Source organism: Streptomyces sp. RPA4-2, assembly GCF_012273515.2.
In the GTDB taxonomy this organism is placed as follows: domain Bacteria; phylum Actinomycetota; class Actinomycetes; order Streptomycetales; family Streptomycetaceae; genus Streptomyces; species Streptomyces kaempferi.
This window is the reverse complement of sequence record NZ_CP050975.2, coordinates 7,165,398-7,396,083: the sequence shown is the minus strand read 5'-3', so window position 1 is coordinate 7,396,083 and position 230,686 is coordinate 7,165,398. Positions and strand designations below refer to the sequence as shown.

Sequence of the window (230,686 nt, the reverse complement as noted above, 5' to 3'; positions counted from 1 at the left end):
GAGTGGGCGTCGTCACATGCGCCGGGGCACACGTGACAGATGACTGAGCAAGCGCTTGGATAGTGACGTTCGCAGAGTGCGTCCGCCCCCGCCCGCACCGCACTGGAGGCCCCGTTGCTGTTCACGTCCGTCGACGATGTCTCCGCGCGCCTCGCCGAGACCGGCTATCTGGCGTCGCCCGCGGTCGCCACCACCGTCTTCCTGGCCGACCGCCTCGGCAAGCCCCTGCTGGTGGAGGGCCCCGCCGGGGTCGGCAAGACGGAGCTCGCCAAGGCCGTCGCCCAGGTCGCCGGGGCCCGGCTGATCCGGTTGCAGTGCTACGAGGGGGTCGACGAGTCCCGGGCGCTGTACGAGTGGAACCACGCCAAGCAGCTGCTGCGCATCAGCGCGGGCCGCGACGAGACGTGGGACGAGGCCCGTACGGACATCTTCAGCGAGGAGTTCCTGCTGCCCCGGCCGCTGCTGACCGCCATCCGCGGCGACGGCCCCAAGGTGCTGCTGATCGACGAGACCGACAAGGCCGACGTCGAGGTGGAGGGCCTGCTGCTCGAGGTGCTCAGCGACTTCCAGGTCACCGTCCCCGAGCTGGGCACGATCACCGCGACCAGCCGGCCCTTCGTGGTGCTCACCTCGAACGCGAGCCGCGAGCTGTCCGAGGCGCTGCGCCGCCGCTGCCTCTTCCTCCACATCGGCTTCCCGGAGGAGGAGTTGGAGCGCCGCATCGTACGGCTGAAGGTGCCGGGCCTGGACGAGGCGCTGACACGGTCGGTGGTCCGGGTGGTCGGCGCGCTGCGCGAGATGGACCTGCGGAAGGTCCCGTCGGTCGCCGAGACCATCGACTGGGCGCGCACCCTGCTCGCGCTCGGCGCCGGCACCCTCGACGAGTCCGTCGTACGCGACAGCCTCGGTGTGCTCCTCAAGCACCAGGACGACATGCTCAAGGCGGCCGCCAAGCTCGATCTGGACGCCATGTGAACGCGCCGGCCGGAGTGACGCGACGGCTGACGGAACTCGTCGGCGCGCTGCGCTCGCACGGCGTACGGATCGGCACCGGCGAGACGGTGGACGCCGCCCACGCGATGGAGGCGCTCGGCCTGACGGACCGGGAAAGGCTGCGCGAGGGTCTCGCCGCCGCGTTGCTGCACAGCACGGCGCAGCGCCGGGTCTTCGATCCGGCCTTCGACCTGTACTTCCCGCGGATCGTCGGGGTGCCGGAAACCGGCACGCCGGGCGCCGACCCGCCCGCCGCCGACCGGGCGGAGCTGCGGGACCGCCTCGCGGCCGCGCTCGCCGACAACGACGCGGCACTGCTGGCCCGGCTCGCGGTGGAGGCGGTGGACGGCTTCGGCGGATACGGCTCCTCGCCGGGGTCGGACGGCTGGTCCTCGTACCAGACGCTCGACCGGCTGCGGCCGCAGACCCTGATGGCGCGCGCCCGTGACGACGTCCGGGCACGGACCGGTGCCGCCGGGTTCACCGACCGGCTGCTGGAGGACGAGATCCGGCGGCGCATCGAGGTCTTCCGCGCCCTGGTCGCCGCGGAGGCGCGGCGCCGGGTCGCCGAGCGGCGCGGCCGGGACGAGATCGCCCGGCGCGCGGTGGCCCCGACGGTCGACCGGGTGGACTTCCTGTTCGCGGGCCGGGAGCGGCTCGCCGAGCTGCGCGCGGTGGTTCAGCCGCTCGCGCGCAAGCTGGCCACCCGGCTCGCCGCCCGCCGTCGCCGTGCCGCCCGGGGCACCATCGACCTGCGGCGGACGCTGCGCGCGTCGTTGTCGACGGGTGGGGTGCCGATGCGGCCCGTGCTGCGCAGGCGGCGGCCCGTCCGGCCCGAACTGGTGCTGCTGTGCGACGTGTCGGGGTCGGTGTCGGGCTTCTCGGACTTCACGATGCTGCTGGTGCAGGCGCTGCACGACCAGTTCAGCAAGGTACGGGTGTTCGCCTTCGTCAACCGGACCGACGAGGTGACCGGGCTGCTGGTGCACGGGGCGGCCGATCCGGAGGGACTGGGTGCCCGGATCCGGGCGGAGGCCACGCTCACGGGCTGGCACGGCAGCAGTGACTACGGCGTCGCCTTCGGCGAGTTCACCGAGCGGTACGCCGACGCGGTGGGCACGCGCTCGACCGTGTTCGTCCTCGGTGACGCCCGTACGAACATGGGTGACCCGAACCTCCCGGCCGTACGGCACCTGTGCGAACGGGCCCGGCGCGTCTACTGGTTGAACCCCGAGCCGCTGTCCCAGTGGGGCACGGGCGACTCCGCCGCCCCCGAGTACGCCGGACTCGTCGAGATGCACGAGTGCCGCAACGCCCGGCAGCTCGGCGACCTGATCGGCCGCCTGCTGCCGGTCTGAGCGGCCGTCCGATCAGGCCAGCAGCTGCGGGTACATCACGGCGACGTCCGCGGAGAGCTGGGCCTTGACCTGCCGGGTGAGGTCGTCGGCGAGGACCTCGAAGGCGCCGGACGCGATGCCGTCGAGGGCCTGCGCCGCGACGGCGTCGGGGGACGACTTCGGCGCGTCGACGTGCGCGGCCATGTCCGTGTCGACGTAGCCGACGTGGAGTCCGGTGACCTCGATGCCGCGCGGCTTCAGGTCCAGGCGCAGGGAGTTGGTCTGGGACCAGAAGGCGGCCTTGGACGCGCTGTAGGAGCCCAGCAGTCCGATCCAGGAGAGCACCGAGTGGACGTTGAGGATGTGGCCGCCGCCGTTGCGCTCGATGACCGGGACGAGCGCGCGGGTGACGAGGAGCGGCCCGTAGAAGTTCGTCTCGAACTCGCGGCGGACGTCCTCGACGGGGGACTCGAGGAAGTTCGCGTTCACCGAGGCGCCGGCGTTGTTGATCAGGAGGGTGACGTCCTGCGCCTGCTCGACGGCCGCGGCGACGGACGCGGGGTCGGTCACCTCCAGGGCCAGCGGCACCGCGTCGGGGTGGGTGACGGTCCGCGGGTCGCGTGCGGTGGCGTACACCTTCTTGGCGCCGCGCTCGTACAGGCCCTGGACGAGCGCACGGCCGATGCCCCGGCTGCCGCCGGTGACCAGAGCGACCGAACCTTCGATGGATGTCATGGGAACTCCCGAGAATGAGAAACCGATCGGTTTACCGAACTGGGCCAGAGTAAACCGATCGGTTTCCAAGGGCAAGCCGAACGCGGCCGCAGGGTCCGCTCCCCCGCGGATACGGCGACGGCCGGGAACGGCCAGCGCATGCCGATGGGCGGTGCGCGAAGCGTTCCCGGCCGTTCCCGGCCGTTCCCGGTCCTGCCGGGGATGACCGAAGAGGCGAGGGAGGCGTCCCCCGGTCAGGTCGTCGCGGCGTCCGCCTTCTCCTCGGCCCTCTCCCCTGCGCGTCCGGTGACCTCTTCGGTGACCCCCGCGAGGGCGGGTCCGGCCACGGCTTCGACGGCCGTTGCGGTCACCGGCTCCGCCGGCGCGGCCTTCCGGTCGACCACGTGCACAGGCGTCGCGCCCCGGGTCAGGCCGACCAGCGCGACCACCACGATCAGCACGAACGCGACACCGGCGATCGCGAAGCTCAGGGTGAACTGGCTCTCGGCAGGCAGCGCGGGCACTCCGGCCGGCAGGTGCGCGATCGTCCTGGACGCCAGCAGCGAGGTGATCACCGCGCTGGCGATCGCGCTGCCGACGGAACGGGAGATGGAGTTGAGACCGTTGGCGATGCCGGTCTGGTGGTGCGGAACGCTCGCCACGATGAGGGCGGGCATGGCCGCGTATCCGAAGCTGATGGCCACGCCGATCAGCAGGCCCGCGAGGATGACGGAGGCCGAGGTGTCGTGCGCGGCGGTCAGCCACGCGAATCCGGCGACACCGAACACGGCGCCGATGGCCAGGGTGAACCGCGCCCCGATCCGCCCGACCAGGATCCCGCCGAACTGCGCGGCGAGCAGCGAGACGACCGTGGTGGGCAGCAGGTACTCGACGGAGGCGCGCAAGACCGAGGCGCCGAATCCGTACCCGGTGAGTCCCTTCGGCATCTGCGCCAGATAGGCCACGCCGATGAACTGGGAGAACATCGCGAACCCGAGGAACAGACCGGCGAGGTTCGTGAAGAGCACCGGACGGTGGGCGAACATCCGCATGTCCACCATCGGCCCGCGGACCGTCCGCTCCACGAACACCCAGACGGCCGCCATGACCACGGCCGCGACGAACAGACCGATGGTGCGCGCGGAGGACCAGCCCCACTCGTGTCCCTGCGAGATCGGCAGCAGGAGCAGGACGAGCAGCGCGGCGAGCGTCACCGCGCCGAGCCAGTCGGTACGGCCACCGGTCGTCGAGCGCGAGGCGGGAACGCGCAGGATGACGCCGACGAGGGCCACGGCGGCGAGGGCCACGGCGAGCCAGAACACCCGGTGGTAGTCGGGATCCGCGCCCCGGGTGAGCAGTCCGGCCGCCACCAGGGCGAGTCCGCTGCCGACGGCGAGCGTTCCGCTGACCATCGCCATCGCGCCGTGCAGCTTCGCCGGAGGCATCTCCTCCCGCAGCACCGAGAGGGCGAGCGGGAAGATCGCGGTGGCCGCGCCCTGGAGCACCCGGCCGACGATCAGCCACAGCAGCGACGTGGTGGTCGCGGCCAGCACCGAACCGGCGATCATCAGCAGCAGAACCCCTATCAGCGTGGGCTTCTTGCCGTGCATGTCGCCGAAGCGACCGAGGAGCGGGGTGAAGACCGCGGCGGACAGCAGGGTCGCGGTGGTGACCCAGCTGACGTTCGCGGTACTGGTGCCGAGATCGCTCTGGATGATGCTGAGGATCGGTACGACGAGGGTCTGCATCATCGAGACGATCATGGCCGCGAGGCCTAGGACCAGGACGAGCGAGAGGTCGCCTGCGGGGCGTCTGGGCGCCACGCGATCGGAGGGTGTCACGGCGTTCTTCCTTAGGAGCAAATTCTCGGGAGCCACATAAAGCTGCAAGTTCTTGAAGGTTGAGGTCTTCAAGTAACTGAACAGAGGTAAGCATCGAAGGTTGAGGTAGTCAAGTTTCAGGTACGCTGGTCCCATGTCCGCGACATCTGGAACGAGCCGCTCCGCCGAGGCACCGGACGGCGGGCACCCCGGCGTCTCCCATGCCGTGCTGCTCGACACCCTCTGGGCGTCCATGGTCAGCCTCTACGCGGATCTCACCACCGCCGCCGCCGCGCACGGTCTCACCTACAGCCAGGCCAAGGCACTCAACGTGCTGCGCCAGGGTCCGGCCCCCATGCGGTCCCTCGCGGACACGCTCCGTTGCGACGCGTCGAACATCACCGGGATCATCGACCGCCTGGAGGCCCGCGGTCTCGTCCACCGCGAGGCCAGCCCCACCGACCGCCGCGTGAAGAACGTCATCCTCTCGGAGGAGGGCGCGGCCGTCGTGGCACGCGTCCGCGATGGGATGCACGCCACCCACCAGGCGCTGGGCGCGCTGAGCGACGACGAGCGGGCCACCCTCGACAGCCTGCTCTCGCGACTGTTCCGGGCCGACGGGGATCGCTCCTGAGCGACCGGGACGCCGCTGACCCCGGACACCCTCCGCCGTGAGCGCCGCGCGGAGGACGAACGGTCCGTCGCCATCCGCCTCACCGAGACCGGGGCCCGGCTGCGGGAGCGCGCGGACACGGTGCCCCCCGCCCTCGGCGACGCCATGGGTCTGCCCCCCGAGCAGGACGCCACGGCCAAGCACCTCCTGCGCCTGCTCACCGCCAACGTCACGGAGCGCTGAGCGGCCTCCCGGTCCCGAAAAATTCTGGCCTGTTCTTTACCGCTGAGCGCGTGTGCGAATATCGCACCCCTCGGCGCCTCCCGGTTTTTTCCCTCTCATCCGGCGCTACGGTGCGACGTAACCGAACGTGTCCGAATGTGAAACGACGAGTTCACGAGCGCGCAAGTTTCTCTTGTGTCCATAGCGGCTAACCCGCAGATCACAGGGGTTGAAAAGGTTTCCTCCCTCTCTGCGAGACGGGCCGTGAGGTGCGCGTGATGGACGAACTGCGTGTGCTGTCGATCTACGAAGGATTCTTTTCGGGCGGGGCCCGGATCCTGCACAGCGATGTGGTGATGGGGCTCCATGAGGGCGGTCAGCGCCACTCGGTGCTGAGCCTGAATGGCGAGATGTATCGGGAGGCGACCCGCCAGCGGATGGAGGACGACGTCTGCTTCCGGTCGCTGACCGGCGCCGGCGTTCCGGTCACCTCCCTGGGCCGCAGCCACGGGGCACCCGGTGGCCCGGACGCCTTCACCGGGCCGGAACTGGCCGCCACCGCCCGCGCCATGGCGGGCGCGGACGTCATCCTGTCGCTCAAGGAGCAGCCGCTCGGCCTGCTCAACCAGGCGGGACTGCCCCGACGGCCCGTCGTGGTGTGCCTGCACCGCTCCGATCCGGAGAACCAGGGACCGGCCCTGGACGAGCTGAGGACCGCGGTCGCGGACGGCCGGATAGCCGCCGCGATCTGCTGCGCGGAGTCGACCCGGGCGGCGTACGCGGCCGCCGGGATCCCGGCGGAGCTGCTGCACGTCATTCCGAACGGCGTGGACCTGCTGCGTTTCCGCCCCGACCCCTTCGGACGCGCTCTGCTGCGGACGTCGCTGGGGGTGCCGGCGGACGCGCCCGTGATCGTCTTCGCGGCCCGCTACGCCGGGATGAAGAACGTGCCGCTGTTCCTGCGCGCGGCCCGCGCCTGGCTGCGCCGACAGCCCGAAGGCCGCATTCTGATGTGCGGCGCCGGGATGACCAGGGCCAACGCCGGCCTGCGCGAGGACATGCTCGCCGCCTTCGGTGACGAGACCCCGCTCACCGACCGCATATCGCTGCTCGGCGTGCGCGACGACATGGAGATCGTCTACGCGGCCGCCGACGTGGTGTCACTCACCTCCTCCAGCGGCGAGGCGGCACCGCTGTCGCTGATCGAGGGCATGATGTGCGGCGCCGTCCCGGTCGCCACCGATGTCGGCGACTGCGCCTCGATCGTCGCCGGGCACGGCTTCCTCACCCCGCTCGACGCCGAGGCGGTCGCGCAGGCCTGGTGCGAGGCGGTGGAGCGCGGCGCCGAATTCACCCAGGCCCTCGCCCTCAGCCGCGAACGGTTCAGCCGCACCCGCATGATCGCCGCGTACGCCGGACTCGTCGAGCGGGTCCGCGGCGGGTCGGCGGGACGGGTGTCCCTCTCCGTTCCCGAGCCCCTCCCCGAACCCCTCCCGGAACCGTTCTAGAACGGGCGGAGTCCGCCGGTTCCGGAACCGGCGGACTCCGCCCCCTCGCGAAGGCTCCGCACCCCGGCTCCTCGTCCTCGCCGCGAACCGCCCACCCGCACCACCCCTCCCAGCGGGCCCACAGGAATCAGTGCTTGGATCGGCCGCCGAGGGGGGTGGAGCACGGCCGTTCACTGTGGAGAAGCCGGGCGCCCCGAGGGTTGTCATATGCGATTGCTATATTGCGCAACCACGCAAGCAAGTGGGAATCCCCCGGAATCCCCCTTCGCCACAGCACCGACGGCCTGAGGGGCCCGACCGTTTCGTGGGAGTGCGAGATGACTGACCCAGGGGACGGCCCCGTCGGACGGGCCACGCGCCGGCGCGCGCCGGCGGTGCCCCGGCAGCGTGCGGGCGAGGACTCCGCCGCTGCCCGGACGGATGGCCGGGCCGCCTCCGGCTCCGCGGCACGTGCCGGGTCCGCAACACGTGCCAGGTCCGCGGCACACGGTCGGGCGCGCCGCGGCGCGTCCCGGCGCCGCGCCCGGCCCGCCCGGCGCGGCAGGCGGATCCTGCGGACGGCCGCGATATCCCTGTCGCTCCTCCTCATGGTCACCGCGGGCGCCGGATGGTGGTTCTACGAGCACCTCAACGGCAACCTCCACAGCGTCCCGCTGACCGACGGCACGGCGAGCGACAGCGCGGGCAAGGAGAAGGCCGACTCCTTCGGCCGGACACCGATCAACATCCTGGTGATGGGCAGCGACGGCCGCACCAGCGCGAGCGACTGCAAACTCGGCGGCGGCTGCTCACAGACGGGCGTGCAGTCGGGAAGCGGCAACGCGGACGTGGAGATGGTGCTGCACATCTCCGCCGACCGGTCCGACGCCACCGTGATGAGCATTCCCCGCGACACCGTGACCAGCGTCCCCGCCTGCAAGAACAGCGCGACGGGTACGTCCACCGCCGGCTACACCGGCATGGTCAACAGCGCTCTGCAGTACGGTCCGGCGTGCCAGGTGGCCACCGTGCACCAGCTCACCGGCATCCCCATCGACCACTTCGTCCAGCTCGACTTCTCCGGCGTGGTGAAGATGTCGGACGCGGTGGGCGGGGTGTCCGCGTGCGTCGACGCCAACGTCTACGACACGTACTCGCACCTGAAGCTCGCCAAGGGCACCCACACCCTCAAGGGTGTCGCCGCGCTGGAGTTCGTCCGCTCACGGCACGGCTTCGGCGACGGCAGCGACCTGGGGCGCACCTACGCCCAGCACATCTTCCTCAGCTCCATGATCCGCAAGTTCAAGAGCGCGGGCACCCTCACCAACCCCGCGGCCGTCTACAAGCTGGCCGACGCCGCCACCAAGGCCCTCACGGTGGACACCGGCCTGGGCACCGTCAAGAAACTCGTCGGGCTCGCCACCGACCTGGACAAGGTCCCCGCCGAGCACATCACGTTCGCCACCATGCAGACGGCGCCCGACCCGAACAACAGCGACCGGGTCGTGGCCGCCCCGGCCGCCCGGAGCCTGTTCGCCACCATCGCGGACGACCAGTCCCTGACAGGCGCCTCCGGCAGGACGTCCGCCGGGGCCACCGCGACCGCCACGGCCTCCGCGGTACCCGCCGCACGGATCGCGGTGACGGTGGAGAACGGCACGGGCATCAGCGGCCGCGCCTCGGCCGTCGCCGGCGCCCTGATCGACCGGGGCTTCAGCTCCGGTACGACCACCGGCAACGCCCCCGGCGGCGCGGCCACGACCACGCTCACGTACGGCACCGGGAAGAAGGCGCAGGCCCAGACCGTCGCCCGCGCGCTGGGGCTCTCCTCCTCCCACCTCGAGCAGGGCACCGGCAGCGGACTGACCCTGGTGATCGGTACGGACTGGACCAGCGGCACCGGCTTCCCCGGAGGCCATCCTGGGGCTCCGGCCGACACCAAGGCCGCCACCGCGAACGCCCACTCCCAGACCGCCGACGAGTCGAAGTCCTGCGCCAAGGTGAGCACGTACCGGACGGTCAGCCTCAACGGAGTCGCCATGACCCCCTCCCAGGCCTACGCGGCAGCCCCCGGCAGGAAGAACTCGGCGCCCTGACGCCCGGCGCGGCCGCGTGCCGGGCCCGCCCGCACCCGTCTGGGATGCTGGCTCCGTGCCGACCACGCCGCGGTTGCCGGAGCCCGTCACCCCGTACGCGCCCAAGTCCCTGCCGAGACCGCTGCTCACCCAGCAGTGGCTCGACCTCGCCTTCGTCCACTGGGCGGTCGCCCCCGACACCGTCGCCGGTCTGCTGCCCGAGGGAACCGTCCCCGACGTGTTCGACGACGTCACCTACGTCGGCCTGGTCGCGTTCCGGATGAGCCGCGTCGGCTGGCTCCGTTCCCCCGGAGTTCCGTACCTGGGGACGTTCCCGGAGACGAACGTACGCCTGTACTCGGTGGACGCGCACGGGCGGCGCGGCGTGGTCTTCCGGTCGATGGACGCCGCCCGGCTGGTACCCGTACTGATGGGACGGGCCGCCTTCCGGCTCCCGTACCTGTGGTCCCGTATGAGCGTCCGTGCCGAGGACGACGTCATCACCTACACCAGCGCACGGCGCTGGCCGGGACCGCGCGGCGCGCGCAGCCGGATCGTCCTGCGCAGGGGCGAACCGATCCGGGAACCCACCGGGCTGGAGCACTTCCTGACCGCCCGCTGGGGCATGCACAACGCCTTCTTCGGCAAGGTCGGATACCTGCCCAACGACCACCCGCGCTGGCCTCTGCACCGCGCCCGGCTGCTCACCTGCGAGGAGAACCTTCTGCAAGCCGCGGGCGTACCGGCGCCGCGGGGAGAACCGGTGAGCGTGCTGTACTCCCCCGGTGTCCCGGTCCGGCTCGGCCGCCCGGCCCGACCGGCGGGCCTCCCCACACCTTGAACGCGGGGCGGGCGCCATCGCGCTCGCACGGTGCCTCCCGCCGTCCGGCCCGCACCGCCGACACCCCCGGCAGCTGTGGACCGTGCGCGAGCGGCGGAGAGGCGTCCCGGTCGCGCAACCGCCCCTCCGCCCGCTCTCCTCTCGGCGTCAGCCGCCCGTCAGCAGCGCCTCCAGCGCCACCGCCGTGTCCGGATGACGTGCCGCCAGCGCGGCGCCCGAGGAGCCGGGGTCCGCCGTCCGCCACGTCCCCTCGCAGCCCAGCAGCGTCGCCACCGCGTCGCACGTCGCGGGGTGGGCGGCGAGCAGGGCGTGCACGCCACCGCCGGCGGCCGGTCGCCGCGCCGTACGCGCGGCCGCGGGCTCCGGCTGTGTCCGCCACGGTGGCACCCACTCGTCCAGGGCCCCGAGCCGCCCGGGGAAGATCCGCCCGGCCTCGCGGATCAGCAGCGGGGCCAGTTCGGCGCCGCCCGCGCGCAAGGTGGTGATCAGGGTCGGCAGCCACGGTAGGAGCACCGGGTCCGGGAGCCGTCCGAACGCGTTCGACACCGCCTCCACGACGAAGTCGGTGAGGCCAGGGACGGGCTCCAGGGCGTGCACGAAGCCGCTGAGGTACCGCGGATAGGCGGGCACCACCAAGGGGTTGCCCAGCAGTTCGTCGCACTTCGCACGCAGGTCCGCCCGCGAGAGGTGCCCGAGCTGGGTCCGGGCCGCCCACAACAGCGCCGTCCTCGACGGATCCCGCGGGTGCGACTGGGCGACCGCCAGTTCCAGCTGGGTCCGGTCGCAGCCCAGCGACAGCGCCAGGCTCTCCATGCTGAACAGGAAGCCCAGCATCGCCGCCACCTGCCGCACGGTGGCGTCCTCGTCGGTGAACGCCGTCGGCAGCAGCGTGCAGTAGTGCGCGTATCCGGCCTTGACGAACGACTCGATCCACGGCGGCAGCACGGGCTCACTGGTGCGGTAGTACGCCAGCAGCCGCCGTACCCGGCGCAGCACCTCCGGCGCGCCGTCCACGGTGCGTTCGGCCGAGAGCACCTCCAGGGCGCGGGTGCCCAGCTCGTCGGGGAGGCGGCGGCCGCGCAGATACAGCGTCGCGTCCTCGACGGCCTCCAGGACGGTCGCCGTGGTGGCCCGCGGCGCGTACGCCGTGCGGCGCAGCCGTTGTTCGAGTACCTGCTCGATGCTGACGCCCTCGTAGCCGAGCTCGATGAGCGCCCGCTGATGGGTGCCGAGCGCCAGGTCCCACGACTCCTGGATCGACCGTTCCCCCAGTCTCCGCTCACCCATGATCGGCCGTGCGGCGCCCTGCGGCAGCAGACGGCGCAGCATCCACAGCACGTCGGAGCACCGCTCCAGTTCGGGCCGGCCGGTCATGTCCAGCAACGCCCGCTGCACACCACGCTGCTGGAGCCTCAGGTTCAGGGGCGCGAGCCGGTCGTGCACGTCGCGGGCCAGGGGCGGCAGCGCGTCGTAGCCGACCTGGCCGACCCGGTCGCCGCCCATCATGATCGCCACGATGCGGCGTACGTCCCGGCGGCCGGGCACGGTGTCCTTCTCGATGCAGGTGACGGCCGCGTCCTGGAAGTCGTACGGCGTCGGCTTGGCCCGGTCGCGCATCCCGGCCAGCAGGATCGACGTCTCGAACACCGCGATGGCGTCGGCGGTGGAGGCGAGGTAGCCGTTGCGGCGCGCGGCGCGCACGACCTCCACCGACCAGCCGAGCAGCTCGGCCTCGTCCAGGCCGTCCAGGACGGGCGGCCTGCGCAGGAATCCGGTCAGTCTGTCCTCGGGCGCGACGGCCGGTACGGGAGCCGTCACCGCGGCGGTCTTCCTGGCCCGCGGTGCGCCGGCGCCGGACTGTCCGGCCAGCCGGTACGGCCGTACCCGGGTGCGTCCGACGTTCTTGGCCCAGAGCGTCGCGGCGATCGACACCGAGCCGGCGGCGAGGCCGAACTGTGCCTCGATCGCCGCGTGACTGGACGGGACCAGGCCGTGCTGCCACTTGGTGGCGGTGCGCGGGCCGATCTCGAAGGTGTCGGTGCCGTGGACGCCGAACTCCTCCACCCGGCTGGCCGCGTGGAAGGCGCCGCAGACGTAGAGGCAGTCCGCGGGGTCGGTGCCGGTCGCGGCGAGGTGTTCGCGCATCCTCGTCCACATGTGGCGTTCGCGGTCCTCGTCGACGTGGACCCGATGGGAGTCACCCGGGGCGAGCCGCCGGAAGAGGCTGCCGATCAGGAGCATGACCTGGCGGTAGGTGTCGTGGTCGCTGTCTCCGAGCGGCAGTTCGACGTACTGGTGCCACCACTCGGACCAGTGCCGCACCCTGCCGTGGCGCAGCAGGTGTTCCTCCAGTTCGGCGAAGCGCGGGCGCAGGTCTCCCAGCTCCACGCCGACCGCGTCGCCGTGCAGCGCGGCCTCCTCCTCGGCGGGCGGTGCGTCGGGATCGGCCGGCTCCGCGTCCTGCGTCCCGCGCTCGTCCCACTGGAAGACGTGGTCCGAGGAGCGGTCGACGAGGACCAGTTCGACGCCCGGGGTGTCCAGGGCGTAGGCGATCGCCTGGTACTCGGCGGAGGCCTCGGTGATCGGCGCGACCACCGACAGCGGGGACCACTCGGCCGGGAAACCGTCGACCTCGGTCGCGAACGCCTGGACAGCCACGGGGAGCCGGCAGTTGCGCAGTTCGGTCAGCAGCGGCGCCATGTCCTCGCACAGCTCCAGGTACACGACCTTCGGCTGTTTCTCCCGCAGTCGGCGTGCCATCGCGATCGCCGAGGCAGGCGAGTGGTGGCAGACGGGGAAGATCTCCAGCGGTTCGCGCACCGCGCGGTCGACGTCGTCGACGAGTCCGAGGAGGATGCTCTCCAGGACGTCGGGGCCGCCGGCGAACGTCGCGGCGGCCTCCCGCAGTTGCGTGCGCAGCGCCGCGAAGGTTCCCTCGGTCGTGCCGGTCATGACAGGGTGGCGATCGCTTCGCGGCCGCCCTCCAGGAACTCCGGCCAGGATCCGCCCTCTTCCCTGCTGCGCGGCTCGACGACACCGTGCAGGTACTTGTTGAGGATGGCCAGGTCCTCGGGCTCGCGCCGGGCCAGTGACCCGACGAGCGAGGAGGCCAGGGTGTGGGCGGTCAGGGAGCGTTCGCCGAAGAAGTTGCCGTGCAGGATCGCGTCCTCGAGCACGCCGATCTGTTCGGCGGTGGACAGCGCGGACTCCAGTTTCTCGTCGTCGCTGCCGGCCGCGGCCGCCGAGGCGCGCAGGTCGGCGAAGCTCTGCAGCAGCACGTCGAGCAGCGTGGGCGGCACGTCCAGTTCGATCCGGTGGCGGCGCAGCATCTCCTCGGTGCGGAAGCGCACGATGTCCGCCTCGCTCTTCTTGTTGGTCACCCCCGGGATGCGGACGAAGTTGAAACGGCGCTTGAGGGCCGAGGACAGGTCGTTGACGCCCCGGTCACGGCTGTTGGCGGTGGCGATGATCGAGAAGCCGGGCTTGGCGAAGACGATGCCGTCGCTGTCGAGTTCGGGAACCGAGATGTACTTCTCGGACAGGATGGAGATCAACGCGTCCTGGACGTCGCTGGTGGAGCGGGTGAGTTCCTCGAAACGGCCGATCGCGCCGGTCTCCATCGCGGTCATGATCGGTGAGGGGATCATCGACTCCCGTGACTGGCCCTTGGCGATGACCATGGACACGTTCCAGGAGTACTTGATGTGGTCCTCGGTGGTGCCGGCGGTTCCCTGGACGACCAGTGTGGAGCTGCGGCATATCGCGGCGGACAGCAGCTCGGCCAGCCAGCTCTTGCCGGTGCCGGGGTCGCCGATGAGCAGCAGTCCACGGTCGGAGGCCAGTGTGACGATCGAGCGCTCGACGAAGCTGCGGTCGCCGAACCACTTCGGGGAGATCTCCCGGTCCAGGCCGTCGGAACGCTCGGAGCCCAGGACGAACAGGCGGACCATCTTCGGGGACAGCCGCCAGGAGAAGGGCTTGGGGTGGTCGTCGACGGACTCCAGCCAGTCGAGTTCCTCGGCGTACTTGATCTCGGCGGGGGCGCGCAACAGGTCGGACATGTGAGGGCCTTTCTCAAAGTCTGCCGGTCAGGTGACCGGTGCCGCGGCACTAGGCGAGGAACGTCTTGAGTTCGTGGACGAGCTTGCGGATGTGTCCGGAGAGCACCGGCGTGCCGAGGTCCTTGAAGCGCTCCCGGAACCACGGGTTGACGCTGCCGCGACCGGAGCTGGTCACGGACCCGACCGGGATGAACCTGGCGCCCGAGCGGTGCAGGGCGGCCATGCTCTGGAACAGCTCCTCGGTCCGCCACTCGTAGAAGTCGGAGATCCACACGACGACGGTGTTGCGCGGCTCGGCTATCTTCGGCTGGGCCAGGGTCATGGCGGCCGTGCCGTCGGTGCCGCCCCCGAGGTTGGTGCGCAGCAGGGTCTCGAAGGGGTCGTGCACCCACGGCGTGAGGTCGAGCGCCTGGGTGTCGTACGCGATCAGGTGGACGTCGACCTTCGGCAGCCCGGCGAAGATCGACGCCAGGATGGTGCAGTTCACCATGGAGTCGACCATCGAACCCGACTGGTCCACGACGACGATCAGCCGCTGGGGTGTCGTCCTGCGGGCGGTGTGCCGGTAATAGAGGCGGTCGACGTACAACCGCTCCTCCTCCGGGCTCCAGTTGGTGAGGTTCTTCCAGATGGTGCGGTCGAGGTCGAGGTTGCGGAACACCCGCTTGGGCGGGACGGAGCGGTCCAGGGCGCCGACCGAGGTCTTCTCGACCTCGGTGCGCAGTACTTGGGCGACCTCGTCGACGAAGCGGCGGATCAGGGCCTTGGCGTTGGCCAGGGCCACGCCCGAGAGGTTGTCCTTGTCTCGCAGCAGCTGCTCGATCAGCGACATGCTCGGGGTCAGTTGCGCGGCGAGCCGGGGGTCGGCCAGTACCTCGCGCAGGCGCATCCGCTTGACGAGGTCGGCCTCGATGGCGCCGAGTTCGGGGCCGATCGCCGGGATCAGCCGGCTGAGGTCGGGTGTCGTACCGCGGCCGCCGGTGCCGGTCGGGCCGACCCCGGGCCCGGCGGCGGCCGTCCCGGCTCCGCCGGCCGCGCGGCCGCCGCGCAGGTCCCCCGGCCTGCAGCCGAGCGCTCGCTCCAGCCAGCCCGCGTCGGACTGCCAGCGTGCCAGCTGCCCGGCCGTGACCGTGCCGGAACCGGAGGCGAAGACGTTCAGGAGCACCTTCGACACCAGCGCGGCGCGGCGTACTTCGGCGGCCCGGTCGCGGTCGCCTTCGCCTTCGTCTTCGTCTTCGTCTTCTGGGTCGCCGTCCTCCGAACCGGTCCCGGACCCGGGACCGGATCCGGACTCGGGTGTCATCAGACCGTCGAACTCGCCGGCCAGCTCCGGGTGGCGCTGCACGATCGAGTCGACGGAGGCCTGCGGGTCCAGCAGCGCGGGCGGAAGACCGATGTCCTCGACGACGGCGAGGCTCGCAGATTCGAGCGCGGCGTGCTCCTCGTGGTCGAAGAGCCGGGCGAGGAGCCGCCAGTACAGAGCCTGACGGCGGTTGTCGTGGGGGTCCACTCCGGGCGAGGTGCCGCCCGCGATCTCCGATTCGGCCGTCCGACCGGCCGACTGATCCGTCAGGTGCTCGGCCGTGCGACCCGTCATGTGCTCGGCCGTCTGGTCGGCCGTGTGCCCGGTCATGTGCTCGGTCACTTCCGCAGCAGCCTTCCCGCACGCTCCCGCAGCACCGCCACGGCATCGGTGGCGGCCTTCTCGGCCCGGACGCCGGCCTTGTCGGTGGTGCCTGCGGCCCATCCCCCCGCGTGGAGGGCGACAGCCTTCTTCCGGACGGTCGTCTCGACCGCGAGCGGCTGGACACCGAACGTCCCGGCGTCCCAGCGCAGCAGTCCGACGCACGCCCCGGACGACGCGACGGCCTCGGGGGTGAGTGGCCCGGCGGCGGGGATGCGGTCGGTGTGGACGGTGAGGGTGTGCCCGGCGACGGTGAAAGTCAGCGCGTCGTCGGCCTTCCGCACCGTATAGCCCTCCAGGAACACGGGCACCGCGATACGCGCCGGATGCCGGTCCAGGGGTGTGGTGGCCGCGTCGGCCGCGGTGGGCAGGACGACCCGGGCGGTGGCGAACGCGTCGGCGGGCTCGCCAGGACGTGCCTGCGCGTCGCTCCACAGCAGGTCGCCCTCGGCGGTCACCGGCATCTCGGCGAGGTCCATCGCGCGGCCCTCGCCGACGGCCGCCAGCAGCGACATGTGCGGGCGGAGCAACTGCCACAGGCCCGCTCCGACGACCGTGTCCGGCTTCGGCACCGACACGGCGGCCCGCACCAGCCGGGGCGCGGTGCCGTCCGCGGGCTCGAAGACGGCGTGCACCTGGGCCTGCACGGCGGTCGCGTGTTCCTGCACGTCGACGCCGAGGGGCAGCAGGCGGCCGGTGGCCGTGCCGGTCGGCGGCGCCATCGCGGCGCCGGGCACCGTCAGCAGCATCGCGCGCGACCACAGGTCGCCCCAGCGGCGTACCGGGACACGGTCCAGGGACGCGCCCGGGCAGGACGCGGCGAGTTCGGCGGCGAAGCCGTCGAGGAGCGTCGCCTGCCGGCGCAGCGCCGGGTCCGCAAGCATCGCGGAGACGACGTGCGCCGCCCCGGACACGACCTCGTGGTCGATGCCCTGCCAGCCGCAGCGTGCCAGGTCGGAGAGCCAGGAGCGGGCGGCGGCGAGGAGGTTCGCGGGCTGCCCGTCGGCGGCCGGCGGGGCCGTCTCCCGGCCGCGGTCGCGACCCGTCGCCTCGTCGATACGGCTCACGAGCGCGTCGTGGACGGAGCCGAGCAGGGCGGCGCGGGCGGCGGCCAGGGCGACGAAGTCGTCCTCGCTCGCGGCTCCGGCCGCCGCCTTCCCGGCCGCCTCGGCGGCCCTGGTGGCCAGGGGGGTTCCCGCGACGGCGTCCGCGAGTTCCGTCAGGCCCGCGGTCTGGGCGGGCTGGGGGCGCACCAGGCCGCCGGCGAGCGCCCGGTCGAAGGCGTCGACGGCCGTCAGGACCTCGTCGAGCCCGGCGACGCTTTCGGCGAGCAGGTCGGCACGCATCACGCCACCGTCCTGGTCGGAGGGAACCACTGCATCTCCGGCAACGGCGCGGTGGTCGGGACGAGTTCGAGATACGCCAGGTGACGCAGGAACCGACTGAAGACGGGCGCGGCGGCCTTGGTGTCCCCCTGCGCGGGGCGGGCGGCGCTCATGCCGTCGGTGATGGTCTGCGCGGTCGGTTCCCCGTCCACGCTCTCGGCCCGCAGGTAGCGGGCGACGCGCTCGGGCCCGTACTGCAGCACCGCCTCGCCGATCAGGGCCTTGATGTGGTTGCAGAACCCGCCGCGCGCCCCGCCGCAGGGCCGGTTGTTGTTGGTGCTGCAGGCGAAGGTGTACGTGCCCGCCGTGACCGACGAGACATAGACCCGCTCGATGTCGGAGCCGCTGGACACCACACCCTGCAGGCGTCCGTCGGCCAGCTCGACGAACGGAACCTTGGCGAGCTTGCGCGGCCGCGCGGGTGCTGTCACCCGGGCCGTGCTCGACCTCTCCCAGTCCGACAACTCACCATCTCCTCTGTGGCAGGGGACGTCCGCGCCACAACGGCGGGGACACGAACGAACCTACTGGCGACCACTGACAACGCCGGTCACGACGGCGTCGCCGCTGCCGCGGCCCGCGGCGTGTCCGGACCCTTCAGCGGCTGAGGTGGAGGGCGTCGAGCGCCTCGTCCAGCGTCGTCGCGGCCATGATGAGCGAGAGGTGGGTGAAGGCCTGGGGGAAGTTGCCGAGTTGCTCCCCGCTGGGGCCGATCTCCTCGGCGAACAGGCCGACATGGTTCGCGTACGTCAGCATCTTCTCGAAGGCGTAGCGGGCCTGGGGGAGGCGTCCCGCGCGGGCGAGGGCGTCGACGTACAGGAACGTGCACAGGCTGAACGTCCCCTCGCAGCCGCGCAGTCCGTCCGGGGATGCCTCGGGGTCGTAGCGGTAGACGAGGCTGTCGGAGACGAGGACGCGGTCCATGGCGTCGAGCGTGTTGAGCCAGGCGGGACTGCGCGGGGCCAGGAACCCGACGCGGGGGGCGAGCAGCAGTGAGGCGTCCAGGACGTCGCCGCCGTAGTGCTGGACCAGGGCCTGTTCCCTCTCGTTCCAGCCGCGCTCCATGACCTGTTCGAGGATCTCGTCCCGGGCCCGGGTCCAGCGGACGGTGTCGGCCGGCCTGCTGAACTCGGCCGCCAGTTTCAGACCGCGGTCGAAGGCCGCCCAGCACATCACCCGGCTGTAGGTGAAGTCCTTGCGGCCGCCGCGGGTCTCCCAGATGCCCTCGTCGGGCCGGTCCCAGGAGTCGGCCAGCCAGTCCAGGGTGCGGGCCAGGCCCTTCCACCCGTGGTAGCCGGCCTGTTCGCCGACCGAGCGGCTCTCGGCCAGCGCGTACAGGGCCTCGCCGTAGATGTCGAGCTGCAGTTGACCGGAGGCCGCGTTGCCGGCCCGGACCGGGTAGGAGCCGCGGTAGCCCTCCAAGTGCCCCAGGATCTCCTCCGTCAGGCGGGGGTCGCCGTCGACCCGGTACATGATCTGGAGGGGTTCCCCGTCCGGTCCTTCCCAGGCGCCCAGCCGGTCACCGAGCCAGCGGGTGAAGTGGGTGGCCTCCTCCACGAAGCCGAGGTCGAGCAGGGCCCGCACCGACAGGGAGCCGTCCCGTACCCAGGTGTACCGGTAGTCCCAGTTGCGCTCCCCGCCGACCTGTTCGGGCAGTCCCATGGTGGCGGCGGCGACCGGCGCGCCCGTGGGGGCGTACGTGAGGAGCTTGAGGGTGATCGCGGAGCGGTGGACCATCTCCGTCCAGCGGCCTCGGTAGCGCGAGGTGCGCACCCATTTCTGCCAGAAGTCGACGTTCTCCCACAGTCCTTCGGTGATCCCCTCGTCGGTGGGGGGCGGTGGCGCCTCCCCGCCGGGGTCGCACATGCTGAACACCACGGCCGCCGTCTCCCCGTCGCTGAGGGTGACGCTGCCCCGGACGTCGTGTCCGTCCCGTTCGAGCGGCATGGTGGCCTGCAGATGGGCGGTCACGCCCGGGGCGCGGAACGTCGCCTTCTCGGCGGTCAGGTCGAGTTCGTGCCGGAGCCGCGCGTAGTCGAACCGCGGCCGGCATTCGAGGGTGAAGCGCACGGTGCCGCGTACCGCGCGGACGACGCGGACGATACTGTGCCGGTCGGTCGGCGTCGGGCCCGGCAGGACCGGCATGTGGTCGATGATCTCGCCGACCCCGTCGGGTGACATGAAGCGGGTCACGACGACGGCGCTGTCCGGGTAGTAGAGCTGTTTCCAGGTCCCCTCGGGGCTCTCGGGGGCGAGCAGGAAGTGACCGCCGTCATCGTGGTCCAGCAGGGCCGCGAAGACGCTGGGCGAGTCGAAGCGCGGCGCCGCGAACCAGTCGATCACGCCGTGGGAGGACACCAGCGCCGCGGTCTGGAGGTCCCCGATGAGCCCGTGGTCGGCGATGGGCGGGTAACGATCCATGCTGGTCTCCTTGTCAGGCCGCTTCGGCCGTCACCCGCCCCGTACGGACGGCGTCCACGAGTGCCTGGTGGTCCCTCTCGTTCTGGTCGGCGTACCGCTCGGCGAACGTCACCAGCGCCCGGTCGAAGACGTCGCCCGCGCCCAGATACGCGGCGATGGCGATCCGGTCGCCCGACCTCGCGTGCGCGCGGGCCAGCGTGGCGCCGCACAGTTCACCGAAGGCGCGCATCCCGGCCGGCTCCATCGTCCCGGGCTCGGCGATGCCCTTCCAGTCACGCAACTGCCGTATGTAGAAGTCCCGTCGGCCGCCGTCGACACCCTCGGCCCGTTCCCAGCCGAGGAAGATGTCGCTGGTGGCCTGCATCAGCCGCTGGCCGGAGATCACGCGCTCGCCCTGCGTCCGGTGGCCGCCGGCGCCGGCGCCGACAAAGGGTGCCAGGACGGATTCGCCCGCCTCCTTGGCCTGCAGGAGCAGCGGATCCCTGTCGTCGCGGCCGAGCAGGAGCACGATCCAGCAGCGGGTGCCCACGCTGCCGACCCCGACCACCTTGCGGGCCATGTCGACGAGGCGGTACTGCTCCATCAGGAACCGGCGGTCCGCCTGGAGGCTCCGGCCGTACCGTTCGATCATGCGGCGGATCTGCTTCTCCAGCGCGCCGCGTTCCACGTCCGCGAGCAGGTCCTCGAACGGCGTGATCAGCGGCGGGCCGGCGGCGATGCGTGTCTTCCCGTCGACGAGGTGGGTGAGTTTGCCGAAGGCCTGGAGGCTGTCACGGGTGCGTGCCTTGGCCACCGACTGCGCCCAGCGGTCGCGGGCCCTTGCGCCCACGTCCTGGACGAAGTGCGTCCACACCCAGTTCTCGTCGAACTGGGCGTACCAGACAGGGAGATTGCCCATCTCGGCGAAGTGCCGCATCCACTCGCGGTAGGACCGCACCGTCGACCGTACGATGCCGGCCCGTTCCTTGGCGCTGAAGCCGTTGGCCCGGCCGGCGATGACGAAGCTGGCGGAGAGCCTTTTGACGTCCCATTCCCAGGGGCCGGGCAGCGTCTCGTCGAAGTCGTTGATGTCGAACATCAGGCGGCGCTCGGGCGAGGCCAGCAGTCGGAAGTTCAACAGGTGCGCGTCGCCGCAGAGTTGTGTCCTGATGCCGGTCCGTGGGGTGTCGGCGAGGTCCCCTGCCATGACGGCGGCCGCTCCCCGGTAGAAGCGGAACGGCGACTCGGTCATCCTGCCGTAGCGGATCGGTACGAGCTCGGGCACCCTCGTCGCCGACTGGGCCTCGATGACGTCCACCGGGTCGGGCCGCTTCGCCATGGGCGCGAACTCCGCGTGGCTGGAGCGGGGAACGCGGGAGCGGGCGTCCTTGCCGAGTGCCGCTCGTTCCCGCGGTGTGCGGTGCCGGGTGCCGCTGTCGGCCGTGAAGGGGGAATTCACCGCAGTCGCTCCGCGATGTGGTCGCCGACGCGCAGGGCGTTGGCGATGGCGGTCAGTGAGGGATTGACCGCTCCGATGCTCGGGAAGAAGCTCGTGTCGACGACGTAGAGGTTGTCGAGGTCGTGGGCCTTGCAGTGCACGTCGAGGGCCGAGGCGCGGGGGTCGGTGCCGAAGCGGACGGTGCCCGCCTGGTGCGCGGTGGCACCGATGGGCATGCCCTTGTGCAGGTAGATGCTGTGGGACAGCAGGTGGTGCTCGTACATCCCCAAGTGACCCAGCATGCCCTGGAGTTTGTGCCGCAGCCGCTGGAGTCCGGCGATGTTGTTCTTCTCGTCGAGGGCGAGGTGGATGCCGCCGTCCCGGTCCAGGGTGACGCGGTTGGCGGCGGCGGGCAGGTCCTCTCCGCACAGCCAGAAGTCGACGGCGTGATGCGCGATCACCTCGAACGGCATGTCGGGGGTGACGGCCCCGGCCCAGCGGGGTGCCTCGCCGTGGATCTGCGCGGAGTCGGACTTGCCGAGCATCTGGATGCCGCCGAGCGGGTGGTCCCAGTCGTCGGATCCCAGGTACCAGTCGTTCAGGGCCAGGGTCTTCTGGAACGTGGTGTCGTTCGGTTCCCTGGAAATGGCCATCAGGGCCAGGTTGTTGTGCCGCATGTAGTGCCGGCCGACCACGTCGGAGCTGTTGGCCAGGCCCCGCGGATGCCGGTCGCCGGCCGAACGCAGCAACAGGACGGCCGAGTTGACCGCCCCGCAGGCGACGACCACGATGTCGGCGCGGAACTCCGCGGTGGATCCGTCACCCATCGCCGCGACGACCTTGGTGACGCTCCGGCCGCCCGGGTCGGTCTCGAGGCGGCGCACGTCCGCGTGGGTGACCAGCTCGACGTTGGCGTGGGCGAGGGCGGGATCGACGCAGATGACCTGGGCGTCGGACTTCGCGCCGAGCAGGCAGGGAAAGCCGTCGACCCGGTCGCAGCGGATGCAGGCGCTGCCGTGCGCGGCGCCGCCCCGTTCGTCCTGGGTGAGGTCGACCCCGATGGGGAGGTGGAAGGGGTGCAGCCCCTGCTTCTCCAGGTCGTCGCTGAGCCGCTGGATCCGCGGCTCGTGCTGGACGGGCGGGTACGCGTACTGGGCGCCTGCCGCGCCCTCCGTGGGGTCCTCGCCGTGCCGGCCGTGCACGCGATAGAGGTGTTCGGCCTGGGTGTAGTACGGCTCCAGCTCGTCGTAGCGCAGTGGCCAGGCGGGCGAGACGCCGTCGTGGTGGCGGAGTTCACCGAAGTCCTCGGGGCGCAGCCGGAAGAGCGCGGCGCCGAAGAACTTGGTGTTGCCGCCCACGTAGTAGTTGACCTCGGGCGGGAACGGGTCCCCGTGTTTGTCGAACCAGAACTCCGGAGCCCGGTATTTCCCTTTGACGAAGACCGCGGTGGAATCCCAGTTGTCGCGTTCGCGGGGAAGATAGCCGCCCCTTTCGAGAAGGAGGATGCTTTTCCCGGTGGGCGCCAATCGGTGGGCGAGGGTGCCTCCGCCCGCGCCGGTTCCGACAACAATGACGTCGTAGTGCGTATCGGTCATGCCGGCCACCGTCCTCGGAACATGGTCCGGTCCTGCCGGGCGGCTCGAGAGGGGATGATCACCCGACACGTTCCGCGACAACTTCCTCGACGACTTCCTCGACGACTTCCTCGACGACCAAGGTATCCCTGGGTGATGGTCCCGGCGAGTTGGGCTACTCGGGTGAGCCGAGGTGCCGGGACACGGCGGGTTCCCGGGCGATCACCGCTCCGGCGGTGATACCGACGGCCACGACGACGCAGAGCGAGATCAGCCACGACAGCAGGGTGAAGACGGCGCCCAGCGACCCGTACTTGTCCAGGCTGCGGTTGAGCGCCGCGGGCACGTACAGCTTGGCGGTCAGCGTCAGCGCGGTGACGGCGGCGCCCGTGAGGAGCGCGCCGGGCAGCAGCGGGGCCCAGGGGACGCGTGCGGCCAGCAGCAGGTGCTGGGTCCACCACCACACGCCCACCTCGGTGACCAGCAGCAGCGGGAGTCCGAGCCAGAACCCCACGCCGAATCCGTCCCGCAGGGGGCCCTGCAGAATCAGCATGGCCAGCCAGGCGGCGATCCACACGGGCCATCTCCAGGCCGCGATCCTGGTGCCGGCGCTCGGCTTCCGCCAGGCCCGCTGGCACAGCCGCTGCATGGCTCGGCTGCACGCGGTGGCGGAGATCAGCACCATCAGCCCGCTCACGACGCCGGTGCTCTGCCGCAGGCTTCCGGGGTCGGCGTCGAACACCTTTTTCAACTGCTGGTCGGCGACACCGTTGATGCCGAGGACGTCCTCCAGGGAGGCGAGGATCTGTTCGCGCACCGACTGCGGGGCGAACGCGGCGACCATGAAGAGCAGCGGGACGGCGGTCAGGAAGGCCTGGGCCGCCAACCGCGTCGCGGAGTCGAGCAGATTGACCGCGATCAGGTGGGAGGTGACGCGGATGATCACCGGGAACCGCGTCTCGGCGGCCTGTCGCAGCCGCAGCAGCCGCGGCCCGAGACCCTCCGCCCGTCCACGCCGGCCGCTCGTCCCGCCGCCCGTCGGCGAGCCGGATCCTCTGCCTTCGCGCATCCTGCTCCCCGGGTCGGGCCTGCTCCTCACGCCCGGAGGCGCCACCGCGCCACCGCGCCACCGCGCCACCAGCGTGCGGCCCGCCACGTCCGGCGGCCCCACGGCGCGAGCACCGTTGCGCCGTACGGGTGAGGCGCGCGTGGTCACCCCGTCACAGGATGGCGAGCGGATTGACGGGTGAACCGGTCGCCTCGGGCAGCCGCAGGGGGGCGATCACGCAGAGGAACGTCCAGCGGCCCTCCCGCGCGCAGATCGGCGCGAGGTCCTCGAACCGCAGATAGTCGAGGAGATGCATCCCCATCGCGTGGACGGCGAGCACATGCACCGGGAACGCGACCCCCTGGACCGTGCTGGGGGCGGTGTCGTTGTTGCCGTCGCTGCCGAGGACGGCCACCTGCCGCGAGGCCAGGAACTCCAGGGCCGTCGGGTGCAGTCCGGCACGGGCGCGGGCCACGTCCCACGGGCCCAGCTCCTCACGGCGCCTGCGGTGGCCGACCCGTACGAGGACGATGTCGCCCCGGCGCACCCGTATCCCCTGTCGTGCCTCGGCGGCGATGAGGTCGTCGCAGGTCACGTTCGCTCCGGGTTCGAGCCAGGAGAGGCCGTACAGCCGGGGGATGTCCAGCAGGACACCGCGTCCGACGATGCCGTCGCGGGCCAGTTCGACGGACAGGGCGCTCGATCCGTCCGGCGACAGCGCGTCCGTCGCGGGTATGCCGCCGTGCAGGGTGCCGTCGTAGATGACGTGGCACAGCGCGTCGAGGTGGCTGTCCACATCGCCGTGGACGTTCATGGCGAAGCGGTCGCGCGCGAAGTCCAGTCCGCTCGGCGCCGGTTTGCCGTCGGGCGGAGCGGTGAGCCGGTGCTCGGCCGGATCGGCGTCGTCGGGTTCGGTACGAATCTCCACGGGGGCGGCGAGCGAGATCGTACGTCCCGACCGCACCTCGGCGACCGCCGCCAGTACCTGCTCCTCGGTGATCGTGTCCAGGGAGCCCCGGGGTGTGGAGGCGCCGGGGGCCACGGCGCGCAGGTGTCGGTGGAGCGACCGGAATTCGGCCTCGCTGAGCTCGTCGGACGTCCGCATGTCCCCACCATCCGACAGCTGCCGGAGTCCGGCACGCCGAGTTGCCGGGCCCTGTGGTCACCGCGTCAATGGAGGTGGGCGCCGGCGGACGGGGTGGAGACGGGACCGGTGTCGAGGAACTCGCGGATCGCGAAGGCTGCCAGCACGATCACCAGTGTCCACACCACGACCGCCGTGGTCGGGTAGCTCCAGGTGAAAAGGACGATCGCGGCGACCGCCAGGATCACGGCGCCGATCCACCGCTTGAAGCGGTGCACGAACCGGCCGACCGCGCCCAGCGGGAGTCCCGTCGACACGGCGACGTCGCGTACGGCCCCGATTCCCCGGCCGCAGCCCGTACGGATGCGGACGGCCACGGGGGACGGACCGACGAGGAAGGCACCGGCGGCCGTCACCAGAGCGAGCGCGCCGACCGCCCGTACGCTCGCCCGCAGGAACCTGACCAGCGCGTCGAACACGGCAGCGGCGGCGGCTTCCGACGCCCCCACGGGCAGATGGTCGAGGTAGATCGCCCGCATGACCGTGAGCGCGACACCGAGCACCAGCATGGCGGCGAACACCCCGAGGGCGGCCCCGATCAGGGCCCGGCGGCGGTTGACCGCCAGGTACACCCCCAGGGCGGCGATCAGCACGGCGACGACCGGCACCCAGTTGCCGATGATCTCCAGCACCCTCAGATACGTCCTGACCCTGCCGATGTCCTTCGACGCGAACACCACGAAGTCCGTGTGCACGGCCGGGATCAGGGCGGCGGGCTGCAGACCGGCGCTGACCAGCCGGTCCTTCACCTGCTTCACGAGCGGTGCCACGTCGATGGCGACCTGGCCGTTCTCGACGGACACCGCGCCTCCGGACTCCCCCGTCAGGGCCTTGTCCAGGGCGGCGTGGGCCCTGCGGTTCGCGTCCACCCAGACGGTGTCGAAGGCCTTGCTGGAGACCACCCGCTCCACGGTGTCGCCGACCAGGCTCTTCAGGCCGCTGGTGATCGGGCCGGTCAGGCCGCCGAGCAGTTGGGCCGCCGCCGTCGGAGCGCCCTTCTCCGAAGCCGCCCGCTCCAGGTCCTTGACCAGCTTCTCCACGTCGATCTGGGCCAGGACCGCGGTCGTGACCCGGTTGGTGACCGCCTTCTGCACGGCCGGATCGCGCGCCAGCGGGCCGACCGTGGCGACGTAGCGGTCCGTGTCCCGCACGATGCTGTCCGCCCAGACCGCGACGACCGCCAGCAGCGACAGCAGCGAGGCGAGGAGGATCAGCAGGACCGAACCCGTCGACCGCAGCCAGTGGTGCCGGTCGGTCACCGCCGGCCCGGCGCCCTCGAGAGCGCTGACCCGGTGCCGCAGTGCGTCCAGCTCGGTGCGTTCCCCCGCCCCGAGCCGTGGCCCGTCGCCGGGCTGAGCCGCGGGGTGCCGGTCCGGATCGGGCGGAGGTGCGCTGCTGGTCATGGGTCCACGAGAGCCCCGCGGCCCCGATCCGGCGACCCGGACGGGTCCGGCGGGTGAATGCCGCACCGAGGTGCGACCGGTTCCGTCCGATGTTGCAATGGCTTGCGGGAACAGGGGGATTTCCGGGGACTCCATGACCATCCAGGGGTGAGTGAAGCCGTGAGCGAATCCGTGCGCGATGAATTCATCGAAATGGGGCCGATCGACTACGTGGTCGTCGAGTTCCCCGGCAGCCGCATGACCGGTGAGGGGTTTCCGCTGCTCGTCGATCTGGTGGACCGCGGCCTCATCCGAATCCTCGATCTGATGTTCGTCAGAAAGGAGGACGACGGATCGGTGACCGGCTTGGAGATCGCCGATCTCACCGGTGACGGGGCTCTGGACCTCGCCGTCTTCGAAGGCGTGTCCTCCGGGCTGCTGGACGAGGACGACATCGAGGAGGCGGGCCACGCCCTGGAACCGGGCAACTCCGCCGGCATCCTGGTCTACGAGAACCTGTGGGCCGCGCCCTTCGCCACCGCCCTGCGCCGCGGCGGCGCGCAGATGGTGGCCTCCGGACGGATCCCGATGCCGGACGTCCTGGCCGCGCTGGACGCGACCGACAGCGCTCGGCCGGCGAGGGCTTAGCGGTCGCGGTCCGTGGCCCGTCCTCCTCGGTGCCGGGCTCGGCCTGGGCCGGAGTGACATCACCGTGGCCTTGAGCGCCGTCTCCTGGCCCGACCGGGCTGCCCCGCGGCCGACCGGGCTGCCCCTTCGCCCGGCATTGCTGATCCGGCAGTCGACCGGCCTGCCCTCTCCGCCGGTCATGCTGATCCGGCAGTCGACCGGCCTGACCCCTTCGGCCGGCCGTGCCGACGCGTCAGTCGACCGTTCGTGCCGACGCGTCAGTCGGCCGTTCGGTCCGTGAAGTGCCCGACGGCGGCCGACACCAGGGCGACGTTCGCCGCAAGGGCCGCGGTGGCGTCGACGGTCAGGCCCGGCTCGTCCGCTTCCAGCGGCTCCAGCGTCTCGAACTGGGAGTCGACCAGCCGGGCGGGAATGAAGTGACCGGTACGCCGTGCCACACGGTCCCGTGCGGTGTCCCGGTCCAGAGCGAGGTGGAGACACCAGAGCCCGGGGCCGGCGGCCGCCCGGAGTTCGTCGCGGTATGCGCGCTTGAGCGCCGAACAGGCGATGACCAGCCCCTCCCCGGCCTCGGCCGACCGACGGACGCGCGCGGCGAGGCTCCGCAGCCAGGGCGCGCGGTCGGTGTCGTCCAGCGGGTGGCCGGCGGCCATCTTCGCGATGTTCGCGGCGGGATGGGCGTCGTCGCCCTCGACGAACGGCACGCGCAACTCCTCCGCGACCGCCTTGCCGACGGTGGACTTCCCGGAACCCGACACCCCCAGCACCACGACGATCGGCGGCCGCCTGCGGGCTCCGGGCCCGGTCACGGCCCCCGCGCTCTCAGCCGGCTGCTCACGTGGCCCTCCGGTGACTGCTGAGTACTGACTGATGACTGATGACTGATGACTGCTGTCGGCGGCCGCAGGGCGGCGCGGGTCAGCCGCCCGTGGCGAATCCGGGGAACAGGGTCATTCCGCCGTCCACGTAGACCGTGGAACCCACGACGTAGTCGAAGAGGTCGGAGGCCAGCACGGCCACGACGTTCGCGATGTCCTCCGGGTCGCCGACGCGGCGGTAGGGGATGAGCCGGAGCAGGTCGGCCTCGGCCTCGGGGGTGTCCCAGGCGCTGCGGTTGATGGGGGTGCGGATCGCTCCCGGGGCAACGGCGTTCACCCGGATCCGGTACGGGGCGAGCTCCTGCGCGAGGGTCGCCATGAGCATCTGCACCCCGCCCTTCGAGGACGCGTAGTTCACGTGGCCCGACCACGGAATGATCTGGTGGACCGAGCTCATGCAGACGATCTTCCCGGCGGAGCGGGACACCTCCGGGACGACGCCCCGGCGCATGAACTCCTTGGCCGCCTCGCGGGCACAGAGGAACTGTCCGGTCAGATTGACGTCCAGCACCTTCTGCCACTGCTCCATGGTCATGTCGGTGACGGCGGCATCGCGCTGGAGTCCCGCGTTCGCGACCATGACGTCGATGGTCCCGAACTCCCCGACCATGTGCGACACCATGTCGACGACCTGGTCCTCCTGGGACACGTCCGCCTCGTGCGCGTAGGCGCGGACACCGAAGGACTCGATCTCGCGCACCACCTCCTCCGCGGCGTCCCGCCCTGCCACGTAGTTCACCACCACGTCGGCGCCCACCCGCCCGAGGCCGATCGCCGTGGCTTTTCCGATACCGGAGTTGGCGCCCGTCACCAGCGCCTTCTGCCCTTTGAGGAGCTGGTGGGCGAAGGGCGGGCGACCGTCACTGCCGCTGCTTTCCACTCGTCTCTCCTTGTGGGTGCCTTGTGGGTGTCGTCAGCCGGCCGGAGCGCCCGGTCCGAGCCGGACGGCCCGACGCCCGTCCGGCGGGTCGTCGGGCCGTCCAGGACAGCGCGGTCGGCTACTGGGTGCGGGCGTCCCGGGTGTCCCGGGCTCCGATGCACAGAGCCCAGATGACGAAGGCGTCCACGGCGATCAGCACGATGGCCCAGACCGGGTAGTACGGCAGCCAGAGGAAGTTGGCGATCATCGACAGGCCTGCCAGCACGATTCCGGTGACGCGCGCCCACATCGCCCCGCGGAACAGGGCGACACCGGCGAGGACGACCAGGACACCGAGGACGAGGTGGATCCAGCCCCAGCCCGTCATGTCGAAGGTGTAGGCGTAGTTGCGGGTGACGACGAAGACGTCGGTCTTGACGATGGCGGCGATTCCCTGGAATATCGCCATCGCTCCGCCGAAGATCATCATCACTGCGGCGAAGGCGGTCCAGCTGGACACCCAGATTCCTCCACCGTGGCTTTCGCTACGGTTTCCGGTGTCGTGCTGGTGCATTCCGGTCGTGGCCATTTCGAGCTCCTCCCGCATAGGCCTCGCCACCGACCTGTCACCGGCCGGTGGCCACATATCAGCTTGCCACGAGAATCACCGACCGGCAGAACGTCGCCATTCACGTCCTGTGCATGGGAGGGGCGCATGGGAGGAACCGCGGTACGGAAGTGCGCGGGAATTCCCGCAGTGGTCCAATGAACGTGTCTTTTGCACGCGTCTCACGGACGCGTGCCGCGCCGGGATGCGCGCGCCGACAGGCGGAGCTGTTCATTCCGCACGGCTCCTGCGAGAAAGGAAAACCGCCATGCCAGGTCTCCTCCGCGGAGTCGCCCGCACAGCCGTGGTGGCGGGCACGGCGACGGCCGTGTCGAACCGCGTCTCGCGCCGCCAGCAGGGCCGGTGGGCCCAGCAGGCCCCTTCGCGACCCGCCGCCCCGTCCCTCGTCGCCACTCCCCCGCTCCCTCCGTCGGCCCCCCTGACCGACGACATGAACGACAAGATCGACCAACTGAAGCGACTCGGCGAGCTCAAGGCCCAGGGCGTGCTCACCGAGGCCGAGTTCGCGGACCAGAAGCGCAGGATCCTGAGCGACTGACGAACGCCGGGCACGGGCACGGGCCACCTGGCGAGCGGGGGGCGCCATGCCCCATGCCCGCCGCGGGGGTACACGTCCTCTTCCTCGTCATCCGCGCAGCGGCAGCACTGCGGGCGATCGACGGCGAGGACGAGACGATCGCCGAGCTGGAGATGATCGTCGGCTTCGACGACGACCTGGCCGACGAAGCAGCCAGGGTCGCGAACCGGCTCCACGACTTGCTGACCCAGATCCACCGCTCCTTGGACCGGTTGCTGGGGGCCTCAGGTCCAGCACTCGGCCGTCCTCACGCTGCGGGAACGGTTCCGGCGCCGGCGCGGCCGCGCTGATCGTCCCGCGTCCCGCCGCCTCGCTCAGCGCCGTCCTCGACCAGCGCAAGCTGCTGGCCGGGCGGATCGAATGCTCCGCGACGGAACCTTCTATGAGCCGCAGCCCGCCAAAGCCGCGTGACCTTCAGAATCCGCCCTACGAGACCGGACGATCCCCGAGTGCACCGCGACATCTGAACCAATACGCCGGCCGGCAAGGCGCCGCGGGCTCACGCCGTGAAGGTTGTGCATGTCCGGATCGGCTCCGGCACCAACCAGCAGCGACAGCACCTCACCATCACCTCGATACGTGAACACCGCCTGCCACAAAGACGTATTGCCCTGCTCGTCGGGGGCGTCCACTCCCGCACCCGCCGCCAGGAGAGAGCCGACAGCCGCGCCATCCTGCTCATGACGAAGGAGACAGGGGCACCCCCCGCTGGCCGGGCGCACCCGCACGGACCGGTGACCGGCAGACTCGCGCGGCATGTGGCCCCTGCGCCGTCGGGACCCCTATGCGATAGAAAAGAAGGGCAACTGGACTGCGCCACCGACCTGTTCGTCGTGAGGAGCTGAGTGTGGGGCCGCCGCCGGACCTGAAGGCCATCACCGAGGGCATGGTCAGGGCACCCATGGGACTGGTGGACACGGTCATGGTCGGCACCCGCGACACCGCACGGTACGTTGCCAGTAAGTGCTCGGCCTTGCGTTCGTAGCGGCGGTGCAGACGGCGGCAGCCGTCCAGCCGGGACATCGTGCGCTCGATCGTCCAGCGGTGCCGGCCGAGCCGGGTGGAGAACTCGAACCTTGCGGGCGATGCGGTGCGGGATGCCTCGCTTGCGCAGCCGGCTGCGCCTGGAGAGGGAATGCAGCTCGTGGTTGCGCAACGGTTGCCGGCACTCGCGCCCGGCCTCGCATGATCTTTCGTACCGATGCCGCCGCAGCGATCGCGGGTTGAGCTTTACGCGGCCGGCCGACGTGACGTCCCGCACCGGGACATCGAACCGTCGCGGAGACGCTGTGCCGCCGAGATGGCGCGCGGGCCTCGCGGCGTCGACTTCATCACGATTGACGGAAGCGCGCCCGAACACCCGAACCGCTCCGAGGCGTTAGCCAAGACAGGGCCAGGCCGCCGGGAATTGCCGTCCGTTGCGGTGACCGCCATCTGAAGTTCATACCTGTCTCACCGCTCCGGTCGACCGTGCTTCCTAGCGTCCGTGAGTGCGCCCACCGCTGACCTGCCGCAGCCCCCTGTCAGGTTCGGAGCGCTGCTGTCCGGTCGGTGTGCGACTGCACCCGACGACGCGAAAGGCCCCTGGAATGTCCGAAGAACCCAAGCAAACCAGAATCTCTCGTCGCAACGCGCTCGGCCTGTTCGGCGCGACAGTGTCCGGCGCCGCCGCCGGGCCACTGGTCCTCGACGCCGGAACCGCCGAGGCGATGCCGGGGAAGTCGGAGGTCACCGGTCTCACCACCGGCTCGGCCACCACCCCCGTCCAGGGCCTGCACCTGACCTTCGGCGCCGACCCACGCAGCCAGATGGTCGTCTCGTGGGTCACCGACGCGGCCGTCAAGAACCCTCGGGTCGTTTACGGCACGCTGAGTGGCGGCTTCGGCTCCACAGTGCACGCGACGACGAAGACCTACGTGGACGGCACCTCAGGGCGGACCGTCTGGGTCCATCACGCGCTGATCAGCAAGCTCAAGGCCGACACCGACTACCTGTACGCGGCCCAGCACGACGGTGCCACCCCCGACGCCGGCACCTTCCACACGGCGCCGTCCGGCCGAGCCCCGTTCACCTTCACCAGCTTCGGCGACCAGGGTGCGCCCAGTGTGACGTGGAAGACCGGAGCGAACCCGGCCGACGCCTCGGGCCGGGACTTCGAGCCCAACGCCACGCCCGCCGCTGCCGACATCGTCACCGGCATCGAGAAGGTCGGCCCGCTGTTCCACCTCCTCAACGGTGACCTCTGCTACGCCAACACCGGGCCCGACCGCATCCGTGTCTGGCGCGACTTCCTGGCCAACAACAGCCGCTCAGCACGGTTCCGTCCGTGGATGCCGGCCGCGGGCAACCATGAGATCGAGCTGGGCAACGGCAAGCTCGGTCTCGACGCGTACCAGACGTACTTCGAGCTGCCCTCGACCGAGACCCAGCCCGAACTCGACAACCTCTGGTACTCCTTCACGGTCGGCTCGGTGAAGGTGATCTCCCTGCAGAACGACGACATCGCCCTGCAGGAGGGCGGCGACATCTACATCAACGGCTACTCCGGCGGTCGGCAGCTCGCCTGGCTGGAGAAGGAGCTCAAGTCGGCACGGGCTTCGAAGGACATCGACTGGATCGTCATCTGCATGCACCAGGTGATGATCAGCTCGGCGACCGCCGCGAACGGCCCCGATGTCGCGCTGCGCGCGGCGTACGGCCCGCTGTTCGACAAGTACGGCGTCGACCTGGTGGTCTGTGGTCACGAGCACGACTACGAGCGCTCGTTGGCGGTGCGTGGCGTCGTCCCCGGCAGCGTCACCCTCACACCCAACCCGAGTCAGACCGCACTCGACGTGATCGACAGCGCGCACGGCACGACGCACATGGTCCTCGGCGGTGGCGGCGTGTCCGGCATCACCAACAACAGCTTCACCACCGACGACGCCGACGGTCACGGGCATCACTCGGCATACGTCCAGATGGAGCACGTCGGCAAGTTCAACTCGGTCAAGGAGAAGGAGACGGCGGTTTGGATCGGCGTCCGCGACGCGGAGCATCCTTACGGCTTCGCCGAGTTCGCCGTCGACCCGGGCCGTCACCCCGGTGACATGACCCGCATCCACGTCACCTACTACAACATCATCACGCCCACAGGTGAGCTGTCGGTCTTCGAGAAGTTCACGCTCCAACGCCGTCGTAGTGACGGCGGCCACGGCCGGCACTGACCCCCCGCGACCAGCAGCAGTAGTCGTCAACGTCTGGGGGCCGGGACGTCGTCCCGGCCCCCAGACGTTGCCGGCCAGGAGCCCTTGGCGTGGCGGTGAACTCCTCGACTGTGACGAACGGGTCGTCGTCGACACCCAGGAGCCGGGCTGGAAGTTCTGAACGGGGGCGCCCGGCCCCGGAGTCGACGACCCCGCACAGGCGCTGGACTACCCCCGCCCCCGCAACCCACCCGTATGCGCACCGGCGTGCCGCAGTGAGCGGTAGGCCACCACGACCCAGGCCGCGACGAGCAGCGCGTAGAGGACGACGGCGGCCCAGACGAACACCTGGGAGCCGGTGCGGGCCGCGAGGGCCGAGGTGCCGGTGACACAGGCGCCGAGGGGGAAGATGAAAGACCACCAGGTGGGCGCGAAGGGCAGCCCCGCCCTGAACTCCCGTACGGTCAGCGCCGCGGCGAGTGCCAGCCACAGCATGGCGAAGCCCCACACCCCGACTCCGCCCAGCAGCGCGAGAACTGCCGTGCCGTGCACGTACGGTGTGGGCAGCGCGCCCGGAGCGGCCGTGGCCAGCGCGCCCAGCCCCGTCACGATCTGCCCCAGCGCGCCCAGTCCGATCCACACCGTGGGCACCATCGCACCGGTCGGCGCGTCATGGTGCACCAGGCGGCTGTAGACCATGGCCAGTACCAGCAGCGCGGCCACCAGTCCCAGCCCGAACATCGCGTAGCAGCCCAGCACCAGGGCCAGCCGCAGCTGCCCGGCGGGCATGTGCGGGACGAGCAGCGCGCCCGTCGTGGCGGAGACCAGCGGCGGTACCACCGGCATCAGCCAGCCGCCGAACGCCGCGTCCGGCGCGAACCGGTGCCGGGTGACCATCAGATACGGCACCGTGGCGGCCGTGGCGAGACCGAGTACGGTTCCGAGCGACCACAGCGTCAAGTCCACGTCCAGCGCGGCCCGTTCCCCGATCGCCGGCCCGCCGAGCTGCAGCGCCCCGGCGCCGACCGTCAGGAGGGCCACGGCAGGCGCGCCGAAGAACTGGGACTGCGTCGGATCGGCGGCGTGCAGCCGCAGTGCCCGCTGACGTACATAGCCGACCGCCAGTACGACGAGCAGCAGGCCGGCTCCCGACCAGACCACCGTGGCGGCGGTCCGCAGACCGGGCAGGCTCCGCGGGAGGGTGACCACCGCGTTCGCGACGATGCCGGTGCCCATGACCGCCGCGAACCAACTGGGGCCGAACAGCGGACGGCCTGTCGCGTTCGCCGTGGGCAGCCGTGGACGGGCTGGAAGCGGAACTCCCGGGGCCGCATCGCCCTCGATCGGGACGGCTCGGGCACTGCTGGGGTGGGGTGTCACGGCGTGGAACGCCTCTTTCGTCGTCTTGGGAAGCACCGTCGTGAACCGGCCGTCCGGGGCCCCAGCCCAACAGAACGCGGGTCGCGGCCAAGTCCGACGGCCCGTTGGCCTCACGAGGCTATGGCCGCCGCCCGTTCCCACCGCACAACACCGAGTGCCACAACACCCTCACATCAGGACCTGACGACGCTGCCGTCCGGACCTGGGCCACGATGGCTCCTGTGACGCGGCCCCCGTGTCGCGGTACCCGAGCCGCGGTACCCGTGCGGCCACAGTGCCGAGGCGTCCGTCCCCCGGATTCCGTCCCGCGGATTCCGTCCCGCGGATTCCGTCAGCCCGCCGAGCGCGCCATCGCCGCGAGTCGCGCCACCTGCTCGCCCATGCCGCGCGTTCCGCTCAGCGGGGTCAGGGCGTGCGGCCACACGGCCTTGGCGAGCGTGACGTGACGGGCACCGCCGAGCACCACGACGGGGTCGAGGTCCGTGATGCCGCGCTCCGCCGCCTGCTCCCGCAGCAGACGGGCGGTCACCGCGTCGGCGGCGCCGTGTGCCGTGTCGTAGGGGTCGATCTCGTCGTCGAGGCCGAGCAGACCGTAGCGGGCGGAGAGGATGACGAGCCGATCCGGCCGGAGTGCCTCGGCGGCCCTTCGGCACGCGCGGTGGTAGGAGCCGATGTACATGTCCGCCGCCCGCGCGCGGTGGTCCAGTTTGCGCGCTCCACAGGGGATGACGATCAGTTCCGGGGCGACGCCGTCGGTGTGTTCGTTCGGAGTCATACAGGTCCCTCCCAGGTCCACGTGAAGACGGAGTTCCCCGGGGGAACACCGCTCGGCGCGACGGTCATGGCCGTACGGGAGGACACGGGGCCCTCACATCCGGACATGCGGCGGACGGGCGTGGCGACACGTCCTGATCTGCCGCAGTCCTGGCATGTTCACGTGTCCCCTCGCGCCACGGAGTCCTCATAGCCTCGGGAACAGCGCACGAGGTCGACGGTCCTCATCGCCGCGGACCACCTCGGCCCCAACGGCGGCGTGGTCGGGTGACCACGCCGCCCGCGACGGTCTCCGTATGTGGAAAGAAGGCGTTCTACGCCGTGGCATCAGCATCAGGCAGTGCTCTCTCGATCCCGCACCAGGTGGAATTCGGAATCAACGAATGGCTCGTCGACGAATTCCGTGAGCGGTATCTCCGTGATCCCGACTCCGTCGACCGGGTCTGGCGGGACTACTTCCGGGCGTCCGCGCCGGCACCGGGCGCCGTACCCGCGCCCGCCGGAGCGACCGCGCACACGCCGGCAGTGCAGGAGCGGGAGAGCGACGCCGACCTCGTGGTCAAGGCGGTCCGCGTCGCCGCACTGATCCACTCGTATCGCGTCCGCGGACACCTCGCGGCCGCCACCAATCCCCTGTCCGCCGGACCGTCCACCGGGCCGTCCGCCGGCCACCCAGGCCTGGAGCCTTCGGGGCACGGCCTCGACGCCGCGGACACCGCCCGCGAATTCCCCGTCGACGGATTCGCGGGGAACCAGATGATGACGCTCCGCGCGGTCATGGACACGCTTCGCGACGCCTACTGCGGTCCTACGGGCATCGAGTACATGCACATCCAGAGCCAGCAGGAGCGGCTCTGGATCCAGCGGCGCGTGGAGGTTCCGCCGCCCCGCCCGGGACGCGCCGAGCAACTGCGGATTCTGTACCGTCTGGGATCCGCCGAGGCGTTCGAGACGTTCCTGCACACCAAGTACGTCGGGCAGAAGCGGTACTCGCTGGAAGGCGGGGAGTCCGCGATCGTCCTGCTGGACACGGTGCTCGAGCGCGCCGCGCGGCTGGGCATGCGCGAGGTGGTCATCGGGATGGCGCACCGCGGCCGGTTGAACGTACTCGCCAACATCGTGGGCAAGCCGTACGCCCAGATCTTCGACGAGTTCGAGGACGCGGTCGACGTCCGGTCCGTACAGGGTTCCGGCGATGTGAAGTACCACCTCGGGGCCGCCGGTACCTTCCACACCCCGGACGGTCACGCGATCGCGGTCTCCGTGGTGGCGAACCCGTCTCACCTGGAGATCGTGGGGCCCGTGACGCAGGGGGTCGTACGGGGGCGGCAGGATCTCACCGAGGACGGGGACGGGCAGTTCTCCGTACTGCCCGTGGTCGTCCACGGTGACGCCGCCCTCGCGGGGCAGGGAGTGGTCGCGGAGACGCTGAACATGTCACAGCTGCCGGGCTACGCCACCGGCGGTACCGTCCACCTGGTCATCAACAACCAGCTGGGGTTCACCACCGCACCCGCCGTCGGCCGGTCGAGCACGTACGCCACCGATGTCGCGCGGACCGTCGAGGCCCCCGTCTTCCATGTCAACGGGGACGATCCCGAAGCGGTCGCCCGGGTCGCGCAGTTGGCCTTCGACTACCGTCAGGCGTTCCACAAGGACGTGGTCGTCGATCTGGTCTGCTACCGGCGCCACGGGCACAGCGAGGTCGACGATCCCTCCATCACGCAGCCGGCCATGTACGACCGCATCGCCGCCAGGCCGTCCGTGCGGAAGCTGTACGCGCAGTCGCTGCACAGCACGGGTGTGATCAGTGAGCAGGAAGCCGAGAGCGCCCGGCAGGGCTATCGCGACCAGCTCCAGCGGGCCTTCACCGAGACAGCGGGGGCGTCCTCACCCGACCGCGAGCCGCTTCCGGCCCGTGAAGTCGCGGATCCCCCGGCCCGCCCGGCGGTGACAGCCGTCGCCGAGATGACGTTGCGGCACATCCTGGGCACCCAGATCGACCTGCCGCGGGAGTTCACCCCGCACCCGCGCGTGCTGCCCCAACTGGAGCGGCGGGCCGCCATGTTCGACGGCGGGAACGTCGACTGGGCCACCGCTGAAGCGCTCGCGGTCGGATCGCTGCTCCTGGACGGAGTGCCGGTTCGGCTGTCCGGGCAGGACTCCCGGCGGGGCACCTTCGGCCAGCGGCACGCCGTCCTCACGGACCGCCGTACGGGTCGGCAGCACACTCCCTTGGACTCGCTCGGTGCGGAAGCGGCGCGTTTCACGCCGTACGACTCCCTCCTGTCCGAACTCGCCGTGCTCGCCTTCGAATACGGCTACTCGCTGGCCCGGCCGGATGCCCTGGTGCTGTGGGAGGCGCAGTTCGGTGACTTCGCCAACGGAGCCCAGACGGTCGTCGACGAGTACATCTCCTCCTCGGAGCAGAAGTGGGGGCAGCGGTCGGGCGTCACGCTGCTGCTGCCGCACGGCCTGGAGGGACAGGGACCGGACCACTCCTCCGCCCGCATCGAACGCTTCCTGCAGTTGTGCGCCGACGACAACCTGACCGTCGCCAACCCCTCGCTGCCGGCCAACTACTTCCACCTGCTCAGGGAACAGGGCCTCGACGCGGCACGCAGGCCGTTGGTGGTCTTCACTCCCAAGTCCATGCTGCGGTCGAAGGCCGCGACCTCCGGGCTGGAGGAGTTCACCGAGGGCTCCTTCCGCCCGGTCGTCCCGGACACCGCACAGGACCCCGCCCGGACCCGACGGGTACTGCTGTGTTCGGGCAAGGTCTTCTACGACTTGGACGCGCACCGGCGTGAGTCGGGAGAGGACGGGACCGCCATCGTGCGGCTGGAGCGGCTGTACCCCTTCCCGGCCGACGAGTTGCGGGCGGAACTGTCCCGGTATCCGTCCGGCGTCGACGTGCGCTGGGTTCAGGAGGAGCCGGCCAACCAGGGTGCGTGGACCTTCGCCGCGCCGCGTGTGGCCTCCCTGGTCACCACCCCCGTGGGGTGCGTGAGCCGCCCGGCGGCCTCCGCTCCGGCGGGCGGGTCCGCCCGCCGCCACGCCGCCGAACAGCGGGACCTCGTCGGGCGGGCGTTCGCCTGACGCTCGGGAGGGTCCGGCCGGGACAGGGGTTCGGCCGGGACAACTCAGCCCGGCGCGGGGAGTCGCGCCGGGCGGGGGCCACGGGGGGCTGTCCGAGGGGGCGCCGGGGCGAGGACCCGGCGGAAGGGTTCAAGAGGCCTGCCGCGGCGCCCTGTCGCGGATCCTCCCGCGAGGCGGGGCGACGGCTCCGCCCCGCATCGGACGCCACGAGGACCGTCAGGTGCCACGAGGACAGGACCGCTCACGGTGCCGGCCGTATACCGTCGCGGACGCCGGCTCAGCCGTCGGCCCTCGGTCCCGCGGGCGCACCCGCATCCGCATCGGCCACTCCGGTGGTGTGGAACCGGGCCCGGAACACACCCGGAGTCACCTTGAGATTCCGTACGAACGCCCTGCGCAGCGACTCGGGCGAACCGAACCCCGTACGACGGGCGATCACCGCCATGGGATCGTCACCGCACTCCAGCATCACCTGCGCCGCCTCCAGCCGGACCTGCTCCACGTAGCGGGCCGGTGTCATGCCCAGCTCTTCACAGAAGAGCCGGGCCACATGACGGGAGCTGACGCCTGCACGGCGCGCCATGGCGGACAGCGTGTGGTTGGCGGCGGGGTCCTCCGCCACGGCGTCCAGCACCCGGCGGAGCATGTCCTGGCGGGTGTGCGCGGCGCGGGCACGCACACTGAACTGGGACTGTCCGCCGGGCCTTTGCATGAAGACCACCAGGTCCTTGGCCACCGCGCGGGCCACTTCGGCCCCGTAGTGCTCCTCCACGAGAGCCAACGACAGGTCGATGCCCGCGGTGACTCCGGCCGAGGTCATCACCTTGCCGTCCCGCACGAAGATCGCGTCCGGCTTGACCTCGACGGCGGGGAAGCGCAGGGCCAACTGCCGCGAGTGGCGCCAGTGGGTGGCCGCGCTGCGGCCGTCCAGAAGACCGGCGGCGGCCAGCAGGAAGGCGCCGGTACAGACGGAAGCCGTGCAGCGCGAGTTCGCGTCGAGTCCCCGCACGATGTCCAGCAGCGCGTCGTCCTTGATCATCCGATCCCAGGCCGGGCCGCCGGGAACCACCAGGACGTCACTGACCCCCTGCGCGTCCGCCACGGCCATGTCGACGCCGAGACGGGTTCCCGCCGACGTCGTCACCTCGTTCCCGTCGACCGAGACCATGTTCAACCGGTACTGCGCGCCGAAGTCGTTCGCCGAGGTGAACACCTCGATCGGACCGGTCACATCCAGCAGCCGGACGCCGGGAAAGACGAAGATCGTCACGAGGAGCGAGTCGGTTCCGGCACGCTTGTGGTTCATCGAATGCCTCCGGACCTGACATGGGGTTATGGTCGATGCTATGCGCAGTGAGTTCGCAAAACAAACCAACTAGGATCGCGGCATGTCCGACACCCAGCCACGCGCCTGCCCCATAGCCGGGACCCTCGATCTCGTAGGAGAGCGCTGGTCGCTCCTGGTGTTGCGCGAGGTGTTCATGGGAATCCGGCGCTACGCCGACATCCGCGCCAACACCGGAGCGCCGCGGGACGTTCTCACCAAGCGGCTGAGATCCCTGGAGGCCGCGGGGATCCTGGAGCGGCGCCAGTACCAGGACCGCCCTCCCCGCTTCGAGTACCACCTGACGGCCGCGGGGCAGGCACTGGAGCCGGTGCTGATCGGGCTCCGGGAATGGGGCCTTCGGCACCTGCAGGACCCGCCGCCCGCGCCACGGTTCCTACACACGTGCGGTGCCGATGTGCAGACGCGGGTCGTCTGCGCCCAGTGCGGCGAGCCCCTTGAGGGGGGCGGACTGGTGACCGTACTGGAGGAGGAGACCCGTTCGGGGTCCCAGGGCGCCCGGCACACCCCTGGACCTCGACCGGAACCGTCACAACGACTTTCCTGACGGCCGGTTCCGGCGACCCGTATCGGCCACGGCGGTTCGACCGGGATCCGCCGTCGACCGCTCCGGCGCTCATGGCGCCGGGAGCGACCGAGGACGAGGCCGACGGCCGGTCGCACCCGGCCGCTCGAGTGTGTGGGCTGGGTGTCCCGGGATCTCCGGCCCCCTCGGTGAGCCCGTCCCGCCCACTCCCGGACGGAAACAGGTCGCGGGGGTTGCCACAAGTCCGGTTCCGCCTGCGCGTCGTCCCACGACGGCAAGATCCCGAAAGCGGTCGACTGACGGGGACATGCCCGTACGTGGCGCGGGTCCGGTGAGGCCCGAGCCGAGCGGTGGTGCCGGCGCGAACGTCCACAGCCGAAGCGGAGGAGAGGGCGGGGCGGCCGACGACACCCCCCTGTCGTCCGGTCGACGTGTCCGATATCCGGAAGTGGTCGTCCTCCTTCAGGTACAGGAGGCCGGGGGGGCGACGCACAGGAGATGGCCGGGGGCCCCTTTGGCGATTTCATTGCCCTCCCTTAGGCCGAGGAAAACAGGGTGCGAAAAAAGCGGAATCCGGCGGAACGCGCTCCGTTTTCTGTGGTGCCGCCGACGGATTTCCGATTCCGTACACGGACTTCACGTGGTCCCAGGTGGGAAAACAGGCTTCTGTTGTCGCCTGGCAACGATGTCGATGGGGTACGTGCGACGGAATCAGCGGTGAACAGCGGCATCGGCGGCGACACGGAGAGCGAAAACGCTTTCCCGCGCACCCTGCCCTCGAGACGCACGTCCCGGGTGATCTGATTGGCGCGATCGAACCTTGCTCATGCGGTCCGGCTGGAAGATCTTTGATTGCCGCCGACCGCCGGTCGGTGCGCCAACCGTCGAGAAAGGACCGTCATGAAGTCGACTGTCGCCATGCGTAAGAAGGCCGGCTCCAAGAAGATTGCGGTGCGCCGCACCGGCGACGTGCGCCTGACGTCGGCCGCCTGTCAGTGCCCGTACTCCGTCCAGGCCTGATCGCTTCGCATTACCACGCTCGGGTGCGCCGCCTGTCGGCGCACCCGGGTCTTTTATCCGGAATTCCGCTGGAGGAGGGCCTGTGGCCGGTGACGGCCTCGTTTTCCACGAACTGAGTTTCGTTCCCGAAGGCGACGAGGTGGTGGTCGGCCGCCTGGACACCGGTTCCTACGCGGTTTTCCCGGCCGACGGCGCGGAGTTGCTGCGGCAGCTCATGCGGGGAATGACACTCGGCGCCGCCGCCGACTGGTACGAGACCACTTTCGGAGAGGACGCCGATCTCCAGGATTTCGTGACCACTCTGCGCGAGCTCGGCTTCATCGACGAGGAGGACCGGGCGCGGCCGGCCGGCCCCGCCCCGCAGGTACGTCTGCGCGGCCTGGGCCGAGCCGCCTTCTCTGCGCCGGCGTGGGTGGTGTACGGCGCCGTGGTCGGCGGCTGGACGTGGGCCGTGATCGCGCGGCCGGACCTGGCACCGCATCCCGGGCAGATCTTCTTCACCCACTCCCTCCTCGTGGTCCAGCTGGTCATCACCCTCGGCCAGGTGCCGCTTCTGCTGCTGCACGAGGGCTTCCACATTCTTGCCGGCCGGCGTCTCGGTCTGCCCACGCGCTTGAGTGTGAGCAACCGTCTGACGTACATCGTCGCCGAAACCCAGATCAACGGACTGCTCAGCGTTCCCCGGGCGAAGCGCTATCTCCCGTTCTTCGCCGGAATGGTCTGCGACGGCGTCGTTTTCGCGGTGCTCGGGCTCGTCGCCGATCTGACGCGGAATCCGGGCGGTTCGTTCTCGTTGGCCGGGCGACTCTGTCTCGGACTGGCATTCACCGTCGCGGTTCGCATGCTGTGGCAGCTCCAGCTCTACTTGCGAACCGATCTCTATTATGTGGCGGCCACCGCTTGGAACTGCTACGACCTTCACGACGCGGGCATGACCCTGATGAAGAATCGTGTGTGGCGTTTCATGAATCGCCCGGACCGTATCGTGGACGAGGAGAAATGGACGCCCCGTGATCGCCGAGTCGGCGCGTTCTACGGTCCTTTCATCGTCCTGGGATATGGCGCGTTCGCCGCGATCACCGTCTTCGTCAGCGTCCCCGTGACGGTCAACTACGTCAGCATTGCCGGGCGCGCCCTCGGCTCCGGCGGCGTGGACGCGTCCTTTTGGGACGCTGTGCTCTCCCTGTGCATGAACGTGGCCCAGATCGTCGCACTCGTCGTGCTGTCCCGGAGAAAACGCCGGAACCAGAAGTCAGCCCACTCCCTCACGTCCTCTTCACCGGAGGTAGAACTCGCATGACGGGCCATCTGCGGATCGTCGGAGACAGGCGCGAAGACCGCCTGCGCGCCATCGCAGCCCACACCGGCAAGGCCCTCGTGGTCCGCTGCCACCAGCGGCTGCGCGGTCCCTACACCGGCGTGGACACGGTGCTACGAGCCGTTCTGCCCGAGGCCTACCGGCGCTGGCCGGACCTGGTCGAGGACCATCGCGTGGCACTGCTGTACGGGATGCCCGAGCTGGCCCACCTCATCGGACCGCCACCGCGCACCCTGGCCGACGACGCCCCCTACGAGGAACGCACCCGCTTCTTCGGCGCCGGGTGGGTCCGTTGCATGAGCCAGGGCATCGTCGGCTTCCTGCTCGAATACGCCCGGCGCATCCACAGCGACACCGCCTTCGAGATCGCCTTCGAAGAGGCGCACGCCGCCGAGGCCACCACACAGGAACTGATCGCCCTGCTTCTGCGCCGTGCGGACCCACGCCGGCTGCGCGTGGTGGTCTCGGCGACCCGCGGCACGCTCTCCGAAGAGCTCCAGGACGCTCTGGCCGACGTGACCGTCCTGCCCGTCCCGCGCACCCCCGAGCAGCCGGTGGAAGACCGGAGCCCCGGCGACTGGGCCGCCGTCCATGTCGAAGGCGACTGCACCGACGACGACCCCCGCGCCCTCGACGGATACCAGCGCACCGACCCGCGGACCCGCGCCCGCCTCCACGACCGGCGTGCCGACTCCCTTGAACGGACGGCCACATGGGGCATCCGCGTGGGCGCCATCGCGCACCACCGCGAACACGGCAGCGACCCCGCCGGGGCGGGACGGGCCGCCCTGCTCGCGGCCCAGCGCCACGCCGTGGCCACCGGCTTCTCCGCCGCCGTGGTCGACCTCGGCCTGCGTGGCCGCGGCCTGACCGACCCGCGCTCGCACGAACACGACTACTGGGAGTTCACCCGCGAAGCGGCTGCGGCCTGCATCCCGGTCGGACGCCTGGAACAGTCCATGGAGCTGTACCAGAGCCTGCTGCGCCGCTTCACCGATCCCAAGATCCACATGATGACCAGCTACGCCATCGCGATGCTGCACACCCGTTTCCTGAAGCCCCGCGACCACGAACTGGCCGTCCAGTGGCAGCACAACGCCGTCGCCATCGCGGGAATCCTCCCGGACCCGGCCGAACGACTGACGTACAGCGTCTTCCACGACAACGGCCTGGCACTCGTCGAGATGCACCGCGGCAACCTGCATCACGCCCTGGCGCTCGTGGAGTCATGCATCACCCGGCTCGACGAGCGGCTCGACGACGACCAGTGGGCCCTGCACCGCTCCCAACTGCTCTACAACCGGGCCCGACTGCTGGTGGCGCTCGGCAGGCCGGACGAGGCGCACGCCGACTACACCCGACTCGTCGACATCGACCCGTACTACACCGACTACCTCTCGGAGCGGGCCAGGATCTCGCGGGACCGCGGCGACTTCGACGCCGCCCTGGCCGACTACGACCGCGCGGTGCGGCTCGCGCCTCCGTTCCCCGAGCTGTACTACAACCGCGGCACCGCCCGCGCGCAGGTCGGCGACCACCGAGGGGCCCTCGGGGACTTCACCCTCGTACTCGAGATGGAACCGCGCGACCTCGACACCCGGATCGCCCGAGCGGAACTGCTGCTGGAAACCGGCGATCTCGACGCGGCCGAGACCGACACGGCCACCGGACTGAGGCTTCACCCCGGAGAACTCCAACTCCTTTGCCTGAGCGGCACGGTCCTCCTGCAACGCGATCAACTCGACCGCGCCCTGGCCGCTTTCGACGGAGCGCTCGCAAAGGACCCACGCTACCCGGCCGCGCTGATCAACCGGGCCGTGGTGCACTTCCAACAGTCGCGCCCGGAGATGGCCGTCGCGGACCTGACCGCCGCACTCGAAGCCGTCGGGGACGACCCCGACATCCTGCTCAACCGCGGCATCGCCCACCTGGCCGCCGACCGCCCCGACCTGGCCCTCAAGGACTTCGACCAGGCACTCACGCTGCCGGACGCCGACACCACCGAACTCCAGGAACAACGCCGGCTCTGCACCGCGTCCAGCGCCCGGTGAGACCGCCGCCCGCCGTGCCCTCGTGGGAGCGTCCGCCTCGTCGCCCTGTCGCGATCAGGGCTCCTGTCCGGACCCCGGAACGCGGAAGACCCCACGCGAAGTGGGGTCCCAACTGATCTCTGGTACTGCTGGTGTCCGAGGGGGGACTTGAACCCCCACGCCCGATAAAGGGCACTAGCACCTCAAGCTAGCGCGTCTGCCATTCCGCCACCCGGACCAGGTGTCTGCCGCCTGGCCGGGAGGTGTTCCCCGCGGCGACACGCACAACAATACCAAGGTTTCAGGGTGCCTTTCACCTGCATATCCAGGCCCTGGGAGCGGCTGCGCGGGGCCGGACGCGGGTGGATCGCGTCAGCCACCTTGAGTGACGGATCGGTCGCCAAAAGTTCACGCGGCCGCTCAACTCGGGCGAGCGGGACGCACCCGTCCGGCGATCCCCCTCACACCGTCACTCCTCCCCCTCGCGCACCCCCACCACCAGAACCCGCAGCGCCCGCACGAGCGCGGCCCCCGCCTCCTCGCCCAGCGGAGCGAGGAAGCGCCGTTCCGTCTCCCGCCGAGCCAGTTCGGCCTGTCGCAGGCAGTCGTGGCCCGCCGCGGTCAGCTCCACGATGTTCTTGCGACGGTCCTGGGGGCTGCGGCGGCGCTCGACGAGCCCATGGTCCTCCAGTCCGTCGACGAGCGCCACCATCGTGGTGCGGTCGACGCCGAGCCGTCCCGCGACCTCGACCTGCGACAGCGGGTACTCGGCGGCCAGCACCGCCAGTACCGCCAGCTCGTGCCCGTCCACCCCGAAGGGTGCCAGCGCCTCGGCGGATGCCCGCGTCAGCCGTTGCTGTGCGTGCTTGAGGAGATAGCCGAGCCTGGCCTCAAGGGGCACGGGGGCCGCAGGAGGCGTGGGAGGGACAAGGGGCGCAGGGGATCCAGGGAGCTGCTCGCCGGTCATGCCCGCACTGTACCCAGTACTGATTGTCAGTCCTCCTGATGATTGGCTAGGCTGATCGACATGAGCGAACAGCGCGTGCGCTTCGGCATCAAGACCACCCCCATGCACGTCTCCTACGAGGACATCCGCCGAGTCTGGCGGGAGGCCGACGCCCTCCCCGAGATCGAGGACGCCTGGCTCTGGGACCATCTGCTTCCGTTGCGCGGGCCCAGGAGCGGCCAGATGCACGAGAGCTGGACGCTGCTCAGCGCTCTCGCCGCCCAGACCGAGCGGCTGCGGCTCGGACTGCTCGTCACCAGCAACCGTGTCCGCCCGCCCGCCGTCCTCGGGAAGATCGCCTCGACCGTGGACGTGATCTCCGGCGGGCGGCTCGTGATGGGCATCGGCGTCGGCGGCACCCGGCAGCCTCCCGGCGCGGGCGGGATCGCCGGCGAGAATCCGGCGGTCGCGGAGTACGCGGCGTACGGGCTGACACTCGTCCCGCCCGGTGAGGGCGTCGCCCGGCTCGCGGAGACCGTCGAGATCCTGAAGCGCATGTGGACCGAGGACGTCTTCGACTTCGAGGGACGCCACTACCGGCTCCGGGGTACGTACAACGAGCCCAAGCCCGTGCAGCGGCCGGGGCCCCCGCTCCTGATCGGAGGCTGGGGGACGCGGCTGCTGCGGCTGGTCGCCGAGCGGGCCGACATCTGGAACGTCCCCGGACCGCCGCACAACGGCGTGGAGTTCGTCGCCGAGCGCGGCCGGGTCCTGGACGCCCACTGCGCGGAGATCGGGCGCGACCCGCGTGAGATCACCCGGTCTGTGCAGGTCGTCGTCTCCTACGACGACCCCGCCGCCACCCGGGCCGCGGTCACCGGCCTCATCGGCGTGGGCACCAACCACGTCGTGCTCAGCCTGCCCCAGCCCTACCCGCAGGGGGTCGCGCGGTGGCTGGTGGACGAGATCGTGACACGGGTGCCGGCAGTGGTACCGGAGAGTGGGCGGCGCCCCTGACCGGGCGACCGCCGGACACGAACCCGCCCACTCCGCCGTCACCGGGACAGCCGCTGCCCGTATGTCACGGAACGAGCTGGTACTCGGGGAAGTTGCCCGGCAGCCGTTCCTCCGCCGGACCCTGCGTGACGGCGCGGACGAGCAGTTCGCCGCCCACGAAGGCCCCGCGCCAGGAGGCGCCGAGTCCGCCGAACAGCTCGTCGCGGTCGCCGCGCGAACGGGGCTTGCCGCGGCCGAGTTTGAACGCGCGGATCTGCGGCGCGAGGCGGGTGTACGTCGCCTCGTCGTCCGTGGAAAGGGTCGCCACCAGCGCTCCGTTCGACGCGTTCATCGCGGCGAGCAGTTCCGCCTCGGTGTCGACCAGGACGATGGTGTCGACGGGGCCGAAGGGCTCCGCGTGGTGCAGTGGTGAGGACGGCGGCGGGTTGAGCAGCGTGACGGGCTGGACGTACGCCGAGGTGTCCTGGCCGGGCAGGAACCGTGTGTCGGACAGCTTGCCGCGGTGCAGGGGAACGGCGCCGCGGCTGATGGCCTCGGCGACCTGGTCGTCCAGCTCCTTCGCCTTGGCCGCGTTGATGACGGGTCCGAAGTCCAGGGCGGGAAAGGGGTCGTCGGGGTTCTCGACCGCTAGTGGGTGGCCGATCCGCAGGGTGCGGACGGCCGGCAGGTACGCGGCGAGGAACTCGTCGAACAGGGTGCGCTGGACGACGAAGCGCGGGTAGGCGGTGCAGCGCTGCTTGCCGTAGTCGAAGAGTTTCGGGACGACGGCCGTCAGCGCGTCCCAGTCCGTGTAGTTCCAGACGCCCCAGGTGTTGAGGCCTTCCTGTTCGAGGATGTGTCGCTTGCCGAGGTCGGCGACGGCGGTGGCCACGGCGGCGCCGGTGTCGCGGCCGCCGACGAAGGAGACGCAGCCGATCTCGGGTGCGCGCACGAGCGCCTCGGACAGTTCGCCGCCGCTGCCGCTGACGAGGGTGACGGGGATCCCCTCGCGTGCGGCGAGCGCGCAGGCCAGGGTGAGGCAGGCGACGCCGCCGTCCGTGGGGGCCTTGGCGATGACCGCGTTGCCTGCCAGGGCCTGGACCAGCATGGCGTGGACGAGGACGCTCATCGGGTAGTTCCAGCTGGCGATGTTGGACACCGGGCCGTCCAGCGGGCTCCGGCCCTCGACCATGGGTTCGATGCCGTCGACGTACCAGCGGACGCCGTCGATCGCCCGGTCCACGTCCGCCTGCGCGAGCCGCCAGGGCTTGCCGATCTCCCAGACCAGGAGAAGGGCGAGCAGTTCACGGTGCTCGGTGAGCGCGTCGAGGGTGGCGGCGACGCGGGCTCGGCGTTCGGGCAGGGGGACGTGGCGCCAGGCCCGGTGCCGGTCGAGTGAGGCGCGTACGGCCTGCTGGGCGGTGGCGCCGTCCAGGCGGGGCGGACCCGCTACGGGGCTTCCGTCGACCGGGCTGGTGGCGGGCAGTGCCCGGCCGTCGGCCCGCCAGGAGGTGCCCCAGAGGTTGAGGACCCGGTCCTCCTGGAACGCCTCGGGCGCGACGGCGAGGCAGCGCTGCCAGGCGTCGGCCCAGGACGTCCCGGACTTCAGGACCAGGGAGGTGTTGGGGGTGGATGCCATTCGGATGTCTCCGCTCTCGGTGCACAGTCGGGGGCGGGAGGTGCCTGGCTCGTGCCGGACCTGCATGGTCCATCGGCTCGCACGAGGGGTGGTCGCGTCCGTACGGAGGACGACGGTGGTCGGGTCCGTACGGAGGAGGGTGGACGGGGTGCGTACGCGGGAGGGTGGCCGCGTCCGCACGAGGAAGGTTCCGTACGAGGAAGGTACTGAGGCGGGTCCGCTTGTGACAGTCACCGCACATCAACTATGAGTGACGTCTCACCTCACCCGCCGGTGGCGACACGCTCCGCCTCCAGCCGGGCCAGCACCAGTCGGGCCGTCTCGGTCGGGGTTCCCCCCACCGGCACCCCGGCCGCTTCCAGGGCCGTCTTCTTCGCCCGGGCGGTGCCGGACGAGCCGGAGACGATCGCGCCGGCGTGCCCCATCGTCTTGCCCTCGGGCGCGGTGAAACCGGCGATGTAGCCGACGACCGGCTTGGTGACGTGGTCGCGGATGTACGCGGCGGCCCGCTCCTCCGCGTCGCCGCCGATCTCCCCGATGAGGACGACGAGGTCGGTGTCCGGGTCGTCCTGGAAGGCGGCCAGGCAGTCGATGTGCGTGGTGCCGACGACGGGGTCGCCGCCGATGCCCACACACGTCGAGAAGCCGATGTCGCGCAGCTCGTACATGAGTTGGTAGGTCAGTGTGCCCGACTTGGAGACCAGGCCGATGCGTCCGGGCTTGGTGATGTCGGCGGGGATGATGCCCGCGTTCGACTGGCCGGGGCTGATCAGGCCGGGGCAGTTGGGGCCGATGACACGGGTGCCCTTCGCGGCGGCGTGCGCGTGGAAGGCGACGGCGTCGTGGACGGGGATGCCCTCGGTGATGACGACGGCGAGTGCGATCCCCGCGTCGGCGGCCTCCAGCACCGCGGCCTTGGCGAACGCGGGCGGCACGAAGACGACGGTGACGTCGGCGCCGGTCGCCGCCATCCCCTCGCGCACCGAACCGAAGACCGGCACGCTGACCGGAGTGCCGCCCCGGCCGTCGAGGCTTCGGGGGACGTCGAAGTCGACGCTGCGGCCCGCCTTGCGCGGGTTGACGCCGCCGACGACGTCCGTGCCGGCGGCGAGCATCCGCCGGGTGTGTTTCATGCCCTCGCCGCCGGTCATGCCCTGGACGAGGATCTTGCTCTCCTTGCTGAGGAAGACGGCCATGTCCCACTCCTTCAGTCGGCGGTGGCGAGTCGGGCGGCGCGGCGCGCGGCGCCGTCCATGGTGGTGGCCTGCTGGACCAGGGGGTGCGCGCGGTCGTCGAGGATGGCCCGGCCGCGTACGGCGTTGTTGCCGTCGAGGCGGACCACGAGCGGCTTGGTCAACCGGACGCTCTCCAGGGCCTGCACGATGCCGTCGGCGACGGCGTCGCAGGCCGTGATGCCGCCGAAGACGTTCACGAAGACCGATTTCACCGCCGGGTCGGAGAGGACCACGGACAGGCCGTCGGCCATGATCCGGGCGGAGGCGCCGCCGCCGATGTCGAGGAAGTTCGCAGGGCGGGCGCCGCAGCCGGCGACCACGTCGAGGGTCGACATGACCAGGCCCGCGCCGTTGCCGATGATGCCGACCTCGCCGTCCAGCTTGACGTAGTTCAGGCCCCTGGCCGCGGCGGCCGCCTCCAGGGGGTCGTCGTGCGGGGCGTCCTTCTCTCCCCAGCGTTCCTGCCGGAAGCGGGCGTTGTCGTCGAGGGTGACCTTGCCGTCCAGGGCGAGGATCTGCCCCTGGGCGGTGCGCACGAGGGGGTTCACCTCGACGAGCAGGGCGTCCTCCCGGGTCAGTACCCCCCACAGGCGTACCAGGACGTCGACGGTCCGCGGGGGAAGGCCGGCGGCTTCGGCGATCTCGGCCGCCTTCGCCGAGGTGACGCCTTCGGCGGGGTCGACGGGGATACGCGCGACGGCGTCGGGCCGGCTCGCGGCCACCTCCTCGATGTCCATGCCGCCCTCGGCCGAGGCGATGGCGAGGAAGCGCCCGGCCGCGCGGTCGAGAACGTAGCTGACGTAGAACTCGCTCTCGATGTCGACGGGTTGGGCCAGCATCACCTCGCGGACGGTGTGGCCCTTGATGTCCATGCCGAGGATCTGGCGCGCCGTCAGTTCCGCCGCGGCCGGATCCGCGGCGAGCTTCACGCCGCCGGCCTTGCCGCGGCCGCCCGTCTTCACCTGTGCCTTGACGACCGCCCGGCCGCCGAGCCTGCGGGCGATCCCGCGGGCCTCCTTGGGCGAGTCGGTGACCTCGGCCCTCGGTACCAAGATGCCGTGTTCCTCGAAGAGTTCCCTTGCCTGGTGCTCGTACAGGTCCATACCTCGGCTCCTGCCTAAAAGTGCCGCACGCCCCCTGGACACCACCCACCGGATGCGGGATAACAAGCTTCATACAGTATTCGTCGACTGTATGCAATGTACCGCGAGAGCGTTCCAACCCCCTACGAAGGGACAGGACTTCGCCATGCCCGACGGCAGCAGCGACACCAACTCGACCCTCATCTCAGGTGGGCACCTGGTCGCCAAGGCACTCAGAGCGGAAGGCGTGGAGGTCGTCTACACCTTGTGCGGCGGCCACATCATCGACATCTACGACGGCTGTGTCGACGAAGGCATAGAGGTCGTCGACGTGCGTCACGAGCAGGTCGCCGCCCACGCCGCCGACGGCTACGCGCGGATCACCGGCAAACCCGGATGCGCGGTCGTCACGGCCGGGCCGGGTACCACCGACGCCGTGACGGGCGTCGCGAACGCCTTCCGCGCCGAGTCCCCGATGCTGCTGATCGGCGGTCAGGGGGCGCACACCCAGCACAAGATGGGATCGCTCCAGGACCTGCCGCACGTCGACATGATGACGCCGATCACCAAGTTCGCCGCGACCGTCCCGGACACGGCGCGCGCCGCCGACATGGTGTCGATGGCGTTCCGGGAGTGCTACCACGGCGCACCCGGTCCCTCCTTCCTGGAGATCCCGCGCGACGTCCTGGACGCCAAGGTGCCGGTCGACAAGGCCCGGATCCCCGCCGCCGGCCGGTACCGCGCCTCGACCCGCTCGGCCGGTGACCCCGAGGCGATCGAGCGGCTCGCCGATCTGCTCGTGCACGCCGAGAAGCCCGCGATCCTGCTGGGCAGCCAGGTGTGGACGACCCGGGGCACCGAGGCGGCCATCGACCTCGTCCGCACCCTCAACATCCCCGCGTACATGAACGGCGCGGGACGCGGCACCCTGCCGCCCGGGGACCCGCACCACTTCCAGCTCTCGCGCCGGTACGCGTTCTCCCACGCCGACGTGATCGTGATCGTGGGCACGCCCTTCGACTTCCGTATGGGCTACGGCAAACGGCTCTCCCCCGACGCGACCGTCGTACAGATCGACCTCGACTACCGGACCGTCGGCAAGAACCGGGACATCGACCTGGGGATCGTCGGGGACGCGGGCCTGGTCCTGAAGTCGGTGACCGACGCCGCCTCCGGGCGCGTCAACGGGGGCGCGTCGAGGCGCAAGGAGTGGCTCGACGAACTGCGGGCCGCCGAACAGACGGCGCTCGACAAGCGGCTGCCCAGCCTGAGGTCGGACGCCTCGCCCATCCACCCGTACCGCCTGGTGAGCGAGATCAACGACTTCCTCACCGAGGACTCCATCTACATCGGGGACGGCGGCGACATCGTCACCTTCTCCGGGCAGGTCGTACAGCCCAAGTCACCGGGCCACTGGATGGACCCGGGTCCGCTCGGCACCCTCGGCGTCGGCATCCCCTTCGTCCTCGCGGCGAAGAAGGCCCGCCCCGACAAGGAGGTCGTGGCCCTCTTCGGCGACGGCGCGTTCTCCCTCACCGGCTGGGACTTCGAGACCCTCGTCCGTTACGACCTGCCGTTCGTCGGCATCGTCGGCAACAACTCCTCGATGAACCAGATCCGTTACGGCCAGGCCCAGAAGTACGGGCTGGAGCGCGAGCGGGTCGGCAACACCCTCGGCGACGTCCACTACGACAAGTTCGCGCAGATGCTCGGGGGTTACGGCGAGGAGGTCCGCGACCCCGCCGACATCGCCCCGGCGCTGCGACGCGCCCGCGAGTCGGGCAAGCCGTCGCTCATCAACGTCTGGGTCGACCCGGACGCGTACGCCCCCGGAACCATGAACCAGACGATGTACAAGTGAGGTGCCCCCGATGACACCGACGACCACGACGACCCCGATCCCGGGAACGTCGGCCAAGGCTCTCGAAGGAATCCGCGTCCTCGACATGACGCACGTCCAGTCCGGCCCCTCCGCCACCCAGTTGCTCGCCTGGCTCGGCGCGGACGTCGTCAAGCTGGAGGCGCCGACCGGCGACATCACACGGGGGCAGCTGCGCGACCTCCCGGACGTCGACTCCCTCTACTTCACGATGCTCAACTGCAACAAGCGCAGCATCACCCTCAACACCAAGACCGAGCGCGGCAAGGAGATCCTCACCGAGCTGATCCGGCGTTCCGACGTCATGGTCGAGAACTTCGGGCCGGGCGCCGTCGACCGCATGGGCTTCACCTGGGACCGCATCCAGGAGATCAACCCCCGGATCGTCTACGCCTCCATCAAGGGCTTCGGGGACGGCCCCTACACCAACTTCAAGGCGTACGAGGTCGTGGCGCAGGCCATGGGCGGGTCGATGTCGACCACCGGCTTCGAGGACGGGCCGCCCCTGGCGACGGGCGCGCAGATCGGCGACTCGGGCACGGGTGTCCACGCGGTCGCGGGCATCCTCGCCGCCCTGTTCCAGCGGGAGAGCACGGGACGCGGGCAGCGCGTGAACGTGGCGATGCAGCACGCGGTGCTCAACCTGTGCCGGGTCAAGCTCCGGGACCAGCAGCGCCTGGCGCACGGGCCGTTGGCCGAATATCCCAACGAGGACTTCGGCGACGAGGTGCCCCGGTCCGGCAACGCGTCCGGCGGCGGCCAGCCCGGCTGGGCGGTCAAGTGCGCGCCGGGCGGACCCAACGACTACGTGTACGTCATCGTGCAGCCGGTCGGCTGGAAGCCGATCACCGAGCTGATCGGGCGGCCGGAGCTGGCGGACGACCCCGAGTGGGCCACCCCGCAGGCCCGGCTGCCCCAGCTCACCAAGATGTTCCAGCTCATCGAGGAGTGGTCGGCCACCCTCCCCAAGTGGGAGGTGCTGGAGAAGCTCAACGCCCACAACATCCCCTGCGGCCCGATCCTGTCCACCAAGGAGATCGTCGAGGACGAGTCGCTGGTCGCCAACGAGATGGTCGTGACCGTGCCGCACCCCGAGCGGGGCGAGTTCGTGACGGTCGGCAGTCCGCTGAAGCTCTCCGACTCCCCCGTGGACGTGACCAGTTCACCACTGCTCGGCGAGCACAACGAAGAGGTCTACATCGGCGAGCTCGGCCTCGGCGACGAGGAACTGCGCCTGCTCAAGTCGAACGGAGTGATCTGAGTGATGGCCGAAGACCGGGTGCTGAGGGTGCGCGCGCTCCTCGACGCCGTACGGGCCGAGGGACGCGCCGCGCTCACCGCGCCCGAGGGCAAGGTGATCGCCGACGCCTACGCGATCGCCGTACCGGGCGAGGAACTGGCGAGGGACGTCGACGAGGCGGTGGCGTACGCGGCACGCTTCGGTGGGCCCGTCGTGATGAAGATCGTCTCCCCGGACATCCTGCACAAGACGGATGCCGGCGGTGTCGTCGTCGGCGTGGAGGGCGCGGCGGACGTGCGCGCGGCCTTCCACCGGATCGTCGAGAACGCGAAGGCGTACGACCCGCGGGCGCGTATCGAAGGCGTCCAGGTGCAGGAGCTGCTCCCCCGGGGGCAGGAGGTCATCGTCGGCGCGGTGACCGACCCGACCTTCGGGAAAGTGGTGGCGTTCGGGCTCGGCGGTGTCCTGGTCGAGGTCCTCAAGGACGTCACCTTCCGGCTCGCCCCCGTGAGCGCCGACGAGGCCCTGTCGATGCTGGACTCGATCCGGGCGGCCGAGATCCTGCGCGGGGTACGGGGCGCGCCGCCGGTGGACCGGTGGGCGATCGCCGAGCAGATCCGCCGGGTGTCCGAACTCGTCGCGGACTTCCCGGAGATAGCCGAGGTCGACCTCAACCCGGTGATCGCCACGCCGGAGGGCGCCGTCGCCGCGGACATCCGGGTGATCCTCGCCGAGTCGCTCCCCAAGGAGCGGCGCAAGTACGGCCGCGAGGAGATCCTCACCTCGATGCGCCGGCTGATGCAGCCCTCCTCGGTGGCCGTGATCGGCGCCTCCAACGAGCACGGCAAAATCGGGAACTCGGTGATGCGCAACCTCGTCGACGGCGGCTTCGCCGGCGAGATCCACCCGGTGAACCCCAAGGCCGATGACATCCTGGGCCGCAAGGCGTACAAGAGTGTCACGGACGTTCCCGGTGAGGTGGATGTGGCGGTCTTCGCGATCCCCGCCAAGTTCGTGGCCTCGGCCCTGGAGGAGGTGGGACGCAAGGGCGTCCCCAACGCCGTACTGATCCCCTCCGGATTCGCGGAGACCGGTGAGCAGGCGCTCCAGGACGAGATCGTGGCGATCGCCGAACGGCACGGCATCCGGCTGCTCGGCCCGAACATCTACGGCTACTACTCGACCTGGCAGGACCTCTGCGCCACGTTCTGCACGCCGTACGACGTCAAGGGCGGTGTCGCGCTGACCTCGCAGTCCGGCGGCATCGGCATGGCCATCCTGGGCTTCGCGCGCACCACGAAGACGGGCGTCTCCGCGATCGTCGGGCTCGGCAACAAGTCGGACCTGGACGAGGACGACCTGCTGACCTGGTTCGGCGAGGACCCGCGCACCGAGTGCATCGCGATGCACCTGGAGGACCTCAAGGACGGCCGCGCCTTCGTGGAGGCCGCCCGCGCGACGGTCCCCAAGAAGCCGGTCGTGGTCCTGAAGGCGGGCCGTACCGCCGCCGGGGCGAAGGCCGCCGGTTCGCACACGGGCGCGCTCGCGGGCGACGACGCCGTGTACGAGGACATCCTGAAACAGGCCGGCGTCATCAGGGCTCCGGGGCTGCGCGACATGCTGGAGTACGCGCGCGGACTGCCGGTGCTGCCGACTCCACGGGGCGACAACGTCGTGATCATCACGGGCGCGGGCGGCAGCGGCGTCCTCCTCTCCGACGCCGTGATGGACAACGGCCTGACCCTGATGGAGATACCGCCGGACCTGGACGCGTCCTTCAGGGCGTTCATCCCGCCCTTCGGAGCCGCGGGCAACCCGGTCGACATCACGGGCGGCGAGCCGCCGTCGACGTACGAGGCGACGATCCGGCTGGGCCTGGAGGATCCGCGCATCCACGCCCTCGTCCTCGGCTACTGGCACACCATCGTCACCCCTCCCATGGTCTTCGCCGAGCTCACCGCGCGCGTGGTGGCCGAGTTCCGGGAGCGGGGCGTCGAGAAGCCGGTGGTGGCGTCGCTCGCGGGCGACGTCGAGGTCGAGGAGGCCTGCCAGTACCTGTACGAGCGTGGGGTCGTGGCGTACCCGTACACGACGGAGACGCCGGTGGCGGTCCTGGGCGCCAAGTACCGCTGGGCGCGCGCGGCCGGCCTGTTGGGGGGCGGTTCATGAGGTGAACCAGGGCGGGAGCGGCCGACGGTGCGCGTCGGCCGCCCCCAGGACCCGTGCGCACGCGAAAGGCATTTGGACAGGGGGCGCTGGCCAGATCTTTCGACGCAAGGGGTGCTGAACCGACATGACGACCACCGACCTATCGACATCCGTCCCCTACAGGGAGGTGACGGATCGCAACGGCCGCCTGTACCGGATCGGTGAGACCGACCGGGACATCATGGGGCGACCACGCTGGACCATGGTGCTCTTCCCCTGGATGGGGATGCTGGGCATCAGTTCCTCGGAGTACGCGTTCACCTCCGCCGAGGACACCCTGCACGACGCCCACCTGTGGAGCAGTGGGCACATCTTCTGGCTGATGGGTGTCTGGATCTTCTTCCAGGCGGCCGTGGCCTTCCCGGCCGGGCAACTGCGCGAGAGCGGACGGCTGCCCGCGCGGTACGCCATGATGCTCGGCGCGCTGGGCACGGTGCTTGGCTATCTCTCGCTGGCGTTCGCGCCGCATGTGAGCGTCGCGTATCTCGGCTTCGGGATGTTCAGCGGCATCGGCGCCGGCTTCGTCTACGCGACCTGCGTGAACATGGTCGGCAAGTGGTACCCGGAGCGCAAGGGCGGCAAGACCGGCCTGGTCAACGGCGGTTTCGCCTATGGCTCCGTGCCCTTCGTCTTCCTGTTCACCTCGTACATGGACCTGGGCAACTACCGGACCGTTCTGGTGATGGTGGGCCTGGTCTGCTGCTTGGTGGTCGCGTTCGCGGGCTGGTTCTTCAAGGACCCGCCCAAGGGCTGGTGGCCTCCGCACGTGGACCCGCTGAAGGTGTCGTCCGACCCCAGGATCCGGCGGGCGCTGGAGAAGAACCCGCCGGCGGTGAAGCAGTACACCCCGAAGGAGGCCGCCCGCACACCCGTCCTGTGGATGATGTGGTTCTGTCTGCTGTGCACCGCGGGCATCAACATCTTCGGTATCGCCTTCCAGGTGCCGTTCGGCAAGGACATGGGGTTCGCGGGCGGGATCGTGGCCACCGCGATGTCCCTGAAGGCGATCGTCAACGGCACCGGGCGTGGCGTGATCGGCTGGATCTCCGACCGCTTCGGGCGCCGCAACACACTGATCATCGTCTGTCTGGTGCTGGGCTCCGCACAGTTCGGCGTGCTGGTCTCGGGCCAGATGGGCAGCATGCCGTTCTTCCTGTTCTGCTCCATGGTCTCCGGTTTCGGCGGCGGGGCGATCTTCCCGCTCTTCGCGGCCATGACGGCGGACTACTTCGGCGAGAACAACAACGCCTCCAACTACGGGATGGTCTACAGCTCGAAGCTGATCTCGGGCCTGGTGGGCTCCGGCATGGGCGCGGTCGTCGTCGGCGCGTGGGACTACCACGGGGCGTTCGTACTCGCGGGCTCCATCGGCCTGGCCTCCGCCGTCCTGGCGCTGTTCCTGAAATCACCGGGCACCCCCAAGGCCCGGAGCATCGTCCCCAACCCGCAACCGCTCGGCGAGGAGATGGCGTGACATGACGGCGGACCCCATCGCCACCGAGGGCGCGTCGGCCGAAGCCGGCGCCCCGAACCGCTCGTACCGCGAAGTCACCGACGCCCGGGGCCGTGTCTACCGGATCGGCGAGACGGACCGGGACATCCTGGGCCACTCACGCAAGTTCATGGTGTACCTGCCGTGGATCGCCATGATGGCCATCAGCGTCTTCGAGTACGCGTACGGCTCCGCGGAGGACACCCTGTCCCACGCGCACGGCTGGACGCAGAGCAACACCTTCTGGATCCTGAGCGTCTGGGTCTTCTTCCAGGCCGGCATAGCCTTCCCGGCGGGCTGGATGCGGGAGAAGGGCATCCTCACCGCCCGCAGGGCCATGTACATCGGCGCGGTCATGTGCGTACTCGGCTTCCTCGCCCTGTCGCACCTGAGCGACGTGCTGCTGGCCATCCTGGGCTTCGGTGTCATCGGCGGCATCGGCTCGGGCCTGGTCTACGCGACCTGCATCAACATGGTCGGCAAGTGGTTCCCCGAACGGCGGGGCGCCAGGACCGGCTTCGTCAACGGCGGATTCGCCTACGGCTCCCTGCCCTTCATCTTCATCTTCAACTACGCCTTCGACACCGGGAACTACCATCGCGTCCTGGACCTCATCGGGTGCTACGTGATGATCGTCGTCCTGTCCACCGCGTTCTTCTTCAAGGACCCGCCGAAGAACTGGTGGCCGGCGGACATCGACCCGCTGACCCACGGCGGCGACACCAAGACCGCGGCGACCCTCGCCAAGAACCCGCCCGCGGTGAAGCAGTACACCCCGAAGGAGGCCGTCAGGACGGGCGTGCTCCCCCTGATGTGGATCACCCTCGTGATGACCGCGGGTGTGTCGATCTTCGGGATCTCCTTCCAGGTCGACTTCGCCAAGGAGGTGGGCTTCGGTCCCCTGGTGGCGGCGTCCTCGATGGGCATCATGGCCGTCATCAACGGCATCGGCCGCGCCGTGGTGGGCTGGCTGTCCGACACCTGGGGACGCAAGTTGACCCTGGTGTTCGTCATCGTCGTGCTGGGGCTCGCGCAGTTCGGCGTGATCTGGGCCGGGAACGTCAGGAGCGAGTGGCTCTTCCTGTTCTTCGCCTTCCTCTCCGGGTTCGGCGGCGGTGCCTTCTACCCGATGTTCGCGGCCCTGACCCCGGACTACTTCGGCGAGAACTACAACGCCACCAACTACGGCCTGGTGTACAGCGGGAAGCTGGTCAGCGGTCTGTTCGGCGGCGGTCTCGGCTCGATGGTGGTCGCCGCCTGGGGTTACAACGGCGCGTACGCGCTGGCCGGCGGCATCTCGATGGCGGCGGCGGCGATCGCGTTGCTGCTGAAACAGCCGGGACGCGAGGGCGAGTTGAGCGTGAGTTCGCAGCCACAGCCGGCCGGCTGACGGGGCGAACGGAAGACGGCGGGCAACGGAACGGAACGTGCGCGGACGTACGGACATCAGGCGGCCCTCCCCACGGGACACGTGTGGGGAGGGTCGCCTGACGTGGCGCGCCGGATCCAGGGTGTGTCTAGTGGCGCTTCTCGCGGAGGGCGGCGAGGTGGTCGTAACCGATCTTCGCGTGCTTCAGTGACTGCCCTGGGTCGGTGGCACTCGGGGCGTTGTCCTGCTCGACCATCGGGTTGTGGTAACTCCGGTCGCCGACGCGGGAGAAGAACGTGGTGTAGTCGATGACGCCGGTGCCGAAGGGCACCATGTCGTAGCCCATTCCGTTGGTGGTGTTGACGGTGCCGTCCTTGGCGTGGAAGAGCGGGTAGCGCTTGTTGTTGCGGACGACGAGCCCCGCGGGATCGAAGGTCTTCTCCCGGGTGGAGCCGTCGTGGGCGGTGTACGTGGGGAACTTGTACTGGGCCACGTGCGCCCAGAAGATGTCCATCTCCAGCCAGACCACCTTCGGGTCGGTGACCTTCAGGAAGTACTCCAGTTTGCGGACGCCCGAACTGCGGGTCGGCCGGCCCTGGTCGTCCAGCGGGCCCCCGTCGAGCAGGAAGCCGTACGCCGCGTCGTGGTTGTGGGTGTACAGCTTGAGGCCCGCGCGGCGGGCGATGGCGCCGAGCGCGTTCCACTTGTCGGCGGCGACGTCCCAGTCTGCGCGGTAGGCGCTGCCGGTGGGGTCGCCGCCGGTGCCCACGTGCGCCATGCCGAGGATGTTGGCGATCTCCAGGTGCTTCTTGAAGGTGTCCAGGTCGGGTGTGGTGAGGGGCCAGGACGACGGGATGAAGCCGTGGTTGCCCTGGGCCCGCAGCCCGTAGTCGTCGAGCCAGGAGCGCAGCAGCCTGGCGCCCTCCACCGACTCCAGGTTCGCTCCGCCGGGGGCGTTGGCGTGCTGGCCGTACCCGGCGAACTCCACCTGCCGGTAGCCGAAGCGCGAGAGCTGTTCGAAGACCTCGCGGAAGCCGGAGGGCAGGTCGGTGGAGAGCGGGTCGCGGCCCGTCGCGTCACGGACGGTGTACAGGATGATGCCGCGCCGGTTCGCGGGGACGAGGAGGTCACCGCCGTGGCCGTGACCGTGGTCGTGGCCTCTGCCCCGGTCGTGGGCGACGGCCGGAGAGGCGCCGAGGACGGGTGCGGCGATCGCCGCGGTCGCGGCGGCGGTGCAGGTGCTGAGGAAGCGGCGGCGGTCGACTCCGAGTGTGCGACGCAGGGCGTCGCCGACTGCGGGTTCGTCGTTGAACGCGGGTCCGTCGTTGAACGCGGTCACGGTGTCTCTCTTTCGGGTCGGTGTTCAGCGGTGCCGGGTGCCGGAGGATGTGGTGCCGCCCGTGCCCGGGCCGGTGGCCTGCCGGGCAGGTGCGGGGACGCGCGGCGGAGGCGTTGTCAGTGGCGCGTGTTTCACTTTCCGTAGTCGCTCGTCCGGCCTCGTCACGCGAGACCGGCCAGGCCGAGCAGCAGGGATTTCACTTCGGTGGCCGCGATGCGGCCGGTGCCGGTGCGGGGGGTGGAGCAGATGAGGAGCGGACCTTCGTCGTCGCTCGCGGGAAGGCGGCCGTGGCTGCCGCGAAGAGCCGAGGGGTCGAGGGGCACGACGGCCATGCGGTAGCGCAGCCCGAGCTTCTTGCGGGCCAGCGCCGTGGCGGCCTTCACCTTGACGTAGGGGTCGAGGGGGTCCATGAACAGTTCGGCCGGGTCGTAGCCGGGTTTGCGGTGGATCTCGACGAGGCGCGCGAAGTCGGGCGCGTCGGCGTCGTCGAGCCAGTAGTAGTACGTGAACCAAGCGTCCGGTTCGGCGACGGCGACGAGTTCGCCGGAGCGCGGATGGTCGAGGTGGTGGGCCTTCTTGCCCTCGTCGTCGAGGAGTCGCTCGATGCCGGGCAGGCCGGCGAGTGCGGTCCTGGTGCCCTCCAGGTCCTCGGGCCGTCGCACGTAGACGTGGGCGATCTGGTGGTCGGCGACCGCGAAGGCGCGGGAGGCCATCGGGTCGAGGTACTCCATGCCGTCCTGCGTGTGCACCTCGAGGAGGCCGGCGCGGCGCAGGGCGCGGTTGATGTCGACGGGACGGTCCACGCGGGTGATGCCGTACTCCGAGAGCGCGACGACGGTGCGGCCTTCGGCCTCGGCGTCGTCGAGAAGGGGCGCGACGGCCGCGTCGAGGTCGGCGGCGGCCCGGTGGGAGCGCGGGTCGTCGGGGCCGAAGCGCTGCAGGTCGTAGTCGAGGTGAGGGAGGTAGCAGAGGGTCAGGTCCGGCCGGCGGGTGCGGTTGACGTGCCGGGTCGCGTCGATGATCCAGCGGCTGGAGACGAGGTCGGCGCCGGGGCCCCAGAAGTGGAAGAGGGGGAACGTGCCGAGTCTCGCGGTGAGTTCGTCGTGCAGGGCCGGGGGCCGGGTGTAGCAGTCGGGTTCCTTGCGGCCGTCGGCGTAGTAGACGGGACGGGGAGTGACGGTGATGTCGGTGTCGGCGCCCATGGCGTACCACCAGCAGATATTGGCGACCGTGTAGCCGGGATGCGCACGGCGGGCGGCGTCCCACAGCTTGTCGCCGGACACCAGGCCGTTGTGCTGCCGCCACAGGAGTACGTCGCCGAGTTCGCGGAAGTACCAGCCGTTGCCGACGATGCCGTGCTCGCCGGGGTGGGTGCCGGTGAGGAAGGTGGACTGGGCGGCGCAGGTGACGGCGGGCAGGACGGTGCCGAGCGGGGCGCTGAAACCGGACCGGCCGAGCGCTTTGAGGCGGGGCATGTGGTCGAGCAGACGAGGGGTGAGGCCGACGACGTCGAGGACGAGGAGCGGGGTGGGCCCGGAACGCTCCGGCGTGGGGTGGGTCACGGCAGCTCCTTGAGGCCCAGGTCCGTCAACAGATCGCGGGCGAGGGTGAGTTCGGCGGCGATGCCGTCGACGAGCTGGGCGCGGGTCCGGGGGCGCAGCTCGGGCGGCAGGGCCTGCCAGGTGTAGGTCTCGACCTCCAGGTGCCGGGTGAGCGGGTGCGTGCCGCCGACGAGGCGGGTCAGCGCGGCCTTGAGGACGGGGAGGGTCGAGGTGAGGGGTGCGGCGGGGGGTGCGTGCAGCGGGACGTGGAAGTGGGCGCGCCACGGGGTGGTGTCGGGCAGTGCGTCGCCGGTCAGGGCCTCGCCGAGGTCGTCGGTGCCGCGCAGGCCGGTGGCGGTGGTGGTGCGGGTCTGGTGCAGGAAGCGGGGTTCGTCGAAGGCGGCGAGGGCCGCACGGACTTCGGGGAGACGGGGGTGTTCGGCGTGCAGGGCCGCGGAGAGCTGGGACTTGACGATGGGGACGCGGGCCTCGGTGAGGGCGTCCAGGGCGGTGTGCGGGTCCTCGAAGGAGGTGGCGAGGTGGCACGTGTCCACGCAGATGCCGATGCGGTCGTGGCCGATGGCGGTGAGCGGGGCGAGCGCGTCGGCGGTGGTCTCGACGGTGCAGCCCGGTTCGGGTTCCAGGCCGACGCGCAGCGAGCGTCCGGTGAGTTCGTGGAGGGCGTCGAGGCGTTCCGCGAGGGTGGTCAGCGCGGCCCGGGCCCTCGCCGCGCGGTCGTCGTCGTACGCGGTGCGCCAGGCCAGCGGCAGGGTGGAGACGCTGCCTTCGGTGATGTCGTCGGGGAGGAGCTGGGCGAGGACACGGGCGAGGGCGGTGGTGTGGGCGAGGCGTTCCGGGTCGGCCCAGTCGGGCCGGTAGACGCGGTACTTGACCTCTTCGGCGCCGAAGCCCTCGTAGGGGAAGCCGTTGAGGGTGACGACCTCGAGGCCGCGGCGGTCGAGTTCGGTGCGCAGGGCGCGCAGCGCGGAGGGGTCGGTGACCAGGGCGTGGGCGGCGTCCTTGGCGAGCCACAGGCCGATGCCGAGGCGGTCGCGGCCGAGGCGCCGGCGGACGGGTTCGCAGTGGTCGCGGAGCTGGGCGAGGACGCCGTCGAGGGTTTCGGCGGGGTGGACGTTGGTGCAGTAGGCGAGGTGGACGGTGGAGCCGTCGGGATGGCGGAAGCGCATCGCTCACTCCCCGCCACGCAGGACGGAGTTGCCCTCGTGGGTCGCGCCGGTGCCGGGCAGGTCGAGGCAGAGGCGTCCGCTGAGTCCGTAGAAGGCGACGGGGTTGCGCCACAGCACCCGGTCGACGTCGTCGTCGGTGAACCCGGCGGCCAGCAGGGCGTCGCCCACGAGACGGGTCTTGAGGGGGTCGCTCCTCCCCCAGTCCGCGGCCGAGTTGACGAGAACTCTCTCCGGACCGTAGGCGCGCAGGATCGCGACCATGCGCTCCTCGTCCATCTTGGTGTCGGGATAGACGGAGAAGCCCAGCCAGCAGCCGCTGTCCTTGGCTTCCTTGACGGTCGTCTCGTTGAGGTGGTCGACCAGGACACGGTCCGGGGGCAGTGCGGACTCCCGGACGGCGTCCAAGGTGCGGCGCAGGCCGGTGAGCTTGTCGCGGTGGGGGGTGTGCACCAGCGCGGGCAGCCCGTGGTCGGCGGCGAGCTGGAGCTGGGTGGTCAGGGCGGTGTCCTCGGCGGGGGTCATGGAGTCGTAGCCGATCTCGCCCACGGCCACGACCTGGTCCTTGACGAGGTACCGGGGCAGTTCGTCCAGGACGGGGACGCAGCGGGGGTCGTTGGCCTCCTTGGGGTTGAGGGCGAGTGCGCAGTGGTGGGCGATGCCGTACTGGGCGGCGCGGAAGGGCTCCCAGCCGAGCAGTGAGTCGAAGTAGTCGAGGAAGGAGGCGGCCGAGGTGCGTGGCTGGCCGAGCCAGAAGGCGGGCTCGACGACGGCGCGGACGCCCGCGGCGCGCATGGCCTCGTAGTCGTCGGTGGTCCGTGACGTCATGTGGATGTGGGGGTCGAAGATGCGCATCAGGACTCCTTGCCGGATCGGCCGTGGGTGCCGGTGGGGGTGTCGGCGGGCTCGGTCAGCGCCAGTACGCGCCGGAGGTCCTCGGGGACGGGACGGCCCGCGGCGGTGCGTTCCTCGGCGTGGTCGCCGAGCATCCGGGCGAGTTCGGCGTCCGCGCGGGCGCGCTCGGCGAGGCCTGCCACGGCGTCGACGGGGACACCGGTGAAAAGGCACTTGAGGACGGCGTGCCGCCAGTTGTGGGCGTCCAGGTGGCGGGCCGCGTACGGGCCGAGGGCGGCGGCGACGAGCCGGGTGTCGTTGGTGCGCAGTGCGTCCTCGACGAGGGGCAGCGCGTCGGGGCCTGGCACGAGGTGGGGCAGGGCGTGCAGGACGGCGCGGCGTTCGGCGGCGGTGCCCTGGCGGTAGACGCGGGCGAGCGCCTGGGGGTCGGCGCGGGCGGCGTGCAGGAGGAGGACGCGGGCGCCGTCGGCGTTCTCGTGGCCGCAGCGCTTACCTGCCTCCGCGATCCGCAGCTCCCAGACGGAGATCGGCCCGTGGGTCCCGGGATGGTCGGCGGCTTCGGTGAGAGCTCGGTCGAGCCAGGCTCGGGCGGGGGCGTCGAGGCGGGAGTCGAGCCGGGCCCGCAGGGACGCGAGGGCGGGTGCGGTGGTGGCGGTGGTGGCGGTGGTGGGTGGAGCGGCAGGAGGTGGAGCGGCGGTGGGCGGGGTGCCGCCGTGGAGTGCGCGCGGGTGGTGGTTCACGGGGTGCTCCCTTCGGCGCTGTCGGGGATCGCCCGGGCCGCGCGGTGGAGGAACGGGAGGGACTCTTCGGCGAAGTGGGGGCCCGCGTGGGAGTGGCGGGGCAGTTCGACGACGGTCAGTGCTTGGTAGCCGGTGGCGGCCAGGGCTTCGAGGACGGGCGGGAAGTCGATCTCCCCGTCCCCGAGCGGGAGGTGTTCGTGGACGCCGCGGCGCATGTCCTCGATCTGGACGTGCCGCAGCCAGGGCGCGGCGGCACGTACGCAGTCGGCGGGGGAAAGGGGTTCCAGGCACTGGCAGTGACCGATGTCGAGGGTGAGGCCGAGGGCCGGCGGGTCGCCGAGGATGTGGCGCAGGCGGTGGAAGTCGTCGAGGGTGGCGAGCAGATGGCCGGGTTCGGGTTCGACGGCGAGCGGGACGCCGGCGCGGGTGGCCGCGTCCAGCACCGGCGCCAGTGCCTCGGCGAGCCGCTTCCAGGCGGTGTCCTCGTCGGTACCGGCCGGGGGTACGCCGCTGAAGCAGTGCACGGCGTGCGCGCCGAGGTCGGCGGCGGTCCGCACGGCGCGGTGCAGCAGGCCGGCGCGGCGCGCCCGGTCCGCCGGGTCCGGGTCGAGGAGGGACGGTCCGTGCTTGCGGCGCGGGTCGAGGACGTAGCGGGCACCGGTCTCCACGGTGACGCCGAGACCGAGAGCGTCCAGCCTGCGGGCCAACCGCCGGGTCCGGGCGGCGAGATCCGGGGCCATCGGGTCGAGGTGCATGTGATCGAGCGTCAAACCGACGCCGTCGTAGCCGAGGTCCGCGAGCAGGGCGAGGGCGTCGTCGAGGCGGAGGTCGGCCAGCCCGTTGGTGCCGTAGCCGAAGCGCAGGGGGCTGGGGGTCGTGGGGTGCGGCGCGGGGTCCGCGGGACGGGGTGCGGGGTCCCCAGAGCCGGGTGCGGGACCCCCAGGACCGGATGCGGGACCCCCAGGACCGGGTGCGGGGCTCGCGGAGCACGGCGAGGAGTTCGCGGAGCGCGGCGCGGGGCTCATGTGACGCTCACCTTCTTCGCGAACCTGCGGGCCGCGGGGGCCAGTGCGGCGGTGAGGAGCGCGGAGGTGAGGGCGCCCGAGCGGGCCGCGAGGGCGGCCTGGAGCGGGATCATGGCGCGGATGCCGCCGCCGACGGCTCGTTGGGTGAGCGGGGGCGAGGGGTTGAGAGCGGCGTGCAGGAGGGGGCGGGCGGAGGTGGCGGCGTAGGCGGCCGTGAAGGCCGCGCGCAGGACGTGCGCGGCGCTCCGAGGAGCGCGGGCGGAGGTAGGTCCGCGCGTCAACGCCCAGGACAGCGAACCCGTCGCGGCGAGCGCGGCCAGCGGTACGACCGGTGATCCGCCCCGGGTCTCGCCTCGGGAGACCGCGGTCACCGCCAGGGTGTGGACGGCCAGCGCGGCGGCGGAGGGCAGGGCGGGTCGGACGCCGCCGCCCGTCGCCGCCGCGCCGAGGAGCAGGTCAAGACCCCGGGCGGCGGCCATCGCCGCCGGCCCCGCGAAAGTTCGCTTGAGCACGAGGTCGTACGCCCACACGGTGGCCGCGAGGGGTACCGCGACGGCGAGGGCGCCACGGCCCGCGCGGACGGCGAGGGCCAGACCGGCCGCGGTCAGGGTGCCCGCCGCCGCGAGGGCCGCGGTCGGCCGGACACGGCCGGACGGCAGCGGGCGGTGCGGGCGCTCGGCGGCGTCCTCGGCCCGGTCGGCCCAGTCGTTGAGGGCCATGCCCGCCTCGTACAGGCACAGCGAGCAGCCGACGGCGAGCAGCGTGCGCGGTCCGGGGCGGCGACCGGCGGCAGCGGCTCCGGCGAGGGCGTCGCCGGGGACGGTGAACAGGGCGGGCAGCCGGAGCAGTTCGGCCCAGGCGAGCAGCCGCGGACCGGCACCACGCGGCACGGAACCGGTCGTTCCCGCGTCCGGGCGAGGGTGCGTCACCGCTCCTCCCGGGACCCGTGCGACGGCCGTCCGGGCTGCGGGTTCCGTCGTCCCGGCTGCTGGGCGCGGCGTTCGGGGTGCGGCTCCGGGCGTTCCGGACGTGGTGTCCGGAGCCGGACCGCGAACCGCGCGAGCTCGGCGTACTGTTCGCCGAGCGCCGCGGGCCCCTCGCCCAGCGGGTCCTTGAAGTAGAAGCCGAGGCCGTCGAGCGGCCCCGACAGGCCCGCCTCGTGGGCGCGGGACACCAGGCGTGCGAGGTCGAGGACGAGGGGCGCCGCCAGTGCGGAGTCGCAGCCCTGCCAGGTGGTCTGGAGGATCATCCGGGTACCGAGGAAGCCGTCGAAGGCGATGTGGTCCCAGGCGGTCTTCCAGTCGCCGAGCGCCGGCACGTCGTCGATGTGCACCTCGCCCTGCGGGGCCGTGCCCAGCGTGTCCGCGAGCACCCGTTCCTTGCCGGCGTTCTTGGCGGCCGCGGCGGCGGGGTCGGCGAGGGAGGCCCCGTCACCGCCGCCGAGCAGGTTGGTGCCCGACCAGGCGCGGACCTCCAGCGCGCGTTGCGCGAACATCGGGCCGAGCACCGACCGCAGGAGGGTCTGGCCCGTCTTGCCGTCCCGGCCGGCGTACGGCAGGCCGCCGGTCCGTGCCGCCGGGGCCAGCGCGGGGTGGTGGAGGCCGGTCGACGGGGTGAAGTTCACGTACGGGCAGCCGGCCTTGAGGGCCGCCGCCGCGTACAGGGAGCTCGGGGGCAGCGTGGTGCCGGTGGGAGCGGGCTCGGTGGGAGCGGGCTCGGTGGAGGCCACGTTCACCACGACCGCCCGGGTCAGGCCCCGTCGCCGTAAGAAGTCCCGCAGGTCGGCGGCGAAGCCGTCGACCAGCTCCGCGGTGTCCTGGGTGCCGCCGGGGACCGGGCCGCCCGGCCGGATCTCCCGGTCGGCGGCCTCCAGTTCGGCCGCGACCGCCGCCGGCAGGCCGTGCGGGAGGACGCCCCCCGCCACGAGGGCCTCCGCGCGCTTGGGCAGCGGGCAGTCCACGGTGTCGTGGCCGCCGAAGACGAGCGAGGACAGCGGAGGCAGGCCGCACCCGGCGAAGAGGGGTGTCTCGGTGACCATGCCGGTCGGAGGGTGCAGGCCGGCGGTGACGGCCGCGCAGCCCGCGACGACGGTGGTGGCGACGGAACCGCGCGCTCCGATCAGCCACACACCCACCCGGGGTTCGGAAGAGGACGCGGACATGGGCAGCCTCCTGGTCGTACGTCCGCCACAGAGGAGAGACGGAGGAGAGGGAAGAGGTCAGGGGGATGTCAGGGACGTCAGGGACGTCAGGGTGAAGCTGGGTGCGGGAGGTGAAGAGGCGCCGGAGGCGGGTGAGGTGCGGACGAGACGGCGGGCGGGGGTCCGGCGTCCCCCGCCCGCCGCCGCTCAGTCGCCCGGAGGCGCCGTGTTTGCCACGGACTTCGCGGGCAGTTCCTTGATCCGTACGTTGCGGAAGGACACCTGGTCGTCGGCTCCGTGGTTCTGGATGCCGATGTGCCCGTCGCGCAGGCTCCGTGCCGGATCGGTGTTGGTGAAATCGTTGATCCGCACACCGTTGAGCCGGACGCGGAGGTGTTCGCCCTCCACCCGGATCTCGTACGTGTTCCACTCCCCCGGCGGATTCAGCGCGCGGTCGCGCTTCCTGAGGTCGGCGGACTGGAATCCGTACACGGCCCCCGTGGTGCGGTCGGGGGTGTCGGTCGCGTCGATCTGGACCTCATGGCCGTGGTCGACGGCCGACCAGGGGTCGTCGGAGGCGGGGAAGCCCACGAAGACGCCGGAGTTGTCGTCCCCGGCCGCCTTCCAGTCCAGCTTCAGCGAGTAGGAGCCGAACGCGGCCCCTGCGTACCAGAGCATTCCCAGGCCGCCGGACGACGTGAGTGTGCCGTCCGGTGACAGTGAGAACGCGCCCGGTCCCGCCTGTCGCCAGTCGGTCAGCGAGGCGGCGGTGCCGTCGAAGAGCGGCCGGTAGCCGTTCTCGGGGCGGCAATCGGCCCGGGCGGCCCCCGTCGCGTACCGGATGCCGCCCAGCAGGTGCCGGCGGAAGGCCGGGTCCGCGTAGGACTCCTTGGTGTGACCGCCCCCGGTGTAGAAGGCGCGGCCGCCCCGGTACTCCTGGCACCAGGCGATCGGATGGTCGCCGCTCATCGTGCCGCCGGAGTACGTGGACTCGTCGAGGGAGGCCAGGACGTGCACCCGTTCCCGGGGATCGGAGCGGTAGTTGTACCACTCGTCCGTACGCTCCCAGGTTCCCGGAAGTCCCGAGGTCGCCGGGTGTCCGGTGTCCTCGACGTCGACCGTCGCGGGCTGGATCGCGGGATGCGACTGGAAGTAGGCGCCCACGAGACCGCCGTAGAAGGCCCAGTCGTACTCGGTGTCGGCGGCCGCGTGGACGCCCGCGTAACCACCTCCCCGCTCGATGTACCGCTCGAACGCGCCCTGTTGGGTGTCGTCGAGGACGTCACCGGTGGTCGAGAGGAACACCACGGCGTCGTACCGCGCGAGGTTGCGTGCGGTGAAGGCGCCCGCGTCCTCGGTGGCGTCGACCGTGAAACCGCCCTCGGTCCCCAACTCCCGTACGGCCGCGATCCCTTCGGGAATCGCGTCGTGTCTGAAGCCCGCTGTCTTCGAGAACACCAGCACCCGGCTCCCGCCGGGACCGGCCGCGCCCTTCGACGCGGCCGGTCCCGCCACACATCCGAGGAGCAGGGCGGCAGCGGCACCCGTGGTCAGTATTCGTGCCGTTGTGCGCATGACCGTCGCTCCTCCTGTCAGCCCGTGGTGAAGGTGAAGTCGTCCACGTCGTAGAGCGCGCCCGCGCCTCCCCTGAAGACGAGGTAGAGCGTCGTGGTGCCGCGCGGAGCACGTGAGATGTCCGCACTGACGTCCTGGAAGGTGTCCCAGCCGCCGGTCACCGGCACCGTCGCCCTGCCCAGCACGCGGCCGGTCGGGGAGCCCGCGCGGACCTCGAGGGTGCCGCCCGCGCCGGCCGACGAGACGCGAGCCGTGATCTTCTTGGCGTCGGCCAGGACGTACGGGGTGAAGGAGATCCAGTCGCCGTCGTCGATGTCGCCGACGGTCTTCCCGCCGTGTGCGGTGGCCTTCGACTGAACGGTGATGCCGGAGGCGTCGCCGTGGTGTTCGGCCTGGCGGTGCCTGGGCTGGAGCACATTGCGGTCGTGGGTGGTCAGCGCGGCCTGGCCGCCGCCTCCGCCGTCGGTGTACTCGGCGTCGAGGACCCCGAAGATGTTGGCGTCCTCGTCGTGGCCGCCGTCGGCGCTGGTCTGCAGGGTGCCGGAGCAGCCGTTCGCCGAGGTGAGCGGGTGGCCGTGGCTGTCGTGGCCGAGGACGAAGGTGACCTTCACCTTGGCGCAGTCGATCGCCCGGCCGTCCTCCGGGTCGGTGACCCTCACCTTGAACGGCACGGGGTCACCGAAGCTGAACAGCTGCCCGTCACCGGGCAGTTCGACGGTCACTTTGGGCGCGGTGTTGCCGACCACGATCTGCACGCTGGCGCCGCCGGTGCGCCCGGTGCTGTCCTTGGCGGTCACCGTCGCGGTGTAGGTCCCGTTCCTCTTGTACTTGTGCGACGGGTCGGCCGCCGTCGATGTGCCGCCGTCGCCGAAGTCCCAGCTGTAGGTGAGGGCGTCGCCGTCCGCGTCGGTCGAACCGGCCGAGGAGAAGCGGACCTTGAGCGACGCCTGCCCCGAGGTGCGGTCCGCCGCGGCCTGGGCGACGGGCGAGTGGCCATCGGTGGCGTTCTCGATGCGGTAGAGGCCGGAGTTCTCATCGCCGCCGAACCAGGCGGTGCCGTAGTCGAGGACGTAGAGCGCTCCGTCCGGGCCGAACGCCATGTCCATCACCTGGGTGCCCGTCCACGGGACCGAGTTGACGGACCGCACGGTGCCGTCGGTGTCGGCGTCGATCCGCTTGATCCAGCGGCGGCCGAACTCTCCGGCGAAGAAGTTCCCGTCGTAGGCCTGCGGGAACTTCACCGGCGAGTCGAGCGAGGCGTCGTAGTGGTAGACCGGGCCGCCCATCGGGGACTCGGAGCCGTCGCCGAACTCCGGGACGGACGCGCCGTCGTACGGGATCCAGGCGGGCTGGGCCGGGGGCAGATCGGTGAGACCGGTGTTGTGGGGGGAGGTGTTCTTGGGGGCGGCGCAGTCGAAGGCCGCGCCGGAGGTCCTGGTCGCGAAGTCGTAGTCCACGTAGGCGTCGTTCCTGCCGGTGCAGTACGGCCAGCCGAAGTTGCCGGCGGCGGTGACACGGGCGAACTCGACCTGGCCGCCGGGGCCGCGCGCCGGATCGGCCGCGCCCGCGTCCGGGCCGTAGTCACCGACGTAGACGACGCCGGTCTGCTTGTCGACGCTGAAGCGGAACGGGTTGCGGAAGCCCATCGCGTAGATCTCGGGGCGGGCCTTGTCCGTACCGGGTGCGAAGAGGTTGCCGTCGGGGATGGAGTACGTGCCGTCGGCGTTCACCTTGATGCGCAGGATCTTGCCGCGCAGGTCGTTGGTGTTACCGGCCGAACGCTGGGCGTCGAACGCCGGGTTGCGGTCGGCGCGCTCGTCGATGGGTGTGAAGCCGTCGGACTGGAAGGGGTTGGAGTCGTCGCCGGTGGAGAGGTAGAGGTTCCCCGCCGCGTCGAAGTCGATGTCGCCGCCGACGTGGCAGCAGATGCCCCGGGAGGTCTTGACGTCGAGGATCTGCTTCTCGCTGGCGTTGTCGAGCGTGCCGTCGGTCTTCAGGACGAAGCGGGAGAGCCGGTTGACCCCGTCGAACGGGGTGAAGTCGGCGGCCGTCCCGGTCTCGGGGGCGTCGCCCGCCGGGGTATTCAGCGGTGGCGCGTAGTAGAGGTAGACGAACCGGTTGGACGCGAAGCCGGGGTCGACGCCGACGCCCTGGAGGCCCTCCTCGTCGTGGGTGTAGACGTCGAGCTTGCCGGCGAGTCTGGTGTTGCCCGCGGCGTCGGTGAGGCGGAGTTCGCCGTCGCGCGAGGTGTGCAGGACCGAGCGGTCGGGGAGCACGGCGAGCGACATGGGCTCGCCGACCTCCGGTTCGCCCTTGGCGAGGGTGACCTGCTGGAAGTCCTCGGCGGCCGCCTCGCCCGGACCGGCGACGGCTGCGCCGGCCGCGGGGGCGGTGAGGGTGAGGGACGCGGCTGCCAGCAGCGCGCCGCTCAGCAGGGCGAGTGCCCCGCGGAGCCTCGGGCGTCCTAAGTGACTTGTGCGGCTCTTGTTCCGGTCGTTCGGGTGCACGAAATGCCTCCATGAAGGGGCTGGTCGTACGGGCGGGTGCGGTACGCCGGGGTGCGCCGTCACCCCGGAAGCATGTGAACGGTGTGCTGCGGCCTGGTGCCGCGGCGGCCGGCGTTCAACCGTGGAGGCGAACGCCGGCCGTGGCACTAGTCGTTGCCGCCGAACGCCGCGTCGAAAGAGGCCGACGGCGGCTCGAAGTCGTACGTCTTGAGGCGGGTCAGGGCCTCGGGTGCGCCCTGGAGCCGGTCCATTCCGGCGTCCTCCCACTCGACCGAGACGGGACCCTTGTAGTCGATGGAGCGCAGCATGCGGAAGACGTCCTCCCAGGGCACGTCGCCATGGCCCGCGGAGACGAAGTCCCAGCCGCGCCGCGGGTCACCCCAGGGCAGGTGCGATCCGAGGCGGCCGTTGCGTCCGTCGAGCCGTTTGCGGGCTTCCTTGCAGTCGACGTGGTAGATGCGGTCGCGGAAGTCGTAGAGGAAGCCGACCGGGTCGAGGTCCTGCCACACGAAGTGCGAGGGGTCGAAGTTCAGCCCGAACGCAGGCCGGTGGCCGACCGCTTTCAGGGCCTCGTGGGTGGTCCAGTAGTCGTAGGCGATCTCGCTGGGGTGGACCTCGTGCGCGAACCGCACGCCCTGCGCGTCGAAGACGTCCAGGATCGGGTTCCAGCGTGTCGCGAAGTCCTCGTAGCCGCGGGCGATCATCGACTCGGGTGCGGGCGGGAACATGGCGACCAGGTGCCAGATGGCCGAGCCGGTGAAGCCGATGACGGTGTCGACCCCGAGGGCCGCGGCGGCGCGCGCGGTGTCGGCGATCTCGGCGGCGGCCCGCTGCCGTACGCCCTCGGGTTCGCCGTCGCCCCAGATGCGGGCGGGCAGGATGGCCCGGTGGCGTTCGTCGATGATGGCGTCGCAGACGGCCTGGCCGACCAGGTGGTTGGAGATCGCCCAGCACTTGAGGCCGTACTTGTCGAGGAGTGCGTGCCGGGACTCGACGTAGGCGGGGTCCGCGAGCGCCTTGTCGACCTCGAAGTGGTCGCCCCAGCAAGCGAGTTCGAGTCCGTCGTAGCCGAAGTCGCGGGCGAGCCGGCAGACCTCCTCGAGCGGCAGGTCGGCCCACTGGCCGGTGAAGAGCGTGAAGGTGCGCGGCATGGCTAGAGGTCTCCTCGAACCGCTGGGGAGGTGGCTGTCACGGGTGTGGCGGCCACGGGGGTGTAGACGGAGTTCTTCTCGGCGCTCTCCTCGACCGCCGCGAGTACCCGCTGTACCTGCAGGCCGTCGGCGAAGGACGGCACGGGCCGCCGGGCCGCCGCTACGGCCTGCACCAGGTCGTGGGCCTGGTGGGTGAAGGTGTGTTCGTAGCCGAGGCCGTGGCCCGGTGGCCACCAGGCCTCCAGATAGGGGTGGTCGGGTTCGGTGACGAGGATGCGGCGGAAGCCCGCGTGGGTGCCGGGCTCGGTGTGGTCGTGATACGAGAGTTCGTTGAGCCGCTCCAGGTCGAAGGCCAACGAGCCGCGCTCGCCGTTGAGTTCGATGCGCAGGGCGTTCTTGCGCCCGGTGGCGAACCGGGACGCCTCGAAGGAGGCGAGGGCCCCGGAGGCGAAGCGGCCGGTGAAGAGGGCGGCGTCGTCGACGGTCACGGTGCCGAGGCCGGTCGCGTCCGGCACGGCGGACAGACCGCTCGACGCGGCCGCGGGGAGCGGCCGCTGCCGCACGAAGGTCTCGGTCAGCGCGGAGACCCCGACGACCGGTTCGCCCGCCAGGTACTGGGCGAGGTCGACGATGTGCGCCCCGAGGTCGCCGAGCGCGCCCGATCCCGCGCGTTCCCTGCGCAGTCGCCAGGTGAGCGGGAACTCCGGGTCCACCAGCCAGTCCTGAAGGTAGGTCACCCGTACGTGCCGCAGGGTGCCCAGCCGCCCTTCGGCGACCATGGTCCGGGCCAGCGAGGTCGCGGGCAGCCGGCGGTAGTTGAAGCCCACCATGGCCACCTGGCCGCGGGCGGCGGCGGCCTCGGCGGCCTCCGCCATCGCCTCCGCCTCCTCGACCGTGTTGGCGAGCGGCTTCTCGCACAGCACGTGCTTGCCGGCGGCCAGGGCGGCGAGCGCGATCTCGGCGTGGCTGTCGCCGGGGGTGCAGATGTCGACGAGGTCGACGTCGTCCCGGGCGATCAGCGCACGCCAGTCGGTCTCGGCCGCCGCCCAGCCGTGCCGGTCGGCCATGGCGCGGACGGCTTCCGCGTCACGGCCGCAGACGGCGGCGAGGACCGGGCGGCGCGGCAGGTCGAAGACGCGGCCCACGGTGCGCCAGCCCTGGGAGTGGGCGGCGCCCATGAACGCGTACCCGACCATGCCCACGCCAAGCACCGGCTTGTCCGCCTCCCGCACCCCGGACCCCCGTACCGGGGTGCTTCCTGCCGACGTCTCCCGCACCGCGATCTCCGCCGGTGCCGCCTCCCTCACGGCCGCCGCCTCCCGCACGGCGGCGTCCCCCGCGGGTGCCGCCGCCCCGGTCTCATCCACTCGTGCCGCCTCCGCCCCGGCCGGCTCGCCCTGGTGCGGCTGTCCCATACGGATGTCCTCCTCGTCGTCGTGAGTCGTCGTGAGTCGTCGTGAGTCGTCGTGACGCTGTGGCGGCTGTGGGCGTGGCGGATCACTTGAAGCCGGTGGACATGTACTGGCCGACGTTGTCCTTGTCGACGACGGCGGAGTAGAGCGTGATCGAGGCCGGGATCTCGAACTCGGCGAGGCCGCCCACCCCCTTGCCCTGACCGAGGGCGCGGGCCAGGTCGATCGCGGACGCCGCCATGGTCGGCGGATACAGGACGGTGGCCTTCAGGACACTGTTGCCGGCCTCGATGGCCTGGAAGGCGGAGAGCGCGCCCGCGCCGCCCACCATCAGGAAGTCGTCACGGCCGGCCTGCTCGATCGCGCGCAGCGCGCCCACGCCCTGGTCGTCGTCGTGGTTCCACAGGGCGTCGAACTTCGGCTGGGCCTGGAGGAGCTGGGACATCTTGGCCTGACCGGACTCGACGGTGAACTCGGCGGCCTGGCGGGCCACCTTCTTGATGTTCGGGTAGTTCTTCAGAGCCGCGTCGAAGCCCTCGGTGCGCTGTTTGGTCAGCTCCAGGTTGTCGAGACCGGCCAGCTCGATGACCCGGGCGCCCTGCTTGTCCTTGAGCTGCTCGCCGATGTAGCGACCGGCGCTGAGGCCCATGCCGTAGTTGTCACCGCCGATCCAGCAGCGGTACGCCTGCGGGGAGTTGAAGATCCGGTCGAGGTTGACGACGGGGATTCCGGCGCGCATCGCCTTCAGTCCGACCTGCGTGAGCGCCTTGCCGTCGGCGGGCAGCACCACCAGCACGTCGACCTTCTTGTTGATCAGTGTCTCGATCTGGCCGATCTGCGCCGCGGTGTCGTTGGAGCCCTCGGTGATCTCCAGGGTGACGTCCGAGTACTTCTTCGCGCGGCTCTTGGCGTTGTCGTTGATCGCGTTGAGCCAGCCGTGGTCGGCCTGCGGGCCCGCGAAGCCGATGGTGACGTGCTTGCCGGGCTTGTCGTCGGCGGCCGGCCGGTCGTTCGAGGCCGGCTTCTCGTCCTTGGTGTCGTTGGAGGTGCAGCCGGTCAGGAGGGCGCCGGCCGAGACGGCGGCGGTCCCGAGGAGCATTCCTCGGCGGCTGGTGACGTGCGTGGGTGCTGGCATGGCGGTGAACCCTTCCCGTGTCAGGTCGTGCTTGCGGTGCGCCGCTGGACCAGGACCGCGGCGACGATGATCGCGCCCTTGGCGATCTGCTGGACGTCGCTCTGCAGGTTGTTCAGCGCGAAGATGTTGGTGATCGTGGTGAAGATCAGTACGCCGAGCACGGAGCCGGTGATGGTGCCGCGGCCCCCGCTGAGCAGCGTGCCGCCGATGATCGCGGCCGCGATGGCGTCGAGTTCGTACAGGTTGCCGTTGGTGTTCTGGCCCGAGCCGGACAGGATGACCAGCAGGAAGGCCGCTATGCCGCAGCACAGTCCGGAGAGCAGGTAGAGATACAGCCGCTGTCGTCGTACGTCGATGCCGGCGAGCCGGGCCGCCTCCGCGTTGCCGCCCACGGCGACCGTGCGGCGGCCGAAGGTGGTGCGGTTGAGGATCAGCCAGCCGATGACCGTGACGACGGCGAAGACCAGTACCAGCGGGGGAACGCCCAGCACGTACGCGTCGCGTTCGCCGAGCTTCAGGACCCCGTCCACGCTGACGATCTGGGTCCTGCCGTCGGTGATCTGGAGCGCGAGGCCGCGGGCCGAGGCGAGCATGGCGAGCGTCGCGATGAACGGCACCATGCCGCCGTACGCGATGAGCAGGCCGTTGACCAGGCCACAGCCCACACCGACCAGCACCGCGGTGAAGAGGATGCCCGCGAAGCCGTACTCCTGGGTGGCGACCGTGGTCGCCCACACCGAGGAGAGCGCGACGATGGCGCCGACCGACAGGTCGATGCCGCCTGAGGTGATCACGAAGGTCATGCCGACGGTGACCACGCCGATCACCGACGCCTGGGTGAGGACGAGTTGGAGGTTGCGGGTGTCGAGGAACTCGTCGGGCTTGGTGATGCCGCCGATCACGATCAGGGCGACGAGCACGCCGAGGAGCGAGAGGGTGCGCACGTCGGCGCGGGCACCGAGCGTGCGCCAGGCGGGGAGTTCGCCCATCGGTGGCACCTTGCCGGTGCTGCCCCGGGGCGGGGACACGGGCTGCGTCATGATGCCGGACTTCCTTCCATGACGAGGTCGAGGACACGGTGTTCGTCGAGCTCCCGGGCGGGGGCGGTGTGCACGACCCGGCCCTCGCGCAGCACCAGCACACGGTCGGCGAGTCCCAGCACCTCGGGCACTTCGCTCGACACCAGCAGGACGGCCAGGCCCTCCTCGGCGAGGCGGCGGATGACCGCGTACAGCTCGGCGCGGGCGCCGACGTCGACACCTCGGGTCGGCTCGTCCAGCAGCAGTACCCGGCAGCCGCGCAGCAGCCAGCGCGCCAGGACCGCCTTCTGCTGGTTGCCGCCGGACAGTGTGCGGACCGGAACCGACGGGCTGTCCGGGCGCAGCGACAGTTCACGGGTCGCCGCCCGCGCCGCTCCCCGTTCCGCGCCCCGGTCGATCCAGCCCCCGCGGGCGAAGCGGGACATGGAGGACACGGAGACGTTGCGGGTGACGGACTCCAGCATCAGCAGGGCCTGTGCCTTGCGCTCCTCGGGGGCGAGTCCGAGTCCGGCGCGGACGGCGGCGCGGACGCTGCCGGGCCGCAACGGCCGTCCGTCCATGTGGACCTGGCCGGCGGTCGGTCTGCGCGCGCCGTAGATCGTCTCCAGGATCTCGGAGCGTCCGGAGCCGACGAGCCCGGCCAGGCCGACGATCTCGCCGGGGCGCAGATCGAGGTCCAGCGGGGCGAACTCCCCCGCGCGGGCCAGCCCACGGACCCGCAGGACGGGCTCGGCGGTGGACTCCCGGGTGGGCCGGTCGGGGAAGACGTACTCCACGTTGCGCCCCGTCATCAGCGCGACGATCTCGCGGGTCGGGGTGGACTTCGCGGGGAGTCCGCCGGCGACCGCCCGCCCGTCCTTGAGGACGGTCACGCGGTCGCCGATGCGGCGGATCTCCTCCAGCCGGTGCGAGATGTAGACGACGGCGACGCCGTCCGCGGTGAGGCCCGTGACGATGCGGAAGAGGTTGTCGACCTCGTCGGGGTCGAGGGCCGCGGACGGCTCGTCCATGACGATGAGGCGCACCTCGTGGGACAGCGCCCGTGCCATGGAGACGATCTGCCGCTGGGCGGCGGAGAGTTCACCGACGAGCCTGGCCGGATCGATCTCGGGGTGTCCGAGCCGTTCGAGGAGTGCGGCCGTCGACGCGCGCGCCGCCTTTCCCCGTACGACGAAGCCTGCCGAGGTGGGTTCGTGTCCGAGGTGGACGTTCTCGGCCACCGACAGCCCCTCCACCAGGTCGAGTTCCTGGTAGATGGTGGCGATGCCGAGGCGCATGGCCGCGATCGGCGAGCGGAGGGCGACGGGTGCGCCGCGCCAGCCGATCGTCCCGTCGTCGGGCTGGTGCGCGCCGGCCAGAACCTTGATGAGGGTGGACTTCCCGGCTCCGTTCTGGCCGAGCAGACAGTGGACCTCGCCGGCCTGTACATCCAGGTCGACGCCGTCGAGGGCGCGGACGCCGGGGAACGACTTGGTGATGCCGGACATGGTGAGCAGCGGTGGTTCTGGTGCCATGACGGTTCCCCTTGGCGGGCGTGCGGGCCGGTTTCAGGGCAGGGCGGAGCAGCGCGGAGAGCAGGACTTGGCTGGGGAGAGCAGAACAGAGCGGAGCAGCGACGGCGGAACACGTGGCACGGATGCGGGTACAGCTACGGCTACGGCTACGGCTACGGGTGGGGGTACGGCTACGGGTGGGGGTACGGCTGCGGGTGCGGTTACGCGGGCGAGAAGAGGTGATCGCTGATGAGCCGTGCCGCGCCGATGACTCCGGCGGCAGGGCCCAACTCCCCGAGGACGATGGGCAGGTTGCCTGTCGCGAGCGGGAGCGACTGACGGTAGACCTGGGTGCGGATCGCGGCGAGCAGGGTGTGGCCGAGGCCCGTCACCCCGCCGCCGATCACCACCAGGCCCGGATTGAAGAAGCTGACGAGAGCGGCGAGGACCTGGCCGGTGCGGTTGCCGCCCTCACGGATCAGGTCGAGGGCGGTGGCGTCGCCGGCCGCGGCCGCGGCGGCGACGTCGACGGCGGTGAGAGCGCCCGCCGCGTCCAGCCGGGCGGCGAGTTCCGCCGAGAGTCCCTGCTGAGCGGCGTCCGTGGCGTCCCGGGCGAGTGCGGCACCGCTGAAGTGGGCCTCCAGGCAGCCGCGGTTCCCGCAGGCGCACGGGCGCCCGTCCGGCACCGCCTGGATGTGCCCGATGTCGCCGGCGCTGCCCGTCGTCCCGCGGTAGACCTCTCCGCCGACGACGATGCCGCAGCCGATACCGGTACCGATCTTGACGCAGAGGAAGTCGCCCACGGAGCGTGCGACGCCCGCGTGCTGCTCCCCCATCGCCATCAGGTTCACGTCGTTGTCGACCATGACGGGGCAGCCGAGATCCTGGCTGAGCGCCTCGCGGACCGGGAAGCCGTCCCAGCCCGGCATGATCGGCGGTGCGACCGGGACGCCCTCGGGGAAGCGGACCGGACCCGGGACGCCGATCCCGGCGCCGTCGAATCCCTCCGCGAGCCCGGAGGACCTCAGCTTGGCCGCCATGGCGAGCACCTGCTCGAACACCGCGACCGGGCCCTCACGGACGTCCATGGGCTGGTTGAGGTGCCCGAGCACTTCCAGTTCGGCGTTGGTGACCGCGACGTCGATCGAGGTCGCCCCGATGTCGACGCCGAGGAAGCGCAGCGCCGGGGCGAGCCGGATGTTGTGGGAGCGGCGGCCACCGCGGGATGCGGCGAGTCCGTCGGCGACGACGAGCCCGGTCTCCAGGAGCCGTTCCACCTCGACGGCCAGTTTCGACCGGGAGAGGTCGACCTGGTCACCGAGTTGGGCACGGGAGTTGGGACCGCCGTCTCGCAACAGGCGCAGCAGCCGCGCCTGGTGCGCGTTCGCGGGTCGAGCCGTCATACGTCTCACGAGCCCCTCCCCGCCTCGATCGGCCTGTGTCCAACGGGATTTGGCCACATCGCCGTGGCTTGCTTTCGAGGGGAACGTAGCAGTGGCTGCCGGGTGTGGGAAGAAGTCGCGCAGAGATTGCCGTCAACTTTCGCCACTGAGAGGACAAAGAGCGGGACGTGCGGGACCAGGGCGTGTTGCGAAAGTCCCGTCTGCTTCGCGACGCCTGGCACGCCCCAGGCGCTGGTCCCGGTGGGCGTCGGCGTTCAGAACCGGTGTGAGGGGTCCGGCTACTTCTCGCGCTCGTGGTACGTCTTGCGCGTGTGCTCGGTGTGTTCGCGCATGACCTGGGTGGCGCGGGGCTCGTCGCGGTCGGCGATGGCCGCGATGAGGTCGCGGTGCTCGATCCAGGACTGTCCGCCGCGCTGCCGGGCGACCGGCGTGTAGTACCAGCGCACCCGGCGGTCGACCTGGGCGGCCAGTTCGGCGAGGACCGCGTTCCCGGCCAGCTCCATGACCTTCGCGTGGAAGCGGGCGTTGATCGCGACCGCGCCGTCCACGTCGTCGGCGGCGACCGCACGCTCCCCCTCGGCGCACAGCTCCTCCAGGGCGGTGATGCCGGCGGAGCCCGTGTTGGCGGCGGCGAGCCGCGCGGCCTCCGCCTCCAGGAGCGTACGGACCGTGAGGAGCTGGTCGGCCTCCTCCTCCGTCGGCTCGTGCACGAACGCGCCCTGGGCGGGCCGCAGATCGACCCACCCCTCCGTGTTCAGCCGCTGCAACGCCTCGCGTACGGGCTGCCGGGAGACGCCGAGGTGTCCGGCGAGTTCGCTCTCGACCAGGTGCTGGCCGGGCTGGAGGGCGCGTGTCGTGATGAGTTCGAGCAGTGCCTCGTAGACACGGTCACGCAGCGGGCCGGGCCGCTCCAGCCTGGGCACCGCCCCCTGCGGCAGTCCTGTCGACAACATCGCGGTCCCCCTCCTGGGCAGCGGTGGCACAGCGGCCGGAACGTCCCCTTCTCGGAGACATCTCCTTCTCGGAGACATGTCCCGCTCGGAGACACGCCCCGCTCGGAGACATCTCCGCCTCGGAGGAGATTCCGTCGCCGGAACGTGTCCGTCGCCGGACGCCGCGGTCACCGGTGAGCCAGATTCTTCGGAAAGCCAGTATCAATTGTCTTTCGTCTACAGTCTACGGCGCACAAAAGCCAGGGGTCGGTGCGGTCGAGCGCGTCACATCGGTCCCGCGCCGCAGGTCACGGGGTTCAGGGACAGCGGACGACCTGGCCCGCGTAGGACAGGTTGCCGCCGAAGCCGAAGAGGAGCACGGGGTCGCCCGTGCCGATCTCACCGCGTTCGACGAGCTTCGAGAAGGCGAGCGGGATGCTGGCGGCGGAGGTGTTCCCGGAGTCCACGACATCGCGCGCGACCACCGCGTTCACGGCGCCGATCTTCTGCGCGAGGGGTTCGATGATGCGCAGGTTCGCCTGGTGAAGGACGACTCCGGCGAGTTCCTCGGGCGTGAGGCCGGCCCGCTCGCAGGCCTGCCGGGCGATCGCCGGGAGCCGGGTCGTCGCCCAGCGGTAGACGCTCTGGCCCTCCTGCGCGAAGCGCGCCGGGGTGCCCTCGATGCGTACGGCGTGCCCCATCTCGGGCACCGAGCCCCACAGCACCGGCCCGATCCCCGGCTCGTCGCCCGGCGCCGCGGCCTCGACCACGGCGGCTCCCGCGCCGTCCCCGACCAGGACGCAGGTCGTGCGGTCGGTCCAGTCCGTCACATCCGACATCTTGTCCGCGCCGATGACCAGGGCCCGGGTCGCCGCCCCCGCGCGCACGGCGTGGTCGGCCGTGGCGAGCGCGTGGGTGAAGCCCGCGCAGACCACGTTGACGTCCATCGCCGCGGGAGACGGGATGCCCAGGCGGTGCGCGACCCGGGCGGCCATGTTCGGGGAGCGGTCGACGGCCGTCGAGGTGGCGACCAGCACGAGGTCGATGTCGGCGGGGGCCAGTCCGGCGGCGGCGAGCGCCTTGGCGGCGGCGTGCCCGGCCAGCTCGTCGACGGGTTCGTCGGGTCCGGCGATGTGGCGCGTACGGATGCCCACCCGGCTCATGATCCACTCGTCACTGGTGTCGACCAGGCCCGCCAGGTCCTCGTTGGTGAGAACCTTGGCGGGCTGGTAGTGGCCGACGGCCGCGATGCGTGAGCCGTTCATGGGGGGTCTCCCTCGTTGCCTTGGGTAGCGAGATCCTCCAGTCTGATCAGTGACCCATGGGTACGACGTCAGGTGATGCCACAGGAAAGCGACGCCAGGCTTGTCGGCTTCTGTCAGACCCTCGGACGCGCGAGCACGGTCCGCACAGACGCCCGGGTCTCACGCCGTGAACAGCTGTTTGACCTTGAGAACGAGCTCGTAGAGGCCGTAACAGAGCGGTGCGCCCACCCAGAGCCAGGAGAAGGCGATCAGGGGACGCCGGTCAGGCGGACTGCTGGGACTGGACGGAGTCGTCATCGGCTGCCTCCCTCGGTGCGGGGATGTGGTGGCGGACGTGGACCGGGCGGATCAGCTCGTTGGCGACGAAGCCGACGACCAGCAGCCCGATCATGATCAGGAACGAGGTGTCGTAGAGCGCGGCGCCGTGCTTGCCCGCGTCCTTCTGCCGGTCCGCTATCCAGTTGACGATCAGCGGGCCGAGGACACCGGCCGTGGACCAGGCGGTGAGCAGCCGGCCGTGGATCGCTCCGACCTGGTAGGTGCCGAAGAGGTCCTTGAGGTACGCGGGGACGGTCGCGAAGCCACCCCCGTAGAAGGAGAGGATCACCAGCGCGCAGATGATGAACAGGGGCTTGGAGGAGTCCCCGAACTGCGAGATCAGCAGGTACATCAGCGCGCCCACGCCGAGGTAGACGCGGTAGATGTTCTTGCGCCCGATCAGGTCGGACGTGGAGGACCAGCCGATCCGGCCCGCCATGTTCGCGGCGGAGAGCAGCGCCACGAAGCCCGCGGCGGCCGACACCGACACCGGGGTGGAGGTGTCCGCGAAGAAGTCGGTGATCATGGGGGCGGCCTTCTCCAGGATGCCGATGCCCGCGGTCACGTTCATGCACAGCACGAGCCACAGGCACCAGAACTGCGGGGTGCGCACGGCGTTCTTCGCCGAGACCTGTACCCCGTCGAGGGGACCGGGGCGGGCCTCGACCGGCTTCTCGCTGCGCGGCACCCGCACCAGCAGCACGCCGAGTGTCATGAAGACGGCGTACGACAGCCCGTGCACGAGGAAGGCGAGGGCGATGCCGGAGGAGTCGGAGCCGAAGGACTTCAGCATCTGCGCGGACCACGGCGAGGCGATCAGCGCGCCGCCGCCGAAGCCCATGATCGCGATGCCGGTGGCCATGCCCGGCCGTTCCGGGAACCACTTGATCAGGGTCGAGACGGGTGAGATGTAGCCGATGCCCAGGCCGATCCCACCGACGAAGCCGTAACCGAACACGATCAGCCAGTACTGCTCGGTGGCGGCGCCGAGCGAGGCGATCAGGAAGCCGGTGGAGAAGCAGACCAGGGCTACGGTCATCGCCCAGCGCGGTCCGTTGCGCTCCACCAGGGTGCCGCCGAACGCGGCGGACAGCCCGAGCATGACGATGGCGAGCTGGAAGGGCAGCGCGCTCTGGGTGCCGCTGAGGCCGAGCGCGGATTCGAGCGGTGGCTTGAAGACGCTCCAGGCGTACGCCTGGCCGATGGAGAGGTGGACCGACAGGGCGGCGGGCGGGACGAGCCAGCGGCTCCAGCCGGGTGGCGCGACAGGGGGACTCATGATCCCGGACGATAGGAAGCGGTTGTCCGGTTGGGAAGCCGTCCGGCATCAACTCGTCGACCGTATGCGGTGAACGGTATCCATCGTGCGACGAACGGTCGTTCGGGAGCGCGCGGCGGCCGGAACCGGACCATCAGGGCGCCCGGGGTGCGGGCCGTACGGCCGTCACGACGGGCCACGCTCCTCGGTCACGCTCATGTCCTGGGTGCCGACGACGGAGAGCAGCCGGAGCGCGTCGTGGGAGGAGCTGCCGCGTTCGGCGGTGAGGCAGACGAGGAACTGGTCGCGTTGGGGAACGGCGAGGGTGTCGCAGTTGAGCTGCAGCGTGCCGACCAAGGGGTGGTGCATGGTCTTTCGGTGATGGGCGCCGCTTTCGACGTGATGGTGGTCCCACAACTCGGCGAACTCGGCGCTGTGCTCGCGCAGTGTGGTGACCATGGTGGCGATCCGCGGGTCGTCGGGGTAACGGCCCGCGGCGGCGCGCAACTGGCCGACCGCCAGCCTGCCGAACTCCTCCGCACCGGTCATGCCGTAGTGCCGGCCGGCGGGATCGGGGTGGAGGAAATGGCGGTGGATGAGATTGCGCCGGGCCGGGGGCACGGCGGAGAAGTCCTCGAAGAGCGCGGTGGCCAGCGGGTTCCAAGCGATGACGTCGTAGCGGGCGTTGACGACCAGCGCCGCGATCTCGGTCATGTGCTCCAGCAGGTTCAGAACCGTCTCCGGCACGTCCGAGCGCGGCCCGGCCGGCGGCTCCGGGGCGACGCCGGCGAGTGCGAAGAGGTGGACGCGTTCGTCCGTGCCGAGGCGCAGGGCGCGGGCCAGTTCGCTCAGGACCCGTCGGGAGGGGCTGGACCCGCGAGCCTGTTCCAGGCGCGCGTAGTACTCGACGGAGATGTGCGCGAGCCGGGCCACCTCCTCGCGGCGCAGCCCGGGTGTGCGTCGGGACGTGCCGGCCGGCAGGCCGACGTGCTGGGGTTGCAGCCGCTCCCGCATGCTGCGCAGGAAGTCGGCCAGCTCGGTGCGGTCCATGTCACCCAGTATTGCCTTCGCCGCGGACGGTGCCAGGTACACACTGGGCGTGGATGATCCGGACGTCGGCGACCGCGCGGGCCGCGTCCGCTCCGCCGCGCGCCCCGGGGAGGGCCCGCACACCGGCGCGCTTCGCGAGCACGAGCGCGGCGGCGTGGCCGGTCACGGCATCGGCGTGAGCACGGTTGGTGTCAGCCCGCGGTGAGGGCGTCCTTGTGGGCGGTCAGCCAGTCCCGGAAGCTCCGCAGTCCGGGGTGCAGGTCGCGGACGAGCCTCAGGTCGCGGGCGCCGGTGAAGGCGTCGGCCGCCTCGGTGTAGTACTGGAACATGTTGCCTATCTCCGCGGCGGCGGGAATGCCCAGTGCGCGGAACCGGTCGTGGGTGAGCGGCCGGTAGGCCACCGGCTCGCCGTACAGCTCGGCGAACGCCGCGGCCAGCTGCTTGCCCGTCAGATGCTCACCGGCGATGGCGACCGTCTCCCCGACGAACTCCTCGCCCCGGGCGAAGATCCCCAGTGCGACCGCGCCGATGTCCTCGACGGCGATCCCGGCCAGCGCGCTGTCGCCCATCGGCAGACTCAGTACCAGGTGGCCGGAGTCGTCGCGGCTGGGGGCGAAGCCCTGCAGGAACGCCTCCCAGTAGAAGGTGGTGCGCAGCAACGTCGTCGGCACGCCGAGGTCGACGAAGAACCGGTCCGCCTCGGCCTTGGCGTCGAAGTGCGGGACGGTGTAGGACCCTTCGAGTACGGGCACCCGTGTGTCGGTGACCGGGAGGTGGGCGCGGGTGTCCTCCAGCGTCGACCAGATGACATGCCGCAGTCCGGCGTCCTTCGCGGCCCGCGCCGCGTTGTCGGCCTGGGCCAGCTCCGTCTCCGCTGACATGCCCTCCCAGTAGTTCGTCACCACGTACGCGCCGTACGCGCCGTCGAACGCCTGGCGCACGCTCGCCCTGTCGCCGAGGTCGGCCTCGACCACCTCGGCGCCGAGTTCGGCCAGTGCGCGCGCCTTGTCCGACCCCGCGCCGCGGGTGATCGCGCGGACCGTGAACGGTCCGTCCTGTTCGGCCAGGATGGCGCGCGCCAGTCCGCCGCCCTGGGCACCTGTCGCCCCGACCACCGCGATGATCTTCTTCTCGGACACTTTCGATCACTCCGAATCGTGTGGATGCGGCGGGAGCTTCCGCCCCGCCAGGGCTCGATTCTCGCGAGGCCCCCAGGGCCCCAACCAGGCACGGATTGGGCGAGGTTCATCGCCGGCCTGTCGGTGCGCGGCGCACGGCGGGCATGGTGCCGGCACCGTCCACGGGCACCTGGCCGACGGCCGGGGGCGGCCTCGGCATGCCGGTCGACAGTGGGGCGGCAGAGGCAGGTTCACCCGGGTTGCCCGACAGAACCGATGGGGTCGCGGCGCGTCACCGTCCCAGTGAGCCGAGGCGTGCCGACTCGTCGTCCGAGAGGCGCAGGTTCCCCGCAGCCATGTTCTGTTCGAGGTGGTCCGGGTCGCCGGTGCCCGGGATCGCCAGCACGTGCGGCCCCTGCCGCAGGGTCCAGGCCAGCCGGATCTGCGCGACGGACACCTCGTGCGCGCGGGCGACGGCGTACACCGTCTCGCTGTCACGGGCGGCCGGACCCGCCTCGCGTCCGGAACCGGCGATCGCGAAGAACGGGACGAAGGCGACGCCGAGTTCACCGCAGTGCCGCAGGAGGGACCTGTCCTCGCTCGGCGCACCGATCCCGTAGGGGTTCTGCACGCACACGACCGGAGCGATGGCCCGGGCCTCGGCCAGTTGCCGGGACGTGACGTGGGAGACACCGAGGTGGCGGATCATTCCGGCCTCGCGCAGTTCGGCCAGCGCGCCGAAGTGCTCGCCGATCGAGCCGTCGCGCCGGCTCGGCGGTACGCGCAGGTTCACCACGTCCAGGTGGTCGCGGCCGAGTTGGCGCAGGTTCTCCTCGACCTGGCCGCGCAACTGCGCCGGCGTGGCCCACCACCAGGCGCCCGAGGGATCGCGGGCCGGCCAGACCTTGGTGGCGATGACCAGGTCCTCCGGGTACGGCGCCAGCGCCCGGTTGATCAGCTCGTTGGCGGAGCGCGTCGCCGAGAAGTAGAACGCGGCGGTGTCGATGTGGTTCACACCGAGCTCGACCGCCCGCCGGAGCACGCCGATCGACCGCTCGCGGTCGCGCGGCACGCCGCCGTCGAAGGGCGCGGTCCCGGTCAGGCGCATCGCGCCGAACCCGACACGGTTGACGGTGAGGTCACCGAGTCGCCACGTACGCGTGGATGCGGGGGCGTTCGTTCGTGCGCTCATGACATGGATCTCCTCCTGCGGGGCCGGACATTCGGAACCGCCGTGGTCGGCGCAGGCCGTTCGGCCCGGTCGGCGGGGCTGCCACCGCCTTCGCAGCGGGTCGGCCCGTGGCGGCACTTGCCGCCGGTGCGGGCCGGTCCCGGGCATGAAAAAAGCCTTCCGGCGGATCGCGGTCCGCGCCGAGAAGGCTTTGGTGACGGCCGGAATTCTAGCGGGACGTCCGGGACTTCCACCAGCGGGGCATCGGAGCGGGGCCGCTGTCCACGAGGTCACGGCCGCTCCGGGTGCTGCGCGAAGCCTTGCCGCCCCAAGTTCCATACTGTAGACAATATTTCGTCGACAGAGTTCGGCAGTTCCTCGGTACCCTCGACCGAACGGAGCGAGCCACAGTGAAAGTCGCCGTTCTCGGCGCCGGTGCGATCGGCGCCTATGTCGGGGCCGCGCTGCACCGCGCAGGCGCCGATGTGCATCTCATCGCCCGTGGACCGCATCTGGCGGCCATGAGGCGGCACGGAGTCCAGGTACACAGCCCGCGCGGCGACTTCACCGCGCGCGCCCACGCCACCGACGACCCGGCCGAGGTCGGGCCCGTCGACTACGTCTTCCTCGGTCTGAAAGCCAACTCGTACGCGGCGTGCGGGCCGCTGATCGAGCCCCTGCTGCACCGGGACACGGCGGTGATCGCCGCGCAGAACGGCATCCCCTGGTGGTACTTCCACCGGCACGGCGGCCCGCACGACGGCCACCGTGTGCAGAGCGTGGACCCCGGCGGCGCGGTCAGCGCGGTGCTCGCGCCCGAACGGGCCGTCGGATGCGTGGTGTACGCGGCGACGGAACTGGAAGGACCCGGAGTCGTCCGCCACCTGGAGGGCACCCGGTTCTCCATCGGCGAGCCCGACCGCTCGCTCTCCGCCCGCTGCCGGACGTTCAGCGAGGCCATGCGGGCGGGCGGGCTCAAGTGCCCCGTCGAGCCGGACCTGCGCAACGACATCTGGCTCAAGCTGCTCGGCAACATCTCCTTCAACCCCATCAGCGCGCTCTCCCGGGCGACCATGCGGCAGATGTGCCTGCACGGCGGGACCCGCGAGGTCATCGAGATCATGATGGCGGAGACCCTCGCCGTCGCCGAGGCCCTCGGCTGCGAGGTCGGCGTCTCCATCGAACGCCGGCTGGCCGGCGCCGAACGCGTCGGCGACCACCGCACCTCCACCCTGCAGGACCTGGAACGCGGCAAGCCGCTCGAACTCGACGTGCTGCTCGCGGCCGTCGTGGAACTGGCGGAGATCACCGCGGTCCCGGTCCCCACCCTCCGTACCGTGCACGCCCTTTCGGATCTGCTCGCATCGAGGACCGCCGCATGAGGAAGAAACGCGACCCGAGGATCTACACACGGCTCACGCATCCGCTGGTGCGGGACAGCCGCGACGAACCCTTCCGGCAGGCCGGCTGGGACGAGGCCCTGAGCCGCGCGGCCGCGGGGCTGCGAGCCGCGCGCGGCGCGTTCGGCCTGTTCTCCTGCGCCCGCGCGACCAACGAGATGAACTACGTGGCCCAGAAGTTCGCGCGGGTCGTCATGGGCACCAACAACGTCGACTCCTGCAACCGCACCTGTCACGCCCCGAGCGTCGCCGGTCTCTCGGCCGCCTTCGGCTCGGGCGGCGGGACCTCCTCGTACGCGGAGGTCGAGGAGACCGACCTCGTGGTGATGTGGGGCTCCAACGCCCGCTTCGCGCACCCCATCTTCTTCCAGCACGTGCTGAAGGGGATCAGGAACGGCGCCCGGATGTACGCGGTCGACCCGCGCCGCACGTCGACGGCCGAGTGGGCGGAGGGCTGGCTCGGTCTGAACGTCGGCACCGACATCCCGATGGCGCACGCGATCGGCCGCGAGATCATCCACGCGGGCCTCGCCAACCACGCCTTCGTCCGACGGGCGACCAGCGGGTTCGAGCAGTACGAGCGGCTCGTCGAACCCTGGACGCTGTCCCTCGCGGAGAAGGTCACGGGCGTACCGGCCTCCGCGATCAGGGAGTTGGCCCACGCGTACGCCCGCGCCGAACGCGTCCAGCTGTGCTGGACACTCGGCATCACCGAGCACCACAACGGCACCGACAACGTCCGCGCGTTGATCAACCTGTCCCTGCTGACGGGTCACGTGGGCCGCCACGGCTCCGGGCTGCAACCGTTGCGCGGCCAGAACAACGTCCAGGGCGGTGGCGACATGGGCGCCATCCCCAACCGGCTCCCCGGCTTCCAGGACATCCTCGACCCCGACGCGCGGACGAAGTTCGAGTCCGCCTGGGACACCGTCATCGAGCCGCACTACGGGCTGAACCTGACGGAGATGTTCGAGGCGATGGAGGAGGGCACTCTCAAGGCGGTCTACTGCATCGGCGAGAACCCGGCGCAGTCGGAGGCCGACAGCGAGCAGGCCGTCCGCCGGCTTCGCGCCCTCGACTTCCTCGTCGTCCAGGACATCTTCCTCACCAGGACGGCCGAACTCGCCGACGTGGTGCTGCCCGCGACCGCCGGGTGGGCGGAGACCGAGGGCACCACCACCAACAGCGAACGGCGCGTCCAGCGGGTGCGCGCGGCGGTGACCCCGCCCGGCGAGGCCCGGGAGGACATCGACATCCTCCGCGACCTCGCCGCGCGCCTCGGACACGAGTGGAGGTACGCCGACTCCGAGGCCGTCTGGAACGAACTGCGCTCGCTCTCCCCGGACCACTACGGGATGACGTACGCACGCCTGGAGGAGGAGCAGGGCATCCAGTGGCCCTGCCCGGACCCCACCCGTCTCGAACCGACCTATCTGCACGGCCGGTTGTGGGCAGACGACCCCGCCATGCGCGGCCGGCGCGCGCCCTTCGGGCTCGTCCGGCACGACCCTCCGGTGGACCTGACGGACGAGACCTACCCGATCCGGCTCACCACCGGGCGGCGGCTCGACTCCTACAACACCGGTGTGCAGAGCGGCGGTTTCGCTTCCCCGCTGCGGCGCGGCGAGTACGTCGAGCTGTGTCCGGAGGACGCGGAGCGCTACGGGGTCGTGGTGGGCGAGGAGGTCAGGGTCTCCTCACGCCGGGGCTCCGTCCTGGCACCCGTGTGGGTCGACACCGCGCTGCGCCCCGGGCTGGCGTTCATGACGATGCACTTTCCCGACGACGTGGACACCAACCGGCTGACGATCGAGGCGAACTGTCCGATCGCCGGGACGGCGGAGTTCAAGGCGTCGGCGATCCGGATCGACAAGCTGCCGGTCGCGACCGTGAGGAGCTGAGGCGGGACATGGATCTGCACTTCGGTGACAGCAAGCCGACGGACGAGGAGCGGGCGGCCGTCGACGCGCTGCTCGGTCCTCCGGAGTCCTCGTGGGAGGGCGCCGACCGGTCCGACGCCGACCTCAGGTGGGCGCGCGGTGGCCGCGAGGCCCGCGCGCGCCGGGACCTGCTGCTGCCGGGGCTGCACGCCGTCAACGACCGGGTCGGCTGGATCAGCGAGGGCGCGCTCGGTTATCTGTGCCGCCGGCTGACCGTACCGCCGGCGGAGGCGTACGGTGTCGCGACCTTCTACGCGATGTTCTCGCTGAAGCCGCGCCCGGCGACCGTGCTCCACGTCTGCACGGACCTGGCGTGCATGGCGGCGGGGGCCCAGCAGCTGTGCGAGGGGGTCGAGTCCCGGCTCGGCCCCGGCAGCGGGGTGACCGTGCAGCGCGGCCCCTGCCTCGGCCTGTGCGAGCGGGCCCCGGCCGCGCTCGCGGTCAGGGCGGGCGATCCGGTGCGGACGGCCGTGGCGGCGCCCGCCACCGTCGAGCGGGCCGTGCTGACGGCGAGCGCGCCCGGCTCGGCGGCCGAGGAACCGCCCGCGGAGAGGGCCCTCCCACAGGCCGGCGACCCCTCCCTCATACTGCTGGGCCGCGTCGGCGTGGCCGACCCCGCCGACCTGGACGACTACCGGGCGCACGGCGGGTACACCGCGCTGCGGCGGGCCTTCGCGCTCGGCCCCGCCGGGGTCATCCGCGAGGTCACCGACGCGGGCCTGGTCGGGCGGGGCGGGGCCGCCTTCCCCACCGGCCGCAAATGGCGGGCCACGGCGTCCGCGCCCGACACACCCCACTATCTCGTGTGCAACGCCGACGAGTCCGAGCCGGGCACCTTCAAGGACCGGGTGGTCATGGAGGGCGACCCGTACGCGCTCGTCGAGGCGATGACGGTCGCGGCCTACGCGGTCGGCGCACACCGGGGCTATCTGTATCTGCGGGGCGAGTACCCGCGCGCCCTGCGCCGCATGGAGCACGCCATCGGCCAGGCACGTGCGCGGGGGCTGCTCGGTGACGACGTCCTCGGGCAGGGGTACGCCTTCGACATCGAGATCCGGCGTGGCGCGGGCGCGTACATCTGCGGCGAGGAGACCGCCCTGTTCAACTCGATCGAGGGCCACCGGGGCGAGCCGCGTTCCAAGCCGCCCTTCCCCGTGGAGAAGGGCCTGTTCGGCAGGCCCACCGCCGAGAACAACGTCGAGACGCTCGTGAACGTCCTGCCGGTCCTCACCATGGGCGCCGAGGCGTACGCGGCGATCGGCACCCCAGGCTCCACCGGCCCGAAGCTGTACTGCGTGTCGGGGAGCGTGGAGCGGCCCGGCGTCTACGAACTGCCCTTCGGGGCGACGCTGGGAGAGCTGCTTGAGCTGGCGGGCGTACGGGAGGGTCTGCGGGCGGTGCTGCTCGGCGGCGCGGCGGGCGGCTTCGTACGGCCCGACGAACTGGACGTCCCGCTCACCTTCGAGGGCACCCGGGAGGCGGGCACGACCCTCGGCTCGGGCGTGGTCATGGCCTTCGACGACTCGGTCCCCCTCCCGCGCCTGCTGCTGCGGATCGCCGCGTTCTTCCGTGACGAGTCGTGCGGGCAGTGCGTGCCCTGCCGGGTCGGGACCGTGCGCCAGGAGGAGGCGCTGCACCGGATCGCCGAGCGCACCGGCGCGGCCGCGGGGGACGACATCGCCCTGTTGAGAGAGGTCGGCCGCGCGATGCGGGACGCCTCGATCTGCGGTCTGGGACAGACCGCGTGGAACGCCGTGGAATCCGCGATCGACCGTCTGGGGGCGTACGAATGACCGCGATACCGCTCGGGACTCCCCGCCGGCTGCTCGAGTTCACCCTTGACGGTGAACCGGTGCGCGCGCCGGAGGGATCGACGATCCTCGACGCCTGCCGTTCCGCGGGCAAGGACGTCCCCACCCTGTGCCAGGGCGACACGCTGACCCCGAAGAACGCCTGCCGGCTCTGTGTCGTCGAGGTCGAGGGCGCCCGCACCCTCGCTCCGGCCTGCTCGCGCGGGGCGGAGGAGGGCATGCGGGTGCGGACGGACACCGAGCGCGTCCGCCACAGCCGCCGGATCGTCCTCGAACTGCTCGCCTCCTCGGTGGACCTCTCGACCACTCCCGGGGTGGCGGGGTGGATCGAGGAGTACGGGGCCGAGCCGGACCGGTACGGCCCCGACGCCGCCCGCGTCGAGGAGGAACCCCGGATCGACAACACCCTGTACGTGCGCGACTACGCCAAGTGCGTCCTCTGCTACAAGTGCGTGGACGCCTGTGGCGACCAGTGGCAGAACACCTTCGCGATCTCGGTCTCCGGACGCGGCTTCGACGCCCGGATCGCCGTGGAGCACGACGCCCCGCTGACCGACTCGGCGTGCGTGTACTGCGGGAACTGCATCGAGGTGTGCCCGACGGGCGCGCTCTCCTTCAGGTCGGAGTTCGACATGCGGGAGGCGGGTACGTGGGACGAGTCGGCGCAGACCGCGACGACCACGGTGTGCGCCTACTGCGGTGTGGGCTGCAACCTCACGCTGCACGTGCAGGACAATGAGATCGTCAAGGTCACCTCTCCGCACGACAACCCGGTGACCCACGGCAATCTCTGCATCAAGGGCCGCTTCGGCTACCAGCACGTACAGAACCGGGACTGATCAGGACATGGGACGAGTCACGGAACGACGCAAGGTGATCCGCATCCGGGACGGGGCCGAGAGCACCCGCCCCGACACACTGGTCGCCGAGGAACCCCTGGAGATCCGCCTCAACGGCAAGGCGATCGCCATCACCATGCGCACCCCGGGCGACGACTTCGCGCTCGCGGCGGGCTTCCTGGTCAGCGAGGGGGTCCTCGGCCGGGCGGACGAGCTGCAGAGCATCGTCTACTGCGCGGGAGCGACGGCGGACGGCTCGAACACGTACAACGTCGTGGACGTACGGACGGCGCCCGGCGTCGTCATGCCCGACATCACCCTCGAACGCAACGTCTACACGACGTCGTCCTGCGGTCTGTGCGGCAAGGCGAGCCTGGACGCGGTCCGCACGACGGCGCGCTGGACCATCGACGACGGTGACGACGCTCCCCCGGTCCGGCTGGAGCCCGCACTCCTCGCCGTCCTCCCCGACCGGCTGCGTACGGCGCAGCGGGTCTTCGACCGGACCGGGGGTCTGCACGCCGCGGCGCTGTTCACCGAGGACGGCGAGCTCCTCGACGTACGCGAGGACGTGGGCCGGCACAACGCGGTCGACAAGCTGGTCGGGCGCGCCCTGCAGGACGGCAGGCTCCCGCTCTCCCGGACCGTCCTGCTGGTGTCGGGGCGGGCCTCCTTCGAGCTGGCGCAGAAGGCGGTCATGGCGGGCATCCCGGTGCTCGCGGCGGTCTCGGCCCCGTCGTCCCTGGCCGTGGACCTCGCCGCGGAGTCGGGCCTGACCCTGGTCGGTTTCCTGCGCGGCGCCTCCATGAACGTGTACGCGGGCGAGCACCGTATCGCCCTGCGGGCCGCGGCCGCCCAGGGCTGACCGGCTCCCCGCGACACGGCGGCGGGGCCCCGACCGGCGGGGAGCGCCCCCTGCGCCGAAGGGGTCCCGCTGTGTCCTGTCCGGGCCCGGTCCGCCCCGGCGGGTGCCGGCCGGTGCGCGGGCCCCAGGACCCCTTCGGCTCACTCACCCGGCGCTGAAGCGCACCTGCCCGACGGTGACGACCGTGCCCAGCCGGGGGAAGTCGAGGCGGACGGAGGCCTCGTGCTCGGCGGCGGTGAGGGCGGCCATCGCGTCCTCGGCGAAGACCAGGTCGTAGCCGAGGTCTCCGGCGGCGCGGGCGGTGGACTCGACCCCGAGGTTGGTGGCGATTCCGCCGAACACCAGCGTGGAGATGCCGCGTTCCCGCAAACGGTCGTCGAGACCGGTGCCCTGGAATCCGCCGATGGACCGCTTGACGATCTCCAGGTCGCCCTGCGCGGAGAGTCCGGCGACCAGGCCGCTGCCGGGCGGCTGCTCGGCCGCCCCGGGCCGCTCGACCCGGACCAGGACGACGAGCGCGCCCGCCTTGCGGAAGGCGGTCGCCAGCTCCTCGGCGGCGGAGAGGACTGCGGTGCCGTCGCGGGGTTCCACGGGCAGCCCGACGATACGGTCCATCAGATCCACGAGCACCAGGGCGGTGCGCGCGGGATCGAGGGCGAGGCGGGGTGCGGTTCGGGGTGCGGTCATGACGGAACGTTAGCCGTCCTTAGCCGTCCGTACCGGAAATCCGGATCAACAAACCCATGAACTGATCCCGTTCGGCCGTCAGGCGCGGGGTCCGCGAGTCGCCGCTCGCCGCGCGCGGCCGGTTCGTCGTCCGCGACCCGGACGGCGGGAGCGTCCCGTACGGCGCGCGGTGGGCGAACCGCGCGGCGCGGGCCCCGCACGGCGCGAGCCCCGCAAAATCTGGCGTGAACACGACCGGTGCATGCTCCTTGTGGGGTGCTTGAGGGCCCAAGTAGCGTCTGTGGCCCGCACGTCGGACGTCGGATGTCGGATGTCCGACCTCCGGAACACCCAGGTCGCCCAGACGCATGAAGGGCAGGTCGCACCATGCCGTCAAGCCTCCGCGCACGTCTGAGATCCACCGCGGCAGCCGTTCTCACGGCCGCCCTCACCGCCGCCGCGCTGATCGCACTGCCCAGCCCGGCCGGAGCCCAACAGCGCGCCGTGCCGGGCGAGTTCGAGCAACAGGTGCTCTTCAAGGCCGCCCAGGATCCCGGCTACGCGTGCTTCCGCATCCCGGCCGTCGTACGGACCCCGCGGGGCACCCTGCTGGCGTTCGCCGAGGGCCGCGTCCACGACTGCGGCGACGCGGGCGACATCGACATCGTCGTCAAACGGTCGACGGACGGCGGCCGCAGCTGGGGCCCGCTCCAGGTCGTGAACGAGGGCGCGGGCGACACGCACGGCAACCCCGCGCCCGTCGTGGACCGCGAGACCGGCCGCGTGGTGCTGGCGGAGACGTACAACACGGGCCGCACGGACGGCCGCGGTTGCGACGTCCCCTGCGACCGCACCCCGCATCTGCAGTACAGCGACGACGACGGTCTCAGCTGGTCCCGGCCTCGGGACCTGAGCGACGAGATCCTCCCGCCGAACTGGAACTCCTGGTACGCCACCGGCCCCGTGCACGGTATCCAGCTGACCCGCGGCCGGCACCCCGGACGCCTCGTCTTCGGCGTCAACACCGAGACCTGGGACGGCAGCCGGGTCACCGCCAACAACGCCGCCCTCATCACCAGCGACGACGGCGGCGACCACTGGAGGATCGGCGCGACGGACTCGTGGCCGATCGCCGACGACGGTACCTTCCGCCAGAAGCCGTCCGAGCTGACGCTCACCCAGCGCGCCGACGGTGCCGTCCTGGTCAGCGGACGCGAGCAGGACGGCACCGATCTCGGCCACCGCACCCAGACCGTCAGCCGTGACGGCGGCGACAGCTTCACCGCCCCCTTCCGCGACCTCCCGGACCTCTACGCACCCCAGGTCCAGGGCTCCGTCCTGCGCCTGGACGACCGGATCCTGCTGGCCTGCCCCGGCGATCCCGACCGGCGCAGGACGATGATGATCCGTTCCTCCTACGACGGCGGCCGCACCTGGGACAGCGTGGACCGCGGCACGGTCGTCACCACGGACTGGTCCGGCTACTCGGATCTGACCCGGATCGGCGGTGACACCGTGGGCCTGCTGTACGAGGGCGGCGCGGTCGACGCGCGCGACGAGATCCGCTTCGCCCGCTTCACCGAGGACTGGCTCACGCCGCGCCGCGGACCGGACCCGACGACGGCCGACCTCGCCCCGCACACCGCACGGGCCGCGGTGCTGGGCGGCGCCCACGAGACGGCCGGCGTCCTGGGCGGCGCCCTGGGGTTCGACGGCGCCGACGACGCCGTACGACTGCCGTACCAGGACCGCCTCACGCTCGGCACCAAGGACTTCACGGCGTCCCTGTGGTTCCGCTACACGGCCACCACCGGGGAGCAGCCGCTGTTGTGGATGGGCGGAATCGGCACGACCCAGCCGCAGGTGTGGATGCGCGCCGAGCCCGCGTCCGACCGGATCACCGCGCTGATCACCACCCGTGACGGCGCGACGGCCCCGGCCACCGCGTCCGTACGACTCCCGGGCGCCCGCAACGACGGCCAGTGGCACCATCTCGTGCTGCGCCGGGACCAGGGCGCCGGACTGCTCACGCTCTTCGTCGACGGTACGTCGCTGAGCACACCGGACGTGCCCGGATCGGTCAGCCGCAACTCGCCGTTCGGGGTGCATGTGGGGCAACGGATGGACAGCCGGGCCTACTTCACCGGAGCGATCGACGAGGTCCGGGTCTACGACCGGGCGTTGAGCGACGCGGAGCTGTCCGCCGCACCGGACCGGAAGGTGACCCGGGACACCGTCCTGTATCTGCCGATGGACCACGTGGGCGGCGGCCGCTGACGTCCCGTCCGTGCCCGACGGCGCACACGTACGACGACGGCGGTGGCCCGGGGCCGGCTTCGGTGTGCCGCTCGCCGCCCTCCCCCACGACGACGGGGAGGGCGGCGACGCGTGCCCGGCCGTGCGCGCCCGCCCCGGCGGCGCGGGGGGATCTCAGTCGGAACGCCGCGCCGTACCGACCGCGGTTCGTGAGCCCGCGCCCGGGTTCCGATCCGTGGCCAGCCGTCCCGTCCGGGTGTCCCCGGCGGCCTCGATCGCCTCGGGATCGCGGGCACGGCGCTTCGCGATCACCGCGCACACCATGAGCTGCATCTGGTGGAAGAGCATCAGCGGCAGCACGGCGAGCGAGGCGTGCGCGCCGAACAGCACGCTGGCCATGGGGAGCCCGGACGCGAGGGACTTCTTCGACCCGGCGAACTGGATCGCGATCCGGTCGCCCCGGCCGAAGCCCAGCGCCTTCCCGCCGTACCAGGTCAGCGCCAGCATCACCGCGAGCAGCAGGGCCTCGACGAGCAGCAGTCCGGCCAGCCGGACCGCGCTGACCTGGTGCCAGATGCCCTGCACCATGCCCTCGCTGAACGCGGTGTAGACGACCAGCAGGATCGAGCCGCGGTCGACGTACCCGAGGACCCTCTTGTTCCGGGTGATGAACCCGCCGATCCAGCGCCGCAGCAGTTGCCCGGCGAGGAACGGCACCAGCAGTTGCAGCACGATCTTGACCAGCGAGTCCGCGGAGAACCCGCCGCCGCTGCTGCCGAGCAGGACCGCCGCGAGCAGCGGGGTGACGACGATGCCCGCGAGCGAGGAGAAGGAGCCGGCGCAGATCGCGGCGGGCACGTTGCCGCGGGCGATGGAGGTGAAGGCGATCGACGACTGGATCGTCGAGGGGACGAGCGTCAGGAAGAGCAGGCCGGTGTAGAGGTTGTGCGTCAGGAACACCGGTTCGAGTCCGCGCGCGGCGAGACCGAGCAGCGGGAAGACGACGAAGGTACAGGCCAGCACCGTGACGTGGAGCCGCCAGTGCTTGAGCCCGTCCATCGCCTCCCGGGTGGAGAGCCGGGCGCCGTACAGGAAGAAGAGGAAGGCGATCGCCGCCGTGGACGCGCCCGAGGCGACATCGGCGCCCGCGCCGCGCGCCGGAAGGAGGGCCGCGAGGCCCACCGTCCCGAGCAACAGCAGGATGTAGGGGTCGATCGGCATCCAACTCGGCCACTGCAGGCGTTTCACGGTGCTCCACTGCTCGCTTGTCGTAGATCGTCCGCCGAGGCGGGTCGTGCCCTCTCCATCGTCCTCCTCGCTTCCGTGATCGGGAATCCGTCATACCGTTCTGACTGACATCACGATCCGCGATAACCTGTGAGGGTGTACGACCCGTCCCAGCTGCGTACCTTCCTCGCGGTGGCCCAAACCCTGAGCTTCACGCAGGCCGCCCGGCGGCTGGGGCTGCGCCAGTCGACGGTCAGCCAGCACGTGCGCCGGCTGGAGGACGCCGCCGGACGGCAGCTGTTCTCGCGCGACACGCACTCCGTGGAGCTCACGGTGGACGGCGAGGCGATGCTGGGCTTCGCGCGCCGCATCCTGGAGGTGCACGAACAGGCGACCGCGTTCTTCACGGGCACCCGGCTGCGCGGCCGCCTCCGCTTCGGCGCCTCGGAGGACTTCGTGCTGACCCGGCTGCCGGAGATCCTGGAGGGTTTCCGGTACGACCACCCCGAAGTGGACCTGGAGCTGACGGTCGAGTTGTCCGGCACGCTGCACGAGCAGCTCGCGGCGGGCAGACTCGACCTGGTGCTGGCCAAGCGGCGGCCCGAGGACCCGCGCGGCGAGCTGGTCCGGCACGACCGCCTGGTCTGGATCGGCGCGGAACGCCTGCGCCTCGACCCGGACCGCCCGGTTCCGCTGATCGTCTACCCGCCCCCCGGCATCACCCGCGCGCTGGCCCTTGAGGCGCTGGAGCGCCAGGGCCGGTCCTGGCGCATCGCCTGCACCAGCGGGAGCCTGAACGCCCTGGTCGCGGCGGCCCGCGCGGGCCTCGGTGTGATGGCCCACTCCCGGGGGCTCGTACCGCCCGGCCTGGTCACGGTCCCGGAGCGGGCGGGACTGCCGGAGCTCGGCGAAGTCGACTTCGTCCTGGTGCACGGACAGCGCCAGGCGTCCGCGCAGGAGGCGGCGGACGCGCTGGCGGCGGCGATCCTGGGCGGCGGTGACCGGCTGCACCGGGGACAGCCGAGGCCGCGGGGCCGCCCGCTGCCGCCACCTGGATGATCCCGTCGCCACCGGGCTGATCCCGCCGTCATTCGCCCTCGCGCCCCCGTGTCGGCAGGATGGGGCCATGAGCGAGATCCACACCCCCCGTCTTCTCCTGCGCCGCTGGCTGGACGACGACCTTGTCCCCCTGTCCGAGATCCACGCCGACCCCGAGGTGATGCGGTGGATCGGCGACGGCGCGACGCGTTCCCTGGAGGAGACCGCCGAGGACATCGAGGCCTGGGAGGAGGAGTGGGACGAGGAAGGCTTCGGGATCTTCGCCGTCGAGCTCCTGGGCTCCGGGGAGCTGGCCGGAGCGGTCGGGCTGTACCTGGCCGACGCCCCGTCCGCGATCGCGGGCGAGGTGGCGATCGGCTGGCGGCTCGGGCGGGCGTTCTGGGGGCAGGGATACGCGTCGGAGGCGGCCCACGGCGCGCTGGAGTTCGCCCTTCAGGACCGCGGCCTGGACCGGGTCGTCGCCGTGTGCCGGACGGGGGACACCGCTTCCACGAACGTGCTGGGCAAGCTCGACATGCGGCCGGAGGGCACCGCGCAGGATCCGGTGCACGGGAACGACCTGCGGGTGTTCGGGATCGACCTGACGGAGTTCCAGGGGTAGACCGCCCCTGGCCCTCGCCCGCCCCTGACCCTGGCCCGGCCCCGACCCTTTCCCGGCCCCGTGCCCGGCCCGGCCCCGTGCCCGGCCCTGCGCCGCGCTCACCCGGCCGGGGCCGCCGCACGCCGCCGACGCGGCGGGAACCCCTCGCACGCGTCCCTGCCCGGCGGGGCCGTCGCACGTGTTCCCGCCGGGGCGCGAGGCCGACAAATCCGGCACCCGGCGTGCTGTCGCCGAGGCGCCGTCAGGTCGTACAGATTCCGTGGAGATTACGGGATCGAAACCTACGGAGCCGTAAGGGATTCTGTCCGACCCTTCCCCATGTGCGGGCATTTCCGTGACTGACCTGTGCGGACGCCGCGTGCTCCCCCACTCCGGCGCCCCTCCCGTCCGGCGGCCCGGTGGGGTAGCTTTCACGGCGCTGTGCGGAGCGCCACTAGGAGCGGGATTGCGCGAGTTCACCAACTCTCCGTTGGCGTCGGCGCCGCCGGTGGGCGGCCTGGCCGACGTCGTGTTCGACCATGCCAAGGAGGATCCGCTGCACATCGCGCTCGGCCGCAAGGACGAGCAGGGACAGTGGCGCGACGTGACGTCGGCCGAGTTCCGTGACGAGGTCCTCGCCCTGGCCAAGGGCCTGCTCGCCCACGGCATCCGGTTCGGGGACCGGATCGCGATCATGTGCCCCACGCGCTACGAGTGGACACTCTTCGACTTCGCGTTGTGGACGATCGGCGCTCAGGTCGTGCCCATCTACCCGACCTCCTCCGCCGAGCAGGTCTTCTGGATGCTGCACGACGCCCAGGTGTCGGCGGTCATGGTGGAGCACGAGGACCACGCGATGACGGTCGCCACCGTCGTCGACCGGCTGCCGCAGCTGCACAAGCTGTGGCAGCTGGACGCCGGCGCGGTGCAGGAGCTGTACGAAGCGGGCGCGCACCTCGACGACGAGGTGGTGCACCGGCACCGGCGCGCGGTCACGCCCGAGTCCATCGCGACGATCATCTACACCTCGGGCACCACCGGGCGCCCCAAGGGCTGTGTCCTCTCGCACGCGAACTTCATGTTCGAGGCGGACACCGTCATCGAGCGCTGGGAGCCGGTCTTCCACTCACGGCGCGGTGACCAGGCGTCCACTCTGCTGTTCCTGCCGCTCGCGCATGTCTTCGGGCGGATGGTGCAGATCGCGGCGTTCCGCGGGAAGGTCAAATTCGGCCACCAGCCGCAGCTCAACGCGGCGGCCCTGCTGCCGGACCTGGCCGCGTTCCGCCCGACGTTCTTCCTCGCGGTGCCGTACATCTTCGAGAAGGTCTTCAACGCCGCCCGCCGCAAGGCCGAGAAAGAGGGCAGATCAGGACCGTTCGAGAAGGCCGTCGAGGTCGCCGTGCGCTACGCGGACGCGGTCGAGGAGAAGGCCTGGGGCATCGGACCGGGCCCCTCGGCGGCCCTGCGGGTGCAGCACCAGTTCTTCGACAAGGTCGTCTACTCCAAGGTGCGGGCCGCGATGGGCGGCCGGGTCAGACACGCGATGTCGGGCGGTTCGGCGATGGACCGGCGGCTCGGGCTGTTCTTCGCGGGCGCGGGTGTCACCGTGTACGAGGGGTACGGGCTCACCGAGTCCACCGCGGCCGCCACCGCCAACCCGCCCGAGCGCACCCGGTTCGGCACCGTCGGCCAGGCGATCCCCGGCACCACCGTGCACATCGCGGACGACGGGGAGGTCTGGCTGAACGGCGGGAACGTCTTCCAGGGCTATCTCAACGACCCCAAGGCCACCGACGCCACCCTGCACGACGGCTGGCTCGCCACCGGCGACCTGGGCTCCCTCGACGAGGACGGCTACCTCACCATCACCGGGCGCAAGAAGGAGATCCTGGTGACCTCCGGCGGCAAGAGCGTCTCACCGGGCGTCCTGGAGGAGCGGGTGCGCGATCATCCGCTGGTCGCGCAGTGCATCGTCGTCGGCAACGACCGGCCGTTCATCGCGGCGCTCGTCACCCTCGACGGGGAGGCCGTCGAACACTGGCTCCAGATGCGGGGCAAGCCCCCGCTGTCCACCGCCGACCTGGTGCACGACCCGGACCTGGAGACCGAGGTGCGGCGCGCGGTGGTCGCGGCCAACACCCTCGTCTCGCAGGCCGAGTCGATCCGCACCTTCCGGATACTGGCCCACCAGTTCACCGAGGAACACGGATTGCTGACGCCTTCGCTGAAGCTGAAGCGCAAGGCGATCGAGAACGCGTACGCGACGGAGGTCGAGGCGCTGTACCAGGCATAGGGACCCCCGCTCTCCCGCCCTACCCTCCCTTCCCGTCCTTCCCGCTCCCGACCCGGGTGATCCCCCGCTCCGTCCGGAAGCGACCCGCCTCCCTCGCCCCCGTCGACGACCGCGCCCCCACCGCCGGGCTCATTTCCGGCCAATCTCCGGGCCCCGTCGTCAATCCGCCGGGAATCAGCCGGTCAGGAATGCATCAGGGCCGATGATCGTTGACCATGGCAGTACCACCCGACGACTGAAGGATCGAGAGCTCGTGAGCAAGGTCCCCCCGATCATCCTGAACAACGGCGTCGAGATGCCGCAGCTGGGCTTCGGCGTCTGGCAGGTCCCGGACGACGAGGCGGAGCGAGCCGTCGCCACCGCGCTGGAGAGCGGATACCGCAGCATCGACACGGCGGCGATCTACGGCAATGAGGAGGGTACCGGCAAGGCGATCGCCTCCTCCGGCATCGCGCGCGAGGACCTCTTCGTCACCACCAAGCTCTGGAACAGCGACCAGGGGTACGACGCGACACTCCGCGCGTTCGACACCTCCCTGGAGAAGCTCGGCCTGGAATACGTGGACCTGTATCTGATCCACTGGCCGCTGCCGTCCCGGGATCGATACGTCGACACGTACAGGGCCTTCGAGAAGATCCACGCCGACGGCCGCGCCAAGGCCATCGGCACCTCCAACTTCCTTCCGGAACACCTGGAGAAGCTGATCGAGGCGACGTCCGTCATCCCGGCCGTCAACCAGATCGAGCTGCACCCGCACCTCCAGCAGCGCGCGGCGCGCGAGTTCCACGCGGAGCAGGGCATCGCCACCGAGGCCTGGTCCCCGCTCGGCCAGGGCAAGGGTCTGCTGGAGGTGCCGGCGATCGTCGCCATCGCCCAGAAGCACGGCCGCACGCCGGCACAGATCGTGCTCCGCTGGCACATCCAGCTGGGCAACGTCGTGATCCCCAAGTCCGTGACCCCGGCCCGGATCGCGGAGAACATCGACGTGTTCGACTTCTCCCTCGACGCCGAGGACATCGCGGCGATCAGCGCGCTGAACGAGGACCGTCGCATCGGTCCCGACCCGGCCGCCTTCGACGTGGGCTGACCAGCCCGACTCCTCCGCCGGCCCGGACACGCCCCGCGTGTCCGGGCCGGCGGCTTTCCGACCCCCTGAACCAGCGTCAGCCCCCGGAACACCCCTCCCTCCGATTCCTGGACCGGACCAACTCCGCCGAAGGTCTTGACGGGGTCATGCAAACAGGGCCACCTTGTACGGCAACCCGGTAAGGAAACTTTCCTAACAGAGGGGTCCCCCACATGCGCTCTCGAACACTGACCCTCGCGGCCGTCGCCGGTGCCGCGCTCCTCGCCACCGCCGCACTCCCGGCCACCGCCGCCCCGTCCGGCGCCGCATCCCCCGCCTCCGCCCAGGAGGGCTCGGTCAGCGCGTCCGCCCTGCTCGCCAAGGTGACGTCCTGTTCCCAGATATCGAGCGGCAAGTACAAGACCGACGACGAGACCTCGGCCACCATCCCCGTGTGCGGCAAGAACGGCGCCGTGTTCTGGAAGGCCGACATGGACATCGACTGCGACGGCCAGGTCACCGCCCAGTGCAACGGCGACGCCGACCCCTGGTTCCAGGACGACACCGCCTTCCACCAGTCCGACGGCAAGCCGCTGCGGGCCGAGTCGCTGCCGTACGTCGTGGTGCCGAGCACCAGCAGCATCTGGAAGTACACGAGCTACGGGATCAAGGGCGGCGGCGTCGTCGCGGTGATCTACAACAACAAGGTCGAGTACGCCGTCGTGGGCGACACCGGGCCGACACAGATCATCGGTGAGGCCTCGTACGCCACGGCCAAGGCCCTCGGTATCGACCCCGACCCGGAGACCGGCGGCGCGGACTCCGGCGTGACGTACATCCTGTTCAAGAACTCGCAGGTGTCACCGATCGAGAGTCACACCGCGGCCGTGTCGCTCGGAGACTCCCTGGCGAACCAGTTCCTGCAGAACAACTGAGGGCCGCGCAGGCTCGACGGGTGGGCGCGGGTGTCGTGGGCCGGTGCGGCGCCCACCCGTCGTACACGCACGGATCACCGGCCCGCGCCCCGAAGGGGCTCCCGCGCCCGTCAGACGGGCTGACCGATCGGCCGTACCACCACGGTGTTCACATCGACGCCGGCGGGCCGGCCGATCGCCCAGACGATCGACTCCGCCAGCTGTTCGGCCGTCAGGAGATCACCGGGCGGAAGGCTCCCGTAGCTGTCCCAGAACGGTGTCTCCACCCGGCCCGGCGAGATCAGGGTCACGCCGACACCGAACTCGGTGACCTCCCGGCGGGTGTTCTCGGCGAGCCCGGTCACGGCCCACTTGGTGGCGCCGTAGATGTTGCCCGGCGTGTGGACGTGGCCCGCCACGCTCCCGACGAGCACGATCCGGCCCCTCGTCTCCTTCAGGGCGTCGATCGAGGCCCTGATCAGCAGCGCCGGACCCAGCACATTGGTCAGCACCATCTCGGTCCAGCCGGCCGGGTCGCCCCCGGCGACTGAATCGTGCGTGGCGAGACCGGCGTTGGCGACGACGGTGTCCAGGCGGCCGAACTCCTTGAGCGTCGACTCGACCGCCGCCCGCACGTCGTCGTACTCGGCCGCGTTGCCCACGACCGTCAACAGCCCTTCGGGGCGGCCCAGTTCCTCGGCGAAGGTACGCAGTCGCTCCGCGCCCCGCCCGGTGACCGTGACCCGGTGCCCGGCATCGAGCAGTTGGCGCGCGACCGCGGCACCGATACCGCTTCCGCCACCGGTGATGAGCGCGACAGGTGAGTCGTTCATGAATACCCCCGTGTGGATCCGATCGACCACGGGAGTACACCAGTTGAAGCGCTCTCGAAGTCAAGGACGGCCGCGGCGGCCCGAGCGGCCGGGCGCGTGCCCGCCGGCCCGGGTCACTCCGGCTTCACCGCGACGTGAACCGTGTGCGCCGTCAGCAGGAACACGTCCGGGCGGTGGTGCACGCCCGCCTTGTCCTCCGGGTCGAGCAGCCGGTCGAGGGTGGCGAGGTCGTCCGGGTCGAGTCCTTCGCCGAGGGAATCGCGCAGGCGGGTGAGGGCCGTGACGACGAAGGCGCGGGCCTCGTCCGACAGCGGGGCGGGAAGATCGACGAGGAAGGTCCGGGTCGCCGTGTGGCGCAGACCGGCCGCCGTCAGCAGGGCGGGCCAGTCCTCGGTCTCCGCCACCGCTCCGGGTAGCCCGGCCCGCATCCGGTCGAAGAACTCGTCGTGGACGACGTCGATCCTGGACTGCAGACCGGGGCGGCCCACACCGATGTCGCGCGGGAGGTAGCGCGGGGGCAGACCGCCCTCCAGGAGGGCGAGCGTGCCGCCGGGCGCGAGAGCACGTGCGAACCCGGCGAGCGCGGCGCCCTGGTCGCCTACGTGGTGCAGGGACCTGCTGGCCCACAGCAGGTCGGCCGGGTACTCCACGTCCCCCAGTCCGTCGGCGAGGTCTGCCCGCACCGTGCTGAAGCGGTCACCGACGCCGAGCCGGCCGGCGCGGGCGCGGGCGCGCTCCAGCAGGGATTCCACACCGTCCACGGCGACGACCCGCGCCGCGGGGAAGGCGTCCGCGAGGAGACACGAGATGACTCCTGGGCCACTGCCGGCGTCCACTATCAGCCCGGTCCCGGACCGCTGCTCCCTCAGCCAGGCCGCCGCCTCGGTGTACAGCGGGCTGAACAGCTCCGCCTCCTGCTCCAGCAGGGGAACCATGTCGGCGAAGTCCATGTGGATGTGGTCATGGGCGTGCCGGGGAGCGCTCTCGTGCTCGTGCCGCTGGATGTTCTCGTGCTCGTGCGCCATGGTGGTCGGCCTCTCGTCCGGGTTGGAGCACAGCGTGCTCCACGGCTCCCGGAAACGGCCAATGGCCTTGCTCGAACAGCAAATCCGGCGGCAGGAAAAATCCGATGCGCCCGGGACGGCCCGTCCCCGAGCATGGCCCCATGGACGACGACATGGTGGAGAGGTTCCTCGAGGACGGGTTCGTGCGGATCGAGGGCGCCTTCCCCCCACGCGTCGCCGAGGACGGTGCGAGGCTGCTGTGGAAGGAGACGGGGTACGACCCGGACGACCCCGGCACCTGGGAGGACCCCGTGCGCTGGGTGAGCAGCATGGCGCAGGGTCCGTTCGCGGCCGCGGCCAACTCCCCCGCGCTGCACCGGGCCTTCGACCTGCTGGTCGGTGAGCGGTGCTGGCAGCCACGGTACGCACTGGGCAGCTTCCCGCTGCGGTTCCCGCACCCGGACGAGCCGGACGACGCGGGGTGGCACATCGAGGGGAGCTATCTCCCGGACGGCCAGTCGCTGTACCACTCCAACCTCTCCTCACGGGGCCGGGCGCTGCTGATGCTCTTCCTGTTCAGCGAGGTGACCGAGGACGACGCCCCGACCCGTGTCAGAGTGGGCTCGCACCTCGACGTGCCGCCGGTCCTGGAGCCCTACGGCGAGGCGGGCGCCTCGTTCCTCGAACTCGGTCCGAAGGTGGCCGCGGCGTCGGCCCACCGCCCGCTCGCCCTGGCCACCGGACGGCCCGGCGACGTGTACCTCTGTCACCCGTTCCTGGTGCACGCGGCGCAGCCGCACCACGGCACGCGCCCGCGTCTCATGGCGCAACCGCCCCTGTACCCGGCGGTGCCCCACGAGCTGGAGCGGGCGGACGGCGGCTACTCGGCGGTGGAGTCCGCGATCCGCCGGGGGCTGTCCCAGGAGGCCTGACCCCCGGCGGATCGCCGAGGAGGCGCAGTTCGGGCGCCCTGCCGGGCGACGGCGGCTCCGGCGGAGGCGGCGACCGATCCCGGTCGGCGTCGCACACCGTCCCGTTGAGCCGGGAACGACGTCGGCGCGGGGCTGCTCCCCGGCCATGGGGCCAGGAACCCGGCGGTGACCGAGCTCTACGCGTACAGCCGGGCCAGCGCCGCAGCCGTCCGCGCGATCCGGTCCCGCAGTTCGACGGGCTCCAGCACCTCGATTCCGGCTCCGAGGGCGAGGAACTCGTCATGGGCACGGTCCACGGACTCGATCGGGACGGTGGCCCGGGTCCAACCGTCCGGCTCCCGCACGCCGGCCGCCGCCAGAGCGTCGCCCGCCGCGCCGGTGAGCCGGGTTCCCGGCGCCACCCGGATCACCGCCTCGCCGCGGTGCAGCCGGTCGTGGAAGTCCCGTTGGTAGGCCGTCCAGTACGCGGCCAGGTCGAAGTCCTCGGGGAGCGTGAACCCCTCCTCGGAGACGTCGAGTTGGAGGATCTGATCGACGCGGAAGGTACGCGGCCCCGGTCCCGCCACCACGTACCAGCGACCCGCTTTCAGGACCAGGCCGTACGGCTCCAGGCGGCGCCGTACATCGGTGGGCTCGCGCCACCGCCGGTACAGGACGCTCAGGACGCGGCCGTTCCAGACGGCCTCGGCGACGGCGGGGAGGTACGGGATGTCGTCGGCGTCCGCGTACCAGCCCGGCGCGTCGAGGTGGAAGCGGTCGCTGATCCGGTCGGCGTGGGCACGCAGCTCACGCGGGAGGGCCGCACGGACCTTCAGCCGGGCCGCGGCGAGGACCCGGCCGAGCCCGAGTTCGGCGGCGGGGCCGGGCACGCCCGCGAGGAACAGCGCCTCGGCCTCCCCGGCCGTGAGTCCGGTGAGCCGGGTGCGGTAGCCGTCCAGGAGCCGGTAGCCGCCCGCGTGGCCCGCGTCGCCGTAGAGCGGTACACCGGCCGCGTGCAGTGACTCCACGTCCCGGTACACGGTCCGTACCGACACCTCCAGCTCCTCCGCGAGTTGGGCGGCCGTCATGCGGTCGCGGGTCTGCAGCAGCAGAAGAATGGACACCAGGCGGCTGGACTTCACTGACACAGGATGTCAGTGGAGCGGCTCTACCGTCCTGCCATGACCTCGACGACCCCCACGAATCCAGAGACCTCGACGAGTACGGCGCGTCCCGGGTCACCGACGAACCCTCCGACCGCCACGACCGCGGCGCCGTCCACGGCATCCGCGGACGCCGCGGCCTCCGCGCGCTCCACGGGCTCCACGGGCTTCAGGGAGAAGCTGCTGACCGTAGCGCCGCCCATCGAGGTGGCGGGGCGGTGGATCAAGCGCTATCACGTCACCGCCGACCCGGCGGGCATCGCGCCCGAGGTCGAGGAGGCGGCGTACGCGCTGCTGCCGGCCCTGCTGCCGGAGCCGGACGGCACCCCGCCGGCGTCGTTCGTCGTCCTGCACCGGGGCGGGGACGACGGCGCCTACCTCAACGCGTACAGCTGGGTGTGGGACAACGTCCTGCACTTCCGGGGCGCGGCGGCGGGCCAGCCGGTACTGGGCTGCCCGGACCGGGACCCCACCCACTTCGGGACGCTCGCGATGCCCTGGATCGGCTGCGTCTGGGAGTTGCCGCCGATCCTGCACGAACGCGACGCCTGGGTCAGGCACTTGCTCTCACCCACGGCCCCCGACCTCGCCGGCTACCTCGCCGACTCGCTTTCCGGGGGCACGACGGGAGACCGTTCATGAGCGGCCCGCACGACTTCGACTTCCTGCACGGCGACTGGAACGTCCACAACCGGCGTCTGGCGGACTTCCTCGACGACGGCAACGACTGGGAGGAGTTCCCGGCCACGAGCCGCTGCTGGAGTCTGTTCGACGGGGCCGCGAACATCGACGAGATGGCGGTGCCGGGTCAGGGCTGGAAGGGGCTCACCCTGCGGTTGTTCGACCCGGCGGCACGGGAGTGGTCGCTGAACTGGTCCTCCAGCCGCGGCGGGAAGCTGTTCCCGCCGGTCACCGGGGCGTTCGGGAGCGACGGACGCGGGGTGTTCCACGGGGAGGACACGCATGACGGGAAGGACGTGGGGGTGCGGTTCGTGTGGTCGGGGATCTCCGCGGCCACGGCCCGTTGGGAACAGGCCTTCTCCGTGGACGGGGAGAGAACCTGGGTGACGAACTGGGTCATGGAGTTCACCCGGCCGGCGGCTTCCTGAACGCGCGCAGCGCGAACCGCGGTTCGGGGCGCGGGACGTCCTGATCGGGCAGTGCTTCGAGCAGGGTGACGAAGTGCTCCGTCAGCACTTCGCCGGGCGCCAGCCGGGTGAACCAGCCGCGTCGCAGGTCCGCCACGGTGCCGCGCGGGCTGCGGCCCTGCCCATGGCCCCGAAACCGGCTCCGTCCGGCCGGGACGAGGCCGTACTCGCCGGCGTACGCCGTCACCTGGTCCGCCGCGTCCCGGGCGGCCCGTCGCGGTCGCGGGGCGAGTACGGCGTCGATGTCGCTGCCCACGTCGTGCGCGGCGGCCTTGTCGACGGTGGTGACGTACACCCCGCCCGGACGCAGTACCCGTGCGCACTCGGCGACGATGTCCCGGACGTCCGCGCCGCTGTCGACCAGATGCAGCAGCCATACGCTGGTGACGGCGTCGAACGAGGCGTCGGCGAAGGGCAGTCGGCGGCTGTCGGCGCGTATCACGGAGCCCGGGAGCCGTGCCGCGGCCATCCGCGTCATGCTGTGCGCGGCGTCCGCGCCCGTCACCCGCAGCCGTGGGCGTGCGATGGCGAGGCGGCGGGTGACCGTTCCCGTACCGCAGGCCGTGTCGAGCAGGTCGCGCGCGTCCTCGGGGACGAGGCCGAGCACCGCGTTCGCGGCCGCCTCGGCGCGGGGTTCACCGCCGCGGCTGGCGTCGTAGGCTGCTGCTTCCTTCTCGTAGTCCAGCATGCGGGTCAGGCGGCGCCGTGTCCCGGGGCGAGGTTCTCCACCCTGCGGGCGAGCGCGAAGTCGAGGTCGGTGACGGCGCCGCCGACGCTGTGCGTGTTCACGGTGAGGGTGACCGTGTCGTAGCCGAGTGTCAGGTCGGAGTGGTGGTCGAGTTCCTCCTGCACCTGGGCGATGTGCACGACCATCGCGGTGGCGGCGGAGTGGGAGGCCAGGCGGTAGGAGCGGGTGAGGTGGTCGCCGTCGAGCGACCAGCCGGGCAGGTCCGACAGGCGCGTCTCGATCTCCTTCTGCGCCAGGGGCTCGACGGGCATGACTTGCTCCTTCGGTACAGCGCGGGGGCGGGCTGTTTCCCAGCGTGCCACAGTCCTTGGGCCCGGTCCCGTCACCGGGTTCCCCGCCCCACCGCCCCTGCCCCGCCCATGCCTCGCCGGGCGGCTTCCACACGCGACCGACTGAGTGACATCTTCGGCGGTACGCCCACCCAAGTCGCTTCGGGACGAAGAGATCGTGGGTTCACATCCCGCCATATCGACGCGGTTCTCAGCTGGAAGCTGTGACGACCTGCCCGATGACGGAGAAGCGCTGCCGACACTCCGGGCAGGTCGCCTCACCGAAGGCATAGGTCAGGGCGCGCGCGACTTCCTCATGTCCGTCGGCCAGGGCGAGGTCGTAGAGGCGCCGGCCGAGACCTTCCAGGGCGCGAGGATCGGCTGGATGGAGAGGAAGGGTCTCGACGTCGTCGGAGAGGGCGTAGTCCTCCGCCGTGCTGAAGAAGCCTCGCTCTCCGAAAATCACCCACAGCGACGCGCAGCCGTCGGGGTCGGGGCACTCGAGCTCGTATTCCTCACTGACGACGCCCCGGACCAAGCCCTCGGCCCAATGGATGTCGCCCTCCAGGTTCAGAACCGCCTCAACCAGATAGCAGTAGTCGTTCCGGGCGGCGGTGACCTGCCGCCATCGGTTTGCGGCGCCCAGTAGGCGTGCCACTTCCGGCGTGTACTGGTGCCGCAGGTTCCGGGTTTCGTACCGCTGGTCGGCCTGGACGAGAAGGGCGCCGGCCAGGTGGAGGGCCGAAGCCGCCTCGTCGGCTTTGCCGGTCTCCGCTAGGTCGGCCAGTGTGGGCAGCACCAGCGGATGGGCGACATCCAGAGAGCCGTTGTGGTAAAGCTCCGTCCAGAGATCGCTCCAGGCCTGACTGTCCCGGCCCGTGGCGGCACGTTCCAGCAGGGCCCTCAGGCGGTCGGAATCGGCGTCGTGCGCAGGCGGAACAGAAGAACTCGTCGTCACCTCCGGCATCCAAGCAGACTGCCGCAAGCGCGCTTTCGCCGACCTGTCGATCACTGTGGATGCGTGCCGGCCGGCATGTCCGGTGACAGGGCCAGGACCGCGACGGGGGATGATCCGCTCATGCGCATACGACGAGAGGCTCGTTGGGTCTTGTGGGGGCTGTGGATTGCGTGTCTGGTGTTCTCCGTCTGGTTCTTTGTGGAGGTGATCACGCTCTTCCTGCAGGCCGAGTCCTGGTGACACAGCGAGGCGTTCGTCCCCTTGCCGTGCGCGATCGATGGGTAACTGACGGGGAGTCACGGTGGTTGACGGACAGCGCACATGAGAACGGCCCCCGATTTCGGGAGGCGTTCGGCTGTCTCCGCCTGGTGAGATGTTCACGGGCCTCCGTAGCGCTGGGCTCCGGCCTGGCAGCGCTGTCGAGTTGGGGAACTCGCCGTCGGGCACGTACTCAATCGGACGGCGTGACCGGGGACCGCATGCCGAGCCACTGCTCGGCGCCCCAAGCCTCGAACCGCTCCACCTCGGTGAACCCCAGTTTCGCCGCGAGACGCATCGAGCCGACGTTGGCCGTCTGGGTGGTGAGCACCACCGGCTCACCGGGAAGCGCGCCGGCGAGCCAGCCGAGTGCCGCCATGCACGCCTCGGCGGCGTACCCGAATCCCCACGCCCGCGGCAGGAACAGGTAGCCGAGATCGACCTTCCCCGCGGCAGCCGGGCGACGGTGCCCTGTTGCTCTCCTGAGCAGGATCTGGCCGATCATCGACCCGTCGAGATCAACGACGAAGCTCCCGGGCCACCGCTCGGGCGTCCCGGACATCTCGCGCTCAAGCTCGTCACGCGGCCGGGGGCCGCCGAGGTAGGTGTGCACCTCCGGCGACGTGAGCAGCTCGATGAACGCCGTACGGTCCCGGGCCTCGGGCTCGCGGAGCACGAGCCGCTCGGTCCTGATCGGGGCAGGTGGCCAGGCGACGGGTCCGAGTTCAGTCACGCCGACCAACCAATCAGCAGGCTCGGCAACGATCAAGACCCGTGGACCGATCAACCCGCGGATCGACCCATCGGTCCGGCCCCCACCCTCACCAACGGGGCCGGGCCCTGCGCTGGGCATACTCGTCCATGCCGACCACGCGGGGTAATGCGGTGGCGGGGTCCGGAAGCGACGCGATCAGCCTCAACAAGGTGTTCCGGCTGACCGGAACCCTAGGCGCTCTACCGGCGGACCGCCGAGATCAGTCCGCCGGGCCGCTCCTCGCGCTGCGGCGGAGTGCTGATCGGGCGGCCGTAGGCGGCGGCGCGCTCGCGCAGGGTGTGGCTGTCGGCATCCCAGCCGTGCCCGGCCAGCCAGTCCACCGGGTCGTCGGGCATCTCCGAGATCCACAGGGACGCCGCCGATCCCGGCGCGGCGTCCGCGCCGAAGCGCTCGATCACGCCGCGCGAGCCCAACGTCAGCCCCATCCGACTGCCTGCCGCCGACTGCGCGCCGATCCGGGCCAGCAGCAGCTCCACCGCGTCCTCGGGCAGATAGATCAGCAGTCCTTCGGCGATCCACACGGTCGGCACGGCCGGGTCGTGCCCCGCGGCGGCCAGCGCGCCTGGCCAGTCCTCACGCAGATCCACCGCGACGGTGATCCGCTCGCAGCGGGCGACAGCCCGCTCCTGGCGCAGCACAGAAGCCTTGAAGTCCTGTGGCGCGGCGGTGTCGACCTCGAACAGCCGGGTGCCCTCGGGCCAGTCCATCCGGAAGGCCCGGCTGTCCATGCCGGCGCCGAGCAGCACGACCTGCCGGACCCCGGACGCGGAGGCCTGCTGCAACAGGTCGTCGAGGAACTTCGTCCTGATGACGATGGAGAACGCCACGGCCAGCCGACGGCGTCGCGCGGTCTCGTCATCGGGCAGCGGCGGCGACGAGGGCCACAGGCCGCCGGCGGTGGCGAAGGCCCGTGCCAGTGGGTCGCGGAACAGCGCGTTCTCCCGCTCGGACTCCAGCGCCCGCACCCTGGCGACCCCCACCGCCGTCGCCCACACTCCCGACGGCCGCACCCGCTCCTGCTCATCAGCCACCGCGCCAGCCTAGATGACCGGTTCCCAGGGGCCTGATGAGGGGAGCCGGGTTCATGCGCGGCCGGCCGGTCATCCGCGCACCGACCGCCTACGACCAGTGAACCCACCATGAGGCGGAGATCAACAGTCACCCCGCGTACGCGACCACACGAAGTGGGCCAGAGCTGGGACTCGTGAAGGGAACCAAGGGCGTCAGTCAATCTCCCTTGCCCACAGCCCTTGTGCCGCGATGCGGTCGTCGACGTGCTAATTCCCCCCGCACGCCCCGTCAGGATCGGCGGCGGCCCGGACGAGGTTCTGTTCCAGGCGTTCGAGGGTGTGCAGGGCAGCGGTTCGCTCCTCGGCGGAGAGGCCCGCCGTGGAGAGGTCCTCCAGATGACTCCAGACCTGCTCGACCTCACGGCGCAGGGCATGGCTGGCCGCCGTGGGTTCGATGAGCGAGGCGCGCCTGTCGGTGGGCGAGGGGCTGCGGCGGACGAAGCCGGCCTGCTCCAGGCGCCGCACGGTGCGGGTCATCGTGGCGGCGTCGGAGTCCATCAGCCGCACCAGGTCGGCCTGCCTCTGGGGGCCGAGCTCCCACAGGTGCATCATCACCAGCTCCTGGCCCGGATGCAGGCCGATCCGGCGCAGTAGCTGCCCCGCGAACATGCGGTGCAGGCGGGCCAGACGGAAGATCGCGTGACTGACCGGCCCGCTGCCGGCCGCGGCCGGTACCGGAACGGTGACCCCCTGCCCCGCCTCCGCGAGGCCCTCCCCGGCTTCCGGCGTGGACTGCGTCATCGGAACCTCACTTTCCTGTTTGGGCAGCATAAGCCTATCTCCCATGCGTTAACTGGAGATACCTGACCACTATCGGGATGTATACGGACAGTTCGTCCCGTGTTGCGTGCTTCACACGTCGAAGCGGGAATGGATTCGGGGGCATTACCTGTTCGGACAGGTGATTTACTTGTCCAGACAGGCATCTGCTGGTGCGGGCTCGTGAGCGTCCGGCCGCGGAGCATCACCCACCGGAGGAAGAAACCCATGACCACTGCTTTCGATCCGATCGCTCTGGGCGGCAAGCGCCTGGCGAACCGCCTCGTGATGGCGCCGATGACCCGCAGCCGCGCCTACGGTCCCAGCGCCGAGGCGACCGAGCTGATGGCGACGTACTACGCGCAGCGCGCCACCGCCGGGCTGATCGTCACGGAGGGCATCCAGCCCTCACCGCTCGGCCAGGGCTACCCCGACACCGCCGGTCTGCACACGCCCGGGCAGGTGCGGGCATGGCGGACGGTGACCGACGCCGTGCACCGCGAGGGCGGTGCGATCTTCGCGCAGCTGATGCACACCGGCCGGATCGGGCACCCGAGCCTGCTGCCCGACGGGCTGGTGCCGGTGGGGCCGTCGGCGGTGGCCGCCGAGGGGCGGGTCTACACCCACGAGGGGCCGAAGGAGTTCGTGACGCCGAAGGAGCTGAGCGGGGCGGAGATCCGGCGGACCGTCGCGGACTTCACCGACGCCGCCCGCAACGCGGTCGAGGCCGGGTTCGACGGCGTGGAGCTGCACGGTGCCAACGGCTACCTGATCCACCAGTTCCTCGCGCCCAACACCAACCACCGCACCGACGAGTGGGGCGCCACCACCGAGGGCCGGATCCGCTTCGCCGTCGAGGTCGTCACCGCCGTGGCCGAGGCGATCGGCGGCGACCGGGTGGGCCTGCGGATCTCGCCCGGGAACCGGTTCAACGACATCGCCGAGGACAACCCGGACGAGGTCTACCTCGCCCTGCTGGACCGGCTCGCCGGCCTGGACCTGGCCTACCTGCACCTGATGGAGGGGCCGAACCGCGACCTGACCCCGCGGCTGCGCAAGGTCTGGCCCGGCACGTTCGTCCTCAACCCGTTCACCCATCCTGACGTCACCGGCCCCGACGCGCTGGGTCTGATCGAGGACGGAAGCGCGGACATGGTGGCCTACGGCGCGCTGTTCCTGGCCAACCCCGACCTGCCCCGGCGCCTCGCCTCCGGCGGCCCCTTCAACGACCCCGACCAGGCCACCTTCTACGGCGGCGACCACCGCGGCTACACCGATTACCCCACCCTCACCGCCTGAGCGCCGACTGCCCCGAGGCGGCCGCGCGGTGAGTCACCGCGTGTGCGGTCGCCCCTCTTCCGTTCCCTTCCTTCTCACCCCTATCTGGGAGTTCTCGATGTCCAAGGCAATCACTTTCTCCGAGTTCGGCGCGGCCGAGGTGCTGCGGCCGTCGGAGGTCACCCCGCCGGAGCCCGCGCCGGGCCAGGTCCGGATCCGGGTGCGGGCCGCCTCCGTGAACCCCTTCGACCTCAAGCACCGGTCCGGTCTGATGGCGCAGGCCGCCCCTGCGCGCTTCCCCGTGATCCCCGGCCTGGACGCGGCCGGTGTCGTCGACGCCGTCGGCGAGGGAGCCGACGCGGCCGTGGGGGACGAGGTCCTCGGTTTCACCGTCGGCGGCGGCTACGCCGAGTACGCCCTGCTGGTGCGGCCGGTGGGCAGGCCCCGGTCCCTGTCGTGGGAGGTCGCCGCCTCGCTGGTCACGGTCGGCGAGACCGCGTCCCGTGTCCTGCGGCAGCTGGGTGCGCGGGCCGGGCAGACCCTGCTCGTCCACGGCGCCGCGGGCAGTGTGGGCACCATCGCGGTGCAACTGGCCGTCGCCCGCGGCATCACCGTCGTCGGGACCGTCGGCGAGCACGACGTCGAGCGCCTCACCGCGCAGGGCGCCACCGCGGTCCGCTACGGCGACGGCTGGGCGGAGCGCGTGAAGGCCGCGGCCCCCCAGGGGGTCGACCTCGTCTTCGACGCCTCCGGGGCCGGCGTGCTCGCCGACTCCGTCGCCCTGGCCGGCGACAGCGCGCGCGTGATCACCATCGCCGACATGTCCGCCGCCGAGCACGGTGTCCGCTTCAGCGCCGGCAGCGTCGACCAGGCCGACGACTCCCTGCCGCAGCTGGTTCAGCTGGCCGCGGCCGGCGAACTCGACCTCCCCGTGTGGCGTACGTACCCCCTCGACCAGGCCGCCACCGCCCACCGGGACATCGAGGCCCGCCGCAACAAGGGCAAGGTCGTTCTCCTTCCCTGACCCTCCGTGCCGCCGCCTCGCCGCCGAAGCCGACGAGGCGGCGAGGCGGCGAGGCGACGAGGCGGTTCTGTCCCTCGGCCCGTCCGGCGTTTGAGGACGGGGCAGTTCAGGCCGAAGCGGGCGTCCTGGGGGCGGCAGCCCCCAGGCACGGGATGGGTCGGGCGGCGAGGGCGGCGACGAGGAAAACGGCTTCGGTCTCCCGGGGCGGACCCCGGTTCAAGATGTCGCGCACGCCCACTCCTCGACTACCGTCGGCGTATGCCCATGGTCACCTCCGGATCCAGCACGCCACCGATCCCCCCGGCCGGCGCGGGAGTCGGCCCGCTGCTGCGCGGCTGGCGGGAACAGCGTCGGGTCAGTCAACTGGAGCTGGCGCTGCGGGCCGACTCCTCCGCCCGGCACATCAGCTTCATCGAGACGGGACGCTCCCGTCCGAGCGAGGAGATGGTGCTGCGGCTGGCCGAACACCTCGACGTGCCGGTACGCGAACGCAACGCGCTGCTGCTGGCCGCCGGGCACGCCCCGCACTACCCGGAGACCCCCCTGGACGCCCCGGCGATGGAGGCGGTGCGTCAGGGCATGGAGCGGCTGATCCAGGGTTACGAGCCCTACCCGGCGCTGGTGGTCGACGCCACGTACACCGTGCTCGCCGCGAACCGGGGCGTCGCCATGTTCCTCGACGGTGTCCCCGAGTCGCTGCTCACGCCGCCGCTGAACGCGATGCGGCTCACCCTGCACCCCCAGGGCCTGGCTCCGCGCATCCGCAACCTGCGGGAATGGCGTGATCACCTGCTCGCGCAGATGGAGCGTCGGATCGCATTGCGCCGCTCCGAGCCACTGCGCGCGCTGTACGAGGAGGTGGCCGCGTACCCGGTTCCGTACGTGGATCCGGAGCCGGCCGACGCGGAGGCCGCCGAGCCTGTTCCGTACTTCGCGCTGCCGATGCGGATCGAGCACGACGGACGGATCCTGTCGTTCATGTCGTCCATCTCCACCTTCAACACCCCGATGGACGTGACGGTCGCCGAACTGGCCATCGAGACGTTCCTGCCCGCCGACCCCGCCACACTCAAGTACCTCCAGTCACTCACGTCTTGACGAATCGTCAACCATCCGTTTGAGTCGGTCCCGTCCTGCTCGACCCCATGAACGTCCCGGGGCCGCATGACACACTGCTCGGGGGGTTTCGGCGCGTGGGGAGGGCGTGGCGTGAGTGAGCGGCGGGCTGCGCCCACCGTGGGGCAAGTGGTGCTCGGGCGGCGGCTGCAGGAGTTGCGGGAGGCCACCGGTCTGCGGCGCGAGGAGGCCGCGCGCGTTCTGCGCGTGGCTCCGGCGACCGTGCGCCGCATGGAGATGGCCGAGGTCGCCCTCAAGATCCCTTACCTTCAGGTGCTGCTGACGACGTACGGGGTGGCCGACGCGGAGGTCACCGCTTTCGTCGCGCTGGCCGAGGAGGCGAACCGGCCGGGGTGGTGGCAGCGGTTCCACGACGTGCTGCCGGACTGGTTCAGCATGCATGTCAGCCTGGAGGGCGCCGCCCGGATGATCCGCTCGTACGAGCCGCACTTCGTGCCCGGACTGCTGCAGACCGAGGAGTACGCGCGGGCCGTGCTGGAGGCCGGGACGGTCGGGCAGACGGGTCCGGAGGCCATCGAGCGGCATGTCACGCTGCGCATGACGCGGCAACAGCTGCTGCTGGGGCGGGAGAACCGGCCCCGCCTCTGGGTGATCATGGACGAGACGGCGCTGCGGCGGCCCGTGAGCATCCGCGGTGAGGTGATGCGCAACCAGATCGACCGGCTGCTGCGGGAGTTGGAGAGCGATGACATCACCCTCCAGGTCGCCGAGTACGCGAGCGGGCCGCATCCGGGGACCTATACGTCCTTCGCGCTGTTCCGCTTCGCGGAGCCGGAACTGCCGGACATGGTCTACAGCGAGTACCTGACCGGCGCCGTCTACCTCGACTCGCGGCGCGAGGTGGCCACGCATCTGGAGGTCCTGGACCACATGTCCGCCCAGGCCGCCTCCGTCCCCCGCACGAAGGAGATCCTGCGGGAACTGCGGGACTCCTACTGACGGAGCCCCGCCCGCGGCCCCGTTCCCCTGCTCCAGCGACTCCCCCTGCGATGCGCCTAGGCCGCGCCGCCCCTCGCCTCCCTGTCATCGTCCACGATCTCGGCGTCCACCACGCCGTCCTCCTCGGCCGGAGCGTGCTCGTCGGTCGGGGCGTGCTCGTCGGCCGCCTCGTCCCGAGGGGTCTGCGCGGCCTGCGCGTACATCGCCTGGCCCATCCGCTGGCTCACGGAGGCCAGGTTCTCGACGCCGGCCCGCAGGGCGGTCGTGTCGTCGGCGGAGTCCACCAGGAGTCGCTTGAGGTCGGCGATCGCGGACTCGACCTCCGGCCTGGTGCCGGGCGGTATGCGCTCGTCGTTCTCGCGGAGGAACTTCTCGGTCTGGTAGACGAGTTGCTCGGCCTGGTTGCGGGTCTCGGCGGCCTCGCGGCGCGTACGGTCCTCGTCGGCGTACTGCTCGGCCTCGCGCATCATCCGGTCGATGGCGTCCTTGGGCAGTGCGGAGCCGCCGGTGACCGTCATCTTCTGCTCGCGTCCGGTGGCCAGGTCCTTCGCGGAGACGTGCATGATCCCGTTGGCGTCGATGTCGAAGGCGACCTCGATCTGCGGGACCCCGCGCGGCGAGGGCGGCAGCCCGGTCAGGTCGAAGACACCGAGCTTCTTGTTGTACGTGGCGATCTCCCGCTCGCCCTGGTAGACCTGGATGCCGACCGACGGCTGGTTGTCGGCCGCCGTCGTGAAGATCTCCGAACGCCGCGTCGGGATCGTGGTGTTGCGCTCGATCAGCCTGGTCATGATGCCGCCCTTGGTCTCGATGCCGAGCGAGAGCGGGGTGACGTCGAGGAGCAGGACGTCCCTGACGTCCCCCCGGATGACGCCCGCCTGGAGAGCCGCTCCGAGCGCCACCACCTCGTCCGGGTTGACGCCCTTGTGCGGGTCCTTGCCGGTGAGTTCGCGGACCAGGTCCGTCACCGCGGGCATCCGGGTCGAGCCCCCGACCAGGATGACGTGGTCGATCGCGGCGAGCCGCACGCCCGCGTCCTTGACCGCCCGGTGGAAGGGCGTCTTGCAACGGTCGAGCAGATCGGCGGTCAGCTCCTGGAACTGAGCGCGCGTCAGTTTCTCCTCCAGATGCAGGGGACCCTCGGCCGATGCGGTGATGTAGGGCAGGTTGACGGTGGTCTCGGAGGAGCTGGAGAGCTCGATCTTGGCCTTCTCGGCGCCCTCGCGCAGGCGTTGCAGCGCCATCTTGTCGCGGCCCAGATCGATGCCGTGGGAGCCCTTGAAGCGCTGGGCGAGGTGTTCGACGATCCGCTGGTCCCAGTCGTCCCCGCCGAGCCGGGTGTCGCCGTTGGTGGCCTTGACCTCGATGACGCCGTCGCCGATCTCCAGGAGCGAGACGTCGAAGGTGCCCCCGCCCAGGTCGAAGACGAGAACGGTCTGTTCCTCGCCCCGGTCGAGCCCGTACGCGAGGGCGGCGGCCGTCGGCTCGTTGATGATCCGCAGGACCCTCAGACCCGCGATCTCGCCGGCCTCCTTGGTGGCCTGGCGCTGGGCGTCGTCGAAGTGGGCGGGCACGGTGATCACGGCGTCCGTGACGTCCTCGCCGAGGTACGCCTCCGCGTCCCGCTTCAGCTTCTGCAGCACGCGCGCCGACAGTTCCTGGGCACGGTAGCGGGTGCCGTCGACGGAGCCCTGCTCCGGGAAGCGCCAGTCCGCGTCGCCCATGTACCGCTTGACCGAGCGGGCGGTGCGCTCCACGTTCGTCACGGCCTGCCGTTTGGCGACCTCCCCGACGAGCACCTCGCCGTTCTTGGCGAAGGCCACCACGGAGGGTGTGGTGCGCGCGCCCTCCGCGTTGGTGACGACGGTGGGGTCGCCTCCTTCGAGGACGGCCACCACCGAGTTCGTCGTACCGAGGTCGATCCCGACCGCACGTGCCATGTCCGTCCCCTTCCGCCGGGGTGCTGCCCGGCCTCCAGCACAAAACTTGAGTGCCATCTTGTCAATGGGGCGTGCTTCTCCGGCGGGTCCGGACACAACGGTGCCGCGGCCCCCCAGGGACCGCGGCACCGTGGCGTACGGGGTGTCAGGCGAGCTTGGCGGTCAGGGTGATCGTCGTCCCCGTCAGGGCGGCGCTGACCGGGCAGTTCTTCTTGGCGTCCTCGGCCGCGGCCACGAAGCCGTCGTTGTCGAGGCCCGGTACCGCGCCCTCGACGGTGAGGTGGATGCCGGTGATGCCCTCACCGGGCTGGAACGTGACGTCGGCGTTGGTGATCAGCTTGGTGGGCGGGGTGCCCGCGCCCGCGAGGGCGTGCGACAGCGCCATGGAGAAGCAGCTGGAGTGGGCGGCGGCGATCAGCTCCTCGGGGCTGGTCTTTCCGTTGGCGTCCTGCGCCCGCGACGCCCACGTCACCGGCTGCTCGCCGATGCCGGAGGAGTCGAAGGTGACGACGCCGCTGCCCTCGAGCAGGTTGCCTTCCCACACGGTGTGCGCGGTGCGCGTGGTTGCCACGATGAATCCCTTCGATGGGGCGGTGGGGTCCCGTTTTCCGGGTCCGTATGCACCATCCGATCACACCCGCACGCCGCTCACCCAGAATGACGGCTCACCGGACGCGGAAGACCGGCCCCCGCGCCGTGAACGGGAGCCGCGCGCCGTCCGGGATCAGATACGCGTGCTCGCGCCGCACCCGCAGCACGTCGCACCAGCCGTCCGTGATGACCAGCACCGGTGCGCCGGGCGGGAAGTCGTCCGCGCGGTGCAGCAGGTCGACGCCGGGCTGCAGCACCGTACCGCCGCGGCCGTGCACCCGGACGCGGCCCGCGATCTCGGTGACCGGCAGATAGCCCGCGTCGTGCGGCGCGGTGTCGCAGAAGACGACACGCGCGGCGGGTACGTCACGGGCCTCGGCGTACGAGGCGATCGCGCCCAGCGCCTTGCCGAGCAGCGTGCGGTCCATGGAGCCGGAGGTGTCGAGGACGACGCCGAAGGTGCAGCGGGCGATCTCCTCGGGCGGGAAGTACCGTCCGGCGCGCGGGATGTCGGGGGTCGAGGCCTGCCGCCGTGCCGGACGCGCGTACGTCCGCACCGGCTCGGGGCGCGGTACGAACTCGTCGAACCAGCGGGCCAGTCGGGCGTCCCAGGGCAGCGGCGGGTGGCTGAGCGCGCGGATCTCCTCCACCAGACCCCCCGGCAGGAAGCCGCGCTCCTGGTACTCGTGCAGATCGAGGCCCCGGGCCAGCCCGCGGCGGTACAGCTCGTCGAGGTCGACGTAGTCGCGCGGCGAGCCGATCGGGCCGCCGAGGATGTCGCCGGCGCCCTTGCCCCGCAGGGTGGACAGGCGGCGCATCCGGCGCAGGTCGGTCGCGATCCGGTCGTAGACCTCCTCCGCCGACAGATCCGTCAACTCCGGGTCGTACAGCAGTCCGTCGGGCATCGTGCCGACCTGCATCGCGCACAGCCAGCCGTTGACGACGTAGTCGCAGGCGACGTTGAAGAGGTACGGGTCGCGGGTGCCGCACCGGTCGCCGTGGCGCAGGGCGGCGTGCAGCATCTCGTGGGCGAGGACGAACCGCCATTCCTCGTCGTCGAGTTCGCGCAGCGGGTTGATGTAGATCTCGCCCGCCTCCGCGTCGACCGCCGCGACGGAGATGTCATGGGCGCGCGCGAGTTCGGCGTCGGCGACCAGGGTGATGCCGGCCGCGATGCCACCGAGCAGCGGGTAGGAGGAGACGAACCAGCTCAGCGCCCGCTCCCAGGGCTGCAGCCGGGTGGGTCCGCCGCGCATCGAGGAACGGCGGCCGCCCGCCACGTCCATCGCCGTGGCCACGGTGCGCGTCAGGGCGTGCGCGAAGGCGAGCTGCCAGTCCGGCGCGGTACCGCCCTTCCAGGTGTCCCAGGGCACCAGCAGCTGGTCCGCGTCGGCACCGGCCGTACCGCAGCGGTCGTACGCGGCCGGGATCCCGTCGCGGCGCCAGCGGGCGGCGAGCTGCTCCTCGTCGCCGCCCGGGTACGACGGCGGCAGGTCCTCGGGGGTGCTGCCGACCGGGAAGCCGAGCAGGAAACGGTTGACCACGGCGCAGCGGGCGGCGAGGTCGTGGCGGTCGGGCTGCTCGCGCCGGCCCGTCGCCGCGGGGACGTGGCCGAAGCCGAGGTGGATGACGCCGTGCGCGACCGCCCAGGCCCACTCGGCGGGTTCGGCGCGGCGGGTGGGGTGGACGTGCAGGACGCCGTCGGAGTCGACACGGACGAGGCCCTCGCGGGGCGACGCGGCGCAGTCCTCCTGGCGGCAGGTGCTGAACCCGATGGCGGCGAGCGCGCGGTTGGCCCGGACCAGTCGCATGCCCTCCGCGAACGCCTCCCCCGCCAGGTCCTTCTTGGGCTGGTCCCGGCGGCGCGCGCGGCTCACCGGCGGGCCTCCACCAGCCGGGGCATGTCCCGGGCGGCCTCGACCAGGAACCACGCGGGCAGTACGGGATTGCCGTCGGCGTCCGGGGAGATGACGCTCTGCGCCACCTCCACCGAGATCTCGGCGAGCTGCACGAGCAGCGACTTGGCGCGGAACGCGGTCTGCTGTCCGGCCGCCGAGAGGTGGTCCTTGCTCGCGGGCAGCTCCTTGACCAGACGTCCGCGGAAGGACTCGGCGAGGTAGTAGAGCAGGTCGCGGTCCTCGGGGCGGTGCGGCCAGCCGGCGTCGCCCTTGAGGACGGCCTCGATGCCGAACCGGCTGCGCACGATCTTGACGTAGCCGCGGAAGGCGACCGCGTGCGCGGGCGTCAGCGTGCCGTGCGCGATCACGCCCAGGGTGGCCTCGTCGAGGTCGGGACCGAAGGAGTGGAGCGCGTCGGAGAGCATGTGCCAGGAACGGGGCGTGGAGAAGGGCTCCTCCGTCTTGGGCGGCTTGGACCACAGGTGGTCGGGGCGGTCGGTGAGGTGGTCCAGGACCCAGGGGTGGATGCCGTTGCCCGCGGCCCAGACCAGCCAGTCCTTCGGCGAGGCCTCCAGGTGCACGTGGGCGAGGCGGTTGACGAGCGCGGAGGCGATCGGGCGGGCCAGCGCGTTGTCGGTCGCGCGGTTGCCCGCTCCGATGACGATGGACCCGGCGGGCAGCTCGTAGTTGCCGATGCGGCGGTCCAGGATCAGCGAGTAGAAGGCCTTCTGGACGTCGGGGGTCGCCGCGTTCAGCTCGTCCAGGAACAGGCAGTAGGGCTCGTCACGGGCGATCGCCTCCGGCGGGCAGAAGACGGACCGTCCGTCACGGATCTGCGGGACACCGATGAGGTCCTCGGGCGCGAGCTGGGTGCCGAGCAGGCTCACGCACTCCAGTCCCAGCGATTCGGCGAACTCCCGCACCAGGGAGGACTTTCCGATGCCGGGAGCTCCCCAGATGAAGACGGGCCGCACGGTCGCGAGACCGAGCAGCAGCTCCGGGAGGCGGGCGGGGGTGACGGTGACGGCTGCGTGCACGCACGGACTCCTGGGAGGTGTTCGAGTGGAGCGCGCGGTCGCGCGGTGTCCGGAACGACCAGTGTGTGCGCGTGGGTCCGTCCGCCGCAGCCCATTTTCAGGCGGCGCGCTCGCTCTCGCCCGCGGGCAACGGCACCTGGGGTCCGTCGCACTCGCGCAGCCAGCCGCGCAGGACGCGGTGCACCCGCTCGGCGCCCACCAGGTCGCCGCCGTCGTCGACCGGGTCGGACAGGTCGAGCGGCGACATCAGGAACGGATGTCCCTGGGCGCCGCCGAGTCCGCCGTGCGAGCCGATCTGCTCCTCGAAGGCGAGCACCTCGCCCTCCTCGGGGTCGTACCAGGAGTTGACCATGATGTCGGCGGTGTGCGGGAACGTGTGCGTGCGCCGTACGGCGTCGGCGGCGCCGGGGCCGAAGTCGGCGAGCGGTCCCGGGCGTGCGTCGTCGAGCGTGTCGACGGGCGCCTCCACGCCGTGCGCGCCGATCACCAGTCCGCCGTGCTCCTCGCTGCGCACCAGCAGGAAGCCGACGCCTGGGTGGTTGGCGAGCGTGGACAGCAGCGCGGGGTGGCGGCGGTCGATCTCCTCGCGGCTCATCCGGTGCGCTGCGTCCGGGAAGGAGACGAGGCCGAGGTTGCCGGAGGCCAGTACGACGGGTTCGGAGTGGCGCGAGGGGCGGTGGCGCCCGCCGCTCTCCTCGACGGGCCGGCGCAGCGCGGCCCGGACCGCCGCCCGCGCCTCGGCTCCGCTGTGCGTGCCCCGCGCCCGGCGCGGCACGGGCAGCCCGCAGCCGGCCCGGACCAGGTTGCCGAGGCTGAGGCCGTAGCGGGTCAGGAAGGTCTCGCCGGGGCTCTGCCCGTGGTCCGACAGCACGACGATCCGGTAGGGCCGGGGGGCGTGCTCGGCGACCTTCTCGATCAGCGCGAGCGAGCGGTCGAGTCGTTCCAGGACCTTCTCCGTGTCCCGGCCGCGCGGCCCGGAGTGGTGCGCCACCTCGTCGTACGCCACCAGGTCCGCGTAGACCGCGTTGCGCCCGGCGAGCATGTCGCCGATCACCGCGGCGACGACGACGTCCCGCTCGACGACGGTCGCGAAGGCGCGGACGAAGGGGTACAGCCCGCCGCGCCCGACCCGCGGGCGGCGCTTCCGCAACCGGGCGCGGGTGGACTGGCCGGTCTCGCGGAACACCTCGGCGACGAAGGACATCGCCGTGCGGACGGCGTTGGCGGGGTCGGAGAAGTAGGCGAAGTAGCCCGAGCGGGAACGGTTCTCCCGGCCTCTGCGCGCGGCCATGGAGAGCACGAGGGCCAGCTCGTCCGCGCCGCCGCTGAAGAGGTTGCCGCGGCTGGCTCCGTCGACGGTGAGCAGTCCCCCGTCGCCGGTGTACGCGATGGCCCGGCGCTGGAGTTCGGCCGCGCTGCTGGGCCGGTTGCAGACCATGACCTCGTGGCTCTCCTTCTCGTACCACCTGAAGGCCGGGATGTCGTGGTTGCTGCCGTGCAGGATGCCGAGCTGGCTGGCGCCGGTCTGGCTCGACCAGTCGGTGCGCCAGGGGGTGAGCCGGTGGGTGGTGCCGAGCCACCGCGCGACGGTCGGCATGAGGCCCTTGCCCGTCGCCTCCTCGAGCACGTCGTGTCCCACGCCGTCGAGCTGGACGAAGACGACGCCGGGGGTCGGGGGACCGGCCTGGCCGTGGGACCGGTCGCGGCGGCGGGCCGCGAGCCGGTAGAGCCTGCGCCGGTAGGCGTCGTCGTCCCGGACGGCGAGAGCGCCCCCCGTGGCGGAGGCGACCGCGGACATCACGGCGGCGACGGCCACGGCGGTCTCCGGCGCGGCCTCACTCTGTCCGGAGGGGTTGATGCGCAGGGCGAGCAGCAGCAGCGACCCGTTCAGGAAGAAGACGAGCAGGCCGAGTATCAGTGCGGGCACGAGCAGCAGGGCCCGTACGAGCAGCGGCCACACCAGCGACGACAGCAGACCGAAGACGCCCGCGCCGGCCGCCGCCGTGACGGCGATGCGGGTGGCGCTGTCCCCGTTGTCGGACTGGAGCTGGAAGTCGGGCAGCGCGCCGGCCAGTACCAGCATCGTGACCGTGGACACGGCCCATACCGCGATGCTCCGCCCGACCCCGCTGAGGACCCGTCGCCACCGTCCTCCACCCACGTCCTGTCCACCTCACGTCCCGGGCCCGCCCGGTCCGCGAGGCCTGCGCCCACCCTGTCACAACGGGCCGAGACGGCCGGATGTGCCCGTCTCCACGATCGCGGTGCGGTCGCGGTCGCCGGTCAGCGGCCGTCGTACCCCGCGGTCGGCATCGACAGACGGCGGTGGACCCGGGCCTTCATCTGGGCGTCGTACGCGGGCTCCGCGCTGCCCACCGTCTCGATCCGGACGCCCCGGCGGGCGCACTCGGCGGTGAACTCGTCGACGGAGGCGAGGGCGCGCTCCAGGACACGGTGGCTCGGCGCGACGAACAGGTCGACGAGGCCCGCCTCGACGTCGGTCCACAGAGTGCGGTGGTCGGGCCGCAGCCCCCGGACGAGAAGCTCCCGGGTGACGACGTAGCCGCGCTCGGCGGCCCAGCGGGCGCACATCGCGTGCTGGCTGCGGGAGTCGACGAGGAAGGGGTCCGCCTCGAGCTCCTCCAGGGGCGTCAGGCTCGCGATGGCCGTGACGCGCACCGTGGCCGGCACGGCGGAGGCACTGCGCGCGTTTCCCATGGCGTCCCCCTCACCTCCGGGTTTCGCCGCCGACCCTACTCCTGCCCGTAGGCTCGGGGGGAGTCGCACGAAGGAGGCAAAGAGGTGCCGGTGGAGATCACCTGGTGGGGGCACGCCACCTGCACGCTGGAGGACTCCGGTACACGCGTCCTCACGGATCCGCTCTTCGCGCGCCGGCTCGCGCACCTGCGGCGCAGGCGCGGGGCGCCGCCCCCACCCGAGGCGGCGGCCGCCGAGGTGGCGCTGGTCTCGCATCTGCACGCCGACCATCTGCACGTGCCCTCGCTGCAGCGGCTCGCGCCGGGCACGCTGGTGCTGGTCCCCGAGGGGGCGGGGCGCGCGGTGCCCGCACTGCGCAGGCTGGACCATCTGCGGCTCACCGAAGTGGCGCCCGGGGACCGGATCGAGGTCGGTGACCTGGTGGTACGTGTCGTGTCGGCGCGGCACGACGGACGACGGCTGCCGGTCGGACCGCACCGCTCGCCCGCGCTGGGGTTCGTGGTCGAGGGCGATGCGCGGACGTATTTCGCCGGGGACACCGGGCTGTTCGACTCGATGGCCGAGGAGGTCGGACCGGTCGACGTGGCGCTGTTGCCGGTCGGCGGCTGGGGGCCCTTCCTCGGGGAGGGGCATCTGGACGCGGGGCGGGCGGCGCAGGCGCTGGCCCGTCTGATGCCGCGCAGCGCTGTGCCGGTGCACTACGGCACATACTGGCCGATCGGCATGGACGGTGTGCGCCCCCATGAATTCCATGCGCCGGGTGATGAGTTCGTGCGCCTGGCCGCCGAGTCCGCGCCCGAGGTGGCGGTGCACCGGCTCGACCACGGCCAGAGCGTGCGGCCGGCGGTCGCGCGGTGATATCCCTGTCCGCCGCGGGCACCACCCCGGCGCTGTTCCTGTCGGCGAGGAGCAGCGCCGCGACGGTGTTCCTGGCCGCCACGGGCGCGGCCGTCACACCGGAGACCACGCAGCAGGCGATCGGTTATCCGTCGCTGTTCCTGCTGGTGCTGATCGGCGCGCTGGTGCCGGTGGTGCCGACGGGCGCTCTGGTGAGTTCGGCGGCCGTGGTGGCCTTCCACCAGACGACGCCGTTCGCGCTGCTGCTGGTGTTCGCGGTGGCTTCCCTCGCCGCGTTCCTCGGTGACGTGGCGCTGTACTGGCTCGGCCGGCGGGGGATGGGATCCAGGAACGGCTCGCGCTGGCTGGAGGCGATCCGGGTCCGCGCCCCCGAGGACCGTCTCGCCCAGGCCCAGGAGAAACTGAGCGACCACGGCGCCACCGTGCTGGTGCTCTCCCGGCTGGTCCCGGCGGGCCGCATACCGGTCATGTTGGCCTGCCTGCTGGCGAAGATGCCGCTGCGCGCCTTCGCTCGCGGCGACATACCCGCGTGTCTGGCCTGGGCGGCCACCTACCAGGTCATCGGCATTCTGGGCGGATCCCTCTTCGACGAACCCTGGGAGGGAGTGGTGGCGGCGGTCGTCCTGACGGTGGCTCTCGGCCTGGCGCCCGGCCTGTGGCGCCGTGTGCGCGGGACCGAGCCGCGCGAACGTCCCGGCAGGGGGACGGAGAACCCCGCGGGCGACCCGGGCAACCGCTGACGACCCGTACCCTCCCCGTCCCCGCCCCCGGCCCTGTCCCCGCCCCCGGCCTCTCGCCCTCGCGCGGGCACCATCACCCCCGCCCTCACCCCACCACTCTCACCGGTGTGCCCTCACCCCAGTACCCGGGAACTCCCCACCGGTAGATCCCACAGGTCCGCCCGCTCGAGTCCGGCCCGCTCCCAGGCCGCCCGCACCCTGGTCAAGGGCTCCAGCACCGGCTCCGCCGAGAGTACGAACGTCCCCCAGTGCATGGGCGCCATCCGGCGGGCGCCGAGATCGACGGCGGCCCGGACGGCCTCCTCCGGGTCGCAGTGCACATCACTGAGCCACCACCGGGGGTCGTACGCACCGATGGGCAGCAGGGCGAGGTCGATGCCCGGATACCGCCGGCCGATGCGCTCGAACCAGTGGCCGTACCCCGTGTCCCCCGCGAAGTACACCCGTTGTCCCCCGGGCTCCGTCAGGACCCAACCACCCCACAGGGTCCGGCAGGTGTCGGTGGGACCGCGCTTGGACCAGTGGTGGGCGGGCACGAAGTCGAAGCGCACACCGTCGAGTTCGGCCCCCTCCCACCAGTCCAGCTCGGTGACACGGGTGAACCGGCGGCGCCGGAACCAGCGCCCGAGCCCGGCCGGCACGAACAGCGGTGTGTGGCGCGGGAGACGGCTCAGGGTCGGAGCGTCCAGATGGTCGTAGTGGTTGTGGCTGATGACGACCGCGTCGATGTGCGGCAGCGCGCTCCAGGGCACACCGACGGGGGTGATCCGGGCCGGGGTGCCGAGGATCCGGCGGGACCAGACGGGGTCGGTGAGGACGGTGAGCCCGCCTATGTGGACCACCCAACTCGCGTGCCCCGCCCAGGAGACGGCGACGGCGCGCGCGCCCACCCGGGGCAGCGGTCCGGGTTCGAACGGCAGTGAGGGGATGTCGGCGAGTCCCTCGGGCCGGGGCCGCAGCGCGCCCTCGCGGGCGAACCGGGCGAAGGCCCGCAGCCCCGGCAGCGGCGCGGTCAGCCGGTCGACGAACGATCTCGGCCAGACACGCCGCTCGCCGAGCGGTCGGGGCTCGGCGAGCGGAACGGCGGGAAGGAGCGGTACGACGGGTGGGGTGGCGGGCGAGGAACGCGCCGCCGGAGCCGGGGAGGGCGTCGGCTCCTCGGTGTCCGGTGCGCTGGTGTCGGTGCTCGTGGTCGACTGGGACTGCTGCGTCATCGAAGAGGCTCCCATCGCTGAGCGTCGTCGCGGAGATCGTCGAAGGTCGACCCCAAGAGGGTCAACGCACGTTGCACGTGTGGCAGTTCCAACGGCGAGGGTGAACTGAGGCATTCCGCCCGCTCCTCGTCGCTCGCGCCGAACAGCGGTCCCGTCCCGAGCCGCACCCGCAGCGCTCCGAGGTCGTCCCCGAAGCGGTGGCCGCCCGGCGCGGGCATGCCGAGCCGGGCGGTGAGGAAGTCCTCCAGTTCCTGCGCGTCGCCGACGCCGTGCGCGGTGAGCGCGGTGCGCAACGGGCCGAGATCCACGTACAGATGCCGGCCGGCCCGGGGTGGCCGCGCGAGGGCACCCGCGCCGGTCACCGCGCGGTGCACGGCGTCGGCCACGCGCGCGTGCAGGCGTACGGCCGCCGTGAGCCTTTCGGTGACCGCGTCCGGCTCGCCGAGCGCGTACGAGGCCGCGACGGCGACCGGTCGCGCGACGCGGGCCCCGAGCACGGTGAGTACGTCGAGGACGCGGGCGCGCAGCAGGACACCCGCGTCGGTGACCGGGAAGCGGGCCACGGCGGCGGGCCAGCCCTGCGGCAGGAAGGCCCCGGAGAGGTCCGCGATGACGGTGACCTCTTCGGGGAGCATCTCGGCGGGGCTGAGCAGCATGGTGTCGTGCGGCCGGTGCAGGGTGTCGCGCCAGGTCTCGTCGCTGACCACGTGCAACCCCTCGGCCACGGCGGCCTCGACGGTCTCGTGGACCACTTCGGGGGGCGCGACGGTGGCCGTGGGGTCGTCGGCGACGGAGAGGACGAGCAACCGTGGATCGCCGCCCTCGGCACGGACCCTGCGGACCGTCTCCAGGAGCGCGTACGGGTCCGGCAGGCCGCCGCACTCCGCGGGCGTCGCCACATGGAACACGGACCGGCCCAGCAACCGCACCTGCGGCGCCCACCAGGCGGCGCACGGCCTCGGCACCAGGACGTCACCACCGAGCGCGCCGGTCAGTGCGAGGAGCAGCGCGGGGGCGCCGGGGGCGGCGGCCACCCGATCGCGTTCGGCGGCCAGACCACGCCGGTTCCAGTAGCCGCGGGCGGCGTCGAGGAGGTCGGGGCCGCCTCCCGGGGGCTCCGCCTCGGTGTGGTCCGCGGCGGCGGCGAGGACGGCGCGCAGTTCCGGCAGCACCGGCAGGCCCTGATCGGGGAGCGGCGGGCCGTAGCGGACCGGACCGTGCCCTTCCGGAACCGTCCGCCGCATCCGTGCCTCCGCGCAGTCCGTGATGCCGTGCCCTGTCTCCGCCGCCCCTGCCGTACGCTCCGCCGCGTCGCCGTGCGTGATCCGCTTCGGTGACTCCGTACCCACGCTCCGGTGCCGCCATGGGCGGCCGCCGGGTCGCGCCCGTCACATCGTCAGCGGCCGGCGGACAGTCGCTCGCGGCACAGACGGTGGGCGGCGGCGCCCAGGGCGCCCGCGATGAGAAGGGCTCCGGCGATCAGGGCCGGGACGGACTCGGTGAAGGCACCGCCCTCACCTGCCTCCACCCCGTGCTGGGCGCCCGCGGGTCGGTCCGCCGTGCCGTCCGCGCCGTCGTGACCGGTGCCCTGAGGGGTGTCGCCGCGTCCTGCGCCTTTCTGATGGTCCGGGGCGCTGTCGTGAGGCGCGGACTGAGCGGTGCCGGGGGCGGTGTCGCGACCCGCGCCACCAGGAACGTCCTGACCGCCTTCACGAGCGGGATCCGCGGGAACGTCCTGACCGCCCTCCCGAGCGGTACCCGGAGGTACGTCCTGACCACTTTCCGGAACGGTACCCGGGGGTACGTCCTGGGCATCCCCGCCGACCGCGTTCTCGGGGGCGACCGGGGCGCTGTCGCGTGCCGTTCCGGGAGGAACGTCCTGGACGCCCTCACGGGCCGGGTTCCCGGGAACGACCGGGGCGCTGTCGGGAGCGACACCCGCGAGCGGGTCCTGGAGGCCCTCACCCGCGGTGCTCCCGGGAACGACCGGGACGTCACCCGGAGCCTGCCGAGGAGCGGCCGGCGCGCCCGCCGCCCCGGGGACGACCGGAACGCTGTCCCGGGCCGTCCCCGGAGAAACCCCCTTGGGGGCACCCTCACCGGCAGTGCTCCCAGGGGTGACCGGGACGTCGCGTGGAGCTTCCCTAGGAGCGACGGGGACCGCGCTCGGACCGACTTCGCGAGGGACAACCGGGACCACACCCGGGGCGGCTTCCCGACGAGCGGCCGGGGTCGCACTCGGGGCCTCCCGAGGAACAACCGAGACCACACCGGGGCCGGCTTCCGCGGGGACGCCCGGGGCCGCGCTCGGAACCTCCCGAGGAACAACCGAGACCACGCCCGGGGCGGCTTCCCCAGGAACAACCGAGACCACACCAGGGCCGCCTTCCCGACGAGCGGCCGGGGTCGCACTCGGGGCCTCCCGAGGAACAACCGAGACCACACCGGGGCCGGCTTCCGCGGGGACGCCCGGGGCCGCGCTCGCGACCTCCCGAGGAACAGCCGGCGTCTCGCGCGGGGTGTCCCCGGGAACGCCGGCGGCCTCACTCGGAACCTCGCGAGAAGTACCGTGCGCGGTATCGGGGACGGCGTCGCGGGTCACGCTGTACGACGCCTTCCACGGTCTCGCACGGCCACCCGGCGCGCCGGGACACACGCCCTCGACAGCCCGCTCACCGACTCCGCGCGAGGCGCCGGGACCCGCCGCACGGCTCGCGGCGCCGATGCCGCCGCCGGAACCCCCGCGCGCCGGAGCACGGGACGGAACGCGGGCCGTGCCGCGGTAGGTGACGGTCTTCTCGTCCGCGCCGTCGCTCACCCGGCGCAACCGGACCTCCCACCCCGCGAAGCCGGCGGAGCGGGCGGAGCGGGCGGAGCGGGCGTCGACGAACTCGGGGGGCGCACCGCCCGTCGCGTCACAGGAGACGAAGACGGTGACGAGCTCCCCGGGTCTCACCGAGCGCGGCACGACCTGGGCGCCCGGATCCGCGGACGCGGCCGAGGCGGCCGCGCCCAGCGCGGTACAGGCCAGGGCGGTGGCGGACAGCACACGGGCGGTACGGCGCATCGGCTGGGCTCCTTCGGAACGGCTCCGTCTGAAGGGGCACGGCCGTCGTGCTCCCCGAGCCCATCACAGCCCGCCCGGCCCCGGGGCGCGCGCGGCCGGACACCATTCGCGGGACGGCGGCACCCGAGCGGGTGACAACGGCGAGGCGCCGTCAGTCCGGGAGGAAGCGGTCCGAGAGGAAGCGCATCTCCCGTTCCAGACCGCGGCCACGCCTGTCCACGACGGCCGAGGCCACGTCGGCCAGTTTGCGCTGGCTCCCCTGCGAGATGCGGCGCAGCACCCCGAAGGCCGCGTCCGCGTCGCAGCCCAGTACGTGCATGACGATGCCGCACGCCTGGTCGACCACCGGCCGGGTGCGCAGCGCGGCACCGAGCTGGTCGAGCTCGGCCAGCGCGGCACGGTAGGAGCGGTCGCGGACGAGACAGGTCACGGCGAGCTCGCCGAGTGCGCGGGCGGGGCCGTGCGGGGCGTCCTCCAGGGCGCCCGGCCGGAAGCTGTACAGGCTGAGGGTGACGGTCAGCCCGGAGCGCCGGAAGGGGATCGTGACGGTGGAGCGCACCCCCGAGTCGAGGGCCAGGGCGCGGTACGCCGGCCAGCGCTCCTCGCGCAGCAGGTCCGCCGAGTCGACGGGCTCGCCGCGTTCCAGCGCGGTGGGGATCGGGCCGTCGCCGGAGCGCAGCTGGACGGATACGAGTCCGGCGAGGTCGGGGTGGGTGACGGCGGCGGACCGGTCGGGGGCGCCCTCGGAGACCACGCAACTGGCGCCGCAGCAGTCGGTGGTGCACCGGACCGCCCGGTCGGCCAGTTCCGACAGCCGCCTGCCCGGAAGTGTCGACTCCGCTGATTCCGTTCCCAGTTGGCCGAGTTGACCGGTGTCCGCCATGTTCGCGCCTCCTCTCTCCGCGCTTTCCCGCTCCCCCGCACGGAAAACGACTCGGCCGGACACACCCCGCCCACACCCGGAACCTGTCCTTCGGGTTACGTTCATCGCATGGCGCACACGGACGAATTCGGTGAAGAACTCGCGGATTTCGTGCGCCGCGTCTCGGAACTGAAGGCGGCGCGTTCCGTACCGGCCGACGCCCTGCCGACGGTGCTCGACGCGGCGATCTTCGAACTCGACCACGTGGCGGGCCGGTTGTGGCCCCGGTACGAGCGGCTGTCCTCCGGCGGGCCGGCCGCGGTGGCCCCGGTCGACCGCCAGGAGCAGCAGCTTCTCAAGGCCCTCTTCCAACGGGTTCCGGTGCCCGTCGCGCTGGTGGACCGCGAGACGGTGGTCCGCAGGCTGAACTTCGCGGCGGCCGACTTCACCGGTGTCCGGGCCGGCTACGCGACCGGGCGGCCGCTGACCGGGTTCCTCGCGCACGGCGACCGCGCCGCGTTCCGTTCGCAGGCTGCGGCGGTGGCGCGCGGGGAGGGCGACCGCAGTCTCACCGTGCACCTCCAGCAGCATCCCTCGGTGCCGGTACGGATGACGCTGACCGCCCTGCGCCCCAACGGCGAGCCGCGCACCGCCGTCCTCGTCGTGCTGCAGCCCGCGGGGTCCCGGGTGCCGTCGGACGAACGGGTACCGGCCCCGGTACCGGACCTCACCGGGACGACCCGGCACGCGGCGCTGATGGACCTGGTGGACGCCATGACCACGGCGCTGCTCGGCGGACCGGCCGGGGCTCCGTCCGCGGTACTGGAACGGGCGGCCGCCGTGCTGCACGGGAGGTTCGCGGACTGGGTGGTGGCCGACACGGGTCCCGGGCGGCTGTCGCGTACGACGGTGCTCGCTCCCGCCGAGGACGCCGAGGGAGCGAGTGCCGTGGCCGGGCAGGATCCCGCCGCGTGTCCTCTCGTCGTCGAGGCCGCGCGCGGCGGGTCGGCGGCGCTCCAGGTGCGTGCCGCCGACCCGGACGCCTTCGGCCGTGACACCTCGGGCGCCCCCGTCCTCGTACGCGCGAACGTGACCTCGCTGCTGTGCGTCCCCCTGGTCCGCGGGGCCGGCCCCGCCAGCGGAGTCCTGACGCTGTTCCGCGGCGGCGGCCGCCTCGCCTTCTCGATGGCGGAGGCCCAGGCGATGGACATGATGTCCCGCCACATCGCCCTGGCCATGGACCGCGTGTGACGCACCTTGACGACGCGTCTGCCGGACCCGTGGGGGGCCGCGTGCCGGACCGCCTTCACCCGCGCCTGCCCACCGCCGTGTCCGGTCGGACCACGCCCGGTGGACCGGTCACGCCGCGTCGCGCAGGACCTGGTTCCGCAGCCGCGCGCAGCAACGGCTGATCAGCCGGGAGACGTGCATCTGCGAGATGCCGAGCTGCTCGGCGATGCTGCTCTGGGTCATGTCGCCGAAGAACCGCATGTAGAGGATGGTGCGTTCACGCTCGGGCAGGGCCCGCAGCCGGGGCTTGACGGCCTCGCGGTCGATCACGACGTCGAGGGCGGGGTCGGCCGAGCCGAGGGCGTCGCTGAGCGAGTACCCGTCGCCACTGCCCCGGAGCTCGGCGTCGAGGGAGAGCGCGCTGAAGCTCTCCAGCGCCTCCAGGCCGGCCCGGACGTCCTCCTCGCTCATCCGGGCGTGCGCGGCGATCTCGGCGACGGTGGGCCCGTGACCCGAGACGGTCCCCGACAGTTCCTGCTGGGCGAACCGCACACGGTTGCGCAGGTCCTGGACCCGCCGCGGCACATGGACGGTCCACATGTGGTCGCGGAAGTGGCGCTTGATCTCACCGGTCACGGTCGGCACGGCGTAGCTCTCGAAGGCGTTCCCGAGTTCGGGGTCGTACCGGTCGACGGCCTTGACCAGGCCGAGCGCCGCCACCTGCCGCAGATCCTCCAGGCTCTCGCCACGGTTGCGGAACCGGCCCGCGAGCCGGTCGGCCATGGGCAGCCAGGCCTCGACGATCTCCTCGCGGAGTGCGTCGCGCGCGCTCCCCGCGGGGAGCGCGGCAAGCCTGCGGAACGCCTCTGTGGTGTCGGGGGCGTCGTCGTGCGGGTGGCGTTTGGCGCTCACTTGGTTTCCCATGGTGCGTCGCAACTCCCTTGAAAGTGCCTTGGGTTGGACGGTCACCGTGGGAGCGCGGGGTGCGCCGGACAGGCACACCCGTGGCGAGAACCTGACGGCTCCCACGGACGTGCCTCCTGTCCGAAGCACTGAAATTCCGCCTGCCCCTGCGCAGTCGGGACAAACCCCTTACGCACCGCGTGGGTTGATACCTGTCCGCCGGGCATGGGCCGCGGTCCCGGGGGTACTGCTGAGGCACCCGCATCCCCGGCGGCCGAGAACCCGGCGAGGGTCCACGGCCCTGTCCGATGCGTGCGCGAAGTGCGGTCAGCCCGCGGAGCCGGCCCGTCGCGGGGACCTCGCGGAGCCGGCCGGTGTCGGGGACGTCGCCGTGTCGGCCCCTGTCGAGGACGTCGCGGTGTCCGAGTTCCCCGGCTCGGCGCTCGCCGGCATCAGCCGTGCCGAGCCGCACAGGGGGTGGCCGGACTCGGCGCCGGTGTCAGCGACGGCGCCGGAGCGGCGCGGGTCCGGTCGCGGGTGCGAGGGGAGCGACCGGGCCCCCGCCGGGGACGCCGTCCGGAGCGTTCAGACGGCTCCGCCGAAGACCCGGTCGCGGGCTCCGTCGCGGGTCCGGCCCGGGGCCACCGGGCGGCGCGGGTGGCGGCGCAGGTACTCGCCCTCCAACTGGGCCATGCGCACGTTGTGGGTCCGCAGCGCGTCGTTCGAGCCGTGGAGCAGCGTGTCGTGGCGGGTCCGGTGGATCGTCTCCAGCTCTCTCATCAGCTGCTGGTCGTCCAGCCGGTCCGGGTCGACTCCGGTCATGGTGGTACCCCGCTCGTCGTGTCCTGCGGCGCGGTCCGGGTGCCCGCCGGGCACACACTCCCGCGAGCGGCACCCGAGCGGCGTCCGGGAGGGAACCATGGATCTCGCCGTTCTCCCTCCACTCTACGAACATCCGGGGAACCAGGCATTCCACGGGCGTCCGGGGCCCTGTCTAGCGGGCGCGCTCCACGCGCCGCTCGTCCCAGACCGGCTCCGCCGTCTCCCGGATCCGTCCGTCGGAACCGAAGACCAGGTAGCGGTCGAAGGAGCGGGCGAACCAGCGGTCGTGGGTGACCGCGAGGACCGTCCCCTCGTATGCCTCCAGGCCCTCCTGGAGTGCCTCGGCCGACTCCAGGTCGAGGTTGTCGGTCGGCTCGTCCAGCAGCAGGGCGGTGGAGCCCTCCAGCTCCAGCAGCAGGATCTGGAAGCGGGCCTGCTGCCCGCCGGAGAGCTTCTCGAACCGCTGCTCGGCCTGGGCGGTCAGTTCGTAGCGGCGCAGCCGGGACATCGCGGCGCCGCGGTCCTGGGAGTGCTCGCTCCACAGGATGTCGAGGAGCGTGCGCCCCTGCAGCTCGGGATGGGCGTGCGTCTGCGCGAAGTGTCCCGCGACGACCCGCGCGCCGAGTTTCCACGCGCCGGTGTGCGCGACGGTGTCCCCGGCGAGCAGACGCAGGAAGTGCGACTTCCCGGAGCCGTTGGAACCGAGCACGGCGACGCGCTCGCCGTAGAAGACCTCCAGGTCGAAGGGGTTCATCAGACCGGTGAGCTCGAGCCCCTGGCAGGTGATGGCCCGCACACCGGTCCGTCCGCCGTGCAGCCGCATCCTGATGTCCTGCTCGCGCGGCGGCTCAGGCGGCGGCCCGGCCTCCTCGAACTTCCTCAGCCGGGTCTGCGCGGCCTGGTAGCGGGACGCCAACTCATGGCTGATGGACGCGGCCTGACGCAGGTTCAGCACCAGCTTCTTCAACTGGGCGTGCTTCTCGTCCCAGCGTCTGCGCAGTTCCTCGAAGCGGGCGAAGCGCTCCTGGCGGGCCTCGTGGTACGTCGCGAAGCCGCCGCCGTGCACCCAGGCGTCGGCACCGGCCGGGCTGGGCTCGACGCTGACGATCTTCTCGGCGGCGCGCGCCAGCAGCTCCCGGTCGTGGGAGACGAACAGAACGGTCTTGCGGGTCTCCTTGAGCCGCTCCTCCAGCCAGCGCTTACCGGGTACGTCGAGATAGTTGTCCGGCTCGTCGAGGAGCAGGACCTCGTCGGTGCCGCGCAGCAGGGCCTCGAGCACCAGCCGCTTCTGCTCACCGCCGGACAGCGTCCGCACCTGACGCCACTGCGCCTTCTCGTACGGGACGCCGAGCGCGGCCATGGTGCACATGTCCCAGAGCGTCTCGGACTCGTATCCGCGCACCTCGGCCCAGTCGGACAGGGCCTGCGCGTAGCGGAGCTGGGAGGCCTCGTCGTCGATGGTCATGAGATCGTGCTCGGCGGCGTCGACGGCCTTCGCGGCCTGCCGGATGCGGGGCGGTGCCACGGACACGAGCAGGTCCCGTACGGACGTCTCGTCCCGTACCGAGCCGACGAACTGACGCATCACACCGAGGCCGCCACCGACGGTGACGGTCCCCCCGTGCGGCTTCAGCTCCCCCGAGATCAGCCGGAGCAGCGTGGTCTTGCCGGCTCCGTTCGGTCCGACCAGGGCGACGACGGCCCCTTCCCCCACCCGAAACGACACGTCGCCGAGCAGCGCCCTCCCGTCGGGAAGGTAGTACTCAAGATGTGCGGCTTCGAGGTGTCCCATGGTGAGGCATTCTCCGTGGAGGCGGGGCCGCCCGGCAAACCCATATCCGACAGGTGGGCCACCCCGCGTCCCCGCGCGCCCGGCCGAGCCCGGAACCACGCCCCGGCCCCGCACGGGTCGCCCCCGCGATTCCGGGTCTCCGTCCCGGCCGGGGGCGGCGGAGGCCGGTGCGGGCCGCGGGGGCGGAAAACGCCTCGGCGCGGGTAGTCGCACCCCATGACCACCACGCCTGACATCGACCTCACCACCGGTCCCCGGGCCCTCACCCCGTCCGGAACCGCTTCCTGACGGCGGACTCCCGCCTCTTCGAAGCCGTCGCGTCCCGCCACTGGCCGGGCGGTGACCGCCTCCTGCCGAAACTGAGCCGCAGCGCGAACCACGGCCTGCTGTGGTTCGCCACGGCCGCGGCCCTCGCCGCCACCCGCACCCCCCACGCGCGCCGGGCCGCGGCCAGGGGTCTCGCCTCACTCGGCCTCGCCTCCGCCACGATCAACACCGTCGGCAAACGGACGGTGCGCCGCCCTGCCCGTCCCTCGCCCCGGTCCCCCGGGCGCTTAAGCTCAAGCGCCAGCCGATCACGACCTCGTTCCCGTCGGGTCACTCCGCGTCGGCCGCCGCCTTCGCGACGGGGGTGGCACTGGAGTCGCGCGGCTGGGGCGCCGCCGTGGCACCGCTCGCCACCGCGGTGGCCCTGTCCCGTGTCTACACCGGCGCCCACTTCCCGAGCGACGTCCTCGCGGGCGCGGCCCTGGGCGCCGCCGCCGCGTACGCCGTACGGGGCATGCTCCCGCAGCACGGTCCGCGCCACTGAGAACGCGGTGTCCAGATGACAAGACGCAGGTCTCACCATCCGACACGCGGGCGTACGGTGATCCATGACCGACGAGAAGAAGACGAAGGGGAACGGTCATGCCGAAGCCGCAGGAGACCGCCGTCTACACGCACGGCCACCACGAGTCCGTGCTGCGCTCGCACACCTGGCGCACCGCCGCCAACTCCGCGGCCTACCTGCTCGACTCGCTCAAGCCCCACATGAAGATCCTGGACATCGGCTGCGGACCGGGCACCATCACCGCCGACCTGGCGGAACTGGTTCCCGACGGGCACGTCACGGGCGTCGACCACGCCCCCGGAATCCTGGACCAGGCCCGCGCCACGGCGGCCGACCGCGGTCTGCGCAACGTGGAGTTCGAGGTCGCGGACGTGCACGCCCTGGACTTCCCTGACGACACCTTCTGCGTCGTCCACGCCCACCAGGTGCTGCAGCACGTGGGCGACCCGGTGCGGGCGCTGCGCGAGATGCACCGGGTCACCAGGCCCGGCGGCTTCATCGCCGTCCGCGACGCGGACTACTCGGCCATGACCTGGTATCCCGAGGTACCGGGCATGACCGACTGGCAGGACCTGTATCTGCGCGTCGCCCGCGCCAACGGGGGCGAGCCGGCCGCGGGCCGCCGTCTCAGGTCGTGGGCACTGGCCGCCGGGCTCACGGACATCACCGCGACGTCGAGCACCTGGACCTTCGCCACCGAGGCCGAGCGGGAGTGGTGGAGCGGGCTGTGGGCCGATCGCACCCTGGCCTCGGCGTACGCGGACCGGGCGACCGAGGGCGGCCACGCGACCGCCGGGCACCTGCGGGCCGTGTCGGAGGCGTGGCGCGAGTGGGGGCGCCGGGAGGACGGCTGGTTCTCCGTGCTGCACGGGGAGATCCTCTGCCGGAAGGGCGTGTGACCCGCCCGGCCGAGGACGGGTGAGCCGCCCGGCCGAGGAGGGACGAAACGGCCGCTCCGCGACGGGTGGACCGGCCGCCTGGGGATGCGTCCGAAACGATCTCCTCCCGAGGCTGCCCCAACTAGGCTCCTCCGTATGGAGATTCTGGGAACCACGCTGCGTGTCTGCGTCGACGACCTGGAGGCTTCGGTCCCCTTCTACGAAAGACTCGCGGGCGTGCGCGCCCTGCGGTTCGAGCGCGGCGGAGTGTCGGTCGCCGCGGTGGGCTGCTTCCTGCTGATGAGTGGACCGGAGGCCGAGCTGGACGTCCTGCGCAAGGTCGCCGCGACCATCGCCGTCAAGGACGTCGACGAGGCCCATCGGGTGCTCGGCGAGCTGGGTGCGCACATCCTGGCGGGGCCCGTGGGGACACCCGCGGGCCGCAACCTGATCGCCATGCATCCGGACGGGGTCGTCTACGAGTACGTGGACCGCGGGACGGCCCAGTAGCCGGTCCGGTCCCCTTTCCGCCCTCGCGGGCCGGGGCGGGCCGGTCCGCCCCGGCTCCCGGCCTACGAGGGCGGGTCCCGTTCAGGCCGGATCGACACCCCATTCGATCGCCGGCGGCCGCATCCGGAAGTCGTACCGGTCGGGCAGCGCCTCGTCGGTCAGTCGAGCCCACAGCACGCCGATCGCCTCGGCGCCCTCCCGCAGATCGGCGACCTCGAACCCCGCGTCGAACACGGCCCGCGCGCCCTCCCGGTCCCCCTCCGCGAGCAGCAACTCCGCCTCGATCAGCCGGAATCGACCCCTTTCCCGGGTCGCGGGCCGCAGCCTCTCCCAGACCCTCCGCGCGTCCGCCGTACGCCGCACCGCGAGCAGCGCCGCCAGCGCCTCCCGCCCGAGCGCGGCCGTGGCCGCGGTCCACGCCGCACCGTCGTCACGACGCTCCTGGCACAGGTCGTCGAACGCCTCCGCGTACCGGTCGGCGGCCCGCTCCCGGTTGCCCGCCTGCTGGTCCGCGACGGCCAGACAGCGCAGCAACGGCCAGAGGGACGGGGCGAGTTCGAGTGCCCGCTCCCAACTGCGCACCGCCTGCGCCACATCCCCCGCGTGCCACTGGGCGACGCCGAGGTGGTACTCGGCGAGCGGCTTGGCGGGCGCCGTCTCCAGCATGTCCCGCCAGTGCGGGGCGACCAGCGACTCGCCCGGCGGCCCGACCCGGCGTTGCTCGGGAAAGGCACCGGTCCTGAGCAGTTCCACCCACGGCGCCTGGGCCGCTCCCAGCGTGCACTCGTCGAACGGCGTCCCCGCCAACTTGTAGGTGGCGCGCAGCACTTCGAGGGCTCCCCAGCCGGACCCGACGTGCAGCACCTCGCCGGGTTCGGTGTCGGCGTGCGGGAGCCAGGCCGCGTACGCCGCCTCGACGTCGGCCCGTGGCAGAGCGCGCTCCAGACGGCCCTCCACCTCCGCCCGCGCCGCGGCCCAGTCGGCTCCGTGGACCGTCCGCGCGCCGGCGTCGTCCCCCGCCAGCGGCCCGTACGACTCCAGCCAGGTCACCTCGCCCTCCGCGTCCAGCCGCACATGCTCCAGCTGGGTGCGGGCGAGCCCGGCCTGGATCTCGCAGTAGCCGCCGGTGCCGGGCTCGGTGAGCCACTCCTGCCAGCGCCGCCCGCCCGCGCCGGAACCCCAGACGAACAGCTTGCGTCCGCGCAGCACGTCGGTGGACGTCTGCACGAGCCCTTCACCCGCGTCGTCGAGCGCGGCGATCCAGCGGCGCTGCCCGTCGGGTACTTCGTAGAAGTAGTCGGCGGGGAAGTCGGCGCGCGGCGGACGGGTGCGGTCGACGCCCTCGTGCTCGGGTACCGGCACCCGGCGCAGCCGCCGCTCGTAGCCGAAGTGCCAGGCCTCGTCCGCCGGGACCAGCACCCTGCGCCGCTCGGGGACGGCGATGTTGGACCACCAGTACACGGGGGCGGGCTTCTCGTGCGGGTTGCGGACGCGGACGCCGACGTGCAGGAAGTCGGAGCCCTCCGGCAGCCACAGGTCGACCTGGAAGGGCAGGTCGCGCAGCCGTTCCCACTCCCACAGGCGGAGCATCTCACCGCCGTCGGGGGCCGCTACCCGGGCCGCGTGGACGGGTGCGCAGGACAGGGTCGTGTGGCCGGTCGCGCCGATGTTCCACTCGATGCCGCCGGAGAACCAGGCGCCGTTGAGGGCGAAGCAGGCGGGCTGGAACACCGGGTTGCGGTACAGGAGTTCGCGCTGCGAGGGCTTGTGGAAGAGGGAGGCGACACGACCTCCGCGGGACGGCAGTACGGTGACCCGCAGGCGGTCGTTCTCGATCACGATCGTGTCGGTCGCGCGGGGCGTGCGGTGTCTGTCGTAGCCGTCCCGGAGGCGCTCCGGCAGGACGTCGCGCAGGGGTTCGTAGCCGATCTGCCGGGCCATGTCCCGGGGGAGTCCTTCACGGTCCCGGTCGTCGATGCGATGCGCCTCGTCGAGCGGCCGCAGGGGCGGCAGGGGGTTGCTGGGGCCCAACTCCGCTGACGGCAGCGTCATTACGTCACGTCGGATCGTCGTCACGACGACCATGGAACAGCGACATCGCGCACCTGACCAGGGGTTCCGCTCGTCAGGATACGGTCAGGATTACGCAAAGGCGGCGGCGCCGCCCGGCCTTCCGGGCGCCGGCGGGCCGGGAGGCCGGGGACCGTGCCGGGCGCGGGCGGGTCACGGGGAAGAGGTCATCTCCGAGGTGATCGCCCAGCGTTCGTGGTCGCGCCAGGCGCCGTCGATGTGGATGAAGTCCGGCGAGAAGCCCTCCAGCCGGAATCCGCAGCGCCGGGCGAGCGCGATGGAGGCGGCGTTCCCGGGCTGGACGTTGATCTCCAGCCGGTGCAGCCCCATCGTCGCGAAGGCGTACCGGACCACGAGCCCGAGCCCCTCGGACATGAGTCCCCGCCCCGCGGCGTGCGCGAAGGCGCCGTATCCGAGCGCCCCGCTCAGAAAGCCGCCCTCGACGATGTTGTTGATGTTGATGAAGCCGGCGATGGCCCCGCCGTCCCGTGCGCAGACGAGGAAACCGGCCTTCGTGGGGTCCTTGATGAGCCGTCCCGCGTACGCCGCGTAGGCGTCGGGGCTTCCCGGCGGGAAGAGCCAGGGCTGATGCAGGGCCTTGCTCTCGCGGACCCTCGCGGTGAACTCGGCCGCGTCCTCGTACGTGAAGTGCCGTATGCCCGCGCGGGGGCCCTGGGCGAGATAGGGGGAGTCGTTCTCAGGCATCCGGCCACAGTACGCCGCCGCGGCTCTGCGGCCCCGTGGTCTCCACGTTCTCACGGCCGTCGCCTGGAGGAGTACGCCCCGCACAGCGCGCCGATCGCCCCGGTGCCCAGCAGCGCCATCCACAGGGGCGCGGTCACTTCCGGGATCAGCAGCCGGATCTTCGTGCTCCGGGTGTTCTCGAAAACGAAGACCAGGGCGAGGAGAACCAGCGCCACGACGGTGGTCCTGCCCGGTGTCATCAGCCCGGCGCGGCTCTTCGCGCCGCTCGTGCCGGAGGCGTCGGGGGACTTCGGACTCATGCGCCCAGCATGGGCCGCGGGACGGCGACCCGCGCGGTGGGAGGTTCCTCCGGGTGACCGGCGGCCCCTGCCCTCACCTTCCCGGCCGCCCCGGGAGGTCACCCGCGCGCACCCGGACCCCCGGCTCGCCCTGAAGGGAGGCGCCCCGCCCGTGACACGACGGCGCCCCGCGCCCCGCGCCCCGCGGGCGACGGGCGACGGGCGACGGGCGACGGGCGACGGGCGACGGGCGACGGGCGACGGCTGGATCTACGCGAGCGCGGGCTCGTCCAGCGTCAGCGTCCCCTCGTCCGAGTCCAGTTCCGCCCCGACGCCGAACGGAATCGTGAGGGCCCCCTCGCAGTGGCCGAACCCGAAGTGCTCGACGACCGGCACGCCGAGGCCGCCGAGCCGGTCGGCGAAGACGGCCCGCAGGCTCTCGTACGGACCGCAGTCCACCCAGGAACCGAGCGCGATCCCGGCGACCGAGTCGAGCCATCCGGCCCGCAGGAGCTGGGTGAGGATCCGGTCCAGCCGGTAGGCCTCCTCACCGATGTCCTCGATCAGCAGCAGCCCGCCCCGGGCGGAGGCACGGGCGTGCGGTGTTCCGAGGTCGGCGGCCAGCAGGCTGACGCAGCCGCCGAGGGTGACACCCCGGGCCCGCCCCGGCACCAGCGCGCCTCCCGTGACGGACGTGAGGGTTCGCACGGTCTCCGGCTCGAAGAGCGTCGCCCGCAGGTGTTCCTGCGTCCGCGCGTTCTTGAGGAAGTCGACGGCCGCGACCATGGGTCCGTGCAGGGTGACCAGCCCGGCGCGGGTCGCGAACGCCTCGTGCAGTGCGGTGATGTCGCTGAAGCCGAGGAACACCTTGGGGCCCGCGGAGCGGATCGCGTCCCAGTCCAGGAGGTCGACCATGCGCTGCGCTCCGTAGCCGCCGCGGGCGCAGAACACCGCGGCGACCTCCGGGTCGCACCAGGCGGCCTGGAAGTCGGCAGCCCGGTCGGCATCGGCGCCCGCGAGGTAGTTGAACTCGGCGTGCCGGTCAAGGACATGGGGGGCCACCACAGGATCGAGATCCCAGCCGCGCAACAGGTCGAGGCCCGCCTCCAGCCGCTCCTCGGGCACCGGACCGCTCGGCGAGACGACGGCGACGCGGGCCCCTGGTGCGAGCCGGGCGGGACGGATCAGGGACTTCACTTGAGGAGCTCCAGAGTGGGAATGCCGGGCGGGTTCAGACCGAAGACCTGTGCGTACAGGGAGAGTTCGGACTCCAGGGCGCGCACCATGGTGTCGGCCCGGCGGAATCCGTGCCCCTCGCCCTCGAAGGCGATGTAGGCGTGCGGGACGTGGCGCCCCGCCATCCTGGACAGGAACCGTTCGCACTGCGCGGGCGGACAGATGGGGTCGTCGAGCCCCTGGAGGAGGAGGAAGGGCGCGGTGATCCGGTCGGCGTGCTCGGCGGGTGAACGCTCCACGTAGCGGCCCGGCACCTCGGCGAGCGGACCGATCAGCGACTCCAGGTACTGGGACTCGAAGTCGTGGGTCTCCCCCGAACCCCAGCTGGTGAGGTCGAGGATCGGGTACAGGATCGTGCCGCAGGCGTAGACGTCGGTGGCGGTGAGGGACGCGGCGGTGGTCCAGCCGCCCGCGCTGCCGCCACGGATGGCGAGCCGGCGCCGGTCGGCGGTGCCCTCCTCCGCGAGGGCGACGGCGACGGCCGCGCAGTCCTCGACGTCGACGACGCCCCACTGCTCGCGCAGCCGGTTGCGGTACTCCCTGCCGTGTCCCGCCGAACCGCCGTAGTTGACCTCGGCGACACCGATGCCGCGCGAGGTGAAGTAGGCGATCTCCAGGTCGAGGACGAGGGGGGCCCGGCCGGTGGGGCCGCCGTGTGCCCAGACGACGTAGGGCGGCAGTTCGTCGCCGGGGGCGACGTGATCGGGGTGGTGCGGTGGATAGACGTGGGCGTGGATCTCCCGGCCGGCGGGACCGGTGAAGGTGCGGATCTGCGGCTCCGGGTAGTACGCGGGATCCACCGGGTCGTCGTGGGCGGCGCCGAGCACCCGGGCGCGTCCGGTACGGAAGTCCAGCTCGACCACCTCGTACGCGCTGCGCGGGCTGGCCCCGACGCCCAGGACGCGGCTGCCGTGCACGGCGAGCGTCGGCGTGAACTCGGTCCAGGGTCCTGCCGCGTCGACGACCTCGCCGGTCTCCGGGTCCACTATCCCGAGCGCGGTGGCGCCCCGTCCGTGCACGACGGCCACGAGCCCGCTCGGCAGGGGCGCGAACCAGCGGTACCCGATCTTCCACAGCGGGCCGCCGAACTCCTCCTCCCGGGTGCAGACGGGCGTCTCCCGTCCGAGCCGGTACAGGTTCCACCAGCCGGTGCGGTCCCCCGCGTACAGCAGGGTGCCGTCGGCGGCCCAGTCCGCCTGGGCGATCGACTCCTCGGGGCCGCCCGCGACCACCCGCGGGGCGTGCAGGATGCCGTCCTCGGTGACGTCCGCGAGGATGAGTTCCGTGCCGTCCCAGGGCATCCGCGGGTGGTCCCAGGCGAGCCAGGCCGCCTGCCCGCCGTCGGGGGACAGCCGCGGTCCGGTGACGAACCGGTGGCGTGCGTCGGTGAGTTCACGCACGGCGCCCCGGTCCTGCGCGGCCGACCCGTCGAGCGGCACCGCGACGGCGACCCGTCGTACGTCGGTCGGTCCGTCGCCGGTGAACTCCTCCATCACACACCACACTTCACCCCGTTCGGGGCGCAACTGCGGGTCCACCCAGCGCAGTCCGCCGCCGACGGAGGACACGGGTGTGAGGGGGCGGGGCTCGGCGCCGGGCTCGTACGCGTACAGCCGTTGGTCGGCGAAGTTCACGAACACCACGAACGGCCCCTCGGGGCGCATCTCCCCCGCCCAGGGCTGTCCGCCGTACTCGATGACGCGGCTGCGGACGTTCCACGGGGCGGGCAGCACCGACTCCTGCGTGCCGTCGGCGCGTCGCCGCACGAGGGCACGCCGGCCGCCCTCGGTGGGCCGGGGTTCGGTCCACCAGGCCTCGTCGCCGACGAAACCGGCGAACTCGGGGTGCCCGTCGTGTGCCGCGGCGAGCCCCGCGTCGATGGGCGAGGGCCATGATCCGTATGACAGTGTCCGCATTCCGTCCCCCTCAGGCCGTGCGCAGAAAGCGGTCGAGAACGCGGACGCCGAAGTGCAGTGCCTCGACGGGGACGCGTTCGTCGACACCGTGGAAGAGCGCCTGGTAGTCGAAACCCTCGGGCAGTTTCAGCGGCGCGAATCCGTAACCGGTGATACCCAGGCGCGAGAACTGCTTGGCGTCCGTGCCGCCCGACATGCAGTACGGCACCACGTGCCCCTCGGGCGCGAACTCCTCGACCGCCGCACGCATCCGGTGGTACGTCACCGAATCCAGCGGCGCCTGCAGGGCGACCTCGCGGTGGTGGAACTCCCACTCCACGTCCGGTCCCGTCAGGTGGTCGAGGGTGGCGCGGAACTCGTCCTCGGTGCCCGGGAGATGGCGGCCGTCCACGTACGCGACCGCTTCCCCGGGAATCACGTTGACCTTGTAACCGGCGCTGAGCATGGTCGGGTTGGCGCTGTTGCGCACGGTGGCGTCGACCAGCGCGGCGGCGGGGCCGAGCTTGCGCAGCAGTTCGTCCACGCCGTCGAGGTCGTCGAGGTCCGCGTCGATCCCGTACAGCGCGGCGAGTTCGGTGAGGGCCGCGCGGACGGTCGGCGTGAGCCTGATGGGCCACTCGTGCGCGCCGATCCTGGCGATCGCGGCCGCGAGGTGTGTCACGGCGTTGTTCCGGTTCACCTTGGAGCCGTGGCCCGCCCGCCCGCGCGCCGTGAGCTTGAGCCACCCGGTGCCGCGCTCCCCCGCCGCGATCGGGTAGAGCTCCCGGCCACTGCCGTCGTGGAAGGTGAACGCCCCGGACTCGCTGATGCCCTCGGTACAGCCCTCGAACAGCTCCGGATGCCGGTCGGCGAGGAATCCGGACCCGTCCTCCGCGCTCGCCTCCTCATCGGCGGTGAACGCGATCACGAGGTCGCGCCGGGGCCGTACACCGAGGCGTGCCCAGCCGCGGACGACCGCGAGGATCATCGCGTCCATGTTCTTCATGTCGACCGCGCCGCGCCCCCAGACGACACCGTCGCGGATCTCCCCGGAGAACGGGTGCACGCTCCAGTCCTCGGCCTGCGCGGGCACCACGTCGAGATGACCGTGGACGAGCAGCGCGTCGGCGGAGGGATCGGTGCCCTCCAGCCGCGCGACGACGTTCGTACGGCCCTTGGTGCGCTCCAGAAGGAGGGGTTCCAGGCCTGTCTCGGCCAGCAGCGCGGCGGCGTACTCCGCGGCCGGCCGTTCCTGGCAGTCGCCGCCGCCCCGGTTCGTGGTGTCGATACGGATGAGGTCGGAGGTGAACCGTACGACCTCGTCCAGTGCCTGTCCGTCAGCCATACTGCTCCTCCACCGCGGCCGAGACGATCGTGGTGACCGCCTTGAAGGTGCGGATTGCCTCGTACATGGTGTCGTTGGTGTAGGCCACTCTGCGCTCTCCGGTGCGTTCCACACCCGGCACGACGGTGGCCGCCATCGACAGATGCTCCGCGTCGAACTCCAGCGCCACCGTGAAGGGGCCGCCCACCACCGGTTCGTGCCGTACGGCCAGCGCTGCCGCCTCCTTGGCGGCGGCCCGGATGTCGGCGGCGGTCCGGGACGGCGTACGGCACACCGCCGCGTACCGCGACACATGGTCCTTGACGGCGACCTTGAGCGCCCCGGGCGCGTATCCGAGCGCGTCCTCGCAGGCCAGGTCGTCGCCCGTGACGAGGACGACGGGGACGCCGTACTCGGCGACGACATGCGAGTTGAGCAGCCCCTCGCTGGCCCGTACGCCGTTCACCCACACCCCGGTGATCGAGTTCGCGAGGTAGGTGTGCGCGAGGACGCCCTCCATGCCGGCGCCCGTGTGGTACCCGACGAACGCGATGCCGTCCACGTCACCGTGCTGCACGCCCTCCACCATGGACAGCGACTTGTGCCGGCCGGTGAGCATCTCGGCTCTCTCGTCGAGCCGTTCGAGCAGCAGATTCCGCATGGACCAGTGCGCCTCGTTGATCAGCACCTCGTCCGCGCCGCCGTCGAGGAAACCGAGCACGGCGGCGTTCACGTCCGAGGTGAACATCGAGCGGCACCGCTCCCATTGCGGTGTCCCCGGGAGCACGTCGGCCGGCCAGGTCACCCCGGTGGCGCCCTCCATGTCGGCGCTGATGAGGATCTTCACGACACACCCTCTTCGCACAGGTCAGCGGCTTTCTCCATGTCGGGTCACGCTACGCGGCGACGCGGCGCCGGGCCAGGACGCCATGCGTGGACATAGCGGCCCGAACCGGACCCGCCGCACGTTTCGCGACCGTCCGGCGGTCAGGGTTTCACGGCGACCGCGGAGAACTGCGCGAGGGGGCCACTTCGGCTGACGTCTGTACCGGCATCGGCGTCGGCGTCGGGGCGGTCCGGGGTCTGGAGTCGGGTCCGAGGTCCGGAGTCCGAGGACCAGGGCGGGAGTTCGGGGTTCGGGGTGCGGGGTTCGGCGTGATGCGCGGACGCGGCCGGGATCAGTCCTCGTAGACGGTCAGGACGACGCCGTCCAGCTCGATGCGGCGCGGCGTCCCGCCCTCCCCGCGCACCAGGGCGTCGAGGCAGCGGCGGAAGAGCTTCAGCTCCTGCTCGCTGAGGACGGCCGCGGCGAGGTCGAGGAGTTCGGCGAGCGCGGTCTCGGTCAGTATGTCGGGCAGTTCGCCGGAGAGCAGGACGACGGACTCGCCGGTACTGCCCCGGACCACGGCGGTGGTGGGTCCTCCGTGCACGAACAGCACATGTCCCCCTGGGTGACACAGGGGTCGTGCGGCTCACGTGCCCCGAGCAGAATGAGAGACTAGCTGTGGATCTTGCCGGTTTCGGCGGTTCTGGATTCTTTTACCGGGATCCCCGGGAAGGGGAACCGGAGCGGGCGCCCGGGCGTCCATGCCGTACGGCCTCGGCCGGCCCCGCAGCCTGACACGCACCGCGTCCGGGGCCACGCCCGGACCGCACCGGGCCCGAAGACCCCGGCCCACCCGACGCGACGCCGGCCCCGACCCGGGCGTCAGCCGTCAGCCGTCAGCCGTCAGGCGTCAGGCGTCAGGCGTCAGGCGTCAGGCGTCAGGCGTCAGGCGTCAGGCCGATGGTCAGCGCCGGTGGGCGTCGCGCCCCAGGAGTGATTCCACGAGCGCCGCGACATGGCGCCGGTCGTCGACCGAGAGCTGCTGCACGCTCGCGATGAGCAGGTCGACCTCGGGGTCGGCCGAGGCACCGGCGTCCACCACCGCCGCCGCCGGATCCGTCGCGTACACGTGAATGCCGCAGGCCTCCGCGGCGGCACGGCGCACCGTGTCCAACGACAGTCCAAGCCCCTTGGACAGCCCTTCCAGCGTGCTGGGCTGTGGCATGCGCACCACGCGCTCGGCCGTCGCCAGGTGATGGACCGTGGAGCGCGGAATGCCGCCCCGACGTGCCACCTCTCCGTAGGACCAGCCCTCACGGTCGAGGCGATCTCTGATGATCTGCTGCAGTGCGTTGGCCACCGATGGTCACTTCCTGCTCGCCGCCGGGCGGAACTCTTCCAAGCGGGATCGATTCTACGTGGGGCTTCGCTCAGGCCCCAGAAGTCTTTCCCCGAACCGCTTGCGCGGCGAGCTCCGGGGCTACTACTGTCCAATCTCGTTGGACAGCACGTCCGACAAGATTGGACGAAGTTTGGGGGGAACCTGCCTTCGTTCGATCGGAAATGTCTATCCCTGAGGGGGAACTGATCATGATGGACAACCGTGAACTCGACACCGAGTCCGCCGAGCTGCTGCCCGGTCGCGAGGCCCTCGGACGCCTGAAGTTCAGCTTCGGCCGCACCACCAACGTGACCAAGCACGTCGCCAACATCAGCGCCCACAACGAGTCGGCCGCGCTCAACGACCACTCCAGCTGGTCGGACGCGTCGTCCAGCGCCGCCCAGGCCATCAACGTCTCGCAGTAGTCCGGCACGGGACGCTCGCCCGCGTCCCTCCCCACCTCCGCGGCACCGGACGCCGCGCCCGCGTCCGCCTTCGCGTCACCACCACGACCACATCAACGAACCACGTCCCGAAAGGACATCCCATGAGCATGGACATGAACGAGCTGCAGTCCGAGTCCGCCGAGCTGCTCCCCGGTCGCGAGGCCCTCGGACGCCTGAAGTTCAGCTTCGGCCGCACCACCAACGTGACCAAGCACGTCGCCAACATCAGCGCCCACAACGAGTCGGCCGCGCTCAACGACCACTCCAGCTGGTCGGTGGCCGAGTCCAGCGCCAGCCAGGCGATCAACGTCTCGCAGTAACACCCGCCGCGCAACGGCTGTTCGGCGGACCGCGCCCGGGGCGGGCGCGGTCCGCCCTTGGGGGGGGAAGGACCACACATGACGGCACTGGGGGACGGGCCCGCGTTGCTGTACGACACCGGTTCGCCGGTGCCGGGGCCGGGGGAATCCCGGTCACCTACGAGCAGTTCGCCACGGGGACGCTGCCGGTCGTCGGCGCAGGCGTCGAGGTACTGCCGGTACCCCGACTCAGCTCCGGGCTGAAACTGCACGGGGAGTACCAGGGATCGGGCTTCACCGACCCGAAGTACATCGCGCGCCGCGGAGACGGCCAGGTCGTGCAGCTGTCCCGGCTGTTGTACCTGGTCGCCTCCGCGATCGACGGCGTGCACGACATCGAGACCATCTCGCACCGGGTGAGCGCCCGTTACGGGCGCGAGCTCAGCGCGGAGAACGTGCGCTACCTGGTCGAGGAGAAGCTCGACCCGCTGGGCGTCACGGTGCCGGAGGGGCAGGACGAGGAGGAGATCACCGCGCCGCGGTCCGATCTGCTGCTCGCCCTGAAGGGGCACCGGATCATCTTCAACGAGCGCCGCGCGGGCCGGATCGCCCGCTCGCTGGCCTGGCTGCACCGCCCCACGGTGGTCGTGCTGATGCTGGCGGCGGCCGTGGCCATGGACGTCTGGCTGTTCGGCTTCTTCGGCGCGGTCGAGCCCGTGCTGCAGGTCCTCGACCAGCCGGTGCTGATGCTCGTCGTGTTCGGGCTCACCGTGGCCTCGCTCGTCTTCCACGAGTTCGGTCACGCCTCGGCGTGCAGATACGGAGGCGCGCGGCCGGGGTGCATCGGCTGCGGGCTCTTCCTGATCTGGCCGTCCATGTACACCGACGTGACGGACATCTACCGGATCGGACGGGCCGGACGGCTCCGCACCGACCTGGGCGGGGTGTACTTCAACCTCGTCTTCATGCTCGCCATGACGGGCGCGTACTTCGCCACCGGTCAGCAGTTCTTCCTGGCCACGGTGTATCTCGGGCACTTCGAGATCCTGGAGCAGCTGATGCCGGCCGTCCGGCTGGACGGCTACTACATCCTCGGCGACCTGGCCGGCGTCCCGGATCTCTACGGCAAGATCAAACCGATCCTGCTCAGCACCGTGCCCGGACGGCGCGGCAAGGCGGCCCGCGCCGAGGTCGTCGGGCTCAAGAAGTCGTCCCGCACCGTCATCACCACGTGGGTCCTCACGATGGTGCCGCTGCTGATCGGTGAGCTCGGGTACGCGCTGTGGAACCTGCCGCGGATCGTCGCCACGATGGTCCGCTCGCTCACCGCGCAGGTCGTGGGCACGGGCGACGCCTTCGTCAACGGCCAGATCGCCGCGGGCCTGATCGGCGTGATCGGCTGCTTCATGCTGCTGTGCCCGATGGCCGGCGTGGTCTACCTGTCGGTCAAGATGGGCGGCCGGGTCTTCCGCGCCGCCAAGCGCTCGACCGACGACAAGCCCCGCCTGCGGGTCGCGCTGTGCGCGCTGGCCCTGGTCGGTCTGGGCACGCTGAGCTACGCGTGGGTCTCCGGCGTGACGCCCGAGCCGCTGCCGAAGCGGCCGCCGATCGCCCCGATCCTCCAGCCCGGCGTCTCCACGGCCCAGCCGCCCGCCCGGCAGGCGACCGCACCCGGACCGCAGGCGTCCCCGTCCGGCTCCTCCGCGGCTCTGCCGTCCGGCACCGCGTCCCCCGGCGCCTCGGGCAGCGCCTCCGCGAGCGCCTCGGCCTCGCCCAGCGCGGACGCGGGAGCCTCCGCGTCACCCAGCGCGGGCCCGTCCAAGAAGCCGACCGAGCCCACCGGCGGCCAGAACACGACGGGTACGGCCCCGGCGGGCTCGCCGCCCGGTCCCTCCGAGGGACCCGCCGAACCGCCGACGTCCGAGGCTCCGTCCTCGGCGGCGCCGACCACCGATCCGCCCACCCCGACGGACAGCCCGAGCGCGACCGGCGAACCGCCCCCGGTCACACCGTGACCGGCCGCACACTGCACCGACACCACAGGAGAACCATGTGAGCACGCATGCCAACGCCCATCGAAAGCCGAATCCCGTCGGCAAGACACTCGGCCGCAAGGCCATGCGCATAGGCCTGTTCGCGGCCGGCGCGGCCGGTATCGCCACCGCCGTACCGGCCCAGGCCGCCACGGCCGCGGCCGGCAGCATGGGCCGTAGCGCGGCCGTCGCCGAGGACCACACCTTCAGCCACGCCGACCGGGCCCATCCGACCCAGGTCAAGGACTCCTTCACCGTCCGGCAGTTCGGCACGGTGAAGTCCGCGGGCATCCGCAACCAGGCCAACGCGGTCTCCGTCGGCTGCTCGGTCGACGCGCACTGCCGGTCGGTGGCCCTGTCCTTCCAGATCGTCACCCTCGCGGGCCAGCACACGCGTCTGAACGCGGTGAACCTCAGCGACGCGGCGAACCAGCACTGTGACGGATGCCAGACCCTGGCCGGCGCCTACCAGTTCGTGGTCTCCACCGCGCGTCCGATCACTCTGGACAGTGCGACGAAGAGCCGGCTCGCCGACATCCACCGCAGGCTCGACGAGCTGAGCCGCTCCGGTATCCCGGCCGCCGACCTGAAGACGAAGGTCGACGCGCTGGCCGCCGAGGTCACCGGAGTCCTGCACGACGCGGTGGCGGCCGCGCCCAAGGCCGCGGACCAACCGACCGTGGCGGTGCACCGTCACATGGACGGCTGGCCCGGCCACTGAACAAGGCCGCAGCGAACGGCTGTTGGCGAACACCGTCGACGAACGCTGTTGACGGAGGTCGTCGCGCGAGGCCGTTGCGCGGCGCGTGCGCGGGGCCGTTGAGCAAGGCCGCGGGCCGAGGTCACCGCGTATTCGACCAGGGCCACTGAGAGGGGTACGGCGTCACCGACCGGCCGGTGACGCCGTACCCGTACCGTGGCTCAGTCCGCGGTGCGGCCCGCCACCAGCCACTTCGAAGGCAGTTCGATCCGGGTGCCGAGCGCGGTGTACTCCGCCGTGACGAGCGGGAGTTCACCGCTCGCGAGGACGGTGAGACCGGCCGCGCCGAGGTGGTCGGGGACGGATTCGTCGGAGACCTCGCCGGGGGCGATGCCGTGCCGGAAGATGGGTGCCAGTTTGGCGGGAGGGCCGTCGGAGCCCTGCGCCAGCCCCATCAGCACGGGGCGGGCGGCCTCGGAGAGTTCGACGAGGAACACCCGGCCCCGCTCCCCCACCAGAGTGGCGATGCCGTCCACCAGCGGCTGGCGGTCGTCCGGTTCGCACTGGTGGAGCACGCCGCGCATATAGACGTTGACGTCGCCGAGTTCCGCGTGCAGGTGCTGCACCTCGCTCTTCTCCGACGCGTCGAGCAGCCGGTACGTCGCCTGTCCCGCGGCGTCGGCATGGCGGGCGTGGTCGAGCGCCGCGGCCGAGATGTCGGCGCCGACGACGTGCGGGAAGCGGTCGGCGAGGAATCGGGTCTGGGTGCCGTTGCCGCAGCCCAGGTCGACGAGAGGCAGCCCGTGGAACGTCACGTACGGTTCGAAGAGTGCGAGATGGACGCCCGCGGTCAGGGCGGGCTCCGCATCCCAGAAGACGGCTCCCTGTTCGTCGGAGGCCTCGCGCCAGAAGCCCTCCCAGGCTCCCCTGTACCGACCCGTCACGCTCATGCCAGCTCCCCAGGTAGCACCGCCGCCCGCCGAGCACGACGGGTGAGATCGGTCTATCGCGCCTGGAGTGCGGCGACAAGCATGCGGCGCATTCCTTCACGGGTCATTTCGATCCGACTACGCCGTTGCGCGCCCCCTGCGCCCCCCGCGCCCCTGAAAGCCCGCGAAGTGTGCCGGGGAGACCCAGGAGTGTGTCAGTGCCGCGGCAGCGTCAGTTCGAACCACACGGTCTTGCCGCCGCTGGTGCGGCTCGCGCCCCACTCCCGGGCCAGCGTGCTGACGACGCGCAGACCTCGTCCGAACTCGTCGCCTTGGCCCGCGCTGAGCAGTGTCGGCAGGGTGTGGTCGTCGTCGGCCACCTCGCACAGCAGGGTGTCACCGCGCACGAGGCGCAGTTCGACCCGGCGGCTGTGCGTGTGCCGTACGGCGTTCGCCACCAGTTCGCCGGCCATCAGTTCGGCGGGGTCGGCCAGCCGCTGCAGGTCCCAGTCGTGCAACTGCTCCCGGACCGCGGCGCGGGCCCGGCCCGCCTCGGCCGGATCGGACGTGAGCCGCCACTCGGCGATGTCCTCGGGTTCGATGCCGTTGAGCCGGGCCATCAGCAGGGCCACGTCGTCCTTACGGCCGCCACGGGTGTTGAGGGCCCGGATGATCGTGTCGCAGGCGTCGTCCATGGACGCGGCCGGATGGGCGGCGGACTCGCAGAGCGTGGCGAGGCCGACCCCGATGTCCTCGCCGCGCACCTCTACCAGGCCGTCGGTGCACATCACGAGCCGGTCGCCGGTCGCCACCGGTACGCGCACCGTCTCGAAGGGGACACCGCCGACCCCGATGGGCGCGCCGGTCGGCAGGTCGAGCAGATCGCTGTGGCCGTTCGCGGCGCGGACCAGGACGGGCGGGATGTGGCCCGCGTTGGCGATGTGGAGCTCACCGGCGATGGGGTCGTAGATCGCGTACAGGCACGTCGCGAGGTAGTGCTCGCCGAGCCGCTGGGCCAGGTCGTCGAGGTTGCGCAGGAGCTGGGCGGGCGGCAGGTCGAGTGCCGCCATGGTCTGCACGGCGGTGCGCAACTGTCCCATCATCGCGGCCGAGTTGAGGCCGTGGCCCATCACGTCGCCGACGACGAGGGCGGTGCGGGAGCCGGGCAGCTTCACCGAGTCGAACCAGTCGCCGCCGACGCGGCCGAGGAGCGTGCCGGGCAGATAGCGGGTGGCGATGTCACAGCCGGCCATGCGGGGCGCTATCTGCGGCAGCATGCTGTCCTGGAGCGTCTCGGCGACGCTCTCCTGGTACGTGTACATACGGGCGTTGTCGAGTACGAGGCCGGCCCTTGCGGCGAGTTCGGCTCCGGTGACCCGATCCATGTCGTTGAACTCGACACGCTCCGGGTGACGCAGCAGGACCATGAAGCCGAGCACCACGTTGCGGGCCTTCAGGGGCACGACCAGCATGGAACGGTGGGTGATGAGCGGCCTGATGTCGCGTTTCTCGAACTGCGCGGCGATCATATGGCCCATCCGCTCGCTGATGCGCGGCACGAGGACGGGCTCGCCGGTGGTCATGCACTGGAAGAACGGGGTGTGGGCGGGGAACGGCATGGCCTCGCCGACGGGCACGACGTCGTCCCAGCGGCCCGGCTCGTCCGTGTGCTCGAGGGCGACGCGGTGCCACATGGTGGTGGTGTCGGGCACGCCGTCGGGGAACCCCTCACCGGCGACGACCTGTTCGCGCAGATAGGTGCCCGCCACGTCCGTGAAGCGGGGCACGACGGCCCGGCTCACCTCCAGGATGGTCCGCGCCAGGTCGAGGGAGGTGCCGATGCGTCCGCTGACCTCGTTGAGGAACTCCAGGCGCTCGCGCACGGCGACGTACTCGAGGTCCTCGCCCTCGTCCTCCGCGCCGTACGTGTCCAGTGCGTCCTGTGCCTCCAGTGCGTCCCGCGGGAGCGGCGGACCGGCCGCCGCGGCCCCGGCGGCCCGCTCGCGGCGGGCCTTGCGCCCGGCCCGCCGGGGCACGCCCCAGTCGGGGGTGACGGGCACCCGGTCGTTCTGGCTGAACTCCATCACGGGATAACCGAGTTCGAGGATCTGCGCGACGACGCGGGCGCCTTCGTCCACACTCATGCTGGGCAGGATCTCGGGCAGTCTGCGGGCCAGCTCCTCGGCGCCGGGGAAGTCGGTGTGCAGCGCGAAGGCGGGTGCGATGCGCTCGACGGCCACCCGGTCGTCGGTGTGGCGCATCGCGCCCGCGTCGGCGGCCAGTACCAGCAGCCGCTCCCGCCCCGGGCCCACCAGCGGGTACGCCCACCACAACACATCGACGCGGCACCGGCCCTGGCCGCCCTCGTGGTCCGCTTCGTGCTCCCGGCCGGGCACCGTGAGCCGGGCGCGCCCGGCGGCCGGGTAGGAGAGCCGCCCGTCGAGCGAGGACTCCAGGTCGGGGCCGAGCCCGTCGTACGCGGCGTGGGCCCCGTACAGCGCCGTCTCGTCCTCCTCGGGGAGCACACCGGAGACGGGGAGCAGGTCGACGGCGGGGTGGCCCACCGCGTCCTGCCTGGAGACGCCGAACAGACGTCGGGCGCCGGTGCTCCAGTGGGAGACGAGGCCGTCGCGGTCCACGGCGACCACGGCCAGCGGGACGCGCCCGGCATCGGCGTGCTCCGTCACGCGGTTCCCAGCTGTGCGGCTGGGAGATGTGCCCACTTCGGTGCCACGCGAAGTGCCGCTCTCCATGGCCCAGGCCCCTCTCCCCGCGGCTCGGCAAGATCTGTGCCGCACCCACCACCGTACGACCGCGGCCCGTCGCGATGTGCGGCAACAGGGGAATTGACCTTTCCGGGGCCGCTCCGGCGCACCACCCGTTCCCCCCGGTGCGGCGGGTGGCCCCGGTCAGTCCCGGTCAGTCCCGGTCAGTCTTCGTGGCCGAGCTGCAGATCGCGCTCCGTACGGCCCCCACCGGCCACTTGGAGCACGGTGGCCACCGGCGGGTAGCCGGCCGCGATGACGGTGTACTCGCCGGAGGACAGGTCGACGAAGCGGAACGTGCCGTCGGCGCCGGTGGTGAGGGTGTCCACGACGTTGCCCGCGGCGTCCAGGAGGGTCACGCGCGCGTCCTCCACGGGCCGTCCGCCGCCCGCCCGTACGGTGCCGCGCAGGACGGCGCCACCGGCGAGTTCGACGTCCTGGCGGGTCTCGCGGGAGGCCTGCACGCTGACCGGGAGCGCGGCCGGCCGGAAAGCGGGCGCGCTCCCGGCGAGGGTGTACTCGCCCGCCACCAACTCCGTGATGACATAGCCTCCTTCGCGCCCGCTGCGGGTGGTCGCCACCACTTCGCCGTGGACGTTGGTCAGCGTGACGGTGGCGTCGCGCACCGGGGTGCCGTCCGCGGTCAGCACGCTCCCGGCGAGGCGGCCGGCGCCGCCGAGCACGACGTCCAGTTCCACGGGACGCTCACCGATCGTCACGGAGACGGCCTGCGGCTGGTGTCCCCCGGCCGCGGCGATCAGGACGTACGACCCCGATCCGGGCGTGGACAGCGCGTACCGCCCGTCCTCACCGCTGGCGCCTCGCCCGATCTGCTGTCCGGCGATGTCGATGAGGGTGAGCGCGGCGCGTGGCACGACGGTTCCGTCGGGGTGCTGCACGGTTCCGCAGACGGGGATCCCGGCGGCGTACGTGGTGCGGGCCGGGGGACCTGGGTGAGGGGCACGGAATCGGTGTCGGCGGCGGGGGCGTTGTGGGACACCAGCGGTTTCTCCTTGAGGAAGAAGGCGATGAACAGGCCGAGGACGAGCACCGGCACGAGGTAGAGGAAGATCCGCGGCATGGCGTCCGCGTAGGCCGCGATGTAGGCGTCGCGCAGCGGTGCGGGCATCGCGTGGACGAGCTGCGGGGTCAGGGACTCGGGGTCCGGGAGGGCGCCGCCGGCCCGTGCCGGGACGCGTTCGGCGAGCGCGTCCGCGAGCCGGCTGGCGAACAGCGTGCCGAAGATCGCGGCGCCGACGCTGCCGCCGATCTGCCGGAAGTAGTTGTTGGCGCTGGTCGCGGTCCCGAGGTCGGCGGGCCGCACGGAGTTCTGGACGGCGAGGACCAGCACGGGCATCACCAGGCCGATGCCGGCGCCGAGGATCGCCATCCAGACGCTGTAGGCCAGCCGGGAGGTGTCGACCTCCAGCCGGGAGAGCAGCCACATGCCGAGCGCCGACAGGGCCCCGCCGAGCACCGGATAGATCTTGTAGCGGCCGGTGCGGCTGATGAGCTGGCCGGAGACGATCGAGGCGCCGACGATGCCGCCCATCATCGGGAGCATGAGCAGTCCGGACTCGGTGGCGCTGGCCCCGTCGACCATCTGCAGGAAGGTCGGCAGATAGCTGGCGGCGCCGAAGAGGGCGACGCCGACCACCAGGCCCACCAGCGCGGTGATGTTGAAGACACCGTCCCTGAACAGCCTTGGGGGGATCAGGGGTTCGGCGGCGAAGCGCTCGACGACGAAGAACAGGACGGCCGCGGCCAGGGCGCCCGCGCCGAGCCCGAGGATCACCCGGGACCCCCAGGCGTACTCCGTACCGCCCCAACTGGTCAGCAGGACGAGGCACGTCGAGGCGGCGGCGAGCAGCAGGATCCCGAGCACGTCGACCCGCCCCCGGCGGACGGGCTTCGGCAGTTTCAGGACGACGGTGACGACGGCCAGCGTGAGCAGGCCGAAGGGCACGTTGACGTAGAAGCACCAGCGCCAGGAGAGGTGGTCGGTGAAGTAGCCGCCCAGCAGCGGCCCGGCGACCGAGGCGAGACCGAACGCGGCACCGATCAGGCCCATGAAGCGGCCGCGTTCCCGGGGCGGCACGATGTCCGCGATGATCGCCTGTACGCCGATCATGAGGCCGCCCGCGCCGACGCCCTGGACCGCCCGGAAGGCGATCAGCTGGTCCATGGTCTGCGCGCGTCCGGCGAGTGCCGAACCGATCACGAAGGTCGCGATCGCGAACTGGAAGACGCCCTTGCGGCCGAAGAGGTCGCCGACCTTGCCGTAGACCGGGAGTCCGATGGTGGAGGTGAGCAGATAGGCGGTGATCGCCCAGGACATCTTGTCCAGGCCGTGCAGCTCACCGACGATCTTCGGCAGCGCGGTGGCGACGATCATCTGGTCCAGCGCGGCGAGCAGCAGCGCGAGCATGAGCCCGAGGAAGACGAGCCGTACCTGGCGTGGGCCCAGCCGGTCGGGGCCGGGGGCGCCGATCACCTCCGAAACGGCGGGCTGCGGGGGTGCGGCAGCCGGTTCGTCCTGTACCAGAGTGATGCCGCCCACGGTCCGTTCCCCTCGTCGCACCCACCGCACAATTCCCGCTTATCGCGACAACTGCGAGCAAGCGCGACGAGTTACGGCGTACCGTCGCGTCGCGAGGAGATGCACTCGAACCGGTGAGGGCGGCAACGCGCCCTGGAGGGTTGCCTCTTGGGGTCGCGGGGCGACGAAGGCCCTCCTCGGGGCTACTTCTCCGTCTCGGTGGCGAGCTTCTCGAGCACCAGGTCGTAGATCCGGCCGAGACCCTTGGGGGCGAAGGTCTTCTCGAAGAAGCCGCCGATGCCGCCCGCGCCGTTCCAGACGGTGCTGACGACGACCCGCGACTTGCCCTCGCCGGCCGGGGTGACCCGCCAGGTGGTGACCATGGAGGAGTTGCGGTCCTTCTCGACGAGCTCGCCGTCGGTGGGCTCGGTGACCTCGAGCAGGCAGTCGCGGACGCGCTTGCTGGTGGCCTGGAGCTTCCAGTGGACGAGGGTGCCCTCGCCGTCGCCGCCCTCGCGCACCTCGTACTCGCTGAAGTGTTCGGGCAGCAGTTTCGCGCGGGTGCCGGTGTAGTCGGCCAGGGCGTCGAACACCGCCTCCGCGTCCGCCGCGATGACCCGCTCCGTCGTGGCCTCGACCTGCGCCATGGCACTTCCTCCAGCACTTGGTGACTCGGGGTGTGCGGCAAGCCAACCACCACGCGGGCCACCCCCTCAAATCGGGAGTCCTCGCGGGGCGCGGGAGGGGCTCGCGGCGGGGGCGCGGAAGGGGTCCGCCACGGGGCCCGGGAAACCCGGTCGCACGATCAAGGGAACATGTGTTCTATTCTCTGCTCAGTGCTACCGAGGAGGCCTCATGCGCTGGGAGAACCTCACAGCGGACCCCGCCGGGGACCGCGCCCGAAACGCCGTGCTGTTCGGCGCGGACGCGGTGACCACCCGCACGTTCGACACCCCGGAGTTCCGCGGCGTCACGTTCCACGAGATCCGGGCCCGCTCGATCGTGAACCGGGTGCCGGGGGCCTCCCGCATGCCCTTCGAATGGACGGTCAACCCCTATCGGGGCTGCACGCACGCGTGTGTGTACTGCTTCGCGCGCAGGACGCACAGCTATCTGGACCTCGACACGGGCCTCGACTTCGACTCCCAGATCGTGGTCAAGGTCAACGCGCCGGACCTGCTCCGCCGCCACCTGGGCTCCCACCGCTGGCACGGCGAGCACATCGCGATGGGCACCAACGTCGACTGCTACCAGCGGGCCGAGGGCCGTTACCGGCTGATGCCGGGCATCATCGCCGCCCTGCGCGACCACGCGAACCCCTTCTCGATCCTGACGAAGGGCACGCTGATCCTGCGCGACCTCGACCTGCTGAAGCAGGCCTCCGAGGTCACCGACGTCGGCATCTCCGTCTCCGTGGGCTTCACCGACAGCGAGCTGTGGCGCACCGTGGAACCGGGGACCCCCGCGCCCGAACGCCGCCTGGACGTCGTCCGCACCCTGACGGACCACGGCATCGACTGCGGGGTCCTGATGGCCCCCGTGATCCCCTTCCTGGGTGACCACCCGGCCCAACTGCGCGCCACCGTGCGGGCGATCGCGGCTTCGGGGGCCACCTCGGTGACCCCGCTGGTACTGCATCTGCGGCCCGGCGCCCGCGAGTGGTTCATGGCCTGGCTGGAGCGCCATCACCCTTATCTCGTACGCCGTTACGAGCGGCTGTACGCGGAGGGGGCGTACGCCCCCAAGTGGTACCAGCGCCGGATCACCCGTCAGGTCCACGAGCTCGCCCAGGAGTACGGCATCGGTCCCGCGCGCGGGGGCGCGCCGCGCAGGATCGCCGCCCCCGCGGCCGCCGCACCCGAACCGGCCTCGGCCGAACCGACACAGCTCACGCTGCTCTGAACGGTGCCGCCGCGGCCGAGCGTTGCCCGCCCCGGCACTGGAGTTCGAACTCCCGCCTTTCGGCACCGCGCCGTCCGAAACCTCTGTGAGGTCATCCGAGCGCATCCCGCGACCCAATCGGGTCAAGTCTTGCCAGAACGGGTTCTTCTGGACTCCCACCCCGGGACGATGCGGCGAAGGCCGTGGCGTGCACGGCTCAAAATCCTCCGTCCTGGGAGGCGTTGTGAAGAAACGCGCAGCTGCTCTGTGCGGGGCCGCCGCCGTGGTGGCCGGGATGATCACGTCGATCCCCGCCGACGCGAGCGCCGGCTCCGCGACCGCACCGCGCACCGTCCGGACCGCCAAGCTCACCTGGAAGAAGTGCGGCACCACCACCTATCCGGCGCTCCAGTGCGCGTCGGTGAAGGTACCGCTGGACCACTCGAAGCCGGACGGCCGGCTCATCACGCTGGCGCTCTCACGCGTCCCGCACACCGCGAAGAAGTATCAGGGACCGCTCCTGGTGAACCCCGGCGGCCCCGGCGGCAGCGGGATCACGATGGCCGGATTCGTCGCCTCCACGCTGCCCAAGGCGGTGGCGGCGCAGTACGACGTCATCGGCTTCGACCCGCGCGGCGTGGGCGCGAGCCGGCCCGCGCTGGACTGCAGGCCCGGCCACTTCGCCCCGGTGCGGCCGGACACCGTGCCCAGCACCCCCGCGATCGAGAAGGCCAACCTCGACCGCGCCCGGGCCTTCGCGAAGGGGTGCGGCGAGAAGTACGCGAGCCTGCTGCCGTACATCGACACCATCAGCGCGGTCCGCGACATGGACTCGATCCGTGGCGCGCTCGGCGCCAAGAAGATCAACTACTTCGGGTACTCCTACGGCACCTACCTGGGCGCCGTCTACGCCAAGCTCTACCCGCAGCGCGTACGCCGGCTGGTGCTCGACTCGGTTGTCGACCCCACCGGCGTCTGGTACGAGGACAACATCGGGCAGGACTACGCCTTCAACGACCGCCATCTGGCCTTCCTGGCCTGGGTCGCCAAGCACGACGCTACGTACCGGCTCGGCACCGACCCGGCCAGGGTCGAGGCCAAGTGGTACGCGATGCGCAGGGCGCTCGCCCAGAAGCCCGCCGACAAGAAGGTGGGCGCCTCCGAACTGGAGGACACCTTCATCCCGGGCGGCTACTACAACGGCTACTGGCCCCGTCTCGCCGAGGCCTTCGCGGCGTACGCGAACAAGAAGGAGACGACCCCGCTCCTCGCGGCGTACAAGAAGATCGGCTCCAAGGACGCCTCGGACGGCAACGGCTACAGCATCTACACCGCGGTGCAGTGCCGTGACGTGTCCTGGCCGCGCGACTGGAACCAGTGGCGCAAGGACAACTGGGCCGCCTACGGCAAGGCGCCCTTCATGGTCTGGAACAACGCCTGGTACAACGCGCCGTGCGCGTTCTGGCCGACGAGCACACTGCGGCCGGTGGACATCTCCAACACGGCGCTGCCGCCGACCCTGGTCTTCCAGGCGACCGACGACGCGGCCACCCCGTACCAGGGCGGTGTGACGGTCCATCACCAGCTGCTCGGCTCCAGCCTGGTGGTCGAGCAGGGCGGCGGCAACCACGGCATCACGCTGAGCGGGAACGCCTGCCTGGACAAGTACCTGGCGACGTATCTCACCAACGGCAAGGTGCCGCGCGGCAGCGGTGAGGCCGACGCGGTGTGCGAGAAGCTGCCCGACCCGGAGCCGCTGAGCACCCGGGCGACGTCCGCCACCGCACAGGGTGCGACCCTGCACGGGCTGCTCGGCCCCCGCGGCTGAGCACACCCGAACGCCCGTCGGGGGCGTTGTCACACCCATGGTCCACCATGGACGCATGAGTGAACTGACCCGTATTCACGCCCCCGACGGAGTCGCCCCCGCCGCCGCGTACTCACATGTCGTCCTCGGCACGGGCCGCTTCGTGGCGGTCTCGGGACAGCTCGCCCTCGACGAGGACGGCAGGCTCGTCGGCGAGGGCGACCCGGCGGCCCAGGCCCGTCAGGTCTTCGAGAACCTGCGCCGCTGCCTGGCCGCCGCGGGCGCGACCTTCGACGACGTCGTCAAACTCACCTTCTTCGTCACGGACATGGCCCATATGCCGGCCGTCCGCGCCGCCCGGGACGCCCACATACCCGCGGACCGTCTGCCGCCCGCCTCCGCGGTCCAGGTCGCGGCCCTGGTCGGCCCCGAGTTCCTGATGGAGATCGAGGCGTACGCGGTGCTGGGCGGATGAGCGGCGTCCGGGTCCGGGACATGACCCTCGCGGACTGCGACCGGGTGTCGGAGATCCGCGTCCGCGGCTGGCGGGCCGCGTACAGGGGCCTGATGCCCCAGCCGTACCTCGACGCGCTCAGCACGGAGGAGGACGCGGCGCGGCGGCGCCGGCACTTCGGGCAGGGCGGCGGCGCGGTGGTGAACCTGGTCGCGGAACAGGCGGGCGAGGTGATCGGCTGGGCCTGTCACGGCCCGTACCGGGACGGCGAAGTCCGCGCCACGGACGCCGAGTTGTACGCGATCTACGTCGACCCCGACCGGACAGGGGCCGGGGTCGGGCGCGCACTGCTGCGGGAGGCGGCCGAGCGCTGTGCCACCGCCGGGTACGAGCGGATGCTGCTGTGGGTGCTCCAGGAGAACACGGGGGCGCGTGGGTTCTACGAGCACGCCGGATTCGGCCCGGACGGCGCCGAGGAGCCGTTCGAGGCGGGAGGTGTCGAAGTGCCCGAGGTCCGCTACGTCCGCGACCTCACCGATACCCGTACCCCTCCCCCCACCCCCGCCGATGCCGGGGCCGGCACCGCGGCTTCCGCGGTCTGACCCGGGGCTCCCTGGCGGGGCCTGCCGGAAAGCGGCTCCGCGGGAGTGGCACAGGGGCGCGCGCCGCCGCCCGGGGCGGGCGCGCGGCGGGCGGCAGGGCAGGCGTCACTCCGGCAGCCGCGCCAGCGCGCGCACCGCCTCCTCGGCGAGAACCGGATGCGCGAGCGCGTCATTCAGTACGGGTCCCGCGCGGTCGTCGCCCAGCGCGCCCAGCCCCTGCACGCAGGCGAGGGCGACCGCGCGGTACGGATCGTGCGGGCGCAGCCTGCGCCGCAGCGTGGTGATCAGCGCGGGTACGGCCTCGGGAGCGCGCAGCTCGACCAGCAGCCGCACCGGATGCAGCGCGTAGGCGACACGCAGTTCGTTGGTGGCCAGCGCGGCCGCCGCACGGGCCGTACGCGGATCGCCCAGCCGCGCGAGGGCGTGGGCCGCGGACGCGCAGCGCCGTGGCTCGCGGTGGTTGAGCAGCAGGACGAGCGCCTCGAAGGCCCGCCCGTCGCCGGCGATCCCGAGCCGGAAGGCTGCCAGCTCCCGCGCCCACAGCGGTTGTCCTGGTTCGGTGAGCGCCGCCGCCAGTACGTGGAGGTCCTCGGTCGCCACGAGTCGGTCGTACGCCGGCGAGGCCTCCGCCTCGATCCGTAAACGCTCCGTGAGTGATCGCAACTCCTCGTCCATGTCGCCGAGCCTAGATGCGGCTGTGGGACGTGGGGACCTACATCACGAACTCGGGGGCTGGCGCGCTCGTTACCGGCGGGTTAAGCTCAGACGAGCGAGTTACCCACTCGCGTTTTCCTCAGGGCGGCCTGGTGACGCAGCCGCCGTGAGAGCAGTCGGTTCGGTGCTTCAGGCACCGCAGTACGACACGGCTCCGGGACAGAGCCGGTCGGCTTCACCGTTCACCGGGTTAGCCCTCGCGGGCTTTCCGGCCCGGACGGCACCGGGCGTGTGCGCTCGTCAGCCCGGCAACACCCGCAATGCTCCGCACCCCGTGCGCTCCTCGGCGCACCCGTGTGCCCTCCTCAGTCGTCACCCTCATCTGGAGTCCCGCGATGGCCGCTCCCCAGTCCGACATCCCTCTGTCCCCTCTCAAGACCGTCGCCGTCGTCGGCCTCGGCACCATGGGCACCGGCATCGCCGAGGTCCTCGCCCGGGCCGGCCGCGACGTCGTCGGCATCGACATCAGCGAGGCCGCTGCCGTCCAGGCCGTCACCGCGCTCGAAGCCTCCACCGCCCGCGCCGTGCGGCGCGAACGCCTCACCGGGCAGGAGCGCGAGGACATCCTCGGCCGCTTCCGCACCTCCACCGACCTCACCGCCGCGGCCGACGCCGACCTGGTCATCGAGGTGACCCCGGAGTCGTACGACATCAAGCAGCAGGTCTTCCGCGCGCTGGACGGCATCGTGCGCCCGGACACCATCCTGGCCACCGGTACCAACGCCCTCTCCGTGACGCGTCTGGCCGCCGACTCGGCCCACCCCGAGCGCGTTCTCGGCCTGCACTTCTTCAATCCGGCGCCCGCGATGAAGCTCGTCGAGGTCGTCTCGTCGGTGCTGACCGCGCCAGTGGCGGTCAGCGCCGTCACCAACCTGGCCCTCGACCTCGGCAAGGAGCCCGTCGCGGTCGGCGACCGTCCCGGCTTCGTCGCCGACGGACTGCTGTTCGGCTACCTGAACCAGGCGGCCGCGATGTACGAGGCGAAGTACGCCTCCCGCGAGGACATCGACGCCGCCATGAAGCTCGGCTGCGGCCTGCCCATGGGTCCGCTCGCCCTGCTCGACCTGATCGGCGTCGACACGGCCCGCACGGTCCTTGAGGCCATGTACACCGAGTCCCGCGACCGGCTGCACGCACCCGCGCCCATCCTCAAGCAGCTCAGCGAGGCGGGCCTGACCGGACGGAAGTCGGGGCGCGGTTTCTACTCCTACGAGGCCCCCGGCAGCGCGAGCGTCGTGCGGGACGCGCTGACACCTCTCTCCGGCGGCCCCGGCACCCCCGGCCGTGCGGTGCGCTCGGTCGGCGTCGCGGGCTCCGGAACGATGGCGTCCGGCATCGCCGAGGTCTTCGCGAAGGCCGGGTACGAAGTCGTCCTGGCCGCCCGCAGCGAGGAGAAGGCACAGGCCGCCAAGGCCCGGATCGGCAAGTCGCTGGCACGGTCGGTCGACAAGGGCCGGATGACCGCCGAGGCCGCCGCGAGCACCCTGGACCTGATCACGCCGGCGGGTTCGTACGACTCCTTCGCCGAGGTCGATCTCGCCCTGGAGGCGGTGGCCGAGGATCTGGAGGTCAAGCAGCAGCTCTTCGCGGTGTTCGACAAGGTCTGCAAGCCCGGCGCGATCCTCGCGACCACCACCTCCTCGCTGCCCGTCGTGGCCTGCGCCCGTGCCACCTCGCGCCCGCAGGACGTGATCGGCATGCACTTCTTCAACCCGGCCCCGGCGATGAAGCTGGTCGAGGTGGTCCGGACCGTCCTGACCGCGGACGACGTGCACGGCACGGTCCGCGAGCTGTGCGAGAAGATCCGCAAGCACCCGGTGGACTGCGGCGACCGCGCCGGATTCATCGTGAACGCGCTGCTCTTCCCGTACCTGAACAACGCGATCAAGATGGTCCAGGAGCACTACGCGACGCTCGACGACATCGACGCCGCGATGAAACTGGGCGGCGGGTACCCGATGGGGCCCTTCGAACTCCTCGATGTGGTGGGCCTGGACGTCTCCCTGGCCATCGAGAAGGTGCTGCACCGGGAGTTCCGCGACCCGGGCCTCGCCCCGGCGCCGCTCCTGGAGCATCTGGTGGCCGCGGGCTGCCTCGGCCGCAAGACGGGGCGCGGCTTCCGCGAATATGCCCGCCGCTGAGCGTCCCGGCGACCGGTCCGTGGACAGCGCCGACTGGGGCGGACTGCTCGACCCGACCGGAAACCCCCCGCCCGTGGAGGGTGGGGGGATCCCCGGACTTGCACGTTCTCCTGCGCAGATGCAGTACGTTCGGGTCATGTCCCAGCCCGCCAAGTCCTCACGTACACCGGCCACGCCCGACGCACCGGAGAGTGCCGCGGGCAGTCGCGCCGCCGCGCAACGGCTCAAGATGCGACGGGAACTGGCGGCCTCGGCCATGGAGCTGTTCGCGACCAAGGGGTACGAGGCGACCACCGTCGACGAGATCGCGGCTCGGGCCGGGGTCGCCCGCCGCACATTCTTCCGCCACTTCCGTTCCAAGGAAGAGGCGATCTTCCCCGACCACGACGACACGTTGATCCGCGCCGAGGCGGTCCTCGACGCGGCGCCCGCGCACGAGCACCCGCTCGACACGGTGTGCCGCGGCATCAAGGAAGTCATGAAGATGTACGCGGCCCAGCCCGAGATCTCCGTCTCGCGCTACAAACTGACCCGTGAGGTGCCCACGCTGCGGGAGGCCGAGATCGCCTCCGTGGCCCGGTACGAGCGGCTCTTCACCCGCTACCTCCTCGGCCACTTCGACGAGCACGCCCACGACGACGACGCCAACGACGATCCGCTGCTCGCGGAGGTCGCCGCGTCCGCCGTGGTCACGGCGCACAACCACGTCCTGCGCCGCTGGCTGCGGGCCGGCGGCCAGGGGGACGTGGAGGCCCAGCTCGACCACGCCTTCTCCATCGTCCGCAGGACGTTCGGGACCGGGATCGGCGCCGGGCGGGACGCCGCGCCGCGCACGGCGCCCGCGTCCTCCTTCACGGAGGGGGACGTCCTGGTGACCGTGGCCCGGGTCGACGCCCCGCTCGACCAGGTGATGCGGACGATCGAGCAGGCGCTGCGCGACCGCCCGTAGGGCCTGCGGCAGGGGTCCCGGCGGAGGTCCGGCGGGCTTCCGCCAGCGACCCACCGACCCATTGACCCGTGATCCGTGGCTCCGTGATCCGTGACTCCGTCACCCGATCGGCGGAAGGCGGGAGCGGGAGCCGGGCCCGCGGCGCACGGCGGCCGACGCGGCGATCAGAGCCCCGGACCGGACCCGTGCCCCTTCCCCTCCCCGCCGGAACGCGGCTCCGCGGGCACCGCGTCGCCACCCTCCTCCGGGACGCTCCCCTCCCGGACACCCCCGGCCCGTTCGTGGCACTCCCAGCCCCTCCAGGGCACTTCCCGTGCCCCCCGGGCCGCTCTCCGCCCCCGCCGGACCACCATCCGGCCACCTCCCCACCGCTTCCCGGCGCTCGCCACCCCGCCCGTAAGCCTCTCCCCGCACCCCCTCCGAGCTGGGGTTTTGATCGATCATCGGGCAGTCTGATCGATCATCGCTCACGTGTTACGTAAAGATTTCACCTGAGCGCAACTCATGGCACTCCGTGCCTTGCCAGGTGGCACGGTGTGCCATACGTTGATGTTGTCCGGGCGGCCGGCGTGCAGAGATCCCTCGTACGCCGGCTGTCCCCGCACACCACTGGTGAGCGCGCCCGGACGCCTGCGTCACAGGCACCCTCCCGCGCCGACAAAGCGCTGCCACAGCACCACCTCCGCCGAACCGACGGCACACCCCTCACCTCAGCAGCACACCGACGTATCCCTCAGCGTCTCCCCTCGGACGCGTATCGCCGGAGGCAACACCGTGAAGGAAATCCTGGACGCGATCCAGTCGCCGGACTCCACGTCCGCCGACTTCGCCGCTCTTCCGCTCCCCGAGTCCTACCGTGCCATCACCGTGCACAAGGACGAGACGGAGATGTTCGCCGGGCTCAGCACCCGCGACAAGGACCCCCGCAAGTCGATCCACCTGGACGACGTGCCGGTGCCGGAGCTCGGGCCGGGCGAGGCACTGGTGGCCGTCATGGCCTCCTCGGTCAACTACAACTCCGTGTGGACCTCGATCTTCGAGCCGATGTCGACCTTCGGCTTCCTGGAGCGCTACGGCAAGCTCTCCGACCTCACCCGGCGCCACGACCTGCCGTACCACATCATCGGCTCCGACCTCGCGGGCGTGGTCCTGCGCACCGGCCCCGGCGTCAACGCCTGGAAGCCCGGCGACGAGGTCGTCGCGCACTGCCTCTCCGTCGAGCTGGAGTCCTCGGACGGCCACAACGACACGATGCTCGACCCCGAGCAGCGCATCTGGGGCTTCGAGACCAACTTCGGCGGTCTCGCCGAGATCGCCCTCGTCAAGTCCAACCAGCTGATGCCCAAGCCCGACCACCTGAGCTGGGAGGAGGCGGCGGCTCCCGGTCTCGTCAACTCCACCGCGTACCGCCAGCTGGTGTCGAAGAACGGCGCCGCGATGAAGCAGGGCGACAACGTCCTCATCTGGGGCGCGAGCGGCGGGCTCGGCTCGTACGCCACCCAGTTCGCGCTCGCCGGCGGCGCCAACCCCATCTGTGTCGTCAGCAGCGAGCAGAAGGCGGGCATCTGCCGCGCGATGGGCGCCGAGGCGATCATCGACCGCAACGCCGAGGGCTACACGTTCTGGAAGGACGAGCACACCCAGGACCCGAAGGAGTGGAAGCGCTTCGGCAAGCGCATCCGCGAGCTGACCGGCGGCGAGGACGTGGACATCGTCTTCGAGCACCCGGGCCGCGAGACCTTCGGCGCCTCCGTGTACGTCACCCGCAAGGGCGGCACCATCGTCACCTGCGCGTCGACCTCCGGCTACCACCACGAGTACGACAACCGCTACCTGTGGATGTCGCTGAAGCGGATCGTCGGCTCGCACTTCGCGAACTACCGCGAGGCCTGGGAGGCCAACCGGCTGGTCGCCAAGGGCAAGATCCACCCGACGCTCTCCAAGGTGTACTCCATGGAGGAGACCGGACAGGCCGCGTACGACGTGCACCGCAACCTCCATCAGGGCAAGGTCGGTGTGCTCACCCTGTCGCCCCGCGAGGGCCTGGGTGTGCGCGACGAGGAGAAGCGCGCGCAGCACATCGACGCCATCAACCGCTTCCGGAACGTCTGAGGTCCCCAGATGACAGAGCGTCAGCGTCAGAAGGACCGGCCGTGGCTCATGCGCACGTACGCCGGTCACTCCACGGCCGAGGCGTCCAACGAGTTGTACCGGCGCAACCTCGCCAAGGGCCAGACCGGCCTGTCGGTCGCGTTCGACCTGCCGACGCAGACCGGCTACGACCCCGACCACATCCTCGCCCGCGGCGAGGTCGGCCGGGTCGGGGTTCCGGTCTCGCACCTCGGTGACATGCGCCGGCTGTTCCAGGACATCCCCCTGGACCAGATGAACACCTCGATGACCATCAACGCCACCGCCATGTGGCTGCTGGCGCTCTATCAGGTCGTCGCCGAGGAGCAGGGTGTGGACATCACCACGCTCCAGGGGACGACACAGAACGACATCGTGAAGGAGTACCTCTCGCGGGGGACCCACGTCTTCCCGCCGGTGCCCTCACTCCGTCTGACGACGGACATGATCGCCTACACGGTCTCCCACATCCCCAAGTGGAACCCGATCAACATCTGCTCGTACCACCTCCAGGAGGCCGGTGCCACGCCGGTCCAGGAGATCGCGTACGCGATGTCGACGGCCATCGCGGTGCTCGACGCCGTCCGCGACTCGGGGCAGGTGCCCGCGGAGAAGTTCGGTGACGTCGTCGCCCGTATCTCCTTCTTCGTGAACGCGGGAGTCCGGTTCATCGAGGAGATGTGCAAGATGCGGGCGTTCAACCGCATCTGGGACGAGGTCACGCGCGAGCGGTACGGCATCCAGGACCCCAAGCAGCGCCGCTTCCGCTACGGCGTCCAGGTCAACTCCCTCGGTCTGACCGAGGCCCAGCCGGAGAACAACGTCCAGCGGATCGTGCTGGAGATGCTGGCCGTGACACTCTCGAAGGACGCACGCGCGCGTGCCGTGCAGCTTCCCGCCTGGAACGAGGCGCTGGGCCTGCCCCGGCCCTGGGACCAGCAGTGGTCGCTGCGCATCCAGCAGGTACTGGCCCACGAGAGCGACCTGCTGGAGTACGAGGACATCTTCGAGGGCTCGCACGTCATCGAGGCCAAGGTGGCCTCCCTGGTGGAGGAGTCGCTCACCGAGATGGACCGGATCGACGAGATGGGCGGAGCGATGGCCGCCGTCGAGTCCGGCTATCTCAAGTCGCAGCTCGTCTCCTCGCACGCCGAGCGCCGGGCCCGGATCGAGGGCGGCGCCGAGAAGATCGTCGGCGTCAACATCTACGAGTCGACGGAGCCCAACCCGCTGACCGCCGATCTGGACGCGGCGATCCAGACGGTCGACCCTGCCGTCGAGGCCCGTGTCGTCGCCGCGCTCCAGCAGTGGCGTGACACCCGCTACCAGCCGCCGTTCAACCACCCGCGCCCCTGCAAGGCGCTGGAGCGGCTGAAGGAGGCGGCCAAGGGCACCGACAACCTCATGGAGGCCACCCTGGAGTGCGCCCGCGCCGGGGTCACGACCGGCGAGTGGTCCGAGGCCCTGCGCGAGGTCTTCGGCGAGTTCCGCGCACCCACCGGCGTCTCCTCGGCGCCCGTCGCGGTCACCGCCGAGGAGGGCACCGCGATGGCACTGGTGCGCCACCGGGTCGAGGAGACCGCCCGCGACCTCGGTGTGGGCAAGCTCCGGTTCCTGGTGGGCAAGCCGGGTCTGGACGGGCACTCCAACGGCGCCGAGCAGATCGCCGTACGGGCCCGCGACGCCGGGTTCGAGGTGGTCTACCAGGGCATCAGGCTGACGCCCGAGCAGATCGTGGACGCCTCGATCGCCGAGGACGTGCACGCCGTCGGCCTGTCCATCCTGTCCGGCTCGCACGCCCAACTGGTGCCGGACGTGCTGGAACGGCTGCGCGAGGCCGGCGCGGCCGACATCCCGGTGATCGCCGGCGGGATCATCCCGAACGCCGACGCCGAACAGCTGCGCGCCGCCGGAGTGGCCGCGGTGTTCACCCCGAAGGACTTCGACATCACGGGAATCATCGGCCGTATCGTCGACGAGATCCGGAAAGCGAACAAGCTCGACCCCCTGGAGGTCCCCGCATGACCACGCCCGTCAACCGCCTTCGTCCCCGGCGATCCTGCCTGGCGGTGCCCGGCTCGAACCCGCGCTTCCTGGAGAAGGCCCAGGGCCTCCCCGCGGACCAGGTCTTCCTGGACCTGGAGGACGCCTGCGCCCCGCTGGCCAAGCCCGACGCGCGGCACACCATCGTGAAGTTCCTCAACGAGGGCGACTGGACCGGCAAGGCGCGGGTCGTACGGGTGAACGACTGGACGACGCACTGGACCTACCGCGATGTCGTCACGGTGGTCGAGGGCGCGGGCCAGAACCTCGACTGCATCATGCTGCCGAAGGTCCAGGACGCCCAGCAGGTGGTGGCCCTCGACCTCCTGCTGACCCAGATCGAGAAGACGATGGGCTTCGAGGTCGGGAAGATCGGCATCGAGGCGCAGATCGAGAACGCGAAGGGCCTGGTGAACGTCGACGAGATCGCCGCCGCCTCGCCGCGCGTGGAGACCATCATCTTCGGCCCGGCCGACTTCATGGCGTCGATCAACATGAAGTCGCTCGTCGTCGGCGAGCAGCCCCCGGGGTACCCGGCGGACGCGTACCACTACATCCTGATGCGCATCCTGATGGCCGCGCGGACGCACGACCTCCAGGCGATCGACGGCCCCTACCTGCAGATCCGCAACCAGGAGGGCTACCGCGAGGTCGCCGGGCGCGCCGCCGCCCTCGGTTTCGACGGCAAGTGGGTGCTGCACCCGGACCAGGTCGCCGCGGCCAACGAGATCTTCTCGCCCTCGCAGGAGGACTTCGACCACGCCGAGCTGATTCTCGACGCATACGAGTACTACACGTCCGAGGCGGGCGGCAAGAAGGGCTCCGCGATGCTCGGTGACGAGATGATCGACGAGGCCAGCCGCAAGATGGCACTGGTGATCTCCGGCAAGGGCCGGGCGGCCGGCATGCGCCGCACCAGCAAGTTCGAAGCTCCGGAGGCCTGAGCACCATGCAGTTCGGACGCACGTACGAAGAGTTCGAGGTCGGCGCGGTCTACAAGCACTGGCCCGGCAAGACGGTCACCGAGTACGACGACCACCTCTTCTGTCTTCTGACCATGAACCACCACCCCCTCCACATGGACACGAACTATGCGGAGAGGACGACCGACTTCGGCCGGAACGTCGTCGTGGGCAACTACATCTACTCGCTGCTGCTCGGCATGTCGGTCCCCGACGTGTCCGGGAAGGCGATCGCGAACCTGGAGATCGAGTCGCTCAAGCACGTGGCGCCGACCTTCCACGGCGACACCCTCTACGGCGAGACGACCGTCCTCGACAAGACGCCCTCCCGGAGCAAGAACGACCGCGGGATCGTCCATGTCGAGACCAGGGGCTACAAGCAGGACGGCACGCTGGTCTGCGTGTTCCGCCGCAAGGTGATGGTCCCCACCGAGACGTACATCAAGGAGCGCGGCGGCGAGCAGCCCGGCCGCCCGGAGCCGACCGCACCCGCGGAGAAGAAGACGGAGAAGTAGCCATGGCGCGACTCGCCCAGACCGCCGGTCTGACCGACGTCCAGCAGGAGATCCTCTCCACGGTCCGCGACTTCGTGGACAAGGAGATCATCCCGGTCGCCACCGAGCTGGAGCACCGCGACGAGTACCCCCAGCAGATCGTCGACGGCCTGAAGGAACTGGGCCTGTTCGGCCTGATGATCCCCGAGGAGTACGGGGGTCTGGGCGAGTCGCTCCTCACGTACGCGCTCTGCGTCGAGGAGATCGCCCGTGGCTGGATGTCGGTGTCCGGCATCATCAACACGCACTTCATCGTGGCGTACATGATCAAGCAGCACGGCACCCAGGAGCAGAAGGAACACTTCCTGCCCCGGATGGCGCTGGGCGAGGTGCGTGGCGCGTTCTCGATGTCGGAGCCGGCGCTCGGCTCGGACGTGTCGGCGATCTCGTCCAAGGCGGTCCGGGACGGCGACGAGTACGTCCTGAACGGTCAGAAGATGTGGCTGACGAACGGCGGCTCGTCGACCCTGGTGGCCGTGCTCGTGCGCAGCGACGAGGGTCACCCCGAGGGCACGGCGCCGCACAAGTCGATGACGACCTTCCTGGTCGAGAAGGAGCCCGGCTTCGGCGAGGTCCGCCCCGGTCTCACGATCCCCGGGAAGATCGACAAGATGGGCTACAAGGGTGTCGACACCACCGAGCTCATCATGGACGGATTGCGCGTTCCGGCCAATCGGGTGCTCGGCGGCGCCACCGGCCGAGGGTTTTACCAAATGATGGACGGAGTGGAGGTCGGCCGCGTGAACGTGGCGGCCCGTGGCTGCGGTGTCGCTCAGCGTGCCTTCGAGCTCGGTGTCTCGTATGCCCAGCAGCGTCACACTTTCGGCAAGCCGATCGCGCAGCATCAGGCCATCCAGTTCAAGCTGGCCGAGATGGCCACCAAGGTCGAGGCCGCCCATGCGATGATGGTGAACGCGGCACGCAAAAAGGACTCCGGGGAACGAAACGACCTCGAAGCGGGGATGGCGAAGTACCTCGCGTCCGAATACTGCAAAGAAGTCGTCGAGGACGCCTTCCGGATCCACGGCGGCTACGGCTTCTCCAAGGAGTACGAGATCGAGCGTCTCTACCGTGAGGCACCGATGCTGCTGATCGGTGAAGGTACCGCCGAAATCCAGAAAATGATCATCGGGCGCCGACTGCTCGAAGAGTATCGACTCCAGGGCTAGCCGGGGTTGGATGTCCTGGTTCGGGGTGTTTTCTTCGAGAAGAAGATCACACCCCGTCAACACTCTTCGGCCGCCGACTCGGCTTCCTGGCTTGCCCAGTTGTGGCCCACGACCGGTACGATCCCGGGAAAGCCGCCGTCCCCCGTTCCAGCGCGGCATCATCCGCTACGAAGGTCATCCATGCCCCACAGCCAAACCTCTGCACCTCGCGACAGCCTGGTCGGCGTACGCCTTGCGCGCGGAGCATCGCCGTGGCTTCTCCCGACCGTCGCCACCGCAGCACTCAGCCTGGCCCGCTCGCGCCGCTCCGGCGCCGCGAAGGCCGTGGCCGTACCCGCCACCGCGCTCGCGGCGGGCATGCTGTGGTTCTTCCGCGACCCGGAGCGTGAGATCGCCCAGGGCCGCGTCATCTCGCCCGCCGACGGTGTGGTGCAGAGCATCATGCCGTGGAAGGACGGGCGTACCCGCGTCGCGATCTTCATGAGTCCGCTCAACGTCCATGTCAACCGTGCGCCGCTCTCCGGCACGGTGACCTCGGTCGAGCACATCCCGGGTGGGTTCGTTCCCGCGTTCAACAAGGAGAGCGAGAACAACGAGCGCGTCGTCTGGCACTTCGACACCGAGCTCGGCGACATCGAGATGATCCAGATCGCCGGCGCCGTCGCCCGCCGTATCGTTCCTTATGTCCCCCGGGGCACGAAGGTCGAGCAGGGCGACCGGATCGGCCTGATCCGTTTCGGCTCGCGCGTCGACATCTACCTCCCCGAGGGTGTCGAGGTCGATGTGGAAGTCGGTCAGAAGACCGTGGCTGGGGTGACTCGAATTGACCGTGATTGATCCTGAGACTCAGGCCGGCTGGGTGCCGGAGGCCGACGAGGTGGACGACGAGGAGGAAATGCCCCTCTCTCTTCGCCTCTCGATAGCGGACACCCTCACCCTCGGCAACGCCACGTGCGGCTTCATGGCGGTGTACTTCACCACCACCGGCATCCTGATCCCGCACCTCACCGGCAGCCAGGAGTCGGGCATGGCGCGGCACAGCGCCGCCACGGCCGTCATCCTGATGCTCTGCGCCGCGGTCTTCGACCTGTTCGACGGCCTGGTGGCGAGAAAACTGCGCTCCTCCCCCATGGGCGCGGAACTCGACAACCTGTCGGACCTGATCAGCTTCGGCCTCGCTCCGGCCTACTTCGTGCTGGTCTACGGCATGGTCGCGGACGACGCGCACCAGAGAGTGGCCGCGGTCGGCGCGATCGTGGTGCTGCTGGCGGTCGTGCTGCGGCTGGCGCGCTTCTCCTGCGTGACGGTCAAGGACGGCACGTTCCAGGGCATGCCGTCGCCGTTCGGCGCGCTGACGGTGGTCTCGATCGTGCTGCTGGAGCTTCCCTTCGTCGCCACGCTCATGGCGATCATCGGGACCGCGTGGCTCATGGTGAGCCGGGTCGAGTATCCGAAGCCGCGGGGACGTCTCGCGGTGGCGATGCTCTCCTGGATCGTCCTGAGCATGGGCATGCTGGCGGCCTGGGCCTTCGACGCTCCGGGCGGGCAGCTGCTCCTCCAGACCGGGTGTGCGCTCCAGCTGGTCCTCGGCGCGGTGATTCCCCTCTTCGCCACTGCCCGGAGGGTGAACAACTTCCGCGACAACCGACGTGAGGCGCGCGCGGCACAGCTGCCGTAGCCCCCTCCGTACGACGCCGAAGGGCCCCGAACCATCCGGTTCGGGGCCCTTCGGCGTAGGCGGGCGCGGTCAGCCGCCCGGTGTGTAGCCCTCGGCCACGGCCGAGGCGGCGGCCTGCCGGACGACCTTCATCCCGCCCACGGCGTTCTTGTCCGGTTGCAGGATGACGCTCTCCTTCGAGGACGGGGCCTTCGGGTCGGTGAAGTCCTGGGTGACGCCGAACCCCGGGTCGAAGGCGTTGATCGTCAGCAGCGCCTTGTCCACGCCCTCCCGGGTGAGGTCCTTGCCGGCACAGGCCTTCTTGAGGGCCTCACCGAAGGCGAGAGCGGCGGTCCAGCCGGCCACCACACCGTTGTCCAGCGAGTCCTTCGGATAGGCCGCCTTGTAGTCCTCGACGAGCTTCTTGGCCTGTGGGGTGTCCGCGCCGATGGGCAGCGAGGGCGAGGCGACGTAGTAGTTCTTCATCAGGGCGGGGCCCGCCTGGGTGGCGAGCAGCTGCGGCGCGAAGGCCGAGTTGTTGCCGATGACGGGCACGTCGAACTTGCCCGCCGCCGCCACACCGACGAGCGAGGCCGCCTGGCGCGGGCCCGCGCTGACCACGATCGCCTTGACGCCGGCCTGCTTCAGGGCGGCGACCTGGGCGGTCATGTCGTTGTCGGTCGGTTTGATCTTCTGCTCGACGATGGTGAGCCCGGACTGCTTCGCCATGTACTTCGAACCGGCCAGGGCGTTCTCGCCGTAGTCGCCCTCGAAGTACACATGGCCGACCTTGTCGCCCTTCTTCAGGCCCTTCTCCTTCATCAGGAAGTCGAGGGCGTTGATCGTCTCGATGTCGTACGTGGACCCGATGACCCGGATGTACGGGCTGCCGAGCAGGCTGGCCGACCATGCCTGGGGCAGCACCAGGCCCTTGTCCCGGCCGTCCACGCGCTGCTTGACTGCGGCCACGAACGGCGAGCCGATGAACTGCGTGAACCCGAGTACCTTCGGCTCCAGATCGGTGTACCCGGCGACCGCCTTCTGCGGGTCGTAGCCGTGGTCGCGGACGGTGAGAGCCAGTTGGTAGCCGCACACACCGCCGTCGGCGTTGGTCTGCTTCACGTAGAGCTGCTGGGCCTGCGTGACACTCTTGCCGAGGGTCGCGTAGACCCCCGTCATGTCGGTGAGCACCCCGAGTTCGATGGTCTTTCCGGAGACACCCGCGCCGGTCTTGACTCCACCCGCCGCCTCCTTGTCGCTCTCCTTGCCGTCCTTGGCCTTGGAACTGCACCCGGCCAGCACGAGCAGCACCGCGAGCGCGCCCGCGACCGCCTTCGCCGCGGGTGCCCCCGGCCTCCGTACCATGCGCATGGTCATCTTTCCTCCCCTGGGTTGGGCCTGCCGCGACGCCGGGCGGCCACGCTGACCAGGCCGCCGGGCAGGAAGAGCACCGCCGCCACGACGGCGGCGCCGTACAGGTACCGGGCCGCCTCGCCCGGTGCGATGCCGCCGGTGCCCGGGTCCGAGACCAGGGGCAGGGCATCGCTGTAGTGGGTCAGCAGCTGGGGCAGCAGGGAGACGAAGGCCGCCCCGACCACCGCACCGGCGACCGAACCGAGGCCGCCGATGACGATCATGGCGAGATAGTCGAGCGAGAGCGTGATCCCGAAGTAGTCGGGCACCGTGCGCTGGAAGATCAGCGCGAGCAGCACCCCGGCCAGGCCGGCGTACATCGAGGACAGGATGAAGACCCCGGCGCGGAACCGGGCGACGGGGACTCCGATCACGCCGGCCGCGATCCGGTGGTCGCGGATCGCGTTCAGGGCCCGGCCGGGACGGCCGCGCAGCACCCCGCGGGCGAAGAGCGCCCCCGCGAGGAGCAGCAGGAGTCCCACGTACCAGAGCTTCTCCGCGGAGCCGAAGGGTACGTCGGCGATCACCGTCTCGCGGTCGTCGAAGGTGAGACCGAACAGGCTCAGCGGCGGTACGTCGCGGCCGTTGAAGCCCCCGGTGAGATCGCGCGCGTTGAACAGCACGTGCTGGCCGATGAAGATCAGGGCGAGGGTGGCGATGCCGAGGTAGGCCCCGCGCAGCCGGCCGGCGATGGGGCTGAAGAGGCCCCCCGCGACTCCGGAGACACCGACGGCGAGCACGGCGGCGAGCCAGGTCGGCAGTCCCAGACCGGTGAGCCCGTCGCTCCCGTCGGCGGCGAACACGCAGTAGCCGTACGCGCCGACCGCGAGGAAGAAGGCGTGGCCCATGGAGAGCTGTCCGGTCGCGCCGGTCAGCAGGTTGATGCCGATCGCGCCGATCGCCGCGGCCATCGCGAACAGGCCCGCCTGGAGCCAGAAGCGTTCGAGGTAGAAGGGCAGGCCGAGCAGCAGGACGGCGCATCCGGCCCGGACGTACACGCGGCCGTGCGGCAGCCGCAGGACGCGGCGGCGCGTGGGCCGCGGCTCACCGGCCGTCTCTTCGCGGGCGAGGACCTCAGACACGGGCGAGCTCCTTCGTGCCGAACAGCCCGGCGGGCCGGATGAGCAGGATCGCGACCATCACCACGTAGGGCGCGAGGTCTCCGAGACCGCGCCCGAGGAAGCTGAGGTCGCTCTGGTAGCCGGTGGCGAGGGACTCGGTGATGCCGACGAGCAGGCCGCCCACGAGCGCGCCCGTCGTCGAGTCGAGGCCGCCGAGGATCGCCGCGGGGAACGCCTTGAGCGCGGCGAGGGAGGTGGCGCGTTCCAGGCCGGGCGTCGGGAAGACGGTGAGGAACAGCGCCGCGACGGCGGCCAGTCCCCCGGCGACCGCCCAGGCCCCGAGCGACACCCGGCCCAGCCGCACGCCCATGAGTGCCGCGGTCTCGGGGCTCTCGGCCGCCGCGCGCATCGCCACACCCCAGGACGTGTAGCGGAAGGCGAGCAGGAAGACCGTGATGAGCAGGGCCGCGGCGGCGAACGCGGCGATCCGGGTGTGCGCGAGGGAGACCGGCCCGATGGTGAGCACGGCGTCTCCCCACGGATCGCCGGGGCTCAGGACGTTCGTGCCGATACGGCGGGTCAGCTCGGTGGTGAGCAGGATGTCGACGCCGATGGTGACGATGGCGAGGACACTGTGGTCGGAGCCTCGGTAGCGGCGCATCACCAGGAACTCCACGGCGGCACCGACCAGGGCGGCGCCCGCGATACCGACGAGCAGCGCGGGCCAGAAGCCGATGTCGTCGTGCAGGGACGCGGTGATGTAGCCGCCCGCGAGGAGCAGCGAGGCATGGGCGAAGTTCACGACCTCGGTGGCCCGGAAGATCACGACGAAGCCGAGGGCGATCAGGGCGTAGACGGAGCCCAGTGAGACTCCGTTGAGGAGGAGCTCGGCGAACGTGCTCATCGGTCGGTCTCCTCTGCGTCGGGGCGTTCGCCCAGATAGGCGCGGACGACCGCGGGGTCGTTCTGTACGTCGGCTGGGGCGCCGTCGGCGATCCGGCGTCCGAAGTCGAGTACGGTCACCGCGTCCGCGAGCCGCATCACCACCCCCATGTCGTGTTCCACCAGCACGATCGAGATGCCGAGGCTGTCGCGGACACCCGCGACGACCTCGGCGGTACGGCGCCGCTCGTCGGCGGTCATGCCCGCGACGGGTTCGTCCAGCAGCAGGAGCCGTGGCTCCATGCACAGGGCGCGGGCGAGTTCGGCGAGCTTCTGCTGCCCGTACGGGAGCGAGCCGGCCGGCCGGCCGAGCTGCCGCTCCAGACCGACGAACGCGGCGATCTCACGGACGCGTTCACGGTGCCGGCGCTCCTCGCGGGCGGCGGCGGGCAACCGCAGCCCCGCGGCGAGGAATCCGGTACGGGTCAGCCGGTGCCGGCCGAGCAGCAGGCTGTCCTCGACCGTGACGCGGGGCGGCAGGGCGAGGTTCTGGAAGATCCGCGCGACACCGAGGGCCGCGATGCGGTGCGGTGGCAGGCCGGTCAGTTCGTGCTCGCCGAAGCGGACGCTTCCCGACGCCGGCCGGTAGACACCGGACAGGACGTTGAAACAGGTGGACTTTCCGGCGCCGTTGGGCCCGATGAGGGCGTGCACGGTGCCGGGGCGCACCGTGAGGCTCACCGCGTCCAGGGCGGTCAGCCCGGCGAACCGGACCGTCAACTCCCGTATGTGGAGCGGGGGGACGGCGGAGTCTCCGGTAAGTCCGGGCGTCTCGGGGGCGGTCGGCACGGTCTCGGGTCTCTCCACGAGGGCGCTCACCCCTTCCAGCGCGGCAGGGCCGGCAGCGCGCCGCGCGCTCGTGACGCGTCGGCCGCGGCGTCCTCGTCCACCACACCGAGGTAGCGGCGGCGCACCTCGTCGGAGGCGGCCAGCTCGGCGGCGGGGCCCGAGAGGGTCACCTCGCCGACCTCCAGGACATAGGCGTGGGTGGCGAGCCGGAGGGCGAGGGCGGCGTTCTGCTCGACGAGGAGGACGGAGGTGCCCTGCGCGTTGATCTCCCGTACGGTGTCGGCGATCCGGGCGGCCATCAGCGGGGCGAGTCCGAGCGAGGGCTCGTCGAGGAGGAGCACCTTGGGGGCGCCCATGAGCGCCCGTCCGACCGCGAGCATCTGCTGCTCGCCGCCGGACAGCAGTCCGGCGCGCTGCTGGGCGCGCTCGGCCAGCACGGGGAACAGGTCGTGCACGCGGCGCAGCGCCCGGGCCCGGTCGGCCCGGCCACCGGTGGCGCCGAGCGCTCCGGCCCGCAGGTTGTCGGCGACCGTCATCCGGGCGAACACCCGCCTGCCCTCCGGTACTTGGGACACCCCAGCGGCGACCACCCGGTCCGGCGGCAGCCGGTCGAGTGGGCGGCCGCCCAGGCTGACGGACCCTCCGGTCACCGCCCCACTGTGGAAGGAGAGGGTCCGGCACACGGCACGCAGCAGCGTCGACTTGCCCGCGCCGTTGCCGCCCAGGACCGTGACCACGGCACCTTCCGGAACGTCCAGCGACACCTGGCGCAGCGCGCGCACGGGTCCGTATCCGACCGACAGGTTCCGTACGAGCAGAGCGGAACCGCCCATGGCACCTCCCTTGTCCTTGCTCGGTGCTTGTCCTTGCTCGGTGCTTGTCCTTGCTCGGTGTGGCGCTCACCTCAGCACCGGCGGGGAGCGTCCGTCCACGGGGGGCGGGCGAATCGCGGCGGGTGCCCAGAGGTCGTGGCCGCCCGTTGTGCGCGCGCACAACGCTGCGTGTCAGGGGCCTGTGCGAGGCGGTGCGGGGATGGCATCCTCCGGCCATGGGAGGGCGCAGACCGCGGACCGGTCATGACTGGAAGCTGCTTGCGGAGTCCTGCGGGGCTCTGCTGGAACGACTGCCCGAGCTCGTCGACCAGCACCTGCGACAGCTCGCCGAGTACTCGCCCGTCTACGCGCAGGTGCTGCCGCAGGACCAGCAGTGGCGGGAGGCGGAGACGGCCATGCGCATCGGGATCGAGACGATCTCGGCGCCACGGGCCTCGCCGCGCCGCGATCTGGAGCACGCCGAACAGGCGGGGCGCCGGCGGGCCCTGCAGGGGCTGCCGCTGGAACTGCTCGTGCACGCCTACCGCGCCGCGGGCTATCTCGTGTGGGACGCGCTCATGGAGGGCCCGGTGGGCCGGGAGCCGGAGCGGCTGGCGGTGCTGATGCGTTCGGCGACGATGGTGTGGTCGGCCGTGGACGCCCAGACGGTCGCCGCGTCGGAGGCGTACCGGACCACCGAGCGCGAGCTGCGGCGGCGCACGGACGAACAGTTGCAGGCACTGCTCGACGCGTTGCTGGAGGGGCAGGAGGCACCCGGACTCGCGGCGCGGGCCGCGGCGGGGCTCGACCTGCCCGAACAGGCACCGTACGCCGTGGTGGTCCTGCGCCCGGAGCGCCGGGACTTACGGGAGGCGGTCCCCCGGCCGGTGCAGAGCGGGGGGCTGCGCTTCATCTGGCGGATGCGGGCGGACTGCGAGGTCGGCGTGGTGGCGCTGGGCGCCGACCGGGACCTGGACCGCGTGGTGCGGCTGCTCCACGGCCGGTGCTCGGGGCCGGGCGGTATCAGTCCGGTGGTGGCGGGCCTCGGTGAACTGGGGCGCGCGCGGCGGCTGGCCGAGCTGGCGTTGCGCACCTGTACGCCGGACTCGACGGAGGTCGTACGCCTCGACCAGCGGATGCCGACCGCGCTGGTGGTGAGCCAGCCGGAGCTGGCCGGGCGGCTGGTGGCCGACGTGTTCGGAGCGCTGCTGGAGCTGGAGCCGGCCGACCGGGCGGTGCTGCTGGAGACCCTCGACGTGTGGCTGCTGTGCGAGGGCTCCGCCGGGCGGGCCGCGGGTCGTCTGTACTGCCACCGCAACACGGTCTTCAACCGGCTGCGACGTCTGGAACAACTCACGTCACGCTCCCTGGCCCGGCCCCGGGACCTGATCGAGATGACGCTGGCCCTGGACGCGTACCGGTTGTCGGGAGGCGGGACTGCTGTGGGGTGAGGGGGCGTGCGGCAGGGGGTACGTACTGCAGGCGGCGGCCGAGGTCGACGGGCGGCCGAATCACCTGGGCCGCCGTGTGTCGACCGCACGGGTGTGGGACGGGGATGGCTTCCCGGGGCGCGGGGGCGGGCATCCTTCCCCGCCTGCGCAGGGCGTCCCTCGCCTCCGCCCGTCGCGGCGGGACCCCGCGCCGTGACGAAGCCCGCGGGACCTGCCGGGGTGCGGTCGGTCGGCGAGGACACCCCGTGATGTCACCGGAGGAGATCCGGCCGACTCGTCCGCGGGACCCTGTCGCCTCGGCGGGGGCGGGCCGGTGACTCCGTCACGGGGACCACCGGCTCGGCCCCTGAGGTCCGTCACGGGGCCCACCGGCTCGGCTCGGCCCCTGAGGTCCGTGGCGTGAGCCGGGAAGGCTCCCCGCCTCCGCCGGCGGACTCCTGACGGCTCAGATGAGGAAGTCGCGTCCGATGTCCTCCGCGACACGCTCCAGGATCGGACCCGCGTCCGCGATGCACTTCGCGATGTCGGGCTCGACGTCGGTGAGCGGGTACGCCCGCCGGATGCCGGCCCGCCCGAGCGCCTCCGGGGGAAGCGCGAGCCGTCCGCAGACCGCGACGACCTCCTTGCCCGCCGCACGCGCGGCCGTCGCGACGCCCGCCGGGGCCTTCCCGTGCAGGGTCTGCTCGTCGAGCGAGCCCTCACCGGTGATGACGAGGTCGGCCCGGTCGAGAGCCGGGGCGAAGCCGAGGACGTCGAGCATGACCTCGATGCCGGGACGGAAACGCGCGCCCACGACGAGCGCTCCGTACCCGATGCCGCCCGCCGCTCCGGCACCGGGCGCGGCCGCGTACTCGGCGGCCCGCGAACCGATCGCCTTCTCCAGGACGGCGGTGAAGTGGGTGAGCGCGGTGTCCAGGACCACCACGTCGTCGGGGCTCGCGCCCTTCTGGGGGCCGTACACGGCCGGGGCGCCCTTGGGACCCGTCAGGGGGTTGTCCACGTCGCTGGCGAGGACGAGATCGACCGAGGAGAGCCGGGCGTCCAGGCCGGACAGGTCCGCGGTCACCACGTCGCCGAGCGCCGCACCACCGGGTGACACCCGCTCGCCGTCAGCGTCGAGGAAGCGCGCCCCCAGCGCGGACAGCATCCCCGCGCCACCGTCCGTCGTGGCACTGCCGCCGACACCGAACACGATCGTGCGCGCCCCCGCGTCCAGTGCGGCGCGCAGCAGTTCCCCGGAGCCGTACGTCGACGCGGTGAGCGGCGCGAAGGTCCCGGCGGGCAGCCGCTGCAGCCCGCTGGCCTCCGCCATCTCGACGACCGCGGTGTCGCCCCGCAGCGCGAAGGCGGCCGTGACCTCGTCCCCCAGGGGCCCGGCGACCCGTACCTCCCGGCGCTCGAACCCGGCCGCGACCGCCGCGTCGACGGTGCCGTCGCCGCCGTCGGCCACCGGCAGCGACTCGACCACGGCGGCCGGCGCCACCCGGCGCAGCCCGGCCGTCACCCGCTCCGCGACCTCGACGGCGGTCAGCGAGCCCTTGAACTTGTCCGCGGCGATCAGCACCCGCGGATCACGCCGGTCACCCGCGCGTGTCGTCTTCTCGGCAGAGTCCGCCACCTTGCATTCCCCTTGCTTTCCGGCCTCGCACACGTCGAGGCAGTCGCGCCGCTGCGACCTTAACCGGAGGACGACCCCGCCGTCATGCTCCGACCGGCCCGCGGAACACCGCACGGCGGCGGCCGGAATCGGGTAGACCGGAACCATGACCCCTGTGGGCACTGAGCTCGCGGACCGCGTCCTCGGGGGCTGGCTGGGCCGGATCGCGGGCAACATGCTCGGCAAGCCGGTCGAGCAGGGCGACCACTGGACGCGGGACCGCATCGACCGCTATCTGCGACGGGCCGCCGCCCTGCCGCTCACCGACTACCTTCCCGGGCCCGCCGACAGCGACGACGGCGAGGGCGACGAGTTCGCGCTGCGGCCCGAGTGGCGGCAGTGCGTACGAGGCCGTATCCATGGCAGTTGCCGGGACGACGACGTCGACTACGCGATCCTCGGCCTCGACCTGCTGGAGACACACGGCTTCGGCTTCAGCACCGAGCAGGTCGGCGACCTGTGGCTGCTGCGCCTGCCCTATCTGCAGACCTTCACCGCGGAACGGGCGGCGTACCGCAACCTCGCGGCCGGCATCAAGCCGCCCCTCAGCGCCACCTACGACAACCCGTACCAGGAGTGGATCGGCGCCCTGATCCGCGCCGACATCTACGGGTGGACCTGTCCGGGGGTGCCGCGCCGCGCGGCCTCCCTGGCCCGCAGGGACGCCGTGCTGTCCCACACCGGCAACGGCGTGTACGGCGCCATGTGGGCGGCGGCGCTGGTCTCCGCAGCCTTCACCGCGCCCACCGTGCGGCAGGCGCTCGACACGGCACTGACCGTCATCCCCGCCGGCAGCCGCCTCGCCCGCACCGTGCGCAGGGTGCTCACGCTCCACGAGACCCGGATGACCTGGGAGGACACGCTGAGCACGGTGTCCGAGGAGACCGCGGGGCTCGGCTGGATCCATACGATCCCGAACGCCGCCGTCCTCACGGCCGGGCTCCTGTACGGCGACGGCGACTTCACCCGCACCATCACGCTGACCGTCCGCGGCGGCCTGGACACCGACTCGAACGGGGCGACGGCGGGCTCGGTCGCCGGGGTCCTGTGCGGCGCCGAGGCCGTTCCCGCGCAGTGGAAGGACCCCTTGGAGGACACGGTACGCAGCGCGGTCTTCGGCTTCGACGGCGTACGGATCAGTGAACTGGCCGCGCGCACGGTCACGCTCGCGGAGGCAGGAACCGAATCCTGAGCCGGAGCCGGAGCCGGAGCCGAGCCTGAGTGGAGCCCGCGCGCCGTCCCGGATCGGCGCGCGGGCGTCGGCGCCGTCCCCCGCGTGTCTCCCGGGCCTCCGCCATCCGCTGACGCCACGGTGGGAGGCGGCGGCCCCCGCGGCCGGAGCGGTCAGGGCGTCCCGGACCGGTCGGCGCGTCCGAAGGGGCCGGTGCGTCCGGGGGACGGCCGCGCGGGCTCGTTACGCTTCGTGGATGACCACCCCGGACTTCGCCACGTACATCGCGGGGCTTCCCCGCGTCCTCGCCGGTGCCGCCGTACTCTTCCGCGGCGCCGACGGACGGATCCTGCTCGTCGAGCCCAACTACCGTGAGGGCTGGGCCCTTCCGGGCGGCACCGTCGAGTCGGACGACGGGGAGACCCCGCGACAGGGTGCCCGCCGCGAGACCGCGGAGGAGATCGGCCTCGACATCGACCCGGGCCGGCTGCTCGCGGTCGACTGGGTGCACGGGGCCGGGCGACCCCCACTGGTCGCCTATCTGTACGACGGTGGAGTCCTCGACGAGCGGCAGCTCAAGGCGATCCGGCTGCAGGAGGAGGAGTTGCTGTCGTGGCGGCTGGTGCCGCGCGAGGAAATCTCCGATCACCTGCCGGGCTCACTCGGCCGCCGGGTGCTGGTCGCCCTCGACGTCCTGTCCGAGGGCTCGGGAACGGCGGAGCTCGAGAACGGTCACCGGGTGGGCTAGGTGTACTGCCCTGTGAGGTGGGCGTCGCGAGGCAGGCGGGACTTTCGCGACACGCCCCAGGCGAATGTCCAGGATGGCGACGACGCCCGTACCCGCTGGGTCGCGGGTACGGGCGTCGTCTCGTCGGTCACCCTGGGGGCGACGTCACACGGCGCTGCGCCTGATCCGGCGCAGGAGCACCAGGCCGGCGATCACGAGCACGCCACCGCCCGCGGCCGGCCACAGGTTCGTGCCGGTCTCGGCCAGGTCGCCGCTCGCGACCGTCTGCGGTTCGGTCTGTGCCTGGGCCTGCGACGACACCTGCGCGGACGGGGCGTCCCCGCTCGTGGCCGGCGTCTGCCCGGTGTCGGCCGCGCCGTCCTGGGTCCCAGCGGGTACGTCGTTCCCCGCGGCCGGGGTCGTCGTGTCCGCCTTGGGTACGACGCCGCCCTGGTCTCCGCCCTCCGGTTCGGCACCGCGCGTGGTGGCCGGGGGCTTGGGCCGCTGCGTCGCCGCGGGGGTACCGGGGTCGGCCCCGGCGTCTCCACCGGAGGTGGGGTCGGCACTCGGGGTCGGAGCTTCCTTCGTCGGCTCGTCGGAACCACCGCCGGCGTTACCGCCGTTGCCCGCGTTCCCGCCGTTGCCCGCGTTCCCGCCGTTGCCACCGGCGCCACCGTTGGCGTTGCCGTTGTCACCGCCGTTGCCACCGGCACCACCATTGGCGTTGCCGTTGTCACCGCCACCGTTACCGGCACCGTCGACGCACTGCTTGCCGGTGTTGATGCAGTCCACCATCTCCCGCATCAGCTTCGCGTCGAAGACGTTGATGAAGTCGTCGTGGTCGGTGATGGCCTTGTGCAGCTGCTCGGGGAACCCGTCCACGGCGTACGGGTTCTTCACCTGGCCGTTCTCGAGGGTCGGCCGCGGAACGTCGTAGACCAGCCGCATCGTCAGCTGGGGAATGGCCTTGAAGCCGCCCGCGCAGTTGCCGTTCGCGTCGGCGAAGGCCACGTGCGTACGGTGGTTGGCGCTGTCGATGTTCTGCCCGTCCCAGCAGCTCTGGAAGGCGAACTTCCGTATCACGCTGCTGCCTTGGGGGCAGATCGGGTACTTGTCCGTCAGCTGGACCTTGTCCTCGAACCCGGTGCAGCTCCAGTGCGCGTTGGCGTTCGCGGGGCCGTTGACGAACGCCTTCGCGTCGCCGGTGATGATGCGCAGGAAGGTCGGCATCTCGACGACCTTGCTCTGCGGAGAGCCCACGAACTCGATCTGCGCCTGCTTGGCCTGAAGGACCTTGCCGATGTTGCCTTCCAGACCACCGCCGTTGCGGTCGGCGTCGAACTCCTGCGTGCCGTCCTGTACGCGGAGCACCGGCCAGTAGTAGGTGGACTTGTCACCCTGGTTCTTGCACGTGGTCTCGCCGGCCGCGAGGTCGTCGTTGCTGGCGAACGCGTCGTTCGACTGGTTGCCGACGTAGTCGTGCAGGTGGTGGGCGCCGTTGGCGACACCGGGGGCGACGATCACGTTGTCGGTGTTGAACTTCTTGTTGGCGTTCACCCCGCACGTGCTCGTGAACGTACCCGTCGAGGCGCCGCCGCCGTTGCCCGGCTTCTGCTGCACGTTCGGCTGGACCGTCGTGATGTCCACGAAGTCCGCGGCGACAGGCCCGCTGACGGGCGCCGCGCCGCCGCCCTGCTGGCCGTTGTTCTGCTGGCCGTTGTTGTTCTGCTGCTGGCCGCCGCCGTTGTCGCCCTGCTGCTGCCCGTCGCCGTTCTGGTCACCCGTGTCGCCCTGGACCGGGGTGGCGGGAACCGCGGTGCAGGTGGCGGCGCCGTCGAGCATGCCCGGGGCCTCGGCACCCGCGTTCTTGAAACCTATCTTGATGCGGTCGATGACCGCGCCCCGCTTCTCCTTCAGCGGGCCGAGGACCGCGTTCTGCACGAAGCTCGGGTCCTGCTTCTGGGCCTGCTCCGCCGAGGCGAGGCGTGCGTACGCCTCGGAGATCTGCTGGTCGAGGAGGGCGAGTTGCTTGTCGACCTCCGCCTTCGCAGCCTCCGGCACCTCCGTGAGCTTGCTGCCCACGTCCGGACAGTCGATCGTGGCGGCTCCCGCCGCCTTGGTCTCGTTCTGCTGCCCGGACGCACCGCCCCAGCTCTCGGTGGCTGACGCGTAGACGTTCACCGCTACCAGCCCACCTCCGCCCAATATCAGCGCGGCTGCGGCAAATGTCGCACGCCGTGCCCCTGTGGGGCGTCTGCGCGTGTTCCGTCTCACGTGTGTACTCCTACGCCTCGTAACAGGCCCGGCATGGAAATCCCCCATGCCATACGTAGAGGGGCCCGGGTGCGTTCAAGTGCCTCAGGAATTCACAGCGGCCTCATACGCGTTGACCGACGGATCACGGCCTCGCGGCCCCGCGACCCTCGCTCCGGCGCACCCTAGCGGCTCCGGCCGCGGCTGGGCGAAGTCCCAGGTCGACGAAGGCAACGCAGAGCAGCTCGACATGCGTGCGGTGGACCGAGAGAACGTTCGGCAATGTCATCAACACGGCGGCATTCTTGGGCCACCGCCGACACCTGAGTCCACGGGACCAACGCTGCGACGGACGACCATGTCGGCACTGCGGGCCGGTACGGCCTTGCGAGCCCTCTCATGCGGCTGACCCGAACGCTGTCACGCGGAAGCCACCACCTCGCCGGCCGTGATCCGAGGCGGGTTGGGGAGCAGTGACGCAAGGGTGTCGCGCACGAAGTCCACAGCCCTCGCGTTCGATTCGTCGGCACCGGCCTGGTTCTGGAAGACGCTGGTCGAGACCATGACTCCGTCCCCGGCATCGATCCAGTAGTAGGCCACGAAGCCGGAGACCTGGCGCATGAGCGGCACGAACCCCTCGCTCACGAGGCGTGCGACCTCGGTCGAGTCGGTCACCCCTTCGTACCGCCGGACTGCTGCGTACATCGCCAAGCTCCTCACGGCGTTCTGGGTTCGTCCCTCTGCTGAGACGTCGTACCCCCGCGACGGCTGCCCGGCTCACGAGGCGTCTGGCAATCACCTGAAGGGCCGCCTCGGATGATCCGAACGGCGGCCGCCGGCCCGGACAGAACGCCTAGTGCGGAAACAGCCATTCCATCGCGGTAAGGCTCTTGTCGACGTACTTGTCCTGTTCCGTCTCGATGCCGTGCGCCAGGTCCTCGAAGACACTGCACCTGGCATAGAACACGGCGCGCTCGCTGAGGGCCGCGAGGTCGTCGGCGTCGGTTCGATAGCCGCTGATGGCGGCGCGGGTAGCAGCGGGGCCGAGATCGCGGTGGAGCAGCCCGAAGTCGTAGGCCGGGTCGACGACGGCTGCGTCGCTCCAGTCGATGATGCCGGTCACCGTCCATGTGGCCGGGTCGACGAGAACGTGTTCGATCCCCAGATCGTTGTGGGAGAACGTCGGGGTGCGTCCATCGTGCGGCGGTGCGGCCTCCAAGAACGCCTCGACGGGTCGGCGGTGGGCCGCCGGTACCTGCCCGGCTACCGTCACATAGTTCCGCGTGGCCTCGTGTCGCCACTCGGCCAGCGGCTGGTGGTCCACTTCCACCAGATCGCCCAGCCGATCGACCGGAACGGCATGCAGCGCGGTGAGCAGCTCGCCGAGCGTGGCCGCGATCGACGTGCCGTGGGCCGATCGCTGGTGCGGCGACATGTCCAACAGTGGCGCGCCGGGGAGCTTGTGGTACGCCAGACATCCCTGCTCCGCGACCGTGAACGCCGGTTCGGGGACGGGCAGCGGCGAGATGTCGGCGACGGCGGCGAGCACGCGGGCCTCGTGGTCCACCAGGGCGCTCCGCCGTGCCAGGTCGGGCTCCTTGCTGAAGCGCACGATCAGCTCACCGTTGACTTCGTACACCAGGTTGTCCAGGCCCTCGCCAAGCGCCACGACGGACTCGATCCGACAGTCGGGCATGTGCGCACTCACGACGCCGCGGACGTCTGCGACGCGGTCACGGCTGCGACTGGTCATTCCCCGACGTTACCAATCGATCGCATGAGGCCGACGGTGGTCATCGGCCGGTCACGCGGCCGCATGCCACGCCCGCAGAGGCACGGATGGCCTCCCTTCAGCCACGGAAAAGGGGCTTTTGAAAACGACTTGGTGATCCACGTGAAGCAGTGTTGACAGACCTTTTGAGAGCGTGGCGCAGTTTGATACCGAGCGCGTCCTGGGCACCGAGCACCACCCCGACGCTCTGACCCGCCGCCACCACCTCGCCCGCGCCCGCCACGCCGCCAGAGGACTTCATGGGCGGCTTGGAGGAGATCGTCAACGCGTACAGCGGCGTGACGGAGTAGATCCCTCCCGAGACACCTCAGGCGCATAGGAGGTCAAGCCCCAGACTGCGACAGTCCGGATACTGCGGCCGGACGCACCCGGGCTCACCCTCAACTTGCTTTGACCTGCGGGGATGACGGGATCCGGTTGCCTTTGGCAGGCGGATATGCCGGACGGCCATTGCTGGATACAGTCGTCTCGTCACACCTGGTTGTGGGGACAGCCGGAGCGCATCGGGGAGGGCCTGCAGCACATGAGTCGTCGCTCAACTGGCTTCGTCGGCGTCTGGGCAGAGATGCAACGGCAGCAGCAACGCCAGATGGAAGCAGAAACCAGACGGCGGAGACAAGAAGCTCAGCAAGCACGCGCCTACCAGCGGCGGGCCGCCCAGGGCCACCGCGAGTACAGGCAGGCGGAAGCGCTACGTCGCACGGAAGAGCTGGACGCACGAGTCGCTTCGCTTCAGGGCCTTCTCTCCTCGGGTTGTCAGGCTCCGGCCTTCAGAGTCTCCTCTCTCATGAGGCGTGAAGAGGTCCAGCCCTTCGCTCCTGGACCGTTGGCGCAGCCGGTGGCCATGCCTGACTTCAGCCATTACCAAACGCAGAGCGGGTGGACGTCCAACCGCCGGGCCCAGGCACAGGCTGAAGCACGGGCTCGCTTCGAGCGGGATTGGCACGCGGCCCAGGCGGCGGAGGCCCAGCGGCGACAACAGCTGGCGTCGTACCAGCGGGAGCACCAGCAGTGGGCCGATGCGCAGCTGGCCGAGGTGAGGCGGCACAACGCCGGCATCGTCCAGGTGACCGATGGAGTGAGACGTCGTGATCCTGACTCGGTCATGGAGTACTTCTCTGCCGCTCTCTACGCCTCGGAGGCATGGCCGGAGGGATTTCCACGTCAGGTGACGGCAGCCTATGACGCGACAGCTCGACAGCTGGTGCTGGACTGGGAGTTGCCCGCCTACGGCATCGTCCCTGACGTCAAGTCCGTTCGGTACGTGTCCGGGACCGACCAGGACAAGGAGACCGCGCGCCCAGTGGGCCAACGTCGCGCCCTGTACCGGGAGGTGCTCGCGCAGTGCATGCTTCTCGTTCTGCACGAGCTCTTCGCCGCGGATGAGCTGGGCGCGCTCGAGTCGGTGACGTTGAACGGGTTCGTGGATGGCCATGACCCTACGACGGGCCGGCCCGGCCAGATCCAGCTGGCGACCGTGATGGCCTCGGTCTCGACGTTCCGTGGCCTGCACCTGGCGCAGGTGGACGCGAGCAGCTGTCTGGCCGACGCACTCCGCGGACAGCTCTCGGCCCGCCCCGACCAACTCTCTCCGGTACGGCCGAGTCGTCGGCCGCAGGATGTCGGGAACCGTGTTGTCGCGCATGGCAGCGATGAGGAACCTGACCTGTACGACATGGATCCGATCGCCTTCGAGAATCTCGTTGCCGATCTCTTCCGGGCCATGGGGATGCAGGCGGTCACTACCCAGCGCTCCAACGATGGCGGTGTGGACGTCGACGCGCTGGATCCGACACCGATCCGAGGCGGAAAGATCGTCGTTCAGGTGAAGCGCTACCGCAACACGGTGCCGCCCACTGCCGTACGTGACTTGTTCGGAACGGTGCAGGACGCCGGCGCCAACAAGGGTGTCCTCGTGACGACGTCGGGGTTCGGCCCTGGCTCGCACACCTTCGCCAACGGCAAGCCGCTGGAGCTGATCTCGGGCCCTGAGCTTGTTGATCTGCTGCATCGTCATGGGCTGCGTGGGCGCCTGGGTGAGGGCGGCCGTCAAGCCGCGGCGGCGCCGACGCCAACGACCCCCGACACGCGATTGCCGCACGACTACAACGTCCTGGGCATGTCGTGGACCGGTAGCGTGGCATTGGATGTCTGCGCTCTGGTCTGCCGTGGCAACCGAGTTCTCAGCGACGATCACTTCGTTTTCTTCAACAACCCACGGACAGCCGACGGTTCCGTGAGGGCTCTGGCCCCCACTGCGCCTGACAAGGCCGCGATCTGCGTCTCGTTCGACGGCTTGCCGGATGAGGCCGACCGGTTCGTCCTTGTGGCCGCGATCGACCCAGAGGTCGACCCGGACGCCGACCTCTCCGCATTCACGGACGCCCGCATCCGTCTGCTCGACCCGCGGCTGACTGAGCTGGGACAACTTGAGGTTTCCGACGGCCGACCCCACGAAACCGCCTTGGTGCTCGGCTCCTTCCGTCGAAGGCCGAGCGGGGATTGGGACTTCGTCCTGGGCGGCAAGGGCTACACCGGTGGCCTGGAGGAACTCGTGCAGGATTTCGGCATCCAGGTGGACTGAGGTGGACCAGAGGAACTTCGTGTGCGGCAGCTTGCTGTGTCTTAGGTCTGTGAACGCCGCATGATGATCCACGTCATGCGGTCCCGTCGGGCCCCGCGAGAATGGGAGTCAGGCGTCAGCGCCGCCGCTTCGGGGGATCCGCTTTCAGCGCTGGGAAGCCATCCCGGTCACGGGACAGCCGGCGTGTCAGCGTTCGTGAGCGTCCTGCCGGTCGATCGGGAAGCGGTAGACCGTCGACTGCCGGGCCTGGAAGCCCAGACGTTCATAGAGCCGGTTCGCCGCCGCACGATCCGGCCGGGAGGTGAGATCGACCGTCCGCGCGCCTGCCTCCCGGGCGATCTCTACACGGACGTCCATGCCGTGAGCCTATCCATCGCTCGAACGGGCCACTTGGCTCGACCCCCGTCCCGGCAGGACCGCCAGGTGACAGCGGCGCCGTCCTCCGGGCGGTCGGCAAGCCGTTGTACGGATGCCGGTCAAGGAGCGCAGCGTGTCCGCGCAGGTCGTGCCCTGATATCCGGTCGCTCCGAACCGGCAGGCGTCCTACTCTCGGGCCATGAACAGGCCACTCGTCGCCATCCTCAGTGGGGCAGGGATCTCCACCGATTCCGGGATCCCCGATTATCGCGGGCCCAACGGCCTGTGGCGGAAGGATCCCGAGGCCGAGAAGCTCGTGACGTACGAGTACTACATGGGTGATCCCGAGATCAGGCGCCGGGCGTGGCAGCTGCGGCGGGAGAACCGGACGCTCCGGGCCGAGCCCAACGCCGCACACCTGGCCGTGGCCGAACTCGAGAAGTCCGGGGTGCCCGTACGCGTGATCACCCAGAACGTCGACGGCCTGCACCAACTCGCCGGGATGCCCGCCCGCAAGGTCCTCGAACTCCACGGCACCGCGCGGACCGTCGTGTGCACCGCATGCCACGACAAGACATCCATGGAGGACGCCCTCGCCCGCGTCGAAGCCGGTGAGGAGGACCCGCCGTGCCTGAAGTGCGGCGGCATCCTGAAATCGGCGACCGTGATGTTCGGCGAACGCCTCGACCCCGTCGTCCTCGGCGAGGCCGCCGCCATCACCAAGGCCTCCCAGGTCTTCATCGCCGTCGGCAGCAGCCTTCAGGTCCAACCCGCCGCCGGCCTCGCGGGCGTCGCCGCCGATCACGGAGCCCGGCTCGTCATCGTCAATGCCGAACCCACCCCCTACGACGAGATCGCCGACGAGGTCGTACGGGAACCCATCGGTACCGCCCTGCCCGCACTGCTCCGCGGGCTGACCAACGAGATCAACTACTGAGGCGCGCCTGGAGCGCCACCACGGGCCTCAGGCTGTCCAGCAGGCGGAGTCACCCGGCTCGGTCTCCCTGGCCTGCTCAGGAAGGAGTCGACCGACCATCGTCTCCGGCGTCGCCTCCGTGCCCAAAGCCTTGGTAGCACAGCCGAGTTGAGACGGTCCCCAGCGCCGAGGTCAGGAGCGGTGCTACCAGGGCTTCAGCGCGTCCTGGACCGGCCGGCGACGCACGGTCGACCCCGACATGAACGGGGGGGAGGCCTCGCCGGGCGGCCTCGCGGGCCCGTTCCGGGCACGACCAGTGTGAGAGCGGTACTTCACTCCACCGTCACGACCCGGCCCCGGCCCCCGCACTGACCGGTGCGAGAGGCCACTTGGGCAGGAAAAACGCAACTTCGACATGGCCCGCGGGGGCAGCTACCTTCATCTCGTCCTCGGCGATCGCCCACGGTCGCACGGGAGTTCCTTCAGGCTGAGCCACCCGCGACGGGATGAGTCGGTCATGCCCCACGAACCCTCGCCCCCATGCGTAAGTCACCGAACCGGGTCCACGCCAGGCAGCCCCAACCAGGGAGAGACGCATGCCCCATCTTGCTCTGTACACCTTCGGCGTCCTGAAGTCGCCTCTCGCCGACCCCGCACCTCTCACCCGCGAGTTCTACGACAGTGGTGAGGCCGTCTACCGGAAGATCGGTCAGCACCCCGGGTACCTCGCGCGTGCTGAAGCGGCAGACGGTGACCGGGGCATGCTCTTCGAGGCGGACTGGGGTGCGTGGGGAGAGTTCGCCGTACCGACCTGGTACGGCAAGGGCCGTACGGTCGAAACCACCGCCCTGGCCGCGACCCTCTCACTCTGGACCGGCCTGCGCCCCGCCTTCGACGCCGTCTACACCGGTCTGCACCGTGAGGCGCTGAACAGGCGTGACGACTGGTTCGAGAGGACAGGGCACCCGAATTACGTGTGCTGGTGGGTCTCCGACGGCGTGATCCCCACCTGGCGGGACGGGGTTTCCCGGCTGGAGCACCTCCACGACCACGGCTCCGTGCCGCACGCCTTCACCTTCCACCACTCGTTCGCCCCGGAGGGAACTCCGACCAGGGTCAAAGGCATCGGGCCGAAGAGCGACCAGGTTCGCTGACGAGGAAGCCCGCTGCCGATGCGGTGGCAGTGTTGTCAGCGCGGCGAGCGGCCGATCATGGCGGGGAGCTTCGCCCAGCCCCGGCTTCACGCGTCCGCCTGTCCCGCGCCGTCCTCCCCTCTCCACCGCGACCAGTCGCCGATGTGTTCAGCGCTCACCAAGGTGACCACCGTGCCCGCTGGATGAGGGGAGGCGATGGTGCCGAACATGCCTCGCCGAATACGCCGGGGTACGGCCACCGAGACCTGAACCACCTCGCAGGTCGGCTCCCCCGGGCCGCCGAGGAGGCAGTGCGCCCCTGGCTTCAGCGCTTGTGGAGAAGGGGCGGAGACAGGGAACTCCTCCGAGCGCATGCTCGGGATCGGCTCCGTGAGGAGCATCGCGGGAGCCCCCGCCTCGGCTCTGATCAGGTAGCCGCCGCGGTCGGATTCCTCGTCGTCGACCGGAATGTCGTCGGCGTGCCTCGCTCGGGGACTCGCCCGCTTCAGGAACCTCATGGTTCATCTTCTCCACGCCGGAACGGTTCAGAACAGGGCTGAGCCCCGCTCGAAGTCCAGCAGGCGCCGCTTGCGGTCCAGGCCGCCGCCGTAGCCCGTGAGGCTTCCGTCGGCGCCGACCACGCGGTGACAGGGCACGATGATGCCGACCGGGTTCCTGCCGTTGGCGAGGCCCACCGCGCGGGAGGCCTTGGGGTTGCCGAGGGCGTCGGCGAGTTCTCCGTACGAGCGGATCTCGCCGTAGGGGATCCTGGCCAGTTGGTCCCAGACGCTGCGCTGGAAGGGCGTGCCCGCGAGGCGCATCGGCAGGTCGAACTCCTTCAGGTCGCCCGCGAAATACGCCGCCAGCTGACGCTTCGGCTCGGGCAGGAGGGTGTCGTCACGCTCGCCGAAGTCCTCCTCGGGCGGGCGGTGGCGCTGGCCGACCATGTAGAGGCCGCACAGGAGGCCGTCGTCGGCGACGAGGGTGAGAGGACCGTAGGGGCTGTCGGTGATCGTGTGTCGTTTCACTGGGTGTCCTCGGTGCGGGCCCGTGACGGGCTCATACGGGAAGGAAGTTGATCGGGTGACTGTCCGTCGCCCACAGGTACTGGACCGCGTACGCCCGCCACGGGCGCCATGCCGCCGCGCGGGCGGTGAGGGCGGCGGGAGTGGAGGGCAGCCCCAACTCCTGGGCGGCACGCCGGACTCCGAGATCGGTGGGCAGGAACGCGTCGGGGTCGCCGAGGGCGCGCATCGCGATGACGTCGACCGTCCAGGGGCCGAATCCGGGGAGGTCGAGGAGCCGGGCCCGCGCCTGCTCCCAGTCGCTCTCCACTCCCAAGTGAAGTGTGCCGTCGGCCAGTTGGCGCACCAGCGTGGTGAACGTGGTGCGGCGGGTGCGCGGCATGGCGAGGGAGTCGGGGTCGAGCGCGGCCAGCGCGTCGGGCGAAGGGAAGAGATGGGTGAGGCCGCCCTCGGCATCCTCGACCGGCTCGCCGTGCGCGATGACCAGACGGGCGGCGTGGGTACGCGCGGCGGCCGTGGAGACCTGCTGGCCGAGTACGGCCCGTAGGGCGAACTCGGCCTCGTCCACCGTCCGCGGCACCCGGCGCCCCGGCGCCTTGTCGACGAGTGGGGCGAGCAGCGGGTCGGTGCGCAACTGGTCGTCCACGGCGACCGGGTCGGCGTCCAGGTCGAGCATGCGGCGGCAGCGGCTGATGGCGACGGTCAGGTCGCGCAGGTCACTGAGGGTGAGACGGCAGCCGATGTGGTCGGCGTGCGGGGTGAGCGCGACGATGCCGTGGCCGTAGGGCAGTCGCAGGGTGCGCCGGTAGGCGCCGTCGCGCCACTCCTCGACCCCGGGCACGGCGGTCGCCGCGAGGTGGCCGAAGAGGTTGTCGGGGTTGAGAGGGGCGCGGAAGGGCAGGCGCAGGCACAGTACGGCCGGTGCGGTCGTCCCCGCCCCGGTCCTCCCGCCCGTCCCCGCCCCGGCCACCCCGCCCGCCGTCGCTCCCCGGTTCGCCCTCGCCACGGCCGCCGCCCGTTTCCTCGGGAGGCGTTCGCGCAGTTCGCTCGGTGAGAGGGCGAAGACCTCGCGCACGGTGTCGTTGAAGGTACGGATCGAGGAGAACCCGGCCGCGAAGGCGATCTCCGTCATCGGGAGCGGAGTGGTCTCGATGAGCAGCCGCGCGGTCTGGGCGCGCTGGGCCCTGGCGAGCGCGAGCGGCCCCGCGCCCAGCTCGGCCAGCAGCTGCCGCTCTGTCTGGCGGGTGCTGTACCCGAGTCGGCGGGCCAGGCCGGGGACACCCTCGCGGTCCACGACCCCGTCGCCGATCAGACGCATCGCGCGGGCCACCAGGTCGGCGCGCTGGTTCCACTCGGGCGAGCCGGGGCTCGTGTCCGGCCGGCAGCGCTTGCAGGCCCGGAAACCGGCCTGCTGGCAGGCCGCCGCGCTCGGGTGGAACGTCATGTTCTCCGGCTTCGGCGGCACGACCGGGCAGCTGGGCCGGCAGTAGATCCGGGTGGTCAGGACCGCTGTGAAGAACCAGCCGTCGAAGCGCGCGTCCTTCGACTGGACGGCGCGTACGCAGCGCTCGGTGTCGGTGTGCATCCCGTTCCGCATGTCTCCAGGATCGGGCACGGACGAGGCCGGGGCTGGCGAGAATCCGACATCAACCTCGCGGGGCCTCGGGCGGGCCGTCTCCCCCATCGCCGCCCCGGCCACCGTACGCGCTCAGCCGCCCTCCGTGACACGCCCCCGCCCCGATCTTCGGCCTACACCGGCGGCCGCGGCCGGGACCGTCAGCGGGGCTCCTCGCCCTGGGCGACCTCCACCTCGTGGTGGAAGGCGAGGACGCCGGTGGCCGCCGTGCTTACCGAGGCGGTCGCGCAGGCGGCCAGCAGGAGGGCGATCCAGGGGGCGGCACGGCGGGGTGGCCGGGGAGCCGCGAGGAGGGCCGCCACCCGCTGGGGTACGGGTCCGGTGGTGGCCGCGGGGGCGAAGTCGGGGCGGCCGGAGCGGGCGGCGGAGGAGGAGGCGAGGGCGGCACGCGCGATGGCGCGCGCGGTCAGCCGCCGGTCCCCCACCACGGCGGCGGCCGCCTCGTCGGCGGCGCGTTCGGCGGCGAGCGCGATGACCGCGCGGACCGGGCGCAGCCCGGGATGGCAGTGCGCGGCGAGCTCGGCGAGGACGAGGAACCGGTGGTGGCCGCCGGCGTTGTGGGCCCGTTCGTGGGCGAAGAGCACCTCGCGTTCGTCGGCGCCGAGGCTGCGGAGCATTCCCGTCGTGACGACGATGCGGTGGGGGCGGCCGGGCAGCGCGTACGCGTCCGGGTGGGGCGACTCGATCACGCACAGGTCGCCCGCGGCGGGGCGGCCGTCGGCCTCGGTGCGGGCGGCGCGGAAGGCGCGCAGCTGTCGCAGGGCGGAGCGGACGAGTGTGCCGGCGCCGAGGGTCAGCAGGCCGGTGGCGGCCGTCGCCAGAGGAAGGACGACGAGGTCGGACGGGGTGCGCAGCGGCCGGACGAAATCGCCGAGGCCCGCGAGGAACGGCAGCTTGAGCAGGCCGGTGAGGACCAGGGCGCCGAGGGCGGCCACGGAGGAGCCGGCCACCACGAGGACCGTGAGGGTCAGCGCCCACAGCGCGGCGACCGGCGTGAGCCGGTCGAGGCAGCGCCGTGCCGCCGCCGGTACCGCGAAGGGCACCAGGAGCGGGATGAGCAGCAGTGCGGTCATGACCCACCCATCGTAGTTTTGCGCCAGGTTCCGGTCACTCGTCCTGCTCGCCGCGTCCGGGTTCCGGTCGTCCGCCTGCCGCCGGCCGTCCGTCCGGTGCCGACCGCCTGTCCGGTGACGATGACGGTGTCTGTTGCCCGTCCAGTGACGGTGCCGGTGCATCGTCCAGTGACCGTACCGGTGCCGGTAGCCCGTCCGGTTCCAGCAGGCCGCGCAGGAGACGCTCGTCGTCGGGGCTGAGCTGGGCGACGAACCGGGCCAGCGCCGTCTCGCGGTCCTCGTCCCGGTCGAGCTCGGTGTGCATACGGCGAGCGGTGAGCCCGTGCGGGTCCTGGACGGGGAAGTAGGCGAAGCCGCGGCCCTGCCGTTCCCGGCCGACGATCCCCTTCTCGTGCAGCCTGGACAGGATCGTCGTCACCGTCGTGCGGGCCAGGCCCGTCCCCAGCCGCGTCTGCACCCCGCCGGGCGTGAGGGGTGCGTCGGCGGCCCAGAGGGCGGCCATGACGGAGGCCTCGAGCTCACCCGCCGGCCGGCGTTCGTCCTTCGCGCTGGTCATGGGAACGATCCTCACCCCGATATCGTCTACAGTTCAGTAGACCGTCTACAACATTGTAGTCATTCGGGTGTCGTCACGACCACACCCGTCCCTGTCCAGTATGAGAGGGCTCGCGACGATGGCCGCACCTTTGTTCGCAGCGTCACAGCTCGGAACACATCTCGGATCGCCGCTCGGGTCCGAGCTCGCGGTGAACGTGCTCAGCGCCCAGTCCCTGCTCGCCGCCTTCGGTGTGCTGGGTGTGGGCGTGGTGATGTTCGCGGAGACGGGTCTGCTGATCGGCTTCTTCCTGCCCGGCGACTCGCTGCTGTTCACGGCGGGCCTGCTGTGCACGGGGTCGGGCCAGGGCGGTCTGAAGCTCTCCCTGCCCGCGCTCCTGGTCGCCGCCGCTGTCGGCGCGCTGGCCGGTGCCCAGTGCGGCTATCTCATCGGGCGCAAGGCGGGCGGCGCCCTGCTGGCGCGCAGCGGCTCGCCCCGGTTGCACGCCGGGGCGCAGCGCGCCGAGGAGCTGCTGGAGCGGTACGGGCACGCGAAGGCGATCGTGCTGGCCCGCTTCGTGCCGGTGGTGCGCACGGTGCTGAACCCGATGGCGGGCGCGCTCCAGGTGCCCGTCCGGACGTTCACCCTGTGGCAGGTCGTCGGCGGTCTCGTCTGGAGCCTCGGCCTCACCCTCGCCGGGTACGCGCTGGGCTCGTCCATTCCGAACGTCGACCGGTACCTCCTGCCGATCATCGCGGTGATCATCGTCGTGTCGCTGATCCCACTGGCCGCCGAGCTGCGCCGCTCGCGCAGGGCCGCCGCGTCGGAGAGGGGTGCCCAGGGATGACGCTCGCGTTCGACGGGTCGTCGATCGACGGCTCCTCCTACACCTACGTCGTGGGTCTCGCCCAGGACGCACCGTCGTGGCTGGACACGCTGGTACGGGACTGGTCGACGTACGGGCTCGCGGTGTTCGCCGTCCTCATGCTGGTGGGCTGGTGGCGGGCGCGGCACCACAGCGCCAGGGCCGCGGTGACCGCGCTCATGGTGCCGGTGATCGTCGTGGTGGCGTACGGCGTGAACTCGGTGTTCAAGCTGCTCGTCCGTGAGGACCGGCCCTGTCAGAGCCTGCGGGTGAGGACGCTGGAGGCGTGCCCGGCGCCGGGTGACTGGTCGTTCCCCAGCAATCACGCGGTCATCGCCGCCGCGGCCGCGGTCGCCCTGCTCTTCGTCTCCCGCCGTCTCGGCACCGTCGCCCTGGTGGCGGCCTGCGCGATGGCCGTCGCCCGGGTCTGGGTGGGGGCCCACTACCCGCACGACGTCGTGGCCGGCGTGCTGGTCGGCACGCTGATCGCGAGGGCGCTGGCGGCGTTCCTCGGCAGGGTCTCCGACCCGCTCGCGGGCCGGCTGGCGCAGTCCCGGCTGCGACCGCTGCTGGTCCCCGCGTAGCGCCGCCGGCCGGGGACGCCACCGGCCCCGGCCACCGGCGTGAGCCCGCCGGACACCCGCTGCACCGCCGCGACAACGTGCGCCGCGGCGCGACGCCGTACGGGAACGGGCGGAGCCGGCAGCACGGAAACCGCTGAAGGAGAACGATGCGTCACACGATCCTGGTCGTCGAGGACGATCACGCCCTGCGGGACGTCCTGCTGCGCGGCTTGCGCGACGAGGGCTTCGACACCCTGCCGGCGGCGGACGGCGCGACCGCGCTGCGGCTGGCCGGGGCCCAGGTCGGCGCGGCCGTGCTCGACGTGGGACTGCCCGACGCGGACGGCCGGGACGTGTGCCAGGCGCTCCGGGCCAACGGCTTCCTCCGGCCCGTGATCTTCCTGACGGCTCATCATCACCTCACGGACCGGCTGGCGGGTTTCTCGGCCGGTGGCGACGACTACCTGCCCAAGCCGTTCCATCTGACCGAGCTGGCCGCCCGGCTGCGGGCGGCGCTCAAGCGCGGCGGCGCGCGGGGCGGCACCCTCCCGTCCCCCACGGCCGGCGACGTCGTCCTCGACCCGGTCCGGCACGGCCTCACCGTCCGGGGTACCCGGGTCGCCCTCACCCCGACGGAGTTCCGGCTGCTGGCGGCGCTGATGGCGGGCTCCGGGGACATCGTGCGGCGGCGGGAGCTGATCAGGGCGGGCTGGCCCGAGGGCGCCCAGGTCAGCGAAAACACGCTGGACCAGTATCTGACCCGGTTGCGCCGCAAGCTCCGGGACGGCGGCAGCACGCTGACCGTCACCACCGCGCGCGGCATCGGCCACCGGCTGTCATGAGGGACCTCGCCTCCCGCTGGTGGCCGCGCACCCTGCGCGGCCGGCTCTCGCTGGTCGCGCTCACCACCGCGACGCTCCTCATGGTGATCCTCACCGTCGCCTTCAACACGGTCGTACGGCATCACCTCCAGCACCAGGCGGACGACGAGCTGCGCACCCGCGCCACCGCCGTCGCGGCGACCGTCGACACCAGCACCTCGCGGATACGGGTCCTGGAGACCCCGGGCGAGGAGCTCCTCGACGCGAACGTCTGGATCTACGCGGACGGCAGGCTGCTCGAAAAACCCTCGTCCGCCACCGTCACCGGCCCGCTGACCCGTGCCGCCGGCCGGCTCGCGGCGCGCGGCGGCCGGCACTGCGAGACCGCCTCCGGTCACGACGCCGTCCGGCTGTGCGCACAGCCGGTGCCGGGCGGCAACGGCACCGCGGCCGTCGTCACCGCGCTGGACCTGTCGCCCTACCGCGGCTCGGCCGACACCCTGCTGCTCGCCTCCCTCGTCCTCGACGCCGCCATGCTCGCCTGCACCTACGGGCTGACCCGGCTGGCGGTGGGACGCGCGCTGCGCCCCGTACGCACGATGACGGAGCAGGCCACCCAGTGGAGCGCCATCACCTCCGAGGAACGTTTCGGCAGCGTGCCCCGCCCCACCGAACTGGCGCGGCTGGGCGGTTCGCTGGACGCGCTCCTCGACCGCATCCGGGCACTGCTGCGCCACGAGCGTCAGCTCACCCGGGAGCTGTCGCACGAGCTGCGCAATCCGCTCGCCCGTATCGTCGCCGAGCTCGACTGGTGGCAGGCCCGTCCGCGTTCCGCCGAGGACACCCTGGCCGTCCACGCGGCCATCGCCGACGCGGCTCTGTCGATGCGTACGATCTGCGACACCCTGCTCGACGAGGCCCGCGACAGCGCGGCCACCGCGCCCGGCACGGCCGCCGTGGCGCCGGTGCTCGGACGTCTGGTGGACCGTCTCGGCAGTGCGCGCGAGCGGGTGGAGGTCGTCGTCACCGCTCCGGACGCCGCGCTGTCGGCCGGGGTGCCGGACGCCCTTCTGGAGCGGATCGTCAGCCCGCTGCTCGACAACGCGCTGCGGCACGCGCGCGCCAGGGTCGGGATCCTGGCCCACGGGGAGCCCGGCGGCGTCCGCGTCCAGGTCACCGACGACGGTCCCGGCGTACCGGCGTCGTTCGTGGCGCAGCTGTTCCAGCCCGGCCGCCGGGCCGATCCGGGGGACGGACACGGCGGAGCGGGCCTGGGACTGCCGCTCGCGCGGCGCCTGGCCCGGTCCGCCGGCGGGGAGGTGGACCACGATCCGCGGTACACCGACGGTGCGGCGTTCGTGGTCAGCCTGCCCGCGGGCTGAGGGTCGCCTCCCCGCCGGGGAGGCGCCTCTCCGGAGAGGCGCGCGGTCGCCTTTCCCGCGGGGCCGGGCGTCGCATTCCCCGCGAGGCCGGGCGGTCGCCTTTCCCGCGAGGCCGGACGGTCGCCTTCCCCGCGGGGCCGGGCGTCGCATTCCCCGCGAGGCCGGGCGGTCGCCTTTCCCGCGGGCAGAGTGTTCAGCCTTCCCGCAGGCGCGTCGGTCAGCCTTCCCGGGGGCTCAGCGACGGCTCCGAGTGGGTGACGTCCTTGCGCGTCGTCGCGAGGTACACCACCAGGGCCAGGATGACGGCCAGGAACAGCGCGCTGGTGATCACGGTGCCGAAGCCCAGGCCGCCGTCGCCGGTGGGCTGGGAGAGGTAGTCGCCGATCGAGGCACCGAGCGGCCGGGTCAGGATGTAGGCGATCCAGAAGGCCAGGACGGCGTTCAGACCGAGCGCGAAGCGGGCGACCGCCACGGCGGCGATGGCGAGGCCGAACAGGACGGCGGAGACCCAGTATCCGAGGGCCATCTTCTCGGCGACCAGGTCACCGGCCGCGGTGCCCAGCGCGAAGGTGAAGAGCACCGCCAGCCAGTAGTAGGCCTCGCGCGACACGGTGTCGATGCTGTGGATGGACAGCGTGCGCTCGCGGCGGTACCAGACGGCGAAGACGATCGCGAGGGCGACGGAGAACACGGCGGTGCTGGTGGTCAGCGGTACGCCCAGGTTGTCGGTCAGGTTGTCGCTGATCAGGGTGCCGACGACGCTGATGAGGGCCACGGCGAGCCAGTAGACGCCGGGGTTGTAGGCCTTGGTGCGGAACTGGACGACGAGCACCGCCGCCAGCAGCGCGCTCATCAGCAGCGACACGCCGGTCAGGCCCATGCCCAGTTTCTCGTTCAGGAGGTCCGCCGCGGTCTCGCCGACCGTGGTGCACAGCACCTTGATGATCCAGAAGTACGCGGTGACCTCGGGAACCTTGTTCCAGCGCAGGCGGTGGCCGGGGGCGGCACCGGTGTGCCCGTACGCCCCGGACGTCTCAGAAGTCTCAGTCATGGGGCCCGACCCTGCCAGCGGGATCCTGAAAGCATCCTGACTGCACGGCGGCCTGCGCGAACCCCGGCCGACGGCGCCCCCGAGCGCTCAGAGCACTCGGCGACGCGCCAGTACCGCCAGCACGACCAGGCCCGGCACCAGGGGCAGCCACACCGTCAGGAGCCGGTAGCCGAGGACCACGGACGCCGCCGCGACGCCCGGCGCTCCGGTCAGGGTGAGGGCCAGGACGAGAGCCGCGTCCAGCGAGCCGATTCCGCCGGGGGTGGGCAGCAGCACGGCGGCGCTGCTCGCGGCGAGGTAGGCCAGCGCCACCCGGGCGGGTGACAGCGGCAGTTCGAGGGCCTGGGCGACCGCGACGACCACGGTGGCGTGCAGCGCCGCGAAGGCCAGCGAGCCACCCCACAACGCGGCGGCGCGGGCCGGGATCCCGTGCACGGCGCGCACGTCCGCCAGGACGGCCCGCACCGCGCGCCGCAACGGTCCCCGCAGGAGAACGACGGCGGTCGCGGCCACGGCACCCGAGACCGCGACGGCGGTCACGGAGACGCCCGGGAGGCGCAGTACGCCGGGGCAGGCCGTCGCGAGCACGGCGATCAGGAGGGCGCGCGCGACGGCTCCGGCCGTGGCCTTCACGCCGAGCGCGGTCGCCGACCGGGCGACCGGCAGTCCGCACCGGGTCAGGAAGCGCAGGTTGACCGCGCCCGCGCCGAGGCCGGCGGGCAGCACATGGTTGGCGGCGGACGCGGCGAACTGCGCGGCGACCAGCCGCCCGGTGGGCAGTGGCCGGGTCACCGCACCCTGCTGGGCGAGTGCCGAGCACACCCAGGTCCCCCCGGTGGCGACGGCCGCGACGAACAGCCAGCCGTGGTCGGCGACGGCCAGCCGGTCCGTCCCGGTCTGGATCACCGGCCAGTGGTACCGCGCGAGATACGCGGCGCCGACCAGGACGGCGAGCGTCAGCGCGGCGTGCGGGAGGACACTCCTGGTCTTGACCATCGTCCACCTTTCACCCTACAGAGCGTAGGGTTTTTCACCCTACAAGACGTAGGGTGACAGGGGGAAGTCGCAGGAAAAAAGGGTCAGATCAGAGTGAAACGGGTGGGGGCGCACTCCGTCAGTCCTCACCACCGTCCGCACCCCTACGCGCTGTAAGGTGGCGAACATGGCTGGCACAGACCCTCGCGGGAGGGCGGAACGGCGCAGCGCCGGCGCGTTGGAGAGCGAGGTGCTCGCCGCCCTGTGGGCCACCGACAGGGCCCTCACCCCCGCCGAGATACAGAGCGAGATCGGCGGCGGCCTGGCCTACAACACCGTGCACACCATCCTCAAACGCCTGTACGACAAGGGTCTGGTGCTGCGTGACGTCGACGGCCGGCGCGGCGCGTACCGGCCCGCCAAGAACGCGGCGGAACTGACCGCCGAGGCCATGCACGAGGCACTGGACCGCGGGCCGGACCCGATCGCGGCGCTCCAGCAGTTCGTCACCGGGCTGAGCCCCCGGGAGGAAGAAGCCCTGCGCGATCTCCTCGGGGGGAGCGGACCGTGAGGATCGACGTCTACATCCCCCTCTTCCTGCCCTTGCTGCTGACGGCCGCCGCGGCACAGGTGGGCCGGAGGGTCTCCCCCGCGCCGGCCGCCCGCGTCCTCACCGTCGCGGCCGTGCTGACCGCGGCCGCTTCCACCTGGGCACTGCTCCTGCTCGCCGCCACCCTCGTCAACGAGGCGCCGCTCGTGGCCACGGAGACCGGCGAGACGGGCCGGCGCCTGCCCGAGCCGGTGCCGGTGGCGATCGCCGTCGCCGCGATCACCCTTCTCTGGCTGATCGCCTTCCGGCTCGTACGGGCCCTGCGTGCCCACTACGCGACCCGCCGCGTCCTTGAACGGCTGTGCGAAGGGCACCCCGCGGACAGCGAACTCGTCGTCGCCGCGTCCTCGACCGCGCGGGCCTTCGCGATCCCGGGGACGCCGGGCCGGATCCTGGTCACGTCCGCCATGCTCGGCGCACTGGAACCGGCGGAGCGCCGGGTCCTGCTGGCCCACGAACGCGCCCATCTCACCCACCGGCACTCGGCGCTGTCGACCGCCGTGACCCTGGCCGCCGCGGCCAACCCGGTGCTGGAGCCGGTGCGCGCCACCGTCGCCTTCCTCGTGGAGCGCTGGGCCGACGAGGAGGCCGCGCGCAGCGTCGGGGACCGGCGTACCACCGCGCGCGCCCTCGCCCGGGCCGCCCTGGTGGCCCAGCGGGCCCGGCCGGGCTGCGCGCTGAACTTCTCGGAGCACGCCGTCACCCGTCGGATCGCCGCGCTTCAGACGGCTCCGCCGCCCAACCTGTGGTCCATCGGCGTGGCCGTACTGGCACTCGCCGCCCTGTCCGCGCTCGGCGCCCTGGACGCCACCGGCGATCTGCTGCGCCTGCTGGGCGAGTCGCTGCCGGACTAGGGCGTGTTGCGGACGTCCCGCCTGCCTCGCGACGTCTGGCACGCCCTCCGGGCGGACGACGGGACTTTCGCAGCACGCCCTGGAACCTGTCGTTTGGATCATGTGCGGGACGCGGGGCAGGGCACGCGTATCCGCGGCGTCGTCGTCGGTTGCCGACGGTCCTGACCGGTCAGGACGCTCAGCGGGTGTGCGCGTCCACGGCGTCGATGATGTCCGGCCAGAGTTCGCGGGGGCGGTCGTGTCCCATGTCGGGGAGCAGCAGGAGCCTCGCTCCTGGCACCAGGTCGGCCGTGCGCTTTCCGCCGCTGGGGTCGATCAGGGTGTCGTCCAGGCCGTGGATCACCAGAGTCGGTACGCGAAGACCGCGGAGCGCGTCGGCGCGTGAGCCGCCGAGGATCATCGCGCCGAGCTGCCGCCCGGCTCCGGCGGGGTAGTAGCCGCGGTCGTAGCTTGCGGCGGCCAGTTCGCGAAGGATTGCGACGTCGCCGTAGCGTCTGGATGCCCACACCAGTTCCCTGTCCGCAGCCGCGACGTACCCTTCCCGGTCCGCCGGCTTCGGGCCGAAGAGGGCCGCTCGGGCCTCGTCGCTGGACCGGCCGTAGTCGGGCTCGCCGGTCGAGGACATCATCGAGGTCAGGGTCAGTACCCGCGCGGGACGGCTGATGGCCATCGTCTGGGCGATCATGCCGCCCATGGAGGAGCCGACCACGTGGGCGCGTTCGATCCCGAGCGCGGTGAGCAGGCCGAGGCCGTCGTCGGCCATTTCCTGGAGGGTGTAGGGCACCATCGCGAGGGCGGACGGGAGGTCGCCCGAGGTCACGGCGTCGATGAACCGGCCCACGTCGACGGGGTGGTCGTCGAACCTGGTGGACAGCCCGCAGTCGCGGTTGTCGTACCGGATCACATGGCGGCCGCGTTCCGCGAGCGCACGGCAGAAGTCCTCGTGCCAGGCGATCATCTGGGCTCCGAAGCCCATCACGAGCAGGACCGCCGGATCGGAGGGGTCGCCGAACGTCTCGTACGCGAGGGACACTCCGGGCGCGACTTCGATGATCGACATGCTGTGAGTGTCGCAGCGCGGCCCGTCCGCGCGCACCCGGTATTCGCGGTGCCCGACGCAACGTGGCGCCCCACGCATACGCGCTGCCCGGCGTATTCGCGCTGCCCGGCGGATTCGCGCTGCCCGGCGGCGCGTTCGGTGGAGGATCGGCCGAGAACTCATGTCACCGCGTGCCACCGCGCGTCACGCGCATCACGTGTGTCACCGCGCCGACAGAGCCGGGCCGGCCAGCGGGAGGGTGACCTCGAAGCGGCAGCCGCCGGGGACGTTGTGCACGGCGGCCCGCCCTTGGTGGGCCTCCACGATGCCGCGCACGATCGCCAGGCCCAGGCCCGCCCCGGCGGGCGGGGTGCGCGCGTGGCTGCCGCGCCAGCCGGTGTCGAAGACGCGCGGCAGGTCTTCCTCGGGGATGCCCCCGCAGCCGTCGGTGACGGACAGCACCACACCGTGGTCCGACCGCTCCGCGGCGATCGCCACCGTGCCGTCGGCCGGTGTCCGCCGGATCGCGTTGACGAGGAGATTGCCGAGGACACGGCTCATCTCCTTGCCGTCCACCTCGACCGGCACCGGCTCGACGCGGTCGCCGACCAGCCGCACCCCGTACTCGCGGGCGAGCGGGTCGGCACCCGCGAGGGCGTCGCCCACGAGGTCGTACACGGAGACACGGGAGGGGGACAGGGCCAGGCTCCCCGCGTGTATGCGGGAGAGTTCGAAGAGATCGCCCACCATGTCGTTGAGCCGTTCGACCTCGGTACGCATCTGGCGCAGGTAGCGGTTCGGGTCGGCGGCGACGCCGTCCTCCAGCGCCTCCGACATCGCGCGGAGCCCGGCGAGCGGGGTGCGCAGATCGTGCGAGATCCACGCGACGAGTTCACGGCGTGAGGTCTCCAGAGCCCGTTCGCGGTCCCGTGACTCGGCGAGCCTCACACTGGTGGCGGCCAACTCGCGACCCAGGGCGGCGAGTTCGGCAGTCGCCGGACCGCCGGGGGCCGCGAAGTCACCGCCGTCGCCGAAGGAGCGGGCAGCCAGCGTCAGGTCCCGGCTGCGGGCCACGACCCAGCGGCCCAGCAGCAGCGCGGTGGCCAGCGAGACGACGGCAGCCATGGCCACCACTGTCGTGACGACGGTCAGGTCGTGCGAGGACAGGAACATCGCCCACGCCACGGCGAGTGTCCCCGCGAGCATCGCGGTCACCCCCACGGCGGCGACCACGGCGAGGGACGCCGTCAGCGAACGGCGCCGGATCAGCCACAGGGTGCCCGCGCCGAGCAGGCCGGCCCCCGCGGCGCCGAGAAAGGCGAAGAGGGCGATGAGCAGCATGTCACGCATGGTCAGACCGCCTCCGTGGACGTCGTGGCGTCGAAGCGGTAGCCCACGCCCCACACCGTGTGGATCAACCGGGGCCTCGCCGGATCGTCCTCGACCTTCCCGCGCAGCCGCCGTACGTGCACGGTGACCGTCGAGAGGTCGCCGAAGTCCCAGCCCCAGACCTCACGCATCAGGTCCTCGCGGCTGAACACCCGCCCGGGGTGCCGGAGGAAGAAAGCGAGGAGATCGAACTCCCTTGTCGTGAGCGCGAGTTCGACGCTCCCCTTGGTGGCGCGCCGGGCGGCCGGATCGAGTCCGAGACCGGCCGCGTGCAGCGGGTGCGCGGCGGTCGCGGGGCGCGCGCGGCGCAGTACGGACTCCACGCGCAGCACCAGTTCCCGGGGACTGAACGGCTTGGTGACGTAGTCGTCCGCGCCCACCTCCAGGCCCAGGATCCGGTCGTCCTCGTCGCCCCGCGCGGTGAGCATGATGACGGGCACGGGGCCGCGTCCGCGCATCCGCCGGCACACCTCGAGACCGTCCATCCCCGGCAGCATCAGGTCCAGCACCACCAGGTCGGGCCAGTGCGCGGCGGCACGGGCGAGCGCGGCGGGCCCGTCCGCGGCACGGTCCACGAGGTAGCCCGCGCGGTCGAGGTAGCCGGAGACGACCTCGGCGACGGTGGGGTCGTCGTCGACGACGAGGACACGTGCCGCGCCCCCGTGGCCCGCCGGGGCGGTCGCGGCGCCCGGCACCGCGTCGGGTCCGGTACCTGCGGATTCGTACGGCTCATGCATGGCTTCAGCCTCCCACCCGCACCGGCGCCGTGCGGCCCTCCCCCGCTCGACGTCCGCGTTTCGTAAGGAGCAGAAGCCCGATATGTCTCTTTCGTGTTCGTAGGGTGAGAGCCGTGACGACCTCTCCCCCGGCGGACCCCGTAGTCGATGTGGTCCTGCCCTGTCTGAACGAGGCCGAGGCCCTGCCCTGGGTGCTCGCCCGCATTCCGTCCGGCTGGCGCGCGCTGGTCGTGGACAACGGGTCCACGGACGGTTCCGCGGAACTGGCCCGTGGCCTCGGCGCGACCGTGGTGCGCGAGACGCGCCGCGGGTTCGGTGCCGCCTGCCACGCCGGACTGACCGCGGCCACCGCCGACATCGTGTGCTTCTGCGACTGCGACGCCTCCCTCGACCCGTCCCTGCTCGTCCCCTTCGTGCGCGAGGTGCGCGACGGCACGGCCGACCTGGTGCTGGGGCGCCGACGCCCGCAGGGGTGGCGCGCGTGGCCCGCGCACGCGCGGGCTTAACCTCGCGCTCGCCCGGATGCTCCGCCGCCGTACCGGACTCGGCCTGCACGACCTCGGCCCGCTGCGGGCCGCACGCCGCGAACCGCTGCTCGCCCTCGGCCTCACGGACCGCCGCAGCGGCTATCCGCTGCAGATGGTCGTCCGCGCCGCCGACGCCGGCTGGCGCGTCACCGAGCACGACGTGCCGTATCTCCCGCGCACCGGCGCCTCCAAGGTCACCGGCACCTGGCGTGGCACCTGGCAGGCGGTACGGGACATGCGCCGCGTGCTGGCGGAACCGCCCGCCCCGTCCCGCGCCCCCGCCCCGTCCCCGGGAGGAACCACCCCGTGAGCACCCTGCTCGTCATCGCCAAGGAACCGCGGCCGGGACGGGTGAAGACCCGGCTCACCCCGCCGTTCACGCCCCGCCAGGCGGCGTCGCTCGCCGAGGCGGCACTCGTGGACACCCTGCTCGCGGTCGCGGCGACGCCCGCGCGACGCCGGGTGCTGGTCCTCGACGGCGCGCCGGGTCCCTGGCTGCCGCCCGGCATCGACGTCGTACCGCAGTGCGGGGGTGGCCTGGACGAACGGCTGGCCGCCGCCTTCGCGGACTGCGCCGGACCCGCCCTGCTCATCGGCATGGACACCCCGCAGGTGACGCCGGAACTCCTCACCGTGGACTTCGCCGGCTGCGACGCGTACTTCGGACCGGCCGAGGACGGCGGTTTCTGGGCGCTGGGGCTCGCCGTCCCCGACCCGGACCTGGTGCGGGGCGTGCCGATGTCGACGGCCGCCACCGGTGCGGCGCAGCGGGAGCGGCTGACCGCGGCGGGGCTGCGTGTCCGCGATCTGCCGCGTCTGCGGGACGTCGACACGGCGTACGACGCCGGGCTCGTCGCCGCCGCTGCGCCGCGCGGGCGGTTCGCCGCCGAGCTCGCCCGACTCGAAGCGGGGGCCCAGCGATGAGCGCGGCACGCGAACTCGCCCCTGTCCCCGGCGCCCTGGGAAGCCCGGCCCCCGGCCTCACGGGAGGCCGGACCGCCGGTCCCACGGGCGGCCGGACCACGGGCCGCGCGGGCCTGACGTCGGCCGCGCCCGCGGCCGCGGGCGGCGCGACGGGCGCAACCCCGGCCAGAACGGCGGCTCCCACGGGCCGCGCGGCCGACCGCGCTTAAGACGACCCGAACCCGGCCTCGCGACCCGCCCCGAACCCGAGCTCCCGGGGCGGCCCGAACCCGACCTCGCCGAGCACCCCGCGCCCGATCCGACCGCGCACCCCGAACCGGACCTCCCACGCCACCCCCAACCCCACCTCCCACGGCTCCCCGATCATGGCCTCGCGCGGCGGGCCGCGTCCGGTGTCTCCCCCCGCGCCGCCGTACGACCAGGACGCCCCCTGGTCCAGCGATCCGTACGCCGACGCGCTGCGGGTCGGTCGCGGCCCCCTCTACCTGCGCCGGACCGACGGCTGGCTGCTGCCGCTGGAGGTGGAGCGGTGGTGTGCCCGGGCCGACACCGCCGATCTGGAGATGCTGCGGCGCTGCGAGGGGGCCGTGCTCGACGTGGGATGCGGACCCGGCCGGCTGATCGCGGCACTCGCCGCACAGGGGCGGCGGGCCCTGGGCATCGACGTCAGCGAGGCCGCCGTCGAACACACCGTCCGGCTCGGCGGACAGGCGCTGCACCGGTCGGTCTTCGAGTCCGTTCCCGGGGAGGGCCGCTGGGGCACCGCGCTCCTGATCGACGGCAACCTCGGGATCGGCGGCGACCCCGCCGCCCTGCTCGAGCGGATGAGCCAACTCCTGTCACCCGGAGGGTTGTTGATCGTCGAGACGGTGCCCGTCGATGTCGACGAACGGGTGCGGGTGCGCGTCGCCGACGGCCGGGGAGCCGCCGGGACGCCCTTCCTCTGGGCCCGCCTGGGCACCCCGGCGCTGCTCCGGCACGCACGCCGCGCCGGCTGGCACCCCGACGGTCACTGGTCGACCGGCGGCCGCTCCTTCGTCGCCCTGCGCAGCCGCAGCGCGAGCAGCACCGCGGAACCCCCGAACAGCACCGCCGTGATCAGCAGCCAGCGGGACAGGAAGCCGTCGCCCGGCAGGCCGGTGGCGGACCGGTAGCGGTCCGCCATCTGCCCGCTGATCAGCGGGAACCACAGCAGCAGCAGAAGGCACGAGAAGGCCGCCGGGACCCGGACGTAGAGCGTCCACTCCCGGCGGCCGACCGCGCGCAGCCCCTGCGCGAGAACCCGGTCCGCGCCCGCGTACAACGGCACGAGGACCAGATCGTGCAGCAGCGCCGCGCCCACGAACCACAGCGTCACGCCGAACCAGTCACCGGCGAGCAGCCGCACCCCCGCGTACCCGGCGAGCGCGAAGGAGCAGGCCAGCAGGAGGATCAGCAGCGGACTGCCCAGAGGCGGCCGGCGGACCGCGGCCGGCCGCCCGGCGAGAGTCGCGTATCGCTTCATCACAGGTCTCCGAACGTCATCCGGGCCACCCATTTGGTGTTGAGCACGCCGGGCGCCGCGGGAACGATGACGCGCGCCGGGTAGCCGTGGTCGGGGCTCAGGTCCTCGCCGTTGACGAACAGGGCGAGCAGGGAACGCGGATCGCGCACCTGGTTGTGGCGCAGGGCGCCCCGGCGGAACGCCCCGTGCCGCTGGAGCGACTCCACCAGCACGTCGGGCGCCGTGCCGTGCTCGTAGCCGACGAGTGACGCGAGATCCCGCAGCGGCACCCCGCGCCACCACTGGTCGGAGGTGGACCAGCCCTCCACGCAGGCGATCGGCAGCGCCGAGCTGTGCAGGGGCAGTCGCAAGAGGTCGGCCCGGCTCAGCCGGACCGTGCCGGCGCGCCCGGCGACGACGAGCCGCCAGGCGTCCTCGCCCGTCTCGCGCGGGTCGATCCCGGCGTAGGCGGCCGTCTTGTTGATCTGGAACCCGCCCGGCCCCGAGCCCGGTTCGGGGCCGCCGTGCGGGGCGAGCACCGCGGTCTGCCGCAGCGGCGCGTCGAAGCTGTGCCCCGCCGTCGTCACGAACAGGAGCAGTGAACCGCCGCCCACAAGACCCACGGCGCCACGTCGTGACACGGTGGGTTCGGCAGGGTTCGGTGACACCAACTCGTCCTGCTCCGAGGGATGTCCGGTGGGCCTGGCATCGGGTTCGCCGTTCTCGGCGCGCATCCGGCGCACCGTGCGCAGGGCCGCGGGTGTCTTCAGTACGGCGTGCGCGACGAAGGCGGCGATGAACACCCAGGCCCCGTAGAAGTGCAACGGGTAGAAGGAGCCGGGAAACAGGTAGTCGAGCTGGATGTTCAGCACGCCCGTCGTGAACTCGAAGAGCGCGCCGCCGACCAGCAGGAGCAGCGAGACGCGCTCCAGCGCGTGGGCGAGGGACCGGGCGGGCGGCAGCGCGAACAGCTTGGGGACGACCGACCAGAGCTTCGCCAGGAGTACGGGGACGAGGGTGATCCCGAGCGTGACGTGGACGCCCTGCGTGAGCCGGTACAGCCACGACGGGTGGGTCGGCCAGGAGAAGAGGTAGAAGCCGAGGAGACCCTTGTCCGGAGTCTGGTCGTTCACCGGCGCCAGGTCCGGGTTGTAGGCGGCGTACGACAGCAGTCCCGTCAGGAACAGCACCGTGATCCCGCCGAGCAGCACGATGCCGAGCACGGAGGTGAACCAGGGGCCGCGCACGGGACTGCGCCAGAACGCGGGCGACGTAGGGAGGAGGGGAGGCCGTGGCATGCCCCGACCGTAGGGCGGAGAAGGCCCCCAAAAGGGTCTTCGAACCATGACGAAAGCCTGACGTCCATCCGTGTGGCGGCTTCCGCGGGGTGCGCGCGGCCTAGCGTGCCGGTGTGAACCGCGATCTTCTCCGCGACCGTCCCCGCGACATCTCCCCCGACCGCCCGCGCGGCCCGCTCCGCGATCTCCTCCTCGACCTGTCGGCGGTCCTCGCCGCCGCCCTGCTCGTCACGGTGGCCGCCCTGGTCGGCACCGCCGTCCAACGCCGCGACCATTCGCTCTTCGTCGGTTGGCCTCCCCTGTTCGCGCGGTGGGAGCCGCACGTCGGCCCCGGTACTCCGGCCGCCCTCGTGGTCGCCGTCGCCGTCGTGGCGTACGGCCCCCCGCTCGCCGCGCGCCTGTCCTGGCGCCCGCTGCTGTGGGTCGCCTGGGGCGCCACGACGGCCTGGACGTTCTCCCTCGCGCTGGTCGACGGCTGGCAGCGCGGCGTCGCCGGGCGGCTGACGACCACGAACGAGTACCTCACCGTCATCGACCGCTTCCACGACATCCCCGCCACCCTGCGGGACTTCACCCACCACATCGTGAGCCAGTCCCCCGCGCCCTGGCCCGCGCACATCGCCGGACACCCGCCCGGGGCCACCCTCACCTTCGTGCTGCTGGACCGGATCGGTCTGGGCGGCGGGGGCTGGGCGGGCGTGTGGTGCGTCACCGTCGGCTCGACGGCCGCGGTCGCCGTCCTGGTCACCGTGCGCGTGCTGGCCGGGGAGGCCCTCGCCCGCCGCGCCGCCCCCTTCCTCGTCCTCGCGCCGGCCGCCGTGTGGGTGGGCGCCTCCGCGGACGGATACTTCGCGGCGGTCGCCACCTGGGCCGTCGCGTTCCTCGGCCTCGCGGTGACCGGCTCCCGCCCGCGGGCGACCGGACTCGTCGCCGGGCTGCTGTTCGGGCTCACCGCGTATCTGTCGTACGGGCTCGTGCTGTACGCGGTGATCGCCGGCGCCGTCCTGCTGCTCGGCTCCCGACGGCTGCGGCCCCTCCCCTACGTCGTCGCCGGAGCCGCCGTGGTGCCGGTGGTGTTCACCCTGCTCGGCTTCGACTGGTGGGAGGCCTACCGTCTGCTGGTCACGCGCTACTACCAGGGGGTCGGCGGGGTCAGGCCGTACGGCTACTGGGTGTGGGCGAACCTCGCGTGCACGGTGCTGATCGTGGGCCCGGCGACGGTGGCGGGCCTGCGGCGGGCCGGCGCGGCCCCGGTGCGCGGGGGCGTCCGCCGCCTTCCGCGGCTGCCGGCCGCCGAACCCCGCCTCGCCCTGCTCGCGCTCGCCGCCCTGCTCGCCCTCCTCGCCGCCGACCTCTCCGGGATGAGCAAGGCGGAGACGGAACGCATCTGGCTGCCCTTCGCGATGTGGCTGCTCCCGGCCGCCGCCCTCCTGCCCCGGCCGCGTGTCTGGCTCGCCGCGCAGGCCGCCCTCGCGCTGCTCCTGAACCATCTGCTGCTGACCGGCTGGTGACCCCGTTCCCGAGGAGGCCCGGCGCGGGTAGACGACCGGTCGTACACTGACTCCATGGGACGGACCAGCGACGCCCGCGAGAAGATACTCAGCACCGCGCAAGCGCTCATCGAGCTACGCGGTTACTCGGCCCTGGGCGTGGCCGAGATCTGCAAGGCGGCCGGTGTGCCCAAGGGCAGTTTCTACTACTTCTTCGAGTCGAAGGAAGCGCTCGCCCTGGCCGTGATCGACGAGCACTGGACCGGTCAGCGGCAGGCCTGGGCGCAGATCCTGAACGGCGACGAGGACCCGCTGCGCCGGCTGTGGCTGCTGTTCGAGGCGACCGAGGCCGGCCAGCTCGCCGGACAGCAGAGCTGCGGCACCGTCTCGGGTTGTCTGTTCGGGAACCTCACCCTGGAGATGAGCAACCACACCGAGGCGATCCGCACCCGGCTGCAGGAGATCTTCGACGAGCAGGTCGAGATGGTCGCCTCGGTCGTCGGTGAGGCGCTCGGGCGCGGGGAGGTCGTCGTGACCGACGCCCGGGAAGCCGCGCGGGCGGTGGTCGCCCAGCTGGAGGGGCAGGTGCTGTTCGCCAAGCTCTACAACAACACGCACCGGCTGGGCGCGCTGTGGGCGAACTGCCTGGCCCTGCTCGGCGCGCGTCCGCCCCGCGAGGCCATGGCCGCGGTCTGACCGCGCTCAGGCCCGCGGACCGCCCGCGAGGGCGGGCCTCCTGAAGAGATCCGCGGGCCGCCCCGCGCGTACCGGCCTTCAGCACACCGGCCGTCGGTGCCCGGCCGTCACGGGGCCCGCCAGATGTTGTCGAAGGCCGCGTTCTCGATGCTGCGCCGTTGCCGTACGGCTTCGAGTTCCGTCTCCGCGTCGTGCACAGCGTCCAGGACGGTCCCGACCGCTTCGTCGGCGGGGGCGGCGCCCTCGCCGTCCGGGTGTTCGATGCCCACGGCGGCCGCCAGCCCCACGAGGACGGGATCGCCCTTCGACCAGCGGTCCTCCGCGCGGCGCCGGGCCGGCGAGTCGGCCCGTTCCGCCGGGCCGCCGCGCAGCGGATTCCAGCGACGGCGACCGGCGGCGACCGGGGTCTGCGCCTCGACGGCGGCCCGATAGGCCGCGAACAGGTCACGCCCCCGGCGCCACAGCCAGTCCTCGACCGATTCGTACGGTTCCTGCCGGACGAGGGACGACACCGCCTCCGACAGCAGGGCGTCGTCCAGGGTCCACGCCGCGCCGGGCACGATGCGGTCATCGTCCAGGGTGAGGGCCCCGGCCTCGATGAGGTCGACCAGCTCGGCCCCCGCGAGGGCCAGCGACAGGTCGCCCTGCCCGATGTCGCGGCTGGACGTGACGTCCATGGCGATGATCAACAGGTCCTGCGGTGTGGTCATGACGGACTCCACGTCAGAGACATCGGTGGCGAGTGGCAGGCATCGGCGGCGCGCGTACACCAGCGGCGCGCGTACACCGACGGCCCGCCCGCCGGTACGGGGCGGCCTCCCGTAGTACCACCATGTGGTGCGGGAAGCCGATACGCAGCACGGCGGCATGCGCGGGGACCGTCCCGGCGTCACGGCCGCCGTGGACGGTGACGGCCCCCGTCAGGACTCCGTGGCGGTACGGCCCGGGTCGTTCGGGTGGGACTCCAGCGCGGTGACGTTCAGGCGCATCCATGGACGCAGCGGGAGGGTGCCGAGCACCTTCTCGTGGAGTTCGTCCTCGTCGGCGGCCCGCCAGATGCCGAGGCTGCGCAGTTCACCGACCGGGCGCCACAGCCGCGCCAACCGGCCGGCGGCGGCCAGTTCCCGGGCTCGGACGGCTTCGGCGGCGCGCCGACGGTCGACCTCGTCCTGACTGGTGCCCTCGGGGATCGTGGTGGTGATCTCGACCAGGAACTCTCGCATGATCCCGCTCCGCTCGATGGGGGTCCGGCGGGTACCGGAACGCCGTGGATGGAGGGACGTCCGCGAGTTCCGGAGCCCGTGGCTCCAGGACCCATGGCTCCAGGGCCTCTGGGTCCAGGAACCCATGGCTCCAAGACCCCGCGCCTCCCTGCCCTCATCCTCCGTCCGACACCGGGACGGCGCCACGACCGGCTTCCTCCCCGCTGGGAGGCGCGGCCTCGCAGCGACGTAGCATGACGGACGTGGAGCTGCGCCAACTGCGGTATTTCGTCGCCGTCGCCGAAGAACTGAACTTCGGCCGGGCCGCCGAACGCCTGCTGATCGCGGGCCCCTCCCTGTCCCAGCAGATCAAGGCGCTCGAACGCGACTTGGGCGTACGACTGTTCGATCGCGACCGCCGCTCGGTCTCCCTCACGCCGGCCGGCGCGGCCCTGCTCCCGCACACCCGGGCGCTGCTGGACCGGGCCGAGGACCTCCAGCGCTGCGCCGAGCGGCTCTCCGGATCGGAATCGGTGCGGCTCGGCTACGTCAACTGGCTCCCACCGGACCTGACCGCCCGCACCGCCGGAGTGGCCCGGCTCCATCTCGACGCGTGGATCGCCCCCTCGCACACCCAGGCCGCCCGGGTCGCCGACGGCAGCCTGGACCTCGCGGTGTGCTGGGTGCGGACCGAGGACCTCGAACAACGCGGCCTGCACGCCTGCCTCCTCGGCGCCGACCGGCTCTACGCCGTCTCCGCAGGCGACGACACCGGCGAGGTGGCGGCGGTGGACACCGCCGTGCTCCTCGACGACGACGCCACCTCCTGGTCGTCCTGGAACGTCTACGCCGAACTGCTGGCCCGCGACACGGGGGCCCGCGCGGTGCGGATCTCCGACGGCGGCATCACCGGCCCCGCGTTCTTCGACCACGTCCGCCGCAGCGGCCGTCCGGTCGTCAACTCCCCCAAGGGCCAGACCACTCCGCTGCCGCCCGATCTGGTCCAGCGCCCCGTCGTGGCACCGCGGATCCACTGGACCTGGTCGCTGGTCCGGCGCGAGAACGAGGACCGGCCCGCGGTCCTGGCCGCCGCCGAAGCCCTCTGCGCCGACGTCGGCGACCTCGGCCTCGACACCCCGGACTCCTGGCTGCCCGAAGGCGATCCGCACCGGCGCTGAGCCCACCCGATCCCCTCCGACCTGGACTGGAAGGCTGCGCCTACCAACTGGGAGGAAACCCGTCCCGGCCCGGCCCCCGTGGGCCTTTGACTTCCCCCTCCGGGCACCCTACGGTCCAAATAGTCGACCGGTCGGCTAGCAGTCGCCGGCCATCGGGATCGGTCGAGGAACCCTCACCACACGTTTCGGAGAAGTCATCATGAGCTCTCAGGACCAGAAGGTCGCAGTCGTCACCGGTGCCTCACAGGGCCTCGGCGCCGGCATCGCCGACGCGTACCGCAAGCTCGGCTACGCGGTCGTCGCCACCTCCCGCACCATCGCCCCCTCCCACGACGCGGGCATCCTGACCGTCCAGGGCGACATCGCCGACCCCGCCACCGCCGAGCGCGTCATCGCCGCCGGCATCGAACGCTTCGGCCGCATCGACACCCTCGTCAACAACGCCGGCGTCTTCGTCGCCAAGCCCTTCACCGACTACACCGCGGACGACTACGCCACGGTCATCGGTATCAACCTCACCGGCTTCTTCCGTCTCACCCAGCTCGCCGTCGAGCACATGCTCAACCAGGGCGGTGGCCACATCGTCAACATCACCACCAGCCTCGTCGACAACGCCGACTCCAACGTCCCCTCCGTACTCGCCTCCCTGACCAAGGGCGGTCTCCAGTCCGCCACCAAGTCGCTCGCCATCGAGTACGCCACCCGCAACATCCGCGTCAACGCCGTCTCCCCCGGCACCATCAAGACGCCCATGCACCCCGCGGAGTCCCACGAGGTCCTCGCCTCCCTGCACCCCGTCGGCCGCATGGGCGAGCAGAGCGACATCGCCGACGCCGTCATCTACCTCGAGAACGCCCCCTTCGTCACCGGCGAGATCCTTCACGTCGACGGCGGCATGAGCGCCGGCCACTGAGTCCGCAGGACGACGGCACGACGAGGGAAGGACCCCGATGAACAGCACGACGGACAACGAGGCGATCCTGCGCGGCGTTCTCGACCGATGGAAGGCCGGCGTGGACAGCCACGAACCGGAGCAGGTCGCCGCCCAGTTCACCGAAGACGCGATCTTCCAGGGGCTGCGCCCCTACAGCGTCGGAAGACCGGGCGTCGCCGCGTACTACGACTCGCAGCCGCTCGGGATGGCGGTCGCGTACCGGATCCTCGAAACCCGGCGCCCCGCCGACCACCTCGTACTCGGGTACCTGGCGGCGGACTTCTCCTTCGCGGACCGGCCCACCGTCAGCCTCACCCTCGGCGTACTGGTCGAGCGCACGGACGAGGGCTGGCGGATCGGCCACTACCAGGTCTCACGACTCGCCTGACCCGTAAGGTTCTTGGCCCGCGGCGGCGGTCGCCGGCGCGGGCCGCAGCAAAGGCACGGGTGCGCCGTCCTGTCCGCCCGACAGGACGGCGCACCCGTGCCTTCGGCGTCCCTGCCGGGCGCTGGAGGGCACCGGAGGGCACCGGAGGGCACCGGAGGGCACCGGAGGGCACCGGAGGGCACCGGAGGGCACCGGAGGGCACCGGAGGGCACCGGTCCCCGCACTTCCTGTCGGCACGACTTTTACTCACGACGGATGGCATGCCCTGGTCAAATCTGCCAGGCTTCCGGCAGCCGTCGCCCTGACCCCAGGGGGACGCGGCAGAAATCACACCCTCGCGATCGCGCGAGCGATCCGCGCAGCCCCGGCTGCCCCCCGGCGCACCCGAGCCGGGCGGGCGGCCACCGAGCAGGCCGGAATCCCGGCCGCCTCAAAGGAGTTCGTGTGAGACCGACCCCCCACAAGGCCCTCGCGACGGCGGCACTCGCCGTCGTCGCACTGGCCGCCGCCCTGCTTCCCGGAGCCCCGGCGTCGGCCGCGCCGCCCACCGCCCCCTCGGCCGACGCCTGCACCCCTGCCCAGGTGGTCACCAACGGCGGCTTCGAGAGCGGCACTTCGCCCTGGACCCAGTCGTCGACCAGCGTGATCACCTCTCGCGCCGGCCAGACCGCCCACGGCGGCACCTCCTTCGCCTGGCTGGACGGTGTGGGCAGCACGCACACCGACACCCTCTCGCAGAGCGTCACCATCCCGTCCGGGTGCAGCTCCGCCACCCTCACCTTCTGGCTGCACATCGACACCACCGAGACGACGACGTCCACCGCGTACGACAAGCTGACGGCGAAGATCGGCAGCACCACGCTGGCGACGTACTCGAACCTCAACAAGAACACCGGCTACGCGCAGAAGTCCTTCGACGTCTCGGCGTTCGCGGGCCAGACCGTGACCGTCGCCTTCACCGGCACCGAGGACTCCAGCCTCAAGACGAGCTTCGTCCTCGACGACGTCGCCCTCGACACCTCCGGCGCCACCACCCCGCCCGCGGACTCCACCCGGACGCCGGCCGCACCCGCGTACACCGTCAGTCTGAGCAGCAACACCAGCGGCACCGTCTGGACCGGTCACGAGAGCGCGACCTTCACCAACGCCTCCTCCACCGCGCTCAGCGAGGTGTACCTGAGGCTTTGGGACAACTACCACGGCACCTGCTCCGCGACGCCGATCGCGGTCAGCAACGTCACCGGTGGCACCGCGGGCGCCCTCTCGGTGGGCTGCACGGCCCTCAAGATCAGCCTGTCGACACCCCTGACGCAGGGTCAGACCGCCACGATCGGCTTCGACCTGGGGATCACCGTTCCCAGCGGCGCCGACCGCTTCGGCTACGACGGCGCCTTCGTCAACATCGGCAACGCGCTGCCCGTACTGGCGGTCAAGGACGCGGCCGGCTGGCACCTGGACCCGTACACCAACAACGGCGAGTCCTTCTACTCGCTGGCCGCCGACTTCAAGGTGACCCTCGACCACCCGACGAGCCTCCTCGTCCCGGCCACCGGCACCTCGGTCGACACCGCCGGATCGAGCGGCCGGACGGTCACCACGGCCACGGCCTCCAAGGTCCGTGACTTCGCCTGGGCCGCCGGGCCGTTCAGCAAGATCTCCGGTACCTCCCCCGCCGGCACCGCGATCAACATCTACTCCGTCTCGGGCATCAGCTCCTCCGACTCCCAGTCGATGCTCTCCACCGCCAAGTCCGCGGTGGACGCCCACGCCGCGCGCTTCGGCGCGTACCCGTACGGCGAGCTGGACGCGGTGATCGACAACAACTACTGGTTCGGCGGCATGGAGTACCCCGGCTTCGTCCTCGACCTGGTCAGCACCACCGCACTCACCCACGAGATCGGTCACCAGTGGTTCTACGGGATCGTCGGCGACGACGAGTACAACAGCCCGTGGCTGGATGAGGCGTTCACCGACTACGCCACCGACCTGGCGCAGAACAAGACCGGCACCAACTGCTGGAACAGCGTCTCCTGGGCCTCGACCGCCGAGAAGATCACCAACTCGATGGCCTACTGGGACGCCCACTCGTCCCGGTACTCCACGGTCGTGTACGGCTACGGCAAGTGCGCCCTGCACGACCTGCGGCGCGTGCTCGGCGACACGGTCATGACCAAACTGCTGAAGGACTACGCCACTTCGCACTGGTACGGCGTCTCGACCACGTCCGAGTTCAAGGCCGCCGCCCAGGCCGCCACGACCACGGACCTGACCTCGTTCTGGACCCAGCACCGCATCGACGGCTGACAGCCGGCCGGTCCGCCGCGGTGGGCGCCTTCCGGCGTCCCCCGCGGCGCACCGACGGCGGCGCCGACCCGCGCCGCGCACACACCCGCCCGCGCTCGCGACGCGATGTTGTTTCCCTCTACACCTAGATGCATAATGCGGTTATGCATAAGCGGGTTATGGACACGGACACACCGGCGCCGGCCGAGGACCTGATGATCGCCGTGGAGCGGCTGGTCCGATACGTCCGTCGCAGCGCCGTCACCGGCGGTCTGAGCACGGCGGCCTCCTCGGCACTGAGCCGGCTCGGCCGGGAGGGGCCGCAGCGGCTGACCGAGCTCGCCAGGGCCGAGAACGTCTCCCAGCCGAACATGACGCAGCTGGTCACCCGGATGGAACGCGCGGGCCTGGTCCGGCGCACCGCCGACCACAGCGACGGCCGGGGCGTGCTCGTGGAAGCCACCGACGAGGGCCTGGACGTGTTCCGCCGGCGACGGACCGAGCGCGCGGACGCCCTGCGGCAGCTGATCGATGACCTGACCGAACCCGAACAGCGGGCTGTCCGGGTCGCGCTGCCGGCCCTCGCCCGGGTCATCGACGACCGCCATTCCCGCTCATGACCCCGTCCCTGCGACATCACGGAGAACCGCACATGAGTGCACCGCACGGAAGGGCCGCCAGCCCCTTCAAGCAGCCCAGGGCAGTCTGGGCCGTCGCGTTCGCCTGCGTCATCTCGTTCATGGGCATCGGTCTGGTCGACCCGATCCTGCCCGCCCTCGCCGAGGGCCTGCACGCCTCACCCAGCCAGGTCTCCCTGCTGTTCAGCAGCTACCTGATCGTCACCGCGGTCGCCATGCTGTTCGTCGGCTGGGTCTCCAGCCACATCGGCGCCAAGCGCACCCTGGTGGTGGGACTGGCCGTCATCGTCGTGTTCGCCGCGCTCGCGGGCTCCACCGACTCCATCAACGGCATCGTCGGCTTCCGGGCCGGCTGGGGCCTGGGCAACGCGCTGTTCATCGCCACCTCGCTCGCCGTCATCGTCGCCTCCGCGAGCGGCGGCTTCGGCGGCGCGATCATCCTGTACGAGACCGCCCTCGGCCTCGGCATCGCCGTGGGTCCCCTGCTCGGCGGCGAGCTGGGCGCCATCAGCTGGCGCGGCCCCTTCTTCGGCGTCGCCGTCCTGATGGCCGTCGCCCTGGCCGCGACACTCGCCTTCGTACCGGCCCTGCCCAAGCCGGAGCGGCCCACCTCACCGCTCGCCCCCCTCAAGGCGCTGCGCCACCGCGGCCTGCTGACCATGGGCATCATGGCGCTGCTGTACAACTGGGGCTTCTTCACGATGCTGGGGTACGCCCCCTACCCGATGAAGCTGAGCGCGCACCAGCTCGGGCTGGTCTTCACCGGGTGGGGCCTGCTGGTGGCCGCCTTCAGCGTGTTCTTCGCCCCGCGTCTGCAGGCCCGGTACGGCACCGCCCCGGTGCTGTACGCCAACCTGCTCGGCCTCGGGATCGTCATGGCGGTCATCGCGGCCGGCGTCGACTCGCCCCGTGTGGTGATCGTGGCGGTCGTCGTCAGCGGCGCCTTCATCGGCATCAACAACACCCTCACCACCCAGGCCGTCATGCTCGTCTCGCCCGTCGAGCGGCCGGTGGCCTCCTCCGCCTACGGCTTCCTGCGCTTCATCGGCGGCGGCCTCGCCCCCTATGTCGCCGGCCGGCTCGCCGACGCGACCGACCTCAGCGTGCCGTTCTACCTGGGCGCCGGGACCTTCGTCGTGGCCATCCCGGTGCTGGCGAGCGGCCACCGTCTGCTCCGCCGGGCCGAACAGGCGGCGGGCCGGGGCGAACCCGTCGCGCCCACGCTCACGCCGGTCGGCGCCGCGGCGGCCACCGACGGGCCGCCGCTCATCGTCGCCGTCGGCGCCCACGACAGGGCCGCCGCCATCGTCGACACCGCGGCTCGGCTCGCCCACGACGCGGGTACGGCCCTCGAGGTCGTCCACGTCCAGCAGACCGCCGTGGTCGAGGAACAGGCCGTGGACGTCGAGACCGCGGACCAGGCCCGCTCCGCCGTCACCGCCCACCTCGACCGGCTCGCGGCCCGCGGCATCCCGGCCGTCGGCCAGATACTCACCAGCGTCGGCGACCACGCCGCCGCGGGCCGGGCCCTGGCCCGGCATGCCGCCGAGGTCCACGCCGGCACCGTCGCCGTGGGCCGCTCTCCCCGCGGTCCGCTGGCGCAGTTCGCCGACGGGAGCTTCACCAGCGCGCTCACGCACACCGCGGCCTGCCCGGTCGTCCTCGTCGACCCCGACAGCGCACCCCGGCCACTGACCGCGGCCACCCTGGCGGAACTGCGTGCCGCCTCCGCCTGAGCGACCGGCCCGGATGCGTCACCCGCGCGTGCCGCCTCCGGCGCGCAAACCGGCCGGGCGACGAGCGGTGGGCCCGGTGCGGCGGGGCGGCCGGGCGGCCGGGCGGCCGGGCGGCCGGGGGCGCACGGCCCGCGTCATCCTCTGCTCCGGGTTCGCGCGGCCCGCGCCGGGTTCGCCGCTCGCCTCGGTCCACCGGCTGTGCGGCACGGGTCCGCAGGCCGCGCGGCACCCGCACCGCGACCCGGAGCCGGCGCGGCACCGGCGGGCGGCCGCTTTCCGGAAGACGCCGGCCGTCAGCCGACCTGCGCGGCGAACGCCTCGTACGCCCGCTCGTCGAAGAGGACGAACCTGACCTCCTCGACCGACGCCTCCGTGTCCCGCACGGTCCGGACCGCGACCCGGGCGGCGTCCTCCATCGGCCACCCGTACACACCGGCCGAGACGGCGGGGAACGCGACCGTGCGCGCGCCGAGTTCGTCGGCGACCCGCAGTGATTCGCGGTAGCAGGACGCCAGCAGGTGCGAGCGGTCCTCGGTGTCGCTGAAGACCGGGCCCACGGTGTGGATCACCCACCGCGCGTCCAGGTCGCCCGCGGTGGTCGCGACCGCCTTGCCGGTGGCCAGGCCCTTGCCGTAGTGCGAGGCACGGAGCCTTCGGCAGTCCGCCAGGATGGCGGGGCCCCCGCGGCGGTGGATGGCCCCGTCCACGCCCCCGCCGCCGAGCAGCGAGGAGTTCGCCGCGTTGACGATCGCGTCGACGCTCTGCCCGGTGATGTCGCCCCGGACCAGGGTGATGGCGGTCATGACGGCTCGGCCTCCTCGTTCGCGGTCCTCACCGCATTGTCCCCCGGACACCGCCGGGCCGCCGCCGTCCGTGCCGCCGGTCCGCGCCGGTGTCCGTACCGTGTCCGTGGTCAGGGCTGTCGCAGGCGGCGCCACACGGCCTTCGCCGCGTTGTGCCCCGACATGCCGTGCACGCCGGGGCCCGGCGGGGTGGCCGAGGAGCAGATGAACACGGCCGGGTGCGGGGTGCTGTACGGGGACGGGGACAGCCTGGGACGCAGCAGGAGCTGAAGTCCGGAGGCGGCGCCGCACGCGATGTCGCCGCCCACGTAGTTGGCGTTGCGCGCCACGAGTTCGCGCGGGCCGGCGGTCGCGCGGGCCAGCACGCGGTCGCGGAATCCGGGCGCGAACCGCTCCAGCTGGCGCTCGATCGCGTCCGTGAGGTCCCCCGTCCAGCCGTTGGGAACATGCCCGTACGCCCAGAAGACCTGCTTCCCCTCGGGTGCCCTGGAGGGGTCGACGACGCTGGGCTGCACGGTGATCAGGAAGGGGGCGTCCGGCGCCCGGCCCTCGCGCGAGACAGCGTGCAGAGCGGCACCGATCTCGGCGCGGCTCGCGCCCACCTGCACGGTCCCGGCGGTACGGGCCTCCTCGGCCGTCCAGGGCACGGGACCGTCCAGCGCGTAGTCGACCTTGAAGACGGCTGCCCCGTAGCGGTAGTTCTCGTAGTACCGGCCGAAGCCCGCGATCCGGGACAGCGCGGTGGGCGAGGTGTCGAAGACGTAGGCGCGCGCGGGCGGCAGGTCGTCGAGGCGCTTGACCTCGTAGTCGGTGTGGACACTGCCGCCGAGGTCCCGCAGGTAGGCGGTGAGCGCGTCGGAGATCGACTGGGAGCCGCCGCGCGCGACGGGCCAGCCCCGGGCGTGGGCGGCCAGCGCGAAGACCAGGCCGACGGCGCCGGTGCCGATGCCGTCCAGCGGGGCGATGACATGGGCGACGAGCCCGGCGAACAGGGCCTTGGCCCGCTCGTCGCGGAAGCGCCGCATCAGCCACGTGGAGGGTGGCAGTCCGGTGAGGCCGAACCGGGCCAGCGTGACCGGGTCGCGGGGCAGTGCGGTCGCGGGCAGGGACATGAAGTCGTGGGCCAGCGTGTCCCACTTGGGGAGGAAGGGGGCGACCAGCCGGCGGTAGGTGCCGGCGTCGCGCGGTCCGAACGAGGCGGCCGTCTCGGCGACGGAGCGCGCGAGCACCGCGGCCGTGCCGTCCGGGAACGGGTGGGCCATGGGCAGTTCGGCGTGCAGCCACTCCAGGCCGTAGCGCTCCAGGGGCATCGCACGGAAGGCGGGCGAGTTGATGCCGAGCGGATGGGCGGCCGCGCAGGGGTCGTGCCGGAATCCGGGCAGGGTCAGCTCTTCGGTACGGGCGCCGCCACCCACCGTGTCCCGCGCCTCGAAGACGGCCACCGAGAAGCCCCGGCGGGCCAGCTCCACGGCAGCTGTCAGTCCGTTCGGCCCCGCACCCACGACGACGGCATCGAGCATCGACGGCACCTCGGACTCCTTTGTCGCCGACGGCCACTGGCCACCAGGATATGCCGGAGGGCCGACGAGCCCGGCGGCGCGGGGTGGGAATCCGCGAGCCGCGGGGGCCGCGCACCGCCGCGGCCCACCGGACCACGCGTGGTCGCGCCCGCGAGCCTCGCGGAGGCGGAGGCCGCGGACCGCGTGAGGGCGAAGGTCACGCACCACGCGGGGAGAGGGACACGCGGCGCGAAGGCCGCGGACCAGCCGCGGACCAGCCGCGGACCGGTCACGCACCGGTCGCGGCGCGGTCACGTTCCGTACGGGGCGTGTCCGGGCCCCGGCCGGGGCCGGGCAGGCGGCCGTCGTCGGCGGCGGGCCCGGTCCCCGGCCGGCGGTGGCTCACACGGTGTGGACGGCTCCGGCGTAGCGCTGGGCGAACCGGGTGCCGGTGCCCGCGGTGACGGTGAAGTCGTACCGCCCCGCGTCGGTGCGCCACGACACGCGGGTGCGGTCGCCCGCCCCGACCCATTCGGTCCGCTCCTCGCCGGCGAAGTCGTTCGGCGTGATCGTGAACGCCACCTCGGTGCCGCCGGTGTTGCGCAGTTCCAGCTCCACCGACGCGTTCTCCGGGCGCCCGGACTGCCGCAGGGCCGCCGTCACCGAAGGCACCGCCACGTCGTCCTGGCCGGTGCGGACGACGGTGCCGGAGAAGCGGCGGACGAAACCGTCGGCGCCGTACACGGAGAAGTCGTAGCGGCCGTCGGTGCCGGCGGCGTCCCACACATAGGTGCGGGACGAGCGCGCCGGGACCGTGAAGGGCGTGCCGGTGAAGGGCAGCGCGGTGTTCGGCAGGACGGTGAAGTGGTAACCGACGCTGCCGTCGTTGGTGAGGGTGCAGGTGACCTTGCCGGTGGTCCGGTCGACCTTCACGTCGGCCCACGGGCGGTACGGCAGGGCGCGGTGCGGCCTGTGGCCCTCCTCCTGCGCGGGCATCGACTGCTGGTCGGGCACCTTGACCGGCGGCAGGGAGCTGCCCGCGTCCGCCTTGGCCATCAGGGCGACGGTGTCGGGCAGTCCGGGGATGCTGTAGTCGGGCTTGCTGAAGTCGAAGCAGCTGGTGAGGTCGCCGCAGACGGTGCGCCGCCAGTCGGAGATGTTGGGCTCCCGCACACCGGTGACGCGCTCCAGGAAGCGGACCACCGAGGTGTGGTCGAACACCTGGGAGTTGACCCAGCCGCCGCGCGACCACGGCGAGACGACCCACAGCGGCACCCGGCTGCCGAGGCCGATGGGCTTGCCGCCCGCGAACTCGTCCTTGGTGCCGGGCTCGGGGAACGGCGGGATGACGTGGTCGAAGTAGCCGTCGTTCTCGTCGTACATGACCAGGAAGGCGGTGTGCTTCCACACGTCGGGGTTGGAGAACAGTGACTGGAGCGCGGTGTCGACCCAGTGGGCGCCGTAGTCGGGGCTGGCGTTCGGGTGCTCGCAGAACAGGTAGGGCGCCACCAGCCAGGAGACCGTGGGCAGAGTGCCGTCCTTGCAGTGCTTGTCGAACGCCGTGAGGTCCCACTTCGTCATCGCGTTGACGTAACGCGGGTCGTCCTTGGGGAACTCGTGGAACTGCTTGAAGTACGACAGAGCGTTGTCGTCGTAGTCGCCGTAACGGTCGTCGGAGCCATCGGGGTTGTGGTAGACGCGCCAGGTGACGCCGGCCTGCTCCAGGCGTTCGGCGTACGTCGTCCAGTCGGCCACCGGGTTGTCCGTGACCGGCGTGTTGTCGGTCCACGGGCCGGTGGTGCCGTCCACGCCGGGGCCCGCGGTGCCGGTCCACAGGTAGAGGCGGTTGGGGTCGGTGGGGCCGTTCAGCGAGCAGAAGTAGCCGTCGCAGAGTGTGAAGGCGTCGGCCAGCGCGTACTGGTAGGGGATGTCCGCCCGCGTGAAGTAGCCCATGGTCCGTTCGCCCTTGGCGGAGACCCACTTGTTCATGGCGCCTGCGTTGACGGCCGAGTGGCCGGTGTCCCAGTCGTGCGCGAGACCGCCCGCGTTCTGCGCGTTGTACTTCGTGGTGTCCATGCGGAAGGGCAGGAGGTGGCCCTCCTCGCGGCTCACGGCGGGCTGGCGGAACACCGGGTCGCCGCCGGGGAGGACGGTGGCCTGGCGGTCGCCGAAGCCCCGTACCCCGCTCAGGGTGCCGAAGTAGTGGTCGAAGCTGCGGTTCTCCTGCATCAGGATGACGACGTGCCTGACGTCCTCGATGCTGCCGTGGCCGGTGCCCCGGCCCGCGGCCTCCGCGGTGCCGGGGAGTCCGGCGGCTATCGCGGCTCCGGCCGCGGTGGTGCCGATGAAGGTGCGGCGGCTGATCTCGGTCATGGGAGGAAGGTCCTTCGGATCGTTCGCGGTCAGCCGCGGGCGGGCAGGGAGAAGGTGACGACGACGGCGGCGTGGTCGGAGGGCCAGCCGTTGGCGGCGGCGTCCGGCACCGGCCGGGGCCAGCCGGTGAACAGGGTGTGTGCCTCGAGGACCTTGAGCCGCCCCGCGTACTGGATCTGGTCGATCCGGTCCTGCGGTTCCGCCCCGTCACCGCCCTCGCGGCGCGGCCTGACGGGGGACCAGGTGATGCCGGGTGCCTTCTCCGGGCTGGTGTGGGCGTCGCGGTAGGCGTCGACGAGGCCCGCCTTCTCCAGCGCCTCGGTGACGGGCCAGCGGACCCGGCCCGCTCCCCCGTGCGCGGACGCGGTCCGGCTCGTCCAGTCGTGGTGGGACGGCGAGGCGAGTCCGGCCGCCAGCACGACGGGGGTGTGGGAGGCGAGTTCCGGCCGCAGGGCGGCCACCAGCGCCTGCGCCTGCCGGTAGCGGACCGTCTCCTTCTCCGCCGCCTCGACCTGTGCGGGCGTCCGGCCCGCCGACAGCGCGTACGGCCCGTAGTCGGCTTCGTCCAGCTGCGCCGTCCACAGGCGTACCGTGCGGTCGCCGGGCAGGTGCAGCGTCGCCGCCGCGGCCGGGAGCGCCGCGGTCGGGGCGACGACGTCAGTGAGCGGGTAGCGGCTCACAATGCCGAGGCCGCCGGCCTGGTACACGTGGCGGCCGAGCGCCCCGGCGAGGTCCTCGGCCGCCTTGTCACCGCATTCCTGGAGCGCCACGACGTCCAGGCCCTGAGTGAGGACCAGCCGCAACTGCTTCTCCAGGAAGCCGTCGACGTGGGTGCCGGCGTCCCAGAGGTTCAGCGTGGCCACCTTCAGGCGGAGCCGCTCCCGGGAGGTGCGCACGGGCACCTGGACGGTGACGGTGTCGCCGCCGACGGCGCTGTCGGTGACGGCGGCCACCACTCGGCCGGGTCTGCGGGGCGCGGTGCGCGGGGCCCGGCCGCTGACCGTGCCGTCCGCGGCGACCGACAGCCAGGAGTCGCCGCCGACCCGCTTGAAGGTCGCGCTTCCCGCGGCGTTGCCCTCGGGCCTGATCCACAGGCCGCCCAGCTTCACCGCGAAGTCCTTGCCCGCGGTCTGCGGCTCGGTGGTGACGGCGTCCACGACCGCGTGCGGGCGCGGGATCACGGGGCGCACGGCGAAGCTGAACGCGGCGGTCTCGGCGAGGATGCCGTAGCCGTCCTTGGCCAGCAGATAGGCGGTGTACGGGCCGCCGCTCAGGCCGGAGGTGTCGAGGGTGATGTCACCGGTGGCGGCCGGGGTGTACTCCCAGGCGAGGGAGGAGCCTTGACCCGGCTGCCGGTCGCCGTCGTACACCCCGATCCAGTTCTTCGGGTCGGGTGTGTCCGTCGTCCAGTGGAAGGAGACCTTGTCGCCCTCGTGCGGGGCGGGCGTCGTCAGCTTGACGGAGTTGCCGACGGGGGCGCCCGTGAAGCTGAACGGCTCCGTCCTGGCGAGGACGCCGTAGCCGTCCTTGGCCAGCAGATACACGATGTACGGCCCACCGCTCAGGCCGGAGGTGTCGAGGGTGGTCTGCCCGGACGCGCCGGGCACGTATGCCCAGACGAGCGAGCTGCTGCCGCTGGCGGGCAGCCGGTCGGCGGGGTAGACGCCGATCCAGTTCTTGGGGTCGGGGGCGTCCGTCGCCCAGGTGAAGGCCAGTTCGGTGCCGCGCGGCGGGGGCGTCGGGGAGCCGATCGCGATGCTGCTCCCGGACGCGGCGGCCTGTGAGAGGGATGACACGGTGTTGGGTCCTCTCCGCCCCGGATACCGCCGC

Annotated in this window: 193 protein-coding genes, 1 tRNA gene and 7 pseudogenes; 87 read left to right on the top strand and 114 right to left on the bottom strand. The window is 71.6% G+C overall.

Going from position 1 to position 230,686, the window contains the following annotated elements; translation table 11 throughout:
• Positions 1-117: 117 nt before the first annotated feature.
• Positions 118-975, top strand: a complete 858-nt coding sequence (locus HEP85_RS32280) for a MoxR family ATPase (protein ID WP_168534241.1) — start codon at positions 118-120, stop codon at positions 973-975.
• Complete coding sequence (locus HEP85_RS32275; RefSeq protein ID WP_168531020.1) at positions 972-2,351, top strand: VWA domain-containing protein; 1,380 nt, start codon at positions 972-974, stop codon at positions 2,349-2,351. Before HEP85_RS32280 ends, HEP85_RS32275 begins: the two co-directional genes overlap by 4 nt.
• Positions 2,352-2,363: 12 nt before the next feature.
• On the opposite strand, the gene HEP85_RS32270 is transcribed toward HEP85_RS32275, so the two are convergent.
• Positions 2,364-3,065 (bottom strand): SDR family oxidoreductase, encoded by a 702-nt coding sequence (locus HEP85_RS32270; protein ID WP_168531019.1) that lies wholly within the window; start codon positions 3,063-3,065, stop codon positions 2,364-2,366.
• Positions 3,066-3,298: 233 nt separating this feature from the next.
• Positions 3,299-4,885 (bottom strand): MFS transporter, encoded by a 1,587-nt coding sequence (locus HEP85_RS32265; protein WP_248002151.1) that lies wholly within the window; start codon positions 4,883-4,885, stop codon positions 3,299-3,301.
• A 133-nt stretch (positions 4,886-5,018) separates the two neighbouring features.
• Here HEP85_RS32265 and HEP85_RS32260 point away from each other — a divergent pair, with 133 nt between their 5' ends.
• The 5 genes and pseudogenes from HEP85_RS32260 to HEP85_RS32240 all read left to right on the top strand — a co-directional run bounded on the left by HEP85_RS32260 (position 5,019) and on the right by HEP85_RS32240 (position 10,102).
• Complete coding sequence (locus HEP85_RS32260; protein WP_348772449.1) at positions 5,019-5,498, top strand: MarR family transcriptional regulator; 480 nt, start codon at positions 5,019-5,021, stop codon at positions 5,496-5,498.
• A 30-nt stretch (positions 5,499-5,528) separates the two neighbouring features.
• Positions 5,529-5,720: pseudogene (locus tag HEP85_RS32255) on the top strand (MarR family transcriptional regulator); the annotation flags it as partial.
• Between the two features lie 257 nt (positions 5,721-5,977).
• Positions 5,978-7,207, top strand: a complete 1,230-nt coding sequence (locus tag HEP85_RS32250; RefSeq protein ID WP_348772448.1) for a glycosyltransferase — start codon at positions 5,978-5,980, stop codon at positions 7,205-7,207.
• A gap of 317 nt (positions 7,208-7,524) precedes the next feature.
• Positions 7,525-9,282 (top strand): LCP family protein, encoded by a 1,758-nt coding sequence (locus HEP85_RS32245; RefSeq protein WP_329291643.1) that lies wholly within the window; start codon positions 7,525-7,527, stop codon positions 9,280-9,282.
• A gap of 55 nt (positions 9,283-9,337) precedes the next feature.
• Positions 9,338-10,102 carry a YqjF family protein gene (locus HEP85_RS32240; RefSeq protein ID WP_211118099.1) on the top strand — a complete coding sequence of 255 codons (765 nt, stop codon included), beginning with the start codon at positions 9,338-9,340 and terminating at the stop codon, positions 10,100-10,102.
• A 147-nt stretch (positions 10,103-10,249) separates the two neighbouring features.
• On the opposite strand, the gene HEP85_RS32235 is transcribed toward HEP85_RS32240, so the two are convergent.
• The 11 genes from HEP85_RS32235 to HEP85_RS32185 all read right to left on the bottom strand — a co-directional run bounded on the left by HEP85_RS32235 (position 10,250) and on the right by HEP85_RS32185 (position 26,239).
• On the bottom strand, positions 10,250-13,054 hold the full coding sequence (locus HEP85_RS32235; protein WP_369657931.1) for a hypothetical protein: 2,805 nt from the start codon (positions 13,052-13,054) through the stop codon (positions 10,250-10,252).
• Positions 13,051-14,163 (bottom strand): AAA family ATPase, encoded by a 1,113-nt coding sequence (locus tag HEP85_RS32230; RefSeq protein WP_168531018.1) that lies wholly within the window; start codon positions 14,161-14,163, stop codon positions 13,051-13,053. The genes HEP85_RS32235 and HEP85_RS32230 overlap by 4 nt, the downstream gene beginning before the upstream one ends.
• A 49-nt stretch (positions 14,164-14,212) precedes the next feature.
• Positions 14,213-15,760 carry a VWA domain-containing protein gene (locus tag HEP85_RS32225; RefSeq protein ID WP_369658144.1) on the bottom strand — a complete coding sequence of 516 codons (1,548 nt, stop codon included), beginning with the start codon at positions 15,758-15,760 and terminating at the stop codon, positions 14,213-14,215.
• Between the two features lie 44 nt (positions 15,761-15,804).
• The gene (locus HEP85_RS32220) at positions 15,805-17,223 is read right to left on the bottom strand and encodes a hypothetical protein (RefSeq protein ID WP_369657930.1); all 1,419 of its coding nucleotides are present in this window, start codon (positions 17,221-17,223) and stop codon (positions 15,805-15,807) included.
• Positions 17,193-17,696: a hypothetical protein gene (locus HEP85_RS32215; protein ID WP_168531017.1), complete on the bottom strand. Its 504-nt coding sequence runs from the start codon at positions 17,694-17,696 to the stop codon at positions 17,193-17,195. Before HEP85_RS32215 ends, HEP85_RS32220 begins: the two co-directional genes overlap by 31 nt.
• Positions 17,697-17,829: 133 nt before the next feature.
• Entirely contained in the window at positions 17,830-19,653 is a 1,824-nt protein-coding gene (locus tag HEP85_RS32210; RefSeq protein WP_168531016.1) for a glycoside hydrolase family 15 protein, read from the bottom strand.
• Between the two features lie 13 nt (positions 19,654-19,666).
• The gene (locus HEP85_RS32205) at positions 19,667-21,091 is read right to left on the bottom strand and encodes a DUF2252 domain-containing protein (protein WP_369657929.1); all 1,425 of its coding nucleotides are present in this window, start codon (positions 21,089-21,091) and stop codon (positions 19,667-19,669) included.
• A complete protein-coding gene (locus HEP85_RS32200) occupies positions 21,088-22,665 on the bottom strand; it encodes a GMC oxidoreductase (protein WP_168531015.1) in 1,578 nt (525 codons plus the stop codon). The genes HEP85_RS32205 and HEP85_RS32200 overlap by 4 nt, the downstream gene beginning before the upstream one ends.
• Positions 22,666-22,819: 154 nt before the next feature.
• Positions 22,820-23,713, bottom strand: a complete 894-nt coding sequence (locus tag HEP85_RS32195; protein WP_168531014.1) for a YhjD/YihY/BrkB family envelope integrity protein — start codon at positions 23,711-23,713, stop codon at positions 22,820-22,822.
• Positions 23,714-23,864: 151 nt separating this feature from the next.
• Positions 23,865-24,797 carry a cyclase family protein gene (locus HEP85_RS32190; RefSeq protein WP_168531013.1) on the bottom strand — a complete coding sequence of 311 codons (933 nt, stop codon included), beginning with the start codon at positions 24,795-24,797 and terminating at the stop codon, positions 23,865-23,867.
• Positions 24,798-24,862: 65 nt separating this feature from the next.
• The gene (locus HEP85_RS32185; RefSeq protein WP_248002150.1) at positions 24,863-26,239 is read right to left on the bottom strand and encodes a hypothetical protein; all 1,377 of its coding nucleotides are present in this window, start codon (positions 26,237-26,239) and stop codon (positions 24,863-24,865) included.
• Positions 26,240-26,431: 192 nt separating this feature from the next.
• On the opposite strand from HEP85_RS32185, the gene HEP85_RS32180 reads away from it, so the two are divergent.
• Positions 26,432-26,866 carry a DUF6325 family protein gene (locus tag HEP85_RS32180; RefSeq protein WP_168534227.1) on the top strand — a complete coding sequence of 145 codons (435 nt, stop codon included), beginning with the start codon at positions 26,432-26,434 and terminating at the stop codon, positions 26,864-26,866.
• A 257-nt stretch (positions 26,867-27,123) separates the two neighbouring features.
• On the opposite strand, the gene HEP85_RS32175 is transcribed toward HEP85_RS32180, so the two are convergent.
• The 3 genes from HEP85_RS32175 to HEP85_RS32165 form a co-directional block, all read right to left on the bottom strand.
• Entirely contained in the window at positions 27,124-27,672 is a 549-nt protein-coding gene (locus tag HEP85_RS32175; RefSeq protein ID WP_168531012.1) for a gluconokinase, read from the bottom strand.
• 109 nt (positions 27,673-27,781) lie between these two features.
• Complete coding sequence (locus HEP85_RS32170; protein ID WP_168531011.1) at positions 27,782-28,621, bottom strand: SDR family oxidoreductase; 840 nt, start codon at positions 28,619-28,621, stop codon at positions 27,782-27,784.
• A 118-nt stretch (positions 28,622-28,739) separates the two neighbouring features.
• A complete protein-coding gene (locus HEP85_RS32165; RefSeq protein ID WP_168534225.1) occupies positions 28,740-29,174 on the bottom strand; it encodes a hypothetical protein in 435 nt (144 codons plus the stop codon).
• Positions 29,175-29,475: 301 nt separating this feature from the next.
• Between HEP85_RS32165 and HEP85_RS32160 the strand changes: the two genes are divergently transcribed.
• Together HEP85_RS32160 and HEP85_RS32155 are read left to right on the top strand one after the other, a co-directional pair.
• Complete coding sequence (locus tag HEP85_RS32160; protein WP_168531010.1) at positions 29,476-29,766, top strand: SHOCT domain-containing protein; 291 nt, start codon at positions 29,476-29,478, stop codon at positions 29,764-29,766.
• A gap of 104 nt (positions 29,767-29,870) precedes the next feature.
• Positions 29,871-30,060 (top strand): annotated as a pseudogene (locus HEP85_RS32155) (transposase); the annotation flags it as partial.
• A 125-nt stretch (positions 30,061-30,185) separates the two neighbouring features.
• On the opposite strand, the gene HEP85_RS32150 reads toward HEP85_RS32155, so the two are convergent.
• Positions 30,186-30,563: a hypothetical protein gene (locus tag HEP85_RS32150; RefSeq protein ID WP_369657928.1), complete on the bottom strand. Its 378-nt coding sequence runs from the start codon at positions 30,561-30,563 to the stop codon at positions 30,186-30,188.
• An 89-nt stretch (positions 30,564-30,652) separates the two neighbouring features.
• On the opposite strand from HEP85_RS32150, the gene HEP85_RS32145 reads away from it, so the two are divergent.
• Positions 30,653-30,790: a hypothetical protein gene (locus HEP85_RS32145; RefSeq protein WP_168524958.1), complete on the top strand. Its 138-nt coding sequence runs from the start codon at positions 30,653-30,655 to the stop codon at positions 30,788-30,790.
• Here HEP85_RS32145 and HEP85_RS32140 read toward each other — a convergent pair.
• Positions 30,781-30,895 (bottom strand): annotated as a pseudogene (locus HEP85_RS32140) (IS5/IS1182 family transposase); the annotation flags it as partial. The gene HEP85_RS32145 and the pseudogene HEP85_RS32140 sit on opposite strands and share 10 nt — an antisense overlap.
• 499 nt (positions 30,896-31,394) lie before the next feature.
• Between HEP85_RS32140 and HEP85_RS32135 the strand changes: the two are divergent.
• A complete protein-coding gene (locus HEP85_RS32135) occupies positions 31,395-33,011 on the top strand; it encodes a metallophosphoesterase family protein (protein ID WP_168531009.1) in 1,617 nt (538 codons plus the stop codon).
• Positions 33,012-33,218: 207 nt separating this feature from the next.
• Here HEP85_RS32135 and HEP85_RS32130 read toward each other — a convergent pair whose 3' ends face one another.
• Both HEP85_RS32130 and HEP85_RS32125 read right to left on the bottom strand, forming a co-directional pair.
• On the bottom strand, positions 33,219-34,370 hold the full coding sequence (locus HEP85_RS32130; RefSeq protein ID WP_248002149.1) for a TDT family transporter: 1,152 nt from the start codon (positions 34,368-34,370) through the stop codon (positions 33,219-33,221).
• A 331-nt stretch (positions 34,371-34,701) separates the two neighbouring features.
• Positions 34,702-35,145, bottom strand: a complete 444-nt coding sequence (locus HEP85_RS32125; RefSeq protein WP_168531008.1) for a DUF6884 domain-containing protein — start codon at positions 35,143-35,145, stop codon at positions 34,702-34,704.
• Between the two features lie 326 nt (positions 35,146-35,471).
• Here HEP85_RS32125 and HEP85_RS32120 point away from each other — a divergent pair.
• Positions 35,472-38,243 (top strand): annotated as a pseudogene (locus tag HEP85_RS32120) (multifunctional oxoglutarate decarboxylase/oxoglutarate dehydrogenase thiamine pyrophosphate-binding subunit/dihydrolipoyllysine-residue succinyltransferase subunit); the annotation flags it as partial.
• Positions 38,244-38,520: 277 nt separating this feature from the next.
• On the opposite strand, the gene HEP85_RS32115 reads toward HEP85_RS32120, so the two are convergent.
• The gene (locus tag HEP85_RS32115; protein WP_168531007.1) at positions 38,521-39,549 is read right to left on the bottom strand and encodes a GlxA family transcriptional regulator; all 1,029 of its coding nucleotides are present in this window, start codon (positions 39,547-39,549) and stop codon (positions 38,521-38,523) included.
• A gap of 82 nt (positions 39,550-39,631) precedes the next feature.
• Between HEP85_RS32115 and HEP85_RS32110 the strand changes: the two genes are divergently transcribed.
• The 3 genes from HEP85_RS32110 (at position 39,632) to HEP85_RS32100 (ending at position 44,503) form a co-directional block, all read left to right on the top strand.
• Positions 39,632-40,135, top strand: a complete 504-nt coding sequence (locus HEP85_RS32110; protein WP_168531006.1) for a helix-turn-helix domain-containing protein — start codon at positions 39,632-39,634, stop codon at positions 40,133-40,135.
• A 1,081-nt stretch (positions 40,136-41,216) separates the two neighbouring features.
• Positions 41,217-42,434, top strand: a complete 1,218-nt coding sequence (locus HEP85_RS32105; RefSeq protein ID WP_369657927.1) for a hypothetical protein — start codon at positions 41,217-41,219, stop codon at positions 42,432-42,434.
• The gene (locus HEP85_RS32100; RefSeq protein WP_168531003.1) at positions 42,431-44,503 is read left to right on the top strand and encodes a lipopolysaccharide assembly protein LapB; all 2,073 of its coding nucleotides are present in this window, start codon (positions 42,431-42,433) and stop codon (positions 44,501-44,503) included. The genes HEP85_RS32105 and HEP85_RS32100 overlap by 4 nt, the downstream gene beginning before the upstream one ends.
• 129 nt (positions 44,504-44,632) lie before the next feature.
• Here the strand turns inward: HEP85_RS32100 and HEP85_RS32095 are convergent.
• Together HEP85_RS32095 and HEP85_RS32090 are read right to left on the bottom strand one after the other, a co-directional pair.
• Positions 44,633-44,720 (bottom strand) — tRNA-Leu (locus tag HEP85_RS32095).
• Positions 44,721-44,951: 231 nt separating this feature from the next.
• Positions 44,952-45,383, bottom strand: coding sequence for a MarR family winged helix-turn-helix transcriptional regulator (locus tag HEP85_RS32090; RefSeq protein ID WP_248002147.1), 432 nt, complete (start codon positions 45,381-45,383; stop codon positions 44,952-44,954).
• A gap of 126 nt (positions 45,384-45,509) precedes the next feature.
• On the opposite strand from HEP85_RS32090, the gene HEP85_RS32085 reads away from it, so the two are divergent.
• Positions 45,510-46,445: an LLM class flavin-dependent oxidoreductase gene (locus HEP85_RS32085; protein WP_248002146.1), complete on the top strand. Its 936-nt coding sequence runs from the start codon at positions 45,510-45,512 to the stop codon at positions 46,443-46,445.
• Between the two features lie 64 nt (positions 46,446-46,509).
• On the opposite strand, the gene HEP85_RS32080 is transcribed toward HEP85_RS32085, so the two are convergent.
• From HEP85_RS32080 to sucC, 3 genes are all read right to left on the bottom strand, one after another.
• On the bottom strand, positions 46,510-48,063 hold the full coding sequence (locus HEP85_RS32080) for an aldehyde dehydrogenase family protein (protein ID WP_168531001.1): 1,554 nt from the start codon (positions 48,061-48,063) through the stop codon (positions 46,510-46,512).
• A gap of 263 nt (positions 48,064-48,326) precedes the next feature.
• Entirely contained in the window at positions 48,327-49,259 is a 933-nt protein-coding gene (gene sucD, locus HEP85_RS32075; protein ID WP_168531000.1) for a succinate--CoA ligase subunit alpha, read from the bottom strand.
• Positions 49,260-49,270: 11 nt separating this feature from the next.
• Positions 49,271-50,401 (bottom strand): ADP-forming succinate--CoA ligase subunit beta, encoded by a 1,131-nt coding sequence (sucC, locus tag HEP85_RS32070; protein ID WP_168530999.1) that lies wholly within the window; start codon positions 50,399-50,401, stop codon positions 49,271-49,273.
• Between the two features lie 145 nt (positions 50,402-50,546).
• On the opposite strand from sucC, the gene HEP85_RS32065 reads away from it, so the two are divergent.
• From HEP85_RS32065 to HEP85_RS32045, 5 genes are all read left to right on the top strand, one after another.
• Entirely contained in the window at positions 50,547-52,241 is a 1,695-nt protein-coding gene (locus tag HEP85_RS32065; RefSeq protein WP_168530998.1) for a thiamine pyrophosphate-binding protein, read from the top strand.
• A 10-nt stretch (positions 52,242-52,251) separates the two neighbouring features.
• The gene (gene frc, locus HEP85_RS32060; protein ID WP_168530997.1) at positions 52,252-53,520 is read left to right on the top strand and encodes a formyl-CoA transferase; all 1,269 of its coding nucleotides are present in this window, start codon (positions 52,252-52,254) and stop codon (positions 53,518-53,520) included.
• Between the two features lie 3 nt (positions 53,521-53,523).
• Positions 53,524-55,668, top strand: coding sequence for an acetate--CoA ligase family protein (locus tag HEP85_RS32055; protein ID WP_168530996.1), 2,145 nt, complete (start codon positions 53,524-53,526; stop codon positions 55,666-55,668).
• A gap of 124 nt (positions 55,669-55,792) precedes the next feature.
• Positions 55,793-57,181, top strand: coding sequence for an OFA family MFS transporter (locus tag HEP85_RS32050; RefSeq protein WP_168530995.1), 1,389 nt, complete (start codon positions 55,793-55,795; stop codon positions 57,179-57,181).
• A gap of 1 nt (position 57,182) precedes the next feature.
• A complete protein-coding gene (locus tag HEP85_RS32045) occupies positions 57,183-58,589 on the top strand; it encodes an OFA family MFS transporter (RefSeq protein ID WP_168530994.1) in 1,407 nt (468 codons plus the stop codon).
• 127 nt (positions 58,590-58,716) lie between these two features.
• On the opposite strand, the gene HEP85_RS32040 is transcribed toward HEP85_RS32045, so the two are convergent.
• The 21 genes from HEP85_RS32040 to HEP85_RS31940 all read right to left on the bottom strand — a co-directional run bounded on the left by HEP85_RS32040 (position 58,717) and on the right by HEP85_RS31940 (position 83,931).
• Positions 58,717-59,907 (bottom strand): sugar phosphate isomerase/epimerase, encoded by a 1,191-nt coding sequence (locus HEP85_RS32040; protein WP_168530993.1) that lies wholly within the window; start codon positions 59,905-59,907, stop codon positions 58,717-58,719.
• A 161-nt stretch (positions 59,908-60,068) separates the two neighbouring features.
• Positions 60,069-61,469 carry a nucleotide pyrophosphatase/phosphodiesterase family protein gene (locus tag HEP85_RS32035; RefSeq protein WP_168530992.1) on the bottom strand — a complete coding sequence of 467 codons (1,401 nt, stop codon included), beginning with the start codon at positions 61,467-61,469 and terminating at the stop codon, positions 60,069-60,071.
• Complete coding sequence (gene eboE / locus HEP85_RS32030; RefSeq protein ID WP_168530991.1) at positions 61,466-62,635, bottom strand: metabolite traffic protein EboE; 1,170 nt, start codon at positions 62,633-62,635, stop codon at positions 61,466-61,468. Before eboE ends, HEP85_RS32035 begins: the two co-directional genes overlap by 4 nt.
• Before the next feature lie 3 nt (positions 62,636-62,638).
• The gene (locus HEP85_RS32025; protein WP_168530990.1) at positions 62,639-63,487 is read right to left on the bottom strand and encodes a TatD family hydrolase; all 849 of its coding nucleotides are present in this window, start codon (positions 63,485-63,487) and stop codon (positions 62,639-62,641) included.
• The gene (locus HEP85_RS32020) at positions 63,487-64,227 is read right to left on the bottom strand and encodes an EboA domain-containing protein (RefSeq protein WP_168530989.1); all 741 of its coding nucleotides are present in this window, start codon (positions 64,225-64,227) and stop codon (positions 63,487-63,489) included. Before HEP85_RS32020 ends, HEP85_RS32025 begins: the two co-directional genes overlap by 1 nt.
• Complete coding sequence (locus HEP85_RS32015; protein ID WP_248002145.1) at positions 64,224-65,252, bottom strand: sugar phosphate isomerase/epimerase; 1,029 nt, start codon at positions 65,250-65,252, stop codon at positions 64,224-64,226. Before HEP85_RS32015 ends, HEP85_RS32020 begins: the two co-directional genes overlap by 4 nt.
• A complete protein-coding gene (locus HEP85_RS32010; protein ID WP_329295155.1) occupies positions 65,249-66,142 on the bottom strand; it encodes an SCO3242 family prenyltransferase in 894 nt (297 codons plus the stop codon). Before HEP85_RS32010 ends, HEP85_RS32015 begins: the two co-directional genes overlap by 4 nt.
• Before the next feature lie 35 nt (positions 66,143-66,177).
• Positions 66,178-67,413 (bottom strand): inositol-3-phosphate synthase, encoded by a 1,236-nt coding sequence (locus HEP85_RS32005; RefSeq protein ID WP_329291584.1) that lies wholly within the window; start codon positions 67,411-67,413, stop codon positions 66,178-66,180.
• 186 nt (positions 67,414-67,599) lie between these two features.
• Positions 67,600-68,967: a ThuA domain-containing protein gene (locus HEP85_RS32000; RefSeq protein WP_168530987.1), complete on the bottom strand. Its 1,368-nt coding sequence runs from the start codon at positions 68,965-68,967 to the stop codon at positions 67,600-67,602.
• Positions 68,968-68,984: 17 nt separating this feature from the next.
• On the bottom strand, positions 68,985-71,474 hold the full coding sequence (locus HEP85_RS31995; RefSeq protein ID WP_168530986.1) for a PQQ-dependent sugar dehydrogenase: 2,490 nt from the start codon (positions 71,472-71,474) through the stop codon (positions 68,985-68,987).
• 146 nt (positions 71,475-71,620) lie between these two features.
• Positions 71,621-72,625, bottom strand: coding sequence for a sugar phosphate isomerase/epimerase (locus HEP85_RS31990; RefSeq protein WP_168530985.1), 1,005 nt, complete (start codon positions 72,623-72,625; stop codon positions 71,621-71,623).
• 2 nt (positions 72,626-72,627) lie between these two features.
• Entirely contained in the window at positions 72,628-74,040 is a 1,413-nt protein-coding gene (locus tag HEP85_RS31985) for a Gfo/Idh/MocA family protein (protein ID WP_248002144.1), read from the bottom strand.
• 82 nt (positions 74,041-74,122) lie between these two features.
• A complete protein-coding gene (locus tag HEP85_RS31980; protein ID WP_168530984.1) occupies positions 74,123-75,172 on the bottom strand; it encodes a substrate-binding domain-containing protein in 1,050 nt (349 codons plus the stop codon).
• A 20-nt stretch (positions 75,173-75,192) separates the two neighbouring features.
• The gene (locus HEP85_RS31975; RefSeq protein ID WP_168530983.1) at positions 75,193-76,212 is read right to left on the bottom strand and encodes an ABC transporter permease; all 1,020 of its coding nucleotides are present in this window, start codon (positions 76,210-76,212) and stop codon (positions 75,193-75,195) included.
• The gene (locus HEP85_RS31970) at positions 76,209-77,726 is read right to left on the bottom strand and encodes a sugar ABC transporter ATP-binding protein (RefSeq protein ID WP_329527839.1); all 1,518 of its coding nucleotides are present in this window, start codon (positions 77,724-77,726) and stop codon (positions 76,209-76,211) included. Before HEP85_RS31970 ends, HEP85_RS31975 begins: the two co-directional genes overlap by 4 nt.
• A gap of 200 nt (positions 77,727-77,926) precedes the next feature.
• Positions 77,927-79,108 (bottom strand): ROK family transcriptional regulator, encoded by a 1,182-nt coding sequence (locus HEP85_RS31965; protein WP_329291574.1) that lies wholly within the window; start codon positions 79,106-79,108, stop codon positions 77,927-77,929.
• Positions 79,109-79,386: 278 nt separating this feature from the next.
• The gene (locus tag HEP85_RS31960; protein WP_168530982.1) at positions 79,387-80,061 is read right to left on the bottom strand and encodes a GntR family transcriptional regulator; all 675 of its coding nucleotides are present in this window, start codon (positions 80,059-80,061) and stop codon (positions 79,387-79,389) included.
• Between the two features lie 296 nt (positions 80,062-80,357).
• Entirely contained in the window at positions 80,358-81,305 is a 948-nt protein-coding gene (locus HEP85_RS31955) for a beta-ketoacyl-ACP synthase III (RefSeq protein WP_168530981.1), read from the bottom strand.
• 159 nt (positions 81,306-81,464) lie between these two features.
• Complete coding sequence (locus HEP85_RS31950; RefSeq protein ID WP_168530980.1) at positions 81,465-81,602, bottom strand: hypothetical protein; 138 nt, start codon at positions 81,600-81,602, stop codon at positions 81,465-81,467.
• The gene (locus HEP85_RS31945; RefSeq protein ID WP_168530979.1) at positions 81,568-82,902 is read right to left on the bottom strand and encodes an OFA family MFS transporter; all 1,335 of its coding nucleotides are present in this window, start codon (positions 82,900-82,902) and stop codon (positions 81,568-81,570) included. The genes HEP85_RS31950 and HEP85_RS31945 overlap by 35 nt, the downstream gene beginning before the upstream one ends.
• 165 nt (positions 82,903-83,067) lie before the next feature.
• On the bottom strand, positions 83,068-83,931 hold the full coding sequence (locus HEP85_RS31940) for a helix-turn-helix transcriptional regulator (protein ID WP_369657926.1): 864 nt from the start codon (positions 83,929-83,931) through the stop codon (positions 83,068-83,070).
• Between HEP85_RS31940 and HEP85_RS31935 the strand changes: the two genes are divergently transcribed.
• Positions 83,930-84,136: a hypothetical protein gene (locus HEP85_RS31935; protein WP_168530977.1), complete on the top strand. Its 207-nt coding sequence runs from the start codon at positions 83,930-83,932 to the stop codon at positions 84,134-84,136. The two genes, HEP85_RS31940 and HEP85_RS31935, sit on opposite strands and share 2 nt — an antisense overlap.
• Here the strand turns inward: HEP85_RS31935 and HEP85_RS31930 are convergent.
• Positions 84,123-85,070: an NmrA/HSCARG family protein gene (locus tag HEP85_RS31930; RefSeq protein ID WP_168530976.1), complete on the bottom strand. Its 948-nt coding sequence runs from the start codon at positions 85,068-85,070 to the stop codon at positions 84,123-84,125. The two genes, HEP85_RS31935 and HEP85_RS31930, sit on opposite strands and share 14 nt — an antisense overlap.
• A 271-nt stretch (positions 85,071-85,341) precedes the next feature.
• Entirely contained in the window at positions 85,342-86,241 is a 900-nt protein-coding gene (locus tag HEP85_RS31925; RefSeq protein ID WP_168530975.1) for an aldo/keto reductase, read from the bottom strand.
• 389 nt (positions 86,242-86,630) lie between these two features.
• Here HEP85_RS31925 and HEP85_RS31920 point away from each other — a divergent pair, with 389 nt between their 5' ends.
• The 5 genes from HEP85_RS31920 to fdhD are packed head-to-tail and all read left to right on the top strand — an operon-like array spanning position 86,631 to position 93,075.
• Positions 86,631-87,602 (top strand): 2-dehydropantoate 2-reductase, encoded by a 972-nt coding sequence (locus HEP85_RS31920; protein WP_168530974.1) that lies wholly within the window; start codon positions 86,631-86,633, stop codon positions 87,600-87,602.
• Positions 87,599-89,521 carry a molybdopterin oxidoreductase family protein gene (locus tag HEP85_RS31915; protein ID WP_168530973.1) on the top strand — a complete coding sequence of 641 codons (1,923 nt, stop codon included), beginning with the start codon at positions 87,599-87,601 and terminating at the stop codon, positions 89,519-89,521. The genes HEP85_RS31920 and HEP85_RS31915 overlap by 4 nt, the downstream gene beginning before the upstream one ends.
• A gap of 8 nt (positions 89,522-89,529) precedes the next feature.
• A complete protein-coding gene (locus HEP85_RS31910) occupies positions 89,530-91,353 on the top strand; it encodes an NAD(P)H-dependent oxidoreductase subunit E (RefSeq protein ID WP_329291557.1) in 1,824 nt (607 codons plus the stop codon).
• Complete coding sequence (locus HEP85_RS31905; protein ID WP_168530971.1) at positions 91,350-92,210, top strand: 2Fe-2S iron-sulfur cluster-binding protein; 861 nt, start codon at positions 91,350-91,352, stop codon at positions 92,208-92,210. The genes HEP85_RS31910 and HEP85_RS31905 overlap by 4 nt, the downstream gene beginning before the upstream one ends.
• Before the next feature lie 7 nt (positions 92,211-92,217).
• Positions 92,218-93,075, top strand: a complete 858-nt coding sequence (gene fdhD / locus HEP85_RS31900) for a formate dehydrogenase accessory sulfurtransferase FdhD (RefSeq protein ID WP_168530970.1) — start codon at positions 92,218-92,220, stop codon at positions 93,073-93,075.
• 144 nt (positions 93,076-93,219) lie between these two features.
• Here the strand turns inward: fdhD and HEP85_RS31895 are convergent, their stop codons facing one another.
• Positions 93,220-93,762, bottom strand: a complete 543-nt coding sequence (locus HEP85_RS31895; RefSeq protein WP_168530969.1) for an isochorismatase family protein — start codon at positions 93,760-93,762, stop codon at positions 93,220-93,222.
• A gap of 366 nt (positions 93,763-94,128) precedes the next feature.
• On the opposite strand from HEP85_RS31895, the gene HEP85_RS31890 reads away from it, so the two are divergent.
• Positions 94,129-96,018 (top strand): exo-alpha-sialidase, encoded by a 1,890-nt coding sequence (locus HEP85_RS31890; protein WP_168530968.1) that lies wholly within the window; start codon positions 94,129-94,131, stop codon positions 96,016-96,018.
• A 153-nt stretch (positions 96,019-96,171) separates the two neighbouring features.
• Here HEP85_RS31890 and HEP85_RS31885 read toward each other — a convergent pair whose 3' ends face one another.
• Positions 96,172-97,245: a bile acid:sodium symporter family protein gene (locus HEP85_RS31885; RefSeq protein ID WP_168530967.1), complete on the bottom strand. Its 1,074-nt coding sequence runs from the start codon at positions 97,243-97,245 to the stop codon at positions 96,172-96,174.
• Positions 97,246-97,380: 135 nt separating this feature from the next.
• On the opposite strand from HEP85_RS31885, the gene HEP85_RS31880 reads away from it, so the two are divergent.
• From HEP85_RS31880 to HEP85_RS31860, 5 genes are all read left to right on the top strand, one after another.
• Entirely contained in the window at positions 97,381-98,283 is a 903-nt protein-coding gene (locus HEP85_RS31880; protein WP_168530966.1) for a LysR substrate-binding domain-containing protein, read from the top strand.
• Between the two features lie 67 nt (positions 98,284-98,350).
• Complete coding sequence (locus HEP85_RS31875) at positions 98,351-98,884, top strand: GNAT family N-acetyltransferase (RefSeq protein ID WP_168530965.1); 534 nt, start codon at positions 98,351-98,353, stop codon at positions 98,882-98,884.
• Positions 98,885-99,329: 445 nt separating this feature from the next.
• Positions 99,330-101,156: a long-chain fatty acid--CoA ligase gene (locus tag HEP85_RS31870; RefSeq protein WP_168530964.1), complete on the top strand. Its 1,827-nt coding sequence runs from the start codon at positions 99,330-99,332 to the stop codon at positions 101,154-101,156.
• A 202-nt stretch (positions 101,157-101,358) separates the two neighbouring features.
• Positions 101,359-102,243 carry an aldo/keto reductase gene (locus HEP85_RS31865; protein WP_168530963.1) on the top strand — a complete coding sequence of 295 codons (885 nt, stop codon included), beginning with the start codon at positions 101,359-101,361 and terminating at the stop codon, positions 102,241-102,243.
• A gap of 212 nt (positions 102,244-102,455) precedes the next feature.
• Positions 102,456-103,157 (top strand): glycoside hydrolase family 75 protein, encoded by a 702-nt coding sequence (locus tag HEP85_RS31860; protein ID WP_168530962.1) that lies wholly within the window; start codon positions 102,456-102,458, stop codon positions 103,155-103,157.
• A gap of 110 nt (positions 103,158-103,267) precedes the next feature.
• Here the strand turns inward: HEP85_RS31860 and HEP85_RS31855 are convergent, their stop codons facing one another.
• Positions 103,268-103,969 carry an SDR family oxidoreductase gene (locus HEP85_RS31855; RefSeq protein ID WP_168530961.1) on the bottom strand — a complete coding sequence of 234 codons (702 nt, stop codon included), beginning with the start codon at positions 103,967-103,969 and terminating at the stop codon, positions 103,268-103,270.
• Positions 103,970-104,082: 113 nt separating this feature from the next.
• Positions 104,083-104,994, bottom strand: coding sequence for a trans-aconitate 2-methyltransferase (locus HEP85_RS31850; RefSeq protein WP_168530960.1), 912 nt, complete (start codon positions 104,992-104,994; stop codon positions 104,083-104,085).
• 140 nt (positions 104,995-105,134) lie between these two features.
• Between HEP85_RS31850 and HEP85_RS31845 the strand changes: the two genes are divergently transcribed.
• A complete protein-coding gene (locus tag HEP85_RS31845) occupies positions 105,135-105,905 on the top strand; it encodes a phytanoyl-CoA dioxygenase family protein (protein ID WP_248002143.1) in 771 nt (256 codons plus the stop codon).
• Positions 105,906-106,081: 176 nt separating this feature from the next.
• On the opposite strand, the gene HEP85_RS31840 is transcribed toward HEP85_RS31845, so the two are convergent.
• A complete protein-coding gene (locus HEP85_RS31840; RefSeq protein WP_168530958.1) occupies positions 106,082-107,026 on the bottom strand; it encodes a YafY family protein in 945 nt (314 codons plus the stop codon).
• 201 nt (positions 107,027-107,227) lie between these two features.
• Here HEP85_RS31840 and HEP85_RS31835 point away from each other — a divergent pair, with 201 nt between their 5' ends.
• Complete coding sequence (locus HEP85_RS31835; protein WP_168534213.1) at positions 107,228-107,689, top strand: hypothetical protein; 462 nt, start codon at positions 107,228-107,230, stop codon at positions 107,687-107,689.
• Positions 107,686-108,156 carry a hypothetical protein gene (locus HEP85_RS31830; RefSeq protein ID WP_168530957.1) on the top strand — a complete coding sequence of 157 codons (471 nt, stop codon included), beginning with the start codon at positions 107,686-107,688 and terminating at the stop codon, positions 108,154-108,156. Before HEP85_RS31835 ends, HEP85_RS31830 begins: the two co-directional genes overlap by 4 nt.
• On the opposite strand, the gene HEP85_RS31825 is transcribed toward HEP85_RS31830, so the two are convergent.
• From HEP85_RS31825 to HEP85_RS31800, 6 genes are all read right to left on the bottom strand, one after another.
• Positions 108,134-108,883, bottom strand: coding sequence for a class I SAM-dependent methyltransferase (locus tag HEP85_RS31825; RefSeq protein WP_168530956.1), 750 nt, complete (start codon positions 108,881-108,883; stop codon positions 108,134-108,136). The two genes, HEP85_RS31830 and HEP85_RS31825, sit on opposite strands and share 23 nt — an antisense overlap.
• Before the next feature lie 5 nt (positions 108,884-108,888).
• A complete protein-coding gene (locus HEP85_RS31820) occupies positions 108,889-109,194 on the bottom strand; it encodes a 4a-hydroxytetrahydrobiopterin dehydratase (protein ID WP_168530955.1) in 306 nt (101 codons plus the stop codon).
• 229 nt (positions 109,195-109,423) lie between these two features.
• Positions 109,424-110,179, bottom strand: coding sequence for a hypothetical protein (locus HEP85_RS31815; protein ID WP_168530954.1), 756 nt, complete (start codon positions 110,177-110,179; stop codon positions 109,424-109,426).
• Between the two features lie 442 nt (positions 110,180-110,621).
• Entirely contained in the window at positions 110,622-111,161 is a 540-nt protein-coding gene (locus HEP85_RS31810) for a GNAT family N-acetyltransferase (RefSeq protein ID WP_168530953.1), read from the bottom strand.
• Between the two features lie 221 nt (positions 111,162-111,382).
• A complete protein-coding gene (locus HEP85_RS31805; RefSeq protein ID WP_168534211.1) occupies positions 111,383-112,198 on the bottom strand; it encodes a class I SAM-dependent methyltransferase in 816 nt (271 codons plus the stop codon).
• Between the two features lie 282 nt (positions 112,199-112,480).
• Complete coding sequence (locus tag HEP85_RS31800; RefSeq protein ID WP_168530952.1) at positions 112,481-113,014, bottom strand: MarR family winged helix-turn-helix transcriptional regulator; 534 nt, start codon at positions 113,012-113,014, stop codon at positions 112,481-112,483.
• 246 nt (positions 113,015-113,260) lie between these two features.
• Between HEP85_RS31800 and HEP85_RS31795 the strand changes: the two genes are divergently transcribed.
• The 4 genes from HEP85_RS31795 (at position 113,261) to HEP85_RS31780 (ending at position 117,410) form a co-directional block, all read left to right on the top strand.
• On the top strand, positions 113,261-114,331 hold the full coding sequence (locus HEP85_RS31795; RefSeq protein WP_168530951.1) for an alkene reductase: 1,071 nt from the start codon (positions 113,261-113,263) through the stop codon (positions 114,329-114,331).
• 97 nt (positions 114,332-114,428) lie between these two features.
• Positions 114,429-115,334: an NADP-dependent oxidoreductase gene (locus HEP85_RS31790; protein ID WP_168530950.1), complete on the top strand. Its 906-nt coding sequence runs from the start codon at positions 114,429-114,431 to the stop codon at positions 115,332-115,334.
• 258 nt (positions 115,335-115,592) lie between these two features.
• Positions 115,593-116,432: a helix-turn-helix domain-containing protein gene (locus HEP85_RS31785; RefSeq protein ID WP_168530949.1), complete on the top strand. Its 840-nt coding sequence runs from the start codon at positions 115,593-115,595 to the stop codon at positions 116,430-116,432.
• A gap of 111 nt (positions 116,433-116,543) precedes the next feature.
• A complete protein-coding gene (locus HEP85_RS31780; RefSeq protein WP_168530948.1) occupies positions 116,544-117,410 on the top strand; it encodes a helix-turn-helix transcriptional regulator in 867 nt (288 codons plus the stop codon).
• A gap of 56 nt (positions 117,411-117,466) precedes the next feature.
• Here the strand turns inward: HEP85_RS31780 and dnaK are convergent, their stop codons facing one another.
• The 6 genes from dnaK to HEP85_RS31750 all read right to left on the bottom strand — a co-directional run bounded on the left by dnaK (position 117,467) and on the right by HEP85_RS31750 (position 125,594).
• The gene (gene dnaK / locus HEP85_RS31775; RefSeq protein ID WP_168530947.1) at positions 117,467-119,350 is read right to left on the bottom strand and encodes a molecular chaperone DnaK; all 1,884 of its coding nucleotides are present in this window, start codon (positions 119,348-119,350) and stop codon (positions 117,467-117,469) included.
• Between the two features lie 145 nt (positions 119,351-119,495).
• Positions 119,496-119,921 (bottom strand): OsmC family protein, encoded by a 426-nt coding sequence (locus HEP85_RS31770; protein WP_153287810.1) that lies wholly within the window; start codon positions 119,919-119,921, stop codon positions 119,496-119,498.
• Between the two features lie 94 nt (positions 119,922-120,015).
• Positions 120,016-121,818 (bottom strand): hypothetical protein, encoded by a 1,803-nt coding sequence (locus tag HEP85_RS31765; protein ID WP_329291515.1) that lies wholly within the window; start codon positions 121,816-121,818, stop codon positions 120,016-120,018.
• Positions 121,815-122,876, bottom strand: a complete 1,062-nt coding sequence (locus HEP85_RS31760; protein WP_168530946.1) for an ATP-binding protein — start codon at positions 122,874-122,876, stop codon at positions 121,815-121,817. The genes HEP85_RS31765 and HEP85_RS31760 overlap by 4 nt, the downstream gene beginning before the upstream one ends.
• A 97-nt stretch (positions 122,877-122,973) precedes the next feature.
• A complete protein-coding gene (locus tag HEP85_RS31755) occupies positions 122,974-125,037 on the bottom strand; it encodes a phage holin family protein (protein WP_168530945.1) in 2,064 nt (687 codons plus the stop codon).
• Positions 125,038-125,159: 122 nt separating this feature from the next.
• Entirely contained in the window at positions 125,160-125,594 is a 435-nt protein-coding gene (locus HEP85_RS31750) for a hypothetical protein (protein ID WP_168530944.1), read from the bottom strand.
• 84 nt (positions 125,595-125,678) lie between these two features.
• Between HEP85_RS31750 and HEP85_RS31745 the strand changes: the two genes are divergently transcribed.
• Together HEP85_RS31745 and HEP85_RS31740 are read left to right on the top strand one after the other, a co-directional pair.
• Positions 125,679-126,452: an MBL fold metallo-hydrolase gene (locus tag HEP85_RS31745; RefSeq protein ID WP_168530943.1), complete on the top strand. Its 774-nt coding sequence runs from the start codon at positions 125,679-125,681 to the stop codon at positions 126,450-126,452.
• Positions 126,453-126,517: 65 nt separating this feature from the next.
• Positions 126,518-127,192, top strand: coding sequence for a DedA family protein (locus tag HEP85_RS31740; RefSeq protein WP_168534209.1), 675 nt, complete (start codon positions 126,518-126,520; stop codon positions 127,190-127,192).
• A gap of 113 nt (positions 127,193-127,305) precedes the next feature.
• On the opposite strand, the gene HEP85_RS31735 is transcribed toward HEP85_RS31740, so the two are convergent.
• The 4 genes from HEP85_RS31735 to HEP85_RS31720 form a co-directional block, all read right to left on the bottom strand.
• Positions 127,306-128,406 carry an MBL fold metallo-hydrolase gene (locus HEP85_RS31735; RefSeq protein ID WP_168530942.1) on the bottom strand — a complete coding sequence of 367 codons (1,101 nt, stop codon included), beginning with the start codon at positions 128,404-128,406 and terminating at the stop codon, positions 127,306-127,308.
• The gene (locus HEP85_RS31730) at positions 128,403-129,650 is read right to left on the bottom strand and encodes an aminotransferase class I/II-fold pyridoxal phosphate-dependent enzyme (RefSeq protein WP_369658143.1); all 1,248 of its coding nucleotides are present in this window, start codon (positions 129,648-129,650) and stop codon (positions 128,403-128,405) included. Before HEP85_RS31730 ends, HEP85_RS31735 begins: the two co-directional genes overlap by 4 nt.
• Positions 129,651-129,802: 152 nt before the next feature.
• Entirely contained in the window at positions 129,803-129,934 is a 132-nt protein-coding gene (locus HEP85_RS31725) for a hypothetical protein (RefSeq protein WP_282189866.1), read from the bottom strand.
• A gap of 1,690 nt (positions 129,935-131,624) precedes the next feature.
• Positions 131,625-132,356: an ANTAR domain-containing response regulator gene (locus tag HEP85_RS31720; RefSeq protein WP_168530941.1), complete on the bottom strand. Its 732-nt coding sequence runs from the start codon at positions 132,354-132,356 to the stop codon at positions 131,625-131,627.
• A 108-nt stretch (positions 132,357-132,464) separates the two neighbouring features.
• Between HEP85_RS31720 and HEP85_RS31715 the strand changes: the two genes are divergently transcribed.
• Positions 132,465-133,586 (top strand): PAS domain-containing protein, encoded by a 1,122-nt coding sequence (locus HEP85_RS31715; protein ID WP_168530940.1) that lies wholly within the window; start codon positions 132,465-132,467, stop codon positions 133,584-133,586.
• Positions 133,587-133,694: 108 nt separating this feature from the next.
• On the opposite strand, the gene HEP85_RS31710 is transcribed toward HEP85_RS31715, so the two are convergent.
• From HEP85_RS31710 to HEP85_RS31700, 3 genes are all read right to left on the bottom strand, one after another.
• Positions 133,695-134,489, bottom strand: a complete 795-nt coding sequence (locus HEP85_RS31710) for an RNA polymerase sigma factor SigF (RefSeq protein WP_168530939.1) — start codon at positions 134,487-134,489, stop codon at positions 133,695-133,697.
• Between the two features lie 564 nt (positions 134,490-135,053).
• The gene (locus HEP85_RS31705) at positions 135,054-135,290 is read right to left on the bottom strand and encodes a DUF6158 family protein (RefSeq protein WP_168530938.1); all 237 of its coding nucleotides are present in this window, start codon (positions 135,288-135,290) and stop codon (positions 135,054-135,056) included.
• A 172-nt stretch (positions 135,291-135,462) separates the two neighbouring features.
• The gene (locus HEP85_RS31700; protein ID WP_168530937.1) at positions 135,463-137,082 is read right to left on the bottom strand and encodes an ATP-binding cassette domain-containing protein; all 1,620 of its coding nucleotides are present in this window, start codon (positions 137,080-137,082) and stop codon (positions 135,463-135,465) included.
• A 388-nt stretch (positions 137,083-137,470) separates the two neighbouring features.
• Between HEP85_RS31700 and HEP85_RS31695 the strand changes: the two genes are divergently transcribed.
• From HEP85_RS31695 to HEP85_RS31685, 3 genes are all read left to right on the top strand, one after another.
• On the top strand, positions 137,471-137,893 hold the full coding sequence (locus HEP85_RS31695; protein WP_369657925.1) for a phosphatase PAP2 family protein: 423 nt from the start codon (positions 137,471-137,473) through the stop codon (positions 137,891-137,893).
• 98 nt (positions 137,894-137,991) lie between these two features.
• Positions 137,992-138,813: a class I SAM-dependent methyltransferase gene (locus HEP85_RS31690; RefSeq protein ID WP_168530936.1), complete on the top strand. Its 822-nt coding sequence runs from the start codon at positions 137,992-137,994 to the stop codon at positions 138,811-138,813.
• A 135-nt stretch (positions 138,814-138,948) separates the two neighbouring features.
• Complete coding sequence (locus tag HEP85_RS31685) at positions 138,949-139,302, top strand: VOC family protein (protein ID WP_168530935.1); 354 nt, start codon at positions 138,949-138,951, stop codon at positions 139,300-139,302.
• An 81-nt stretch (positions 139,303-139,383) separates the two neighbouring features.
• Here HEP85_RS31685 and HEP85_RS31680 read toward each other — a convergent pair whose 3' ends face one another.
• The 9 genes from HEP85_RS31680 to HEP85_RS31640 all read right to left on the bottom strand — a co-directional run bounded on the left by HEP85_RS31680 (position 139,384) and on the right by HEP85_RS31640 (position 148,996).
• Positions 139,384-141,387, bottom strand: a complete 2,004-nt coding sequence (locus tag HEP85_RS31680; protein ID WP_369657924.1) for a DUF5107 domain-containing protein — start codon at positions 141,385-141,387, stop codon at positions 139,384-139,386.
• A gap of 138 nt (positions 141,388-141,525) precedes the next feature.
• Entirely contained in the window at positions 141,526-142,077 is a 552-nt protein-coding gene (locus HEP85_RS31675; RefSeq protein ID WP_168530934.1) for a GNAT family N-acetyltransferase, read from the bottom strand.
• A gap of 50 nt (positions 142,078-142,127) precedes the next feature.
• Positions 142,128-142,376, bottom strand: a complete 249-nt coding sequence (locus tag HEP85_RS31670; RefSeq protein ID WP_168530933.1) for a LapA family protein — start codon at positions 142,374-142,376, stop codon at positions 142,128-142,130.
• Between the two features lie 249 nt (positions 142,377-142,625).
• The gene (locus HEP85_RS31665; protein ID WP_168530932.1) at positions 142,626-143,552 is read right to left on the bottom strand and encodes an LD-carboxypeptidase; all 927 of its coding nucleotides are present in this window, start codon (positions 143,550-143,552) and stop codon (positions 142,626-142,628) included.
• Complete coding sequence (locus HEP85_RS31660; RefSeq protein WP_168530931.1) at positions 143,549-145,507, bottom strand: prolyl oligopeptidase family serine peptidase; 1,959 nt, start codon at positions 145,505-145,507, stop codon at positions 143,549-143,551. Before HEP85_RS31660 ends, HEP85_RS31665 begins: the two co-directional genes overlap by 4 nt.
• 10 nt (positions 145,508-145,517) lie before the next feature.
• A complete protein-coding gene (locus HEP85_RS31655; RefSeq protein WP_168530930.1) occupies positions 145,518-146,831 on the bottom strand; it encodes a M20/M25/M40 family metallo-hydrolase in 1,314 nt (437 codons plus the stop codon).
• A complete protein-coding gene (locus HEP85_RS31650; protein WP_168530929.1) occupies positions 146,824-147,657 on the bottom strand; it encodes a M55 family metallopeptidase in 834 nt (277 codons plus the stop codon). The genes HEP85_RS31655 and HEP85_RS31650 overlap by 8 nt, the downstream gene beginning before the upstream one ends.
• A 331-nt stretch (positions 147,658-147,988) precedes the next feature.
• Positions 147,989-148,249 (bottom strand): hypothetical protein, encoded by a 261-nt coding sequence (locus HEP85_RS31645; protein WP_228120474.1) that lies wholly within the window; start codon positions 148,247-148,249, stop codon positions 147,989-147,991.
• Between the two features lie 351 nt (positions 148,250-148,600).
• Entirely contained in the window at positions 148,601-148,996 is a 396-nt protein-coding gene (locus HEP85_RS31640; RefSeq protein WP_168530928.1) for a helix-turn-helix transcriptional regulator, read from the bottom strand.
• Positions 148,997-149,226: 230 nt separating this feature from the next.
• Here HEP85_RS31640 and HEP85_RS31635 point away from each other — a divergent pair, with 230 nt between their 5' ends.
• From HEP85_RS31635 to HEP85_RS31620, 4 genes are all read left to right on the top strand, one after another.
• Positions 149,227-149,442, top strand: a complete 216-nt coding sequence (locus HEP85_RS31635; protein ID WP_228120476.1) for a hypothetical protein — start codon at positions 149,227-149,229, stop codon at positions 149,440-149,442.
• A gap of 122 nt (positions 149,443-149,564) precedes the next feature.
• On the top strand, positions 149,565-149,783 hold the full coding sequence (locus tag HEP85_RS31630; protein WP_148013015.1) for a hypothetical protein: 219 nt from the start codon (positions 149,565-149,567) through the stop codon (positions 149,781-149,783).
• 317 nt (positions 149,784-150,100) lie between these two features.
• Positions 150,101-151,777 carry a hypothetical protein gene (locus tag HEP85_RS31625; protein WP_369657923.1) on the top strand — a complete coding sequence of 559 codons (1,677 nt, stop codon included), beginning with the start codon at positions 150,101-150,103 and terminating at the stop codon, positions 151,775-151,777.
• A 37-nt stretch (positions 151,778-151,814) separates the two neighbouring features.
• On the top strand, positions 151,815-152,516 hold the full coding sequence (locus tag HEP85_RS31620; RefSeq protein WP_248002141.1) for a hypothetical protein: 702 nt from the start codon (positions 151,815-151,817) through the stop codon (positions 152,514-152,516).
• Between the two features lie 200 nt (positions 152,517-152,716).
• Here the strand turns inward: HEP85_RS31620 and HEP85_RS31615 are convergent, their stop codons facing one another.
• The 4 genes and pseudogenes from HEP85_RS31615 to HEP85_RS31600 form a co-directional block, all read right to left on the bottom strand.
• On the bottom strand, positions 152,717-153,445 hold the full coding sequence (locus tag HEP85_RS31615) for a class I SAM-dependent methyltransferase (protein ID WP_168530926.1): 729 nt from the start codon (positions 153,443-153,445) through the stop codon (positions 152,717-152,719).
• Between the two features lie 194 nt (positions 153,446-153,639).
• The gene (locus tag HEP85_RS31610; protein ID WP_168530925.1) at positions 153,640-156,177 is read right to left on the bottom strand and encodes a SpoIIE family protein phosphatase; all 2,538 of its coding nucleotides are present in this window, start codon (positions 156,175-156,177) and stop codon (positions 153,640-153,642) included.
• A 176-nt stretch (positions 156,178-156,353) separates the two neighbouring features.
• Positions 156,354-158,749 (bottom strand): annotated as a pseudogene (locus tag HEP85_RS31605) (MFS transporter).
• Positions 158,750-158,931: 182 nt separating this feature from the next.
• Entirely contained in the window at positions 158,932-159,375 is a 444-nt protein-coding gene (locus HEP85_RS31600) for an SRPBCC family protein (RefSeq protein ID WP_168530923.1), read from the bottom strand.
• A gap of 208 nt (positions 159,376-159,583) precedes the next feature.
• Here HEP85_RS31600 and HEP85_RS31595 point away from each other — a divergent pair, with 208 nt between their 5' ends.
• From HEP85_RS31595 to HEP85_RS31580, 4 genes are all read left to right on the top strand, one after another.
• Positions 159,584-160,630: an Rv2578c family radical SAM protein gene (locus HEP85_RS31595; RefSeq protein ID WP_168530922.1), complete on the top strand. Its 1,047-nt coding sequence runs from the start codon at positions 159,584-159,586 to the stop codon at positions 160,628-160,630.
• A gap of 223 nt (positions 160,631-160,853) precedes the next feature.
• Positions 160,854-162,437, top strand: a complete 1,584-nt coding sequence (locus HEP85_RS31590; protein WP_168530921.1) for an alpha/beta hydrolase — start codon at positions 160,854-160,856, stop codon at positions 162,435-162,437.
• A 55-nt stretch (positions 162,438-162,492) separates the two neighbouring features.
• Positions 162,493-162,891: a RidA family protein gene (locus HEP85_RS31585; RefSeq protein WP_168530920.1), complete on the top strand. Its 399-nt coding sequence runs from the start codon at positions 162,493-162,495 to the stop codon at positions 162,889-162,891.
• Positions 162,888-163,472 carry a GNAT family N-acetyltransferase gene (locus HEP85_RS31580; RefSeq protein ID WP_168530919.1) on the top strand — a complete coding sequence of 195 codons (585 nt, stop codon included), beginning with the start codon at positions 162,888-162,890 and terminating at the stop codon, positions 163,470-163,472. The genes HEP85_RS31585 and HEP85_RS31580 overlap by 4 nt, the downstream gene beginning before the upstream one ends.
• A gap of 105 nt (positions 163,473-163,577) precedes the next feature.
• Here HEP85_RS31580 and HEP85_RS31575 read toward each other — a convergent pair whose 3' ends face one another.
• Entirely contained in the window at positions 163,578-164,147 is a 570-nt protein-coding gene (locus HEP85_RS31575) for an adenylosuccinate lyase (protein WP_168530918.1), read from the bottom strand.
• Between the two features lie 374 nt (positions 164,148-164,521).
• Here HEP85_RS31575 and HEP85_RS31570 point away from each other — a divergent pair, with 374 nt between their 5' ends.
• From HEP85_RS31570 to pssA, 9 genes are all read left to right on the top strand, one after another.
• Positions 164,522-166,327 (top strand): 3-hydroxyacyl-CoA dehydrogenase family protein, encoded by a 1,806-nt coding sequence (locus tag HEP85_RS31570; RefSeq protein WP_168530917.1) that lies wholly within the window; start codon positions 164,522-164,524, stop codon positions 166,325-166,327.
• Between the two features lie 136 nt (positions 166,328-166,463).
• A complete protein-coding gene (locus tag HEP85_RS31565) occupies positions 166,464-167,276 on the top strand; it encodes a TetR family transcriptional regulator (protein WP_248002140.1) in 813 nt (270 codons plus the stop codon).
• Positions 167,277-168,050: 774 nt separating this feature from the next.
• Positions 168,051-169,388 (top strand): crotonyl-CoA carboxylase/reductase, encoded by a 1,338-nt coding sequence (gene ccrA, locus HEP85_RS31560; protein WP_168530915.1) that lies wholly within the window; start codon positions 168,051-168,053, stop codon positions 169,386-169,388.
• A 9-nt stretch (positions 169,389-169,397) separates the two neighbouring features.
• Positions 169,398-171,431, top strand: a complete 2,034-nt coding sequence (locus HEP85_RS31555) for a protein meaA (RefSeq protein ID WP_168530914.1) — start codon at positions 169,398-169,400, stop codon at positions 171,429-171,431.
• Positions 171,428-172,393 (top strand): CoA ester lyase, encoded by a 966-nt coding sequence (locus HEP85_RS31550; RefSeq protein WP_168530913.1) that lies wholly within the window; start codon positions 171,428-171,430, stop codon positions 172,391-172,393. Before HEP85_RS31555 ends, HEP85_RS31550 begins: the two co-directional genes overlap by 4 nt.
• A 5-nt stretch (positions 172,394-172,398) precedes the next feature.
• Positions 172,399-172,926 (top strand): MaoC family dehydratase, encoded by a 528-nt coding sequence (locus HEP85_RS31545; RefSeq protein ID WP_168530912.1) that lies wholly within the window; start codon positions 172,399-172,401, stop codon positions 172,924-172,926.
• A gap of 2 nt (positions 172,927-172,928) precedes the next feature.
• Positions 172,929-174,134 carry an acyl-CoA dehydrogenase family protein gene (locus tag HEP85_RS31540; protein WP_168530911.1) on the top strand — a complete coding sequence of 402 codons (1,206 nt, stop codon included), beginning with the start codon at positions 172,929-172,931 and terminating at the stop codon, positions 174,132-174,134.
• 180 nt (positions 174,135-174,314) lie between these two features.
• Positions 174,315-174,971, top strand: a complete 657-nt coding sequence (locus HEP85_RS31535; RefSeq protein ID WP_168530910.1) for a phosphatidylserine decarboxylase — start codon at positions 174,315-174,317, stop codon at positions 174,969-174,971.
• A 22-nt stretch (positions 174,972-174,993) separates the two neighbouring features.
• Entirely contained in the window at positions 174,994-175,812 is an 819-nt protein-coding gene (gene pssA, locus HEP85_RS31530; protein WP_168534203.1) for a CDP-diacylglycerol--serine O-phosphatidyltransferase, read from the top strand.
• A gap of 69 nt (positions 175,813-175,881) precedes the next feature.
• Here the strand turns inward: pssA and HEP85_RS31525 are convergent, their stop codons facing one another.
• The 5 genes from HEP85_RS31525 to HEP85_RS31505 form a co-directional block, all read right to left on the bottom strand.
• The gene (locus HEP85_RS31525) at positions 175,882-177,168 is read right to left on the bottom strand and encodes an ABC transporter substrate-binding protein (protein WP_248002139.1); all 1,287 of its coding nucleotides are present in this window, start codon (positions 177,166-177,168) and stop codon (positions 175,882-175,884) included.
• Entirely contained in the window at positions 177,165-178,223 is a 1,059-nt protein-coding gene (locus HEP85_RS31520) for a branched-chain amino acid ABC transporter permease (protein WP_248002536.1), read from the bottom strand. The genes HEP85_RS31525 and HEP85_RS31520 overlap by 4 nt, the downstream gene beginning before the upstream one ends.
• A 55-nt stretch (positions 178,224-178,278) precedes the next feature.
• On the bottom strand, positions 178,279-179,169 hold the full coding sequence (locus HEP85_RS31515; protein ID WP_168530908.1) for a branched-chain amino acid ABC transporter permease: 891 nt from the start codon (positions 179,167-179,169) through the stop codon (positions 178,279-178,281).
• Positions 179,166-179,936, bottom strand: a complete 771-nt coding sequence (locus HEP85_RS31510; RefSeq protein ID WP_329295144.1) for an ABC transporter ATP-binding protein — start codon at positions 179,934-179,936, stop codon at positions 179,166-179,168. The genes HEP85_RS31515 and HEP85_RS31510 overlap by 4 nt, the downstream gene beginning before the upstream one ends.
• A gap of 86 nt (positions 179,937-180,022) precedes the next feature.
• Positions 180,023-180,829: an ABC transporter ATP-binding protein gene (locus tag HEP85_RS31505; protein ID WP_168530907.1), complete on the bottom strand. Its 807-nt coding sequence runs from the start codon at positions 180,827-180,829 to the stop codon at positions 180,023-180,025.
• Between the two features lie 215 nt (positions 180,830-181,044).
• On the opposite strand from HEP85_RS31505, the gene HEP85_RS31500 reads away from it, so the two are divergent.
• Entirely contained in the window at positions 181,045-182,259 is a 1,215-nt protein-coding gene (locus HEP85_RS31500) for a CdaR family transcriptional regulator (protein ID WP_168530906.1), read from the top strand.
• Positions 182,260-182,704: 445 nt separating this feature from the next.
• Here the strand turns inward: HEP85_RS31500 and HEP85_RS31495 are convergent, their stop codons facing one another.
• On the bottom strand, positions 182,705-183,823 hold the full coding sequence (locus tag HEP85_RS31495; RefSeq protein ID WP_168534199.1) for a glycerate kinase: 1,119 nt from the start codon (positions 183,821-183,823) through the stop codon (positions 182,705-182,707).
• Between the two features lie 199 nt (positions 183,824-184,022).
• On the opposite strand from HEP85_RS31495, the gene HEP85_RS31490 reads away from it, so the two are divergent.
• Complete coding sequence (locus HEP85_RS31490) at positions 184,023-185,108, top strand: ADP-ribosylglycohydrolase family protein (RefSeq protein ID WP_168530905.1); 1,086 nt, start codon at positions 184,023-184,025, stop codon at positions 185,106-185,108.
• A 235-nt stretch (positions 185,109-185,343) separates the two neighbouring features.
• A complete protein-coding gene (locus HEP85_RS31485) occupies positions 185,344-185,835 on the top strand; it encodes an NUDIX hydrolase (protein ID WP_168530904.1) in 492 nt (163 codons plus the stop codon).
• 144 nt (positions 185,836-185,979) lie between these two features.
• On the opposite strand, the gene HEP85_RS31480 is transcribed toward HEP85_RS31485, so the two are convergent.
• The 3 genes from HEP85_RS31480 to HEP85_RS31470 form a co-directional block, all read right to left on the bottom strand.
• Complete coding sequence (locus HEP85_RS31480; protein WP_369657922.1) at positions 185,980-187,995, bottom strand: DUF1996 domain-containing protein; 2,016 nt, start codon at positions 187,993-187,995, stop codon at positions 185,980-185,982.
• Positions 187,996-188,487: 492 nt separating this feature from the next.
• Complete coding sequence (locus HEP85_RS31475; protein ID WP_168530903.1) at positions 188,488-188,772, bottom strand: hypothetical protein; 285 nt, start codon at positions 188,770-188,772, stop codon at positions 188,488-188,490.
• Between the two features lie 148 nt (positions 188,773-188,920).
• On the bottom strand, positions 188,921-189,820 hold the full coding sequence (locus HEP85_RS31470; protein WP_168530902.1) for a phosphotransferase family protein: 900 nt from the start codon (positions 189,818-189,820) through the stop codon (positions 188,921-188,923).
• Between the two features lie 562 nt (positions 189,821-190,382).
• Between HEP85_RS31470 and HEP85_RS31465 the strand changes: the two genes are divergently transcribed.
• A complete protein-coding gene (locus HEP85_RS31465; RefSeq protein ID WP_211118263.1) occupies positions 190,383-192,443 on the top strand; it encodes a restriction endonuclease in 2,061 nt (686 codons plus the stop codon).
• A gap of 186 nt (positions 192,444-192,629) precedes the next feature.
• Here HEP85_RS31465 and HEP85_RS31460 read toward each other — a convergent pair whose 3' ends face one another.
• A complete protein-coding gene (locus tag HEP85_RS31460) occupies positions 192,630-192,800 on the bottom strand; it encodes a GNAT family N-acetyltransferase (RefSeq protein WP_168530901.1) in 171 nt (56 codons plus the stop codon).
• 199 nt (positions 192,801-192,999) lie between these two features.
• On the opposite strand from HEP85_RS31460, the gene HEP85_RS31455 reads away from it, so the two are divergent.
• Entirely contained in the window at positions 193,000-193,737 is a 738-nt protein-coding gene (locus tag HEP85_RS31455; RefSeq protein ID WP_168530900.1) for a Sir2 family NAD-dependent protein deacetylase, read from the top strand.
• Positions 193,738-194,312: 575 nt separating this feature from the next.
• Positions 194,313-194,870, top strand: a complete 558-nt coding sequence (locus tag HEP85_RS31450; protein ID WP_168530899.1) for a DUF3291 domain-containing protein — start codon at positions 194,313-194,315, stop codon at positions 194,868-194,870.
• 86 nt (positions 194,871-194,956) lie between these two features.
• Here HEP85_RS31450 and HEP85_RS31445 read toward each other — a convergent pair whose 3' ends face one another.
• From HEP85_RS31445 to HEP85_RS31425, 5 genes and pseudogenes are all read right to left on the bottom strand, one after another.
• Positions 194,957-195,367, bottom strand: a complete 411-nt coding sequence (locus HEP85_RS31445; RefSeq protein WP_168530898.1) for a hypothetical protein — start codon at positions 195,365-195,367, stop codon at positions 194,957-194,959.
• 27 nt (positions 195,368-195,394) lie between these two features.
• Entirely contained in the window at positions 195,395-195,877 is a 483-nt protein-coding gene (locus tag HEP85_RS31440) for a methylated-DNA--[protein]-cysteine S-methyltransferase (protein WP_168530897.1), read from the bottom strand.
• 31 nt (positions 195,878-195,908) lie between these two features.
• Positions 195,909-197,471 carry an AlkA N-terminal domain-containing protein gene (locus HEP85_RS31435; RefSeq protein ID WP_282189865.1) on the bottom strand — a complete coding sequence of 521 codons (1,563 nt, stop codon included), beginning with the start codon at positions 197,469-197,471 and terminating at the stop codon, positions 195,909-195,911.
• Between the two features lie 179 nt (positions 197,472-197,650).
• Positions 197,651-198,583, bottom strand: coding sequence for a M48 family metalloprotease (locus HEP85_RS31430; RefSeq protein ID WP_369657921.1), 933 nt, complete (start codon positions 198,581-198,583; stop codon positions 197,651-197,653).
• 193 nt (positions 198,584-198,776) lie between these two features.
• Positions 198,777-199,139, bottom strand: a pseudogene (locus HEP85_RS31425) (BlaI/MecI/CopY family transcriptional regulator); the annotation flags it as partial.
• Between the two features lie 100 nt (positions 199,140-199,239).
• Between HEP85_RS31425 and HEP85_RS31420 the strand changes: the two are divergent.
• The 4 genes from HEP85_RS31420 (at position 199,240) to HEP85_RS31405 (ending at position 202,749) form a co-directional block, all read left to right on the top strand.
• On the top strand, positions 199,240-199,965 hold the full coding sequence (locus tag HEP85_RS31420) for a DedA family protein (protein WP_168530895.1): 726 nt from the start codon (positions 199,240-199,242) through the stop codon (positions 199,963-199,965).
• Entirely contained in the window at positions 199,962-200,567 is a 606-nt protein-coding gene (locus HEP85_RS31415) for a phosphatase PAP2 family protein (RefSeq protein ID WP_329291433.1), read from the top strand. The genes HEP85_RS31420 and HEP85_RS31415 overlap by 4 nt, the downstream gene beginning before the upstream one ends.
• A gap of 146 nt (positions 200,568-200,713) precedes the next feature.
• Positions 200,714-201,388, top strand: a complete 675-nt coding sequence (locus HEP85_RS31410) for a response regulator transcription factor (protein WP_168530893.1) — start codon at positions 200,714-200,716, stop codon at positions 201,386-201,388.
• The gene (locus HEP85_RS31405; RefSeq protein ID WP_365218571.1) at positions 201,385-202,749 is read left to right on the top strand and encodes a HAMP domain-containing sensor histidine kinase; all 1,365 of its coding nucleotides are present in this window, start codon (positions 201,385-201,387) and stop codon (positions 202,747-202,749) included. Before HEP85_RS31410 ends, HEP85_RS31405 begins: the two co-directional genes overlap by 4 nt.
• Before the next feature lie 217 nt (positions 202,750-202,966).
• On the opposite strand, the gene HEP85_RS31400 is transcribed toward HEP85_RS31405, so the two are convergent.
• Positions 202,967-203,800 carry a hypothetical protein gene (locus HEP85_RS31400; RefSeq protein ID WP_168530892.1) on the bottom strand — a complete coding sequence of 278 codons (834 nt, stop codon included), beginning with the start codon at positions 203,798-203,800 and terminating at the stop codon, positions 202,967-202,969.
• Positions 203,801-203,887: 87 nt separating this feature from the next.
• Positions 203,888-204,796 (bottom strand): lysylphosphatidylglycerol synthase domain-containing protein, encoded by a 909-nt coding sequence (locus HEP85_RS31395; protein ID WP_329291425.1) that lies wholly within the window; start codon positions 204,794-204,796, stop codon positions 203,888-203,890.
• Positions 204,797-204,962: 166 nt separating this feature from the next.
• On the opposite strand from HEP85_RS31395, the gene HEP85_RS31390 reads away from it, so the two are divergent.
• The gene (locus HEP85_RS31390) at positions 204,963-205,346 is read left to right on the top strand and encodes a BlaI/MecI/CopY family transcriptional regulator (protein ID WP_168530890.1); all 384 of its coding nucleotides are present in this window, start codon (positions 204,963-204,965) and stop codon (positions 205,344-205,346) included.
• Complete coding sequence (locus HEP85_RS31385; protein WP_168530889.1) at positions 205,343-206,239, top strand: M56 family metallopeptidase; 897 nt, start codon at positions 205,343-205,345, stop codon at positions 206,237-206,239. The genes HEP85_RS31390 and HEP85_RS31385 overlap by 4 nt, the downstream gene beginning before the upstream one ends.
• A 178-nt stretch (positions 206,240-206,417) precedes the next feature.
• On the opposite strand, the gene HEP85_RS31380 is transcribed toward HEP85_RS31385, so the two are convergent.
• The 3 genes from HEP85_RS31380 to HEP85_RS31370 form a co-directional block, all read right to left on the bottom strand.
• Entirely contained in the window at positions 206,418-207,299 is an 882-nt protein-coding gene (locus HEP85_RS31380) for an alpha/beta fold hydrolase (protein WP_168530888.1), read from the bottom strand.
• A 201-nt stretch (positions 207,300-207,500) separates the two neighbouring features.
• A complete protein-coding gene (locus HEP85_RS31375) occupies positions 207,501-208,628 on the bottom strand; it encodes a sensor histidine kinase KdpD (protein WP_168530887.1) in 1,128 nt (375 codons plus the stop codon).
• 2 nt (positions 208,629-208,630) lie between these two features.
• Complete coding sequence (locus tag HEP85_RS31370; RefSeq protein WP_248002136.1) at positions 208,631-209,404, bottom strand: response regulator transcription factor; 774 nt, start codon at positions 209,402-209,404, stop codon at positions 208,631-208,633.
• Between the two features lie 104 nt (positions 209,405-209,508).
• Between HEP85_RS31370 and HEP85_RS31365 the strand changes: the two are divergent.
• From HEP85_RS31365 to HEP85_RS31355, 3 genes and pseudogenes are all read left to right on the top strand, one after another.
• Positions 209,509-210,241, top strand: a pseudogene (locus HEP85_RS31365) (glycosyltransferase family 2 protein).
• Positions 210,238-210,855 (top strand): TIGR04282 family arsenosugar biosynthesis glycosyltransferase, encoded by a 618-nt coding sequence (locus tag HEP85_RS31360; protein ID WP_329291415.1) that lies wholly within the window; start codon positions 210,238-210,240, stop codon positions 210,853-210,855. The pseudogene HEP85_RS31365 and the gene HEP85_RS31360 overlap by 4 nt, the downstream one beginning before the upstream one ends.
• 365 nt (positions 210,856-211,220) lie before the next feature.
• Positions 211,221-212,009 (top strand): class I SAM-dependent methyltransferase, encoded by a 789-nt coding sequence (locus HEP85_RS31355; protein WP_369657920.1) that lies wholly within the window; start codon positions 211,221-211,223, stop codon positions 212,007-212,009.
• Positions 212,010-212,358: 349 nt separating this feature from the next.
• On the opposite strand, the gene HEP85_RS31350 is transcribed toward HEP85_RS31355, so the two are convergent.
• Positions 212,359-213,636, bottom strand: a complete 1,278-nt coding sequence (locus tag HEP85_RS31350; RefSeq protein WP_168530885.1) for a molybdopterin-dependent oxidoreductase — start codon at positions 213,634-213,636, stop codon at positions 212,359-212,361.
• Between the two features lie 149 nt (positions 213,637-213,785).
• On the opposite strand from HEP85_RS31350, the gene HEP85_RS31345 reads away from it, so the two are divergent.
• Together HEP85_RS31345 and HEP85_RS31340 are read left to right on the top strand one after the other, a co-directional pair.
• Complete coding sequence (locus tag HEP85_RS31345; protein ID WP_369658142.1) at positions 213,786-215,147, top strand: hypothetical protein; 1,362 nt, start codon at positions 213,786-213,788, stop codon at positions 215,145-215,147.
• Positions 215,148-215,201: 54 nt separating this feature from the next.
• Positions 215,202-215,822, top strand: a complete 621-nt coding sequence (locus HEP85_RS31340) for a TetR/AcrR family transcriptional regulator (protein ID WP_168530884.1) — start codon at positions 215,202-215,204, stop codon at positions 215,820-215,822.
• A 107-nt stretch (positions 215,823-215,929) separates the two neighbouring features.
• Here the strand turns inward: HEP85_RS31340 and HEP85_RS31335 are convergent, their stop codons facing one another.
• A complete protein-coding gene (locus HEP85_RS31335) occupies positions 215,930-216,532 on the bottom strand; it encodes a GPP34 family phosphoprotein (protein ID WP_168530883.1) in 603 nt (200 codons plus the stop codon).
• Positions 216,533-216,742: 210 nt separating this feature from the next.
• Positions 216,743-217,045 (bottom strand): muconolactone Delta-isomerase family protein, encoded by a 303-nt coding sequence (locus HEP85_RS31330; RefSeq protein WP_168530882.1) that lies wholly within the window; start codon positions 217,043-217,045, stop codon positions 216,743-216,745.
• A 233-nt stretch (positions 217,046-217,278) separates the two neighbouring features.
• Here HEP85_RS31330 and HEP85_RS31325 point away from each other — a divergent pair, with 233 nt between their 5' ends.
• The 6 genes from HEP85_RS31325 to HEP85_RS31300 all read left to right on the top strand — a co-directional run bounded on the left by HEP85_RS31325 (position 217,279) and on the right by HEP85_RS31300 (position 224,181).
• Positions 217,279-218,202, top strand: coding sequence for a LysR family transcriptional regulator (locus HEP85_RS31325; protein WP_168530881.1), 924 nt, complete (start codon positions 217,279-217,281; stop codon positions 218,200-218,202).
• A gap of 199 nt (positions 218,203-218,401) precedes the next feature.
• On the top strand, positions 218,402-219,115 hold the full coding sequence (locus HEP85_RS31320; RefSeq protein WP_168530880.1) for an SDR family NAD(P)-dependent oxidoreductase: 714 nt from the start codon (positions 218,402-218,404) through the stop codon (positions 219,113-219,115).
• A gap of 37 nt (positions 219,116-219,152) precedes the next feature.
• A complete protein-coding gene (locus tag HEP85_RS31315) occupies positions 219,153-219,524 on the top strand; it encodes a hypothetical protein (RefSeq protein ID WP_168530879.1) in 372 nt (123 codons plus the stop codon).
• A 444-nt stretch (positions 219,525-219,968) separates the two neighbouring features.
• On the top strand, positions 219,969-221,828 hold the full coding sequence (locus HEP85_RS31310) for a M1 family metallopeptidase (protein WP_168530878.1): 1,860 nt from the start codon (positions 219,969-219,971) through the stop codon (positions 221,826-221,828).
• Between the two features lie 143 nt (positions 221,829-221,971).
• On the top strand, positions 221,972-222,427 hold the full coding sequence (locus HEP85_RS31305) for a MarR family winged helix-turn-helix transcriptional regulator (protein ID WP_168530877.1): 456 nt from the start codon (positions 221,972-221,974) through the stop codon (positions 222,425-222,427).
• Between the two features lie 32 nt (positions 222,428-222,459).
• The gene (locus tag HEP85_RS31300; RefSeq protein ID WP_329291406.1) at positions 222,460-224,181 is read left to right on the top strand and encodes an MFS transporter; all 1,722 of its coding nucleotides are present in this window, start codon (positions 222,460-222,462) and stop codon (positions 224,179-224,181) included.
• Positions 224,182-224,474: 293 nt separating this feature from the next.
• On the opposite strand, the gene HEP85_RS31295 is transcribed toward HEP85_RS31300, so the two are convergent.
• From HEP85_RS31295 to HEP85_RS31280, 4 genes are all read right to left on the bottom strand, one after another.
• Positions 224,475-224,984, bottom strand: coding sequence for an O-acetyl-ADP-ribose deacetylase (locus tag HEP85_RS31295; RefSeq protein ID WP_168530876.1), 510 nt, complete (start codon positions 224,982-224,984; stop codon positions 224,475-224,477).
• Between the two features lie 110 nt (positions 224,985-225,094).
• Positions 225,095-226,504 (bottom strand): NAD(P)/FAD-dependent oxidoreductase, encoded by a 1,410-nt coding sequence (locus HEP85_RS31290; protein ID WP_329295136.1) that lies wholly within the window; start codon positions 226,502-226,504, stop codon positions 225,095-225,097.
• Between the two features lie 381 nt (positions 226,505-226,885).
• On the bottom strand, positions 226,886-228,856 hold the full coding sequence (locus HEP85_RS31285) for a phosphocholine-specific phospholipase C (RefSeq protein ID WP_168530875.1): 1,971 nt from the start codon (positions 228,854-228,856) through the stop codon (positions 226,886-226,888).
• Between the two features lie 29 nt (positions 228,857-228,885).
• The gene (locus HEP85_RS31280; protein ID WP_369657919.1) at positions 228,886-230,652 is read right to left on the bottom strand and encodes an endonuclease/exonuclease/phosphatase family protein; all 1,767 of its coding nucleotides are present in this window, start codon (positions 230,650-230,652) and stop codon (positions 228,886-228,888) included.
• Between the last annotated feature and the right edge of the window lie 34 nt (positions 230,653-230,686).

Bases quoted from the DNA above. Each gene is read 5' to 3' on its own strand.
- HEP85_RS32270 (WP_168531019.1), bottom strand. From the start codon at position 3,065: ATGACATCCATCGAAGGTTCGGTCGCTCTGGTCACCGGCGGCAGCCGG.
- HEP85_RS32260 (WP_348772449.1), top strand. From the start codon at position 5,019: ATGTCCGCGACATCTGGAACGAGCCGCTCCGCCGAGGCACCGGACGGC.
- HEP85_RS32250 (WP_348772448.1), top strand. From the start codon at position 5,978: ATGGACGAACTGCGTGTGCTGTCGATCTACGAAGGATTCTTTTCGGGC.
- HEP85_RS32245 (WP_329291643.1), top strand. From the start codon at position 7,525: ATGACTGACCCAGGGGACGGCCCCGTCGGACGGGCCACGCGCCGGCGC.
- HEP85_RS32235 (WP_369657931.1), bottom strand. From the start codon at position 13,054: ATGACCGGCACGACCGAGGGAACCTTCGCGGCGCTGCGCACGCAACTG.
- HEP85_RS32230 (WP_168531018.1), bottom strand. From the start codon at position 14,163: ATGTCCGACCTGTTGCGCGCCCCCGCCGAGATCAAGTACGCCGAGGAA.
- HEP85_RS32225 (WP_369658144.1), bottom strand. From the start codon at position 15,760: ATGACGGGTCGCACGGCCGAGCACCTGACGGATCAGTCGGCCGGTCGG.
- HEP85_RS32210 (WP_168531016.1), bottom strand. From the start codon at position 19,653: ATGGATCGTTACCCGCCCATCGCCGACCACGGGCTCATCGGGGACCTC.
- HEP85_RS32200 (WP_168531015.1), bottom strand. From the start codon at position 22,665: ATGACCGATACGCACTACGACGTCATTGTTGTCGGAACCGGCGCGGGC.
- HEP85_RS32195 (WP_168531014.1), bottom strand. From the start codon at position 23,713: ATGCGCGAAGGCAGAGGATCCGGCTCGCCGACGGGCGGCGGGACGAGC.
- HEP85_RS32190 (WP_168531013.1), bottom strand. From the start codon at position 24,797: ATGCGGACGTCCGACGAGCTCAGCGAGGCCGAATTCCGGTCGCTCCAC.
- HEP85_RS32185 (WP_248002150.1), bottom strand. From the start codon at position 26,239: ATGACCAGCAGCGCACCTCCGCCCGATCCGGACCGGCACCCCGCGGCT.
- HEP85_RS32180 (WP_168534227.1), top strand. From the start codon at position 26,432: ATGGGGCCGATCGACTACGTGGTCGTCGAGTTCCCCGGCAGCCGCATG.
- HEP85_RS32165 (WP_168534225.1), bottom strand. From the start codon at position 29,174: ATGCACCAGCACGACACCGGAAACCGTAGCGAAAGCCACGGTGGAGGA.
- HEP85_RS32160 (WP_168531010.1), top strand. From the start codon at position 29,476: ATGCCAGGTCTCCTCCGCGGAGTCGCCCGCACAGCCGTGGTGGCGGGC.
- HEP85_RS32150 (WP_369657928.1), bottom strand. From the start codon at position 30,563: ATGCCGCGCGAGTCTGCCGGTCACCGGTCCGTGCGGGTGCGCCCGGCC.
- HEP85_RS32135 (WP_168531009.1), top strand. From the start codon at position 31,395: ATGTCCGAAGAACCCAAGCAAACCAGAATCTCTCGTCGCAACGCGCTC.
- HEP85_RS32125 (WP_168531008.1), bottom strand. From the start codon at position 35,145: ATGACTCCGAACGAACACACCGACGGCGTCGCCCCGGAACTGATCGTC.
- HEP85_RS32115 (WP_168531007.1), bottom strand. From the start codon at position 39,549: ATGAACCACAAGCGTGCCGGAACCGACTCGCTCCTCGTGACGATCTTC.
- HEP85_RS32110 (WP_168531006.1), top strand. From the start codon at position 39,632: ATGTCCGACACCCAGCCACGCGCCTGCCCCATAGCCGGGACCCTCGAT.
- HEP85_RS32100 (WP_168531003.1), top strand. From the start codon at position 42,431: ATGACGGGCCATCTGCGGATCGTCGGAGACAGGCGCGAAGACCGCCTG.
- HEP85_RS32085 (WP_248002146.1), top strand. From the start codon at position 45,510: ATGAGCGAACAGCGCGTGCGCTTCGGCATCAAGACCACCCCCATGCAC.
- HEP85_RS32080 (WP_168531001.1), bottom strand. From the start codon at position 48,063: ATGGCATCCACCCCCAACACCTCCCTGGTCCTGAAGTCCGGGACGTCC.
- sucD (WP_168531000.1), bottom strand. From the start codon at position 49,259: ATGGCCGTCTTCCTCAGCAAGGAGAGCAAGATCCTCGTCCAGGGCATG.
- sucC (WP_168530999.1), bottom strand. From the start codon at position 50,401: ATGGACCTGTACGAGCACCAGGCAAGGGAACTCTTCGAGGAACACGGC.
- HEP85_RS32065 (WP_168530998.1), top strand. From the start codon at position 50,547: ATGCCCGACGGCAGCAGCGACACCAACTCGACCCTCATCTCAGGTGGG.
- frc (WP_168530997.1), top strand. From the start codon at position 52,252: ATGACACCGACGACCACGACGACCCCGATCCCGGGAACGTCGGCCAAG.
- HEP85_RS32055 (WP_168530996.1), top strand. From the start codon at position 53,524: ATGGCCGAAGACCGGGTGCTGAGGGTGCGCGCGCTCCTCGACGCCGTA.
- HEP85_RS32050 (WP_168530995.1), top strand. From the start codon at position 55,793: ATGACGACCACCGACCTATCGACATCCGTCCCCTACAGGGAGGTGACG.
- HEP85_RS32045 (WP_168530994.1), top strand. From the start codon at position 57,183: ATGACGGCGGACCCCATCGCCACCGAGGGCGCGTCGGCCGAAGCCGGC.
- eboE (WP_168530991.1), bottom strand. From the start codon at position 62,635: ATGCGCTTCCGCCATCCCGACGGCTCCACCGTCCACCTCGCCTACTGC.
- HEP85_RS32025 (WP_168530990.1), bottom strand. From the start codon at position 63,487: ATGCGCATCTTCGACCCCCACATCCACATGACGTCACGGACCACCGAC.
- HEP85_RS32015 (WP_248002145.1), bottom strand. From the start codon at position 65,252: ATGAGCCCCGCGCCGCGCTCCGCGAACTCCTCGCCGTGCTCCGCGAGC.
- HEP85_RS32005 (WP_329291584.1), bottom strand. From the start codon at position 67,413: ATGTCCGCGTCCTCTTCCGAACCCCGGGTGGGTGTGTGGCTGATCGGA.
- HEP85_RS32000 (WP_168530987.1), bottom strand. From the start codon at position 68,967: ATGCGCACAACGGCACGAATACTGACCACGGGTGCCGCTGCCGCCCTG.
- HEP85_RS31990 (WP_168530985.1), bottom strand. From the start codon at position 72,625: ATGCCGCGCACCTTCACGCTCTTCACCGGCCAGTGGGCCGACCTGCCG.
- HEP85_RS31985 (WP_248002144.1), bottom strand. From the start codon at position 74,040: ATGGGACAGCCGCACCAGGGCGAGCCGGCCGGGGCGGAGGCGGCACGA.
- HEP85_RS31980 (WP_168530984.1), bottom strand. From the start codon at position 75,172: ATGCCAGCACCCACGCACGTCACCAGCCGCCGAGGAATGCTCCTCGGG.
- HEP85_RS31975 (WP_168530983.1), bottom strand. From the start codon at position 76,212: ATGACGCAGCCCGTGTCCCCGCCCCGGGGCAGCACCGGCAAGGTGCCA.
- HEP85_RS31970 (WP_329527839.1), bottom strand. From the start codon at position 77,726: ATGGCACCAGAACCACCGCTGCTCACCATGTCCGGCATCACCAAGTCG.
- HEP85_RS31965 (WP_329291574.1), bottom strand. From the start codon at position 79,108: ATGACGGCTCGACCCGCGAACGCGCACCAGGCGCGGCTGCTGCGCCTG.
- HEP85_RS31960 (WP_168530982.1), bottom strand. From the start codon at position 80,061: ATGTTGTCGACAGGACTGCCGCAGGGGGCGGTGCCCAGGCTGGAGCGG.
- HEP85_RS31955 (WP_168530981.1), bottom strand. From the start codon at position 81,305: ATGAACGGCTCACGCATCGCGGCCGTCGGCCACTACCAGCCCGCCAAG.
- HEP85_RS31950 (WP_168530980.1), bottom strand. From the start codon at position 81,602: ATGACGACTCCGTCCAGTCCCAGCAGTCCGCCTGACCGGCGTCCCCTG.
- HEP85_RS31945 (WP_168530979.1), bottom strand. From the start codon at position 82,902: ATGAGTCCCCCTGTCGCGCCACCCGGCTGGAGCCGCTGGCTCGTCCCG.
- HEP85_RS31935 (WP_168530977.1), top strand. From the start codon at position 83,930: ATGTCACCCAGTATTGCCTTCGCCGCGGACGGTGCCAGGTACACACTG.
- HEP85_RS31940 (WP_369657926.1), bottom strand. From the start codon at position 83,931: ATGGACCGCACCGAGCTGGCCGACTTCCTGCGCAGCATGCGGGAGCGG.
- HEP85_RS31925 (WP_168530975.1), bottom strand. From the start codon at position 86,241: ATGAGCGCACGAACGAACGCCCCCGCATCCACGCGTACGTGGCGACTC.
- HEP85_RS31915 (WP_168530973.1), top strand. From the start codon at position 87,599: ATGAGGAAGAAACGCGACCCGAGGATCTACACACGGCTCACGCATCCG.
- HEP85_RS31910 (WP_329291557.1), top strand. From the start codon at position 89,530: ATGGATCTGCACTTCGGTGACAGCAAGCCGACGGACGAGGAGCGGGCG.
- HEP85_RS31905 (WP_168530971.1), top strand. From the start codon at position 91,350: ATGACCGCGATACCGCTCGGGACTCCCCGCCGGCTGCTCGAGTTCACC.
- fdhD (WP_168530970.1), top strand. From the start codon at position 92,218: ATGGGACGAGTCACGGAACGACGCAAGGTGATCCGCATCCGGGACGGG.
- HEP85_RS31895 (WP_168530969.1), bottom strand. From the start codon at position 93,762: ATGACCGCACCCCGAACCGCACCCCGCCTCGCCCTCGATCCCGCGCGC.
- HEP85_RS31890 (WP_168530968.1), top strand. From the start codon at position 94,129: ATGCCGTCAAGCCTCCGCGCACGTCTGAGATCCACCGCGGCAGCCGTT.
- HEP85_RS31875 (WP_168530965.1), top strand. From the start codon at position 98,351: ATGAGCGAGATCCACACCCCCCGTCTTCTCCTGCGCCGCTGGCTGGAC.
- HEP85_RS31865 (WP_168530963.1), top strand. From the start codon at position 101,359: ATGATCGTTGACCATGGCAGTACCACCCGACGACTGAAGGATCGAGAG.
- HEP85_RS31860 (WP_168530962.1), top strand. From the start codon at position 102,456: ATGCGCTCTCGAACACTGACCCTCGCGGCCGTCGCCGGTGCCGCGCTC.
- HEP85_RS31855 (WP_168530961.1), bottom strand. From the start codon at position 103,969: ATGAACGACTCACCTGTCGCGCTCATCACCGGTGGCGGAAGCGGTATC.
- HEP85_RS31850 (WP_168530960.1), bottom strand. From the start codon at position 104,994: ATGGCGCACGAGCACGAGAACATCCAGCGGCACGAGCACGAGAGCGCT.
- HEP85_RS31845 (WP_248002143.1), top strand. From the start codon at position 105,135: ATGGACGACGACATGGTGGAGAGGTTCCTCGAGGACGGGTTCGTGCGG.
- HEP85_RS31830 (WP_168530957.1), top strand. From the start codon at position 107,686: ATGAGCGGCCCGCACGACTTCGACTTCCTGCACGGCGACTGGAACGTC.
- HEP85_RS31825 (WP_168530956.1), bottom strand. From the start codon at position 108,883: ATGCTGGACTACGAGAAGGAAGCAGCAGCCTACGACGCCAGCCGCGGC.
- HEP85_RS31820 (WP_168530955.1), bottom strand. From the start codon at position 109,194: ATGCCCGTCGAGCCCCTGGCGCAGAAGGAGATCGAGACGCGCCTGTCG.
- HEP85_RS31815 (WP_168530954.1), bottom strand. From the start codon at position 110,179: ATGCCGGAGGTGACGACGAGTTCTTCTGTTCCGCCTGCGCACGACGCC.
- HEP85_RS31800 (WP_168530952.1), bottom strand. From the start codon at position 113,014: ATGACGCAGTCCACGCCGGAAGCCGGGGAGGGCCTCGCGGAGGCGGGG.
- HEP85_RS31795 (WP_168530951.1), top strand. From the start codon at position 113,261: ATGACCACTGCTTTCGATCCGATCGCTCTGGGCGGCAAGCGCCTGGCG.
- HEP85_RS31790 (WP_168530950.1), top strand. From the start codon at position 114,429: ATGTCCAAGGCAATCACTTTCTCCGAGTTCGGCGCGGCCGAGGTGCTG.
- HEP85_RS31785 (WP_168530949.1), top strand. From the start codon at position 115,593: ATGCCCATGGTCACCTCCGGATCCAGCACGCCACCGATCCCCCCGGCC.
- dnaK (WP_168530947.1), bottom strand. From the start codon at position 119,350: ATGGCACGTGCGGTCGGGATCGACCTCGGTACGACGAACTCGGTGGTG.
- HEP85_RS31750 (WP_168530944.1), bottom strand. From the start codon at position 125,594: ATGGGAAACGCGCGCAGTGCCTCCGCCGTGCCGGCCACGGTGCGCGTC.
- HEP85_RS31735 (WP_168530942.1), bottom strand. From the start codon at position 128,406: ATGACGCAGCAGTCCCAGTCGACCACGAGCACCGACACCAGCGCACCG.
- HEP85_RS31730 (WP_369658143.1), bottom strand. From the start codon at position 129,650: ATGCGGCGGACGGTTCCGGAAGGGCACGGTCCGGTCCGCTACGGCCCG.
- HEP85_RS31720 (WP_168530941.1), bottom strand. From the start codon at position 132,356: ATGGCGGACACCGGTCAACTCGGCCAACTGGGAACGGAATCAGCGGAG.
- HEP85_RS31715 (WP_168530940.1), top strand. From the start codon at position 132,465: ATGGCGCACACGGACGAATTCGGTGAAGAACTCGCGGATTTCGTGCGC.
- HEP85_RS31710 (WP_168530939.1), bottom strand. From the start codon at position 134,489: ATGGGAAACCAAGTGAGCGCCAAACGCCACCCGCACGACGACGCCCCC.
- HEP85_RS31705 (WP_168530938.1), bottom strand. From the start codon at position 135,290: ATGACCGGAGTCGACCCGGACCGGCTGGACGACCAGCAGCTGATGAGA.
- HEP85_RS31700 (WP_168530937.1), bottom strand. From the start codon at position 137,082: ATGGGACACCTCGAAGCCGCACATCTTGAGTACTACCTTCCCGACGGG.
- HEP85_RS31690 (WP_168530936.1), top strand. From the start codon at position 137,992: ATGCCGAAGCCGCAGGAGACCGCCGTCTACACGCACGGCCACCACGAG.
- HEP85_RS31685 (WP_168530935.1), top strand. From the start codon at position 138,949: ATGGAGATTCTGGGAACCACGCTGCGTGTCTGCGTCGACGACCTGGAG.
- HEP85_RS31680 (WP_369657924.1), bottom strand. From the start codon at position 141,387: ATGGTCGTCGTGACGACGATCCGACGTGACGTAATGACGCTGCCGTCA.
- HEP85_RS31675 (WP_168530934.1), bottom strand. From the start codon at position 142,077: ATGCCTGAGAACGACTCCCCCTATCTCGCCCAGGGCCCCCGCGCGGGC.
- HEP85_RS31670 (WP_168530933.1), bottom strand. From the start codon at position 142,376: ATGAGTCCGAAGTCCCCCGACGCCTCCGGCACGAGCGGCGCGAAGAGC.
- HEP85_RS31660 (WP_168530931.1), bottom strand. From the start codon at position 145,507: ATGCGGACACTGTCATACGGATCATGGCCCTCGCCCATCGACGCGGGG.
- HEP85_RS31655 (WP_168530930.1), bottom strand. From the start codon at position 146,831: ATGGCTGACGGACAGGCACTGGACGAGGTCGTACGGTTCACCTCCGAC.
- HEP85_RS31635 (WP_228120476.1), top strand. From the start codon at position 149,227: ATGATGGACAACCGTGAACTCGACACCGAGTCCGCCGAGCTGCTGCCC.
- HEP85_RS31630 (WP_148013015.1), top strand. From the start codon at position 149,565: ATGAGCATGGACATGAACGAGCTGCAGTCCGAGTCCGCCGAGCTGCTC.
- HEP85_RS31615 (WP_168530926.1), bottom strand. From the start codon at position 153,445: ATGAGCGTGACGGGTCGGTACAGGGGAGCCTGGGAGGGCTTCTGGCGC.
- HEP85_RS31610 (WP_168530925.1), bottom strand. From the start codon at position 156,177: ATGGAGAGCGGCACTTCGCGTGGCACCGAAGTGGGCACATCTCCCAGC.
- HEP85_RS31600 (WP_168530923.1), bottom strand. From the start codon at position 159,375: ATGGCGCAGGTCGAGGCCACGACGGAGCGGGTCATCGCGGCGGACGCG.
- HEP85_RS31595 (WP_168530922.1), top strand. From the start codon at position 159,584: ATGCGCTGGGAGAACCTCACAGCGGACCCCGCCGGGGACCGCGCCCGA.
- HEP85_RS31585 (WP_168530920.1), top strand. From the start codon at position 162,493: ATGAGTGAACTGACCCGTATTCACGCCCCCGACGGAGTCGCCCCCGCC.
- HEP85_RS31580 (WP_168530919.1), top strand. From the start codon at position 162,888: ATGAGCGGCGTCCGGGTCCGGGACATGACCCTCGCGGACTGCGACCGG.
- HEP85_RS31575 (WP_168530918.1), bottom strand. From the start codon at position 164,147: ATGGACGAGGAGTTGCGATCACTCACGGAGCGTTTACGGATCGAGGCG.
- HEP85_RS31570 (WP_168530917.1), top strand. From the start codon at position 164,522: ATGGCCGCTCCCCAGTCCGACATCCCTCTGTCCCCTCTCAAGACCGTC.
- HEP85_RS31565 (WP_248002140.1), top strand. From the start codon at position 166,464: ATGTCCCAGCCCGCCAAGTCCTCACGTACACCGGCCACGCCCGACGCA.
- HEP85_RS31555 (WP_168530914.1), top strand. From the start codon at position 169,398: ATGACAGAGCGTCAGCGTCAGAAGGACCGGCCGTGGCTCATGCGCACG.
- HEP85_RS31550 (WP_168530913.1), top strand. From the start codon at position 171,428: ATGACCACGCCCGTCAACCGCCTTCGTCCCCGGCGATCCTGCCTGGCG.
- HEP85_RS31545 (WP_168530912.1), top strand. From the start codon at position 172,399: ATGCAGTTCGGACGCACGTACGAAGAGTTCGAGGTCGGCGCGGTCTAC.
- HEP85_RS31540 (WP_168530911.1), top strand. From the start codon at position 172,929: ATGGCGCGACTCGCCCAGACCGCCGGTCTGACCGACGTCCAGCAGGAG.
- HEP85_RS31535 (WP_168530910.1), top strand. From the start codon at position 174,315: ATGCCCCACAGCCAAACCTCTGCACCTCGCGACAGCCTGGTCGGCGTA.
- HEP85_RS31525 (WP_248002139.1), bottom strand. From the start codon at position 177,168: ATGACCATGCGCATGGTACGGAGGCCGGGGGCACCCGCGGCGAAGGCG.
- HEP85_RS31515 (WP_168530908.1), bottom strand. From the start codon at position 179,169: ATGAGCACGTTCGCCGAGCTCCTCCTCAACGGAGTCTCACTGGGCTCC.
- HEP85_RS31505 (WP_168530907.1), bottom strand. From the start codon at position 180,829: ATGGGCGGTTCCGCTCTGCTCGTACGGAACCTGTCGGTCGGATACGGA.
- HEP85_RS31500 (WP_168530906.1), top strand. From the start codon at position 181,045: ATGGGAGGGCGCAGACCGCGGACCGGTCATGACTGGAAGCTGCTTGCG.
- HEP85_RS31490 (WP_168530905.1), top strand. From the start codon at position 184,023: ATGACCCCTGTGGGCACTGAGCTCGCGGACCGCGTCCTCGGGGGCTGG.
- HEP85_RS31485 (WP_168530904.1), top strand. From the start codon at position 185,344: ATGACCACCCCGGACTTCGCCACGTACATCGCGGGGCTTCCCCGCGTC.
- HEP85_RS31475 (WP_168530903.1), bottom strand. From the start codon at position 188,772: ATGTACGCAGCAGTCCGGCGGTACGAAGGGGTGACCGACTCGACCGAG.
- HEP85_RS31470 (WP_168530902.1), bottom strand. From the start codon at position 189,820: ATGACCAGTCGCAGCCGTGACCGCGTCGCAGACGTCCGCGGCGTCGTG.
- HEP85_RS31465 (WP_211118263.1), top strand. From the start codon at position 190,383: ATGAGTCGTCGCTCAACTGGCTTCGTCGGCGTCTGGGCAGAGATGCAA.
- HEP85_RS31460 (WP_168530901.1), bottom strand. From the start codon at position 192,800: ATGGACGTCCGTGTAGAGATCGCCCGGGAGGCAGGCGCGCGGACGGTC.
- HEP85_RS31455 (WP_168530900.1), top strand. From the start codon at position 193,000: ATGAACAGGCCACTCGTCGCCATCCTCAGTGGGGCAGGGATCTCCACC.
- HEP85_RS31450 (WP_168530899.1), top strand. From the start codon at position 194,313: ATGCCCCATCTTGCTCTGTACACCTTCGGCGTCCTGAAGTCGCCTCTC.
- HEP85_RS31445 (WP_168530898.1), bottom strand. From the start codon at position 195,367: ATGAGGTTCCTGAAGCGGGCGAGTCCCCGAGCGAGGCACGCCGACGAC.
- HEP85_RS31435 (WP_282189865.1), bottom strand. From the start codon at position 197,471: ATGCGGAACGGGATGCACACCGACACCGAGCGCTGCGTACGCGCCGTC.
- HEP85_RS31430 (WP_369657921.1), bottom strand. From the start codon at position 198,583: ATGACCGCACTGCTGCTCATCCCGCTCCTGGTGCCCTTCGCGGTACCG.
- HEP85_RS31420 (WP_168530895.1), top strand. From the start codon at position 199,240: ATGAGAGGGCTCGCGACGATGGCCGCACCTTTGTTCGCAGCGTCACAG.
- HEP85_RS31415 (WP_329291433.1), top strand. From the start codon at position 199,962: ATGACGCTCGCGTTCGACGGGTCGTCGATCGACGGCTCCTCCTACACC.
- HEP85_RS31410 (WP_168530893.1), top strand. From the start codon at position 200,714: ATGCGTCACACGATCCTGGTCGTCGAGGACGATCACGCCCTGCGGGAC.
- HEP85_RS31405 (WP_365218571.1), top strand. From the start codon at position 201,385: ATGAGGGACCTCGCCTCCCGCTGGTGGCCGCGCACCCTGCGCGGCCGG.
- HEP85_RS31400 (WP_168530892.1), bottom strand. From the start codon at position 203,800: ATGACTGAGACTTCTGAGACGTCCGGGGCGTACGGGCACACCGGTGCC.
- HEP85_RS31395 (WP_329291425.1), bottom strand. From the start codon at position 204,796: ATGGTCAAGACCAGGAGTGTCCTCCCGCACGCCGCGCTGACGCTCGCC.
- HEP85_RS31390 (WP_168530890.1), top strand. From the start codon at position 204,963: ATGGCTGGCACAGACCCTCGCGGGAGGGCGGAACGGCGCAGCGCCGGC.
- HEP85_RS31380 (WP_168530888.1), bottom strand. From the start codon at position 207,299: ATGTCGATCATCGAAGTCGCGCCCGGAGTGTCCCTCGCGTACGAGACG.
- HEP85_RS31375 (WP_168530887.1), bottom strand. From the start codon at position 208,628: ATGCGTGACATGCTGCTCATCGCCCTCTTCGCCTTTCTCGGCGCCGCG.
- HEP85_RS31370 (WP_248002136.1), bottom strand. From the start codon at position 209,404: ATGCATGAGCCGTACGAATCCGCAGGTACCGGACCCGACGCGGTGCCG.
- HEP85_RS31355 (WP_369657920.1), top strand. From the start codon at position 211,221: ATGGCCTCGCGCGGCGGGCCGCGTCCGGTGTCTCCCCCCGCGCCGCCG.
- HEP85_RS31350 (WP_168530885.1), bottom strand. From the start codon at position 213,636: ATGCCACGGCCTCCCCTCCTCCCTACGTCGCCCGCGTTCTGGCGCAGT.
- HEP85_RS31340 (WP_168530884.1), top strand. From the start codon at position 215,202: ATGGGACGGACCAGCGACGCCCGCGAGAAGATACTCAGCACCGCGCAA.
- HEP85_RS31335 (WP_168530883.1), bottom strand. From the start codon at position 216,532: ATGACCACACCGCAGGACCTGTTGATCATCGCCATGGACGTCACGTCC.
- HEP85_RS31330 (WP_168530882.1), bottom strand. From the start codon at position 217,045: ATGCGAGAGTTCCTGGTCGAGATCACCACCACGATCCCCGAGGGCACC.
- HEP85_RS31325 (WP_168530881.1), top strand. From the start codon at position 217,279: ATGACGGACGTGGAGCTGCGCCAACTGCGGTATTTCGTCGCCGTCGCC.
- HEP85_RS31320 (WP_168530880.1), top strand. From the start codon at position 218,402: ATGAGCTCTCAGGACCAGAAGGTCGCAGTCGTCACCGGTGCCTCACAG.
- HEP85_RS31315 (WP_168530879.1), top strand. From the start codon at position 219,153: ATGAACAGCACGACGGACAACGAGGCGATCCTGCGCGGCGTTCTCGAC.
- HEP85_RS31305 (WP_168530877.1), top strand. From the start codon at position 221,972: ATGCATAAGCGGGTTATGGACACGGACACACCGGCGCCGGCCGAGGAC.
- HEP85_RS31300 (WP_329291406.1), top strand. From the start codon at position 222,460: ATGAGTGCACCGCACGGAAGGGCCGCCAGCCCCTTCAAGCAGCCCAGG.
- HEP85_RS31295 (WP_168530876.1), bottom strand. From the start codon at position 224,984: ATGACCGCCATCACCCTGGTCCGGGGCGACATCACCGGGCAGAGCGTC.
- HEP85_RS31290 (WP_329295136.1), bottom strand. From the start codon at position 226,504: ATGCTCGATGCCGTCGTCGTGGGTGCGGGGCCGAACGGACTGACAGCT.
- HEP85_RS31285 (WP_168530875.1), bottom strand. From the start codon at position 228,856: ATGACCGAGATCAGCCGCCGCACCTTCATCGGCACCACCGCGGCCGGA.